This window comes from Rhizobium sp. CIAT894 (assembly GCF_000172795.2).
GTDB lineage: Bacteria > Pseudomonadota > Alphaproteobacteria > Rhizobiales > Rhizobiaceae > Rhizobium.
In genome coordinates, this window is record NZ_CP020947.1 from 178,764 (window position 1) to 401,761 (window position 222,998).

Below are 222,998 nucleotides of genomic sequence, written 5' to 3' on the forward strand. Positions count from 1 at the left end.
ACCCCACAGCCGTCGGCGTCAGCCTCGGCATCGCGCTCTATCCAAGAGATGGGCGCACGGCCGAAGAACTCTGCAACAATGCCGATACCGCACTCTACCGCGTCAAGCATGATGGTCGCGGCCGGGCCTGTTTCTTCGACGCGGAAATGGACGAAGCGGCGCGCAACCGCCGCCAGATCGAAAGCGATCTGCGCCACGCGATCATCCGCAACCAGCTCCACGTCAACTATCAGCCGATCCTCAATGCGCAGAGCGGCGAGATCACCGGCTACGAGGCCTTGATGCGCTGGCACCGGCCGGGCCACGGCATGACCGAGCCCGACATTTTCATCCCCGTCGCCGAGGAAAGCGGTTCGATCGTTCAGCTTGGTGAATGGATATTGCGGCAGGCCTGCATGGAGGCCGCGCGCTGGCCGCAGCCGCTGACCATTGCAGTCAATGTTTCACCGGTGCAGTTCATGCTGCCCAACCTGTGCGAGCGGATCGAGGCGGTGCTTGCCGAGACCGGGCTCGCCCCCGATCGGCTGGAACTTGAGATCACCGAGGCAGCGCTGATCCGCGACCGCGACCGGGTGATGGCAACGCTGCAGCGCCTGCGGAGGTTGGGGGTACACATTGTCATGGACGATTTCGGCACCGGCTACTCTTCGCTCTCGAACCTGCGCTCGTTTCCCTTCGACAAGATCAAGGTCGACCGCAGCTTCACCGGCGTGCTGGAGCAGGACGCGGCGGCGCGATCGATCGTGCGCGCTATCATCGGTCTCGGCCACAGCCTCGGCATGCCCGTCGTCACCGAGGGCGTGGAAACGGAGATGCAGCGGCAGATCGTCGTCGAGGAAGGCTGTGCGCAGGTGCAGGGACTGTTGCTCGGCAAACCGGACATCGAGCCGAGCATGAAGCAGGCCGCCCGCAAAAGCTTCCTGTCGGGGCAGGCCGGAACCGGCATGCAGCCGCCGCGGCGCACACGCCTTGTCAGCGAATAATCCCGGTCAGAGCGCCTTGGCGTTTTCCAGAAGCCGGCGGATATATTCGAGCGTCAGCTCGCGCTCGAAAACCCGAAAACCTTTGAACAGCGCAAGATCGGCCTCACGCGCCGTCTCGATCGCCTCGGCCTCCATGGCGCGGGCCTTCGGCGTCAGGAAGAGCAGCTGCGCCCGCTTGTCTGATGGATGCGGCCGGCGTTCGATCAGCCCGTCGCGGACCATGCGCGAAAGCGTATTGGCCATGGTCGCCTGCTCGATATCGACCCGCTCGAGAAGCTGTTTCTGGGTCAGCCCATCCTCGGCCCAGAGTTCCAGCAGAATGGGGAACTGACCCGGAGAAAAGCCGAGCCCGACCGCGCGCTGGTGCAGCGAGCGGGCAAAACCCTTCGCCAGCTGGCTGGCAAGGTAAGCTCCCGATTCCATGCGGTTAAATCCCATGATTGCAAGTTAGGCTCAAAACCATGCCGGAGACAATGCAGCAAATCGCATGCGATGCTCCAAAATATGCAAGCCGCGAGAATAATTTCGAGTGCCTGGAAAAACAAAAGTCGCCATGGCCTGGAGGTTGGCCATGGCGACCTTAAAGTGGGGACAAAGGCCCGGAGAGGGGGATAAGGCCTTTGTCCAAGCCTGACGCGGCGGGGGACAAGCCGGTGATCAGACCCGCGGCGCGATCAAGCGCCGGTGACATCGATTTGTGTCTGCAAATGTGGTTTTTCAAGGGAGGCCGATCGTTACAAATCGGTAACAGTTTGGTGAGCTGGGCTCCTGAACGCCGAGCGCGGGGAATCGGTTTCGCGCGCCGAACTTTATATGGACCTCGTCCCGTGCCCGCGCTATCCATGCACGCATGAAAAAAGGCGATCACCTCTTCCTAGTCGATGGTTCCGGATTCATCTTTCGGGCGTTTCATGCACTGCCACCGCTGACCCGCAAGACCGACGGCCTGCCCATCGGCGCCGTTTCCGGTTTCTGCAACATGCTGTGGAAGTTGTTGAGAGATGCGCGCAATACCGATGTCGGCGTGACGCCGACCCACCTTGCCGTCATTTTCGATTATTCCGCCAAGACCTTTCGCAAGGATCTCTACGACGCCTATAAGGCGAACCGCTCGGCGCCCCCGGAAGAACTCATCCCGCAATTCGGCCTCATCAGAGAGGCGACCCGCGCCTTCAACCTGCCCTGCATCGAGACCGAAGGCTTCGAGGCCGACGACATCATCGCCACCTATGCCCGCCAGGCCGAGGCAGCGGGCGCCGACGTCACCATCGTCTCCTCCGACAAGGACCTGATGCAGCTCGTCACATCCAACGTCCACATGTATGACAGCATGAAGGACAAGCAGATCGGCATTCCCGATGTTGTCGAGAAATGGGGCGTGCCGCCGGAAAAGATGATCGACCTGCAGGCGATGACCGGCGATTCCGTCGACAATGTTCCCGGCATTCCCGGCATCGGCCCGAAAACCGCCGCCCAGCTGCTCGAGGAATATGGCGATCTCGACACGCTGCTCGACCGCGCCGCCGAGATCAAGCAGGTCAAGCGCCGCGAGACGATTCTGGCCAATATCGAGATGGCGAGGCTCTCGCGCGAACTCGTGCGGCTGCGCACCGATGTGCCGCTCGATCTCGACCTCGACGCGCTGGTGCTGGAGCCGCAGAACGGCCCGAAGCTGATCGGCTTCCTGAAGACGATGGAATTCACCACGCTGACGCGTCGCGTTGCCGAAGTCTGCGATTGCGATGCCAATGCCATCGAGCCGGCCATCGTCCGCGTCGAATGGGGCAAGGCGGCCCACGGGCCCGATCTCGATGCGGCGGAGCCTGCGCCCGTTGCCGGCGGCATCCCCGAGGTCTCGGGCGAATCGGTCCCGGTACCGCCGCGCGCCAAGGCGAAGGCTGCCGTCGAAGGCGCTTTTTCGCCCGCCGATCTTGCCAAGGCGCGGGCCGAAGCCTTTGCGGCGCTGCCTTTCGATCATTCGGCCTATGTGACGATCCGCGATCTGGCGACACTCGACCGCTGGATCGCCGATGCACGCGATACCGGCCTCGTCGCTTTCGACACCGAGACCACGTCGCTGGATGCGATGCAGGCCGAGCTTGTCGGTTTTTCGCTGGCGATCGCCGATAATGCGGCCGATCCCACGGGCACGAAAATCCGCGCCGCCTATGTGCCGCTCGCCCACAAGAACGGCGTCGGCGATCTGCTCGGCGGCGGCCTTGCCGACAACCAGATCCCCATGCGCGATGCCTTGCCGCGGCTGAAGGCATTGCTGGAGGATCCTGCGGTTCTGAAGGTCGCGCAGAATCTGAAATACGACTACCTGCTGATGCAGCGCTACGGCGTCGAGACCAGAAGTTTCGACGACACGATGCTGATCTCCTACGTGCTCGACGCCGGCACCGGCGCCCATGGCATGGACCCGCTCTCGGAAAAATTCCTCGGCCATACGCCGATCCCCTACAAGGATGTGGCGGGCAGCGGCAAGGCGAACGTCACCTTCGATCTCGTCGATATCGACCGCGCCACCCATTATGCCGCCGAAGACGCCGACGTGACACTGCGCCTGTGGCTGGTGCTGAAGCCGAGGCTGGCCGCGGCCGGGCTGACGAGTGTCTATGAACGGCTGGAGCGGCCGCTGCTGCCGGTGCTGGCGCGCATGGAAGCGCGGGGGATCACCGTCGACCGGCAGATCCTCTCGCGCCTGTCGGGTGAGCTGGCCCAGGGTGCCGCGCGTTTGGAAGACGAGATCTACCAGCTCGCCGGCGAGCGGTTCAATATCGGCTCGCCGAAGCAGCTGGGCGATATCCTGTTCGGCAAGATGGGCCTTGCCGGCGGCAGCAAGACGAAGACCGGGCAATGGTCCACCTCCGCGCAGGTGCTCGAGGATCTGGCCGCCGCCGGTTTCGAGCTGCCGCGCAAGATCGTCGACTGGCGCCAGCTCACCAAGCTGAAATCCACCTATACCGACGCGCTGCCCGGCTACGTCCACGCGGAGACCAAGCGGGTCCATACCTCCTATTCGCTGGCATCGACGACGACGGGGCGCCTGTCCTCTTCCGAACCGAACCTGCAGAACATTCCGGTGCGCACCGCCGAAGGCCGCAAGATCCGCACCGCCTTCATTTCGACGCCAGGCCACAAGCTGATTTCGGCCGATTACAGCCAGATCGAATTGCGCGTGCTTGCCCATGTGGCCGAAATCCCGCAGCTGACCAAGGCTTTCGAGGATGGCGTCGACATTCACGCCATGACGGCCTCGGAAATGTTCGGCGTGCCGGTCGAAGGCATGCCGAGTGAGGTACGCCGCCGCGCCAAGGCGATCAATTTCGGCATCATCTACGGCATCTCGGCCTTCGGTCTCGCCAACCAGCTGTCGATCGAGCGTTCGGAAGCCGGCGATTACATCAAGAAGTATTTCGAGCGTTTCCCCGGCATTCGCGACTATATGGAAAGCCGCAAGGCCATGGCCCGCGACAAGGGCTATGTCGAGACGATCTTCGGCCGGCGAATCAACTATCCCGAAATCCGCTCGTCCAATCCGTCCGTGCGCGCCTTCAACGAGCGTGCGGCGATCAATGCGCCGATCCAGGGCTCGGCTGCCGACGTCATCCGCCGGGCGATGATCCGGATGGAGCCGGCCCTTGCCGAAGCCGGCCTTGCCGAGCGTGTCCGCATGCTGCTGCAGGTGCATGACGAACTGATCTTCGAGGTCGAGGACGAGGATGTCGAAAGGGCGATGCCGGTCATCGTCTCGGTGATGGAAAACGCCACCATGCCGGCGCTCGAAATGCGCGTGCCGCTGCGTGTCGATGCGCGCGCCGCCAGCAATTGGGACGAGGCGCATTGATGCCTGCCGCCCGGGCGTGCAGCGGTTCCGGGGTGACGGCATGCATGAGAACAGCAAGCTGAAGCGCGTCTGCAGGACCACGTTCGCCGCACCGCGCTTCGGCCGCCGCCCCAAAATGGCAAAGATTTTTCCGCCTAACGCAAATCATTGAAAGCACAGCGCTTTATGTCAGGCAGCCGTCTCGGAACGATACGGCAGGAAGGAACTTATTAACCTTCCTTTTCTATCCCGGTAGGGTCGTAATTTGTTAGGCATGAGTGAGTAGCGGACGCATGCGTTTTCCCAGAACCAATTTGACGGACGCCGGTGACTTTTCCAGCGGGATTGAAACGGAGCTTCCGGATGAAAATCCGAGAGAAAAGCCGGCGGCGCCCATCTGGCAGAGCAATTTTTCCCTCGCGCCGAACGTCCGTTTCACCCGCACGCCGGAAACGCTGATCAGCAGACGGCGCGAGCCGAACGAGCCCGTTCGCGATGATTCGCAGCTTGGACAGCAGGCGATACGGATCGAGCCGGTCGCCGTCGACGTGCCCTTCGATATCTATCTGCCGGAGCCGGATGAAATTCCCGCGGCACCTGACATGGTCGAACTGCAGCCGCCCCCCTTGGCTGAAGAGGCCGCCGCGCCGGTCTTCCGCGCCACCGCCGAGCTTTCCTCCATTTCGGATTTCGCCTTCTGGGAAGTCATGGCCTTCGAAGAGGCCGAGCCGGTTCGCGCGCCGCCCTTGATCTCGTTCCCGAAGGCTGAGAGCGCGCCCGAATCGATCACGTCGCTGTTCCGCATCATGGAATGGCGCCCCGGCCGGCCGGCTCCCGCTCCGGCCGTCTCCCGCCCGGTTCCGCCGCCGGCGGTCTCGGCAAAGGTCGCCATACGTCCTCCGGTCGGCCCTTCGCTGGAAAAACCCAGGCGCATTCCTGTCGAGGCCCCGGTCGCGCCGGCACCTCAGGCAATACAGCTGCCTCCGATCGCGCCAGCGCCCCAGATTGCGTCCGCTCCTGAGCTCTCGCCGCAACCGCCGCGCACGCCGCCTGTCGCCGCGGTTCTGCCGTCGCCGCGCCTCGTCGCGCGGCCCGAAAGGATCGACGCTTCAGGCTATGAATTCCCGCCGCGCGCCCTCCTGCAGGAGCCGCCGGAACGCCTCGGCGAGATCATGTCGCAGGAGACGCTGGAACAGAATGCCGGCCTTCTGGAAAGCGTGCTGGAGGATTTCGGCGTGAAGGGCGAGATCATCCATGTCCGTCCCGGCCCTGTTGTCACGCTTTATGAATTCGAGCCTGCGCCGGGGGTAAAGTCGTCCCGTGTCATCGGCCTCGCAGATGACATCGCCCGTTCGATGTCGGCGCTTTCGGCCCGCGTTGCCGTCGTGCCCGGACGCAACGTCATCGGCATCGAATTGCCGAATGTCACCCGTGAAACCGTCTATTTCCGCGAGATGATCGAAAGCGACGATTTCGAAAAGAGTGGCTACAAGCTGGCGCTCGGCCTCGGCAAGACGATCGGTGGCGAGCCCGTCATCGCCGAGCTTGCCAAGATGCCGCATCTGCTCGTCGCCGGCACCACCGGCTCGGGTAAATCGGTCGCCATCAACACGATGATCCTGTCGCTGCTCTACCGGATGACGCCGGAACAGTGCCGTCTCATCATGGTCGATCCCAAGATGCTCGAACTGTCTGTCTATGACGGCATTCCGCACCTGCTGACACCCGTTGTCACCGATCCCAAGAAAGCCGTCATGGCGCTGAAATGGGCGGTGCGCGAAATGGAGGAGCGCTATCGCAAGATGTCGCGCCTCGGCGTGCGCAATATCGACGGTTACAACGGCCGCGTCTCCCAGGCCCGTGAAAAGGGCGAGACCATCCATATCATGGTCCAGGTCGGCTTCGACCGGCAGACCGGCGCGCCGATCGAGGAGAGCCAGGAGCTGGATCTGGCGCCGATGCCCTATATCGTCGTCATCGTCGACGAGATGGCCGACCTGATGATGGTCGCCGGCAAGGAAATCGAAGGCGCAATCCAGCGTTTGGCGCAAATGGCGCGCGCGGCCGGCATCCATCTGATCATGGCGACACAGCGCCCCTCCGTCGACGTCATCACCGGCACGATCAAGGCGAACTTCCCGACCCGCATCTCCTTCCAGGTGACCTCGAAGATCGACAGCCGCACCATTCTCGGCGAACAGGGCGCCGAACAGCTGCTCGGCCAGGGCGACATGCTGCATATGCAGGGCGGCGGGCGCATTGCCCGCGTCCATGGTCCCTTCGTCTCGGATGCCGAGGTCGAAAAGGTTGTTGCCCATCTGAAGACGCAGGGGCGTCCCGAATATCTCGACACCGTCACCGCCGATGAGGAAGAAGAGACAGAAGAGGAAGAGGGCGGCGCCGTTTTCGACAAGAGCGCTATGGGCGCGGAGGATGGCGACGAGCTTTACCAACAGGCTGTGAAGGTCGTCATGCGCGACAAGAAATGCTCCACTTCCTACATCCAGCGCCGCCTCGGCATCGGCTACAACAGAGCCGCCTCCCTGGTGGAACGCATGGAAAAGGAAGGCCTTGTCGGTCCGGCCAATCACGTCGGCAAGCGCGAAATCGTCTCCGGGCGGAGCGAGGGCGATTGATCGGCATGAGCAGCGCCGTCACGGCTCGACGTGAGGCGCTGCACTCCATAGCCCCGGACATCATCCCGCGATTGTGGAACGGGCGGCGCGTTTGTGCATGATGGCAAGCAGGCCTCCGAGAAAGACCGTTCCGAGGATGAAGAGAAATGCCGCAGCGACGATGGCCGGGCTGATGTTTTCGCGGATCGACGAGAACATCTGGCGCGCGAGCGTCAACTGGTTTGGGCCGGCGACAAACAGTGTCAGCACGACTTCATCAAGCGAGGTGGCAAAAGCAAGCACCGCGCCTGACAGCACGCCCGGCATGGCGAGCGGCAGCGTTACTCTCCAGAAGACCTTTGCTGGGGAAGCCCCCAGGCTCGTCGCCGCCCGTTCGACACGATAGTCGATACCCTCAAGCGATGCGGTAATGCTGATCAGCACGAAGGGTACGGCGACAACCGTATGCGCTATGATGACGGCCGCAAAGCTATTCGGAAATCCGAGCTTGGCAAACAGGATTTGAAGCCCGACGCCGAGCACGACCGCTGGAACGACCATCGGCAGAAGGAACATTGTCCGCAGTATCGAGCCGAAGGCAATGCGCCTGCGCAGCGCAAGCGAGGCCAGCATGCCGAGCACGGTTGAAAGCAGAGTGGTCCCCATACCGATCAGCAGGCTGTTGACGATGGACCGGCGCCAGGCGTCCTCGTTTGCGAGTTCCGCAAACCAGCGGGTCGAAAAAGAGGGGATGGGATAAGCCAGGAAACTGCTGGAGGTAAATGCGATCGGAAGGATCGCCAAAAGCGGGGCCAGCAGAAAAATCACCGTTGCCGCGCCGTACAGAGATTTAAGCAAACGAACCATCATGTCATGCACCTGCCGTCTTCGTCGTGAGCCGGCCATAGACGCCATAGAGCACGATGGTCGCGGCGAGCAGCACGATGCCGAGCGCGCCGGCCATGCCCCAATTGGCGGAGCCGGTGGCATAGAAGGCAATCACCGAACTGATCATCTGGTCTTTCGGCCCCCCGATGAGCGCCGGCGTGATGTAGTAACCGAGCGCTGCCATGAAAACGAGCAGCCCGCCGGAAGCGATACCGCGCAATGTCAAGGGCAACAGGATATGCAGAAAGGCCCGGATCGGTCTCGCCCCGAGGGAGGCTGCCGCCGGCATGAGATTTCGGGGGATTGCGATGAGGACACTGTAGATCGGGAGGACCATGAAGGGCAGCAGAACATGCGTCATGGCGATAACGACACCCGTTCGGTTGAAGAGAAGTGGCAACGGGTCGCTGACGAGGCCGAGCGACAGGAGGGAGGAGTTGATAAGCCCCTTGTCCTGCAGGAGAATGTACCACGCCGCGGTGCGCACCAGCAGCGATGTCCATAGCGGCAGGAGCACCGCGGCAAGGAGAAGCTGTCGCCGCCAGCCGCTGGTGGCTGCGACCAGCATCGCATATGGCAGGCCGATCAGGCATGTTGCCAAGGTCACGACGGCAGCCACACCGAATGTTCTTAGAAGAATCGCCTGATTGGCCGACTCTCCGACCGGCATCGCCACGATCGCTCCCGATGTGTCGTGCTGGAGATCAACCGCGGCAAGGAGGTTGCGATCGGTATAAGGATTGGTCGCTTCGGCGATCGCCCTCCAGAACGCAGCATCGTTCCATCGCGGGTCCACCTCGCCGAGGGTTGCCGCCCCAGCGCCGTCTTTCACCGCGGCGACGGTCTTTCTCATCAGAGTGCGGAAGCCCGGCTGGGCGCTGTTCAGTCGACGGACCACCTCGCCCAGATTCTGATCGTCGTCAATCGATTTCAGGTCGTCGACAAGCGCTGTCCGCATGTCGTCGGAGGGTGGGGAAATACGGTTCCAGGTTGAGACCGCGGCGGTCGTCCGGGGCAGGTTTTGGCTGACGACAGGATCGGACACCGCCTGCTCGAGCACCGTCAGAAGTGGCCACATGAAGAAGACACCCAGGAACAGGGTAAGAGGAAGGACGAGGGCGAGGCTGCCGATGCTTTGACGGAAAGCGTTCATGCCGCAATCACCCAGCAATCGTCCGGTGCGAAATGAGCCACCACGTCGGCGCCGGCTGGCCACTCCACCGATCGCCTGTCGGTCCGAACCACGAAGCGGAAGGCATCGTGGTCAAGCTGTACCCGCAAGTGATCGCCCTGATATACGCTGTCGAGTATTTTCGTCGGCAAGGCATTCATCGCAGAGCCGGTGCCGCGGGCCATAAGAGAAATCCGCTCGGGGCGGACTGAAATATGGACGCGGCTTCCGACCGAGAGGGAGGCATTCCCGGATACCATCACATGCCGCCCATCGGCGATCTCGATGGAGGCCCCGGCTGTTCCCGTCGCCTTCACCGTTCCTTCTATCAGATTGGTTTCGCCGATGAATTCGGCGACGACGCGTGTTTGCGGGCGGTCATAGATATCACGCGGCGAACCGATCTGCTCAATGTTCCCATGGTCGAAGACCGCAATGCGATCGGACATGGTAAGCGCCTCGGCCTGATCGTGGGTTACGAACACCACGGTCAGTTCCAGACGCTTGTGGAGCGCGCGGATATCGAGTTGCATCTGTTCCCGCAACTGCTTGTCAAGCGCACCAAGCGGCTCGTCCATCAGCACGACGGCCGGCTCGAACACCAGGGCGCGGGCAAGTGCCACGCGCTGCTGCTGGCCACCGGAGAGCTGGGCCGGCTTGCGGCTGCTCATTGCAGACAGTTGCACCATGTCGAGCGCCCGCTTTACGCGATCGTCGATCTCGCTGCGGCCGATACCGCGCATCTTCAGCGGAAAGGCGATGTTGTCGGCGACCGACATATGCGGAAAGAGTGCATAATTCTGGAAAACGACACCCATTTCGCGCCGATGCGGCGGCAGATGGTCGATGCGGCGGCCGTCGAGACAGATGCTGCCGCCGGTCGGGTTTTCGAAACCCGCTGCCATCATCAGCAAGGTTGTCTTGCCGGAACCCGAAGGTCCGAGAAGGCTGACGAACTCGCCTCTCTCGATGTCGAGCGACAGGTCTTTGACGACCTGAAGCGTGCCAAAGGATTTGGAGACTCTTTCAAAGCGTATGCGCGGCGTAGCCAAGGCGGCCCTCCGTTCGGATTATCGGTGCTCAAGGAGACGAAGTGACGAGGATGTGCGGAAGCCCCCATGGATCCTCGGCACGAGCGATCCGTGGGGGCGATATTGTGCCGCTACTGTGCCAACCAGGCGTCGAACCTTTTGGTCAGCGCTTCCGAATTGTCGATCCAGAAGTCCGTATCGAGGCTGACGGCGCCCTGCATGTTGGCCGGGGTCGTCGGCAGGTCCGCCAACTGGTCGGGCGGCAGGGTCTTGCCGGCTTCTGTGTTCGTAAGACCGTAGGCTATATATTGCGGCAGTTTTGCCTGATTTTCAGACTTGCTGGCGAAGGCGACGAAGTCAAAGGCCGCATCCTTGTTTTCGGCACCCTTGAGGACGACCCAGCTGTCCACGGCGTAGATGCTGCCCGGCCAGACAACCTTGAACTTCCTGCCTTCCGAGCGGTTGATGCCGGTGATGCGGCCGTTATAGGCGCTGGTCATGGCAACCTCGCCGGAAGCAAGCAGTTGCAGCGGCTGGGCGCCCGAGGTCCACCAGACCAGGCTCGGCTTCAAGGCGTCAAGCTTGGCAAAGGCGCGGTCGACGCCTGCCGGTGTCGCCAGGACCTCGTAAACCTGGTCGGCCGGCACGCCATCGGCCATCAGCGCGGATTCGAGCGTGTATTTCGGCCCCTTGCGCAGCGCACGCTTGCCCGGAAATTTCTTCACGTCCCAGAAATCGGCCCAGGATTCGGGGCCTTTGGCAATCTTTGCGCCGTCATAGGCGATCGCTGTCGACCAAACGATGGAGCCGACACCGCAATCGCTGACGGCGGATGGAAGGAATGCATCCTTGCCGCCGAGCTTGCTCCAGTCCACCTTTTCAAAAAGACCGTCGGCACAGCCGAGCGCAAGCTCGTCCGCCTCGACTTCCACGGCATCCCAGGAAGGATTGCCGGCTTTGACCTTCGCCTGAAGTACACCGATGCCGCCATCCCAGGCCTCATCGAGCAAGGGCTTGCCGGTGCCTTCGGAAAAGGGTTGGAAAAAAATCTTTCGTTGAGCATCCTGAAAGTTCCCACCCCAGGAAGCTATGGTGAGGTCCCTGGCCACGCTCGGCCCCGCAGCAACTGCCAATGACAGCAGTCCCAGCGCTGCAATTGTAGACCTGTTCTTGAGTTTCATTCGCTTCCCCTGTTTGTTGAGCGTCTGCCAGACGCCTGGTTGACAGCCACGATCTTCTGGATCGTTGGCGATCTCGTCGGCCGCGCCAGTGGGATAAGCAAAGCCCGGCTGCAGCAGGCTTGCCGTGTGTCATCTCCAAGAGGCGGACGGTTTTGCTACGGACAATGCTGGCGGATGTCCCAAGGGGCGGAAAGGCGTTTTTTGTTGCCCTCGGTGGAGACGTGGATGCACCGCTCCCGATCGACCTCTCCGGCCAGGCATTGCTCACGCCCCCCCGGATTCGACGGGACTCGCCGGTGAAAAGGGGTCGATACCGCAATTGTCAATTGACCGGTAAGTGGTGCATCATATGCACCACCGTGCACCACTCTTCGTTACACCGAAGGTCCGAAGCCTATGTAATATGGGAGGCGTAGACGGCATTCCGACTTCGGTTCGGTCGAACCACTTTCCTTGTGAGGGACAGGATTGCGCAGAGGGAAATCGCTGGCAGATGAACCGGAAGGGGTTCAGAAACGCGGACGTTTGCCACCATTATCCATGGTGCGCGCTTTCGAGGCGGTCAGCCGGCTGGGCTCGATGCGCAGAGCCGCGGATGATCTCAATCTCAGCCACACCGTCATATCCCGTCACGTCCGCAACCTCGAAGCCTGGCTTGGCACGCGGCTTGTCGATGCCGGACCGCGCGGCATCAGGCTGACGGCGGAAGGCCGGGTTTTTGCCGAGACCGTCGGAACCGCTTTCGACCTCATTGCCAAGTCGACGGCGGAATTGCGCCCAGCGGTCAACCGCACCGTCTTGCGCATCTGGTGCGTGCCGGGCCTCGCAACGCGTTGGCTGACGCCGCGCTTCAATCAGCTCCAGCTTGCCTTGCCCGGAATCGATTTCGTGATGCGCGCAACCGATCTCGAACCGGATTTCACGCGTTATGAGGCCGATGTGGACATCCGCTACTCCGACGAGCCAAGAGGAAATGTCCGCTGGATCTTGCTGGAGAGGCCCCGCATGTTTCCGGTTACAAGCCCCGAATGGATCAGCAGGAATGCGCCGATACGCACCCTCGACGATCTGGTGCGCCAGCCGTTGATCCACGAGGAAAGCCGCGACCAGTGGCGGCAATGGTTTCACAAGGCCGGCTTCGAGCATGAAGTCGTTTTGAATGGTCCACGCCTCTGGTCGGCCAATCTGACGGTCGACGCGGCGGTCGCGGGCCAAGGAATAGCGCTTGCTACGCGTTTGATCGCTGCGGATGACCTGCGCGCTGGGCGGCTGGTCGAATTGCTTGAAACGGATGTTCGGCTCGGCGGCTATTATTTCGTCGGATCGCGAGAACGCTGGAATGAAGTGACCTTGGCGCGGTTCCGCGCATGGATGCAACAGTCAATCGCTGAAACTATTGGTGGTCATTCCTCAGATGAAACCAGCAAGCCGGGGCGATAGCAGAGGGTTGGACACGCTTTCCCGGTTTGAAAAGGGCGCGCAGCCGCTCACGCCCCGGATATGGCCAATCGCACGGTCTCGCTGACGAACCCGGTCTTTCCGTTGGTGTAGAAATCAAAATCGCCGCCTGCCTCCACAGCCAGGCAGCGTTTCAGCTCGGCATAGTCCCGGGCTCTTTCCGGGTGATCCCGGAGATAGTCGCGGAACAGGATGCGCTCGCGGTGCGCGCGATTGTCGGGTCCGCAGAGATAGAGCTTGAATCCGTAACCCTGGTGATCCCGGGTGAAGGCCCAGCGTTTCTCTCCCCGATCGCCGTGGAAGACGAAACCGGCAGCGCGCATCGCATCGATCGCCGTCGGCAGAACGTCGTCGGAGATCGTGACGATATCGAGGTCGATCTTCGGCTTGGCGGCCAGGCCGGGCACCGATGTACTGCCGATATGGTCGATGGAAAGCACGAGATTGCCGAGCAGGATGGAGATCTCGGCGCTGATTTCGGCAAAGAGCCGCGGCCAGGACGGGTTGTAGTCGACCACTTTGACGGCGCGCATGCCCTTCCTCGCGATTGTCGTCAGTGCACCTGGGCGAGCAGCCCGTCGAGGATCGCGATCATCTTCTGCTCGGCCTCTTCGAGCGACCCGCTATTGTCGAGTTCCGTCACGTCGTAGTCGCCGCGCACCGTCAGCGGGCCGCGGGCAAGCCGTGCCATGATGTCCTCATGCGTTTCACGTCCGCGCGCTTCCAGCCGGCCGGCCAGCACTTCGGGGCGAGCGGTGACGTTGATGACTTTCAGCCGCGGGAAGGCGGCCTGGAAGCGGTGAAGGGCGGAGCGCGAGCCATTGGCGACGACGACATGACCCTTGGAAAGGGCGACGGAGACTTCGGCCGGAATGCCGTATTTCAAGCCGTGCGCTTCCCACCAGACAGCGAAGGAGCCGGACTGCTCCATGGCCGCAAAACCTTGGAGCGAGACCGAAAGATGATTTTCGCCACCGGCATCGCGGTGGCGGGTAATGACGCGGCGGATGAAATGCACATTGTCACGTCCGGAAAAACGCTTGGCCGCGAGGTTCATCAGCGTGTCCTTGCCGGCGCCGCTCGGTCCGACGACGACGACCATGATTCCGCGCTCGGCGCCGGCTCCCGGGTGAGGTTCATGCGTCATGCGACACGGCGTCCCTGGCGCCAGACGGAGCGTGTCACCGGCACGCCATGCGAACGGTGGACGCGGACGAGATCGGCGCGCAGCCCGGTGGCGATCCGGCCGCGATCGTCGAGGCTGACGGTGCGGGCGGGCGTCGACGTCACCATGGCGATCGCCTTCGGCAGGGTAATGCTCTCGACCTCGTCGGCAAGGATGAAGGGCGCATGCAGCAGGCTGAGCGGCACGTAATCGGAGGACAGCACGTCGAGCACGCCCATCTCGGCGAGGTCGCGGGCGGCGATATTGCCGGAATGGGACTTGCCGCGCACGATGTTCGGCGCGCCCATCAGCACGCTCATGCCATGTTCGTGCGAGGCGCGGGCGGCATCGAAGCTGGTCGGGAATTCGGCAAGCCGCACGCCGTTGTCGATCGCCTCGTCGACATGGGAGAGCGTCGCGTCGTCATGGCTTGCCACGGTAATGCCGCGCTCGGCGCAGACCTTGGCGATAGCGTTGCGATGCGGCGTCGAATTGCGCGCCGATTCCGCCTGGCGCTTGGCGACGAAACGGGCGAAGACCTCGTCGCTCAGGCCCCGCTTCTTCTGGTAGTAGAAGATATATTGATCCATCGTCTGGAACTGCCGCTGGCCGGGCGCATGATCCATCAGCGAGACGAGCCGGACATGCCGGTCGTGTTCGAAATCGGCGAAATGTTCGAGCACATTGTCGGCCGAGACCTCGCAGCGCAGATGCAGCAGGTGCTCGGCGCGCAGCCGGCCTTCCTTCTCGGCCGATTGGATTGCGTCGGCCATGTCGCGCATCTCGCCATGCTCGAAGCCGCCGTCCTCGTCCGCGCCCATGCGCAGGCAGTCGAATACCGTGGTGATGCCCGAGGTGACGATCTGGGCGTCATGGGCCTGAACTGCGGCGATCTTGTCCCAGCGAATGCCGGGACGCGGCTGGTAATGGCCTTCGAGATGATCGGTGTGCAGTTCGACGAGGCCGGGAATGATATAGTCGCCTTCGAAATCTTCGCCGGCCACCGAATTGCCCTCGGAGATATCGGCAATCTTTCCGTCGCGAATGAGGATCGAGCCTGCGAGGATATCATCCTCGAGAACGATGCGGGCGTTGGAAAACACGGTCTCTTTGCTCATCTCGTCAGGTCTTTCAGCTTTTGGCGCCGGAAAGCGGCAGCCAGGAATGAACTTTGAACGGGGCGCCGCGCGTCTCCTCGGTGAAGACGGCAAGGCCGGAAATCGCAAGCGGCCGGCCGATGAAATCGGCAAAACGCTCGGTCAGGATAGCTTTCATCACCTCGGCGCGTGTCTCGGGCACCTGGCCGGTGAGCGTCATGTGGAAGCCGAAATCCTCCATCACATAAGGATAACCCCAGCGCTGCAGATTAGAGCGCTGGCTGTCGCTGAGCTTCTCCGGGTTGCGCCGCGCCACGTCGGCCGGAGAAAGCGCTGCGCGGAACGGTTCGAATGACTTTACCACCTTCGCGGCGAAATCCTGAAGAGGTTGATGAAGAGAACCGGGAACGAGAGCAAAAAAACGGCCGAGCTGGCCGAGCACCAGCTCAGGGATCTCGAAGGCGTGCGTGCGCGCGGCAAACTCCTCGACGACGGTCATGAGATCCTTTTCGGTGACGGAGGCGGCGAGCGAAAACGGCGCCTTGATCGTCGCGTGAAAGCCGTAGCGGCGCGGGTCGGCGGTCAGCTCGAACTGCTCTGCCGCACCGAGGGTCTCATGCTCCGGCGCCGGATAGGTTTCGCCGGCAAAGGCATCGCGGCCGAGCCAGAGCGAGGCCGCGCCGGTCAGGGGATCATCCTTCGGCGGCGAGAAATAGAGAGCGTAGCGCAAGGCTTTTATCCTGGGGATCGTCGAAACGGGGGAGCGCAATGTGCAGTGATTTGGCGGCGAACCGCAAGCAGGTTCCCGGCTAAAAGATTTCCGTGACAGAATGATGATGACGGCAGCGCTGCCACCGTTTTGGACCGGTTGGGTCAGTGCGCCTTCGTGCCCATCAGCCGGTGGCGCAGCGCGTTCGAGGCGGCGTCGAAGAGGAAGACGACGATCAGGATCAGGATGACCATATAGGCGACGTTTTCCCAGTTGGCGTTGGTGCGCATCGCCTCCCAGAGTTTGAGGCCGATGCCGCCCGCGCCGACGGCGCCGATGATGGTCGCGCCGCGCACGTTCGATTCCCATTGGTAGAGGGTCTGACTGACGATGACGGGAACGATCTGCGGCATAATGCCGTAACGATGGACGAGCACGGTCTGAGCGCCGGTCGATTGGATGCCTTCCCGCGGCTTGTTGTCGATATTCTCGAGGCCCTCGGAATAGAGCTTGCCGAGCGTGCCGGTCTCGGTGAGGAAGATTGCGCCGGAACCGGCGAGCGGGCCGGGGCCGAAGGCGCGCGTCAGGAACAGCGCCCAGATCAGCATGTCGACCGAGCGCAGGAAATCGAAGAAGCGTTTCAGGATCTGATTGAGCAGGCGGTTCGGCGTGATGTTGCGCGCCGCCATGAAGGCGAGCGGAAAGGCGGCGAGCGAGCCGAGCAAAGTTCCGAGAAACGCCATGACGATCGTCTGGAAAAGCTTGGTCCAGACATCGCCGTGCTGCCATTCGCTGTTGTTCCAGATATCGTCGAAGGCGAGCGACAGGTTGGACTGGTCGGGCTTAATGCGCGGGCCGGAGATGATGAGGCCAATGACTTCGCCGGCGGGCTTGTCGAAGAAGGAGGATTGTGTGTCGAAGATGAAATTCGCCCAGCCGATGAAACGCTTGCGGATTTTCACCCGGTCGACGGAAATGCTGACATTCCCGGCAAAACCGAGATCGGCAAGCACATTGTCGTCATAAACCGTCATCCAGCCAGGCACCGGCCCGATCACCTTCGGCGCACCGCTCGAAACCTCGACCGGCACGCTGACACCATGGGCGGTGACGATTGTCTTGTTCTTCGAGACGGTGACCGTGCGGCTGGTACCGCTGATCGAAACGGTGATGCTGCCATCGGGGTTGTTGACCAGCCAGTCGGGATGGGGATTGTCGCCGAGCGGCGAGAAGCGCGGGTAACGCACTTCGATCGAGCCGTCGTCCTCGATGCGGAATTCCGGCTGAACGTCGTAGCTTACCCATTGGCTGAGATAGATGCCGACGCGCTCCCAATGCGCTTCGGCAAAGAGCTTCGGCAGATCGAAGAACCAGACGGCATAGAGGCTGTAGAGCAGCGTCGCGATGAGGATCATCAGCCCGCCGAAACGCTGGCGGAACGACCGGTGGAAATAGTCCGGATAGCGCGCTTCTATCTCGTTCATCCGGTTTGCGTCGATCACCGTCATGGCAGCCTCAATGTTGCAGAAGGAAGGCCTGCTCGCCGACGAGGCGGCGGCGCAGCCATGCGGAGAACTGGTCTACGGCAACGATCGTCACGAACAGCAGCAGAACGAGCGCCATCGTCTTGGCGCCGAAGCCGCGCGAGATCGAAAGCTTCAGCTCCTCGCCGATACCGCCGCCGCCCACAGCGCCGATGATCGTCGAGGCGCGCACGTTGATCTCGAGCCGCAGCAGCGCATAGGAGGTGAAATTCGGCAGCACCTGCGGCAGGGCGGCGAAACGCACCCGCTCCCACCAGTTGGCGCCGACGGCTTTCATGCCCTCATGCGGCTTCATGTCGATATTCTCGGCGACCTCGTAGAAGAGTTTGCCGAGCGCGCCGATCGTATGCAGGGTGATGGCGATGATCGCGGCGACCGGCCCGATCGACAGGATCGCCGAAAACAGGCCGGCGATGACGATCTCGGGAAAGGCGCGCAGGAATTCCATCAGGCGCTTGGTGAAGACGCGCAGCGGCCATGAACGCGTCAGGTTGCGGGCGGCAAAGAAGCTCAACGGAACGGCAAAGACGAAGGCGACGATCGTCGAGATCAGCGCCACGTTGATCGTGACGATCATCAGCTCGAAATATTCGGGAATGTAGAAGGCGCCCCAGACGTAGACGCGGCCCTTATCGAAATTGAATTCCTCGCCGCCTTTGTCGTTGACGCTCGCGATGTCGAACAGCGCGCGCCAGACGTCGTTCCAATCCTTGGGGATGAGCCAGCTGAGGAAATCGAAGAGATGCGGCAGACGGTCGAAGAAATGGCCGGCATTGCTTTCGTCGGCGAAGCGGACGGAACTCACGAAAGCCGCAATGAGGATAACCAGGCCAAGCACAGTGTAGAAGCGGCGCTTGGCGACCATCCGGCCCCAGGCGGTGCCGATCTCCTCGGTGCTCTGCATGTGCGGCTGTGTATCGGCAATAGTCATGGATGCCCGCCCGGTTACAAAGAAAGGGCGGCCGTTTCCGGCCGCCCCGCATTCGAAAGGCCGATCAGCCGCCGATGGCAGCTTTGCGGACTTCGACAACAGTGTTGTAGAACTCGTGCTTGACGGGGGCATAGCCCTTGTAATCACCGCCTTCGACGGCTGCGAAGCACTTGTGATCCTTTTCCGGCAACGCCGTGAAGAAGGCTGCGAGCTTCGTCTGCCATTCTTCGCCAAGCGCGTTGCGAACGACGAGCGGGCCGTTCGGGATCAGCGGCGAACGCCAGACTTCAACCAGCTTGTTCGGATCGACGGCGCCCTTGTCGACTTCCTTGCGGAAGGTGCCGGAGGTGTAGCCGTCCTTGAAATCACCGATGCCAGAGGAGTCGTCGACGGCAACGTCGACCTTGCCGTCGTAAGCGGCGAGAAGGTTGTTCTCATGGCCGCCATTGAACTGCGTGGAAGCGAAGAACTTGTCGTTCGGCATGCCCGTATCCTTCGGGATCTGCGTCAGCGGAACGAGATAGCCCGAGGTGGAATCCGGATCGGCATAGCCGAGCTTCTTGCCCTTGGCGTCCTTGATGGTCTTGATGCCGGAGGACTTCAGGGCAAGGCCGATCGAGTGGTAGCCGGTCGAACCGTCCTTCTGCTGCGTCGTCAGGATCGGCGTGACAGCCTTCGGATCCTTGATGTAGACGGCTGCGTAGCCGGAAGCGCCGAGTTCGGCGAAGTCGAGCGTGCCGCCGAGCAGGCCCTGGATAACGCCGTCATAGTCGGCGGCCGGGAACAGCGAGACCTTCTCGAAGCCGAATTCCTGCTTCAGATGGTCGGCAAGGCAGGCATAGTTGCGCAGGCGGTCGGTTTCGTTCTCGCCGCCGAGGATGCCGATGCGGAATTCCTTGAGGTCTGCAGCATGGGCGCCGCCGGCGAGCGCGAAGAGCGCCGTTGCCGCAAAGAGTGCTTTTTTCAACATATGTCTCTCCTATTGACCGGTGTCCCCGGTCTCCCGTTACGAAGAAGTGTGCCCTTGACGCGGGCGCTCGATCGCGGCCGCCTCTCAGAGGCCGGCCAGCGCCAGCGGTTGGATGCCGGCGGATTGATTGTCAGCCCGCTCGGGAGCGACAGTGATGGAGGTCGAGGTCATCGTTTCGTCGATGCCGGCGCCATCCTTGTCCGTCCCGTAAATCGCCTTCACCGCTTCGGCGGTCAGCTCCGACGGCTTGCCGTCGAAGACGACGCGGCCACGGGCCATGCCGACGATGCGCTCACAATAGTTGCGGGCAGTATCGAGCGTGTGGAGGTTGGTGATGACGGTGATGCCCTCGCGTTCGTTGATATCGCGCAGCGCATCCATGACGATCTTGGCGTTCAACGGATCGAGCGAGGCGATCGGCTCGTCGGCTAGCACCATCTTCGGCTTCTGCATCAGGGCGCGGGCGATCGCCACGCGCTGCTGCTGGCCACCGGAAAGCGTGCCGGCCGGCTGCAGCGCCGTCTGCTCGATGCCGAGGCGCTCCAGGGCTGCGATGGCATGCACGCGCTCCTCGCGGGTGAAGATGTTGAGCAGGCTCATCAGCGTCGAGCGGTGATTGAGGCGGCCGAGCATGACATTGGTCAACACGTCGAGGCGCGGCACCAGGTTGAACTGCTGGAAGATCATCGCGCAGTCGCGCTGCCAGTTGCGCAACGCCCGGCCGCGAAGCCTGGAGACTTCGACGCCGGCGAAATGAATGGAACCGGAACTCGGTTCCTGCAGGCGGTTGATCATGCGCAGCAGCGTCGACTTGCCGGCGCCGGAGCGGCCGATGATGCCGACCATCTGGCCCTGGGGGATATCGAGCGTGACGGTATCGACGGCGAGCTTGTTTCCGAAACGACGTGTGACATCTTTCAGCTCGAACATCATGCTGGTCCCTTGCACTTCAGGCCTTGGTCAGCACCGCATTAGTCCCGCTTGATGAACCTCGAATGTCACATTTATGTAAGTCGTGTCACATTTCCCCGCGCCTATATCTGGGGTTTAACCGTCGTAGCGCGCCAGAAAATCTTCCGCGCTCAGGTTGCGGAAATCCTGAAGCGCCAGGCGCAGACGATCATGCTCCCAGTCCCACCAGGCAAGCCTGTCCATCCGCTCGCCGACCGCTTTCGGAAAGCGCTCGCGGATCAGCTTGGCCGGCACGCCGCCGACGATCGTATAGGGTGCGACGTCCTTTGATACGACCGCGCCGGCGCCGATGACGGCGCCGTTGCCGACGCTGACGCCGGGCAGGATGGTCGCCCCATGGCCGATCCAGACGTCGTGGCCGATCGTCACGCGGTTGGCCCGCCGCCAGGCGAAGAAATCCGTGTCCATGTCCGCGTCCGGCCAGTAATTGGCGGCGCGATAGGTGAAATGATGCAGTGTCGCCCGCCAGGTCGGATGGTTGGTGGCGTTGATGCGTACAGCGGCGGCGATATTGACGAACTTGCCGATGGTCGCGCACCAGACGGCGCCGTCCTGCATAATGTAGGAATAGTCGCCGAACTCGGCCTCGCTGATGCGGCAGCGCTCGGAGACCTCTGTATAACGCCCGAAGGTAGAGTCGCTGACGTCAGCCGTTTCGTGGATAGAGGGCTCGGTGCCCAGCTTGCGGCTCATGCGGCGATCTTTCCAGGCGAGAACTGCTGGACATCGAGGATGCGATCGGCAACGGCTTCCCGCACTTCCTCATCATGGAAAATGCCGAGGAGAGCCACACCCGCCTTCTTCTTTTCCGCGATCATGCCGACGACCACGGCGCGGTTTTTTGCATCGAGCGAAGCTGTGGGTTCGTCGAGAAGCAGGATCCTATGTTCGGTGATAAAGCCGCGCGCGATATTGACGCGTTGCTGCTCGCCACCGGAAAAGGTGGCAGGCGGAAGCTGCCAGAGCGTCTCCGGCAGGTTGAGCTTGGCGAGCAGGGCACCCGCCTTTTCCCGTGCCTTGACGGCTTCCTCGCCGCGCGCCGTGAGCGGTTCGGCAACCACGTCGATCGCCGCCACGCGCGGCACGGTGCGCAGGAACTGACTGACATAGCCGAGCGTATGGCGCCGCACATTGAGCACGGTGCGCGGATCGGCGGAGGCCAGATCGACGATGCGCCCGTCGTGGCGGATCAGGATCTGGCCGCTGTCGACGGCATAATTGCCGTAGATCATTTTGAGCAGCGAACTCTTGCCGATGCCCGAGGGGCCGCCGAGCACGACGCATTCGCCTGCTGCGACCGAAAAAGCGACGTCGGAGACGACGGGCAATCTGATGCCGTCGCGCAGGTGCATGGTGAAGCTCTTCGAGACTTCGGAAACGACGAGGGGCGTTGGCATGATGTCTTCTTTCCTGGTTTCTAGAGCAATTCCAGGAAAAGTGCCAAGCGGTTTTCCGTCCGGAATTGCGTAAATACAAAAGGTTAGAGCGGTTCTGCGCTTCCGTGAAAAGCGGAACCGCTCTAGCTCAGACCTGGAGGATCGAGGAGACGAGCAACTGCGTGTAGGGTTCTCTGGGATCGTCGAGCACCCGGTCGGTCAGCCCGTGTTCGATGACATAGCCGTCCTTCATCACCATCATCCGGTGGGAGAGCAGGCGGGCGACGGCAAGATCGTGGGTGACGATGATGGCCGAGAGGCCGAGATCGTTGACGAGGCCGCGCACGAGATCGAGCAGGCGGGCCTGCACCGAAACGTCGAGGCCGCCTGTCGGTTCGTCCATGAAGACCAGGCGCGGGCCGGTGACGAGATTGCGGGCGATCTGCAATCGCTGGCGCATGCCGCCGGAAAAGGCGCGCGGCTGGTCGTCGATGCGGTCGGCATCGATCTCGACGCGTTCCAGCCAGTCGATGGCGGTGGAGCGGATATTGCCGTAATGCCGGTCACCGATCGCCATCAGCCGCTCGCCGACATTGGCGCCGGCCGAGACCGCCATGCGCAGGCCGTCGGCCGGATTCTGGTGCACGAAGCCCCAGTCGGTCCGCATCAGGAAGCGGCGTTCGGCCTCGTTCATATGGTAGAGGTCGCGGTAGCTGCCGTCGCGCATGTGGTATTCGACACTGCCGGTCGTCGGCATCAGCCGGGTGGAAATGCAGTTGAGCAGCGTCGTCTTGCCCGACCCGGATTCGCCGACGATGGCGAGAACTTCACCGGGCCAAAGCTCGAAGGAGACGTTCCGGCAGCCGATGCGATTGCCGTAGAACTTCGAGAGGTCATGGACTTTGAGAAGCGGTATGTCGGTCATTCTGCAGCCTCCCGGGCCAGCATCTCGCCGGCATGTCCGTGTGCGCGGCGATCTTCGCAATGATCGGTGTCGGAGCAGACGAACATGCGCCCGCCCTTGTCGTCGAGGATGACCTCATCGAGGTAGACATCACCAGCGCCGCAGAGCGCGCAAGGCCTGTCGAAGCGCTGGATCTCGAAGGGATGGTCCTCAAAATCCAGGCTGACGACGTCGGTATAGGGCGGCACGGCATAGATGCGCTTTTCGCGACCGGCGCCGAAAAGCTGCAGCGCTTCCGACCTGTGCATCTTCGGATTATCGAATTTCGGCGTTGGCGAAGGATCCATGACATAGCGCCCGTGCACTTTGACCGGATAGGCATAGGTCGTGGCGATGCGGCCGTTGCGGGCGATATCCTCGTAGAGTTTCACATGCATGAGACCGTATTCCTCGAGCGCATGCATCTTGCGCGTTTCGGTCTCGCGCGGTTCGAGGAAGCGTAGCGGCTCGGGGATCGGCACCTGGTAGACGAGCACCTGGCCGGGCCCGAGCTTCTCTTCCGGGATGCGATGGCGCGTCTGGATGATCGTCGCATCGCCGGTGCGCGTCGTCACCGCGACATTGGCGACCTTCTGGAAGAAGGCGCGGATCGAAACGGCATTGGTCGTGTCGTCGGCGCCCTGATCGATGACCTTCAGCACGTCGCCAGGCCCGATGATCGAGGCCGTCACCTGCACGCCGCCGGTGCCCCAGCCGTAAGGCATCGGCATTTCTCTGCTGGCGAAGGGCACCTGGTAGCCCGGAACGGCGATCGCCTTCAGGATGGCGCGGCGGATCATCCGCTTGGTCTGTTCGTCGAGATAGGCGAAGTTGTAGCTGGCGAGATCGCTCATTCGGCGGCTTCCTTCATGTCTTCGCCGGCATTGCGGGCGGCTTCGAATTCGCGGCGCATGCGGCGGACGAGATCGAGTTCGGCCTGGAAGTCCACATAATGCGGAAGTTTCAGGTGTTCGACGAAGCCGGTCGCCTGGACATTGTCGGAGTGCGAGATGACGAATTCCTCGTCCTGCGCCGGCGCGGTGATATCCTCGCCGAGCTCTTCGGCGCGAAGCGCGCGATCGACCAGCGACATCGCCATCGCCTTGCGCTCGCTCTGGCCGAATACCAGGCCGTAGCCGCGGGTGAATTGCGGCGGCGCCTTGGCCGACCCCTTGAACTGATTGACCATCTGGCATTCGGTGACCCGGATGACGCCGAGCGAGACGGCAAAGCCGAGCTCCGGCACGTCGAATTCCACCTCGACCTCGCCGATGCGGATTTCGCCGGTGAAGGGATGATTGCGGCCGTAACCGCGCTGGGTGGAATAACCGAGCGCCAGCAGGAAACCTTCGTCGCCGCGGGCAAGCGCCTGCAGGCGCAGATCGCGGGTCATCGGGAATTCCATCGGCTCGCGGGTAAGGTCGCCGATCTCGTGATCCTCAGGCATGTCGCCATCGGCCTCGATCAGCCCCTCCTCGCCGAGGATCTCGGAGACGCGCATGACACGGCCGGTCTCGGCCGGACGCTGGGCGGGCGCTTCGACCGCTTCATCCTCGAGCAGCGAGGGATCGAGCAGCCGGTGCGTATAGTCGAAGGTGGGCCCAAGCAGCTGGCCGCCCGGCAGGTCCTTGTAAGTCGCCGAGATGCGACGCTCGATCGTCATATCAGCCGTATCAAGCGGCTTGGAATAACCGAAGCGTGGCAGCGTCGTGCGATACGCGCGTAGCAGGAAGATCGCCTCGATCATGTCGCCGCGCGATTGGCGGACGGCAAGGGCTGCGAGCGTGCGGTCGAAAAGCGAGGCCTCGGCCATGACGCGGTCGACGGCGAGGGCAAGTTGTTCGACGATCTGCCCGATGCCGATCGCCGGCAGCGAACGGTCGCCGCGGCGTCGGTCGGCGAGCAGCCGGTGGGCATTGGCGATGGCGGCCTCGCCACCCTTGACGGCAACATACATGAGCTCAGATCTCCGTTGCTGTGATCTTGGTGGTGCGCGGCAGGCAGACGAAGCGCTTGCCCGAGGTCAGCACGATGTCGATGCCGCGCGGAAAGAGCGCGCGGTTCTCGGTCCACAGCCTGAGGAAGGTCTCCGGCAGGCCGACAGGCGCGATCTCCGCCACGGTCTGGATGCCGGGACCCGTCAGCGCCAGCCTGTGCCCATCCTCCAGTTCGGCAAGCTCAATGATCAAGGTCGTCGAACGGTCGGGATATTCCTGCGTGCCCGCCGCAAAAAGCCCGAAGGAGCAAAGCGCGGTGCCGGCCTCGGTGAAGGCAAAGCGTGCTTCGGCTTTTTCGGTGGTCAACGGCGCGCCGGTGTGGAAACCGAGCCACTCCGGTGCGGCGGATTTCGCCAGTCGCTGGGAAAGCCAGACTGATGTGTCGTGGTCGCAAAGCGTCAGCGCGATCGCGCCGGCGGCGATGCCGAGCGGTGTCGGCGGCGCAGCATCGGGCTGAACCGTCTGGATCGTCCCGGGTCGGGCCATACCATCCATCAGCATCTTGAAGACGCTTTGTGCATGGAAGACCGGCTCGGCAAAGCCGCCGGTCAGGGCTTCTGTCTTGAGACCCATCAGTTGTCTCCCCGCACCATGGTGAAGAAATCGACGCGAGTCGCCGCCGTCTCGTCGGCCTTGCGGCGCTCAGTAGCGGCGATCCGTCCGGCGATCGGCAAAAGCAGCGCCTGCTCGACGAAATCCTGTGTCGCCTCCTCCTGCCAAAGCGCGTCGAAGATCGCCGCAAGCCGGGCCTTCTCGCGGTCGGTGCCGAGCGCCTGCGCATGGCCGACCGAGCCGGAACCGAGCCGGACGGTTGCCCGCGTCACCGTCACTTCGCCGAGATTGAAGGGCGCTCCGCCGCCGCCGATGCGGCCGCGCACCATCACCAGCCCGGTCTCCGGTCCGCGCACCGGATGCGCCGCAGGCTTTTGCGGCAGGGCATCCCAGACCGCCCGGAGTTCGCTGCGTTCTGCTCGCGCCAGCAGATCGGCGGCGCGTTTGCGCCCGGATGCCGTCTGTGACGCAGCGTCTTTGCTGTCCGCTGATATCATCGCCGCTTCCCTCAAAATGTCTATTGATATAGACAATCATACAAGATACACCTACGCTTAAATCGATGTCGTGACAAGCGTATGACGTCGTGGGCGTGAAAAGACGGGTAGGGATGGCATGGCGGGATTGAAGCAGGTGCAAAGACAGACCGGCGTGGCGCTCTGGCGCCAGATCGCCGATCGGATTCGCGAGGCGATCGGCAACGGCGCCTATGACGAGACCGGAATGGTGCCGCCGGAAACCGTTCTGGCGCTGCAGTTGGGTGTCAACCGGCATACGGTGCGCAGCGCCCTGGCAGCCTTGGCGCAGGAGGGAATTGTCCGTGCGGTACAAGGTCGCGGCACGCTGATCGAGCGCAAGGAGCGGCTGAATTTCCCGATCACCCGGCGCACGCGCTTCACTTCAGGCATCGGCGACCAGGCGCGCGAGATGCGCAGCCTTCTGCTCGATGAGGCGAAGGAGGAAGCAAGCGCCAAGGTTGCCCGCTGGCTGGGCTTGAAGCAGGGAGAACAGGTGATCCGGCTGGAAACATTGCGCCAGGCAGACAGGCGGCCGGTTTCAAAGGCGACGAGCTGGTTTCCCGCAGCACGCTTCGCCGGCATCGGCGAGGCCTATCGCAAGCACGAATCGATCACCAAGGCCTTTGCCGACCTTGGCCTGCCGGACTATGTCAGGGCGACGACAGAAGTGACGGCGGCCCATGCGAACACATCAGACCTGGCCGACCTGGAGCTCACCCCCGGTGCGATCCTGCTGATCGCCAAGGCGATGAACACCGATCTTGACGGGGTGCCGGTGCAGTATTCGATCAGCCGCTTCGCAGCCGACCGGGTGCAGTTCACCATCGAGAATTAAAGCATGTCGCGCAAAAGTGTGCAGCGGTTTTGCCAGGCAAAGCGCGAAGCGCTTTTGCCGCAAACATGCGTAAAACAAAGAGCTAAAGCGCGTCGCATAAATCAAGTTTGACGCGACGCGCTTTGAGAACAGCCTTCCCCGTCGGGACAGGGAAGGCCAATGGATTCAATGTGCGCCGGACATGTCGCCAAGCACTTCCTTGGAAGCCACGGTGGAATCGGCCTTCAGTTTGTAAACCATCGGGACGCCGGTCGCGAGGTTGAGGGCGAGCACGCCTTCCTTGGTCAGCTTGTCGAGCACCATGACCAGCGAACGCAGCGAATTGCCATGTGCTGCGACCAGCACCTTCTCGCCGCGCAGCACGCGCGGCAGGATTTCGGTGAGGTAGTAGGGCCAGACGCGGGCGCCGGTGTCGCGCAGGCTTTCGCCACCCGGAGGCGGCACGTCGTAGGAGCGGCGCCAGATATGCACCTGCTCCTCGCCCCATTTGGCGCGCGCATCGTCCTTGTTGAGGCCGGAGAGATCGCCATAGTCGCGCTCGTTCAGCGCCTGGTCGCGGATCGTCGGCAGATCGGGCTGGCCGACCTTGTCGAGGATGAGCTTCAGCGTGTGCTGCGCGCGCACCAGCGCCGAGGTATAGGCGACGTCGAATTTGATTCCGTATTCGGCAAGTGCGGTGCCGCCGGCATTGGCTTCCTGGATACCGAGCTCGGTCAGATCCGGGTCCTTCCAGCCGGTGAAGAGATTCTTCAGGTTCCAGTCGCTCTGGCCGTGGCGAACGAGGACGAGGGTACCGCTCATGAATATGCCTCCGATATGTCGTTATTGGGAAGAAAGCCCGAGCACGTCGAGCATGGAATAGAGACCCGGCTTCTTGTCGCGCGCCCAAAGCGCCGCCTTGATGGCGCCGCGCGCGAAGATCGAGCGGTCTGCTGCGCTGTGCGACAGGGTGACGATTTCGCCTTCGCCGGCAAAAAGCACCGAATGTTCGCCGATGACGGAGCCGCCGCGCAGCGTCGCAAAACCGATCGTGCCGGCCTCGCGGCCGCCGGTATGGCCGTCGCGCACCCGGACTGATTTCGAGGCAAGAGAGATATTGCGGCCCTTGGCCGCCGCTTCGCCGAGCAGAAGCGCGGTGCCGGAAGGGGCGTCGACTTTGTGCTTGTGGTGCATTTCCAGGACCTCGATATCCCAATCAACAGGATCGAGCGCCTGCGCCGCCTGCTCGGTCAACACGGCGAGCAGGTTGACCCCGAGGCTCATATTGCCCGATTTGACGATGCGGGCATGGCGGGCCGCGGCGGCGATTTTCGTATCGTCGTCGACCGAGCAGCCGGTCGTGCCGACGACATGGACGATGCGGGCTTGCGCGGCGAGGCCGGAAAATTCCACGGTTGCACCTGGCGAGGTGAAGTCGAGCACGCCTTCGGCATGCAGGAAGGCCTGGAGCGGATCGTCGCCGATAATGACACCGGTCGGCCCGAGGCCGGCAATCTCGCCGGCATCCTTGCCGATGAAGGGCGAGCCGGCGCGCTCGACCGCGGCATGCAGCGTCACGCCTTCCATGGAATGAATGAGCCGGATCAGCGTCTGACCCATGCGCCCGGCTGCGCCAACCACCACCAGTTTCATCGCAGCATCGCTCATGTCAGTCTCTCGTGTCAGGTCAGTTTGAATCGGAGGCCGAAGGCCTCTGCAGGTTGTTGAGACGAGCGTAAAGACCGTCGCTGACCTTCGCAAGCGTCTCGTGATTGCCTTGCTCGACGACGCGGCCCTGCTGCATGACGACGATCTTGTCGGCGCGCACCACGGTCGAAAGCCGGTGGGCGATGACGACGACGGTGCGTCCGGTCATCGCCTCGTCGAGCGCCTTCTGAACCGCCGCCTCGGATTCGGTGTCGAGGGCAGACGTCGCCTCGTCGAGAAGCAGGATCGGCGCATTGCGCACCAGGGCGCGCGCAATCGACAGCCGCTGGCGCTGGCCGCCCGACAGCGTCACGCCGTTTTCTCCGACTGCAGTCTCGTAACCCTGCGGCTGTGCCGAGATGAAGTCATGCGCATAGGCAAGCCGGGCCGCCTCTTCCACCTCGGCGTCCGTCGCTTCCGGCCGGCCGTAGCGGATATTGTCGCGGATCGTGCCCTCGAACAGGTAGGGCTGCTGTGAGACGTAGGCGAGCTGCTGGCGCAGCGACTTCTTGGTGATGTGGGCGATGTCCTGTCCATCGATCAGGATTTCGCCTTCGCGCGGATCGTAGAAGCGCGGAATGAGGCTGATGACGGTGGATTTGCCGGCGCCCGAGGGACCGACCAGCGCCGTGGTGGCGCCGCCCTCGGCGATGAAGCTGACGCCGCTGAGCACGCTGTCATTGCCGTAGGCAAAGGAAACATTGCGGAATTCGATCCTCGCCTGCGTCACTGCCAGCGGCTTTGCGTCCGGCAGGTCACGCTGGCGCGGTTCCATGTCGAGCAGTTCGTAGATCATCCGCGCATTGACGACGGCACGCTCCATCTGCACCTGCAGGCGGGCAAGCCGGCGGGCAGGGTCATAGGCAAGCAGCAGCGCCGTGACGAAGGAGAAAAAAGCGCCTGGCGGCACATTGTAATAGATCGAGCGGTAGGCGGCATAGGCGAGCACGCTGGCGACGGCAAAGCCTGCGAAACTCTCGGTCAGCGGAGAGGTGCGTTCGGAAAGCCGGGCAATCCGGTTCGCGCGGCTTTCGGCGCCGGTGATGAGTTTGTTGACCTTGCGCTCCAGTTCGTCTTCCATCGTGAAGGCTTTGACGATGGCAATACCCTGGATCGTCTCCTGCATGGCGCCGAGGACGTGGCTGTTCAAATGCACCGCCTCGCGGGTCGCCGAGCGCAGCCGCTTGGAAACATAGCGCAGCGCATAAAGCAGCGGCGGCGCCATGATGAACACGGCGAGGCTGAGCAGCGGGTCCTGGAGGACCATCACGCCGATCAGCGAGATAAAGGTCAGGAGATCGCGCACTGTCGAGGTGATCGTCAGGTTGAGCACGTCGCGGATGCCGCTGACGTTCTGGCTCACCTGTGCGGCGATATGGGCCGAGCGCGCCTCGCTGAAGAAGCCGACCGACAGCGTCATCAGATGCGAATAGAGCCGGCGCTGGTAACGCGCGACGATATTGTTGCCGACTTTCGAAAGCGCCACCGCCTGGCCGTAGCTCGCAAAACCGCGCAGCACGAAGGCAATGAAGATCGAAAGACAGATGATCCAGACGACGTCGGCACGGCGGTTGGCGAAGGCCTCGTCGATGATCGCCCGCATGATCCAGGCGGTAAAGGCCGTCGAAAGCGCCACCACGATGAGACAGACGATCGCAAAGACATAGCCCCAGAGATGATCGCGGCCGTTTTCAGCGATGATGCGTTTCAGGATGCCGGTTACGGTATCGCTGTTGACGCCCTGCGTTCTGCTTTCCGCCGCTTCCAAAAATGAGGTTTCCTGTCTCGGACCAAGCACCGCGCGAAGGCGAGGCGCACTTTTGCCGGGGTCTATAAAGAGTTGGGACCGGTTTGGCTAGAGCGCCGCGCGTCCGGACAGGACGCGCTCAGGGACGCCCCATTTGCCGTGTGCGCCGGCGCCTAACGCCGCCAGCGGCGGCCCTCCGTCGAGACGCCGAAATTGGCGGGCATGCGTGCATAGGAGGAAAGCCCGGCGAGCGCGGCCAGGGGATGCGTCACCACATAGGTCGGGATGGTGCGAAGCAGTGCGCTGTGCGGCGCCTTGTCCTCGAAGGCTGCGCGGAATTCCGGCTTTTTCAGCGCCGGGAGAATCTTCTGCGAGATGCCGCCGGAGAGATAGACGCCGCCGCGCGCCATGAACACCATCGCCATGTCGCCCGCCACGCGGCCGAGATAGGTGGCAAACAGCGAGACGGTCTCGACGGCCGCCTTGTCGCTGCCGGCAAGCGCATGCGAGGTGATGTCGGCCGGATCCTTCATCGTCGGCTGGATGCCGTCGACGATGCAGATGGCGTTGTAGAGATTGACGAGGCCGCGCCCGCAAAGGATCTGCTCGGCCGAAACACGGCCTTCGATCGTCTCGATATGCGGGAAGAGCTGATAGTCGCGTTTGCTGCGCGGCCCGAGATCGACATGGCCGCCTTCGCCGGGAACCGGGATCCAGCTGTGCTGGGCATGCACCAGCCCGCCGACGCCGAGGCCGGTGCCCGGTCCGAGCACGACGCGGGAAGCGATCATGTCGCCGGTGGCATCGCCGATGCGTTCGCGGTTCTCATCCGAAAGGGCGGCGACTGCCAGCGCCTGCGCCTCGAAATCGTTGACGACGAGCACGTCCTCGATGCCGAGGCCCTCGATCATCGTCTTTGGCCGTACCACCCAGTCGCAATTGGTCAGTGGGATCTCGTCGTCGTTGATCGGGCCGGCGACAGCAAGGATTGCCGAGCGCGGCTGCACCGCTGTTTTGTCGAGCACGCCCTTTTGGATCGCTTCGTCGATCGTGGCAAAATCCGCCGTGCGCACGTTTGGAAACTGCTTCGGCTCGGCATAGGCATCGGTCAGGATGGAGAAGCGGGCATTGGTGCCGCCAATATCGCCGATCAGGATCGGGAAAGGCATGGGAGCGGTGCTGTTGTTCGGTTTTGGCATGGCCGGTTCCGTGCTGATCAGGCTTCGAGTGTCGGAAGAAGTTTTATAGCGGTCGCGTGGTTGAGCGCCATCGGAATATCGTAAACGATGGCGAGCCGCATCAGCGCCTTGACGTCGACATCGTGCGGCATCGGCGTCAGCGGGTCGACGAAGAAGATCAGGGCGCCGACCTCGCCGGTCGAAATCAGCGCGCCGATCTGCTGGTCGCCGCCGAGCGGCCCGCTTTTCAGCCTCGTGACGTCGAGATCCGGGGCGGCGTCGAGCACGCGCCCGCCGGTCGTGCCGGTGGCGACGATCTTCCAGCGGGAGAGAAGGTCCCGGTTGGCGCGGGCGAAGTCCGCCATGTCGTCCTTCTTCTGGTCATGCGCAATCAATGCAAGGCATTTGCCGCCGGCCATCAACCCCTCCGCCCGAGCAATTCAATCGATTTGACCGCTTCTATACCAACAGTTTGCGATTTGAAAGACAAGGCGCCGGTGCTCATTACTGGATCGCCGGCTTGTCGTTCGGAACGGGGCCGACATCGGGCAGTTCTCCATCGGTATCGGCAGCAGGTTCCGCGGCCGGAGCGGCGGTAAGCGCGCTTGCGGCGGAAGGCCCGCCCGCGGCGGAAGATCCGCCATAGGTGGCGGCCTGCATCGAGGCGACGGGCGCGGCGTCGAGCACGGCGGCGCAGGCCTTCGGCAGATCGGAGACCATCATCTCGCGCGGCGGCTTCGGCGGTTCGGCGCCGGGCTTCGGCGGCTTCGGTGCGGCCCAGGGTGCCGGCGTGAACCACCAGGCGAGCGACTTGTCGCAGCCGTCGCCTGCCGCGACCGGGGCCTGCGGCGTGCATCCGGCGGCACCGGGCGGGCACTTGATGCGAATATGGAAATGCGAGTCATGGCCGTATTCCGGCCGGAGCTTGCCGAGATTGGTGCGGTCGCCTCTCCAGGTGTCGCACATCTTCTTCTTGATCGCCGGATTGACGAAGATGCGCTCGACTTCGGGATAGCTCGCCGCCAGCATCAGGAGCCGCGCCCGCGAGTCCGTCCAGACCTTGGGGTCGACTGTCAGGAACTTGTCCTTCTGCAGCATGGTGGTGAAGGGCAGGTCCTCGCGCTCCTGGGCGCTCATGCGCCGCGCCGGCATCGGCGTGAACCAGACATCGGCATCGAGGCCGATCTGGTGCGAGGCGTGGCCATTGAACATCGGCCCGCCGCGCGGCTGGGCGATATCGCCGACGAGGAGGCCCGGCCAGCCGGCATATTTGGCTCCATCCTGCGAAAGCCGCTCGAGCAGCGCGATCATGGCCGGATTGCCCCAGCGGCGATTGCGCGAAAGCCGCATCGCCTCCCAGGTCGGCCCGTCGGTCGGCAGCGCCACTGCCCCGGTCATGCAGCCCTTTGCGTAAAAGCCGATCGGCTGCGCCGGTCCTTGCGTCGGCAGGCTGACGGCGCCGAACTGCCCCTTGGCACTGCCGGGGCTCGGCGTCTTCTGCTCGGCGCCGACATCGCCGACGGCAAGGCTTGCGCCGATTACGCCGGCAAGCGTCAGTTTGCCGAATGTCCTGAAAGCCTGAGCGAAGCCGAAAGCCATACTGTTTCCTTGAAGCGCTGCCGAAGTGATTTGCGTGCGAATCTACCGTGAAAAGCGATTTTGGTGAATCGATGTTTTGGCTGGCGGGGACAGGCCGCCGCGGTGACGGATCGCCGCAGCGTGTTGCGGCCGCCTGTGTCCGATGACGCCTGCAACCTTGGTTCGGCCAAGCAGGGTCAAAATTTCGCGAGCCCGGCAAAAACCAAACTCTCTCCTGTTTTTCGCCCGTATTTTTCGTATTGTCGAACCCACCAATCAATGAGGGGAAAGCGTGAATGGCGGCTTTGTGGTCGAAGATCGGTTTGTTTCTGACGCTTGCGGCGGCTCTGGCGCCGTTAACGGCAACGGCTGAGGACCAGCCGTTTCAGATCGGAAGTTCGGTCGTCAGCGAGATGAAGTACAAGCCGGGCTTTGCACATTTCGACTACGTCAATCCAGATGCTCCGAAAATTGGAGATCTCCGTCTTTCTGCAAGCGGTGCTTTCGACACCTTCAATCCTCTGCTTGCAAAGGGCCAGACAGCCGTAGGTCTGTCGCTTGTTTACGACACGTTGCTGAAGCCGGCCGATGACGAGCTTCTCGTATCCTACGGCCTGCTTGCCGAAGGGCTCTCCGTTCCCGATGACGTATCGAGCGCGACCTTTCGGCTGCGGAAGGAAGCGAAATGGGCCGATGGTCAGCCGGTGACGCCCGAAGACGTCATCTTCAGTCTGGACAAGACCAAGGACCTAAATCCGCTTGCCGGCAATTATTATCAGCATGTCGTCAAAGCGGAAAAAACCGGCGAGCGTGACGTCACCTTCACCTTCGACGAAAAGAACAATCGTGAACTGCCGAATATTCTCGGCCAGTTGATGATCGTCCCGAAACATTGGTGGGAAGCTCCGGGACCGGACGGCAAGCCGCGCGACATTACCAAGACGACGCTGGAGCCCGTGATGGGATCCGGGCCTTACAAGATCGCATCCTTCTCGCCCGGCGCCACAATCCGTTATGAACTGCGGGACGACTATTGGGGCAAGGACCTCAATGTGAATGTCGGCCAGAACAATTTCCGCAACGTCATCTACACTTATTTCGGTGATCGGGATGTCGAGTTCGAAGCCTTTCGCGCCGGCAACAGCGACTATTGGCAGGAAACCACTGCTGCCCGCTGGGCGACGGGATATGATTTTCCCGCGGTGAAGGAAGGACGCATCAAGAAGCAGGAGGTTGCAAACCCGCTGCGCTCCACCGGCATCCTGCAAGCGCTCGTGCCCAACATGCGGCGTGATCTCTTCAAGGACATCAAGGTCCGCGAGGCCTTGAACTACGGGTTCGACTTCGAGGAGTTGAACCGCACCGTTGCTTTCAACAGTTACAAACGCATCGACAGCTATTTCTGGAACACCGAACTTGCCTCTTCCGGCCTGCCGCAGGGGAGGGAACTGGAAATTCTGCAGGGCATGAAGGACAAGGTGCCGGCAGAAATCTTCACCTCGCCTTATACCAATCCCGTCGGCGGCGATCCGCAGAAGAGCCGCGACAATCTCCGCAAGGCGATCGCGCTTCTGAAAGAGGCCGGCTGGGAGCTGAAGGGCAATCGCATGGTCAACAGCAAGACCGGCCAGCCGATGAGTTTTGAGATCCTGTTGTCGAGCCCGATGCTGGAGCGCTGGGCGGTGCCTTATGCCAGCAATCTCAAGAAAATCGGCATCGATGCGCGGGTCCGCACGGTCGATGCCTCGCAAGCCGTCAATCGCGAACGCAGCTTCGACTATGATATGATTTGGAATGTCTGGGCGGAAACCATGAATCCGGGCAACGAGCAGGCCGATTATTGGGGCTCCGGTTCGGTCAACCAGCAGGGCTCTCACAACTATGCCGGCATTGCCAACCCGGCCGTCGATGAGCTCATCCGCATGATCATCTTTGCGCCGAACCGCGATGAGCAGGTCGCGGCGATCAAGGCAATGGACCGGGTATTGCTGGCAAACCACTACGTCATCCCGCTGTTCTATCGCGATACCTATAACGTCGCCTATTGGAACACCGTCACCCATCCGGCCGAGTTTCCGGCATACAGCCTTGGTTTCCCCGATGCCTGGTGGTCGACCTCGGCGAAATGAGCGGGCTTGCATTGCAGGGGGCCTCGGCTCCAAATGGCACAAGCGAATCACGACAAGCCGGCGGGGCCGGCAAGGGAAGGCTGACGGATTGAGCGGCATTGAACTGGACGGCAGGCAGGCAAGAAGAACATGTCCGGAGGCTGAAGGCTGATGGGCGCTTATGTCATTCGCCGACTGCTTCTGATGATCCCGACCATTATCGGCATCATGGCGATTTCCTTCACTGTCATTCAGTTCGCCCCCGGCGGCCCCGTCGAGCAGGTAATCGCCCAATTGACCGGTCAGGCCGACAGTGCCGATCAGCGCCTGTCCGGTGGCGGCGATCTGCTCGGTGATGGAGGAGGGGACGAAGGCTCCAAATATCGCGGTGCCCAGGGGCTCGATCCGGAGCTGATCGCCAAGCTCGAAAAGCAATTCGGCTTCGACAAGCCGCCGCTGACGCGGTTCGGCGAAATGATGTGGAATTACATCCGCTTCGATTTCGGCGAGAGCTTCTTCCGCAACACCACGGTGCTCGACCTCGTCAAGGAAAAGCTGCCGGTGTCGATCTCGCTCGGCATCTGGATCCTGATCTTCTCCTATGCCATCTCCATACCGCTCGGCATCCGCAAGGCGGTCAAGGACGGATCGACCTTCGATGTCTGGACGTCGGGCGTCATCGTCGTCGGTTACGCCGTGCCGAGCTTCCTTTTCGGCATTCTCCTGATCGTGCTCTTTGCCGGCGGCTCCTTCTACGATTGGTTTCCGCTGCGCGGCCTCATCTCCGACAATTTCGACCAGCTTGCCTGGTGGCAGAAGCCGCTCGACTATTTCTGGCACCTCACGCTGCCGCTGATTTCTCTTTCGCTTGCCGCCTTCGCCACCACGACACTGTTGACCAAGAATTCCTTCATCGAGGAGATCAAGAAGCAATATGTCGTCACCGCCCGCGCCAAGGGCCTGAACGAGCGGCAGGTGCTCTACGGCCATGTCTTCCGCAACGCCATGCTGATCATCATCGCCGGTTTTCCCGGCGCCTTCATTTCCGCTTTCTTCACCGGCTCGCTGCTCATCGAGAACATTTTCTCGCTGGATGGCCTCGGCCGCCTCGGCTACCTCTCGGTGGTCAACCGGGATTACCCGATCGTTTTCGCGACCCTCTATATATTCTCGCTGCTCGGCCTCGCCGTCAGCCTGATCTCCGACCTGATTTACACCTGGATCGATCCGCGCATCGATTTCGAGCGGAGGGATGTCTGATGGACGCCGCCGCAAATCCTGCCGTTGCAACTCCCGTCAAGCCGCCGCGCAAGGGGCTGCTGTCGCCGACCAACATCCGCCGCTGGAAGAATTTCCGGGCAAACGGTCGTGGCTACTGGTCCTTGTGGCTGTTCCTGCTGCTGTTCGTGCTCAGCCTGTTTGCCGAATTCCTCGCCAACGACCGGCCGATCATCGCCTCCTACAAGGGCGAAATTCTCTTTCCCGTGCTGATCGATTATCCCGAGGAGAAGTTCGGCGGCTTCCTTGCGGAAACCGACTATCGCTCCTCGGTGATATCGGACGAGATCAATGCCAATGGCTGGATGATCTGGCCGCCGGTGCGCTATTCCTACCGTTCGGTCAATTCAAATATTCCGCATTCGGCACCGACCGCTCCCTTCTGGCTGATGAGCAAGGAGGAGCGTTGCTCCGGTTATGCGCAAGGGGTGAACGATCCCGGCTGCACGCTCGGCAATCTCAACTGGCTCGGCACCGACGACCAGGCCCGCGACGTGCTGGCGCGCGTCATCTACGGCTTCCGCATATCGGTGCTCTTCGGCCTGGCGCTGACCATCTGCTCGGCGATCATCGGGGTGACGGCAGGGGCCGTGCAGGGTTATTTCGGCGGCTGGACCGATCTCTTGCTGCAGCGCTTCATCGAGATCTGGTCGTCGATGCCGGTGCTTTACATCCTGCTGATCATCGCCGCCATTCTGCCGCCCGGCTTCTTCGTGCTGCTCGGCATCATGCTGCTCTTTTCCTGGGTCGGCTTCGTCGGCGTGGTGCGCGCCGAATTCCTGCGCGCCCGCAATTTCGAATATGTCCGCGCCGCCCGCGCCCTCGGCGTCAACAATCGTACCATCATGTGGCGCCACCTGCTGCCGAACGCCATGGTGGCGACGCTGACCTTCCTGCCCTTCATCCTCTCCGGGTCGATCACGACGCTGACCTCGCTCGATTTCCTCGGTTTCGGCATGCCGCCGGGCTCCCCCTCGCTCGGCGAGATGATCGCTCAGGGCAAGTCCAACCTGCAGGCTCCTTGGCTCGGGCTGACGGCCTTCTTCGCCATGTCGATCATGCTGTCGCTGCTGATCTTCATCGGCGAAGCCGTGCGCGATGCCTTCGATCCGAGGAAGACGTTTCAATGAGTGACATGACAGAACCGCTCCTTTCCGTCCGCGATCTCTCGGTTGCCTTTCACCAGGGCGGCGAGACATCGCTCGCCGTCGATCGCATCTCTTTCGATATCGCCAAGGGCGAGGTCGTGGCGCTCGTCGGCGAATCCGGCTCCGGCAAGTCGGTCTCGGCCAATTCGATCCTGCGGCTCTTGCCTTATCCCTCGGCAAGCCATCCCTCCGGTGAGATCCTGTTCAAGGGTACGGACCTTCTGAAGGCGCCGGAGCGGGTGCTGCGGGAAGTCCGCGGCAACGACATCACCATGATTTTCCAGGAGCCGATGACCTCGCTCAATCCGCTTCATACGATCGAGAAGCAGATTGCCGAGATCCTGGCGCTGCACCAGGGCCTCAGCGGCCAGGCGGCGCGGGAGCGCGTGCTGGAATTGTTGAACCAGGTCGGCATCCGCGAGCCGGAAAAACGATTGAAGGCTTATCCGCACGAACTGTCGGGCGGCCAGCGCCAGCGCGTCATGATCGCCATGGCGCTTGCCAACCGGCCGGAACTGCTGATTGCCGACGAGCCGACCACTGCGCTCGACGTCACCGTGCAGGCGCAGATCCTCGAATTGCTGCGGCAGCTGAAGGCCGTGCACGGCATGTCGATGCTGTTCATCACCCATGATCTCGGCATTGTCCGCAAATTCGCCGATCGCGTCTGCGTCATGACCAAGGGCAGGATCGTCGAGACCGGAACGGTCGAGGAGGTTTTCGCCAATCCGAAACACGAATACACTCGCCACCTCCTCGCCTCCGAACCGCGCGGCGAGCCGCCGCTGGCCGATTCCTCGAAGCCGGTGGTGATGGAAGGCTCGGACATCCGTGTCTGGTTCCCGATCAAGGCGGGGCTGATGCGCCGCGTTGTCGATCACGTGAAGGCGGTCGACGGCATCGACCTTTCGCTGCGCGCCGGCCAGACGCTCGGCGTCGTCGGCGAGTCCGGTTCCGGCAAGACCACGCTCGGCCTGGCGCTCACGCGGCTGATTTCCTCGCAAGGCCGGATCGCCTTTGTCGGTAAGGATATAGCCGGCTATTCGTTCAGCGAGATGCGGCCGTTGCGCAACCAGCTGCAGATCGTCTTCCAGGATCCTTACGGCTCACTCAGCCCGCGTATGTCGGTCGGCGATATCATCGCCGAAGGGCTGAAGGTGCACGAGCGATCCTTGACGGCGGAGGAACGTGATCAGCGCGTCTGCTGGGCACTGGGGGAAGTCGGCCTCGATCCCCTGACCCGCTGGCGCTATCCGCACGAATTCTCCGGCGGCCAGCGCCAGCGCATCGCGATCGCCCGCGCCATGGTGCTGAAGCCGCGTTTCGTCATGCTCGACGAGCCGACTTCGGCGCTCGACATGAGCGTGCAGGCGCAGGTGGTCGATCTCTTGCGCGATCTGCAGCAGAAGCATGATCTCGCCTATCTCTTCATCAGCCACGACCTGAAAGTGGTGAAGGCGCTTGCCAACGACGTCATCGTCATGCGTTTCGGCAAAGTGGTGGAGCAGGGCCCGTCGTCTGAAATCTTCCGCGCGCCGAAGGATGATTACACCAGAGCGCTGATGGCCGCCGCCTTCAACATCGAGGCGGTGCCGACATCAGCCGTCCAGCAGTAAAGAAGATCATGTCCGCACGTCCTCCCATTCTCGTCGATATCAAGTTCAATCCCGAAGGCGTCGCCAGGGTGCTGAAGACGGCCTTTGCCGATCGCGGCAGTATCAATCTCGCCGATCCGGCCGATCGGGCGCGTGATCTCCGCGAGGCCGAATATGCGCTGCTCTGGAAGCCCGACGCCGACCTTTTCGCGCGGGCGCCGAACCTCAAGGTGATTTTCTCTGGCGGCGCCGGCGTCGACCATATCATCGGCATGGCCGGCCTTCCCGAGATCCCGATCGTCCGTTTCGTCGACCGCAGCCTGACGACCCGCATGAGCGAATGGGTGGTCATGCAATGCCTGATGCATCTGCGTGGGCAGCACGCCCATGACAGCCACCAGCGGCAGCGCCAATGGGCCAAGCTGATCGCGCCTGAGGCGGCGGAGGTGACGGTCGGCGTCATGGGCCTCGGAATTCTCGGGCTGGATGCGGTCGCAAAGCTGAAGGTCATGGGTTTTAACGTCATTGGCTGGTCGCGCACCCGCAAAGAGATCGCCGGCGTCGAAACCTTCGACGCCGGTGAGTTGGATGGGTTCCTCGGAAAGACCGACATCCTCGTCGGCCTGTTGCCGCTGACGCCTGAGACGACAGGCTTCTATGATAGCGGGCTATTCAAAAAGCTCCGCAGCAACGGCGCGCTGGGGCGCCCGGTTTTCCTCAATGCCGGCCGCGGCAAGAGCCAGGTCGAAGCCGATATCGTATCCGCCGTCCGGGATGGCACGCTCGGCGGCGCTTCCCTCGATGTCTTCGAGGTGGAGCCGCTTGGCCCCGACCACCCGTTATGGGACTTGGAGAATGTCTTCATCACGCCGCATGATGCGGCGGTCTCCGAAGAAAACGCCCTGTTCCGGCATGTCGAGACGCAGATCGCCCGTTTCGAACGCGGCGAACCGCTGCAATTCGTCGTCGACCGCGCCGTCGGCTATTAGCAACCGGAACCTTCCAGACTCCCACCCGTTTCTTCTGCGGAAATTCTTCGCGGGCCGGATCGCCCCGTCAAGGACAGCGGAAGGAAACGATGATGGCGCATCAGACGGAAACACGCTGGGAAAAGTCCGACGGCAAGCTTCATCGGGAAGAGCAGATCCCGCCGGTGAAGGCAAGACAGGGGCGCACGGGTTATCGCATCCTGCTGGTACTGCTTGCCGCGCTCGTGCTCGCTTTCGTGGTCTGGATCCCGGTCGAGATCTGGGGTAAGCGCGAAGCGAACGAGGTGGCGCCGCAGCAGCCCGGCCAGCAACTGCAGTCGCAGCAGCCTGGCACGGCACCTGCGCCAACACTGCAGAACGGCACTGCGGTTCCGACCGAGACTGAGAACACAGCCCCAGCCGCCCCCGGCGCCGCTCCGGCCCAACCTGCCACGCCGGCGCAATGAGCGCCCGGCAGATGATCTCGCGCCTCCCGCTGCCACGCGGCGGCGGGACGTTTATTGATTTGTCTGGACTTTCTTTGCCGATTTTTCGATAAGAAGGCGCACGAGCCGGTTTCGTGCGCCAACCCCGCACTTGGCAGCACTCGGGAACTTGGCAGCACCTGACCGGAGTGGACAGGGGCAGGAATTTCATGGCCAGGACCGATATCGCAAGACGCGTCTACAATCACGCTTGGAAGCTCGATCCGATCGTCCGCAGCCTGATCGATACCGACTTCTACAAGCTGCTGATGCTGCAGATGATCTGGAAGCTCTACCCCGACGTGAACGCGTCCTTTACGCTCATCAACCGCACCAAGCGCGTGCGCCTAGCCGATGAGATCGACGAAGGCGAATTGCGCGAACAGCTCGACCATGCCCGCACGCTGAAACTCTCCAAGAAGGAGATGATCTGGCTGGCGGGTAATAGCTTCTACGGCCGTGCCCAGATCTTCGAACCGGAATTCCTCGCCTGGCTTTCCAACTTCCAGCTCCCCGAATACGAGCTGTCGAAGAAAGACGGGCAATATGTCCTGGATTTCCATGGGTCCTGGAAGGAAACCACCATGTGGGAGATTCCAGCGCTTGCCATCGTCAACGAGCTGCGGTCGCGCTCGGCGATGAAGGCGCTCGGTCCCTTCACCCTCGACGTGCTCTATGCCCGCGCCAAGGCGAAGATGTGGGCGAAAGTCGAACGGCTGAAGGAGTTGCCCGGCCTGCGCATCTCGGATTTCGGCACCCGCCGCCGTCACAGCTTCCTTTGGCAGCGCTGGTGCGTCGAGGCGCTGAAGGAAGGCATCGGCCCGGCCTTTACCGGCACCAGCAACGTCTTGCTGGCGATGGATTCCGATCTCGAGGCCGTCGGCACCAATGCTCACGAACTGCCGATGGTGGCTGCCGCCCTGGCGCAAACCGACGAGCAGCTGCGCAATGCGCCCTACAAGATCCTGCGCGACTGGAACAAGCTTTATGGCGGCAATCTTCTGATCGTCCTGCCGGATGCCTTCGGCACCGCGGCCTTCCTGCGCGACGCGCCGGAATGGGTGGCCGACTGGACAGGCTTCCGCCCGGACAGCGCGCCGCCGATCGAAGGTGGCGAAAAGATCATCGACTGGTGGAAGAAGATGGGCCGCGACCCGCGCCAGAAACTCTTGATCTTCTCCGACGGTCTCGATGTCGACGCCATCATCGATACCTACCGGCATTTCGAAGGCCGCGTGCGCATGAGCTTCGGCTGGGGCACCAATCTGACCAACGATTTTTCCGGTTGCGCGCCAACCGAAATCTCCGGCCTCAACCCGATCTCGATCGTCTGCAAGGTCAGCGACGCCAACGGTCGTCCGGCGGTAAAACTCTCCGACAATCCCCAGAAGGCGACCGGCGAACCGGCGGAGGTCGAACGCTACCTGAAATTCTTCGGTGCCGAAGACAGGATCGATCAGACCGTTCTGGTGTAACTCCGCGACAAGGTGCCGCCATTCCGTGGCGCATCGCCATGGCCCGCCATCGCATCCTCGATCGACCAGCCGAACCGCCAGGCGTCGAACATCGAGTACCATTCCTGGAAATCGGTGATCGGCAGGATATCGGGTTTCGACATCGGATTGTCGTCCAGGCTGCGGCCGCGCGCACGGTCCCGTACACCACGCTCCTGCATCTCCAGCAGATTCTCGAACATCATCACCCCCCGGGTCCTATCCGATAGGATTTATGCAACCATGCTAATAAAGCATTGTCGAGTCCGGATTCGATAATTCGGGTTTTTCACAGGATTAGCACCATTGCGCTAATTCAGGGGTGACCGGGACCGGAACCGGCCAATACCAAACAAGAAGCATCATGGCGCTGGTGAACCGCTCAGGCGATGCATCATGCGCCACAAACGTCTTGTGACGGGGAGGCTCGGCTTCCTGGCTGGGGTCCGCCGCCAAGCCTCCCGGGCTGGCCGACCTTGAACAGGCCGGCAGCACCGACACGTTGCCGCGTTCCGGCCGTTGCGATCCAACCAAGATCTTATCGATGGCTAACCACCGGTTAATATCCACCGGACCTGTTCCGATTCCGCGCAGTCCTGCCCAGGGGCGGCGTCCTTCGGCCGCTCAGGCCGCCAGTCTGCGAAACCGGGTTCTGATCCGGTCGAGGTAATAGTGGCCGGGGGACGCCGCCACTGTCATCGCATGGGCTTCCGAGGAGGGAACACCGTCGAACAGGCGCTCCTCGCCATTCTTGAAACAAATCCTGAGCCGTCCATCGTCCTGGCTGAAATAGACGGATTTGATGATCTTCGACTTCACCGAAAGTTCTTCCACCTGTTTAATCTCCGTTTTTAAGTTTGGCGGAGGATAAACTCAAACGTGCAAAGACGCGGTGAAGCAGCTTGGTAAAAATTCTGGAATCTTTCGACGCCGAGAGGATGCTTGCGAGAACTGCACCATCAGGGCCTGCGGAAGCTTCGTCCCGTCAATGTAACGGCGACTAACGCCGTACACCTATCAGTCTGACATGAATGTCAGAGCGATTTCGCCACCGTCGCCAGCGGGAGGAAAAGCTGCAACGGTTTGGCTTCGAAAGCGATGAATCCGAAATGGCGGTAGAATGCGGCGACTTGCTCGTCTTTCGCATCAACGGCCAAGGCAAAAACACCCAGTTCCGAACGCAGAGCACGGCTGGCAGCGTCCCATATCAGGGCTGCACCGAGCCGTTGGCCTTGAAAGTCCCTGTCGATCGCCAGCCGTCTGACACGTGCAACGGGAATGACCGGATAAGGCGGAAGGCGGCGGGCCTTGTCGTCTGGAATATCTTTCAACGCCACGTCACCGGCAGAAAGCGTATAATACCCGGCGATACGGGTGGAACTTTCCGGACAGGCGACGTAACAAAGCGCCGCGCGGCGTTTGATATCTTGCCCTGCCTGTTCCTTTAAATATCGGTCCAGCACGAAAATACCGCAGGCGAAATTCTTGCGGTCATGGCCGGAGTTCAGGGCTTCGATTGTAAATTGCACCGTCACCGTGCCTTCAAGATCAAGGCGTCATGGGCCGTCCTGGCGCGTTTGAGGGCATCCGTCGGCTCCGGCGGGTCGAGCAGCATATCGACAAAACGCATCTGATCCTCGATCGAAAGACGGATAAGCTGGTTTTCCTCGATCGTTCGCCGCGCCGCATCCTGTGCCGCTGAGACGACGAAGTCGCTGAGGCTGCGGCCCTCCATCTCGGCGGCGCGCTTGACGATTGCCAACGCTTCAGGACTGATGCGAGCTTCCAATCGGGTCGTGCGGGCGGTTTGCTGCGGCATAATTTCTTCTCCTTATCTAATTGTACGGCAAAACGCCGGACAAGCAAGGATAACCGCAGTGCCGCTTCGTTCCCGGCATGAGACGGCATGAATGCACACGTCGGAGACGACCGCCTGGATGCTGAAATTGCCCATCCCATTTCGATGCGAACTGGTCTTTGCCAAACGACGTCAGATAGTGGGAGACATAGGATGCGGGAATGCATCATGGCGGACAGGGTGGGATTCGAACCCACGGTACGCTTTCACGTACACACGCGTTCCAGGCGTGCGCCTTAAACCACTCGGCCACCTGTCCTTCTTGGGCGTTCGCGCCTGGATAGGAGCAAATCGTCGGAACGGCGCGATATATACCGATGAATTTTTGTCGATCAACCGAAATCTAACAGTTTTTTGACTTCTTCAGATAAAACTCGCCTCCGCCCGTCCATTGTGCTTCATCTCATCGGCGACTATGTAATTCTCAAGGTGGAGAATGGCGCGGGTTCGCCGGAATTGTCCGGCATATCGAAGCGTCGGAGGAATTGATGCGTTTCCTGTTGCGTCTGGCCAGCCTTGTCGCGCTTGCGGCGGCCGTTATTGCCGGGACCATCGATTCGATCCAGTCGGTTGCGGCGTCCGCCGTCGTGATGACGCCGATTTCCGATGCCTGGCAGGATGTCAGCCCGACAACCCTGACGTCGCTGCAATCCTTACTTTCCTATTATATCCACCCGCGCTTCTACACCTTCATCTTCCAGTGGCTGATGCTCCAGCCTGCCTTTGCTGTCTTCCTGGTGATCGCGCTGCTTCTCTGGATGATCGGCTACAAGAAGCCGCCGGTGGCCGGTCGTTTCACGGCATAGTCAAGCCGGTTTTGCCGCCATGGTTCGATCGGCCGCCGATCTTTCCATGACCCTGAGATGGCTGTCGGATTGGCGGGAAATTTTGCATTCAGGCGGCGGAAATGTCTAAAAATCAGCCCCGGGGAATGGATTTTCAGCAATCGCTGCAAATCTTTACCGCCTGAAAAATTTCTGGTGAATTTTTCCGTGAGCCATGCAAGGATGCGCGCAGCCAGGCCTCCGGGGGGAGGTCGGTGGTTCCGCAGACATGTCCGAAAAGGGCTTGCGGGAGGACCCCAACGAATAGCAACAACAGGGCTGCACAATGAAAAAATCCCTTCTCACTCTCCTTGCCGTGGCTGCCATGTCGACGACGGCGCTTGCCGCCGATGTCAAGCCGGCGCTGGTTTACGGCACCGGCGGGAAGTTCGATAAGTCTTTCAACGAAGCGGCCTATAACGGCGCCGAGAAATTCAAGGCCGAGACCGGCATCGCCTATCGCGACTTCGAACCAACAGGCGACACCCAGGGCGAACAGGCCATCCGCAACTTCGCAAGCCGCGGTTTCAATCCGGTGGTTGCCGTTTCCTTCGCCTGGACTTCGGCGATCGAGAAGGTCGCTGCTGAATTCCCGGATACCAAGTTCATCATCGTCGACTCCGTCGTCGACAAGCCGAACGTCCGCTCGGTCGTCTACAAGGAAGAAGAAGGCTCCTATCTCGTCGGCATTCTCGCCGGCATGGCATCGAAGACCGGCAAGGTCGGCTTCGTCGGCGGCATGGACATTCCGCTGATCCGCAAGTTCGAATGCGGTTACGAGCAGGGTGCGCGCGCTGCCAAGGCCAATGTCGAAGTTTTCCAGAACATGACCGGCACCACCGGTGCAGCCTGGAATGACCCGGTTCGCGGCGGCGAGCTCACCAAGAACCAGATCGACCAGGGCGCCGACGTTATTTACGCGGCAGCCGGCGCCACCGGCCTCGGCGTTCTGCAGACCGCCGCCGACAACAAGAAGCTGTCGATCGGCGTCGACTCCAACCAGAACCATCTGCATCCGGGCTCGGTCCTGACCTCGATGGTCAAGCGCGTCGACCTCGCCGTCTACAATGCCTATACCGACACCAAGAACGACAAGTTCACCGGTGGCGTCCAGGCGCTCGGCGTCAAGGAAGATGGTGTCGGCGCCGCGATCGACGACAACAACAAGTCGCTGATCACGCCGGAAATGCAGGCGGCCGTCGACAAGGCCAAGGCCGATATCATCGCGGGGACCATCAAGGTTCACGACTATACCTCGGACAACGCTTGCCCGAAGTGATCCGCGCCCTGATGTAATCGACGATTGAGATCGGGCGTATGGCGGAGGGGATTTTCGCCATACGCCCTTTTCTTATTTGGAGCCTGCAGTGACAGATAAGCCCGCTATCGAGCTTGTCGGCATCGACAAGAAATTCGGTGCCGTCCACGCCAACAAGGACATCAACCTCACCGTTGCCAAGGGGACGATCCACGGCATCATCGGTGAAAACGGCGCCGGCAAATCGACGCTGATGTCGATCATCTATGGTTTCTACCACGCCGACAGCGGCGAGATCCGCGTCAACGGCAGTCCCGTCACCATCCGCGACAGCCAGGCGGCAATCGCCGCCGGTATCGGCATGGTGCACCAGCATTTCATGCTGGTCGACAATTTCACAGTGCTCGAGAACGTCATGCTCGGCGCCGAAGGCGGCTCGCTGCTGGCGAGAGGCGTCGCATCGGCCCGCGCCGAGCTCAAGCGGCTGGAAACGGAATACGGTCTCGAAGTCGATCCGGACGCGCTGATCGAAGAGCTGCCGGTCGGCCTGCAGCAGCGCGTCGAAATCCTCAAAGCCATGTATCGCGGCGCCGAGATCCTGATCCTCGACGAGCCCACAGGCGTGTTGACGCCGGCTGAAGCCGATCACCTCTTCCGCATCCTCAAGGTGCTGCGCGACCAGGGCAAGACGATCATCCTCATCACCCACAAGCTGCGCGAGATCATGGCGATCACCGATACGGTCTCGGTCATGCGCCGCGGCGAGATGGTCGCGACCCGCAAGACGGCGGAAACGACGGTGGAGGAGCTTGCCGAACTGATGGTCGGCCGCCGCGTGCTGCTGCGCGTGCAGAAGGGTGAAGCCAATCCGGGCGCCGCCGTGCTCACGGTGCGCAATCTCACGGTCAAGGACAATCGCGGCGTCACCATGGTCGACAACGTCTCCTTCGAGGTGCGTGCCGGCGAGATCGTCGGCATCGCCGGTGTCGCCGGCAACGGCCAGTCCGAGTTGCTCGAAGCGATTGCCGGCATCCGCAAGCCTGTCTCCGGCGAAATCCTTCTCGACGGACAGACGATCGACAAGGCCGATCCCGCCCGGCTGCGCGAACTCGGTCTCGCTCATATTCCCGAGGACCGCCATCACATGGGCCTGGTGCTGAAATTCGAGGAATATGAAAATTCCGTCCTCGGCTATCACAGGCGCCCGGGCTACAGCCGCGGCCCGCTGCTCGATCTCGAAGCGATCCGCAAGGATGCGATGGAGAAGATCGAAAAATACGACATCCGCCCGCCGAACCCGCGGCTGAAGACGGCGAATTTCTCCGGCGGCAACCAGCAGAAGATCGTCGTTGCCCGCGAAATCGAACGTGACCCGAAGATGCTGATCATCGGCCAGCCCACGCGCGGCGTCGATATCGGCGCCATCGAATTCATCCACCGCCGGATCATCGAAATGCGCGATGCGGGCAAGGCGATCCTGCTCGTCTCCGTCGAACTCGATGAAATCCGCGCCCTTTCAGACCGTATCCTTGTCATGTTTGCCGGCCACGTGGTCGGCGAAAAGACGCCCGATGCCGGTGAACAGACCCTCGGCCTGATGATGGCCGGCATTGCCGCGTGAGGCCTTTATGAGCACTGCATCAGTTCCGCTGCCAAACTGGATCAATTACGGCCTGATCCCACTTCTGAACCTCGTCGTCGCCTTCCTGATCTCCGGTTTCGTCGTCTGGCTGATCGGCGAGAGCCCGCTCGGTGCGCTGTCGCTGCTGCTCGAGGGTTCGCTCGGCAGCGGCGAGGGCATCGGCTTCACCCTGTATTATGCGACGAGCTTCATCTTTACCGGTCTCTCCGTGGCTGTTGCCATCCATGCCGGTCTCTTCAACATCGGCTCGGAAGGCCAGGCCTATGTCGGGGGCCTCGGCTGCGCGCTCGCGGCGTTGGCGCTCGACAAATACGTTCCCTGGTACGTGACGATGCCGATCGCGATCGTCGGCGCCGGCATCTTTGGTGCGGCCTGGGCCTTCATTCCCGCTTTTCTGCAGGCCAAGCGCGGCAGCCATATCGTCATCACGACGATCATGTTCAACTACATTGCTGCCGCCCTCATGGTGTATCTGCTGGTGCACGTGCTGATCGTGCCGGGCAAGATGGCGCCGGAAACCCGCACCTTCCTCGAGGGTGGACAATTGCCGAAGCTTGGCTGGGTCATGAGCATCTTCGGCAGTAAGCTGGGTGCCGCACCCTTCAACGTCTCCTTCCTCATCGCCCTTTTCGCCGCCTGGTTTGTCTGGATCCTCATCTGGCGCACCAAGCTTGGCTTCGAGATGCGAACGTTGGGCGTGAGCTCGACGGCTGCCGCCTATGCCGGCATTCCCTATGCGCGCATCGTCATCATCGCCATGCTGCTTTCCGGTGCGCTCGCCGGTATGATGGCGCTCAATCCGGTCATGGGCTCTTCCGCCCGTCTGCAGGTCGAATTCGTCGGCGGCGCCGGCTTCGTCGGCATCGCCGTCTCGCTGATGGGCCGCAATCATCCGCTCGGTATTATCTTCTCCGCCATCCTTTTCGGCATTCTTTATCAGGGCGGCGACTGGATCTCCTTCGAGATGCCGAACATCACCCGTGAGATGATCCTGGTCATCCAGGGCTTGGTGATCCTGTTCGCCGGCGCGCTGGAATATATGTTCCGGCCGGCGATGGTGCACCTCTATCAACAGTTCAAGCGAGCCTGAGGAACGGACGATGGATTATTATGACATCTTCATCAGCGTTCTGAGCTCGACGATCCGTCTGTCGATCCCGCTGATCTTCACCGCTCTTGCCGGTCTGTTTTCGGAACGTGCCGGCATCTTCGATATCGGGCTCGAGGGCAAGATGCTGGGCTCCGCCTTTGCCGCCGCCTGCATTGCCTATCTCACCGATTCGGCCTGGCTGGGGCTCGGCGCCGGCATCGTCTGCTCGGTGGCGCTCAGCCTGGTGCACGGCTTCGCCTCGATCACCAATCGCGGCAACCAGATCGTCTCGGGCGTGGCGATCAACTTCTTCATCGCCGGCATCACCATCGTGCTCGGCCAGGCCTGGTTCGGCCAGGGCGGGCGCACGCCGCAGTTGTCTGCGGAAGCGCGCTTCGCGCCGATCATCCTGCCGGGCGCAGATGCCCTCCATGATATACCGATCGTCGGGCCGCTCTACGCCAACGTTATTTCAGGCAACAATATTCTCACCTATCTCGCCTTCCTCGCCGTGCCCTTCTCCTGGTGGGTGCTGTATCGCACCCGCTTTGGCCTCAGGCTGCGCGCCGTCGGCGAAAATCCGGGCGCGGTCGATACCGCCGGCATCTCGGTTGCCTGGCTGCGCTATCGCGCTGTCATGTGCGCCGGCATTCTCTGCGGCTTTTCCGGAACCTATCTCGCGATCGCCCAGTCGGCCGCCTTCATCAAGGACATGTCGGCCGGCAAGGGTTATATCGCGCTCGCCGCCCTCGTCTTCGCCAAATGGAAGCCGGTGCCGGTGATGTTTGCCTGCCTGCTTTTCGGTTTCCTCGATGCGCTGGCGAATTTCATGCAGGGCAAGCAGGTGCCATTGATCGGCGAGGTGCCGGTTCAGGTCTTCCAGGCGCTGCCCTATATCCTCACCTGCATCCTGCTTGCCGGCTTCATCGGCGTCGCGATCCCGCCGAAGGCCGGCGGCGTGCCCTATACGAAGGAGCGTTGATATGTCTCACGATCTGTTCGAAGCGGCCCGCGGCGCCATGGCCTTTGCCCATGCGCCTTATTCGAAATTCCCGGTCGGCGCGGCGATCCGCGCCGAGGACGGCAAGGTCTATACCGGCGCCAACATCGAAAACCTCTCCTTTCCGCAGGGATGGTGCGCCGAGCCGACGGCAATCGGCGCCATGATCATGGGCGGCGCCAGGAAGATCGTCGAAATGGCTGTCATTGCCGAGAAGCTGCCGCTCTGTCCGCCCTGCGGCGGCTGCCGTCAGAAGATCTCCGAATTCGCCTCCAAGGACACGAAGATCTATCTCTGCGATGAGGCCGGCGTGCAGAAGACCATGACGATGGAAGAGCTTCTTCCTTTCAGCTTCGAGACGGAACTCGGATGAAGGCGACGGTCAGCCTGCTCGCCGCATTGCTCGGTGGCATCAAGCCGCGTCACGGCATCGTGCTCGGCTCCGGTCTCGGTTCGCTCGTCGCAGAGGTAGAGGACGCCGTCCGCGTTCCCTATCGCGACCTGCCTGGCTTTCCCGTCAGCGCCGTTTCCGGCCATGCGGGCGAAGTCGTCGCCGGCCGTCTCGGGGGCGAGCCCGTGGTCATGCTCTCCGGCCGCGTGCATTATTACGAAAAGGGCGATGCCAATGCCATGCGCCTGCCGATCGAGGTGTTGAAGGCGCTCGGCGTCGAAGCGTTGATCCTGACCAATTCGGCCGGATCGCTGCGCGACGACATGCCGCCGGGCTCGGTGATGCAGATCACCGACCACATCAACTATTCCGGCATGAACCCGCTGATCGGTGAGGAAAGCGATCATCGTTTCGTCGGCATGACCAATGCCTATGATGCCGGCCTGGCCGTGGCGATGCAGAGGGCGGCGGTGAAGCTCAAGATCGAGCTGGCGCAAGGCGTCTATATGTGGTTTTCCGGCCCGAGCTTCGAAACGCCGGCCGAAATCCGCATGGCGCGCATCCTCGGCGCCGATGCAGTCGGCATGTCGACAGTGCCCGAGGTTATCATCGCAAGAATGCTCGGCCTCAGGGTTGCCGCCGCTTCGGTTATCACCAACTATGGGGCAGGCATGACCGGCAATGAGCTCAGCCATGAAGAAACCAAGGACATGGCGCCCCTCGGCGGCGCCCGTCTCGCCGCCATATTGAAAGAGATGATTGCGGCCGGAACAGGATGATTTTAGGCCGGGTCGGCCTAAAATCTGAATCCTGTTCTACATTAAATAGCGAGAGCATGACGTCATGAGAAAACCGCTCACACTTTTCGGCATCATGCTCTAGAGGAAGTAAAGATGAATAGCCATTCCATCCGGGAAACGGCGGCGGTCGCCCTTTCCCTTCTCGATCTGACCAATCTCAAGGACGATTGCACCGAGGCACAGATCGACGCGCTCTGCGCCCGCGCGCAGACGCCGTATGGCAGCAGCGCCGCTATCTGCATCTGGCCGCGCTTTGTCGCCCAGGCCCGCAATATCCTCGGCACTGGCCACGCCGTGCGGATCGCCACCGTCGTCAATTTCCCCTCCGGCGAGATGGAAGTGGCCGACGTCGCCGCCGAAACCCGCGAGGCGATTGCCGATGGCGCCGACGAGATCGATCTGGTCATCCCCTATCGCAAGCTGCTTGCCGGCAACGAGAAGGCGGTGACCGATATGGTCAAGGCGGTGCGCACCGAATGCACCGGCCCCGTCTTGCTGAAGGTCATCATCGAAACCGGCGAGCTGAAGGATGCGGCGTTGATCCGCCGCGCCTCCGAGCTCGCCATCGAAGCCGGCGCCGATTTCATCAAGACCTCCACCGGCAAGGTCGCCGTCAACGCGACGCTCGAAGCCGCCGACATCATGATCCGCGCCATTCGCGAGGGCGGCCGCAAGGTCGGCTTCAAGCCGGCCGGCGGCATCGGTTCGGTGGCCGATGCTGCACTTTATCTCAGCCTTGCCGAAACCATCATGGCGCCGGACTGGGCGATGCCGTCGACCTTCCGCTTCGGCGCCTCAGGCCTGCTCGACGATATCCTGGCGGTTCTGAGCGGAGCACAGTCTGCACCTGCCGCGGCATCGAGCTATTGAAATGATCCCGCAGGAGATCATCCGGCGCAAACGCGACGGCGACGAGCTCGACCCCGCCGATATCCGGTCCTTCATTGCAGCCCTCGCGGCCGGTCAATTGTCGGAAGGTCAGATCGGCGCCTTCGCCATGGCCGTCTGGTTTAAGGGCATGTCGCGCGAGGAAATCGTCGCCTTGACGCTGGCGATGGCCGATTCCGGCGATCGGCTGCAATGGGCGGATATCGACCGCCCGATCGCCGACAAACATTCGACCGGCGGCGTCGGCGACAATGTTTCGTTGATGCTGGCGCCGATTGCCGCCGCCTGCGGCCTCGCCGTCCCGATGATATCGGGGCGCGGCCTCGGTCATACCGGCGGCACGCTGGATAAGCTCGAATCCATTCCAGGCTATATGATCACTCCGGATGCCGAGTTGTTCCACAAGGTGGTGAAGGACGCGGGATGCGCCATCATCGGCCAGACCGGGGCATTGGCGCCTGCCGACGGCAGGCTCTATGCCGTGCGCGATGTGACCGCCACCGTCGATTCCATTCCGCTCATCACTGCGTCCATTCTCTCGAAGAAACTGGCGGCCGGGCTTGAGACGCTGGTGCTCGATGTCAAGGTCGGCAACGGCGCCTTCATGGCCGATCGCGCCCAGGCGGAGATTCTGGCGCGGTCGCTGGTGGAGGTTGCCAATGGCGCGGGTGTGAAGACCTCGGCGCTGATCACCGACATGAACCAGCCGCTCGCCGATAGTGCCGGTAATGCGGTTGAAATGCGCAATTGCCTGGATTTCCTGGTGGGTGGGAAGGCGGAGACACGGCTCCAGGCCGTCGTTCTTGCCTTCGCCGCCGAAATGCTGGTGAAATCAGGCATTGCCGCCTCGTCCGGGGAAGCTGACGCGATGGCGCGCCGGGCCTTGTCGTCGGGGAGGGCGGCCGAGGTCTTCGCGCGCATGGTCTCCATGCTCGGCGGTCCGGCCGATCTCGTCGAAAACCCCGAAAGATATCTGGCCAGGGCGCCGGTGGAAAAACCTGTCCCGGCCGGCCGGTCCGGCTGGCTTTCCGCCTGCGATGCCCGCGGTATCGGTATCACCGTCATCGATCTCGGGGGCGGAAGACGCCATCCCAAGGACCGGATCGACCACCGCGTCGGCTTCTCCGAACTCCTGCCGCTTGGCACCCGCGTCAGTGCGGGCGACCCGATCGCGCTGGTCCATGCCGCCGACGAAGCGGCGGCGGAGAAGGCGGCGGCGGCCCTTGCCGCGCATTACCGCATCACCGAGGAAAAACCGGAGCAGACGCCGGTGATAACAGGCCTTGTCTGATCCCTACTGCTTGAGGCTGAGCGAACCGTCGGCGACGGAATAGGAGGCGAGTTTCCGCAGGAAGCTCATGCCGACCAGCGTCGTCGTCAGCGCATCGTCCTTGAGGACGAAGGCTTCGACCTCGCGCACGCGGATACCGCCGATTTCGACCCGGTCGAGCATCACATGCGCCGCCTTCGTCTGGCCGTTTGCGGTGTTCACGCCATAGCGGAAATCGAGTTGGTTGGCCGTGTAGCCGAGCCGGCGGGCAAGCGTCTCGTTGAGCGCGACATAGGTGGCGCCGGTATCGATCAGGCCCTGCACCGGCTTGCCGTTGATCTTGAAGCTGCCGGTATAATGGCCCTGCGCATCCGCCTGCAGGCGGATCGCATTGCTGGCGGAGACCGGCGCGGGTGCGGCGGGCTTGTCGCCTTCAGGCGATACGTAATTGGCGGAGAGGGCGTCGGCAGGCTGCTGGCTGGTGCTTCCGAAGAAGGAGGGCGCCTGTGTGGCCAGCACCGCGGCGATGCTGGCAAATATGACGGTACGCACGAGCATGAAACAGAAATCCTTCCTGTATAAACCCGGCTTCATGCAGGGCCTCATGCTTCAAGCTTGCTAAGCCTCAAATCCTGATAAGTCGCTAATATCGATACAAAAAGGCCCGGAACGAACCATCCGGGCCTTAAAACTCTTTCGATTTGGTAAAGGAAGGCTGAAACTATTTGGTACCGTACATGCGGTCGCCGGCATCGCCGAGGCCGGGCACGATATAGCCCTTCTCATTGAGATGACTGTCGATCGATGCGGTGAAGACTGGAACATCGGGATGGGCGGCGCGGAAGTTGCGGATGCCTTCCGGGGCGGCAAGCAGGCAGAGGAAGCGGATATTGTGAGCGCCGCGTTCCTTGAGCTTGTCGATCGCCGCGATCGACGAATTGCCGGTTGCCAGCATCGGATCGACGACGATGATCAGGCGCTCGGCCACATCCTCCGGCGCCTTGAAGTAATATTCGACCGGCTGCAGCGTCTCATGGTCGCGGTAGACGCCGATATGCGAGACGCGGGCGGACGGCACGAGATCGAGCATGCCTTCGAGCAGCCCGTTGCCGGCGCGCAGGATCGAGGCGAAGACCAGCTTCTTGCCTTCGAGGATCGGCGAGTCCATCGTCTGCAGCGGCGTCTCGATCGTTGCCATCGTCAGTTCGAGATCGCGGGTCACTTCGTAGCAGAGAAGGGTGGAGATTTCGCGCAGCAGCCGCCGGAAACTTCCCGTCGATGTCTCCTTGCGCCGCATGATGGTGAGTTTGTGCTGCACCAGCGGGTGATCGATGACCGTAACGCCGTCCATGGGGAAGCCTTTCATTCTTTCTATCGAATGTTTCTTTCACGGAAATCGGCCCGACTGCAAGAGTGGAGGCCGATTTGCGCCGATCATCCCCAGCCTGTTAAGGCTGACATTCAGCCCTCAAAGCCGGGCGAGCAGGGCCTTGCGCGTCTCTTCGTCGACGAAGGCAGCCTCGATCGCCGTGCGCGTCATGGCATCGATCTCGGCGTCGCTGAAGCCGAAAGCCCCGGCGGCAAGTTCATACTCCCGCGCCAGCGAGGTATGAAAGAAAGGCGGATCGTCCGAGCTGATCGTTACCCGCACACCGGCTTCCTTCAGCCGGCGCAGCGGATGCGACGCGAAATCGGGAAAGACCTTAAGCGCGATATTGGAGCCTGGGCAGATCTCGAGCACGGTACCGAGATCGGCAAGCCGCTTCACCAGATCGAGATCCTCGATGGCGCGCACGCCATGGCCGATGCGCGAGGGGCGCACGGCATCGAGCGCGTCGGCGACGCTGAAGGCGCCGCAGACCTCGCCGGCATGGATGGTGAGCCCCAGGCCGGCATCGCGGGCGATATCGAAAGCTCTGATATAATCGGCGACGCGTCCCATCCGCTCCTCGCCGGCAAGATTGAAGCCTGTTATCAAAGGATTGCCGGCCTTGGCTGCGTATTCGGCGGCACCGATAACGCTCTCCGGGCCGAAATGCCGCTCACCGGTGACGATCAGCCGGGCCTCGATGCCGCTCTTTTCCCGAGCGCGCCGGATGCCTTCGCAGACACCCGATATATAGGCATCGGCGCCGAGCCCGATGCGCTTGCCGTGGTCGGGCGACACGATGAGTTCGCTATAGATCGTATTGATACCGGCGAGTTCGTCGAGATAGGTTTCGGTCAGAAGAGCATAGTCCTCCTCGGTCCGGTAGACCTCGGAAACCTTGTCGTAACATTCGAGGAAGCTTGCGAAATCATGCCAGACATAGGCGCCGCCACGAAGCTCGCCGCTGATGTCGACGCCGTATTTGCGCGCCTGCGCCTCGGTCAGAGCTGGAGGCGCCGCACCCTCCAGATGGCAGTGCAGCTCGACCTTCTTCAAAGGCGATGTCACAGAAAACTCCTCCCATGCGGTCCGGCCGGAATGCCGAGATGGCGCGCGATGCTCTCGCCGATATCGGCATAGCTGCGGCGAACGCCGATCGAGCGCGACCGGATGCCGGGCCCGTAGGCGATAACGGGCACGCGCTCGCGCGTATGGTCCGTACCGCGCCAGGTCGGGTCGCAGCCATGGTCGGCGGTGAGCACGACGAGATCGCCCGGCTTCAGCTTCTTATGGACCTCGCCCAGGCGCGCATCGAAGGCTTCGAGTGTTGCGGCATAACCCGGCACGTCGCGGCGATGGCCGTAAATCATGTCGAAATCGACGAAATTGGTGAAGACGAGATCGCCGTCCTCGGCCTCGTCGATGGTGGAAAGCGTCGCATCCATCAGTTGCTCGTTGCCGGTCGCCTTGATGACCCGCGAAATGCCCTGATGCGCGAAGATGTCGCCGATCTTTCCGACAGCATGCACATGCCTGTTGTGTTCGATCAGCCGGTCGAGCAGCGTCGGCTCCGGCGGCAGCACGGAGAAGTCGCGCCGGTTTCCGGTGCGCTGGAAGGTAGAGCTGGAATGACCGACGAACGGCCGGGCGATGACGCGGCCGATATTGTAGCGATCAAGCAGTCCGCGGGCTGTACCGCAGAAGGCGAGCAGGCGATCGAGGCCGAAATGCAGCTCATGCGCCGCCACCTGGAAGACCGAATCCGAGGAGGTGTAGCAGATCGGCTTGCCGGTGCGGATATGCTCTTCGCCGAGCTGGGCAATGATCTCTGTTCCGGAGGCATGGCAGTTGCCGAGAATGCCCGGCACGCCTGTCTCATTACAGAGCGCCTCGATGAGTTCGGCCGGAAAGGCGTCGCCCTCCGTCGGGAAATAACCCCAATCGAAACTGACGGGTGTTCCTGCGATTTCCCAATGGCCTGACGGCGTATCCTTGCCGCGGGAGATTTCGCTGGCTGCGCCGTAAATGCCGTAGACCTTCTCCGGGATTGGCATGCCTGCCGGAAACCGCCCGGAGGCGGAGCGGGCGATCTGCATCAGCCCGAGTTCGGACATATTGGGCAGGCAAAGCGGTCCCTCGCGCAATCCGGCGCGGTCTCCGGCACCCGCCGCGCAGAACTCGGCGATATGGCCGAGCGTATCGGCGCCCTCGTCGCCGTAGGCCGCCGCATCCGGCGCTCCGCCGACGCCGAAAGAATCCAGAACGAAAAGAAAGGCACGCGCCATTTTACACCCGAGAGAGCCGATCGCCGGCCTCCGGACTGTCGGAGGCGGCTGAGACCCAGCCATATAATGCCGAGCCTGGCTTGGCAAATTCCAGAGGAGGCAAAAGAGGCGTCAGCAATCGCCGCAGGGGATCGAGTCGCCTTGCCGCTGGCGGTAGAAATAACTGCGGCTGATGGTGATCGTGCGCATGCCATCCGGCATGAAGTTCGGCGCAAACAGGAACATCGTGTAGGGGATGCTGAGCTCGGTGCGAACCAGGAAGCTGTTCGCCGTCTTCATATCGGACGGCACGTCGGACACTGCTGTGTTCTTGGCATAGGGCACTGTCCCGTCCTGCGCCCAGGACCACAGCACCTTCGCATTGGCGCCGGCGTCGACGGTGATCCCGGTGATCTTCAATTTGAGCGACGTCGTGTTGTAGGGCACGAAGATCGAGTTTGCGACAGACGGCATCTGCGCAAGCGCGCTCTTGGTAACGGATTGCTGCTGGGTGACGAGGTCGGCCACCGTGCCTGCGGCGCGTGTCGCCCGCTTGCTGACGCTGAGGCCGATGGTGATCTCGAAAGCGCCGATATAGAGCATGATGAGCACGGGAAAGAGGATCGCGAATTCGATCGCTCCGGCGCCCTTGCGGTCTCGAGCCAGCCGCCGCGCCGTCAATACCAGCCTGGTGAACGGGTTGCGACGCGCCATTATGGATACTGCTCGTTCTGGAAGGCCGCGGTGGCGACGATCAGATAATAATTCGGCATCGAACCGTCGGAGGGCCGTACCGTCGTGATATAAGGCCGGACCAGATCCGTAATGATTTCCCAGCGGTAGTAGGCGCGGACCATGTTGATGGTGCCGGCGCCGCCCGGCGTATATTTGAAGGCCGCCGTGTTGATGTCGGCATATTTGTTGGTGGAAAGTTTGGGAATCGTCGTCGGAATGGCCGAGAAGGTGCTGAACGTCTGTACATCCACGTAGAGCTTGCTCGGCGTGGCGACTTCGCTCGCCGAGCAGCGGATCAGGATCGAGATCTCATTGCAGAAAGCCTGGCGGAACTGCGCCTGGGTCATATCGGTCGTGCGGCCGAGATTGTAGGTAATCTGCCCGGTTCGCATCTTGCGGCTCATCGTATCGACGCCGTTGGAAACGAGTTCTTCGGCGGCAAAGGCGACGAAAGTTTCGAGGATTGCGAAAATCACCAGGAAATAGGGAATGGCGAGCAGGGCGAATTCGATCGCCGCAGCACCGTCGCGCGAGCGGACGAGAGCGCGAAACCGTGAGAAACGGAACGGCGCTGGGGAGTGCGCTTTATCCATCTTCTGATCAATTACCGTCATGGCCTGGACCCGAGCGACATTCTGTGTCCGTCACACTAGGGTCCGTTCGTTGATTTTCCGTTTCAATCTGATGCGACGATTTTAACGAATGGCCGGAGAACGTGCGGTAAGCCGATCAGGGCGAGGTGGTGCCGGTGGTCGCCTGCTGTGCATGCTGCTCGCAGTTCGGCGTGCAGGACAGCACGGAGCGTTCGGTCTGCCGGTAGACGCGCACCGTATTGCCCTCATCGATCGACACCAGAATACGCTCGTCGAGGATTGCATTGCCATCGGCGTCGAGCAGCACCAGATTGGTGGTGCCGAAGCTGCGTCCGGTCAGCACGATGGTCTTGGCGTCGGCGACGGTCGCGTCCGCGACCTTGGCATTGCCGACGATGACCTTGCTGACCGCGCGGTCGAGCTTCAATACGCGCGCGTGATCCATATAGACGCGCAGCATGTCATCGTCTGCGGCCGCGGAAACTCCCGAAATACCGAAAACGGCGATCATGCCGGCAAAGAAAATGGTTTTGCCGCTCGATGACATTTGGTCCTCTTTCACGATCACAGCGCAATATCCGCATAGAATGGAAAAAAATGGTGAACGAAGCCTTAAGCCATCCCTTTTGTTCCGCTATGAGGCGCGATGATCCGATTTGGTGCGGCGCGCGGCGGGCTCGGGCTCGGTTGAAGCGGCACCTGTCCCGTTTCTGGATGAATCCAGCGGTAATCTCGGAAGTATTGTTAAATATTGAGGTGAGTCGGTAATGGAATACTTACTGTGTATAGGGCCCTTTGTCTCGTTCGCATCTCGTTAACTCTTTTCCTTAAGTCGATGGAAACGGCCATTCGCTAGGTTGCAGTCATCCGATCAACGGCAACAGTTGGCGGACGTGCTGAACATCAACTGGAGTTAGGAGTTACCATGACCAAGCTTTTTAGCCGCTTTCTGAAGGACGAATCCGGCGCGACCGCAATCGAATACGGCCTGATCGCCGCCCTCATTTCCGTAGCGCTCATCACCGGTGCAACGAGCCTTGGCGGCAAGATCGGCAACACGTTTAACGGCCTGAGCACTAAGATGGACACCTCGGTCACCGCGAGCGGCGGCTAATAGCTGCTGCCTGACGGCATTGGCATATGCCGGCCGGATGTCCTCCGGCCGAGCTATTCGAGCGGGCTCACAGGCTGAACGGCCGTGAGCCTTTTCGCATCTCGTTATGATCGGGAATATCGATGATCGCAGCTGCAGTCTTCCTGATACTGCCACTCTGCCTCGCCATGGCGGCTTTCTCTGATCTGTTCACCATGACGATCCCGAATCGCATTTCCCTGATCCTCGTCGCCACCTTCTTTCTCCTCGCACCGCTCTCCGGCCTGGGCTGGGAGATGATCGGCATGCATTTCGCCGCCGCCGCCATCGTCTTCTGTGCCTGCTTCGCGCTTTTTGCCTTCAATGTGATGGGCGGCGGCGACGCCAAGCTGTTGAGCGCCACCGCGCTCTGGTTCGGTCTGAATGAATCGCTACTTTTCCTGATGACCGATGTCGCCGCGATCGGCGGTCTCATCACACTGCTCATCCTGCTGGTGAGAACACAGTCCAATACCATCCTGGCCATCGGCCTGCCGGTGCCGAACTCGGTCCTGCTCGCCAAGAAGATCCCCTACGGCATCGCGATCGCGATCGGCGGCTTCATGGCCTTCCCCTCCTCGCCGCTGTTCATCGCCGCGTTGGAAAGCCTGAAATAACGGCATTTTAAATGCCCGTTAACTTAAAATCTAAGCGTTCCATTAACCATAATTATACCATTTGCTGAGCATTCTGCGGGGCGAACATATCGTGCCCTGAGGAATGATCGATGAAACCGGCCCGCCTTATAATTCTCGCTGTCGCCGTGGCGGCCGCCGGCCTTGCCGGCCTGCTGGCGATGCAAATGGCAGGCAGCGGCGGTGTCGTCACCCAGGTTCAGTCGGTCATCGAGAAGGAACCGACGGTCAACGTCCTCGTCTCCACCGGCAATCTGGCGGTCGGCGCAAGGCTGGACGAGCAGTCGGTGCATTGGATGGCCTGGCCGCAGGGCGGCGTCGTCCCGGGCCTCATCACCGAAACTGACAAGCCGGATGCGATCAAGGATCTGCAGGGCGCCGTCGTGCGTCTGCCGATTTTCGAAGGCGAACCGATCCGGCCGGAAAAGATCGCCGATTCCAACAGCCGCATCCTGTCCTCGCTGTTGCCGGCCGGCAAGCGCGCCGTGGCGACCGAGATATCGGTTGCAACTGGTGCCGGTGGTTTCATCCTGCCGAACGACCGCGTCGATGTCATCATGGTCCGCAAGGGCACCGAAGCCGACAAGCTTATCACCGAAACCGTGCTCAGCAATGTCCGCGTCCTCGCCATCGACCAGCAGATCCAGGAAAAGGACGACGGCTCGAAGGCCGTAGTCGGCACCACCGCCACTCTCGAGCTCACGCCTGACCAGACGAAGGTTCTCGCCGTTGCCCAGCAGATGGCGGACCGGCTGTCCCTGGCGCTGCGCTCGGTCGCCGATGCGCAGGAACAGGATACCAGCGCCGCCGATTATCTGCTGAGCGGCGACAACGGCAGTGCCATCATCCAGGTCATAAAATCGGGCGCCATCGTTACGGATGCCAGCGCAGCGCCGAAGGCGGAGTAAGAGGACGTGCAAATGGGCAATTCAACGCGGCGCACCCGGCTTCTCCTGACAGGCTGCCTTTCGCTGGCAGTCGGCGTCTCCGGAACGGCGCCGGCCTCATTCGCGCCGTTTCTCGCGGCAGGCGAGGCGCGTGCCGATTCCGAGAACCTGATCCGCATCTCTCAGACCGGCCGCGATGCCCACCGCCGGCTGAAGCTCGGGCTGAACAAGGCCGTCGTCGTCGATTTGCCGGAGGATGCGCATGATATCCTCGTATCCGATCCGACCATGGCCGATGCCGTGACCCGCACCTCGCGGCGCATCTATCTGTTCGGCAAGAAGGTCGGCCAGACGAATATCTTTGTCTTCGGCGCCGGCGGACAGGAGATCGTCAATCTCGACATCGAGATCGAGCGCGACGTCTCCGGCCTCGAAGTCAATCTCCGCCGTTTCATTCCAGACTCCAACATCAACGTCGAAATCGTCTCCGACAACATCGTGTTGACCGGCACGGTGCGCACGCCGCAGGACGCCACGCAGGCGGCCGATCTGGCGCAGGTCTTCCTGAAGGGTGGCGAGGCGACGACCAGAACCGAGACGGCATCCGGCACCGGCGGTGACAGCTCGGTGGCGCTCTTTGCCGAAGGCCGCCAGGCCTCACAGGTCGTCAATCTCCTGCAGATCGAGGGTGAGGACCAGGTCACCCTCAAGGTGACGATCGCCGAGGTGCGCCGCGAGGTGCTGAAGCAGCTCGGCTTCGACAATCTCGTTTCCAATTCTTCCGGTATGACGGTCGCCCAGCTCGGCAGCCCCAGTGCCGACAGCGCCACATCGACGGTTGGCGGCGGCCTGGCGGCGCTCTTCAAGAGCACGATCGGCAAATACGACATCTCCACCTATCTCAACGCACTAGAGCAGGCCAAGGTTGTCAAGACGCTCGCCGAGCCGACGCTGACGGCGATATCGGGGCAGGCAGCGACCTTCAATTCCGGCGGCCAACAGCTTTATTCGACGACCGACAGCGACGGCAACGTCACCGTCACGCCGTTCAACTACGGCATCAACCTCGCCTTCAAGCCTGTCGTGCTGTCATCGGGACGCATCAGCCTGCAGATCAAGACCAATGTCTCCGAACCGGTGGCCGGTAGCGGCAACGCCACCTATCAGCGCCGTTCGGCGGAGACTTCGGTGGAACTGCCCTCCGGCGGTTCGATCGCGCTCGCCGGCCTGATCCGCGATAATGTGTCCCAGACGATGGGCGGCACGCCCGGCGTCTCGAAGATCCCGCTGCTCGGGACGCTGTTCCGCCAGAAGGGTTTCGAGCGTCAGGAAACCGAGCTCGTCATCATCGCCACTCCGTATCTGGTACGCCCGGTGGCGCGCAATCAGCTCAACCGGCCGGACGATAATTTCAGCCCCGAGAACGACGGCGCAACCTTCTTCCTCAACCGTGTCAACAAGGTCTACGGCCGCCGCGAGGCGCCGGTCGCCGATGCGCAGTTCCACGGCTCGATCGGGTTCATCTACAAATGAGCGGGGCAGGATCGGCAGCAATGGACGAGAACAGAGATCAGGCGATGGCCCATATGAAATCGACGACACCCCGCCTCGGAATCTCGAAGGTGCTTCTATCCGCAGCCGCCATTTCGGCGGCGATCCTTTCCGGATGCGCCGGCCCGCACGACCAGCTGACAACAGGCGGTATTCCCGATGATTACCGCGCCCGCCACCCGATCATCGTGACGGAGGCCGAGCAGACGGTGGATATACCAGTCGCTTCCACCGATCGCCGCCTGACCAGCGCTCAGCGTGACCTCATCCGCGGTTTTGCCGCAAACTACACCGCGCGCGCCTCGGGCCCGGTTTACGTGCTGTCGCCGCAAGGCTCGCCGAATTCGGCGGCAGCCTATCAACTGCGCAATCAGGTCCGTGCCGAGTTGGCTTCGAGGGGGATAGCAAGCTCGAAAATCATCTACACCTCCTATGCCGCGGCCGGGCCCGGCGACGCGGCGCCGATCCGGTTGAGCTTTACCGGCACCACCGCAATCACCACGCAATGCGGTCAGTGGCCGAAAGACATTTCGAGCGATCTCACCAACCAGAATTACTATAATTTCGGCTGCGCCTCGCAGAACAACCTTGCCGCTCAGGTCGCCAATCCCGAGGATCTGGTGGCACCCCGCGGCATGACCCCGATCGACGCGCAGCGGCGCAATAACGCGATCCAGGAATACCGGACGACGACGTCGACGATCGAAGATGTCGCCGGCAGCGACAGCAGCTTCTGAGGCGGAACGGGACGATGAGCGCGATCGAATACGAAATCAAGAATCCCAGCGAGCTTCGCCACGCCGAAGAGGCGGTGCGCATGGCGGATCTGGAAAATATGCGGCCGCTGCCGCGCATCTCGGTGCATGCCTTCTGCGAGAGCGAGGCGCTGCAGCATATCATGGAACGCTGCGCCAACGACCGGCGCGTGGCCAAGGTCAGCATGCGCATCACCAGCGGCGGCATCGCCGCTGCCGCCAATATGTTTTCCGGCGCCCCGACGCCGAACCTCATCATCCTCGAGACCAAGGCGAATGCGGCAAACCTCCTTGGCGAACTTGCGCCGCTCGCCGCGGTCTGCGATCCCAGCACCAAGGTCGTCATTATCGGTTACTACAACGATATCGGGCTTTATCGCGAGCTCATCCGCAACGGCATCTCCGAATATATGGTCCAGCCTGTCGCCATGCCCGATATCCTGGCGTCGATGGCATCGATCTTCGTCGATCCGGAAGCCGAGCCGCTCGGGCGCAGTGTCGCCTTCATCGGCTCGAAGGGCGGCACCGGCGCTTCGACCATCGCCCATAATTGCGCCTTCGGCATTTCCAATCTCTTCTCCACCGAGACGATCCTGGCCGATCTCGACCTGCCTTATGGCACGGCGAATATCGACTTCGACCAGGATCCGGCCATGGGCATCGCCGAAGCGGTCTTCGCGCCCGATCGTCTCGATGAGGTCTTTCTCGACCGTCTGCTGACGAAATGCTCCGAGCATCTTTCCCTGCTTGCGGCCCCCTCGCTGCTCGATCGTGCCTACGATTTCGACGGCCAGGCTTTCCAGCCGGTGCTCGATGTCCTGCAGCGCAGCGCGCCCGTTACCGTGCTCGATGTTCCGCATGCATGGTCGGAATGGACGCGCTCGGTACTATCAAGCGTCGACGAAGTGGTCATCACAGCGGTTCCCGATCTCGCCAACCTGCGCAATGCCAAGAACATGCTGGACGCGCTGCGCAAGATGCGGCCGAACGACAAGCCGCCGCATCTCATCCTCAATCAGGTCGGCATGCCGAAACGCCCGGAGATTTCACCGTCGGATTTCTGCGAGCCGCTGGAGATCGATCCGATCGCCATCATTCCCTTCGACATCAATCTTTTCGGCAATGCCGCCAATAGTGGCCGGATGATTTCGGAAGTCGACCCGAAGTCGCCGACGGCGGAAACTTTTTCGCAGATATCGCACATCGTCACCGGCCGTGTCGCGATCAGGAAGGCGAAGAAGGGCGGCCTGCTGGGCCTCCTGAAGCGCAAGTAGACGATGAGCAATTCCAGCAAAACTGTGCAGCGGTTCTGCCAGGTAAAGCGCAAAGCGCTTTTGCCGAGAATTGCCTGAAAATAAAAAGATAGAGCAGATTGGATTAAGCGGCATGTTTGGAAAACGCGGAAACGAAGGTTCCGGAAAGGTCGGAGGCGCGATTGCTCCCCCGCCGCCGGCTCCGGCCGCAGCCCCTGCGGCCTCTTCCCCCTCTATTCTGGTCGAACCCTCGCGCGAGCCTGCACGACAGCAGGTGACGCCGCCGCCGATGCAGACGCCGCAGCGCAAGCGCCCTGTTCGCACCGATGAATATTACGACACCAAGGCGCAGGTCTTTTCCGCGCTGATCGATACGATCGATCTCTCGCAGCTTTCCAAGCTCGACGGCGAAAGCGCCCGCGAGGAAATCCGCGACATCGTCAACGACATCATCACCATCAAGAACTTTGCGATGTCGATCTCCGAGCAGGAAGAGCTGCTCGAGGATATCTGCAACGACGTTCTCGGCTACGGTCCGCTGGAGCCATTGCTGGCGCGCGACGATATTGCCGACATCATGGTCAACGGCGCCGGCCAGACTTTCATCGAAGTCGGCGGCAAAACGATCGAATCGGAGATCCGCTTCCGCGACAATGCGCAGCTTCTCTCGATCTGCCAGCGCATCGTCAGCCAGGTCGGCCGCCGCGTCGACGAATCGAGCCCGATCTGCGACGCCCGCCTGCCTGATGGCTCGCGTGTCAACGTCATCGCACCGCCGCTGTCGATCGACGGGCCGGCGCTCACCATCCGCAAGTTCAAGAAGGACAAGCTGACGCTCGATCAGCTCGTCCGCTTCGGCGCGATCACGCCGGAAGGCGCGACCGTGCTGCAGATCATCGGGCGGGTGCGCTGCAACGTCGTCATTTCAGGCGGCACCGGCTCGGGCAAGACGACGCTTTTGAACTGCCTCACCAACTATATCGACAGGGATGAACGCGTCATCACCTGCGAGGATACCGCCGAACTGCAGCTGCAGCAGCCGCATGTCGTGCGTCTGGAAACACGCCCGCCGAATATCGAAGGCGAGGGCGAGATCACCATGCGCGATCTCGTCAAGAACTGCCTGCGTATGCGTCCCGAGCGCATCATCGTCGGCGAAGTGCGCGGACCTGAAGTTTTCGACTTGCTGCAGGCGATGAACACCGGTCACGACGGCTCGATGGGCACCATTCACGCCAACACGCCGCGTGAATGCCTGAGCCGTATCGAATCGATGATCGCTATGGGCGGTTTCACCCTGCCGGCAAAGACGGTCCGTGAGATTATTTCGAGTTCGGTTGATGTGATCGTTCAGGCCGCACGTCTTCGCGACGGTTCGCGCCGTATCACCCAGATCACCGAGGTGATCGGCATGGAAGGCGACGTCATCATCACCCAGGACCTGATGCGCTACGAGATCGAGGGCGAGGACGCGGGCGGCCGCCTGATCGGACGGCACATGTCGACCGGCATCGGCAAGCCGCATTTCTGGGATCGCGCCCGCTACTTCAACGAGGAAAAGCGTCTTGCCGCCGCCCTCGACGCGATGGAAGCGAAAACGAAGGAATAGGCGAAATGTTCGGGTTCGATCCGATAGTGCTGGCCATCACCGTCCTCGCCGCCGTCTCCGCGGCGGCGGTCGCCTACGCCCTGTTGTTTTCCCGGATCGAGGCCGACAAGAAATCGGCAAGCCGCATCAACCGCGTCAAATCGGCCGAAGTCGACCGGGTCAAGGTCAAGGCTGCGCGCGATCGGGTGCAGGAGCTGTCGAAGCGCCGTAAATCGGTGCAGGACAATCTCAAGGATCTGGAAAAGCGCCAGCACGAAAAGACCAAGAAGACCCTGTCGCTGAAGTCCAGGCTGGTGCAGGCTGGTCTGGCGATCACGGTGGCGAAATTCTATCTCATCAGTGCCATCTTCGCCTGCGTGCTGCTGCTCGTGGCCTTTGTCGTCGGGGCATCCCCGATGGTGATGATCGGCATCGCCGTCGTCGCCGGTCTCGGCCTGCCGCGCTGGATCGTCGGCTTCCTGATCAAGCGCCGCCAGAACAAGTTCCTCAACGAACTCCCCAATGCGCTCGACGTCATCACCCGCTCGATCAAATCCGGTCTGCCGCTCAACGATGCGATCCGTCTGATCGCCACCGAGGGCACCGAGCCGGTCAAGAGCGAGTTCCGCCGCGTGATCGAGGCGCAGCAGGTGGGGCTCAGCATTCCCGACGCCTGCGGGCGCATGACGCTCCATATGCCGCTTCAGGAAGTCAACTTCTTCGCCATCGTCATCGCCATCCAGTCGCAGGCCGGCGGCAATCTCTCCGAAGCGATCGGCAACCTCTCCAAGGTGCTGCGCGAGCGCAGGAAGATGAAGGCCAAGGTCCAGGCACTTTCCATGGAAGCCAAGGCGTCGGCCGTCATCATCGGTGCTCTGCCCTTCATCGTCGCGACCCTCGTCTATCTCACCTCGCCGAACTACATGATGATCCTTTTTACCGATCCGCGCGGCCACCTCATCATGGGCATTTCGGGGATCTGGATGTCGATCGGCATCTTCGTCATGCGCAACATGGTCAATTTTGACATCTAGCCGGAAGGACGCACCATGTCGCAGGACCTTGCCGCAACTCTCACCAATCCGAGCATGCTGATCGCGCTCCTCGTCGCGATCGCCGTCTTCGCCACCTTTTACACGATTGCCGTCCCCTTCTTCGAGCGTGGCGATCTCAGCAAGCGGATGAAGGCCGTTTCGACCGAGCGCGAGCAGATCCGCGCGCGCGAACGCGCCCGCATGAATACCGAACCCGGCGCCGGCAAGGCCTCGCTCCGGAGCCAGAACAACCGTTCGGTCCGCCAGATCGTCGAGCGCTTCAACCTGCGCAAGGCGCTGGTCGACGACAATACGGTCAACAAGCTGCGCGCCGCCGGTTTGCGCTCGGAAAATGCGCTGAATACCTTCCTCGTCGCGCGTTTCCTGCTGCCTTTCCTGTTCCTGGCGCTTGCCGCCTTCTGGGTCTTCGGCCTCGGCAATCTCGCCGAAAGGGGCATGCCGATCCGCCTCTTCGCCATCATCGGCGTCGGTTATCTCGGTTTCTACGCGCCGAACATCTATATCTCGAACCGCATGGGCAAACGCCAGTACTCGATCAAGCGCGCCTGGCCGGATGCGCTGGACCTGATGCTGATCTGCGTCGAATCCGGCATCTCGATCGAGGCTGCGATGCGCCGTGTGTCGGAAGAACTCGGCGAGCAGTCGCCGGCGCTCGCCGAAGAAATGGTGCTGACCACGGCCGAACTCTCCTTCCTGCCGGATCGCCGCGTGGCGCTCGAAAATCTTGCGACGCGCACCCAGATCGAGCTGGTCCGCTCGGTGACCCAGGCGCTGATCCAGGCCGATCGCTACGGCACACCGGTCGCCCAGGCGCTGCGCGTTCTCGCCCAGGAAGGACGCGACGAACGCATGAACGAAGCGGAAAAGAAGGCGGCCGCCCTGCCGCCGAAACTGACAGTGCCGATGATCCTGTTCTTCCTGCCGGTGCTGATCGCCGTCATTCTCGGTCCGGCCGGCATCCAGGTGTCGGACAAGTTCTGATGCCTGACGCCGTTAAATCGATTCCGGTCTAAGCAATTATGCCGTAACCTTCGATCTCAAACGGGGGTTCCGCGATGTCTTCTACAGGCGTTTTCATCAGCATCATGGCGGCCCTGGCCGTCGGGGCCATGAGCCCCGGCCCGAGCTTCGTCGTCGTCTCGAGGATTGCCATTTCGCGGTCGCGGCTGGACGGTCTTGCGGCCGCGCTTGGCATGGGCGCCGGCGGTGTGGTTTTTGCCGTGCTGGCGCTCGCCGGTCTGACGGCGCTGCTGTCACAGTTCGAATGGCTCTATGTGCTGCTGAAAGTCGCAGGCGGCGCCTATCTCATCTATATCGCCGTCAACATCTGGAAAGGTGCTGCGCAGCCGCTCGAGGTTTCCGACGCCGTCCATAGCCGCCGTGCGCCGAGGCTGAGCTTCACGACCGCGCTGCTGACCCAACTGAGCAACCCGAAGACCATCATCGTCTATGCCAGCCTCTTTGCCGCGCTTCTGCCCAGGACGGTACCGCTTGATCTGATGATTGCGCTGCCGCTCGGCGTCTTTGCGGTGGAAGCTGGGTGGTATTCGATCGTGGCATTCGCCTTTTCGGCCCGCCATCCGCGGCGGCTCTATCTCGCGGCGAAAAGTTGGATAGACCGGGCCGCCGGTGCCGTCATGGGCGGTCTCGGACTTCGTCTTATACTGTCCGGCCTGAGCGCCCGCTAAGGCGATTGTCAGTTGGTATTGCTGCCGTCCGCGGCACCCGGCGTCTTGTCCTTGGCGGCGAGCTTCTGCCACGAATTCTGCTGCGAGAGCATGCCGCGGAGATAGGCGACATTGGCATCGGCCTGTTGCGGCGAAAGTTCGCGCCGGGCGATCTGCTCGGCCTCCGGGAAACGTCCCTGCAGGCCGACGACGAGCGCAAGGTTCTGCCTGACGCGGCTGTCGGCGGTGGGTTGGCTGGCGGCTGAGCGCAGATAGGTTTCGGCGGTGCGCAGATCGCCGGTCAGAACGTAGGACATGCCGAGGTTCGAAAGGATCGACGGCTCGTTCGGCTGGATGTCGAGCGCATCGCGATAACGTTGCCGGGCATCGCTCGCCCGGCCCATCTGGTCGAGGATCGCGCCCTCGGCCGAGATCAGCCTCCAGTCCGGACGGTCCGGCGTCTGGGCGCGGCCGATCGTGTCGAGCGCCTGCTGGAATTGGCCGGCTGCCGCCTGCGCCTTGCCGTAGGCGGCCAGCACATTGCGGTCGGCGGGATTGCTGATCGCCACCTGCTGCATGACGGCGAGCGCCTGCGCATCACGGCCGTTCATGCGCAGCAGATTGGCATAGTTGACGCCGGTGACCGGATCGCGCGGGTTCTTTTCGTAAGCCTGACCGAGGCGGTCGGTCGCCGAGCGCAGCTCGGTCGCGTCCATCTCTTCGACCGGCTTGGTGAGCTTCGGCACCGAGCCTGTCGTCATCCGGTCCTTGGTCGTCGTCGAGCAGCCGGCAAGCGCAAGGACGATCAGCGATGCCGCAGCGCCCTGCAGGATACGATTGGTGAGTGTGGTTGTGAGCGAGGCAGGCATGATGCGTTCCTGGATTCCGAAATCGGCGCCTGACCTCGAACGCGGAACAGGAAAGGTTTGACGCAATCTTCGCTCCAGCAATAGTCTGTTAACCCTAACAGACCGTTAAGGAACGATTCCTGACGACCGCCGAAGGACGATCATGGCCCCCTATCAATTTATCGAGAGACCGACCCCTTTCAACACGAAGGGCGGTTCGACGCTGCCGATCTTTGCCGTCACCCCTGCCCATATCGAGACCGGCACGATCGATCCGATCGCGCTCGACTGGGCGCGCAAGGCGGACTACAGGGCCGAAAGCGGATCGCTGCTGCTGATCCCGACGGCCGACGGCCATCTCGGCGGCGCGCTTTTTGGCCTCGGCACCAATCCGTCCGAGCAGCCTTACATCACCGGCAGGCTCGCCCGTGCGCTGCCCGCCGGCGACTGGCACATCGAGACGGCACCGCTGACGGCAAATCGCCTGGCCCTTGGCTTCGGGCTCGGCAGCTATCGTTTCGACCGCTACAAATCCGAAAAATCGCCGGCGGCGACGCTGATGATTCCCCGTGATGCCGACAGCGCCGACATCAAGCGCCAGCTCGCCGGCGTCTTTCTCGCCCGCGACCTGATCAACACGCCGACGAACGACATGGGGCCGGACCAGCTCGAGGCCGTTTTCCGTGGCCTGGCCGCCCATTACAAGGCGGAGATGTCGGTTATATCTGGCGACGACCTGCTCAAGCAGAACTTCCCGCTGGTTCATACCGTCGGCCGCGCCAGCGCCGATGCGCCGCGCCTTCTCGAGCTGCGCTGGGGCAAGAAGGGTCATCGCAAGGTGACGCTCGTCGGCAAGGGGGTCTGCTTCGATACTGGCGGCCTCGACATCAAGCCCGCCGCCTCGATGCTGCTGATGAAGAAGGACATGGGTGGTGCTGCCAATGTTATGGGGCTTGCCCTGATGATCATGGACGCCAAGCTGAAGGTCGACCTGCGCGTCATCGTGCCGGTCGTCGAAAACGCCATCTCGTCCAACGCCTTCCGCCCCGGCGACATCTACCGCAGCCGCAAAGGCCTGACCGTCCAGATCGACAATACCGACGCCGAAGGCCGTCTGATCCTTGCCGATGCGCTTGCCTATGCCGACGAGGAAGAGCCTGAACTCCTCATCGACATGGCGACGCTGACCGGTGCTGCCCGCGTTGCTCTGGGTCCGGATCTGCCGCCCTTCTTCACCGATGACGCCAATCTGGCGCATGACCTGACCGAAGCGAGCCTGGAGACCGACGACCCGATCTGGCGCCTGCCGCTCTATTCCGGCTACGAAAAGGATATCCGCACCAAGTTCGCCGACCTCACCAACGCGCCGGCCGGCGGCATGGCGGGAGCGATCACCGCCGCCCTCTTCCTCAAGCGTTTCGTCAGCAAGGCGAAGAGCTGGGCGCATTTCGACATTTACGGCTGGGCTCAATCCGAACGGCCGCATTCGCCGGGCGGCGGCGAAGCACAGGCGATCCGCGCGCTCTTTCACCACATCCGCGAGAGCGTGCGCTGAGCCAGACGCAAAACCAGCGCCGAGGCGCATGGCATGATGGGATTCGTGCCATGCTCGCCGGTGCCGATCGTTAAAATTTTATTCACCTTGCCGGGCGGCAATTTCCAGCGCCCCTTGCATGTGCATGGCAACTGCCGGAAAATGAAACGCTAGCGTAACGATTTTCCGGAGGGGCCGTGCCGATCGAACTGACCGCCTCGCAGGCGCTGGGGCTCTGGCATGGCGTGGCGCTCGATCAGGTCCGCCACGATGACCGCGATTTGACGTTGCGCCAGATGGCGATCCTGCTGCATATCTACCTGGTGCCGCCGCCGCATACGGTGCGCGGGCTTGCTGCGACCCTTGACGTCACCAAGCCGGTTATTACACGGGCGTTGGATACGATGGGCGAGATGGGCCTGGTCGACCGCGTGCGCGACGATGCCGACCGGCGCAACGTCATTATCAAGCGCACGGTCGGCGGTGCGCTCTATCTGGAAAAGCTCGGCGATCTCGTTCGTGATCAGGGACGCCGCCTACCGATCTAACGGGCGATGTGAAAGGAAATGCGAAATGACGATGCTCGACCGCCGTCTGCACGCCTATAGGCCGGATCTCGCGGAAGCGGGGCTCGAAGGCAAGGTGGAGGCGTCGCGCTTCGTGCAAGGCGCCCCGGCCCGCATTGCCGTTCCGGTCGCGGCCTTGCGCCCTGAACCGGATCTTGCGCGCGGCATCGATACCGAACTGCTTCTCGGCGAAGACGTGACGGTTTTCGATCGCGCCAACGGCTGGTGCTGGGTGAAGGCCGCCTCGGACGACTATGTCGGCTATCTCCCCACAGAAGCGCTTTCGCAAGGCCTGCCGGCGCCGACCCATATCGTCACCGTGCCACGCAGCTTCCTCTATCCGGAGCCGGAACTGCGTAAACCGCACCAGGACGTGCTGTCGATGGGAAGCCGCATTCACGTCGCCGGCGAGGCGGAAGTGCGCGGCAATCACTACGTCGTGCTGACGAACGGCACGGCGATCTTCGCCAGCCACGTGCAGCCGATCGGCGCTCTCGAGGGTGCCGATTATGTTGCGATCGCCGCCCGTTTTCTGGAGACGCCCTATCTCTGGGGCGGCCGCTCCGGCCTTGGCATCGATTGCTCCGGCCTCGTCCAGCTGGCGATGCTGATGACCGGCAGGCCGGCGCCGCGTGACACCGACATGCAGGCGGCCGGACTGGGCGAGCCGATCGACCGCGCCGAAATCCGCCGCGGCGATCTGGTGTTCTGGAAAGGCCATGTCGCCATTTTCGAAGATCCCCAAACCATTCTCCACGCCAACGGCTACAGCATGACGGTGGCGCGCGAGAATTTCGAGGCCGCCGTCAAGCGCATCGGCCGGCTCTATGAGCAGCCGACCGGCTATCGCCGTCCATTCAAGTGATTGGCGGCCGCGGCCGGGATCTTACCCCGCCGGTCCAGCCCTCGAAGGCTTTCGACAGTCTCAGAACCAGCATGTCGTCAAAACGCGGCCCGACGATCTGCAGCCCGATCGGCATGCCCGACCGGGAGAAGCCGCAATTGATCGAGGCCGCTGGCTGCTCCGACATGTTCCACGGCACGGTGAAACCGATATGCTCGAAGGGCAGGGTCGGATCGTTGGTCGGCGACGCCCATTCGGCGGGATAGGAGACGATCGGATTGGTCGGCGACAGCAGGGCGTCGACCTGGGTGAACAATTGCCCGCAGCTCCTGCGCATCTCTATCGTCTGGTTGAAGCCTTTGACCGCATCGGCGCCGCTGATACCGGCACCGCCCTTCGCCCAATCCCTGATATAGGGCAGGATACTGTCGCACCTGTTGTCGTCCAGGTCGGCAATCTCGCCCCAGAGACGGGCGCGCCAGAAATTGTCGAGCCCATCCAGCATCGCGCGGGTCAGCACCGGCTGCACGGATAGGATGGTCGCGCCGGCCTTCTCGAAATGTTTTGCCGCCGCTTCGACCGCCACCCTGATCTCGTCTTCCACGGCAAGCCCGCAGCCGGTATCGAGCATCAGCCCGATCCTCATGCCCGCTACGTCGATGTCGAGATCCATCCAGTTGAAATCGTTTGGTGGCAGGCTGGTGCCGTCGCGCCAGTCCGGCCGTGACAGCGTCGCCATCGAGAAGGCCGCATCCTCGACCGTGCGCGTCATCGGCCCGACGCAGCGCCCGACATAATAGGGATCGGCCGGAATGCGCCCATGGCTCGGTTTGAAGCCGAAGATGCCGGTCCAGCCGGCCGGAAGCCGCACCGACCCGCCGATATCGGTGCCGATATGCAGCGGTCCGTAGCCGGCCGCCGCCGCAGCAGAAGCCCCGGCGCTCGATCCGCCGGGATTCTGCGAAATGTCCCAGGGGTTGCGGCTGAGCGGATGAAAGCTCGAAAGGCCGGAGGAGAGCATGCCGTAATCGGGGCAGGTGGTCTTGGCGAAGATCACCGCACCATCCTCCCGCAGCCGGGCGGCGGCCGGCGCATCGGCCTCCGCGGGCTTCAGCTCCGTCGCCTGGGTGCCGAGCGGTACCGGCTGGCCCTTCGTGGCGATCAGTTCCTTCAGCGTCGCCGGAATGCCGTCAAGCGCGCCGAGCGGTCGTCCTTTCGCCCAGCGCGCCGTCGAAGCCTTCGCCTGCGCGCGCGCCGCTTCCGGATCATAGAGATAGAGTGCGGAAATCGAAGGCTCCCAGGCGGCGATATGGTCTTCGAGGGCAAGCCAATATTCGAGCGGGGAGAGGCTTTTGTCGTTAAAGTGCTGCCGGAGTTCGCGGATGGTAAGGTCGGTTTCGGTCATCGCATCGTCTTTCGGGCATCTTGGGAGGATATCAGCGGCTCGCCTCGCGCGGGTCGAGAAGATCCCGCAAGCCATCGCCGAGCATGTTGAAACCGAAGACGGTGAGCGCAATGGCAAGGCCGGGCAGGATCGCCAGCCAGGGAGCGAGCGCCAGATAGGTCTGCGCATCGGCAAGCATCCGGCCCCATGTCGGCGCTGGCGGCGCCATGCCGAGCCCGAGGAAGCTGAGACCCGCTTCGGTGAGGATGGCAAGCCCCAGCTGGATCGCACCATGTACGATGATCTGGCTGATGATATTCGGCAGCACATGGCGCAGCGAAATGGTCAGGCGTGTATTGCCGATCGCCCGCGCGGCGAGCACATAGTCGCGGCTCCAGGCCTGCAGCGAGGTCGCAAGCGTCACCCGGGCAAAGACCGGGATCATGAAGACGGCGATTGCGGTGATCGCGGTGAACCGCCCCGGCCCGAGAAAGGCGCCGAGCACCATTGCCGACAGGATCGGCGGCAGCGCGAAGACGACATCGCAGAGGCGCATCAGCAGCGCTTCGAAAGGACCTCGGATCGCCGCCGCCGAAATGCCGGCGATTGAGCCGAGCGTCCCGCCGACCGCAACCGCGGTAATGGCGATCGAGAGAGAGTTCCAGCATCCCGCCATCAGCATCGACAGCACGTCGCGGCCGAACTGATCGGTGCCGAGCAGCCCGAAGGCAAGCGGCGGCTGCAGCTTGTGAACGATCTGCATCTTTGCAGGAGCCACCGGCGTCCAGACGAGCGACAGCAGGGCCACCGCGACCAGCAAGCCGATAATCATCGCTCCGGACACCAGGTTTATTCGCCGGCTAAGTTTGAAGCTTCGGCGGCTGGCAGTGGCGGGGGAAACGACGGAGGTCATGCGTCAGGCCGCCTTTCTCATCCTGGGGTCGATCGCCAGATAGGAGAGATCGACGAGGAAATTCACCACGATCACCAGGCCCGCGAAGAACAGCACGACATCCTGCATGACGATGACATCGCGCTGGGAGAGTGCCTGAAGCGCCAGCCGCCCGAGGCCCGGCAGGTTGAAGACATTTTCCACCAGCACCGCGCCGGCGACGAGAAAGGTGAATTGCAGCCCGATCATCGTCAGGATCGGGATCAGCGCATTCGGCACGACATGCCGCCACAACACTGCACGACGTGAAAGCCCCTTGGCGACAGCGGTACGGGCAAAATCCTCATGCATCGTTTCGAGCACAGCCGAACGCGCCACCCGTGTCAGCACGCCCGCCTGCGGCATCGCAAGCGCGACGGCCGGCATGACAAGCGCCTGTAACGCCGGCATCAGACCGGCGCCCCAGCCCGGGAAGCCGCCGGCCGGCATCAGCCCGAGCATGGTCGAAAACAGGATGATCAACAACAGCGCCACCCAGAAGGCGGGCACGGCGATGCTGATCTGCGAAAACACCGTTGCGGCGATGTCGAAGATACCGCCGCGGCGCGAGGCGGCCAGCACGCCGAGCGGCAAGGCAATCCCCACCGAGAGCACGATCGCCATCAGCGCCAGCGGCAGCGTCACCGCCAGCCGCTCGACGATCAATCCGGCGACCGGCACGCCATAGGTATAGGAATTGCCGAGATCACCGGAGATCACACCGGCCAGCCATTGTCCGTAACGCAGGATGAGCGGCTGGTCGAGGCCGAGATCGTGGCGCAGCGCCGCCAAGGTCTCCGGGCTTGCCGAGGTGCCGAGCATGATCGAAGCGGGGTCGCCGGGCAGGAGGTCCATAACGGCGAAGATCAGCAGCGAGACGATAAGGAGCGTGACGAGGAGGCCGGCGAAGCGGCGGGCGAAGAGTGCGATCATGCGGGCCACGCTGCCGGGGTGGCTTTTAAGGGATGGCCTCGTCGCCAGGCTTTCGAGCTGATGCGACAGTCACCCCACCCACCCTCATTCCTGTCCAGTTTCCCTCCGTTCATCTCCGAGCCTCACGCATTCAACGATGCCTCACTCCTCCCAGGAAACCCCCGACAGCACATTCGACGGGATCGGCTCGTTCTCCCACAGCCCCTTCAGTTTCCTGTCCCAGACACCGAGTTTCGGCATGACGAAGAGGTAGAGCGCTGGCACGTCCTCGGCGAGGATCTTCTGCGCTTCGCCGTAGATCGCGTTCTGCGCGGCGGGATCGGTCGTCTCCTGAACCTTCTTCATCAGCGCGTTGAAGACTGGGTTCTTGTAGTTGAAATAATAGGGATCGCGCCCGTAGATGTCGATGTCGAGCGGCTCGGCATGGGCGACGATGGTCATGTCGAAGTTGCGGTCCTTCATGATGTCCTGGACCCATTTCGCCGGAAATTCGGTGGGCTCGATATTCATCGTCACGCCGATCTCGGCAAACATCGCCTGCATCACCTCGGCGCTGCGCGGTGCATAGGCCATCTGCGGCGATTTGATCGTGAAGGTGAAGCCGTTGGGATAGCCGGCTTCGGCAAGCAGCGCTTTCGCCTTCTCGGCGTCATAGGGAAGCACGCCGGTCATATCCTGATAGCCGGGATCGTTCGGCGTGTAATGGCTGCCGATCGGCGTGCCGAGGCCGGACCATGCACCGTCGATCACCGTCTTGCGGTCGATCGCCATCATCAGCGCCTGGCGCACGCGTTTGTCGTCGAACGGCTTCCGGGCATTGTTCATGCCGGCGACGACCTTCAGTTCGGTGTTGCCGATCCGGGTGACGAGCCTGGTATCGCCGTCGAAAGAACTCATCAGCTCGGGTGCTGCAAATTCCGGAAAGGCATCGAGGTCGCCGGATTTCAGCGCTGCGGCCTGCGCCTGCGGATCGGCGATGAAGCGGAAAGTCACCTTGTCGAGCCTGGCGGCCGCATCCTTGTTCCAGTAATCGGCGTTTCTGGTGAGGTCCACCTTGTCGCCTTTCGCCCAGCCGGCGAATTTGAAGGGGCCGGTGCCGACCGGCGTCACCTTGTCGTCGGCTGCCGTCTTGGGCGCCACCATGACCGAGGCAGGCCAGCCGAGCCAGTAGATCAGGCTGCCGGTCGGTGCCGAGAGATGCAGCACCAGCGTTCCGGCATCGGGCGTATCGATCGAGGTGATCGAGGCAAAGAAGCGCTTTTGCGGATTGACCGAATCTGCGCCGCGGGCGCGGTCGAGCGAAAATTTGGCGGCGGCGGCATCGAAGGCTTCGCCGTCATGGAATTTGACGCCGGTCTGCAGCTTGAACGTATAGGTCAGGCCATCAGGTGAAATCTCCCAGCTCTTCGCCAGCTGCGGCTGGACCTTGCCGGACTGGTCGATCGTCACCAGCCCCTCGAACACGTTCTGCCAGGTGACCTGGCCGATCGCCACCGGCGCGGCGATCGTCGGATCGAGGCCCGTGGGCTCGACGCTCATGCCGAGATTGAGGGTGGCCTTGGCCGCTTCCGCCGGCGTCATCGCCGTCATCACGACGCCGGCCGAAAGCACGGCACCGAGAGAAAGCTGTCTGATGAAGCGTGCTGAAGGCGCAAACGAAAGCTTGGTCATCATGTCCCTGTCCGGCCGCATCGAAGGCCCTTGCGATGAGAATGTCATTGCGACAGTGCACACACAATAGCGATTTTGCGTGCTCAGTGTAGCCGAAAAAGCTACACCGCAAATCCGTGGCCAATGCAAGCCGGAAGCGTCAGGCTTTTGTCCCGGTCCGGCGGTTCGTGCGCTCGCGCATGAACCTCTCGATGAAGTCGAGCAGCTTGGCCGCCGCGAAGGACAGCTGCCGGTCGGGTGCGACGCAGAGATCGACATGGGTGCGGATACCGGTCTTGCCGGCGAGCGGAATGGCAAGCAGCTGGCCCGCCTCGATTTCGCGGCTGACGGTCAGCGCCGGCAGCAGCGTCGCGGCCGCCCCGCTGAGCACGAGTTCCTTCAGCATTTCAAGCGAACTGGTGATGAAGACCGGATCAAGGCTCAGCCCCTCCTTCTCGAACAGCGCGTCGAAGGCCTGGCGGAAGCCGAAGGATTGATCCGGCAGCGCCAATGGGTAGTCGGCGAGTTTCCGGATAGGGATTTCGGCATGGGCGGCGGCCGGATGCTGCGGCGTGGCGATGAGATCATAGGCGATCTCGGAGCGCAGCCGCACCTTGGTGCCTGACATGACGGGCGCAAACAGCGTCACCGCGATATCCGCCTCGGCGCTGTTGACGGCATCGACCGCCTGCCGCGCGCTGGTGATCGTCACGCTGAAACGCAGCTGCGGGTATTTCAGGCTGAATTCGGCCAGTGCCGGAGCCAAGAGATTGGCGACGGTCGCACCATTGGCATAGATGCTGACGCGGCCGCGCTGCAGGCCCTTCAGGTCTTCGATCAGCTGCTGCACGTGATCGAGTTCGCGCAATGTGCGGCCGGCGCGGGCGGCGAGCAGCTCGCCGGCCGCCGTCAGTTTGACGCCGCGGGCGCTGCGTTCGACGAGCGGCGCGCCGAAATGATATTCGAGGTTCTCGATCTGCCGGCTGATTGCCGTCGGCGCGACATTGAGGTTCTCGGCCGCCTGGCGCATGGAATTGGTCCTGACCAGCTCGTCGAAATACATCAGCGCCCGGATCTGCATTCACGTCTCTCCGCCATTCGGCATATTCGGGTTGCGACCCTATTCAATCATGACTGCATGTCGCCCGGAAGTGTGCAGCGGGTCCCGGATAACGACACGCATAAAACAAAGACCTGAAGCGCCTCGTATGAATGACGTTTCATGCGAGACGCTTTAGCCGTTCGGATAGCGGTCGCGCCATGCTTTTTGCGCACCCTCGGCCGGAAGGGCCGTCGCCTCGTAAACGCCGCGGGCGATCGCCCGGGCCATGACGATGGTGGCGAGGTGGCAAAGCTCCATCAGGCTCGCCATGTCGTCCCTTCGGTGCTTGGCCGTCGAAGCGGCAAAGACGGTGTCGCCGTCAAGCGGCAGATGCGCCGGCAGCAGCGCCCGGGCAAAGCCGTCATGGCCGGCCAGCGAAAGCCGGTGCGCCTCGGCCTTCGTCAGCTGCGCGTCGGTCACGACAGCGCCGATCGTCGTCGCCGGCGTGTTCATCCCCTTGAGTCGCATCCGGTGGTCGGCCGCCGCAGGCATGCCGAGCCCGCCGAATTCACCATCCTGCTCGAAGGGCGCCGCCCAGAAATGCGGCCCGTCGCCGATCGTTGCGGAGCCGAGCGCATTGACGGCAACGATCGCCGCGACGTGATACCCGGCGCTGCTGACGGCGCTGGCCGAGCCGATCCCGCCCTTGACGGTGGCTGTCGTCGCCCCGGTGCCGGCGCCTGCGGTGCCGAGCGCGAATGCGCCCTTGGCGGCGGCCTGCAAGGCCGCATAGCCCATGTCGCGATAGGGTGAGTGCAGCCCCCAATCCTTGTCGCCGCCATTCAAGAGGTCCATCAGGATCGCCTGCGGCACGATTGGTATGCGCACCGGCCCGACCGCAAAGCCACGGCCGCGTTCGCGCAATCCCGCCTGCACGCCGCCCGCGGCGTCGAGCCCGAAGGCCGAGCCGCCGGAAAGCACGAAGGCATCGACGGCGTTGACGGTCATCGACGGGTCGAGCAGGCTCGTGTCGCGCCCGCCCGGCGCCCCGCCGAGCACGGTGCCGGATGCGACGGCCGGCTCGTCGAAGACGATGACCGTGACACCGGAGCCGAGCACGAGATCAGTCGCGTGGCCGACGGCAACACCTTCGATATCGGTGATGAGGTTGAGAAGATCGGGCAAGGGCGGATCCTTATGCGAAAGGCCGCCGATAGGACTGCAATTGCCCTCAAAAAACAAGACCGGCCCCTATGGCAGGACCGGTCGCATCAGGAAAAGCTGCGAAAGTCGGCAGCGGCCGCATGCCCGTCAGGCATGAAGCGGCTTCGGATGACGGCGGGTCATCAGATCGTGGATGGCCAGCCGCACCTCATCGGGCGAGCGAAAACGCTGCTCGTCGAGGTCGTGGACATGGAATTTCACGGCGATGAACTTCAGCCGGTCTTCGTCGGGAATGACGATCCCGACGGGAACGCCTGCATATTCGATAACTTGCTTCTTCATAGATAGAACTCCTGCCGCGCGACATGCACAGCCATGGCGAATTGACTTGTCTGGTACCGTTGAAAGGAGGACGAACGTCACATTCGACAGTTCGGGCGGGAGAGGGCGCCCGGACGGTCATTGCCAAGCACGGATCGCCCAAGCAGATCGGCGAGAATATCGATGTCTATCATGTCTCGTTCCTTGCGTTGGCGTTGCGCTTGAGTGGTCCCGGAAGAGCCCGGAGCCGGTGATGGCTGCCTTTTGTAATCTACTAACTTGGTAGAGATTACCCGATAGCCTGCCAGAAACATATTCCGAAACGTGTCAAAATATCGACGATCCGAAAAAATTCATTCCGCCGAACTTTGAACTTACAGAAAGAAACATATCAGCTCTTCGTAAAATTCGCATGACAGAATCAGAGTTTCATCGATCACCGCGGCAGACATAGGAAGCCTGACTGTTTCAGGCAATGGGCGTTTCGCGAAAATTCGAAAAGCCTCGAAATGACCGATTTGGTTAACGCCGGTAGCCCTGTGTCACCAGCCTTCGTCGAGCACTTTTTCCAGCATGTCGGCGAAGAAATCGGCGCTTTCGATGCTGAGGCAGAGCGGCGGCTTGATCTTCAGCACATTTTGGTGATCGCCGGTCGGCTGCATGATGACGCCGAGTGCAAGCAGACGGTCGCAGATGGCAGCCGTCTCCTCCGTCGCCGGCTCCAGCGTCGTTCTGTCGCGGACGAATTCGAGGCCGAGATAAAGGCCCATGCCATGCACGGCGCCCGCGACCGGATAGCGGTCGATCAACGCCGCAAGCCGCGCCTTCAGATGATCGCCGACCGTCCGGGCATTTTCCTGCAGCTTTTCCTCGGCGATGATGTCGAGCACCGTCATGCCGGCGACGCAGCTGACCGGGCTGCCGCCGGTAGAGGAAAAGAATGCGCCTTCCTTCTCCAGCGACTGGGCAATCTCCCGCGTGGTAATGACGGCGCCGAGCGGATGGCCGTTGCCCGTACCCTTGGCGACGGTGATGATATCGGGCACGACCCCTTGCTGCTCGAAGCCCCAGAAATAATGTCCGAGCCTGCCATAACCGACCTGCACCTCGTCGGCGATGCAGAGCCCGCCGCGGGCGCGCACTTCGGCATAGACCTGTGCGAGGTAACCGTCCGGCAGCGGAATGCCGCCTGCGTTGCCATAGACCGATTCGCAGATGAAACCTGCAAGACCTTCGCCGCCGGCGTCGATCGCCTCCAGCACCGGCGTTACGGCGCTGAGGTAGGCGCTCGCAGTGTCGGGACCGCGGAATGCGCCGCGATAGGTATTCGGCGAAACGACGGCATGCACCCAGTCGGGCCGGGTGGTCAGTGCCTGCGGATTGTCGGCGATCGAGGTGGAGACGGCGTCGCTCGCCGCCGACCAGCCATGATAGGCTTCGAGCAGGCAGAGCATGTTGCGGGCGCCGCTATGGGCTTGCGCCAGCCGAAGCGCCAGATCGGTCGCCTCCGAGCCGCTGTTGACAAGGAAGACCGTGTCGAGCCCATCCGGGGCCAGTGCGGCGAGGCGTTCGGAAAATTCCGTGATCGCGGCATAGTGAAAGCGTGAATTGGTGTTGAGCCGCAGCCATTGGGCGCTGATCGCCGCCGCGAGCTTGGGATGGCCATGGCCGAGAATGGAGACGTTGTTGACCATATCGAGATAGGCGCGGCCCTCGACGTCGAACAAATGCTCCCGCCAGCCGCGCTCGATCTGCGGCGGCGCCGCATAATAGTTCTTCTGCGCGCCTGCGAGATGCGCCTGCCGCCTGGCGAACAGCTCGGTGCTGGCAGGTCGTGGCGCATCTGCTCCTGGGCCGAGAAGCGGCGAGGGAGAAGGGCAGAGCATCGACCATGCCGCTGCCTCGTGCGGTGTGGCAAAGAGCGGCGGCTCGAGCCCGGCGACGCTGCAAAGCTGCACGCGCAGCCCGCCGAGCGACGTAGCCTCTCCGACAACCGTGCCGAGCGGGTCGCCGGCGGCCATCTCGGCCCCATCCTCGACCGCGAGGTCGAGCCCGTCGAGGCGAAGGGTCATGCTGTCGCCGGTCAGCGTCAGATGCTGGTCCTTCCAGCCGATGCGGCCGGCAAAGGGCGCAGCGACCGCGCTGCCTGCGGCAAGACAGATGTCGACATGCAGAGCGCAGGTCGCCTGTCTCCTGGCGGTTCCCGCCCGGGAAAGCCGATATTCGCCGAAGCGCGTCGCTGCCGTTCCGTTTTCGGTCGCAGCGCGGGCAAGCAACCGCCAGTCCATGTCGGAATTCAGCCAGTTGCCGGCAGAAAAATGCGGGCTCAGCACCCCAAGGTCGACATAGGCGATCCCGGCGGGATCGATGTCGGGCAGCAGCGGCAGCCATCCCGATGTTTCCGGGGCGGCAACACCAGCACCGGCCGCCTTGAGGATCGCCGCTTCCATGAGCTCGAAGGGAACGGACATCGCCGTATCGAAGATCGCCCACTCGCGGTCGAGATTGCCGCGGACATAATCATTCTCCGGATCGACCGAAATCTGCTGTTCGCCGCTGGCGACGAGAATGACCGCGCGCGCGACCACCAACGGCCAGAGCGCCTTCAACTCCTCCGCCGTCAGCGGATAGATCGCCTGATAGGCGGTCACGGCGGGCAGGATATGAAAAGGGTCGCCCTCTGCCTGATGCAGCAGCGAAGCGCAGGTGACGGCGAGATCGCCGACCAGCCAGCCGCGGATGATGTCGCCGAAATCGATCACCCCGTCGGGGATGGTGTGGCCATGGGCATTGCGGTGACCGACGACATTGTCGCCGGTGACGTCGTGATGCACCGCCTGCAGCCGAAGCGACGGCGCCAGCGGCTGGATACGGCGAACGGCCATCACCATCGTCTTGGCGATCCGGTCGCGCGCGGCGCTGTCGGTGATGGCGGAAAGCAGCTGCACCGCGACCGGCCCGGCCCGCCTCAGATCCCATTGCAGGCTGCGGTCGAGGCCGGGATGGTTGAAGTCGGCAAGCGCCTGCGCCAGCCTTGCGCAGAGGGCGCCGAGTGCGGCGACGGAGGCCGGCGCCACATAATTCAGCTCCGTCAACCCCTGGCCTTCCAGATATTCCAGCAGCCGGACCTGGTAGCCCTGCCCGCGCACGGTCAGGACGACGATCTCGCGCCCGTCATTCGTGGCGATCACATTGGGAACGCGTGGCGCATCCTGCTTGCTTTTGAGGTGATGGATCGCTGCATTCTGCGCTTCGAGTTCGCGGGTCTCGTAGGCAGCATGGCAAATCTTCAGGACGTAGCGACCGCGATCGCTATCGACGCGGTAGTTCCGGTCCTGCTGGCTGCCAAGTTCGGCAAGGGCGCCGGACAGGTTGTAATGGGCAAGAAGGATCTCTTCCGCGTCCGCGACGGTGACGTCCGGACGCGGCAGCGCCATGCGATCAACAAGCGCCTCGTCGGTCATCACCCCTCCCGCAGCATGATTCGATTACCTATTGGACGAGATAATCAAATACTTGCTGCTGGCAGGCAACGGGAGATTGTCGTCTGCCAGCAAAAGAGATGTGGGTCTCGGCGGCGCTCAACCCATGCGTTCGGAAGCGTAGCTGCCGGGGCTTGCCGGGAAGACGACGGTGCGGTTGCCGTTGATGAAGGTGCGGTGGTGGATATGGGCGTGGATGGCGCGGGCCAGCACCTGGCTTTCGACGTCGCGGCCGATCGAGACATAGTCGTCCGGCGACTGCGCATGGGTGATGCGCGCCGTGTCCTGCTCGATGATCGGGCCTTCGTCGAGATCGGCGGTGACGTAATGCGCCGTTGCCCCGATCAGCTTGACGCCGCGGCCATAGGCCTGCTTGTAAGGGTTGGCGCCCTTGAAGGACGGCAGGAAGGAATGGTGGATGTTGATGATCTTGCCCGACATCTTCTGGCACATCTCGTCCGACAGGATCTGCATATAGCGGGCGAGCACGATCAGCTCGGTGCCGGTCTGCTCGGCCACCTCCATGATATGGGCTTCGGCCTGCACCTTGTTGGCCTTGGTGACCGGAATATGGTGGAAGGGGATGTCGTGATTGACCACGACCTTCTGGTAGTCGAAATGGTTGGAGACGACGCCGACGATGTCGATCGAAAGCGCCCCGATCTTCCAGCGATAGAGAAGGTCGTTGAGACAATGGCCGAAGCGCGACACCATCAAGAGCACTTTCATGCGGCTCTCGCTGTCGTGAAATTCGTAATCCATCGCAAAGGGCGCGGCGACAGCGGCAAAATCGGCGTCGATCTCGGTGCCCGACAGGCCCTCTTCGGAAATGAAGGAGACGCGCATGAAGAACTTGCCGGTATCGAGATCGTCGAACTGCGAACTGTCGATGATGTTGCAGCCCTTCTCGGCCAGATAGCTGGAGATCGCCGCCACGATGCCGCGCGTCGATTTGCAGGATACCGTCAATACATAGCTTCTCATGTCTTTCCCTCTTCCCTCTGCAAGATCGCCGCCGTGCTTAGATCAAACCCTGGGCCGCGAATAGGCCGGTGCGCTTTCATTCATGCGACAAATTGCAAGATAAACCATCACGTTCCTGCAAGTTCTCTCATCGCTGCTCAGCTTAGGAGAAGTTGCTGGAAAAGCTGTGCCGCCAGCGCCGCCTGGATGTGTATTCTCGCCTTCATTGGCTGAAATAAAGCATGTCGCGCAAAGCCGCTGAGCAATTTGCGACATCGAGATGCGGGAAAGCAAGGATATGAAGCACGACAGCCGTATCCGGGGGAGCGCGACATGTTTTAGCCCGGCGGGTGGCTGGCGATCGCCACCTTCCGGCGCGGCGTCGTGATTTCATGGATGATGGCACCGCCGATCGACGAGAGCACCAGCGCCAGGACGACGAAGAGTACAGGCTGCTGCAGGATGGCGAACGGCAGGCGGTCGGCGGCGACCCTCAGGAAAGCCAGCGTGAAGGCGTGGGTGATATAGATGCTGTAGGAACAGTCGCCGAGATAGTTCAGCCAGCCGATAACCGGCAGCCTGGAAAAGTCGATCGAAACAGCGCTATAGACGATGAAGATCGCCGGTATACCCCAGGCGTAGAACCGGCTTTCCGGCGGCATCAGCGCCTCGTTGATGAAGAGAAATGCAAAACCCAGCGCAAGCACCGCCCACGCCCAGCGGTTCGGCAAAAGCAGTTTCTGCCCGTAGAGCCAGCCGAGCACGACGCCGGCGAGAAACTCCAATATGATCGGCTCGCCGTAGAACCGGGTGGCCGTCGTTTCCGGCAGCAGCCGGCAGGCGATCAGGACGACGGCAAAGACGGCAAACATCGCCGGTATGCGGCGGACTTCCCGGAGCGGCAGCAGCAGCGCGAAAACGAAGTAGAAGAACATTTCGTAATTCAGCGTCCAGCCCGGCACGACCACCGGCGTGATCGTGGCGGGATCGGCGGGATTGGCCCACGGCAGGAAGAACAGCGAGGCAATGAGATGCGGCAGGTCGAACACCGTCGATTTCAGCAGTGACGGGGCCACGAGCGCCACGGCAGCCGAAAACAGCGTTGCCAGCCAATAGAGCGGAACGATCCTTTTGATGCGCCGGCGGGCGAAATCGACAGGGCCCATCGCCCGCCCGCTCGTCGTCAGCCACATGACGAAACCGCTGAGCACGAAGAAGATGTCGACGCCGGTTTCACCATAGACGAAGGCGGTGGCGTCGATCGCCGGATTGACCTTGGCAAGCTGCAATATCGCGTGGAAATAAACGACCATCAGCGCCGCGACGGCGCGCAGATATTGAAGCTGGACAAGCATCTGGCGTCTTGCTCCCTCGGGCGTCGGTCAGAACCGTGCCGCTGCGGTCAACTCTCTACATCTGCCGGACCACCCTGCCGGATGCGCGGGCTGTCGTGGAAGCGCATATATCCGACGACGAACCAGAGGAGACCGGCGATCTTCATCGAGAAAACGGCGGTTCCCCCGATCATCATATTCAGAAAAATGAAAAGAGAAAGTGAATGGGCGCAGCGCCGCTGCGCCGCCGTGCGCCCGGCGGGAAAAAGGCAGACGAACAGCCAGAGAGCGATGACGCCGAAGATCGTTGCTGCGTAGATCAGGTAGACATAGCCGCTGTCGGCAAATTCCGCGACCCGGTCGACCGAAAGCCCGAGGACGGCGAGCGGATCGAGTTCCATGATCTTTTTCATCGTCAGGTTGATGCGGCCGGTGAAGTTGTCGCCGGTCGCATTGGGTTTTACGGTGTAGACCAGAAAACCCGCAGCGACGATCAGCGGCATCAGCGCCAGATTGAAATTTTTCGGGATCTTCGGAAAGACAAAATAACCGACGATGCAGGCAAAACAGAAGATCAGCATCGTGCGGGTGTCGTTCGTCACCAGGATCAGCACGGCCGTGGCGATGAACAGCAGCCGGTCCCAGCGGCCTGTTCTTTCCCACATGGAAATCAGGTAGATCGCGATCACGCCGCAGAAATTGGCGAGCGACACCTGCTCGAGGAAGATCGACGAAGAACGGTGGTCGATAATGCCGAAGGAGAAACGCTCGGGAAAGCCGAGCGCGTTCTGAAACAGGCCCGTCGTGTTGTAGCTCAGCGGCAGCAGCCCGCGCGTATTGGCGAAATAATCGGACGGATGCACGATGCTGACAAAGAACGGCACGCTGATGATCTCGAAGATCAGGAAGATCAGCACCGTAAGGCTTGCCCAGCGAAAGGCGAGCTTCATCGTCTTCTCGTTGCTCCAGCCCCCGAGCCCGGTAAAGCAGAAGATGATCAGAATATTGCGGAAATGATCGATGAACAGCATGCGGTTCAGCACGCTGACATAGATGGTCACGACGAGCGTGAACAGCAGGAACAGGAAGGCCGGCAGATCGGTCTCGTAGATGCCCCTGTGCAGGATGTAGATGATGGCGCTCGCCATGATCAGGCCTTCGCTGGCGGCGACATGCGTCATCGACAGCGGCATGATGTTGTGGTTGATGAAGGCGAGAATGCCGTTGTAGAGCACCGATAGCAGGCCGAGCCACAGCACCGGGTAATCGACGCGCGCCGCTGCGCCGCCGCCATCGAGCCGGTTGCCGGCCACAGCGAAGGTCGCAGCTTTGTGGTCGCTGACCGCCATTCTCATTTCCTCGCCGGCTTGACCGCGGAGCAAGTGCCGGTATCGGCCTTTGCCGCCTCGGCCAGAAGCCGCATCTGTGGTCGCTCAGGGCCTTTGCGCGGCTGGACGTTGAACGGCTCGTCCGCCGGCCACCAGTCGCCCGCCGCCCAATAGGACCAGCCGAGCCAGGCGTCGCCATTGCCTGACATGGTGGCGTAGATCTCGGTCAGCCCGCTCATGCAATCCTTGTCGGCGGCGGCGCCGAATTCGCCGAGAAAGCCGCGCTTGTGGTTGCGCTTCAGCCAGGCGGTGACGCCGGCGATCGCCTCGACCGCGCCGTCCGCACCTTCGCAGGTCGGGTGGGTTCCGGAGGAATCGACGTCGAGATACTGGTGGACCTCATAGGCGTAGAAATCGAGTGGATCGCGCACGCCGAGCATGACAGTGCCGTTGGCGCCGCCGATCACGTCCTTCTCCCAGCTGTGAGCGCCGCTCCACGCCGTCCCCGGCACCAGAATGAGATTGCGGGCGCCGACGGCGCGAATGCTGCGGATCGCCGCATTGGCGGCGGTGAGCCAGTCCGTCGCCTTGATGTCGTGCGGCTCGTTCATCAGGCCGAAGAGAATGCCGTCCTGATTGGCGAATTCGACCGCGAGCCTTGCCCAGAAATCGGCGAAGGCGGCATCCGTCACCGGCGCCGTGCCGACCTGGGTCTTGTCGTAATAACCGAAATTATGCGGATCGAGCAGCACGGCCATGCCGTGCTTGCGGATCAGGCCGACGGTATCCTTGATCCGTTTGAGTTCGTCCTCGTCGAGCCGTCCGCCGAGCGCCGGCTGCAGCCGCTCCCAGCGAAAGGGCAGCCGGACGATCGTCATGCCCTTTTCGGCGAAATAGCCGATCGTCTCTTCGCTGGGATAGGTGTAGTTGGTGCCGTAGGTGCCGTCGCGTTCGCCATATTCGCCGCCGGAAAGATTGACGCCGCGGTAACAGGGCGCGTCCGCCGCAAGGGCCGGCGAGGGGACGAGCGCCGCGGCAAGCAGCAGCGCTGTCAGATGTCGTCTCGCCCTCATCGTTACCCCTCGCAACCGCGTCAAATCGCAACATCGCGTCGCTGAAATTATTTTAACGGTCCGTTAGCTAAGAATTTCTAAAGTCTCGGCACCTCGGCTTCAGTCTTTCACGCTGGGCGGGACACGAGTGCGCGTATGAACCAGTATGACAGGAACAGGGTAAGCCGGCTTCCCGGCTGGCGCAGTTTTGAGCCACCTCAGACTGCGCCGGAAGGCGTGCGTATGCGCAGCCCTGTCGTTCGTCCGGACGATTTCGTCCCTCCGCCGCCGGAACCCGCCCCTCCTGCCCCCCCTCCTGCCTTTGTGCCGCCGGCGGCAAGGGTTGCGCAAACCCGGCAATCCGAGCGTCCGGCGCCTCCGCCTCCGCCTCAGAAACAGCCTGTCGCCGCCGCGCCGTCGAACGCTGCACCTGCGCCTGATGCGCCCCTTCTCGATCTGCGCTCCAGTATCGCCGCGATCTGGAGCCGACGGCTGGTCGTGCTCGGTCTGGCGCTTCTCGGCGGCGTTGCCGGCGGAGCGCTGGCGCCGTTCATCGGGCAGAAATTCACCGCCGTCAGCAGTCTCTATTTCGATCCGCGCCAGATCGGCCTTGCCGATCCAGGTGCGCAATCTTCGGGACCCTCGCCGGAAATGATCTCGACGCTGATCGACAGCCAGGTGCAGATCCTGACCTCGGGCAATGTGCTGCGCCGCGTCATCAAGGCCATGAAGCTTGATCAGGATCCGGAATTCACCGGCGGCCGCACCGATGGCGCCGCCGTGATCGGTACGCTGCAGAAGGCGCTGGTTATCACTCGCGAGGCCAGCACCTATGTCGTCTCGCTTGCCGCGACGACGAACGATCCGGAAAAATCCGCAAGGCTTGCCAACCAGGTCGTCACCTCCTTCACCGAAGAAGAAAACAGCGCCTCGAACGGCATCTACGAAAATACCTCCTCGACGCTCGACGGACGCCTCGACGATCTGCGCCGGAAGGTGCTGGAGGCCGAGCAGGCCGTCGAAACCTTCCGCGCCGACAACGACATGGCCGCGACCGAGGGCAATTTGATCTCCGATCAGCGGCTGGTCTCGCTGAACACGCTGCTGGTAACGGCGCAGGAAAAGACCATCCAGGCCAAAGCGCGTGCCGATGCGGTCGCCAATCTCCGCGTCGAGGACGTTGTCGCCGGCAACCAGGCGGAAGGCGGCGTCACCTCGCCGCTCGTCAGCCTGCGTCAGCAATATGCCACCCAGGCCGCCGCCGTCGGCAGCCTCGAAAGCCAGATGGGCGCGCGTCATCCGCGCCTGCAGGCGGCCCGCTCCTCGCTGCAGAGCATATCAGGCGAAATCAAGGGCGAGTTGCAGCGCCTCGCCACCTCGGCAAGGGGCGAATACGAGCAGGCCAAGGCCGCCGAAGACAGCGTCGCCAAGGAACTCGCCGTGCAGAAGGCTTTGCAGGCGAGTACTTCCGACAAGCAGGTGGAATTGAACGAATTGCAGCGCAAGGCGACGGCGGCGCGCGATATTTACGAGACGGTTCTGAAGCGCTCCAGCCAGACGAGCGAGGAGCAGAACCTCAACCAGAGTAACATTCGCGTCATCTCGCCGGCCGAACCGCCGGTCAAGGCCGATGGTCCGAGCAGGAAAATCCTGCTGGTCGCCGGCATCATCGGCGGTCTTCTCGCCGGTTTCGTCGTCGGCGCGGGTTTTGCGATCCTCGCCGGCCTCTTCGGCCACCCCGTTATCAGAAGTTATTTCAGGAAGCCGCCCGCTGCGGCCGCTTGATGCCGGCCTTTGCTTTCCCTACATCCTGAGAACGGCCTGTTGCCGGCAGGAGAGTTGCCATGCGGCTTCCGATGCGGTTTGTGATGATGTTTCCGATGCTGCTCGTTGCCCTGTCCGGGCTTGCTCCGTCGTCCGCCCTTGCCGTCGACTGGACGAAATCGATCGAAGCCGGCGTGCAACCCCTCTATCCCTACAAGGGTCTTCCCGGCGTCAAGGCGCAGCCGGACAAGAAAGAAGAAGAATCCTATAATTGCCGCACCGAAACCGTTCAGATCCGCCGCCGTTACGACGAGATCTTCCGCTCCGGCGGCATGCCGACGCTGATGTATGTCTGCGAACGCGACGGTTTCATCTCGATGGACGACAAGGTGCCGCTGCGCGGCCATTATCAGCCGGTGCGGTAGGCGCTTCAAGCGGTCAGAAAGCCTCTGGAGGCGACTGCCGGAAACGTTCGACCGGAAGCTCCATCCTCAGATAGTCGAAGCTGGCATTTGCTTCGGACGGGTCGACGATCGAATATTTGGCCATGCCCTCTTCTTCGGTGCGCCGCAGCGGCAGGCTTTCGAGCCATCGTCGCGCGGCCGAAGCTCGCGCGTTGTGAAGGCCATTTCGCGAACGTCTCTGCGGGTACTCAGGTGGATGGATCGAGACCTCCAGAAAGCGCCTCGACCGGTTGACGGCACGCTTCTTGCATTGTTACTAATATTCTAATCTTTGGGGAGAAAGTGCCATGCAATGGAACACATCGGCGGATTTTTCGCCTCTTGTTCTCTTTCTCGGTGGCCGGCAAAAGCGCAGGATCGTCAGGACGCTGCGCGACGCCGCCGAGGTGCTGATGGTGGACTGGCCGTTTGAAGACGGAGAGGAATATGTCGTCGCCGTGAAGGCTTGCGCCGATGCCATCATCGGCCAGATCGGGATGGACGAACTCCGGGAAATGCTCATCAGCGCCGCCAGAGAAGCCGGTATGGGGGTTCTAACCGTTATTCCCGACAGCCGGAAGACGACGCCCCATATGGCCGCGTGAGCAAACGTCGACCCATCGGCCTTCGCTCAGGGCATTGATGCCAACAAAGTGTCTGGATGAATGGGACTCATTGAAATATCAGGCAATAAAAAAACCCGGTAAACCGGGCTTCTTTAGGGATGTTTCTGGACCGCTTTTGGCGGCCTGAAACAGGAATGGTGCCCAGAAGAGGACAGGGCTCCAAGCTTCTATCCGCGTTGAATTTGCTATGTTTTTTCGCTCGTGTATAGCGACGTGTGTAGCACTCATGTGGGCCCGTAGCAAGGACTTGTGTTGCAAACCCAACCGCCTGCCATCGGTTCGACATCAACCTAGCGAGTAGTATGCATGGAGGTGTTATTAACGAACTGATTTGAAGGATTCCCTACGAGCGGCGTTCGGTGCATCGTGGGGATAGCTCGAATTTTCGGGGCTATACATACCAGTCCACAGGGTTCAGAGATTGACTCTTGGAAATTTTTTTGTTAGACGCCGCGACCTTTTTTAAGTGTATGAAACGAAATGCCTTTCAGGAATCGAATTGAGTTTTTTGCCAATTCGCTTCGGACAATTTGTCCGCAGACTCCTTGTCAACTCCATTTTTTGATCTTAAAAATCAACAACCTGTTGAACGACAGGTACCGGAAAGGCCCCCACCGCAGTGGGGACCCCTGGAAGGTTGATTGATCAGGGGATGTCTGGGATTACGCCGAGACCGCGGTGCAACGCGGCCAACGGCGGCAGTGCGAACTAACGTGTTCCCACTGCCCCAGACGGAACCGCCAGTAGTCTACTACAGACACTGGACGGTAGATCGGGCATGCTATGCGCATCCCCTACCTCCTTTCCGTTACCGACAAGGAGGGCTTGCCGCCCCTTCGCGGGTTACCCGACGAAGTTACGAAACCTCCCAAGGCTTGCCTGGAACGTCGCGCACTCGCCAAGTGGCAGCAACACAGACTCTAAATACTCGGATCAACCTCCCGTGACAAGCACCCGCCAATCCATTTTGGTGCATTATCCCGCTTTATTGCGCCGCTTACGCGCAAAGTGCTGCGGATGCATGTCCGCCTATGAAAATGCAGGAAAGCGCGTCAGCGAGCGAATTTCGCGGTTTAAGCAAGGGTTCTTAAATTGTTCTAACGGACGGGCGTGGCCGATACGAACCCCTTCTAGCAAGCGCAAGCTGAAGTTCACTACAGCCACCACTGAGCGCACGAAACCGAACAGGTTTAACATATCGCCTGGAGGCGTCCTTGAGCCGCAGGTTCGGCGATCCGCCCTACTGCTGGCGTCCTGGTCTTAGCGTTTGGCAACGTTGGTCTCGTGGGGTTAAGCGAGAGGATTCGCGGTTACGCAAAGCACACTGCGATCGCGTCCGGAGTTGCTGGGCAGTGATCTGGTCAATCACAACCTTGTCGCACAGCCGTGCCTTCCTGACGCCGCCTCTCCGCAAGCTTTTCGTTGTAGCCCGGAGGTGTCAGCCGCTCGATCTGGAGCCCCGTCTTACGCTGCCACGCTTTCCGTAGCGCCCATGTGTAACGCGACTTCTCCTTAAAGCTCGCGTGTGCCGATGGGGCCACCGGGAGTTGGCTAAACGGGATACCGGCCTTGATGCATTCGACAAGCCAATTGGGTTGTGTCCTGCGGGTAGTTGCATCCTTGCCGCTCCGAATGTCTGCTCTCATTTCGTGAATGTTCCTTTCGTGGAAATAGAAGAAGGCTCGGATCGCACCGAGTCCTTGTTGAGGTCGTTCGTCCATGTGTGGATATTTTGAAGCGAAACCGCTACAGCCGCTGCGGAACAACGCTTTCCGGAGTTTCGTGTCGCCCTACGGCGGCTAAGTAGCCACTTTCGTCTTAAGTCATTGAAATCTAAGGACTGGCCTTAGAAATCAGGAAGCTCAGCCGCCTTTGGCCACTCCCGCCTTCCAGTAACAGCCTCGGCCACCTCGGTCACCAATGCCGCAGCATCGGTCAGGACCTTACGAGCCTTCCGGTTGTCCTTCATGGCTCGCATGCAGGCCATGTATTCATCCAACGCAGCACGAGCGGCCTTGGCATACTCTTCGTCCATGTCAGGCGACATCAGCCCTCCAGCTTCATCGTTGCCTTGTTCGAAGCCGTTGCCTTTCATTGCGGCATAGATCGCGGGGAAATCGGACTGCATCCATTTCGGCAACTGGTGCCGCGATACGATGCCGTTGAGGTCCTTCTCCATCTCTCGGGCTGACTTCACAGCGGTGCCCCGGCCTTTGCGGTGCTTGCCTGCCCTAACGTAGGCCTGAAAGACATTGCGCTTGTCCGCACGGGACAACGGCAACCCGTGCCGCCTGTTCGCTTCCGCGGCCAACCATGGAATCTCGTAAGGTCCCTTTGGTGTAACCAGAACGGCTTCGATCTGACGAAGGCCGATGCGCTGAGCGGCGCTGACGCGATGCCACCCATCCACCAGGGCAAACCCTCGGTCTTCATTGGCGGCATCAATCCGAGCGACTTTCACAGGGCTGAATCTCTCACCGCCGCGCATCAGCTCCGCGTATTCACGGACGGTGCGCCACGACATCTGCTGACGGATCTGATTGTCAGGGAGCAGAACCAGAGCATCCAAGGAAACGGTAATTACTTCCTGGGTCGCGTCCATGATCACTTGCCGTTCCAATCGGCCTGGGTCGGCGTCCGAGCCTTCCGGTCTTCCTTATCGGCTGCATCCATCGCCGCTGCTATGATGCTGCGCTGGAGCCGTTGCCTTGCCGCTGCGGCCTTGGCGGATCTCTTTCGTGATTTGTAATTCATTCAATTGTCCTCATTGGGGTTTCATTGGTTGGCTGTGGTCTCGCGGGTTGCTTTGGCATCTGCTCATGTCCCGCTGGCACCGATCCCGAGACACGCGGTCTCAAAGATTCGGCCAGTTCTGTGCATGGAATTGCACACGACAGCGCTCCAGCCCGTCTCGCCCAATGAGGAGGCAGGTCTGACAAGCGAGCGCTCGCGTGTGAAATTCGGCTTGGTGCTATGGAAGGCTGTGTTTGGCGGAGTACCGCGATGGTCACCGTCGGTCACCTTGGTCGTGCCAGTGGTCACCGTATTTCAAAGGTGGTTCGTTCTGCTTTGGACACGAGGGTCGTGCTAGGCGGTGGGTTATTGCGCTCAGCCGACTTGGTCGTGCTAGTGAGGTACCTGTTGTGCTAGGGGGGGACCTATTCCGCTAGTGGCAACCTATCGAGCTAGGGGACAACCTGTCGTGTTGGAGTGGTGGAAATCCCCTTGAGGCGCTTTGATCGTGCTACTGGTGGCCCTATCAACGAGAGCCCCACGATTGCTGTCAGTCACCGTCTTCTTTGCTAGGGGTATACCTATTCCACGCTGGCCGCGCCTGAGAGGTCGAGCGCCCGATAGACAGACGCCTTCGACATGCCGGTCTTCGCCATAATATCCTTCACGGCCATACCGGCGGCTTTCAGTTTCCTCATGGTCGCTATGGTCTCTTCGGTCATTTTCGGATGCCGTCCGAACTGCTTGCCGTCCGCCTGTGCTTTCTTGATCCCATCGGCCTGACGCTCCCTCCTGATGCTGTTCTCGAACTCGGCTACGCTCGCCAAGATTTGAAGGGTTAGCTTCCCGGTGGAAGAGGTCGTGTCCACGCTTTGGTCCATGACCTTGAACTCGACGCCCTTGGCCGTAAGCTCCTCAATGATGTTCAGGAGGTCCCGCGTCGATCTGGCAAGACGGTCGATCTTGGTCACCACGAACACGTCTCCCTCACGGGAATAGTCGATTGCCTTCTTCAATTCCTCACGATGCCGGTCAACCCCCGACCTCTTCTCCTGAAAGACCTTGGCAGGCTTCAAAGCCGCCAGCTTCTCAAGCTGTACGTCGAGGGACTGTCCGGTAGAGGAAACGCGAGCGTAGGCTACGATGGCCATGATAGTGTCTCTCATGTCTAAGAGTTTAAGAGAGCGTGCTTGTGAGACACGTGAGAGACGCTGTCAACCCATGCTGTTCGTAATTCGTCTCTCAGGTATACATTTTGAGACAGCCTCAAGATACCTTCCCCGCTAGACGCCCCGGATCTGACACAATAGGTTGAGCCAACACCCTTCTGCACTCATCAAAAGGGTTCGAACAGAGAAGAAATTGCGATGGCTATTCCTGACTACGAAACCTTGATGCTCCCGGTCCTTCGCTTGTTTGCTGAAGGAAAGCCTAATGTTGCCGCATGTGTCCCCGTCCTCCAAAGACAATTCGGCATCTCCGATGAAGAAGCCGCACAACTCATACCCAGTGGCCGCGTAACAATTCTGCAAAGCCGCGCACACTGGGCTCGCACCTATCTTTCCAAAGCCGGCCTTCTAATGTCGCCAAAGCGAAATCAGCATGTCATCACCGAAGGCGGGCGTATGGTGCTGGCGACCAATCCCGAGAAAATAGACAACGAAACGCTTTCCCAGTTTCCTGGCTTCACTGCGTGGATCGAACAGTCTCGCCAAACTGACAGTAGTGAGTTGCACGGCGATAATAGCGTCGTACCGGCCCTGAGCCAAACACCAATCGACGTAGCACCAATAGACGAACGGCAGACACCCGAGGACGCGATGGAAGCCGCTTCGGGTTTGCTTGACGCTGCGTTGCGAGATGATCTTCTGTCGTTGCTTTACCAGCTCCCTCCACGGCGCTTCGAACGGGTAATACTCGATTTATTGGTTGCAATGGGCTACGGAGGTGGCGACGACGCAAACAGCCTCATGACTAAGGTGACCGGAGACGGAGGAATTGACGGCATCATCCATGAGGACGCGCTTGGGTTGGATGCTGTCTATGTTCAGGCGAAGCGATACGCACCCGACAACAGAATTGGTCGCCCCGATCTCCAGCGCTTCATCGGATCATTGAATGGGGAAAGCGCATCCAAAGGCGTTTTTGTCACGACTTCCGACTTCTCAAGGGACGCACACGAATACCTTCAGAAGGTCCAACAACGCGTAGTGTTGATCAATGGGCAACGTTTGGCTCGCCTCATGATCCAGCATGGCGTGGGGGTACGCATTCGGCAGACATACAAAGTGCAAGGTGTCGACGAGGACTACTTTGGGGACGCCAGCAATTAGCAAAGGCGACAAAAGCCCGCCGCCAAATTCCTCGAATATCCATCGGTGGTCGAATACGGCGACAGTAGGCTACATCAGTTGCCTAGAACGGCCTCGTACAGCACCATTGAGCAACAGCGGGGGTACGGGGGGAAACGCGGCATCGCTTTGCCCAATGATGGCATCTGAAGTTTTTGCGTCGTTTTTTTGGGGAACGTGAACAGGCGCCTGCGATCAATTTCTTCGCGACCAAATTGTCTTCACCGATGCAACGATCTTACTGGCTTTTCAGAAGAAGGCGGCGGGTCCTGTCTTGTTTCAGGGGCATGTAGCCGCAGCTTCGTTGCCTAAAACGCCACCACTATCGCAACTATTGTCATGATGCATCTATCATCTTGATATTGCAGCATTATTTCTGTTGACTCGATCGCCGTTGGATCACTACGTTGTTCGAGAAATGTTCGGTGCATAGGAGCGCGAAAATGACAGATCCACTTTCCCTAGAAGACTGCTCGGAGAACTCAATGCCATCTGCCCCTTCAGACGGAGAAAGCAATGAGTTTCTGGCATTTCAGGGTGCCACCGGGGTCCGCGGATATGGAACCGCGCATGCGTATTTTTCCCGACACCTTCCAGATGCTTTTCGACTGATGCCCGACCCAGTGCTTGATACTGAGGCTGATTTCGGAGCGCTGACTATTAGGACCTTAGAGCAAGGAAAGCAGGTCGTGGTCGTTGAGGCATCAGCGGCACTGAAAGAAAGAGGTATTCACAGGACACTCGCATTCCCGCTCGGTGTACTAAATCGATTTTACCGATAGTCTGGCCAGCGGAGATTTCTGAACCTCCCGACGTTTTGAGGATGGCCAAGCACAAAAGCGTGCAAATCGGCGATCTTGAGGCGAAGCCTCTGGCGGCTGATCTCAGTATAGTGGTCGCTGCTGGGGGGCACCGGGGGTGTTCTCGCGCGATCCCCCATGATGGTGCCGCTTCAAAAATTTCTGCCAGAAATATTCTCATTCGTCGTAGGGGAGCGCCGGGTAAGCCCCTGCGGCCTATTACGGGTTTTCCAGAGGCTTCAACTCATATCGCGGGTATTTCGCAAGAGCCGCCGCTTTTGCCTTGTTGGTAACCGTGCCGTATTTGTCGCCCTCGTCCTTGCTGTCGTGGCCGGTAATGCTGAAACTAATATCCCTTGAGACACCTGCTTCTCGGGCAACGGTACGGAACTTGTGCCGCCAGCCGTGATTGGGCTGGACTTCGGGGTCTGTGACCACTTCGCGGGCAAAGTCCGTGACTCTGTTCTTTGTGGTGCGCCAAGCGGCTCTCTGCGCCTCCTCAGTGTCGCCGAACACCTTCATGAAGAGATAGCCGTCAGTCGCTTTGGATATGAACTCAGGGAAGCCCTGTTCAATAAGATGTTGGTGGAGGGGGACCTCTCGAAATTCCGCGTCCTTTACAGTACCGGCTTCAGGGGTGATTTTGATAATCCATATGCCTGCCTCTGCTCGGAGGTCCTGTTTTCGAAGTTGGACCATTTCGCCCACCCGAGCGCCTGTGTAGGCACAAAGCCATGGCACCCATCTTTTGGCATTTGATAAATGCTCAGAGGCTTTGCCTGTACGTTTGTGGTGGAGGGCGTGTGCAAGGAGCGCCCCGGCTTCCTCGTCGGAGAACTCTGGGTTCCTCACGCGCTTCTTCTTCACCTTTGCGACCTTCACGCCGTCGGCAGGGTTATGGCTCACTTTCCGGTTGGCCATTCCCCAAGCATATAACTGCCGTATCCCTGGCAGGTCGCCACCTGTGATCGTCTTGAGACCGACGCCTTGGGAAAGCCTGTGATCTTTAAACGCTATGATGTCGTCTTGGGTCACGGCTCGGGCATCGTCATGACCCACAAACTCAGAAAGCAACCTCGCGGCCCTAGAATAGGCGTCGTACGTGCTTACCGTCCTGCCTGCCGCCTTGGCCTCACGCCACCATCCTTCAGCCAATCCGATTATGGTCTGAGACCCGTTCGGTAGCGGCTTGGTGGTCTTGGTCTCCTTTGGTAGCTCAAGGGGTGGGTAACGCGGCGCAATTGTGTCCGGGCCGTAATCGCCTTCTGCATTCTGTGCGAGACGTACAGACGCCAGCGACAGCGACACACCCACCGCATCTATGAGAACGGTACGGCTGTCATTGTCTATGATGAGTCGATGTTTCGCCAAGGTCTGGTCAACGGTGGGACCGAACCACTTCTCACGCGCATCATGGTCCTCTGATAGGGCCTTAGCGTGTAGCTGGATGATTTGCTTCCATGTCTCAGACGAACCTGGGTCATCCTCAAACGTTGCGACAAGCGCGTTGTACGCTTCCCCTGCAAGCGCTGCGATCTGCTTATGGGTTAACCGCTTCGGGCCTTCTCGGAGTGATTGCCATACGCTGTCCAGATAAGCCAGGGCGACGGTCTGCCGCTCCTTGGCTTCCCTTGCGTCTCGCGTCCGTAGTGATCCAGTTATCTCGGTTGCCTTGTCACCTACCACGATATGAAGGACTTCATCACCAACCGGAATGGCCATCGTTACGCCGCCAGCCTTATCGATGACATCCTTCGGAATACGTTTTCTGAACTGGATAAAGGTAGAGCCTTTGCGGCGCATTGGACTGGCCATTCTGATATGCACTGTGTGTCACCCGTGTGTAGCAATGGGTGAGCGAAAGACTTAGCAATATCAGGAAGTTGAACGCAATCAATACGTTCTGAATGGAATGGTGCCCAGAAGAGGACTCGAACCTCCACACCCTTTCGGGTACCAGCACCTGAAGCTGGCGCGTCTACCAATTCCGCCATCTGGGCGACGGAGAGCGATGTAAGGGGGCGGCTTCTGACTGTCAACTGGGTTTTTGAAGTTTTTCTGACAGTTGACGAAAAACCAGCCGGTCGCCGGCGGCGAGCGGCCGGTAGCTAGGCATAGCGCTCCGGTCGGCACGCCCTATATAAAGGAAATATCGAAAGGAATGCCGCATGTCCGTTTCCCGCACCCTGCTGCTTGCCGGTCTTTTAGCCGGTCTCGCGCCAGCCATGGCAGGCGCTGATTCGCTGAAGCTGGGCAAGCCGGGGGTCGGGCCGCTCAACACCGGATCGACGCTTTGCGATTTTCGCGGCTGCTTCGGTTTCGGGCCGCAGCAATGGCATCGCCCCGCCTATATCCAGCCGAATTACCGGCCGCGCGGCGCGACGGGACCGACCTATTATCTGCCGGGTGCCGCCGGGCGGCCGCAGCTGACCTATGATCCGCCGCCGGTGCAAAGGGTGCAGCCGAAAGATCCGAACAAGCATATCGCGTGGTGCACCAATGAATACCGTTCCTATAATCCGAGGACGGATCACTTCCTCACCTATGAAGGCGTCTATCGGGTCTGCCGTTCGCCCTATCGCTGAGCGAATACGTTCAGCTTTCCAGCGAGGCGCGGTCGACGTGGCCGAGATCGCGGCCGGGCTCGACGATGTCGCGAACCCGCTGCTTCAGCTCCTTCGGCCCGGGAAAACCGCCGTCGCGCTTGCGTTCCCAGATGAGGTCTCCGTTGACGCGGATCTCGAAATTGCCGCCGGTGCCGGGGATCAGTGCCACTTCGCCGAGGCTGTCGGAAAAGGTATGCAGCAGTTCCTGCGCCATCCAGGCGGCGCGCAGCAGCCAGTTGCATTGGGTGCAGTAGAGGATTGAGACGCGGGCTTTGTCGGTCATGGCGGTTTCCTTTCGTTCGCGTGGATTTAAGCCCTTGCGGCGTGCTCACGCAATGGCACGCAAGCATCTTGCGCGTCGTTCGCCGGCATGGTCTCTTCCATCGTCGGTCATACCGGGGAGAACCTATGCGAGTCGCAGTCGTCGAAAATATGCGCAATACCGGTCTCGGCGCGCTTGCCAGAGCGCTCGACGAGGCGGGAGCTCATATCGAGTGGTTCCGCGTGTGGCAGGATGGCGTCTTGCCGCCGGATATATCCGGCCATGATGCGCTGGTCGTTCTCGGCGGCGAGCAGAGCGCGCTGGATGACGAGACGCATCCTTACCTGCCGGACCTCGTCCGGCTCGCGCACCGCTTCGGTGATGCCGGCAAGGCCGTGCTCGGCATCTGCCTCGGCAGCCAGATCCTCGCCCGCGCCTATGGCGCTGACAATCTTTTAGGGACGGCTCGCGAATTCGGCTGGCACAGGATCGGCGTTACCGCCGAGGGCCGGACCGATCCGCTGCTGTCGGCGCTTGGCGGTGAATTCACCATCTTCGAATGGCATGCCGACACGTTTTCCCTGCCCGAAGGTGCGGTGCGTCTGGCGACGAGCCCGGTCGCCGAGAACCAGGCCTTCCGCATCGGCCGCGCCGTTTATGGCACCCAGTTCCATTTCGAGGCCGAGCGGGCGGTCGTTGAGCAATGGAAGGCGGAATTCCCTGATACGATCGCCCGCATCGCCCCCGGCTGGCTGGAGAACCATGCCGAACTGGCGGCGCGGCATGGCGTCGCCGCCGATGCCGCCGGCCTTGCCATCGCGCGTGCCTGGGTCAGCCTGATCGAACCGGCAGAGATCGGAATATTGTCGGAGGCCTCGGCTTGAGAGGCGAAGCGATGCCGGCGAGTGAACGCGAGAAGATGGCGGCAGGCGAATGGTACTGCTGCCTCGACGACGACCTCGATCTCTTGCGCCGGCAGGCGCGCCTGGCGGTCCATGCGCACAATACGCTGCCGCCGGACGAGCGCGGCGCCATGGCGCCGGCCCTGAGGGCGCTTTTTGCGCAAGCCGCGCCGGATGTCTTCATCGAAGCGCCGTTTCACTGCTCCTACGGCATCAACATCACGCTCGGCGAGCGCGTCTATTTCAATGCCGGCTGCACCATCCTCGATTCCGGCCGGGTCATCGTCGGCGACCGCACGATGTTCGGCCCCGGCGTGCAGATCTATTGCGCCGAACATCACAAGGATGCCGCCCTTCGCAGCGCTGGCATCGAGATCGCCCGGCCGGTTGCGATCGGCAGCGATGTCTGGATTGGTGGCGCCGCCATCATCCTCGGCGGGGTGACGATCGGTGACGGTGCGATCGTCGGCGCTGGCGCCGTTGTAACGAAGGACGTGCCGACGGGAGCAACCGTGGTCGGCAACCCGGCGCGTCGGATAAACGCCGTCTGAAATTCGGCCTGCCTCGCCTCCCTCGACAATGGCGCCGGCTCCGCTAAATCAGATAGCGCAAGGGGAGAGATATCATGACAGCGCGGAACTTACCCATGGAAGGCGGCTGCCGCTGTGGCCGGGTGCGGTTGAAGATCAGCGCGCCGCCGCTGCTGACCATGGCCTGCCACTGCACGGGCTGCCAGAGGATGACTGCGAGCGCCTATTCGCTGAGTGCCGCCATCCCCAGCGAAGGCTTCGAGGTCACCAAAGGGGAGCCCGTCATCGGCGGCCTGCACGGCGTTACGAAACATTATTTCTGCCCGCATTGCATGAGCTGGATGTTCACCCGCCCGGAAGGCATGGACTGGTTCGTCAATCTGCGCGTCACCATGCTCGATGATCCCAGCTGGTTCACCCCCTTCATCGAGACGTGGACGAGCGAGAAGCTGGCCTTTGCCGAGACCGGCGCGGTGCATAGCTATGAGGCGCTGCCCGCAATGGAGGCCTATGAGGGGCTGGTGAAGGAATATATGGGCCGGGGATGAGGGCTCAGAAACCCTGGAAGAGAAAGTCGACAGCCGCGACGATGCGATCGCTATCCGAGCTGAGATCGGCGACCGCTTTTCCCAATTCGTTGGTTGGAATCGATGCCATGCGCTGGGTCGCCATGACATAGGCTTCCCCCTCGATTGAGAAGCGCGGGTTCAGTCGCGAGATCGACCAGTTCAGCTCTTGAACCGGATGCAACGGAACCATGACGCGCGACGGCAGATCTTCAAGCAGATTGGCTTGAAGATCAATTGCCAGGATATTCCCGCTTTTCAAGCGATAGACGTGAAAGCGTGCCATTAAAACTGACGGTATTTGGCGAACGGCAGACCGTGCTTTTCGACATACTCGTTTTCCAGCCGGATAGCCTCGGCATTCTCGATACGCCACAGCCGCTCGCGTTCCGCCTTTATGGCTTTGGCGATTCCATCTTCTGCCGCCCTGGATATGTTGATCTTCAGCTCGCGCGCCTGCGACACCAGACCCTCATCGAGAGAAAGGTTCGCTGCTTTCCTTGCATGAAGCGCCATGACGATCTCCTTGGTCTGATGCGCACACTATATGCGCATCAGATGCCATTGAGAAGTGTTACTCGTCGCCCATCTTCAGCGCCGCGATGAAAGCTTCCTGCGGAATCTCCACCTTGCCGAACTGGCGCATGCGCTTCTTGCCGGCCTTCTGCTTGTCGAGCAGCTTGCGCTTGCGGGTGGCGTCGCCGCCGTAGCATTTCGCGGTCACGTCCTTGCGCAGCGCCGAGATCGTCTCGCGGGCGATGACGTTGCCGCCGATCGCCGCCTGGATCGGGATCTTGAACATGTGCTTAGGGATCAGCTCCTTGAGCTTCTCGCACATGTCGCGGCCGCGCTTTTCGGCAGCGGTCCGGTGCACCATCATCGACAGCGCATCGACCGGCTCGCCGTTGACGAGGATCGACATCTTCACGAGGTTGCCCTCGCGGTGGTCGGTGAGCGTGTAATCGAAGGAGGCGTAGCCCTTGGAGATCGATTTCAGCCGGTCGTAGAAATCGAAGACGACTTCGTTGAGCGGCAGGTCGTAGGTCAGCATCGCGCGCGTGCCGACATAGGTGAGCTCGATCTGGATGCCGCGCCGGTCCTGGCAGAGTTTCAAAATGCCGCCGAGATAATCGTCCGGTGTGAGGATCGTCGCGCGGATCCACGGCTCGTGGATTTCGGAGATCTTGACGACATCGGGCATGTCGGCCGGGTTGTGCAGCTCGCGCTCGGAGCCGTCGGTCATGTACATCTTGTAGACGACGGAGGGCGCGGTGGCGATCAGGTCGAGGTCGAACTCGCGCTCCAGCCGTTCCTGAATGATTTCGAGATGCAGCAGGCCGAGGAAGCCGCAGCGGAAGCCGAAGCCGAGCGCCGCCGAGGATTCCATTTCGAAGGAGAAGGAGGCGTCGTTGAGGCGCAGCTTGCCCATGGCGGCGCGCAGATCCTCGAAATCGGCGGCATCGACCGGGAAGAGGCCGCAAAACACCACCGGCTGCGCCGGCTTGAAGCCCGGCAGCGCCTGGGCCGTCGGCCGCTTGTCCTCGGTGATCGTATCGCCGACGCGGGTATCGGCCACTTCCTTGATCGAGGCGGTGATGAAGCCGATCTCGCCGGGGCCGAGGCTGTCGACATTGACCATCTTCGGCGTCAGCACGCCGACGCGCTCCACCTGGTATTTCGCATCCGTGCCCATCATGCGGATCGTCTGACCCTTGGTCAAAACGCCGTCGATGATGCGCACGAGAACCATGACGCCGAGATAGGTGTCGTACCAGCTGTCGACGAGCAGCGCCTTCAGCGGCGCCTTGTCGCCGCCCGGGCTTTTCGGCGCCGGCAGCTTGTTAACGATCGCCTCCAGCACATCGGGAATTCCGAGACCTGTTTTGGCTGAAATCAGCACGGCCTCCGAAGCGTCGATGCCGATCACTTCCTCGATCTGTTCCTTGATGCGGTCCGGTTCGGCGGCCGGCAGGTCGATCTTGTTGAGGACGGTGACGAGTTCGTGATTGTTGTCGATCGCCTGATAGACGTTTGCGAGCGTCTGCGCTTCCACGCCCTGCGAGGCGTCGACGACCAGCAGCGAGCCCTCGCAGGCCGACAGCGAGCGCGAGACTTCATAGGCGAAGTCGACGTGGCCGGGCGTGTCGATCAGGTTGAGAATGTATTTTTCGCCGTTGTTTGCCTGGTAATGCAGGCGCACGGTCTGGGCCTTGATGGTGATGCCGCGCTCGCGCTCGATATCCATATTGTCGAGCACCTGCTCGGACATTTCGCGCTCGGCAAGGCCGCCCGTCGTCTGGATCAGGCGGTCGGCCAGCGTCGATTTGCCGTGGTCGATATGGGCCACGATCGAGAAGTTGCGGATATGGGACAGCGGAGTGGTCGAATTGGTGCTCATGCGCGCCATATAGCAGCGCCGCCCCCTGCCGCAAAGCGGTAATTATCCCGCTGTTTACGCTATTTTGTCAGCCGGTCGGGCGCGTCTCAGACCGGCCACGTCTCCAGCCGCCAGGCCGAGTCCCAGAACATCCATTCATATTGCGAGGCGCGCACGAAGACATCCATCATCTGAGTGCGCTCCGTGGGCGAGGCGGCGCGGGCGGCGATGTCGGTCAGCGCGATCACCTCGCGGGCGCCGGCGGCAAATTGCGGATCGCCATAGGTATTGATCCAGGCCTGGAAGGCATTGCCCTCGACGGCTGGCCGGTTCTTGATCGCCTCGCCGACGTGCCAATAGATCCAGAAGCAAGGGAGGATCGAAGAAAGTGCCACCGCGTAGGAGCTGTGATAGGCAGTGGCCAGCAGGAAATTCGTATAGGCAAAGCAGGCGGGCGAGGGTTCCGCTGACGTCACATCCTCGGAGCTGATGCCGAACTGGGTGAGGAAGCCGGCATGCAGGCCCTGCTCGACGGTGATCGCCTTCTGCGCCGAACCGAGGAAGCGCAGCACCTGCGCATTGTCGGGCGCCTTGGCCGCGACGATGGCGAGGCATCGCGCATAATGCTTCAGATAGAGCGCGTCCTGCAGGATATAGTGCCGGAAAACCTCCGGCGGCAGCGTGCCGTCCGAAAGCCGTGTCAGCAGCGGCAACACCTCGATCTCGGCCATGACAGGCGCAATCCGGTCCCAGGCGGCGACCGTGAAGCTTCCCGTCTCGTCCATGCTCTGCGTGCTGGCGTCCATCATTCTCTCCTCGGATTTCGCTGTCATATATCGACGCCTGCGTGGTGAAAGCAAGGCACGACCTGCCCGTCGATACAGACTTGATTCCATCATCGGATAATGTATTTCTCTTATAGTAGAATCGCGGGAATCGGACGATGGAACAGCAGCTCGAACAGGCGATCGGCCTTCGCATCCGCACGCTGCGGCTGGAAAAGAGCCTGACGCTGGATGATCTGGCTGTCGCCTCCGGCGTCAGCCGGGCGATGATCTCGCGCATCGAGCGGGCGGAGGCGAGCCCGACCGCCTCGCTGCTGGCAAGGATCTGCGCCGCGCTCGGCCTGTCGCTGTCGGCCTTCTTCGCGGAAGAGGGAGAGCAGGCCTCGCCGCTTGCCCGCCGGCAGGAGCAGCAGGTCTGGCGCGATCCGGAAACCGGTTATCTCAGGCGTTCCGTTTCAGCGCCGGGCACGGCCTCCGATGTCGATATCGTCGAAGTCGAATTCCCTCCCGGGGCCCGCGTCAGCTTTCCCCCGCATGCCGCATCCCATGGCATGACACAGCATATCTGGCTCTTCGACGGCGAGCTGGAGATGACGGCGGGTGAAACCGTTTACCGCCTGCGCCCCGGCGATTGTCTCTTCATGCCGGTCGGCGAGGGCCATGTCTTCCATAATCCCGGCAACGCGCCGGCGCGCTATTGCGTCGTGCTCGATCGCGGCGGCCGATGACAGCCTCATTTCAGGAGAACAATATGCCGGACATTCGTACCCTTTCCGCCGACGAGGCGCGCGCCGCCATTCCGGCTCTGTCGGCGGTACTTGCCGATTGCGTCGCCGGCGGCGCCTCCGTCGGCTTCATGCAGCCCTATGGGCCTGAAGAGGCCGAACTCTACTGGCGCGATGTCGCCGATGCGGTCGGGGCGGGCGGCAATCTGCTGCTGGTTGCCGAACTGGAGGGTCAGATTGTCGGCACGGTGCAGGTGGGAGCCGCGCAGATGCCGAACCAGCCGCATCGCGGCGATCTGAAGAAGCTGTTGGTGCACCGCTCCGCCCGCGGGCGCGGCCTCGCCCGGCTGCTGATGGAGGCCGCCGAACGCGAGGCGGTCAGATACGGCAAGACACTGCTCGTGCTCGACACGGCAACCGGCAGCGATGCCGAGGCGATCTACCCGCGGCTGGGCTGGCAGCGCGTCGGCGTCATCCCCGATTATGCGCTGTGGCCGCAAGGCGGCTTCTGCGATACCACCCTGTTCTACAAACGGCTCGCCTGATTGCGCCCGTCCCGCCTATGCCCACTTTGCGAAGATGGGAAGCGTCCCGGTGAGCGTCGCGCCCGCCGTCCATTGCGCCGCATTCCAACCGAACTGCCGCGCCGCTTCGACATTCGCCGCCATATCGTCGATGAAGGCGATTTCCCCGGGCGGCACGCCGGCACGTTCGGTCGCCAGCCGGAAGAAGTCGGGCGAAGGCTTGCTGTGCCCGAGCCCTGCGGAATAGATGATGTCGTCGAAATGTTCGCCAAGGCCGAGTTGCTCCATCAGGTAGCGCGCCCGCCTGTGCTCCTGGTTGGTCGCCAGGAAGAGTGTGACGCCGCTTTGCCTGAGCCCGGCGAGATCCGCCAGCAGATTGCGGTCGAGGCGGGAATCGTTCTCGAACCAGTAGTCGATCAGGACTGCGGCGCTGAGATGCGGCGCGATCTTTGCCAGCACGCCGGCGAGCCTTGGTTCCAGTGGCTCGCGGCCGATGATGATGTCACCCCAGTACGTCTGGAAGAACGCCTGCTGCAGCAGATCAGGCGGCAATCCGAGATCGCGCTCGAGATAGGTGAAGTGGGGCAGCCCGTCGGCCGGACGACCATGAATGAGCACACCGTCGACATCGACCATCAGCACCGTCATGCGGAAATTTCCTTCGGTCTTCAAACATCGGGAAGGTGAAGTCATCCCCGGTGTCGATCAAGGGCGCCGCGCCGGCTTTTTTGTCGCGGCCGAGCCATGTAAGTCTAGAATTTAAATCGAGGACGAATCCGAAATGCGCGTCATCTATTCCGAGGACCATAAGCTGCGCGATGCCAGGACCGAGCTTTACGCCGGCCAGCTGGTGGCGCCTTTCGAGGCGCCGTTCCGGGCCGAATGGATCCTGGCGGCGGTAAAAGAGGCCGGATTCCAGGATGTCGTGGCACCCGATGCGCATGGACTGGAAACGGCATGTAAGGTGCATGACCCCGCCTATCTCGATTTCCTCGCCACCGTCTGGGATCGCTGGGTGGCGGCCGGTTTTACCGGCGAGGCGATCGCCAATTCCTTCCCGGTCCGCCGCACCAGCCACCGCGTACCCGACAATATCGTCGGCGCGATCGGCCATTATGCCAATGCCGCCGATACCTCGATCACCAAGGGCTCCTACGAGGCGGCGATCGCTTCGATGCGTTGCGCGGTGACGGGCGCCGATTGGCTGAATGCCGGCAATCGGTTCGCCTTCGCGCTCTGCCGCCCGCCCGGCCATCACGCCGGCATCGATCTCTTCGGCGGCTACTGCTTCATCAACAATTCCGGCGTGGCAGCCCAGCGTCTGCTCGATCATGGTGCGAAGAAGGCCGCCGTGCTCGATGTCGATTTCCACCACGGCAACGGCACCCAGGATCTCTTTTATCACAGAGGCGATGTCTTCACCGCTTCGCTGCATGGCGACCCCATGCAGGCCTTTCCCTATTTCCTCGGCCATGCCGACGAGGAAGGCGAGGCGGCGGGCACTGGGGCCAACCGCAATTATCCGATGCCGCCGGGCACGCCCTGGGAGGTCTGGTCGTCGGCCCTTGCCGATGCGCTCGCCCGCATCAAGACCTTCGGCGCCGAGGCGATTGTCGTGGCGCTCGGCGTCGATACCTACGAACGTGATCCGATCTCCTTCTTCCAGCTGAAATCGGAGGACTTCATTCGCATGGGAGAGATGATCTCTGCCGCCGGCCTGCCCGTCGTCACCTGCATGGAGGGCGGTTACGGCGTGCCGGAGATCGGCCTCAACGTCGCCAATGTCCTCAAAGGTCTGGAAGCCTGATTGCTTGATATGACCGACGAGACCGTTCCATCCGATATTCCGACACCTCGCATGCTGAGCTGGGCGCGCAACTCCGCCATCTACCGCCTGGAGCGGCGGATGATGACGGAAAAGCAGCTGTTTGACGCCATCACCCGCAAGGCGAAGGAGAAGTTCGAGGATATCAGCGCGGCCCAACTCAAGGCCGTTGCCGATTTCGCGGTCAAATTTGCCTATGACAACAAGGTGCTCGACGATAGCGCCTATGCCGAGATCAGCACACGCTCTGCCGTGCGCGGCGGCAAATCGAAGCGCGCCATCGCCCAGAAGCTTGCTGCCAAGGGTGTCGCGAGCGACAAGGTCGAGGCTGCGCTCGGAGAGGCGGACGATCTCTATGCCGCGGCGATATTTGCCCGCAAGCGCGCCTTCGGCCCGTTCCGCCGGGTCGAGCTTGACGAAAAGCGGAAGGCCAAGGAGCTTTCGGCCTTCGCCCGCAACGGCTTCGGCTTCGGCATCGGCAGGCAGGTTTTCGAGATGAGTTTCGAAGATGCCGAAGAGGTCATTCTTGCCGGCCGTCGCTGATTTCGCATCAAGGCTCTTTCTGCCTGGATCAGAAGTTTGAATTTGTCGCTCGCGAGCCGTCTTTGTAGGAAGAGCGCATAATCGGGGGCGAGCATGGAAGAAAAAGCAAATGGCGGCGCGGGCACGCTGACGGCGGAGGCATCGACGGCATTCGGCGGCGTGGCGGCCGGCGGACTGATGTGCCTCATGTCCATGTCGTCGATCCAGTTCGGCGCGGCATTGTCCTCCTCGGCCATCGCCACCTATGGACCGGCCGGCGCTTCCTGGCTGCGCCTCGCCTTTGCGGCCATCATTCTCGCCGTCATCGTGCGGCCGCGTATCGCCAGTTACAGCAGTGCGCAATGGACGAGCGCTCTGGTTCTCGGCACGACGACGGCTTTGATGACCATGAGCTTCTTCGCCGCGATCGAGCGCATTCCGCTCGGCCTGGCCGTGGCGATCGATTTTCTCGGTCCGCTTTCCGTGGCCACCATCGGCTATGGCCTCGGCCGGCGTCTGATCTGGCCCCTCCTTGCCGGGCTTGGCGTTCTGGCGCTCGCCCATGATGGCCACGGCTGGGTTGGCAATATCGAGGGTATTTTCTTTGCGCTCGGCGCGGGAACCGGCTGGGCGATCTATATCGTCTTGACGAAAAAGATCGGTGCGAGCTTCAAGGGACTGGAAGGACTTTCCATGTCGCTGATGGTTGCCGCACTGGTCGCGACACCCTTCGGCTTTGCTGGCGCCGTGCCGGCGCTCGATGGCTACGGCCTGATTGAAATGGCGGGGCTTGCCATTCTGGTGCCGCTGCTCCCCTACACGCTGGAGCTGATCGCCTTGCGGCGGATGCCGACAGCCTCCTTTGGTATTCTGATGAGCCTCGAACCGGCCATTGCCGCACTCGCAGGCTTCGTCATCCTGGCCCAGCCGATGACGCTTCTGCAGATGGCCGGGACGGCCCTCGTCGTCGCCGCAAGCGCCGGCGCGACCTTTTCGGCCAGGCAATAAAGATCAGCCCGTCTTCTTTGCCGGATCGTCGAGGGCAGGATTGTAAAACAGCGACAGCGTCAGGCTCTTGGCGATCCGCTCCGCCGTCGCCATGAACCAGGCCTTGGCTTCCGACGAGGGGGCGAGATCGTCGAGCGTTGCGGCAAACAGCGCCAGCCATTTGGGAAAGAGATCGGGCGTCAGGTTCGAAACGCCGGCATGCGCCTGCACCGGCTTGCCGCCATAGGCGCCGCTGCGGAAGGCGACGGCCGACCAGAAGCCCTTCATCTTCTCCATATGTTCCGGCCAGCGGCCGGAAAGCCTGGCGTCGAACACCGGCCCGAGATCGGGATGGGCAAGCACGCGCCCGTAAAAAGTCTCGACCAGCCTGTCGATGAAGGCGTCGTCGACCCCCATTGCCTTCATCTCGGCCTCCGCCCTTTCGCGGATCGCCGCGACATGGGCAGGGCGGCCCTGAATCTCATTGTCCATCATAAACCCCGGCGCCGCGTGATGCGGCAGTCCTCATATAGGTGTTTGCGGCGGCGAGCCAAAGTCGCCTGTGCCGCTTGCGGCAATCTGTCAGCCGGCCTGCGGCATGCCCTTGACCGTAACCGCCGCCTTCTCTAGATTTAGAATTATTCTAAATTATTGGAGAAGGTCATGCTGGCGCGGTTTTTCAGATCCTCGAAACGGTCTTTCGACTCGCTGTCCGAGCAGGAAATCCTTGCCCTGGCCATCGCCTCCGAGGAGGACGATGCCCGCATCTATCTCGCCTATGCCGACAGGCTGCGCCGCGACTTCCCGGCCTCGGCCAAGGTCTTCGAGGATATGGCCGAGGTCGAGGACACGCATCGCAAGTCGTTGTTCGAAATCCATCGCCAGCGTTTCGGCGAGCGTATTCCGCTGATCCGGCGCGAGCATGTGCAGGGCTTTTATGAGCGCAAGCCCGATTGGCTCAGGGCAAACCTGTCGCTGGATGCGATGCGGCAGGAGACGGAAGCCATGGAGGAGCAGGCCTACCGTTTTTACGTCGAAGCGGCAAAACGCACCTCGGACGCCTCGACGCGCGAACTTCTCGGTGATCTCGCACTTGCCGAACAGGGGCATGAAGATATCGCCCGCATGCTGGGCGACAAACATACGCCCGAGGATGTCAAGCGCGACGAGAACGAGGCGGTGCATCGGCAATTCGTGCTGACCTATGTGCAGCCGGGTCTTGCCGGGCTGATGGACGGCTCGGTCTCGACACTGGCGCCGATCTTCGCCGCCGCCTTCGCCACACAGGATACCTGGCAGACCTTCCTCGTTGGCCTTTCGGCCTCCGTCGGCGCCGGGATTTCGATGGGCTTCACCGAAGCCGCTCATGACGACGGCAAGATCTCCGGCAGGGGCTCGCCGGTCAAGCGCGGCCTTGCCTGCGGCATCATGACGGCGCTCGGCGGTCTCGGCCATGCACTGCCTTACCTGATCCCGCACTTCTGGACCGCAACGATCACTGCCGCGATCATCGTCTTCTTCGAACTCTGGGCCATCGCCTTCATCCAGAACCGCTACATGGAAACCCCGTTCCTGCGCGCCGCCTTCCAGGTCGTGCTCGGCGGCGGCCTGGTGCTCGGCGCCGGGATCCTGATTGGCAATGGGTGAGTTGCGGTCGGCGAAGCCGAGCAATCGATCCAGTGAATCGATTGCAGCAACGAACGCCCTGAGCCTAAAGCGAAGGGCCGGGAAACGGTGAGGCAAACCGATACCTTCTCTCATACGAGGGTGCGGCACTGCGGTCAGCCCTCATCGAGACTGGAAAGAGCGCATCTGCATCCCCCAAAAGCAAAGGCCGGCTTTCGCCGGCCTTTTCCCACATTCCCCCCGGAAATTCTTACCGCAGCGCGCCGACCAGAACGTCGCGGCCGTTCTCGATGGTGACCCAGCGGCCGGCATTGTAGCTCGACTGGCGCTTGACGAACGAATAGGGCGTGCCGAACCACGGCTTGACGTCGGAAGCGAGGTTGTCGAGCACGAAATCGCCCTCGGCGGTGCGCAGCGTCAGGACGGCATGGCCTTCGCCGTCGGGCTTGCGCACGACGGTCATCAGCAGGTCGGCTGCCGAAAATCCGCGCTGGATCAGCATGCGGCGCTTCAACAGCGCGAAATCCTCGCAGTCACCGGCAGTGGTCGGATAGGCCCAGACCTCATCCTTGCCGTAGATTTCCTTGTCGGTCATCGGCGTGATGGTGCGGTTGACGGTGGCGTTGACCGAACGCACCAGCGACCATTTTGCCGGGGTCATCTCGACCGGGCCGGAATTCCGGTTCGGACCGCATTCACTGCGGTGAATCTGACAGAAATCGTAGTGGCCGATCGGCTGCGAAGTGGCATTGCCTGTGACCATAGAAGCATTTCTGCTTGGGGCCGGTACGGCGGCTGTCGCCATCGCAAACACGGCCATCATGGCCACGAAGATACCCTTGATCCGCACGCCCGCTCTTCCTCGCATCGCCCCTTAATTATTAACAAAGTGTTAATGGAGAGGGCCGAGAAGAGTCAATCGTTACTTCTTGGGAGCACCTTGCGACTCGCCGGTATGGTTAAAATGCCACGGATCGGGGACTTGCTTCAGGGAGGATTTATCCGCCGTTGCTATTCAGGCGGGCATCTTCATATCCGCTGCCGAACGGATGATGCCTTTGACGGCGCCGAGGAGAAGCGCAATATCGCCGGGTCGGGAAAGGCGGTGGTCGCCGTCGCGGATGAAGGTCAGCACCACGTCGTCGGCGGGAAGATGCTCGACCAGTTTCATCGCATGCGCATACGGCACGTCGGCGTCTTTCATGCCCTGGAGGATATGCACCGGGCAGCCCGTTTCGATGATGCCGTCGAGCACCCGGTTTTGGCGGCCGTCCTCGATCAGCGCCCTGGTATAGATGTTCGGTTCCGGGCTGTATTGCGAACGCTCTTCGAAATAGCCGCGCTCGGCAAGCGACTTGCGCTCCCTGGCCTTGAGGTTCGGTTCGATCAGCTCGGAGGTGAAATCCGGTGCCGGTGCGATGAGCACCATGCCGACGAGCTTAGGGCCGCCCTGCCGGGCAAGTTCCTGCGCCAGCCTGAGCGCGATCCAGCCACCCATCGAGGAGCCGACGAGGATCACCCGGTCGGGGGCGACATGGCGGATGACGGCCAGCGACTCCTCCAGCCAGCGCGAGATCGTGCCGTCGCGGAAGCTGCCGCCGGAGAGTCCGTGACCGGAATAGTCGAGGCGGATGCAGGCGAGCCCGAGCTCCGCCGCCAGGCCATCGAGTTCCACGGCCTTGGTGCCGCTCATATCGGAGCGATAGCCGGATAACCACACGAGTGCCGGTGCCTCGCTGCCGGCTTGCGCCGGGCGGACGATGATAGCGATATCACGCGCCGCCTCACCTTCGCCGACCGTCAGCAACTGCGGCTGGGCATTCGGCATCTGATCGGACATCGGCGAAACTCCTGTTGTTTTGGCCTATAAAACAGATTCTTGGCAGGCTGACAGCGGGTGATTTTTCCGCTAAAGGATGATATTGACTCCGTTGCAGCAATGACGCGACACGTTTGTGCACCCTGATCGGGAGCGCGAGGCTGCAACATTCCGAAAACAACGCGAGGAGAATACGACCATTCGCAGACCTTTTAAAACCGACGCGCCCGTGAAGGACGGACCGCGCTCGAACCGTGAAATCCGCATTCCCAGGGTTCAGCTGATCGGGGCTGACGGCGAGAATATGGGTGTCGTGCCTACCGACCAGGCCCTGAGAATGGCTGAGGAAGCCGGCCTCGATCTCGTCGAAATTTCCCCCAATGTCGAACCGCCGGTGTGCAAGATCCTCGATCTGGGCAAGCTGAAATATGCCAACCAGAAGAAGGCTGCCGAGGCGCGCAAGAAGCAGAAGATCGTCGAAGTCAAAGAAATCAAGATGCGCCCTAATATCGACACCCATGATTATGAGGTGAAGATGAAGGCGATGGGTCGCTTCTTCGACGAAGGCGACAAGGTCAAGGTGACGCTGAAGTTCCGCGGCCGTGAAATGGCCCACCAGGAACTCGGCATGAGGCTTCTGCAGCAGGTCAAGGCCGATACGACCGAATTCGCCAAGGTCGAAGCCGAACCCAAGCTCGAAGGCCGCCAGATGATGATGGTGCTGGCGCCGAAGTAAGCGCCAGGCACTTTTTCGCCCCAAGGCCGTCCGCAAGGGCGGCTTTTGTGCTTTCAGGCATTGCGCTTTCGCGGTGGCTGAAGATTCCTCCGCGGCCCCGTTGCACTTTCAGGACGCTGCGGTTATAAGCGCGCGTCCGAACTGACCGGCAGGGCATGCCGTGGCAGTTTCGAATGCTTGCGGAACAGTTCGTCACTGAAGCCGCAGATCAACAACAAACGCTCCCGCACCTTGTTGCGACGGCCGGAGAACCGGACTTCGCGAGAGGGCTTTTTTGATAAAGCACGCAGGGAGAACAGAAGGAGTAGCAAAATGCCCAAGATGAAGACGAAGTCCTCTGCCAAGAAGCGGTTCAAGATCACCGCAACCGGCAAGGTCAAGGCTGCCGCTGCCGGCAAGCGCCATGGCATGATCAAGCGTACCAACAAGTTCATTCGCGATGCACGTGGCACCATGGTTCTCGCAGAACCGGATGGCCGCAAGGTTATCAAGAATTACCTGCCGAACGGTCTCTGAGACTCGTCCGCGAACGCTAGATTTAAGGAGATCATGATATGGCACGTGTAAAAAGGGGCGTCGCTGCCCATGCCAAGCACAAGAAGGTTCTGAAGGCCGCCAAGGGCTTTTACGGCCGTCGCAAGAACACCATCCGTACCGCAAAGGCTGCCGTCGATCGTTCGAAGCAGTACGCCTACCGCGACCGCAAGGTCAACAAGCGCAACTTCCGTGCGCTCTGGATCCAGCGCATCAACGCTGCTGTCCGCGAATTCGGCCTGACCTACGGCCGCTTCATCGACGGCCTGAACAAGGCTGGCATCGAAGTCGACCGCAAGGTTCTCTCCGACATGGCGATCCACGAGCCGGAAGCATTCGGCGCGCTGGTCAACGCTGCCAAGAAGGCTCTTGAGTATCTCAAGGAAGCCGGTACGGCGAACGAGTTTGAAGGCGCGGTCAAGTAACCAGCGCTTCCCAAGCTTTGAATTTATGATTTTGGGAAACCCGCGCTGGTTTGGGCTAGCGCGGGTTTTTCTTTCTTTATATTCCTTGCGCCGGCCGGCGCCTCCTGCCTCCCGATCGCCCGCCTGATACTGGACGGAAAGAAGTGACAATGTCAGATATCGACCAGCTCAACGCATCGCTGCGCGCCGAAATCGCCGCCGCCAACGACGAGGCGGCCCTGGAAGCCGTGCGCGTTTCCGCCCTCGGCAAGAAGGGCTCCGTCTCCGAGCTGTTGAAGACGCTCGGCGCCATGACGCCGGAAGAACGCCAGACCAAGGGCGCCGCGATCAACGTTTTGAAGAATGCCGTGACCGAGGCGCTGGCCGCCCGCAAGACGACGCTCCGCCAAGAGGCGATCAATGCCCGGCTGAAGGCCGAGACTGTCGACGTCAGCTTGCCGGTGCGTTCTTCACCCGCCGAGCGCGGCCGTATCCACCCGATCAGCCAGATCGTCGACGAGATCACTGCGATCTTCGCCGACATGGGCTTCTCGATCGCCGAAGGTCCCGACGTCGAGACGGATTATTACAATTTCACCGCGCTGAATTTCCCCGAAGGCCATCCGGCCCGCGAGATGCACGACACCTTCTTCTTCAATCCTGATGAGAATGGCGAGCGCAAGGTGCTGCGCACCCATACCTCGCCGGTACAGATCCGGACCATGGAGACGCAGAAGCCGCCGATCCGCATCATCATCCCCGGCAAGACCTATCGCCAGGATTCGGACGCCACGCATTCGCCGATGTTCCACCAGGTCGAAGGCCTGGTCATCGACAAGAAGGCCAATGTCGCCAATATCCGCTGGGTGCTCGAGGAGTTCTGCAAGACCTTCTTCGAGGTCGACAGTGTGACGATGCGCTTCCGCCCGTCCTTCTTCCCCTTCACCGAGCCTTCTTTCGAGGTCGATATCCAGTGCGACCGCTCTGGCCCGATCGTCAAGTTCGGCGAAGGCAGCGACTGGATGGAGATCCTCGGCTGCGGCATGGTCCACCCGAACGTGCTGCGTTATGGCGGGCTCGATCCGGACGAATATCAGGGTTTTGCCTGGGGCATGGGCCTCGACCGCATCGCCATGCTGAAATACGGCATGCCCGACCTGCGCGACTTCTTCAACGCCGACGTCCGCTGGATGACGCATTACGGCTTCCGCCCGCTCGACATGCCGACATTGTTCGGCGGCCTCAGCGTTTGAACGGAGAATTGAGACGATGAAATTCACGCTCTCCTGGCTGAAAGAGCATCTGGAAACCGATGCAACGCTCGATGAAATCTGCACGCGCCTCACCCAGATCGGGCTGGAGGTCGAGGATGTCGACGACAAGGCGGCATTCAAGCCCTTCGTCATCGCCAAAATTCTCTCGGCGGAAAAACATCCCCAGGCCGACCGCCTGAAGGTGCTGATGGTCGATACCGGTGCCGGTGCACCGGTGCAGGTCGTCTGCGGTGCGCCGAATGCGCGCGCTGGCCTCGTCGGTGCCTTTGCAGCACCCGGAACCTATGTTCCCGGCATCGACGTGACGCTTGCCGTCGGCAATATCCGCGGCGTCGAAAGCCGCGGCATGATGTGCTCCGAAAAGGAGCTGCAGGTATCCGACAGCCACGACGGCATCATCGATCTGCCGGAAGATGCGCCGGTCGGCACGAGCTATGCGACTTATGCCCACCTTGATGACCCGGTCATCGAGATCAATCTGACGCCGAACCGGCCGGACTGCACCTCGATCCACGGCATCGCCCGCGATCTCTCGGCCTCCGGCCTCGGCACGCTGAAGACCCGGCCGGCGCCGTCCTTCGCTACCGAAGGCGAGACGCCGGTGAAGCTGACGCTCGATCTCGACGATTCCAGGCTCTGCCCGGGCTTTTCGCTGCGTCTCGTGCGCGGCGTCAAAAACGGCCCGAGCCCGCGCTGGATGCAGCAGCGGCTCACCGCCATCGGCCTGCGTCCGATCAACGCGCTCGTCGATATCACCAACTACATGACCTTCGATCAGGGCCGGCCGATGCACGTCTTCGACGCCGCCAAGGTCAAGGGCAATCTCACCGTCCGCCGCGCCGCCGAAGGCGAGACCGTGCTGGCGCTCGACCAGCGCGAATACAAGCTCGGCCCGAACAACGTCGTCATCTCGGATGAAGACGGCATCGAATCGATCGGCGGCATCATGGGCGGCGAACATTCCGGCTGCGATGAAAACACCGTCGACGTGCTGATCGAATCGGCTCTCTGGGATCCGATGAACATCGCCAAGTCGGGCCGCAGCCTCGGTATCATCACCGATGCCCGCTACCGCTTCGAACGCGGCGTCGATCCCGAATATATGGTCCCCGGTCTCGAACGCACCACGGAACTGGTGCTGGAACTCTGCGGTGGTACGGCTGCCAGGGCCGAGGTCGTCGGCTATAAGGGTTATCAGCCGAAGATCGTCGATTTCCCCTATTCCGAGGTCAAGCGCCTGACCGGCCTCGATGTCTCGAATGAGGAAAGCGATACGATCCTGAGGCGTCTCGGCTTCAAGGTTTCCGGTTCCGGCGAACGGGTTTCCGTCGCCGTTCCCTCCTGGCGTCCCGATGTCGACGGCAAGGCCGATCTCGTCGAGGAGGTCATGCGTATCCACGGCGTCGATAACATCAAGCCGGCGCCGCTCGAAAGCCATGCCGCCGTCAACGGCAGGATCCTGACGACGCTGCAGATCCGCACCCGCATCGCCAAACGGGCGCTTGCGTCGCGCGGCATGCTCGAAGCCGTCACCTGGTCCTTCATTCCGGAAGATCAGGCAAAGCTCTTCGGCGGCGGTTCGCCGGCCTTGAAGCTTGCCAATCCGATCGCCGCCGAGATGTCGGATATGCGCCCCTCGCTGCTCCCGGGCCTGCTGAGCGCGGCCCAGCGCAATGCCGACAAGGGTTATGCCGACGTCGCCATCTTCGAGGTTTCCGGCACCTATGAGAACGACAGGCCGGAAGGTCAGCGTCGTGTTGCCGGCGGCATCCGCCGCGGCACGGCCTCGCTGGCTGGCGCCGGTCGCGCCTGGTCGAACGCCGCCAAGGGCGGCGGCAAGCCGGTCGACGTCTTCGACGCCAAGGCCGATGCGCTGGCTGTCATCGAAGCCTGCGGCCTGCCGATGGGCAATATCCAGATCGAGCAGGGTGGCCCGGAATGGTATCATCCCGGCCGCTCCGGCACGATCAAGATGGGGCCGAAGGTGGTGCTCGGCTATTTCGGCGAATTCCATCCGCTGACGCTGGAGGCGCTCGATGTCTCCGGTGCGCTCTGCGGCTTCGAAGTCTATCTCGATGCCATGGCCGAGCCGAAGAAGAAGGCGACCCGGACCAAGCCGGCGCTCGAGCTGTCACCTTTCCAGGTCGTGCGGCGCGATTTCGCCTTCGTCGTCGACAAGACGGTGGAATCCGGCGCCATCGTCAAGGCTGCCACCGGCGCCGACCGCAAGCTGGTGACCGGCGTCAACGTCTTCGACATTTTCGAGGGCGCATCGGTTGGCGAGGGTAAGAAGTCGGTGGCGATCGAGGTTCAGATCCAGCCGGTCGAGCGGACGCTGACAGATGAGGATTTCGAAGCGCTGACCCAGAAGATCGTCGCCAGCGTGACGAAATTCACCGGTGGCGTTCTCAGAAGCTGAGCTCTGCCCGTCTTCCCGCAAAACCATGGACCGGTCGCGAAAGCGGCCGGTCTTTTCACAGATGCAGATGGTAGAGCTTGCTGACGATCGTCCAGCGGCCGTCGATCTTCAGCAGTGAGAGATAGTCGGTAAAGCGCATTCCGGCGAAATCGTCGGTGACCTTGACGCTGGCGGCATCGCCTTCGACATCGACGCTCTGGATGTCCATGAAGGGCTGCGTGCCGGGCGGTGCCGGCTCCTCCGCCAGAATAGCGGCGATGAATTCGTCGCGCGTCAGCCATTCCACCGCATTCTGGTAATGGCCGATGATCGAGCTTTTCGGGTGAAAGGCCTTTTTCAAGGCTGCCTCATTGGCGAAGGCCATGCCTTCGACATAGAGGTGAACCGTCTGTTCGACTGCCTGCCTGTCCGACATGGTTCCATCCCGTTTTCCGAGATGACGTTAGATAGTTTCGCCTGCCGCGAAGGCAAGCCCGGCCCTTGCATCAGGCCGGGCTTTCGCTGTTTGTTTCGTCAGGCTCAGAGATTGGTCATGGAAAGCAAGGAGTCGGAATAGCGCTTGCCTGCCACCTCGGCGATGGGGATTATCCGGCCGAGCTGCTCGAGTTCCGCCGCACTGAGCGTGATATCGGCCGCAGCGGCGTTCTGTTCGAGATGGTGAAGCTTGCGCGCGCCGGGGATCGGCACGATGTCGTCACCCTGGCCCAATACCCAGGCCAGCGCCAGCTGCGCCGCCGTCACGCCCTTTTCGGCGGCAAGCTCTTCGAGCGTGGCGACGAGAGCGGCGTTGGCGTCGAAATTTTCCGCCTGGAAACGCGGCACCTGCCGGCGGAAATCGTCGGCGGCGAGATCCTCCGGTTTGCGGATCGCTCCGGTGAGGAAACCGCGGCCGAGCGGACTTTAGGGCACGAAGCCGATGCCGAGTTCGCGGCAGGTCGCAAGCACATCCTCCTCGGGATCGCGCGTCCAGAGCGAATATTCGCTCTGCAGCGCTGCGATGGGATGGACGGCGTGGGCGCGGCGGATGGTGGTGCTGCCGGCCTCCGAGAGGCCGAGCGCGCGGACTTTGCCTTCCCCGACCAGCTCGGCCATGACGCCGACCGTCTCTTCGATCGGCACATTGGGATCGACCCGATGCTGGTAGAGCAGGTCGATGGTCTCGATGCCGAGCCGCTTCAGCGAGGCCTCGGTGACCTCCCGCACATGCTCGGGACGGCTGTCGACCCCGGCGATGGCGGCAGCACCCGACTGGCTGGTATCGATCTTGAAGCCGAATTTGGTGGCGATCACCACGCGGTCGCGGAACGGTTTCAGTGCCTTTCCGAGAAGAACCTCGTTGGTGAAGGGGCCGTAAACTTCTGCGGTGTCGAAGAAGGTGACGCCGAGATCGATGGCGCGGTGCAGCGTCCTCACCGATTCCGCTTCGTCGCTGGCACCATAGGCAAAGCTCATGCCCATGCAGCCGAGGCCGACGGCAGAGACGGTGAGATCGTTTCCGAGTTTCCGGGTTTTCATCATGGGCTCCTTTTCTGAGCTGATTTTGAACCGCTGGAGCAGGATGCCGAAACGTGTTGGCGGTTATCGGATAACATCATGCTCGAAGAGGGGCGTTGCGGTACGGACAAACCATATCGCTGCGGTATCGATCAGAAAATACATGCAGTTTCTAACGGGCTGTTCTATCATTTCGATCAATGAACAGAACCCAGCTCTCACAACTCGCCGTTCTCGCCGCTGTCTCGGAGCATCGCAGCTTCCGCGCCGCGGCCAAGGAACTTCTCGTCGCGCCCTCGGCCATCAGCCATGCGATCTCCAGCCTGGAGGAAAGCCTGGGCGTCAGGCTTCTGGCGCGCACGACCCGCAGCGTCGCGCCGACGGAGGAGGGCCGCCTGCTGCTCGAACGGCTGCGTCCGGCGCTGGAGGAGATCGATATTGCGCTCGAGGCCGTCCGCGATACCCGCAGCAAACCGGCGGGAAACCTGCGCATCACAGCGCCGCGCTTTGCCTCCGATCTCCTGCTCGCCCCGCGCCTCGGCGACTTTCTCAATCTCTATCCCGATATCACCCTGGAGATCGCCAATGAGGATGGTTTCACCGATATCGTCAAGGAAGGTTTCGACGCCGGTTTAAGGCTGGAGGAGAGCCTGGAGGCCGATATGGTCGCGGTGAGATTCTCTCCCGATCTGACGACCGTGATCGCCGCGTCGCCCGAATATTTCGAGCGCTATCCGAAACCCGAACATCCGCGCGATCTCGTCCATCACCGCTGCATCAAGCGGCGCTTCACCAATGGCTCGATCTATCGCTGGGAATTCGAAAAGGACGGGCAGGAACTGGTCGTTGCGGTCGACGGGCCGCTTGTTGTCAGCGAAGACAGGCTGGCTCTGCTGGCGGCACTGAATGGCGCCGGCCTTGCCTATCTTTTCGATATGCGGGTGCATGCCGAACTGGCGGGCGGCAGGCTGGTGCGGGTGCTGGAAGATTGGTGCGCGCCCTATTCCGGGCCGTTTCTCTATTATCCCAGCCGCCGGCAGATGCGGCCGGCGCTGCGCGCGTTCATCGATTTCTTCAGGCATGTGGAGAAGGATACGGGCGGCCGGTAGGGCCGCCGCCCGTTCGCAAGCCGTCAGGCAGCCTTCGCCTTCTGGTTTGCCGCCGTGGCGGCAAGCTGGGAAAGGGTCTTGTCGGTGGCCGTTTCCTGTTGCAGTGTCTGATCGAGAAGGCCGACGACATCCTTGTGGCCGAGCGTCGCGGCCCAGGTCTTCAGCGTGCCGTAGCGGGCGATTTCATAGTGCTCGACGGCCTGGGCGGCCGAGATCAGCCCGGCATCCAGCGCCGGCGTGCCCTTGAATTCCTCCATGATTTCCTCGCCCTCAGCGATAATGCCCTGGATCGCCTCGCAGGTCTTGCCCTGGGCACGTTTGCCGATCTTGTCGAAAATCTGCTGCAGGCGCTCGACCTGGCCTTCGGTTTCCTCAAGGTGCTTCTGGAAACCCGCCTTCAGTTCGGAGGATTGCGCTGCGCGTGCCATTTTCGGCAGGGCGCGCAGGATCTGCCGTTCGGCGAAATAAATATCCTTCAGCGTGTCGTAGAATAGATCTTCCAGCGTCTTTTCCTTGGCCATGTTCTCGATCCTTGTTTTGGGAAAGGCCGCGAATGCGGCGACACCTTAAGAAGCGAACTTTGCCCAAATTGTTCCCGATCGATTTCGGGTGGACTGGAAATCTGCTCCGGGCGATGTTTCCAGCCGTCGATGTGGGAGGAAGAGAGAAAATGCGAAAGCCGAATTCGATGAAAGGTTTGGAGGATCTCGGCCGCGTGCGGCTGTCGCAAAACTTCTTCTTTCGCGATTTCCTGCATTCCGAAATCGCCGATTTCTATCGCATTCCCAATATCCCCGAGGATCCCGACCTGGCGATCGAGGCGGGCAGGAGGCTTTGCCGGGAATTGCTCGAACCGCTGGAAGCGACCTTCGGCCGTCTGCACATCCGCTCCGGCTACCGCGCGCCTGCCGTCAACCGGTTCGGCAACGAAAACAAGCTGAATTGTTCGACCAATGCCGCCACCGCGGCGCATCACATCTGGGATATGCGGGACTTCGACGGCTGCATGGGCGCGGCAGTCTGCATCGCCGTGCCGTGGATGCTCGACCGCTACAGCGACGAAAGCGACTGGCAGCGGCTCGCCTGGTGGATCCACGACCATCTGCCCTATGCCTCGCTCTGCTTCTTCCCGAAGCTATGGGCCTTCAATATCCAGTGGCACGAGCGGCCGAGGCGGGTGATCCAGAGTTATATCAGCCCGCGCGGCACACTGACCAAGCCGGGCATGGCGAACTGGGAAGGCGATCATTCCGAATGGTATAAGGGATTTCCGACGCTCAGAGCGTGATGCGGTAGCGGATATGGCCGTCGCTCTCGACATAGCTGTCGTAGAGCGCCCGTGCCGTTTTATTCTGCTCGCTCGTATGCCAGTAGAGCCGCGACCACCCCTTCGCCTTGCCGAGCGCGACGAGATCGTCGATCAGAGCCCGCCCGACGCCTTTTCCCCGAGCATCGGGATCGACGAACAGGTCTTCGAGATAGCAGTCCTTGTTGCGGATCCACGTGCCCTCATGGGTGAGATAGAGCGCAAAGCCCATGATCCTGCCGTCGACCTCGGCGACGCGCATGGCGATCGCCGACGCCGGATCGAAAACCCGGCGCCATGTCAGATCGCTGATATCGGCATCGATCGTGACCGCGTAAAAGGCGAGATAATCAGCCCAGAGTTCGCGCCAGCGCGCTTCGTCCCCGGGGTGGGCATCGCGGATCGTCGCGGTCATGGATGTTCCTTTCAGGCGCCGGCTTCGTCGAGCAGCGCCATCGCCTCATCGGAAAGCGCAAGTGTCGCCGATTTCACCAGGCTTTCAAGCTGCGAAAGGCTGGTGGCGCTGGCGATCGGCGCCGTCACGCCCTTCTTGCGCAACAGCCAGGCGAGCGAAATTTCCGCGGGCTTGGCGCCGGTTTCGGCTGAGATCTTGTCGAGCACGGCCAGAATACGCAGCCCCTTGTCGTCGAGATATTGCGAAACGCGGCGTTCGCGGGCGCGGCCCTGCGTATCGTTCTTGCTGCGGTATTTGCCGGTGAGGAAACCGGCGGCGAGGCTGAAATAGGTGATGACGCCGATATCCTGGCTGACGCAGAGCTCGGCGAGCGGCCCCTCGAAGCTCGCGCGCTCGTAGAGATTATATTCCGGCTGCAGCACGTCGTACCGCGGCAGCCCGGCCTTTTCGGCAGCGTCGAACGAGGCCTGCAGCAGCGCCGCATCATAATTCGAGCAGCCGATGGCGCGGATCTTGCCCTGCTGCTTCAGCTTGGCATAGGCGCCGAGCGTTTCTTCGTGCGGCGTATCGGCATCCGGCCAATGCGAGAGATAGAGGTCGATATAGTCGGTCTGCAGCCGGCTGAGCGAATCCTCGACAGCCTTCAGGATATAGCTTTCCTTGAGCGTCTTTCCCTGTCCCATGTCCGAGCCGACCTTGGTGACGATGACGGCCTTGTCGCGAGAGATATTCGATTGCTTCAGCCAGCGCCCGATGATCTCCTCGGAATCGCCGCCCTTGTTGCCGGGAACCCATGCGGAATAGACATCCGCCGTATCGATGGTGTTGAGCCCTGCGTCAAAGAAGGCGTCGAGAATGGCCAAAGATGTTTTCTCGTCGGCCGTCCAGCCGAAGACATTGCCGCCGAAGACGATCGGCGAAATCGAAAGACCTGTTTTTCCAAGCCGGCGCATTTCCATGGCGCTCTCCAAAATGACTGAAATGTTTCGAAATTACTGATACGGCAGGACACCGCCTGAACCAACCTAGCGCGATCCCGGCATCAGGGAAACCAAACTTCCGTGATTTCCGGTCGCGCCATTGCGCCGCAGCTAGGGCCTGAATAAGGTTCGTGGACATCAGCTTTGGGAGATTGATCATGTTGCGCTTCGGTATCCTTTCAACGGCGAAGATCGGCCGCGACAATGTCGTTCCGGCAATCCAGGATGCGGAAAACTGCGTCGTCACGGCGATTGCCAGCCGGGATCTCACGCGGGCAAGGGAGATGGCCGACCGCTTCTCGGTGCCGCATGCCTTTGGTTCCTACGAGGAGATGCTGGCCTCCGACGTCATCGACGCCGTCTATATCCCACTGCCGACTTCCCAGCATATCGAATGGTCGATCAAAGCAGCGGATGCCGGCAAGCACGTGCTCTGCGAAAAGCCGATTGCGTTGAAATCAGGCGATATCGACGATGTGATCGCTGCCCGCGACCGCAACCGCGTGGTGGTCAGCGAAGCCTATATGATCACCTATTCGCCGGTCTGGCAGAAGGTGCGCGCGCTGATCGAGAAGGGTGCGATCGGTTCGCTCCGGCATGTGCAGGGCGCCTTCACCTATTTCAACCGCGACGCCGCCAACATGCGCAACATTCCCGAACTTGGTGGCGGCGGCCTTCCCGATATCGGCGTCTATCCCGTCATGAGCACCCGTTTTTCCACCGGCAAGGAGCCGCTGCGGATCCAGGCGATCACCGAGCGCGATGCGGATTTCGGCACGGATATCTATTCGAGCGTCAAGGCCGATTTCGGCGATTTCGAGCTGAGCTTCTATATCTCGACGCAGATGGCCAACCGTCAGGTCATGGTCTTCCACGGCACCGACGGCTATATCGAGGTCAAGTCGCCGTTTAACGCCAATCGCTGGGGGCCGGAGGAGATCGAGCTCGCCGACCGCAGCCACAATGAATCGCGCATCTTCCGCTTTCAGGACAGCCGGCAATACCGGCGTGAGGCCGAAGCCTTCGCCCGGGCGGTGAAGGACGGCAAGGAAGAGATCGTCACGCTCGAAAATTCGAAGCTGAACCAGAAGGTGATCGACGCGATCTACCGCGCCAGCGAAAAGGACGGCTGGGAAGCGGTCTAGCGCATAACCCCGAAAAGCGGATCGATTTTCGGAAAGGATTATGCGCAGATTCAAAGTGCTACAGTGTCTTCTGCGGGTCCGAAAGGGCGCGCGGCGCTGTCATTATTCGGCGCGGAAGACGAAGCGCGAATAGCCGAAGAAGCTGAAGACCATCGAGGCGATGCTGGCGATTACCATCGCCGCAAGCGGCTGGAGGGCCGGCAGCGATAGCAGAAGGGCGGAATATAGCCCGTAATTGACCAGCGCCGCCGTGACGCCGACCGAGCCGTAACGGAAGCCTTCGGCGGCAAGCGAGCGGCCGGAGCGGTCGAAGGTGAAGCTCCGGTTGAAAGCCCAGGTCGCCGCCATCGCCAAGGCGATTGCAATGAGCCGCGCCAGAAATGGCCCGAGCGGCGTCAGCTCGAGCAGTATCGACAGGATGCCGGCATCGACGAGGAAGCCGATGCCGCCGGCGATGGCAAAGCGGATGAGCTTTCTCATGCCGCATCCGCCTTGCTGCGACCGGGGCGCTCTATCGGCCCTCTTTCGCTGAGCGGCGGTTTCATCGCGCTCGGCGTCTCCAGGCTCATATAATGGATGCGAAGCTGTTCGGCGCGGGCGCGTGCAACGGAATCCAGGATGACGCCGGCGGTGAACAGCATGAAGGAGATCATCATCAGCGCCATCGACAGCACCCAGGTCGGCATGCGGCTGACCAGGCCCGTCTGGAAATATTCCGCCAGCACCGGGGCCATGAAGCCGAGGCTCGTCAGCATGAAGGCGGCGCTGATCGCGCTGAAGAAGGCGAAGGGCCGCGTCTCCTTCATCAGCATCGCGAACATCCAGAGGATCTTGGCGCCGTCACGGAAGGTCGAAAGCTTGGAATGCGATCCTTCCGGCCGGCGGCCGTAATCGAGCTCCAGCTCGCTGACCGGCAGCTTCAGCCGGGAGGCGTGCACGGACATTTCGGTCTCGATTTCGAAGCCGCCCGATACCGCCGGGAAGCTCTTGACGAAACGCCGTGAAAAGGCGCGGTAGCCGGAAAAGATGTCGGTGAAATCAGGGCCGAAGATCATCCGGTAGAGCAGGTTGAACAGCCGGTTGCCGAGCGCATGGCCGTGACGGCCGGCATCGTCATGCACACCGCGCCGGGTGCCCACCACCATGTCGGCGCGCTCCGTCAGCAGCGTGCGCACCAGCTCCTCGGCATCGGCGGGCGTGTAGGTTCCGTCGCCGTCGGCGATGATATAGATGTCGGCGTCGATGTCGGCGAACATGCGGCGCACGACATGGCCTTTGCCTTGGCGCCGCTCGCGCACGACATGCGCGCCGGCAAGCATCGCCTGCAGCGCGGTCCCGTCGGTGGAATTGTTGTCGTAGACATGGATCGCCGCATCCGGCAGCGCCGCCCGGAAGCCTCGCACGACAGGGGCGATCGTCGCGGCCTCATTATAGCAGGGAAGCAGGACGGCAATGTCCAGTTTATCGGTACGCGATCGGGCCATGACTTTACTCGTTACACAAAAGCCGTGCCGAGCCTAAACCACCCGGCGTTAATAAGACCCTATGACGCAGGTGAAATCCGTCGCGGCGGCCAACGGCTTTACACTTTCTTGATCGGCGGCGGCTAAGGTTTGGCATCTGGAAACGGACCGCTAACCACGATGAACGCTGTGCAGCCGATCGCCAATGCATCATTCGCGACCGCCACCCCCAAGGGAAAGGTGTCCGGCCTGCTGACGCGGCTGTGGCCAACCGTCATTGCCTATAGCGTCATTTTCGCCGCGGTCATCCTCGTCGCCAAGTTTTACCGCGCCACCGATTATGTCGGCCCCGACAATGACGACGGAATGCGTCTGGTCGAGGTGCGGGATTTATTGGGCGGGCAAAGCTGGTTCGATCTGATGCAATACCGTCTTGGTATCGACGGCGGCACGCTGATGCACTGGTCGCGGCTGATCGATCTGCCGATCGCCTCGCTGATCCGGCTCTTCGGCCTGTTTGCGCCCCCCGAGACGGCCGAGGCGCTGGCACTCGCCGTCTGGCCCCTGTCGCTCATTCTGCCCGCCATGCTCGCCATGGCCGTTGCCGGCCGGCGCATCGGCGGGGTTGCCGGCATGCACATCAGTCTCGTCCTGACCGGTCTTGCCATCTATACCGGAAGCCGCTTCGCGCCGGGCGCCATCGACCATCACAATGCCCAGCTGGCGCTGGTCGCGACGATGGTGGCGATGCTGCTGGACCCGGAGCGTCGCGGCTGGAATTATGCGGTCGCCGGTATCGCGGCCGCCGTCGCCATTGCCATCGGCGCCGAGACGACGCCCTTCGTCGCTGCCGTCTGCCTGACCGTTGCCCTGCTCTGGGCCTGGGAGGGTGAAAACTTCGCCGTCGCCGCTCGCTCCTTTGGACTGGCGCTGGCGATTGCGATCAGCATCCTCTTTGTCGCAACGGTGCCGCCCCGGCTTTATTCGATGGTCACCTGCGATAATCTCTCGCTCGGTTACTACAGCCTGGCGGCAATCGGCGGCGGACTATTGCTGTTTTCGGCGGTTTTTGCGAGCCGCCTGCGCCGGCCCATGCGCTTTGCGGCGCTGGCCGTCGTCGGCGCCGGCGTTCTCGGTTCGGCTGTTGTGATCGCCCCGCAATGCCTGAGCAATCCGCTGGCCGGTCTTGATCCGATGCTGGTCGAACTCTGGCTGAGGAATGTTACGGAGGCGCAGTCGATTTTCGGTGTCGCACGGACCGATTCCTTTTCGGTCGGCGCCTTTTATGCGGCGGGCCTGTTCGGCATCGCCGTCTGCATCTTCCGCATCGCCCGGCGCGACCGCACCCAGATCCACCTGATCCTGCTCGTCCTGCTCGCGACAAGCTGGGCCATCGCGCTGGTCCAGGTGCGCGGCTCCACCTTCTCGAACCTGCTTTCCATTCTGCCGCTTGCTTTGCTGATCATCGATGTCAGGCGTATCTCCAACGACGACAGCGAGAATGTCGCTGCCGCCTTCGTCTATGTCGTGACCGTGCTCGCAAGCGTTCCGGCCGCCTGGGCCGTCGGCGGCGGGCTTGTCTCGCGGCAGGTGGAAAATGATGTGCAGAAGCAGGCGACGGCGGCAAAGGAGCATTCCTGCAAATCGAAAGCAGCGCTGGCGCCGCTTGCCGGGCTTCCGGCCGGGCTGATCGCCGCCCCGTCGGAAATGGGCGTGCCGATCCTCCGCTTCACGGAAAATCGGGTTCTCTCCGCACCCTATCACCGCAATCAGGGCGGCATGCTGACGGAATTGCATATCGGCCTGGCGGAGCCGCAGGAGGCGGAAGCCTTCCTGAAAGGAGCCGGCGTCACGATGCTGGCCTTCTGCCAGGATGACCCGCAGACGCATCAACTCGCCAAGCTGAAGCCGGATGGTCTCTATGCTGAGCTCGGCAAGGGAAATATCCCGCCCTATCTGGAGCCGCTGCCGAAGGCGCCGGATGCCGGCGTTCAGTTCTTTCGCTATCGGCCGGCGACGAATTGACGCCGCCAGTTGTGCGGGCAGTCTTTAGTGGGAAACGCGCGGCGCGCGGCGAAGACGCGAACTGGCGTAGAGCCCGAGAACGAAGAGCATGAGGCCGGCATTATAGCCGAGAACGGCATAGACGAATGCCAGAATTGACACCGGCCCGGGCGAGGTTATCGCCGCCACGGCGAATGTCATTCCGATCAGCGCGGCGACCAGCGCGATGGCGGCGGCCGAGCGCATTTGCCCGGCGCTGACGCCCAATGCTGCTGCTGTGAGAATAATCATTTCAGCACCTTCCCAGAGATAACGAGGGGAAGCATAGGAAGCGCCAGCTAACGAAGACTTACCGGCCGTCGTAGCAGAAAAGCCTTTGTATTACGGTGGTTAGCAATCCCTTTCGTGTAAAACGCGAATTGTAACTATCCGTTCCGCAACCAAACTAATTTAGGCGATTTCGCTCTCGGTCGCCACGCCGGCCGAGCTCGACGGCGCAACGTCGTCGTCGGCCGGTTGCCGATTTCAATAGGCAGGAAAACGGCCTCCGCATCGATGTCGACCTTCCCGTTTGCCGCCGATGCGCTAGAAAGAATGAATGAGCAATGTCTTCGACAGCGATTCGCCGACCAACCTTGCCGAATATTCGGTTTCGGAGCTTTCCGGCTCGATCAAGCGCACCGTCGAAACGGCCTTTGACCAGGTTCGCGTGCGCGGCGAAATATCGGGCTATCGTGGTCCGCACTCCTCGGGTCACGCCTATTTCGCGCTGAAGGACGACCGCGCCCGCATCGACGCCGTCATCTGGAAGGGCACCTTCTCGCGGCTGAAATTTCGCCCGGAAGAGGGCATGGAGATCATCGCCACCGGCAAAGTCACGACCTTTCCCGGTTCCTCCAAATACCAGATCGTCATCGAGACGCTGGAGCCGGCCGGTGCCGGCGCGCTGATGGCGCTGATCGAGGAGCGCAAGCGCAGGCTCGGCGCCGAAGGCCTGTTCGATGCCGCCCGCAAGAAGCGGCTGCCCTTCATGCCCAGGGTGATCGGCGTCGTCACCTCGCCGACCGGCGCCGTGATCCGCGATATTCTCCATCGCATCTCCGATCGTTTTCCCGTGCATGTCCTCGTCTGGCCGGTGAAGGTGCAGGGGGAGGGGTCAGGCGAGGAGGTGGCGAACGCCATTCGCGGCTTCAACGCCCTAGAGTCGGCCGGCGCCATCCCGCGCCCGGACGTGCTGATCGTCGCACGCGGCGGCGGCAGTCTTGAGGATCTCTGGAGCTTCAACGACGAAATCGTCGTGCGCGCAGCCGCCGAAAGCCGGATACCGCTTATCTCGGCTGTCGGACACGAAACCGACTGGACGCTGATCGATTATGCCGCCGATGTCCGCGCGCCGACGCCGACGGGGGCTGCGGAAATGGCGGTGCCTGTCAAGGCGGAGTTGGAAGCCCAGGCCGCCGCCCTTGCCGCGCGCCTCCAAGGCTGCATGAACCGGCAGATGGATCAGCGCCGCCAGTCCGTCCGCGCCCTGATGCGGGCTCTGCCGTCGCTCGATCAGCTTCTCGCCCTGCCGCGCCGTCGTTTCGACGAGGCGGCGGCCGGCCTCGGCCGCGGGCTGGAACTCAACACCATCAACAAACGCCGCGGCTTCGAACGCGCCGCCTCGCATCTGCGCCCCGATATGCTCTCCAACCGCATCGCCGAGCGCCGCCAGACGCTGAACGAGCGCATGGTGCGGGCCGAGCGCATGGTCGAGCGGCTGATCGACCGGTCGAAATCTCGCGTCGGCCGCGCCGAGGCGGTCTTCGCCACACTGCCCGCCCGCCTGCAGGCGCAGACCGGCCGCGCCCGTGACCACCTCGCCAATCTCATCAGGCATGCCGACACCGCGACGTCCCATCGGCTGATCCGCGCAAAAGCCGCGCTTGCGGCGCAGGATCGCGTGCTACAGTCGCTCTCCTACAAGAATGTGCTGAAGCGCGGCTACGCAGTGATCCGCGACGAAGAGGACAGGCCGGTGTCGCAGGCTTCAGCTCTTTCGACGGGTGCCGCAGTCTCGATCGAATTTTCCGACGGCCGCATCGGCGCGGTGACCACGGAGGGCGGGGCACCGCCTGCCTCGCTGAAGAAGCGGCCTGCGAGGGAAGCCGGCGATCCGTCGAAGCAGGGAAGTCTGTTTTAGAGCGGTTCCGTGACGGCGGAGTGCGAGCGCCGTGCTTGCGGCCGTGGGTCCTCGGGTCAAGCCCGAGGACGACGGAGGGTGGGGGAGGCGATGCGGCAAGGACCGCAAACTCAGCGGTGATCTTGTTGCATTGCCGTGCCCTATTTTGCGCGATCCCTACGCAAAACCGCCCCCGTATTCTGCTGGAATTCCCCAGACGTCTCGCCTCCTGCCGATCACGTCCCACACTCTCCGTCCTGCTCGGGCTTGACCCGAGCATCCATGCGGCAAGCACTCCGCTGCATCGTGAAAACGCTCAAACTACTCGAAATCCGAAAGAAACTTCCTGAGCAACCGGTCGAGTTCCGCCTTATCGGCAGCGCTCAGGTTCCCCGTCAGCCGGTGCTGATTGGCGACATGGGCGTCGACGGCGGTTTCCACCGTCGTCAGCCCTTTTTCCGTCAGCGCGATCAACACGCTGCGCCTGTCATCCGGGTTGACGATGCGCTCGACGAGGCCTGCCTTTTCCAACTGGTCGATACGGTTCGTCATCGTGCCGGAGCTGACCATGGTCATCTCCAGAAGCTCGCCCGGCGAGAGCCGGTGAGGCGCGCCGGAGCGGCGAAGCGTTGCCAGCACGTCGAAGGCGGAGGTGGAAAGCCCGTGGTTCAGCAGCACCGCCTCCACTTCGCGGCCGAGATGCGTGCCGAGGCGTTTCAGGCGTCCGAGGATACCCATCGGTTCGACGTCGAGATCCGGCCGTTCCTGGCGCCATTGCGCCAGGATCTTGTCGACGTGATCCACCTTGCTGTCTTTGCTCATCATTCATCGATAACAGTCATTATCTTGACGTCAAGATAAAAAGGCGTAAGGTGCATTTATCTTGAGCTAGAGATTCTTGATATGAAGACAAATCTCCGCCATACAGCCGACCTTGCCGCGACCGCGCTCGCACCCGCTATCTGGGGCAGTACCTATATCGTCACCACCGCCTTCCTGCCGGCTGGATATCCGCTGACGGTGGCGATGCTCCGGGCCTTGCCGGCCGGGCTGCTGCTTCTGCTCCTGGTGAGGAAGCTGCCTTTCGGGATGTGGTGGGGCCGCGCCTTCATTCTCGGCGCCCTGAACTTCTCGTTCTTCTGGGCGATGCTCTTCGTCTCGGCCTACAGGCTGCCCGGCGGCGTTGCCGCAACGGTCGGCGCGGTGCAGCCGCTGATCGTCATCGCGCTGTCGCGGCTTTTCCTCGGCAAACCGATCCGGCCGCTTGCCGTGCTGGCCGGTCTTGCCGGCATGGCCGGTGTCGGACTGCTGGTGCTGACGCCGAAGGCGGGGCTGGATCCTGTGGGGGTTGCCGCCGGTCTTGCCGGCGCCGTGTCGATGGCCTTCGGCACCGTGCTGACCCGGCGCTGGGCGCCGCCGGTGTCGAACCTCACCTTCACCGCCTGGCAATTGACGGCAGGCGGCATCCTGCTGCTGCCTTTTGCGCTTTTCCTCGAACCGGCGCTGCCGACGCCGACTATCGCAAACATTGCCGGCATCACCTATCTCGGCCTGATCGGCGCGGCCTTCACCTATCTGCTCTGGTTTCGCGGCCTGTCGCGCATCGAGCCCTCGGCGGTCGCCTCTCTCGGTTTTCTCAGTCCTGTCGTCGCGACTTTGCTTGGCTGGCTGGCGCTCGGCCAGAGCCTGGCGCCGGCGCAGATCGCCGGTTTCGCCATGGTGCTTGCCGGCGTCTGGCTCAGCCAGCGCGCGACGATGCCGGTCAGGCCCATTCACCCTGGCGCATCACCGGCACCCGCGAACCATCCGATGTGATGCCGTCGATATCGACCTCACCCGAGCCGATCATCCAGTCGATATGGATCAGGCTGGAATTGCCGCCCTGCGCCTTGATCTGCTCCTGGCTGAGCTTTGCGCCGTCGAGGAAACACTTGGAATAGCACTGGCCGAGCGCGATGTGGCAGGAGGCGTTTTCGTCGAACAGCGTGTTGTAGAACAGGATGCCGCTCGCCGAAATCGGCGATGAATGCGGCACCAGCGCCACTTCGCCGAGCCGGCGTGCGCCCTCGTCGGTATCGAGCACCTTATTCAACACCTCTTCGCCGCGCGAGGCCTTGGCCTCGACCATGCGCCCGCCTTCGAAACGCACCTGGATATTGTCGATCAGCGTGCCCTGGTGCGAAAGCGGCTTGGTGCTCGATACATGGCCTTCGACGCGCAGCGCATGCGGCGTGGTGAAGACTTCCTCGGTCGGGATGTTCGGATTGCAGGTAACGCCGTTCTTGGCGGTGGAAGCGCCGCCATGCCATTCGTGCCCGTCGGCAAGGCCGACCGTCAGGTCGGTGCCCGGTCCCTTGAAATGCAGCGAGGCGAAGCGCTCGCCGTTCAGCCAGGCGGAGCGTTTGGCAAGGTTGGCATTATGCTCGGCCCAGGCGGTGATGGGATCGCTGACATCGACGCGCGAGGCGGCGAAGATCGCCTTGGCGAGCTTGGCGATCGCGATCGGTTCCGGATCGTCGGGGAAAACCACCTTGGCCCAGGACGGGTTGGGATAGGAGACGATGTTCCAGTTGATGTCGAAATTCGAAATTTTTTCCAGCGCCGGCTTGTAGGCGGTTGACATGGCGCGATTGGCGCGGCCGACCTTGCCGGCATCCTGCGCCGACAGCAGCAGCGGATTGTCGCCTGATACCGCAAGGCGGGCCGCTCCGTTGGCATAGGCCTTGGCCATGCCTTCGTAGAGCCAGCCGGAGGCGCGGTCGAAACTCTCGTCGCTGCCGTACTGATAGCGCGCCAGCGTCGTTTCCTCGTCGGAATAGAAGGCCGTCACCAGCCCGGCGCCGGCCTGATAGGCCTGTTTGGTGATCAGGCGAACGAGCGGCAGCGCCACGACGGGGGCGGTGATGACCAGATCCTGGCCCTTCTGCAGCTGCAGCCCGACCTTGACGGCGACTTCCGCAAGCTTTTCCAGCTTGTCGGGATCAATGGTGTTCTGGCTCTGGGGCATGAAAGTCATGGTTCAACCTGCCTTCTGTCATCGACGCTGGAGCAATTCCAGGCAAAGCGCGAAGCGCTTTTGCCGGGAATTGCGTAGATCCAAAAGATTGGAGCGGTTCTGCGCTTCCGTGAAAGCTGAACCGCTCCAAGAGGCTGGAAGACTTAGACCCGTTTGCGGCGAAAATGAAGCGTCCTGCTGGCGAATTGAAGCGGCCGGATAACTGTCCGGCCGCTTGTCAGCGGTTCAAGCGGCGGCAGGCTGCCTGAGCAGGATCGAGCTGTGTTTCTCGAGGAATTCCGTCAGCCGCTGTGGGTAATCCTCGCCAACGGCATTCTTGACGCTCTCCCGCGCCGACAGCGCCTTGCGCCAGCGCCTGACCCGCTCAAGGCCGTCGAAGATGCGGCTATCGCCCAACGTGTCGAAGAGATCGAAGTAACGAAAGACCGGCGCGAAGACGGCATCGACGAGGCTGAAGCTGCCGCCGGCGAAATAGGGTCCGTCGGTCAGCGCGCCGTCGATCGTCGCGAACTTGGAAATCAGCGCCTTGCGCTTGGTCTCCAGCTGCACCGCATCTTGCGCCGTTTCATAACCCCAGAGGTCGGAAAGCACGGAGGAGCCGAATTCCATCCAGCCGCGATGACGGGCGCGGATGAGCGGATCGGCGGGATGCAGGGCAGCACCCGCCTGCGTTTCCTCCAGATATTCGCAGATAACGCTGCTTTCGAACAGCACCGCCTCGCTGCCATCCTCCTCTTCGATCCGCAGCAGCGGCACTTTGCCAAGCGGCGAGATCTTCAGGAACCAGTCCGGCTTGTCGGCAAGGTCGATATTGATGCGCTCGAAGGCTACGCCCTTTTCAAGGAGAGCGATGGCAGCGCGCTGCACATAGGGGCAGAGATGATGGCTGATGAGGGTCAGTCTGGGCATGGAAATCTCCTGGTCACAATCCATGCAAATGCATCTAATATCGCTTGCGGTGGATTTCAAGATAGATGTAATTGCATTTATGTCCGAAAAAACATTAGAGCCGAGCGAAGCCTCCACCCGCGCCTGGACGAGCATCATGCGCGCCGGCGAACGGCTGCTTGGTGCGATCGAAACCGACCTGAAAGCCGCCGGCATGCCGCCGCTTGCCTGGTATGATGTGCTGTGGGAATTGGCGCGCGCGCAAGACGGCAGGCTGCGCCCCTATGAGATCGAAGAGCGGACGTTACTGGCGCAGTATAATCTTTCCCGCCTGATCGACCGGCTGGAAAGAGAGGGTTTCGTCCGGCGCGAAGTCTTCGCCAGGGATGGACGCGGCCGCTGGGTTGTCATCACCGAGGCCGGCCGGCAGCTGCGGGAGCGCATGTGGGCGATTTATGCCGGATCGATCGAGACCCATATCGGCTGCAAGCTTGCCGAAAGCGAAGCGAAGGCACTCGCGGGCCTGCTCGATCGCTTCCTTTGATCAGGCGATCAGCGGCGCAGCGACCGCCTTCAAAGCCTTCAATGCATCCTTCGGATCGAGCCGCACTTGCAGCCCGCGCTGCCCGCCATTGATATAGACAAGCGGCTCGGCAAGGGCGGTTTCCTCGACCGCTGTCGGCACGATCTTCTTCTGGCCGAAGGGGCTGATGCCGCCGACATGATAGCCCGTCAGCCGTTCGGCGTCGGCAGGCTTCATCATATTGGCCGATTTGCCGCCAAAGGCGCTCGCCAGCTTCTTCATGCTGACTTCGCGATCCGACGGCACGACGACGCAGACCGGCTTGCCGTCCACCTCCGCCATCAGCGTCTTCAGCACCCGGTGCGGGGCTTCGCCGAGGGCCTCGGCCGCCTGCAGCCCGACGCGCTCGGCGCCGGGATCGTAGTCATAGGTGTGGACGGTGAAGGCGACGCCTGCCTGGGAAAGAAGCTGTGTCGCGCGCGTGGTCTTGGACATGGCTCAGCCCTTGAACATATCCGCGTAAATCTCCGGCTTGAAGCCGACCAGCAGCTTGCCCTTCGTCTCCAGCACCGGCCGCTTGATCATCGACGGCTGGTCGAGCATCAGCGCGATCGCCTTTTCCCGGGTCAGGTTCTCGCGCTCGGTATCGGGCAGCTTGCGGAAGGTGGTGCCGGCGCGGTTGAGCACGGTATCGAGGCCGGCCTGATCGATCCAGCTCTCGAGATGGGCCCGGTCGATGCCGAGCGCCTTGTAATCATGAAATTCATAGGCGACGCCGTGGTCTTCCAGCCAGCTGCGGGCCTTCTTCATCGTGTCGCAATTCTTGATGCCATAGATGGTGACGGCCATGCCGATCGATCTCCTGTGATGGCGGCGAGATAACATGGGCGGGGGCCGGCGCAAACGCCCCGCGGCGTTTTATCCCCGAGCGCGCCGATAATCCGGAGGCTCAATTCTCCAGCGTGCCGGCCTTGCGCGAGGCCTTGCTTCGATTGTCGCAGGCGATCTTCATCAGGTCGCCGCGCCGCCGCACCAGCCGGTCGGAGGTTCGGGTCAGGATCAGCCCGGCCTGCGGCGCATGCAGGTCTATGCCGCCGCCCGGCTGTCCCGGCCGGGTGACGATCGTCGCCAGAAGGTCGCCTTCCGCAACTCTCTCGCCGATATTGCGATGGAAGAGCACGGCGCCGCCTTCGGGAGCGCGAAGGATCTCGACATTGTCGAGCGGCACGGCCGGCCCGGAAAATGCCGTTGCCGCCGTCTCGCCGCTGACGATCCCTCGCGTCACGAGGAAACGCCAGAGCCCGTCCGCATCCTTCTTCGCCAGTACCGGATCGACATCGCGCTTGCCGCGCAGCTCGACGGTGACGGAAAGCCTGCCCGGCAACCGCGATCGGCGCTCGCCGGGAATTTCATATTTCCAGGCAAAACCGACGGCCTCCTCGAAGGCCGAACTTTCGCCATCGGAAAGCAGCACGGCCTGCATGTCGAGCGCGGCGGCCAGATCGGCTGCCTCCGGCCAGAAGGCCTCGTCGATATAGGCATATTGCAGCGATTCATCGTCGCAATGCAGATCGAGCACGAGATCGGCGCGGAGCGCCATATGCAGGAGCTGCCGTTTCAATCTGTCGGTAGCCGGATAATCATCGAGGTCTTCAATAAGTGTGGCCCGGTCAGCAATGGACATCAGCGGGAAATCCCGGTTGAAATTGGTGCGTGAGCCCAAGTCGAAACGGCCTTGCAACTCGCCGAAATGCGATTGCGCCGCACCGATCGGATTGGCCTGCGGGACGATGGTGATATCGCCCGCGATCCGGCCGTCGTTTTCCGCCTGTCGCAGCCTCTCGCAGAGGAAGTGCAGGAGCACCGTTCCCGGGAGTTCGCCGGCATGCAGTGCCGCCTGGATATAGACTTTCGGTGCCTTCGGATCGCTGCCGGCAAAACGCAGCACCGGCAGCCGCCACGCTGTTCCCGGCGTATCGCCCGGAATGATGATCTCTGAAACGTCCATGTTTTTGTCTCGCTTGCAATCGGACAGCTTTTCCGAGTTTTACGCGTGGAAATCCGGCTCGCGCAAGCCGCGGTCGAGGGACATCGTTGCGATCAGCTGAGCAACGGCCAACGATCGATGATGTGGTGTTCGGTTTTTCCGAGAAGGCTGTGAATGAGCAGGAACTCCTGCGCGCCCCATGAAACCGGTCTGACGAGGCTCGCCGGCGGCACCGCCTTGCGGTCGTAGAGCAGCGTCATATGCGGCGTGAAATGCGGGTCGATATTATGGGGCAATCCGGCATTGTGCATGCCGACCCCGAGCTGGACATGCAGTCGGGTGAGCGCTTTCCGTCCGCCTTCGCCATAGAGCACCAGAGGTCGCGCCTTGCCTTCCCGTCTGAAGCTCATGATCCTGTCGAAGGTGATCGCGATCGGCACGCCCTCGACGGTGGCGCCGGCCTGGCGGGCCGCGAAGACCACGTCCTCCGGCAGCACCTCGTAGTCGCCGATGCCGATGACGCTGACATGCAGCGTCGTCAGCCTTGGCTTTGCCGAAAGGGAGAAAGCTTTGCCATAGTCATCGGCGATCGAAGCCGCTTGCCGTTCGACGATCGCCGGAACGCCGAGAGCGAAGAAAAGCCGGTGCCCGCCGCCGTGGCTTTCACCCGGCCGCCGAGGCGGACTGTGACCATGGTCGAAATCGAAGGAAATCTGGTTCATGAGCTGTCAGGTCGTCATGACCCGCCTCGTCGTTCCAAAAACGGGATGAAAGATACGCCGGCCAAATCGAATGGCAAGAACAAAAAAAGAACACTGTGCGCAAGAAACGGGTTGAAACAGCGGTCGTCCCGTACGATTCTGGTGTAAATCGAAAACGCGGAGGCTGTGTCATGGCCGAGACGATACATCACTATCTCATCTTCGAAACATCAGGCGGTTTCTGCGGCATCGCCTGGAGCGACGCCGGCATCGCCCGCTTCCAGCTGCCGACGAAGTCAGCGGAAGCGACCGAACGGCTGCTGCTGCGCCGCCTGCCGGATGCCCAGCCCGGCGCGCCGACGCCTGGCGTGCTGGAGACGGTCGCGGCCGTGAAGCGCTATTTCCAGGGTGAGGAAACCGATTTTTCCGGCGTCGAACTCGATCTTGCCGGCCAGGATGACTTCTTCCGAAATATCTACGCGGCAGCCAGACGGGTCGGCTGGGGTCGCACGACCACCTACGGCGCGCTGGCGAAGGAGCTTGGCGTCGGGCCGGAAGCCGCCCGCGACGTCGGCCAGGCAATGGCGAAAAACCCGGTCGCCCTGATCATTCCCTGCCACCGGGTGCTGGCCGCCGGCGGCAAGCTCGGCGGCTTCTCCGCTCCCGGCGGCTCGTCATCGAAGGCCCGCATGCTGGAACTCGAAGGCGTCAGCCTCGCCCCGCCGCCGCCCGCCCAGCAATCGCTGGGTTTTTAGGCGAAATGCGGGCTGCTCAATGCGGGCTGGCCGTCGGCCGGATGATGATCTCGCTGACATCGACGTCATCAGGCTGGCTGATCGCGTAGAAGATCGAATTGGCGACGGCTTCCGGGCTGATCGTCACCGCCCTGAAAGCCTTCATGGCGTCCCGAGCTGTGGGATCGGTGATCGTCTCGGCCAGTTCCGAGGTCGTCGTGCCGGGAGAAATAACGGTGACGCGGATGCGATCGGTCTCCTGCCGCAATCCGTCCGAGATTGCCCGCACCGCGTATTTTGTCGCGCAATAGACGGCAGCCGTCGGCGAGACGCTGTGTCCGCCGATCGAAGACAGGTTGATGATCTGCCCCGATCCCTGCGCCTTCATGATCGGAAGAGCCGCCGCGATGCCGTAGAGAACGCCCTTGATGTTGACGTCGACCATCCGATCCCACTCCTCGACCTTGAGGGCATCGAGCGGTGAGAGCGGCATGACGCCGGCATTGTTGACGATGACATCAAGCCGGCCGAACTCGGATCTGGCAAAGCCGGCAAATGCTTCGACTTGGGAACGGTCGGTGACGTCAAGCTTTCGCAGGCGCACCCTCCCGCCCTTGGCTGCGATTTCGCCGGCGAGCGTCTCCAGCCGCTCGGTACGACGCGCGCCGATGACGATATGGGCGCCGGCCGCAGCCAGCACCCTTGCCGCAGCCTCACCGATGCCGCTGCTCGCCCCGGTAATGGCAACGACTTTTCCTTCGATATCAGACATTTCAAGCTCCATTGGTTCGTTGAGCGTTTTCTGGGCGGTCAGCTGGACGCGGTTTTCCTGCTTGAGATTGCCGCGTCAGGCGGCATGTCCCTTGCGGCGAAACACCATGCCGCCATGATGCAGTGTGTTGCCGTCGACGAAATCGCCGTCGGCGGTGAAGCCGGTATCGTCCCAATATTCGATGTGGTTTCCTGTGATTTCGTAACGGCCTCGATAGGCGCTTTCCCGGTTGCCGCGGGCTTCGTCGTAACGGCCATCGGCCAGAAGTTCGTGGCGGATCCGGCCATCATTCGTCACCCACATGCCGACATAGGGATGTTGCTGCATGATATTCTCGCTTGTTGATGCATGGGTTCGGCCATTGCTTCGCTGTGACCGGACATAGAGATAGCGCTTCCGGGAACAGCGATTAAGTTGCCAATCGAAGATGCTTTGGTTAGTATTGCTAACCAATGATTGATGATCTCGAAGGCATTTCGGTCTTTCTCGCCGTGGCGGAAGCGCGCAACTTCCGGCTCGCCGGCGAGCGGCTTGGCGTCACTCGCTCCGCCGTCAGCCAGGCTTTGCAGCGCTTGGAGGATCGGGTCGGCGCCGCCCTGGTTCAGCGAACGACGCGCAGCGTCAGCCTGACCGAAGCCGGCGAAGTGTTCTTCGAGGCGGTTCGCCCGTCAGTGCGGCAGGTCAAGGATGCGGTGCAGACCGTGCGGGACATGCAGGCCCGGCCGAGCGGCCTGCTGAGGATCGCCGTCTCCTCGATCGCCGAGAGCTTTTTGTCCGGCACGCTGTTGGCCGGCTTCATGCAAGCCTGCCCTGAGATCAAGCTCGATATTACCATCAGTGATGAGGAATTCGATATCGTCGAGGCCGGTTTCGACGCGGGTGTGCGGCTCGGCGAAGTGATCGAACAGGATATGATCGCGATCTCCGTCTCCGAAGAGCAGCGGCAATGTGCGGCCGCATCCCCCACCTATCTTGAGCGCCGCGGCCATCCCCGCCACCCTCGCGACCTGCAGAACCATGCCTGTATTGGATGGCGGCCGCGCCCCGATACGGCGCCGTATCGCTGGGAGTTCACCGAGAATGACCGCGACTTCGACGTCGCAGTTGATCCCGCCGTCACCACCAACGACATGGGCATGATGATCCGCATGGCCTGTGCCGGAGCCGGCATCACCTTCGGCATGGTGGAAACCTTTCGGCCCTATGTCGATCGTGGAGAGCTGGTGCCGCTGCTCGAAGATTTCTGTCCGCCCTTTCCGGGCTTCTATCTCTATTATCCCCGGCGCCAGCGGCAGCCGCTGAAGCTGCGATCGCTGGTGGACCATATCCGCGCTTCCGGCAGACGGTAGATAGGGTTCGTTGCCGCGGCGGATCTCTGCGAATTGATATCAGGCTTCCCTAACCGCATCGTAGCCCGCCCTGCCGCCGATCACGCAATCCTGCCACGCAGGCTGTCGGCGAGCGCGGAAAGAGCATTGGCGAGTTGCGCCGCTGTTTCCGGCGGCGGCAGCGGTATCTTCAGGCTTCGCGCGCCGGTGGCCGAATCACGCTCTACCCATGGATGCGCCGTCGCATCGGAATCGTTGGCCGCCGCCAGAGCGGCAACAACCTGCGCGCCGATCTGGGCCAAGGCTTGCCACGGATCGGAAGCGGCCTGGCGCGGCGGAGCGGCGGCTTCGGTTGGCGTCACCACCTTCGCTTCCGCATCGACCTCGACATCCGCTGTGAAACCTTCCCCGGATTCAGCCTCGTCGGCGATGCCGAAGTTCGTCATCTCCTCGGCCGGCGCCACGGTCTGGCCTTCACCCATGCTTCCGGTTACGTTCTCCACCTCCTTCATGAACCGGTTGAGGCGCGAGCCGCCGAGCGAAATCTCGCTGAGGCCGCCGTCGAGAATTCCGGCCGACAGAGAGCGCTTGAACGCCAGAACCGAAAGCATGCCCTCTTCGATGGTGCCCTTTGAGACGAAATTGATCACCTGCACCGGCCGCGCCTGGCCTATGCGATGGATGCGGGCGATGCGCTGCTCGAGGATCGCCGGGTTCCACGGCAGATCCATGTTCACCAGCGTCGAGGCATTCTGCAGATTGAGCCCGGCGCTGCCGGCTTCGGTGGACAGGAACACGCGGCAATCGGGATCGTTGCGAAACCGCTCGACCAGTTCCGGACGCTTTTCCGACGGCACACCGCCATGGAGGCTGACATAGCCGATCCCACGCGCCTTGAGGCGGCGGATGACGATCTCGTGGGTGCGGGTCCATTGGGAGAAGACCACCGCTTTGGCTTCGGGGTCGGCGAACAGTTCGCCCAGAAGTGCTGCCAGTTCGTCTGCCTTCACCCCGTGATCGGTTTCCTGGTCCAGCAGATAGGTGCTGTTGCACGACATGCGCATATTCTGGAGCGCGCAGGTCAGCCGGCGCTGGTCCTTGTCCGAAAGAAACTTCGTCTTGTGCCAGCGCTGGACGATTCTCGCCACGATGTCAGCGTTTTCCTGGTGGTGGAGCATCTGCCCCTCGGTCATCGGCACCAGGACGTTCTGGTCGGTCCTGCTGGGCAATTGCCGCAGCACCTCCGACTTGCGCCGGCGTATCATCACAGGCGCCAGTGTCTGGCCGATTTTTTCGAGCCCGGTATAACCGATGACACGCCCGCCGTCGTCCTTGACCTGATGCTCGTGCAGTAGCTTCCAGGTTGGTCCCAAACGGTGCTGATCGACGAACTGGACGATGGAAACCAGCTCTTCCAGCTTGTTCTCCAGGGGCGTCCCGGTCAGGACCATCGCATAGGTGCTGTCGATGCTTTTGAGGGCGCGCGCCGCAATGGTGTTCCAGTTTTTTACCCGTTGTGCTTCATCGACGATGACGAGGTCCGGTGCCCAGGCGGTGATCAGGTCGAGATCGGGTTTGAGTTTTTCGTAGTTGGTGATTTTGCAGAAGTCATCCAGCGCGTAGTCCTTCTGCCGCTCTGCCCGGCCACCATTGATGACGCGTGCCGCATTCTCTCCGCCTCGTCCCGAAAACCGCGCGATCTCGCTTTGCCACTGGTATTTGAGCGAGGTCGGGCAGATCACCAGCACTCTTGAGACGCCGAAATGCCGCGCCAGGATTTCCGTTGCGGCGATCGCCTGTATGGTCTTGCCCAGTCCCATGTCATCGCCGATCAGCGCTCGGCCGGCCTGCGCCGCAAACAGCGCGCCTTCAGCCTGATAGGGATAGAGCGGCACCTTCAGCAGCGTCTGCAGCCCGATGTCGCCGGCACCTTGCGGAAAAAGCTGTTCGAGCTTTGCGGCCCGTCGTTCCGCGTCCCTTTTTCCGGCGATGAAATCGAGCGCATCGTCATAGGCGCGGAGCTCGTGGTCGCTGCCGGACGCTGTGGCCATGAAAGGCTCCAACTCGCCGAAGCGGTCCTCGGCAAGCATGCCGTCGTGATCGGCGTCGAACAAGGCCGCCGCGGCCTCCTTCACGGCCGGTGGGCATTGCGTTCCGGCACGGAAATGGATGCGGCGTTTACCGTCGTTGCGCAGATAGAGTTCGGAAAATGCCGGTTGATAGCCCCGCGCGAACGCCGTCTTGGCACCGCGCTTCTTTTCCAGCTTGGCAAGCGTGAATTCGAGGTGCTTGCAGGTGCCGAGTTCGCTGGTGGAGTAATCGGGGCATGAACAGAAATTACCCCACGGGCCCAAGCCACGAATGGCAACGCGGTAGCTGGAATTCGAAACCGGATTGGTAACCCTGAATTCGGAGAAGAACGGCTCGTCGGTGAGATTCTCAAGCCCAAAAGCTTGCCCCCTCCCGAACTGGCGGCGCAGGCCGCGCTGCCAGTCCATGGGCGATAAATCGGCCGGCGCCTGGGTGCGTGACAGTTTAGGTTCCTGGTTCGGTGTGGGCTTCAAGTTTCGGGACTTGGATTTCATCGAAGTACATCCATTCGATACAGTTTTTCGCGCGCCATTCTTCCAAGCTTGTCGGCTGCGGCATCGCAGAAGAACTATCCAGATTCGAATCCCGATACCAGAGGCAGCCGCGGAAGCTGTGCGCATTGGTCGCTTGTGCCGGACGGTCCGACAATCCCTGATGTGGTTGGTGCCCCGGCCCCAAGGTTGCCGCTGGCATGCGGTTTTGGTATCCCCACCTGAAGGGAACAGCGGTCGCGCTGCTCCATCCCGTTGCCGGAGACCATATGCTGGACGACGTCTTTTCCATTCCGACCAGGGCCTTGATCCGCCAGGGCGGGCGAGCTTGCTTTTTTCGTCTCGTCAATACGAGCCCCTTGTTGATACAGGTGCAATCGGGAACGAAGATCGTCATGGCGGATGACAGGCCTTTGCGCCTTGAGGCGGGCGCCTATGGCCTGCTGCCCGACTATAGGCCGCTGACGATGGAGAATATTCCAAAGGCGCCGCAAAAGTATCAGACCCTGGCGCTTCCTGTTCCCAGACAGCTTTTCGAGGAGACCTATCTCAGCATGAGATCGATCGCCGTTCCGTCGCGGCCTGTCCCGGCAAGCGCCTCGACCCTGCCGGAGGAAGCGGCGGCATTGTTTGATTATTGCTGTCAGCCCGGCAATCTGACGAGGCTTCCCGGCGTCATTGCCAAGGCTCGTTTGATGGAGCTGATCACCTGGTTTGCGCTCAGTGGAGCGGTGCTGGGCCAACTCCAAAGTCCTCGGCTCGAGGATCGGCTAAGGCAGATGATTGAAAGTGATACGGCCTTCGACTGGACGCTGGGGCATGCGGCGCGCTCGTTCAATATGAGTGAAGCGACGTTGAGGCGCAGGCTTGCCGGCGAGAATAGCAGCTTCAGCGAGATCCTCAGCGACACCCGGATGAACCGAGCTCTGGCGCTCGTCCAGACGACAACATTGCCGATGGCGCAGGTTGCGCTTGAGGTCGGTTATGATTCGCCGTCGCAATTCTCAGCCCGCTTCAAGGAGCGCTTTGGCGTCAGTCCGCGCCACGTGCGGAGCGGGCCTGAGAATTTTGAGCGGATCGGGGCAGAAGTTGAGCAGAGCGGGGCAGATATGCTCGCCCGCTGACGATAGGTCTCCTGCATCGTCAACCGCAGGAAAACAACATGCGTCTCATAACAGCAGCCCTTCTCGCCGCGTCCGTCTTCGGCGCCACCGCCGCTCAGGCCGAAATGAAGCTTGCCTCGAAGGATTTGACCGCCGGCAAGGTCATGGCCGATGCGCAGGTCTTCAACAGCTTCGGCTGCTCGGGCAAGAATATTTCCCCGGAACTGGTGTGGTCCGGCGCTCCGGAGGGTACCAAGAGCTTCGCCATCATGGCTTACGATCCGGACGCCCCGACCGGCTCCGGCTGGTGGCATTGGTCGGTGTTCAACATTCCTGCAGACGCTTCGAAGATCGCCACCGGCGCAAGCGGTGACAAGAAGCTTCCGGCAGGCGCCGTGGAAGGTCACACCGATTTCGGCACGTCGGGATATGGCGGCGCATGCCCGCCGGCCGGCGATGCGCCGCACCACTACCAGTTCACCGTCTACGCACTCAAGGTCGACAAACTGCCGCTTCCCGATACCGCGCCGGGCGCCATGGTCGGCTTCTATGTCAGGGCAAATACGCTCGACAAGGCCTCCCTTGAAGTCACCTATGGGCGCTGAAGCCGGCTAAGGATCCCAATATGCATGAGGAAGGCCGGCCGTGGTGACTGAACCTCGGCCGGCCCACGTGCTGAGGCAAGCGCAGGCACTCAAGAGAGCCTCGTCCTGAACCTTCGCAGACGTGTTCATACCGGCCGATAGATCTGCGCCACCGCACCGCCGGGAAAGGCCTTCGAGCTCATCAGCTTGAGAGGCTGTGGCGCGCTAAGTTCGGAAAACAACGGCAGGCCCTTGCCGAGCGCCACTGGGGTCACGATCAGGGCGAACTGGTCGACCAGTCCCAGGGCGACCAGGCTGCGAGCGAAGCTCACGCCGCCATGGGCGATGATCGGCTTGCCCTCCTCGGCTTTCAGCGCCGCGATTCCTCGGCAGGGTCGCCGCTCGCTACATAGGCTTTAGCCCAGCTCTCCGCGCCGGGCTGCGGCTCCGCCGACTGTCCATTCCCCGCCTTGGCGCCGAGGTCGTCGAGCGCCACCTTCGCCTTCCCAAGAATATCAGCCCCCTGCCGCGAGAAGACCGCCTTGGGAATCTGGTTCATCGGCGGCGCGAACGCCATGGTGGAGGTCGGCCAGAAGGGAGCCATGGCGAGAAAGCTGCGGCTGCCCATGATGTGGAGGCTTGCGTTCCAAATATAGTCTACGGCCCAGGCCTTCGCCTCTTGATCGGCGCCGAACATCCATGTGTTTCGGCCATCCAGATCGCTGACGAAGCCGTCGACCGATATGGACATTTTCAGGATCAGGTCTCTCACGGCGTTCTCCTCTTTGGGTGTTAACCCAAGGACGGGTGGCGCCGACAAGATCCGACATCGGCGATCACGTCTGGCCGTGTGCCTTCCGTCTTCATCGGCAAGTTTACTTGCGACTCCTGAAATTAGGCAGGAACATAGGTCAGTTTGATCACATTCTCGTCGACCCGATCATGGCTCACAAGGCGCAGCGGCGGTCGGGGTCCTGCGAAATAGGGTTTACCGTGACCAAGCACGACGGGATGCAGGTAGATGTGATACTCGTCGATCAGGCCGAGTTCGGTAAGGCTTTGTGCCATGTCTGGGCCGGCAACTTCGATCTCCCCATCGCGCTCGGCCTTCAACGCGCGGATCGTGCCCTCGAGATCATCCCCAACAAGGCTGGCGTTGGGGCCGACCGACGTCAACGAGCGCGAGACCACCCATTTGGGCTGGTTCCGCCACGCCGCTGCGAAGGCCTGTTTCTCTGCATCCCATTCGGGATGATCGTCATCCCAATAGCGCATGACCTCATATATTCGCCGGCCATAGACGCTGCCTGCCTGCCTCTGAGCCGCCTCGATGAAGTGGCGGAAGAGAGTGGGACTTGGCGCAAACCTCGTATGGTCGACGTAGCCGTCCAGCGACTGGTTCATCCCGAAGACGAGCTTAGCCATACCAGCTTCCTTTCTTGAACGGGGCATCTGCGTGAGTTCGGCTGCGCAGCGATAGGAAAAGGCTAGATCAACTGATTTTAAATTGTAATTGGTTTTGAGCTGGGCGCGAATACCTGCCGAACGGATAGCCGCAGGCGTTTCGTTAAGTATCGATCCGCTTGCATCAGCGGATGCACCGGCAACTCAGCCCCACTTCATTTCGCCTTTGGCGACCTTCGAGCCGATATCGAGGGCGATACCCATGCCGAGGCCGGGGAAACGGGCTTCCATGGCCGCTTTCAGCGCGGCGGCGTCCGGGGCCTTGGCCGGCTCTTCCTCGAAGGCGAGGAGATAGACCTTGGTGTGGGCGACGCCGGAGAGGTCGGTCGCCGCCTCGGGCGCGAGGTGCCCGGGCACCACGACGTCTATCGCGACTGGCTTCCGGCGAGCGGCGAGGAAGCACGCGATTTCCCGATCTATTGCCAGCGGCTGAGCTTCTTCCCGGAGGTGCCGGAACATGAGGCGGTGGCCGACTGTTTCTGCCGCTGAAATAGCGCACGTTGACGGTGGCTTGTCCTCTCTGAGCTGGAAGTGGGCAGGCTCTTGTCCACTCCAGACCGGCCAGGAACTTGGCTCCTGAAACCATCTTCTCCCGACGAAGAAGAAAGCGGCGCTAGCTTTCCAGCGCCTCGATCATCTCCACCCGCGTCGCATGCCGGCCGCCCTCGAACTGGGCGGACAGGAACGCATCGACGATATCGAGCGCCAGACCTTGGCCCACCACGCGCACGCCGATCGACAGCATATTGGCGTCGTTGTGCTGGCGGATCATGCGGGCTGAGAATGTGTCGCTGCAGACCCCGCAGCGGATGCCCTTGACCTTGTTCGCTGCCATCATGATGCCCTGGCCGGTGCCGCACAGGATGATACCGAACCGGCAATCGCCGGAGGCGACGAGCCGCGCTGCCGCTTCGCCGTTCTTGGGATAGGGTGTGCTCTCCGCCGTCATCGGTCCGATGTCGACGACGGTCCAGCCACGCGCCGCGATATGGGCGGCAATGGCCTGTCGGAGCTCAACGGCGGCGTGGTCGCTGGAGAGGACGATGCGGTTGCTGGCAGTCATGAAGAAGTCGTCCCGTTTCCCGAAGAAATTTGGCGGAGGAGGGGATCAACTCACCCCTCACTCCCACTCGATCGTACCTGGCGGCTTCGACGTGACGTCGTAAACCACCCGGTTGATGCCGCGCACCTCGTTGATGATGCGGGTTGCGGCGCGGCCGAGGAATTCCATGTCGTAGTGATAGAAATCCGCCGTCATGCCGTCGACCGAGGTGACGGCGCGCAGCGCGCAGACGAATTCATAGGTGCGTCCGTCGCCCATGACGCCGACGGTCTGCACGGGCAGCAGCACGGCGAAGGCCTGCCAGATGGCGTCGTAAAGGCCGGCCTTGCGGATTTCGTCGAGATAGATCGCATCGGCTTCACGCAGGATCTCGAGCTTTTCGCGGGTGATGCCGCCGGGGCAGCGGATCGCAAGGCCCGGACCCGGGAAGGGATGGCGGCCGATGAAGCTGTCGGGCAGGCCGAGTTCGCGGCCGAGCGCGCGCACCTCGTCCTTGAAGAGTTCGCGCAGCGGCTCGACGAGCTGCATCTTCATGCGCTCCGGCAGGCCGCCGACATTGTGGTGCGATTTGATCGTCACCGACGGGCCGCCGGTGAAGGAAACGCTTTCGATCACGTCGGGATAGAGCGTGCCCTGGCCGAGGAAATCGGCGCCGCCGAGTTTCTTCGCCTCGTCCTCGAAGGTTTCGATGAACAGCCGGCCGATGATCTTGCGCTTGGTTTCCGGGTCGGAAACGCCTTCGAGCTCGCCGATGAAACGGTCGGAGGCGTCGACATGCAGCAGATGCAGATTGTAGTGCTCGCGGAACATGGCAACGACGTTGGCCGCCTCGTCCTTGCGCATCAGCCCGTGGTCGACGAGGATGCAGGTCAGCTGATCGCCGACCGCCTCGTGGATCAGCAGTGCTGCGACCGAACTGTCGACGCCGCCCGAAAGCGCGCAGATGACGCGCTTGTCGCCCACCTGCTTGCGGATCTCGTCGACCACCTTCTGGCGGTAGGCCGACATGGACCAGTCGCCCTTGATGCCGGCGACGTTGTGAATGAAGTTGCCGATCAGCTTGGCGCCGTCGGGCGTATGCACGACTTCCGGGTGGAACTGCACGCCGTAATATTTGCGCGTCTCGTCGGCGATGAAGGCGTAGGGCGCGTTGGAAGAGGTGGCGACCACCTCGAAACCTTCGGGCAGCGCCGTGACGCGGTCGCCATGGCTCATCCAGACCTGGTGGCGCGAGCCGGAGGACCAGAGGCCCTCGAACAGCTGGCAGTCCTTGTCGACTTCGAGGAAGGCGCGGCCGAATTCGCGGTGATGGCCGCTTTCGACCTTGCCGCCGAGCTGCATGCACATCGTTTGCTGGCCGTAGCAGATGCCGAAGACCGGCAGGCCGCTGTCGAAGATGATTTGGGGCGCCCGCGGCGATCCCTCGTCCACCGTCGAAGCCGGGCTGCCGGACAGGATCACGGCTTTCGGCTGCAGGCGCTTGAAGCCCTCTTCGGCCGATTGAAAGGGAACGATTTCGCAATAGACGCCGGCCTCACGCACGCGCCGTGCGATGAGCTGGGTCACCTGGCTGCCGAAATCGACGATGAGAACGGAGTCGGGATGTGCTGTCTGGGTCATGGCGAGGCTTTAATGAAAAGCGCTTCGCCTGGCAATCCGGGAAATCGGCGGCGTCGGGTTTTTATTGTTCCGATTGTCCCTCGCGCGCCTGAAAGGACGTGCGGCGGCATCGAGGGTTCAGAACCAGAAAACCCCGTCCTCCAGCGCCGTGAACAGGCTGTCGACGCTGTAGGAGAGCTTGCGGTCGACGATGTGCAGATACTCGGTCCAGCCGGAAATATGCTGCAGCTCGACCGCGCCGTCGGAAATGCCGCGAAGGCCGATCAGCGGCAGCTTATAGCCCTGGCAGGCGCGCAGCACCGCAAAGGTCTCCATATCGACCATGTCGGCGTCGATATTGCTATAGGCCGCACCTGAGATGACGTTGCCGCCGGTGGAAAGGCTGGCTTCGGCAATGCCCGGAATGCGCAGCGGCAGCTCGATCACCGCCGGCAGGTCGAGGAAGGGTGTGCGGCCCTTTTCGAAGCCGAGCGGCGAGGCGTCCATGTCGCGGTAGGAAACCGAGGTCACCTGATAGATTTCCGTCTGCTCCAGCTTTGCCGAGCCGGCCGAGCCGAGGGAAACGACGAGATCGGGCAGATCGTCGGCCGCATCGAGACGCGCCAGCGTCTTAGTCAGCACAACAGCTGCCTCGACCGGGCCGACGCCGGTCATCAAGGGTTCGATGCGCGAACGCAGGAAGGGACCGTATTCGGCCTCGGCCGCCATGACGAAAAGGATGGATTTCCCTGCGACCGATTTCAGTTCGAACTTCATCCCGTAATTCCTTCCCTACCGCGGATCACCATCATAGTTCCGGTCATGGAGGCGATGAGTTTCGCCGGCCCGTCGCTGATCGCGTAGCCTCGCCCGTCGGCGACGATAATGGTGGAGCCGGGTTTGGTGATTTCCCCGCGAAACAGGAAACGATCGCCACGCCCCGGCGACATGAGATTGACCTTGAACTCGATCGTCAGGATCGAGGCTTCGGGGTCGATGACGCTGTAGGCCGCAAAACCGCAGGCCGAATCGAGCGCGGCGGAAATGATGCCCGCATGCAGGATGCCGTGCTGCTGTGTCAGTTTGACGTCGAAGGGGAGCTCGATCTCGACGACGCCGTGTTCGACACGTGTCAGTTCCGCGCCGATCGTCTCCATCGCCGCCTGCCGCGCAAAATTACGGCGGATTCGCGCGCGGAAATCGCCCCTGTCAGTCTCGCTCATGTCTGCCCCTCTTGCAGCGGCGAAAGTGGCATGGCGGGCCGGATTCGACAAGCTGCACATTGCCGAAATCGGTCTGGGCGGCGGCGGAAAGCGCGCGGCGTGTCGCCCAGGCCACCTTTCGACTTTCGATCGCTGTGCAAGCCGGTGCGAAGACGATTGCAGCTTCGCGCTCAGCGGGTATTCTCCGCGTTAAAGCGCATCGCGATCTTTCAGATTCGCTCCTCGCGCTTTAGGTCTTTGTTTTACGCATGTCGTTGCGGCAAAAGCGCTTCGCGCTTTGCCTGGCAAAACCGCTGCACACTTTTGCGCGACATGCTCTGGATCTTGAAACGACGGAGCGCCGGCGGATGACGACGATATCGCAATCGGTGCGGAATTTCGAGAGCTGGCTGGCCGGCGAACTCGATGGCGATCTCGTCGAGGACGATCTCCGCGAGAAGCACGAGAAGATGCGCAGCGACGATTTCGTCTTCCTGCGCGCCACCTATTGGCGCTGGTGCGAAATCATTCTCGATATCCGCCCGGAGCTCGCAGGCGCGCCCGAGGTGCTGGCGATCGGCGATACGCATCTGGAGAATTTCGGCACCTGGCGCGATGCCGAGGGCCGGCTCGTCTGGGGCGTCAATGATTTCGACGATGCGGCTGTCATGCCTTATGCGCTGGATCTCGTTCGCCTTGCGGCAAGCGCCATCCTGGCCCGGGGCGGCGACGGCCCCTCGGTCCGGATGATCGGCGAACTGATCCTCGGCGGCTATCGCCGGGGCCTTGAAAATCCGCTGCCTGTGATCCTCGAACGCGATCACAAATGGCTGCGCAAGGCGCTGATGCTGCCGAATTCCGAACGTCGGGAATTCTGGGAAAAATACGAGATGTTGACGCCGGGCAAGACCGAGGCGCCCGCCGCCTACACAAAGGCGCTCGCCGATGCACTGCCGCCCGGCTCAGGACCCTTCGTGGCCAAGCCACGCAGCGCCGGCACCGGCAGCCTTGGCCGGCCGCGTTTCGTCGCTTACGCCGAATGGCGGGGCGGCCCGGTGCTGCGCGAGGCGAAGGCGCTGCTGCCCTCGGCCTGGTCGCTTCGCCACAGGCCGCAGGACGTGGCGATCCACGCGGGCGAAATTGCCGGCGGGCGGGCGCGCTCAACCGATCCCCATTATGGCGTCTCCGGCCGTATTCTCGTGCGCCGGCTTTCGCCGAACAGCCGCAAGATCGAGATCGACAAGCACCCGGAGGTCCTGCTTTCGCCGACGATGCTCGATCTGATGGGCTTCGAGATCGCCAATTGCCATTCCGACGATGCGTCGGCGGCAGCCGCGATCCTGCAGGACTTGCAGGCCAGGGGACCTGAATGGCTGCATGAGGCGGCAAGGGCCGCCGCATCAAGCGTCAGTGCCGAGCAGAAGGCCTATGCGCGCGGCCGTTAAGTGATCCGCACGATGTGCTGGTCCCAGGCGACATCGCTGCGGGTGGAGAGGAAATCGCCGTCATAGGAGGAAACGGCAAAGCCGCTTCTTGCCGGCGCGATGCCCGCGGCATCCGGGATGGTCGTCTCGGCCAGCACCTTGCCCGACCTCGCATCGATGGTCACCGAGGCGCCGCCTTTCGGCGACGTTACGCCGACGCGGCCTTCGCTGCGGTTGACGGCGATTGCGCCGACGTAATTGGCAAGCCTGCGCGTCGTCTCTTCCGGCAGGTCGATGAAGGACAGATCCTCTCCCTTGGCGAAATGGCCGACAAGCGGCGGCAGGTCCTTGCGGTGGCCTTCGTACTGGCAGGCAAACCAGATGCGGCCCTTATCGTCGAGATCGACATGGCGGGTGGAGAGTTGGGCCCATTGCGCCGGCAGCATGTGTTTTTCGACCAGTGCCCCGGTCGCCGCATCGATCAGCGCCAGCGACGGCTGCATCGCCCCGAGATTGAGCTTGGTGCGGCCGAAATCCGGATGTGTCTCGATGCCGCCATTGGCGACGATCAAAAGGCGTCCGTCGTCGGAAACCGTCATGTCGTGCGGACCGATGCCGTAGGTTTCGAATTCGCCGATGCGGCTGAAGCGGTCGGTGGCGTCGTAGAGGCCGATCATGCCGCGATTGCCGTCGAAGTCGTTCTCGCTGGCGTAGAGCACGCGGCCGTCGGGGGAAAAGGCGCCATGGCCGTAGAAATGCCGGCCCTCCGCAGAACTGATGACGATCGGTTCGCGCTTATTGCGAGCATCGAAAATCATCGCATAGGTGCCGGGTCGGCGGGCGAAGGCGACGGTCATGCCGGTGATCGCACTGAAGGCCATGCCGTGCGCCCGGGCCGGAAGTGCCACCTGATCGACGACCTCGCCGCGCTCCGTCACGGTCGCAACCGCATAGGAGCCGTCGGCGGCACGAATGCCCGAAGCATAGACCGCATCGGCCTGCTCCAGGGCCAGAAGCGACTTTGGCGTCAAGGCCGCAAGGAAGCCGATCCCGGCCGCCTTGACGAAGCTGCGTCGATCGATTGCGGCACTTCGTATCATCGCTTCAGTCTCCATCCGAAAAGGAAAAGCCGGCCGAAAGACCGATCGCCGCGCCATATTCGTCGCTGATCCTGGTGATCAGGTCGCGGCTCTCGGCAAGCAGCGTATCGAGTTTGGCCTTCTCCGCATCGCTCACGGCGGCGTCGATGTCGGGGTTGAGCTTCGGCACGCTGTCGAGCAGCGATTTGAAGTCCTCGTCGATCGAGGCGGCGACGGCCTGTTTGTCCGGCGGCAGAAGCTCGGCCATGCCGGCCTTCTGCCAGAGCGTGCGCAGGCCGTCGATATTGGCGGCCATCGATTTCCAGGTATTCTTGGAACGCCAGTAGATTGCCATGCGCGGACGCGGCGCGGTGTCCTTGCCCTTGTAGAATTGTTCGAGCCGCTGGTCGCGGACATTTTCCGCACCGTGGACGAGAATGCCGAGCAGTGCCGTCACGGCTTCCTTGTTGTCCATGAAATCGTTGCTTTGCGGGCCGGGATGTTTCCAGCTCGCCTGCACGCCGTCGGGTTTTTCCCAGGCGGCGACGATCTCGCCGGCCTCCCGCTGAATATTGCCGGCGACCGCCTGGCCGTAGAGGCAGCGGAAACCGCCCTTCTGCTTGACGAGATCGTCGGAGCCATTGCCGTAAAGCACGTATTCCAGTGCCGTCAGGCCCTGCAAGGCGACGCTCTTGCCGGCAATCGCATCGACCGTCGCATCCTTCGGATCGGCCTTGGCGATCAGCGCCTGCACCTGTTTCAGGCCGACCCCCTTGCGGTCGGGATAAAACAGGATGTGCTCGAAGAGATTGTCCTGGATAACCGGTCCGGTCTGCACGATCTCGATGATCGACCAGTAGCGGATCGTATCGTCGAAGGCGGATTTCGCCTTGTCGAGCGACTGCTGCGTGCCGTCGGCGCAAAGGTCCTTCATTGCCGTCGTCAGCCGGGCGGACGATTGCTGCATGTTGCGATAGCCGGGGCGGATCACCTCGTCGACGGCGCGCTGCATGACGGCGGGAACGGCATCCTCGTTCAGCCCTGCCGGAGGAGCGGCGGTCTGGGCGGCGGCCGGTGTGGCGAGGCCGATCAGAGTGAGGCAGAGCAGGGGGTGCCAAAGGCGCATCAAAGTGACTCCAGGAATGTAATCAGGGCCGCCCTGTCATCTCTCGACAGGGAGGAGAAAGCGTTGCGGGCCTTTTCAGCTTCGCCGCCATGCCACAGGATCGCCTCGGTGAGATCCCGCGCACGGCCGTCATGCAGGAAAAAGCTGTGTCCGCTGACCGTCCGGGTCAGTCCTATACCCCATAGCGGTGGCGTGCGCCATTCACGTCCGCTTGCAAGGCCGACCTGTTGTCCGTCGGCAAGCCCGTCGCCCATATCGTGCAGGAGAAAATCGGAATAGGGCCAGATCAGCTGGAAGGACTGCGCCTTGTCTGATGTATCCCGGCGGGTGACGAATTTCGGCACATGGCAGGAAATGCAGCCGGTTTCGTAGAAGATCCGCTTGCCCCGCAGCGTCTCGGGGAAACTCGCTTTGCGGCGCGCGGGAACGGCAAGATTTTCGGAATAGAAGGTCACGAGGTCGAGAATAGACCCTGGTGCTTCCTCGTCGCCCAGGCGTTTCTGCACGCCGGTCGGCATATCGAGGCATTTCTTTTCCGCCTCGGTGCAATCGCCATGCGCATTCGGATGGTCGGGCGTGGAGATGCCGATATCATTGGCGAAGGCGTCGGCATTCTGGTCGCGCACCGTGGCGTTCTGCGCCTTCCAGCCGAAGCGGCCGAGCGCGATCTTTCCGCTGCGGTGGTCGCGCACGATCGCTGCCTTGCCTGATATGCCATCGCCATCGGCATCGTCGGGATCGGCATGGGCAAGGAGATCGGCCGCGGGGATCGCCTCGATCAGCCCGAGGCCGATCATCGCAGGGGCAACCCGCGCCGAAATCGTCGTCGCCGGATCGAGCGGCCCGTAGGCAAGGTTAGCCACCGCATAATGCGGGCGGCGCAGCGGCACGGTTTCGCCGTCGCCAAGTGTCACCGTCTCTTGGTCATAGCGGATCGTCATCCGGCCCTCGGCGGCAAGGCCAGGAACGGCAAGATCCTGCAGCTGGTGACCATAGACCGGATCGGGGAAATTGAGAATGTCAGCGCCCGCGATCGCCTTTTCTTCCTCGGGTGTTCTGGCTGCGCGGGAAAGCCGCAGGAACATCGAGACGGCGCTCGGGCCGCCTTCCGGCGGTTTGCCGCGGCCGTCATTGACATGACAGCTCATGCAGGAGCGGGCGTTGAACAGCGGCCCGAGGCCATCGGAGGCCTGCGTCGAGGAGGGAGCGGAAACCCAGAGCTTGCGGAACAGCGCATTGCCGAGCTTGAAATTCTGCTCTTCCTCGAAGGGGATGTTGGCCGAAATATGCGAGAAACTGTCGTCGGTGACCGGGTCGATCGAGGTCGTCGCACCCGCCTGCATCGCTTCATATTGTTCGGCCTTGGTAAAATCCTCGGTCGGCCGCGTCACATCGGCGACGCGTTTCAGATCGGCCTCGGAAAGGTCCGCGCGTGTCGTCGGGAGATCGAAACCGGCGGCAAGAGCCACAGGCGCTGCCGCAAGGGCCGCGAAAGTGGCAACGCGGAAGGATAGGTGGCGATGATGCCGTGCGGCAAGCTCTAGGGTGCCAGCACGCGCTTCCACTGCTTCTCCCTCATTCCCTTCCTCGGGCTTTGCCCGAGGGATGTCACAGGAATCCAGCGCGCCCAAGTCCTTGGGCGCAGAAGACTTCCCTTTGGCCGACTCATTCACGGCGCGGACGCGCCGTGGCTGGATTCCTGTGACGAGCACAGGAATGAGGGAAGTAACAAATCGCATTTCAGAGTCCGGGCCGCTCCGGCTGTCGAAGCGGCCCGCCTTTTGCTTATTTGAAGACGGCGTTAGGATTATCCAAGCTGTCGGAACCTTCAAGCTGAACCGTGCCGAGATCGAGTGCGGCAATAACGCGCTGTACCGATTTCGTCTGGTCGACCAGCCCGTCGATGGCGGCCTGGACGACGGCATTGCCTTCCTTGTTGCCCTCGCCGATCATCTGGTCGTACTTCTCGACCGTCTCGCCGCGCTTGGCCATGGCGTTCATGGCATCGAGCGTCTTGTTGAGCTTGCCTTCCATTTCGGCATCGAGCGCCTTGTCCTTGGCGGCGACGAGATCGTGCAGCGACGGACCGCTGAGCTTGGTGCCGTTGACGCGGGTATAGTTGCCGGTATAGGCGGCGGCGATGCCGATCGCGTCGTTGAGATGCGAGTTGTAGGTATTGTCGGAGAAGCAGTCATGCTCTTCTTCCGGATCGTGCAGCAGCAGGCCGAGCTTCATGCGCTCGCCGGCGAGCTCACCGTAGGAGAGCGAACCCATGCCCGTCAGGATCGCAACGAGGCCGGCCTTCGGATCGGCTTCGACGTTCTTCGTCGCAGCGCCGTCCGGCTTCCAGTTGTCGGTCATTTCCTGAAGGTCGGAGACGAGCAGGGTGGAGGCGGACTTCAGATATTCGGCGCGGCGGTCGCAATTGCCGTGCGTGCAATTCTTGAGATCGTAATCCGTTGCCGGGCGGTCGCCGGCGCCGGGTCCGGTGCCGTTCAGATCCTGGCCCCAGAGCAGGAATTCGATGGCGTGATAGCCGGTCGCCACATTGGCTTCGATGCCGCCGGCCTCAGCCAGCGTCCCGGAGAGGAATTCCGGCGTCAGCTTCGAAGCGTCGACATCCTTGCCGTCGATCTTGATCGTCTTGTTGGCGATGACATTGGCCACATAGAGCGCATTTTCGTCGCTCTCGGTGCCGTAGGAGGCATCGACATAATCGATCAGGCCTTCATCGAGCGGCCATGCGTTGACCTTGCCTTCCCAGTCGTCGACGATCGGATTGCCGAAGCGATAGACTTCCGTCTGCTGGTAGGGAACGCGGGCCTTGATCCAGGCGTCGCGGGCGGCTTTCAGCGTTGCATCGGTCGGGGCCTTCAGAAAGGCGTCGATGGCGGCGTCGAGCGCCTTGGCCGTCGTCAGCGAGTCCTCGTATTTCGCATGCGCCACGTCGGCATAGTGTTTGACCACGGCGGCGGCATCGGTCTCGGCATGGGCGGGCAGGGCGAGCAGGGCGGCGGGGGCAATCGCCAGCACGGCTGCGCGGAATTTGCGGTTGAGCTTCATAATCCTCTCCTGTGACGGGATTTTCCGTCGAGCGCATCGGCCCGAAATCGGAATCGATTTCGGAAAGCACGATGCGCCAATTCAAAAATGTTACAGCGTCCTTTGCGCGTCTGATAAGACGCGCGGCGCTGTAATCGGGCTCCGTCTCTTCGCGCAAAAGTAAACTGGTGTCAAACGCTCTAGTTTGGAATGGTTTTAAGGATGGATTGCCGCCGGCAAACCGGTTTCCTTTGATCGGCATCTGCATGAAAAACCGGCAGCAACCGACGCCGCGCAGCGTCATTGCGCCGCAGGTGTCTTCATTCATTGTTGGCTTTTGCCAGGCCGCGTCAGTCCTTGCGCTGCATGCGGCAGAAGAAGAAGCCGTCCGTATCGGTGGAAGCCGGCGTCAGCGTCACCGTCAGGCCGTCGGAAGAATGCGGGCGCGGGGCGTCTTTGCCGTACAGGCCGTCCCAGGCGGGCAGGGCGCTGACGATCTGGAAATCGGGATTGCCGGCGGTGAAGCGGCGCACCTGTTCCTCGTTTTCCTGAGGCAGTACCGAGCAGGTGACATAGATCAGCTCGCCGCCCGGTTTGACGAAACCGCTCGCCTGCGCCAGCGCGTCCTGCTGCTGGGCGGTGCGTTCGTCGAGGTTCTTTGCCGTCAGCCGCCATTTGGTGTCGGGGCGGCGGCGCCATGTGCCGGTGCCGGTGCAGGGCGCGTCGACCAGCACCTTGTCGCAGCGCCCGGCAAGGCCGGAGAGCGCTTTGGCGTCGTCATGCACCTGGACATTGCGCGTGCCCGCCCGCTTCAGCCGCTCGATGATCGGCGCCAGCCGCTTGCGGTCGGCGTCATAGGCGTGAACCTGTCCCTTGTTCTGCATGGCCGCGGCCATGGCGAGCGTCTTGCCGCCGCCACCGGCGCAATAATCGAGAACCTGTTCGCCGTCCCTCGCGAGCACCAGATCGGCGACGATCTGCGAACCCTCGTCCTGAACCTCAAACCAGCCTTTCTGGAACGAAAGCTCGGCTGTCACGTTGGGAAGACGCGAGGCGCCTTCGCCGGCGGCAATCCGGATGCCGTAGCGGGCGATCTTCGCCGCCTGCGCGCCTGACCTTTCGAGCGCCTTGACGGCCTTGTCGCGGGAGGATTTCAGGATATTGGCGCGCAGATCGAGTGTTGGGCGGGCGGCAAGCGCCTGTGCCTCGGCAAGCCAGCCGGCGCCGAAAGCCTGTTCGAAGGAGGATTGAACCCATTCGGGAATATCGCCGCGGATATGCGGCGGCGCATCGCCGAGCGAGCGGCTTTCGAAGGCCGAGAGGGCCTCGGCCGAAAGCGGCGCCGGCGCAAACTTGTCATCCGCCAGTTCGGCGGCAAGACTGTCTGGCGTAAAACCCCATTGGCGGAACATGACGGCATGGGCAATCGCTGTGGCGCTGTCGTCATCCATCAGCCAGGCATGGGAAAGCCGCATGCGCAGGGCGTCGTAGACGATGTTGCCGATGGCAGCACGATCGCCGGAGCCGGCGAAACGATGCGCAAGGCCCCAGTCCTTCAGCGCGTCGGCGACAGGCCGCTTGCGGGCATCGATGTCCGCGAGCACAGAAATCGCCCCTTCGAGGCGGCCGCCCAGACGCATTCACAAGTCTCCTGTTGCCATGCCTGCGAAGGATCCCGTCAGCCGCGACAGTCGCGGGATGGATTGTTCACAAGTCTCAACCGCGTGGTAACCGCGATTGGCGGCAAGAGCAAGCGCCGCTGACGGCGCAGCCGGTTGTTGGCTGTCAGCTTTAGCTGATCACTTGGTAGCAGACCTTCGCCGTGCCGGAGCTCACCATGCCGATATTCTGCGCGGCGGCGCGCGACAGATCCAGCACCCGGCCGCGGATGAACGGACCGCGATCGTTGATGCGAACGACGACGGTGCGGCCATTGTTGCGGTTGGTGACCTTCACCTTGGTGCCGAAAGCGAGCGAACGATGTGCGGCAGTCAAGACGGCAGGGTTCATACGTTCCCCGGAAGCAGTTTTGGAGTGAAGTGCGTACCACGAAGCACCGCCACAGCCATTTCCAGCAAAACTCTCCGCCGGAAGCAAGGAAGAGCAGGCTGCAATAGTTGCGGCAGCGATAATAGAACGGCTTATTTTCTTCAAAACAGAGTATCCCTCAACTATTGAACTCAACGCCCTTGCAGGCGGCGGGGCTTAAATCCGTCGAAAAATGGCGAAAAAGTGCCGCGTTCGATCACGGAATATTACAGTCTGTAATATTTGTGAGGCCATTGATAAAATATGAGAATTTGCCGCGTGCGGCAGAATGTGGAAAAAACGCAATGAAATCAGCTAAAATTCAAATGATTTTTCCGAAGAAGTTTTAAATTTCCCGGCCTTCACAAAAATCACGAAATATTTTTTCGGGCTTCGCCATATTTGCTGCCACATTTGCGCAAATTCAAAGGCCGTTAACCATGATATGCGGCGAGAATTGTTCTGCCAAACGCAGAAAGTAGGAATTTCCTACTCATTCCGGGTGATAACCCGGCCGCCTCAAGCGGGCCTTGTCTAACTGCGCCAGCGTCCGCCCTGCCACAATTGCGCAAGTGACATCGGGTAGTCGGGAAAGGAGAATTCGAAGCCGGCCGCCTTGAGTTTCGCATTCGAAACCCGTTTGTTCTCGCCGTAGAAGGAGCGCGCCATCGGCGTCAGCTCGGCTGTTTCGAAGGCCTGTTCCGGCGGCGGTTCGACACCCATCAGCCGTGCTGCCTCGACAATCACATCCTGCGGCGGCCCAGGCCGGTTGTCGGTGATGTTATAGAGGCCGCCGAGGCTGTGGTCGGACAGAAAGCGGGTCGCCGCGCCGATATCCTCGACCCGGATGCGGTTGAACACCTGGTCTTTCTTGATCAGCCGCCGCGCCGTGCCCTTTTCCAGATTGCAGAAGGCATTGCGGCCCGGCCCGTAAATCCCGGAAAGGCGGAGCACCGCTGCCGGCACGCCACGCTGCCTGCCCGTGGCCAGCCAGCCCGCTTCCGCCTCGAGCCGCTCCTTCGAGCGCGCGGACACGGGCACGCAGGGCGTTTCCTCGTCGATCCAGGCACCCTTGTGATCGCCATAGACGCCGACGGTGGAGAGGTAACCGATCCATTCGAGGCTGGGCAGCAGGCTTGCGCTGTCTTCGCCGAGCAGCCGCAGCAGCGGATCGGCCTTTCCGGGCGCGATCGACTGCACGAGATGAGTGACATCGGCCAAAGCCTGGATGAGCCCTTCGTCCAAGGTCTCGCCGTCGAAGAGATAGGCCTCGATGCCGGCTTGACCGAGCGCGTCCATCTTCTCCGCCGAGCGCGTGGTGCCGGAAATGCGTACGCCGTCGCCGGCGAAGGCCCTGGCGATCGCCGTGCCGGAATAACCGCAGCCAAAGATCATCACATGCATCAGCCCGCTCCTGCCATCAGCCATTCGTTCAACACGTCGCCATCGCTCTCATCAGCCCTTTGTGCGGCAAAGAGAGAGAATTCGCCAGCCTCCATCAGCCGCGAAAGCGCCCAGACCGCCATGGCACGCACCACCGGCGAGGCATCGCCGGCGAGCAGGCGGCATTGAGCAATCAGCGCCGTCTCGCCGGAATTGCCGGCAGCGATGAGCAGATTGCGGACGAAACGGTCGCGGCCGATCCGCTTTACCGGCGAGCCGCTGAAGAAGGCGCGAAAGGCAGCATCGTCAAGCGTCAGCAGAAAGGCGATCGACGGCTCCTTCAGGTCTTTCCGCGCCTGCAGCTTCATCTCGGAGGCCGCACTCGCGAACTTGTTCCAGGGACAGGCGGCAAGACAGTCGTCGCAGCCATAGATGCGGTTGCCGATCAGCACCCGCAGGTCGGGGTCGATCGGCCCCTTGTGTTCGATGGTGAGATAGGAAATGCAGCGCCGTGCGTCGATCTGGTAAGGCGCCGGAAAGGCGGCGGTCGGGCAGGCGTCGAGACAGGCGCGGCAGGAGCCGCAATGATCGGTCTCCTCGGCGTCGACGGCAAGATCGGCGGTCGTGAACATCGTACCGAGAAACAGCCAGGAACCATGCGTGCGGCTGACGAGGTTGGTGTGTTTGCCCTGCCAGCCCAAGCCGGCTGCCGCCGCCAGCGGCTTTTCCATGACGGGCGCGGTATCGACGAACACCTTCACGTCGGCGCCGGCCCGCGCCGCAAAACGCGTGGCGATCTCCTTCAGCCGGCCCTTGATGACGTCGTGATAATCGCGGTTGCGGGCATAGACGGAGATGGCCGCTTTGTCGGGCTTCTCAAGGATGCCGCGCGGATCTTCCTCGGGTGTATAATTGAGGCCGAAGACGACGACCGATTTCACCTCGCTCCAGAGTGTCCGGGGATCGCCGCGCCGGTCGCGCGTCTCCGCCATCCACTCCATCGTCCCGTGGCGCCCGGCATCGATGAACTCCCCGAGACGCTGCTTTGCTTGCGGGATCGCGTCCGGTCGCGTGATACGGCAGAGATCGAAGCCCTTGGCGGCAGATTCCGCCCGTACGAACTCGGTCAAATTGTCGCGGCGGCGACGCTCTTTGTCATCTCGTCTATCGGCTTCGGGCATGGAGAGCCCTCGTCAGAAATCCAGATCGGCATAATGCGAAACCGGTGTCAGGCCGCGCACCCGCTCGGTCAGCATCGGCCGGAAGGAGGGGCGCGATTTCAGCCGCTGATACCAGTCCTTGACGACGGGGGAGTCCGCCCACTCGATTTCGCCGAGATAATCGAGGATCGAAATCGAAGCGGCGGCGGCAAGATCGGCATAGCTCATCCGCTCGCCCGCCAGCCACTGGCGCGAGCCGGCAAGCCAGGTGAGATAGCGCATATGCTGGCGGATATTCGCGCGGGCCGTGCGCAAAATCTTCGAATCCGGCGCTCCGCCGCCCTGATCTGATGTCATCTGCAACTTGTAGACACGCTCGCGAGCGAGCGGCTTGGTCACGTCGTTTTCCATCTTCTGCATGAACCATTCGCTCAGCCGGCGGATTTCCGCGCGCTGGAAAGGGTCCTCGGCGAGCAGCCGCCGGTCGCGTTTCAGCACACCGTGCGTCTCGTCCAGATATTCGGAAATGACGGTTGCGCCGCAGAGCGCCCGCATGCTGTCGTCGACATAGACAGGCAGGGTGCCGGCCGGGTTGAGCGCCAGGAAATCCCGGCGCTTTTCCCATGTCTGCTCCTCGATCAGATCCGCCTGATAGCCGTATTCCGCCAGGATCAGCCGGACGAAGCGAGATGCGGATGACATGGGATGATGATAAAGCGTGGGCATCGATACTCGGGCTTTGTGATTGCTGTTACAGGACTGTGTGGCAGCTCGTTTATAGCGCCCTAGTCATGACTCATTGGTTGAAGCTATAGGAGCTTGGCCCCGCCAATACAAGCGAATCGGATTTTACGCCATCTGGCGATGGCGAACCACGGTCTGACGAACGAATGAAAGCGGCAGCCTGATCGGCCCAAGCGCTCAGGCCCGCCCGCACTTTAAACCGGAGACAATGTATGGATTATATCAATGCTGCAATTCTCGGCGTCATCGAGGGGATCACCGAATTTCTCCCGATCTCGAGCACCGGCCACCTGATCATTGCCGAGCAATGGCTCGGACACCGGTCGGACATGTTCAATATCGTCATCCAGGCCGGCGCCATCCTCGCCGTCACCATCATCTACTGGCGCCGCCTGTTGGATCTGGTGCTCGGCTGGCGCCAGCCGGAGAACCGCGATTATGCCGCCAAGCTGATCGTCGCCTTTCTCATCACCGCAATTCTGGGGCTCGTCGTCAAGAAGCTCGGTTTCGAACTTCCGGAGACGGCGACGCCGATCGCCTGGGCGCTGATCATCGGCGGTATCTGGATGATCTTTGCCGAATGGGCTGCGGCGCGCAAAGCTCCCCATAAAGAGATCACCTGGCTCGTCGCCATTCTGGTCGGTATCGCCCAGATCGTTGCCGGCATCTTCCCGGGAACGTCGCGCTCCGGCGCCACGATCTTCGTCGCCATGCTCGCCGGCACCGGCAACCGCGCAGCGGCGACGGAATTCGCCTTTCTCGTCGGCATTCCCACGATGTACGCCGCCAGCGGCTATGAACTGCTGAAGACGTTCAAGGACGGCGGAGCGGCAAATGAAGACTGGACGGCACTCGGCATCGCCTTCGTCGTGTCCACGATCGTCGCCTTCATCGCCGTCAAATGGTTGCTCGCCTATATCAGAAGCAACCGGTTCACGCTGTTTGCCGTCTACCGCATCATTCTCGGCGCCCTGCTGCTCGGCATGGCCGCAACCGGCTTGATCGCCTGAGGCATTCCCAACACATTGCATTCGCGCAGTGCCCAGGCGCGAATGCATTTTGTTTTACGCGATTCCGGACGACGGATCTCGCGAACAGACATGGGATCATCGGCAGGCGCCGATTTTTTAAGATCGCAATATCGAGAGGATAAACGCCAGCCAATTTTGAGGCCGGCACGACTGAGCGTTCATTTGGGAACGTCCTGCTTCCGACGTTCCGACCGCTGCTTGTCTTGATAACAATGCCGGCGCCAAGGCCGGCCTTTTCGTCAGTGGCTGATCGAAGCCGTCGAGCAAGGATCGACGCCGTAGGCCGGCGAGCAGTCGCCCTTGACCGCTGCGACAGAACCTGGAGCAACGAAAGAGCCTGCCAGGATAATTAGCGCCGCACACGCAAAAAGGAGCGCGATTGACTTGCCCATCGAGAAATGCCTTTCACAGTGATTGCCGCACGCGATCCCAAGCGTTGAGTCCGTTGGAAGGCGCGCGGGTTTGGTAGTCAGTGGAATGGCAAATAGCAATAAATGTTCCTGCTAAATTTGGTGTTAATTTCACAAATTTTTCGATGCGTCTTTTATGCAACTGCACTTCATATGGCCGGCACAACAACATTTCAAACTTGCGCCGACTTTGCTTGAGACGGCAAAGGAAAACGCCGCCCGCATCAGATGCGAACGGCGTTGTTTCGAAGGCGCAAAATTGGTCAGGCGGCCTTGCCGGTGCCCGTATACTGGCCGTGCGGGCGATAGTGCACGAGATAGGAGCCGAGTACCGATGCGGCCATGGTGGGCGTAATGCCGAGGCCCTTCAGCGTGCGGCCTTCCGCTTCGGCTGCCGCGGAGACAATGTTGTCGTGCTTCAGCAGCCGCACCTGGTCAGGCGTGATCGGCGGCGTGATGAAGGGGATCAACGAGGCGATGCTGCCGATCATCGAAGCGACGCCGAAGGGCAGGGAAACCAGCGGGTTCTTGCGGCTGGTCACCTTCAGCATCGCCTCGAGACATTCGCGGAAGCTCAGCACCTCGGGGCCGCCAAGCTCGTAGACCTTGCCGCCGGCGACCTTGCCGTCGACGGCGCGGGCGACGGCCTCGGCGACATCCTCGACATAGACGGGCTGGAATTTCGTCTTGCCGCCGCCGACCAGCGGCAGGATCGGCGACATGCGGGCCATGTCGGCAAACTTGTTGAAGAAACTGTCCTCCGGCCCGAAGACGATCGAGGGACGGAAGATCACCGCATCGGACTTGATGGAGTGGATGGCGGCTTCGGCGCGGCCCTTGGTGCGGCCGTAATCCGAAGCGGATTTGGCGTCGGCGCCGATCGCTGAAATATGGGTGAGGGTCGCGCCGGCGTTGCGCGCCGCTTCTGCGACCGCGCGGGCGCCGAATTCCTGCACGGCGTCGAAGGTGTTGCGGCCGGTCTCGTGCAGAATGCCGACGCAGTTGACGACATGGCTTGCACCGTCGACGGCGCGGTCGATCGAGCTGCGATAGCGCAGGTTTGCCTGCACGAAGGAGATCTGGCCGACATTCCCGAGCGGCTGCAGGAAGCCGGCGAGATCGGGACGGCGCACCGCGACGCGGATGTTATAGCCGCGTTTGGCCAGCGCCCGAACCACGTGCCTGCCGACGAAGCCGGACCCTCCGAACACGGTGACGAGCGGCGGCAGGTTGGCAAGGGTCATGGCAGGTTCCTCGAAAGGCTTTGGGAGATGCTTGATCGGCTCCGTCTTAACCGAATCCGGTCGCGACGGGAAGGCCTATCGCGCCGTCAGTTTTTGCCGATGCGAGCAGCTTAGATACCGTCGACGACGACCATTTCCGCATCAGCCGCTTCCTGGCGGATTTTCGCGGCGATCTGGTATTCCGGCGAATTGTAGCAGTCGACCGCATGCTGCATCGAGGGGAATTCGATCACGACGTTACGGGCGCGCGCCTTGCCTTCCAGTTCGGTGAAAGCGCCGCCGCGTGCGAGGAAATTCGCGCCGTATTTTTCGAAGGCGGGCTTGGCCGCCGCCACGTAATCCTTGTAGCGCTCGGCATCGCGAACGTCGACGCGGGCGATCCAGTATCCCTTGGCCATGATCTTCTCCCTTCTGCTTTAAGAATTCAGCGGTTGGCCGGCCAGAGCGCGCCCACCATTTCGTCGAGCACCGCGCGGGCGGCCTCTCTCGGATCGGGTGCTCTGACGATCGGCCGGGCAATGACGAGATGCGTCGCCCCCGCCTTCAGCGCTTGGAAAGGCGTCATCACCCGCTTCTGGTCGCCATGGTCGCTGCCGGTCGGGCGAATGCCGGGGGTGACGATCGCCATGTCGGGCCCGACGATTTCGCGCACCTCGGCCGCTTCCGCCGCCGAACAGACGATACCGCCCATGCCGGCGTCGCGCGCCTGGCCGGCGCGCCTGAGCACCAGGCTGTGCGGATCCTGGCTGTAGCCGGCATCGGCAAGGTCGTCGGCATCCATCGAGGTCAGCACCGTGACGCCGAGCAGGCAGAGGCCGGAGCCGGCCGCGGCCTCGACCGCCGCCCTCATCGCCTTGGGATAGGCGTGCAGCGTCAGCATCGACATGCCCATCTTGGCGATGTTTTCCACGCCTGACGCCACCGTGTTGTCGATGTCGAGCAGCTTCATGTCGAGAAAGATCTTCTTGCCGCTTGCGGCAAGGTCGCGGGCGAATTCCAGCCCGCCGGCGAAAACCAGCTGATAGCCGATCTTGTAGAAGAGAACGTCGTCGCCGAGCGTCGAAACCAGTTTTTCCGCCTCGCCGACCGTTGGAACATCCAGGCCGACGATCAACCGCTCGCGTGCGTCCATTTCAACTCACCCCCGCCAGTCTTCGATGGGCGTCCAGTCGCATGATAAGCGGCGATCCGCAAGGCCGAAAGCATAGAGATTGCCGCCGCCGCCCGGCTGGTCGCGGTCGCGGGAAATCGGCCTGCCGGCCAGATGACATTTGAGCAGCGTGCCGACGCCGCCATGGCCGACAAAGGCGATCGGTGCCGTCGCATCATGGGCGGAGAGGATGGTCTCGACGGCAGAAACGATGCGGGCCTGCGCATCGGCGGCCCGCTCCCAGCCCCTGAAGCTCTCCTGCGGGTGAGCGAAGAACCAGTTGGCTGCCTCCTCGAACTTGTCCGGCGGCAGGAAGCCGGTGGCGGAGCGATCGTTCTCATGCGTGCCGTGCGCAATCTCGATTTTCACGCCGGCAGCTTCGGCCAGGATTTCCGCCGTTTCGATCGCTTTCGTCTCGTCGCTGGAGATGATGCGGGCCAGCCGTTTCGCCCAATGGTTCGACGCAGCCTTGCGGGCACGCTCGGCGCCGATTTCGGAAAGACCCCACTTGGGAACGGGAACCTGCGGGTCGATCTTGACCTGCGGGTGGGTGATATAAAGTCCGAACATTTATCCTCGCCGATAGACCCAGAGTTGGGCGGGAGGAATATTGCGCACGACGAAGTCAAAATGATGAATGCTGTAGCGATCGGCGTTGGCGGCGATCGGCGAGATCGCGCCGTAGGAAATCTGCACCACCGGCCGTCCGGCCGGCAGGCGGTCGAGCAGGCTTTCGAGCAGCGAGACGCGCATCGCCATCGGGAAGTTCAAGAGCGGAATGCAGGAGATGACGCAATCGAACGTCCGGTCGCCGTAGGCGCCGAGCGTGGTCTTGAGATCGAAGGCGTCGCCGTTGATGAAGTGCACGCCGGGATAGGCCCGCAGCAGATGCTGGTGGAAATCCGTCGAATATTCGATCGCGACGAGATTGTCCGGCCGCACGCCGCGGCCGAGAATGGCCTTGGTGATGGCGCCCGTGCCCGGCCCGAGTTCGAGCACCGGCAGCCCGGAATTGATGTCGATGACGCTTGCCATGCGCTTGGCTGTGATCGAGGAGGTCGGCACGATCGAGCCCACCGTCTTCGGCCCCTGCATCATGCCTCGGAAGAAACGGATTTCCTCATCGAATTTTTTCCCGAGGTGTTCCTTCACCTTGACCCTTAAGCGCATTCTCCACCCATTCCGCATGTTGATCGACTGTCTTAATATGCTGCTTGTCGCTCTGGGGACAAGGATTTTCGCAACAAGGACATCGACATCAACAATTCATGCGGCTTTCCGGTGGCAGCGAGGCATGAGATCGGCAAGCCTTTCGCTCAAGTGACCGGCATCGACAGGGGCGCGCAGTTTCTTGTCGGTATTGTCGAAATAGAGATAGACGTCGCGGCCCTCGCTGGATGTCTTGAGCGGCGCCAGCACCCGTGGCGCATTCTCCGGCTCTGCGCCGGTTGCCCAGGAACGGATCCGGCCCGCCCAGAGATCGAGGGCCTCATCCTCATAGCCGCTGACATAGAGCTGTTCGGAGCCATGCAGGCGGCAATAGATGAAATCGGCGGTGATATCCATCAGCAGCGGCCATTCCACCGTATCGGCGCAGACGAGGGCGACCTTGTGGCGCCGAAGCATCTCGATGAAGGCGGGAGACCGGAAGCTGTCGTGGCGGATTTCGAATGCATGCCGGATCGGCTGGTCGCCATCGCTTCGAAGCCAGGCGCGTCCCTTGACATGGCCGTCATGCCTCTTGGCGAGTGCTGTCGCCGCATCGCGGTCCTGCGGCAGCAGCGCCAGGAAATTTTCGAAAAGATCGGCATCGAAAGCCATGTTTGGCGGGAATTGCCAGAGGATCGGCCCGAGCTTGGGGCCGAGCCGCAACAGGCCGGAGGCGAGGAAATTGGCAAGCGCCGTCTCGATATCGCGCAGCCGCAGCATATGGGTGATGAAGCGCGGCCCCTTGACCGCAAAGACGAAATCGTCGGGCGTTTCGTCGCGCCAGCGGCCGAAGCTTTCGGGTCGCTGCAGGCTGTAGAAGGTGCCGTTGATCTCGATCGACGGGAAATACCGGGCGGCGTAGGAAAGCTCCTGCTTCTGCGGCAGGTCCTCCGGATAGAATTGGCCACGCCAGGGCGCATAGGTCCAGCCGGATATGCCGATGCGTACCGTTCCAGCCTTGTTCATCCGGGGATCCTCCGCTTTCACAGGATGAAAACGGAGGCAGGCAGGCTTCGTTCCCGTCAGACGCGCATCGGCATCAGCACGTAGAGCGCATCGTCGCCCGCCGTGTCGCGGATCAGCGTCGGCGAGCCGGCATCGGCCAGCAGGAAGATCGCTTCCTCGCCGGAAAGCTGCGCGGTGATGTCGAGCAGATATTTGGCATTGAAGCCGATTTCCATCGCATCCGTATCATAGCCGACGGCGACTTCTTCCGTGGCGCTGCCGGAATCGGGATTGTTGACGGTCAGCATCAACTGTCCCTCGGAGAGCGCCAGCTTCACGGCGCGGCCGCGCTCGGAAGAAATGGTGGAGACGCGGTCGACGGCCTGGGCGAAGCTCGTGCAGTCGACGCGCATTTCCTTGTCGTTGCCGGTGGGGATGACGCGCTGGTAATCCGGGAAGGTGCCGTCGATCAGTTTCGAGGTCATGACGATCGAGCCGATCGTCATGCGGATCTTGGCGTCGGAGACCTCGACGGTCACCACCGCTTCCGGGTTGTCGACCAGCTTCTGCAACTCGCCCACGGTCTTGCGCGGAATGATGATGCCGGGCATGCCTTCGGAGCCGGACGGCGCATCGACATCGGCGCGCGCCAGCCGGTGGCCGTCGGTGGCGACGGCCCTGAGCTTCAGGTCGCCCTTGCTCTCGATCGTGTGGAAGAAGATGCCGTTAAGGTAATACCGCGTCTCTTCCGTCGAGATCGCAAACTGCGTGCGGTCGATCAGCATCTTCAGATCGGTCGCCTTCAGCTTGAACGAATGCGTGAAGGTGCCGGCGGTCAGATCCGGGAAGTCGGATTCCGGCAGGCACTGCAGCGAGAATTTCGAGCGGCCGGACTGTACGGTCATCGAGCTGCCGTCGGTGCTGGTGGCGAGCAGCACTTCCGAGCCGTCGGAAAGTTTGCGCACGATGTCGTAGAGAAGATGGGCGGGAACGGTGGTGGCGCCTGCTTGTTCGACGCTTGCCGGCGTCGCCTCGGTGATTTCGAGGTCGAGGTCGGTCGCCTTCATGTCGAGGTTCTGGCCATCGGCCTTCAGCAATACGTTGGACAGGATCGGGATCGTGTTGCGACGTTCGACCACGCGGTGGACGTGGTTCAGCGATTTCAACAGGTTTGACCGCTCAATAGTAATACGCATGGGATGCTACCGCTTTCGACCGTGACTGTCCGGGCGCATCGAGCACCCGAGAATGCTTTCCCGACTTTGAGGCCGGGGGAGTGGACGGGCAAAATGGCAGACTTCAGCACCGGTTTGCAAGAGGCATGCAGGGTCAAGCGCCTGCATTTCAGGTTTTCCGGAGCGATGCTCACAGAAATCCGAACCCTTGCCGAAGCGATGCCGCTCGCCCATAAAGGCGCGATGACGCCGCGACGAAAGCAAATGGCATGAATGAGGAAACGACAGCGGAGGCCGCCACCCGGCGAAGCTTCCGCCTGCACAATATGGCGGTGCCGGCGCGGCCGCTGGAGCCGGCGCTTTATCTCGTCGCAACCCCGATCGGCAATCTCGGCGACATCACGCTGCGCGCATTGGAAACGCTGGCCGGCGCCGATGTGCTGGCCTGCGAGGATACGCGCGTCACCCGCGTGCTGCTCGACCGCTACGGCATCCAGAACCGCCCCTTTTCCTATCACGAACACAATGCCGACGAGGCCGGCCCGCGATTGCTGCAGGCGCTGGAAGCCGGACGCTCGGTGGCTCTGGTGTCCGATGCCGGCACGCCGCTGGTGTCCGACCCCGGCTATCGGCTGGCGCAGCAGGCGATAGCGGCCGGGTACCGCGTCATCCCCATTCCGGGCGCCTCGGCGCCGCTTGCGGCCCTTGTCGGCTCCGGCCTGCCGAACGATGCCTTTCTTTTCGCCGGCTTCCTGCCGGTCAAGGACAAGGCCCGCCGCGACCGTCTCGGTGAATTTGCCGCAGCCCCGGCGACGTTGATCTTCTTTGAATCGCCGCATCGCATCGGCGCGACGCTTATCGCCGCTGCCGATGTGCTCGGAAGCGGCCGGCAAGCCTCCGTCTGCCGCGAGCTGACCAAGACCTATGAAGAGTTCCGCCGCGGCACGCTTGCGGAGCTGGCCGCGCATTACGAGCAAGTGGAAAACGTCAAGGGTGAGATCGTTCTCGTCGTCGGCCCGCCGGAGCCGGCAGAGACCGATGAGGCCGATGTCGAGGCGGTGCTGGCGGATCTCTCGAAGACCATGCCGACGGCCAAGGCCGCGACGGAAGCCGCCCGCCTCACCGGCCTGCCGCGCAAAGTACTCTACCAGCGCCTGCTGGAGTTGAAGGGCGCCGATGGGCGATAAGGGTCTCACCGCCATCCGGCGGAAGGCGCTGCGCCGGGGCCTGATGTCGGAATATGTCGCGGCCGTCTTTCTGATGCTGAAAGGTTACCGTGTCCTGGCGCTGCGCCACCGCACCCGGCTCGGCGAGATCGACATTATTGCCCGCAAGGGCGATCTCGCCGTCTTCGTCGAGGTCAAGGCCCGCCATGGCGAGGCCGCAGCTGTCGACGCCGTCTCTGCCGCCTCGCAGAAACGGATAAGGGCGGCAAGCGATCTCTGGCTTGCCCGGCAAGTGGATCAGGCCCGTCTTTCCCAGCGCTACGATATCGTCGCGGTTACGCCCGGCCGGCTGCCGCGGCATTTTCCGGATGCGTTCTAGAGCAATTCCAGGAAGAGTGCGAAGCGCTTTTGCCGGGAATTGCGTAAAAACAAAAGGTTAGAGCGGTTCAGCGCTTCCGTGAAAATCTGAACCGACCCATCGCTTTGCGGATCGTTAAACTTTTAGTTCCCGCGTGAACCAGCTCCTTACGCCTCTCTGCTACCCCCTCGGCAGGGATAACAATTGGGGATTGTTTCATGGCCTGGAAGATGATGCTTGCGAGTGCGGTCGCCATGGCCGCGCGCACGGTGCCTTATGCCGTGGCGAAGCCGGCCGGGAAATCCTTCGTCGCCCATGCGAGCGACCTGTTGCCGATGAAGCCGTCGCCGATCAATCCGGACTGGATCGTCAGCGGCAACCCGCAGGCCCGCACCGGCGAACATTCGCGGGGCCATGACGAGGCCTCGCTGACGGCGATCTGGGACTGCACGGCGGGCGAATTCCGCTGGCGCTTCGGCTGGGACGAGACCGTGATGATCCTCGAAGGCGAGGTCCATATCACCGCCGAGGATGGCACCGAACGAACGCTCAGCGTCGGCGACGTCGCCTTTTTCGCCGGCGGGACCTGGGCAAGCTGGCGGGTCGACAATTACGTCCGCAAGGTCGCCTTTCTGCGCAAGCCCTTCCCGAAACCGCTGGCGATCGCTTATCGCCTCCGCAACATGCTGCGCAACAGCGGCGGCAACCAGGGCATTGCCGCCTAATCGGGCTGGGGCGGGGCGGTCGTTTCGCCTGATAAAACCTCGCAGGCAAACAGGATCGGATTGTCGAGTTCGGGCGCGGTTTGCTTGTTCAGGAGAACGGCGACCGCCGCTGCGGCCATGTCTCGAATCGGCTGCTTCACCGTCGTCAGGCGCGGTGTCGTCATGCTGGCGAGCGGGATACCGTCGAAGCCGACGATGGAAAGGGCGGCGGGGACCGGGATGCCGAGATCATGGGCTGCCCGCATGCAGCCGATCGCCTGCTGGTCCGAACTGGCAAAGATCGCCGTCGGTCGCTCGTTGCGGGCGCGGGCCAGAAGATAATTTCCCGCTGAACGGCCGCTCTCGTAGTCGAAGGCCGCCTCGGCAATCAGCGGCGGCCCGGCGATTTTCGTGCCGCCGTCGGCCTGTTCCCCCGCCTGCTCGATTGCGTCGAGATAACCTCTGAGGCGATCGTTGGCGGGCACGGAGTGCCCGGGCCCCGAGATAAAGCCGATGCGGCGATGGCCGAGCTTCAGAAGATGCTCGACGCCAAGACGAACGCCGTTGCGGTGATCGGCGGCAATGCCGGAATACCCCGGCATCAGCCGGTCGACGACGACGATCGGCACGCCCTTCGGCAGCTTGATCTTGTGGAAATCATTGCTGGGAACGAGCATGATGCCGTCGACCTTCCGGCTCGTCAGCTGGCTGATGCGGTCAGCCTCCTTGGCCGCATGATCGAAGGACGTCATGACGATGATGTTGTAGCCGTGACTGGCCGCCGCTTGTTCCGCCGATTGGACGAGTTCGGCAAAGAACGGATTGGTCAGATCCGGAATGACGATGCCGATCAGCCGGCTGACCTTGCTGCGCATGCTTCGCGCCGACGGGTCGGGCAGGTAGCCGAGGTCTTTGATGATCCCGGTGACGCGCGCCCGCAATTCCCTCGTCACCGACGGATGGTCGTTCAAAACCCGCGAAACGGTGCCGGTGGAAACTCCCGCAAGCTTGGCAACGTCCCTAATCCCGACCTTTGACATGACAGAAACAGTGGCCCTTCTTCTTCGCCTTTCGAAAAACGCCCGAGAGCGCCTGATCGAGGCTTCCAGCTAATGGTCTTCAGGTTCCTAGTCAAAGGCTGTGTGGCGATTTCGACGGCTGAACCTGCATGCAACGTTCGATAAGGCGCTGCATGGAAACGGTTCATCGTGCATATGTCAATATCGGACTGAAAGGGCGATGCAGCATATTGTCCGCCCCTCTTTTTGGCCGCTTGACAATTTTCGAGGGCGTGCTACCCAGATGGCGTTGGAAACGGTTCATTGCCGCGGGCAACTCAGATGGAGCTGAGCCCAGAGCCGTTAGGGAGGAAAAAATGTCCAATTCTAAGCGTGAATCCGTCATGATCAGTGCACCGCGCCGTGCGGCCTTGAAGCTCGGCCTTGCCGGCACCCTGGTGCTGGCGCTGGCGAGCAGCGTCTCGCCCGCCTTTGCGGCCGAAAAGCCGAAGGTCGGCCTGATCATGAAGTCTCTGTCCAATGAGTTCTTCAAGCAGATGAAGGCCGGCGCCGACAAATATGCGGCCGAGAACAAGGACAAGTTCGACTTCAAGGCCGTCGGCATGAAAGACGAGCGTGATTTCGCCGCGCAGGTCGATGCCGTCGAAAACTTCGTCACCCAGAAATACGATATCATCGTCGTAGCACCGGCCGATTCCAAGGCGATGGCGACCCCGCTGGCAAAGGCGGTGAAGGCTGGCGTCAAGGTCATCAACATCGACGTGCCGCTCGACGCCGATGCCAAGAAGAAGGCCGGGATCGATCTCGCCTTCTTCGGGCCTGACAACAAGGAAGGGGCAAAGCTCGCGGGCGATGCGCTTGCCAAGGATCTCGGCCCCGGCGCCAAGGTGGTCATTCTCGAGGGCAACCCCGAGGCCGACAATGCCAAGGAGCGCAAGGAAGGCTTCGTGGACTCCGTCAAATCGGGCAAGCTCGAGCTTCTCGACAGCAAGACTGCCCATTGGGAGACCGAGGAAGCCAACACCGTCATGACGAATTTCCTGACGAAGTATAAGGATATTCAAGGTGTCATGGCCGCCAACGACTCCATGGCCCTCGGCGTCGTCAAGGCCCTCGATGCTGCCGGTCAGGCCGGCAAGATCAAGGTCGTCGGCTTCGACAATATCCCGCCCGTCCAGCCGCTGATCAAGGACGGCAAGATGCTCGCCACCGTCGAGCAGTACGGCGCGCAGATGGCGGTCATGGGCATCGACTATGGCATGCGCGAACTGGCCGGCGAAAAATTCACCGGCTGGGTCAAGACCGACGTCAAGCTGGTCACCGCTGCCGATCTGAAATAGTCGGGATATCAGACTCCCAAAAGCAAACGTGGCGCCGGCTGCCGGCCGACGCCATCGCCACCAACCGATTGACGCGTTGATCGCTTCGGGTGAGGCTCGTTTCGGGCCTCCCCGATGCGCGTTGCGCGGAGGTTTGAAGAGACCATGCATGAGGTCGCCGTGTCAGATAGAGCAGATGACGACATCCTGAGCCTTGAAGGGATCGGCAAGCGCTTCCCCGGCGTCGTAGCGCTCAGGGATGTCTCCATTCGGATCGGCCGCGGCAAGGGGCACGTTCTCCTCGGCGAGAACGGCGCCGGAAAGTCGACCCTGATCAATCTGCTCGGCGGCGTCTTCCGGCCGGATGACGGCCATATCCTGTTTGACGGCAAGCCTTATCATCCGTCTTCGCCGCTCGAGGCGTTCAGGGCGGGCATCCGCGTCATTCACCAGGAACTGCACCCGCTTTCCAACCTGACAGTTGCCGAAAACCTGCTGTTTGAGCATCTGCCGCGCCGATACGGCCTGGTGAATTACAAAGCGATGAACGCCAGAGCGGCGGAACTGCTGGAAGAGGTCGGTCTCGACGTGGCGCCGACGACACTGGCAAGCCGCCTCAGCGTCGCGCAGCTGCAGCTGGTCGAGATCGCCAAGGCGCTTTGCTACGAAAGCAAGCTTCTCGTTCTCGACGAACCGACGGCGACGCTGACCTCCAAGGAGGTCGATCGCCTGTTCGAAATTCTGAAACGCCTGAAGAGCCGTGGCGTCACCACCCTCTACATCTCGCACCGGCTGGAAGAGATCTTCGAGGTCGGCGACGACGTGACGGTGCTGCGCGACGGCCAGCACGTGATCACCCGGCCGCTGGCCGGACTTGGCATCCCCGAAATCGTCGAGCTGATGGTCGGGCGCAAGCTTTCAGATCACGGCATTTTCAAGGGCGACAGCACGGTATCCGGCGAGGCGCTCGGCGTTTCCGGCCTCAAGGTGACGCGGCATAGCCCGGAACTGTCCTTCTCCGTGGCAAAGGGCGAGATCGTCGGCATTGCCGGCCTGGTCGGCAGCGGCCGCACCGAGGCTGTTCGCGCCCTGTTCGGCGCCGACGTCAAGGCATCAGGCGAGATCCGCGTGAACGGCGAGCCGGTCGAGATCAATGCGCCCAAGGATGCCGTGGCGGCCGGGCTGTGCCTGGCGACCGAAGACCGCAAGATGCAGGGCCTGATGCTCGATATGAGCTGCGCCGAAAACGCCACCATCACCGCTCTCGACAAGATCTCCCGCAACGGCCTGATCCTGGGCAAGGCCGAGGATGAGCACGCGCAGCGCCTGGTGCGCGAGCTCCGGATCAAGACCCCGTCCATCCATCAGGCCGTCCGCACCTTTTCCGGTGGCAATCAGCAGAAGGTCGTCATTGCCAAATGGCTGTTCCGCGGCCCCAAGGTGCTGATTTTCGATGAGCCGACCCGCGGGATCGATGTCGGCGCCAAGGCCGAAATCTATGAGCTTCTGTGGAAGTTCGCCGCCGATGGCAAAGGTGTCCTGGTCGTCTCTTCGGATCTGCCGGAGCTGATGGGCATCTGCCATCGCATCATCGTCTTCTCCGACGGCAAGATATCAGGTGAAATCGCCCGGGAGCAATTTGACGAAAGCAGGATCCTTTCGCTCGCCTACAAGGAGTACAGCCGTGTCCGCCAACATTGAAAAACAGACTGAGGCGCAAACCGGGGCGAAACAGGTAAGCGTCTGGGACAAGCTTCTGCGGATCTCGATGAAGGAAGCCGGCGTCGCCATCGCCCTCGTCCTGATCCTGGCGTTTTTCTCGGCGACGGCGCCCTATTTCGCCACGCCGGAGAACTTCCTGAAGATCTTCGTGCAGATCGCCATCAACACCGTGCTGGCCGCCGGCATGACCTTCGTCATCCTCATCGGCGGCATCGATCTTTCCGTCGGCTCGCTGCTTGCCCTTTGCACGGTGATCGGTGCGACGATCATGATCAATCCGGCGTTTTCGCCATGGCAGGCGATCATTCTCGCCTGCCTGGCCTCGATGGGCACCGGTGCCGTGCTCGGCGCCGTCAACGGCTGGATCTGCGAGAAGTGGAAGCTTCCCTCCTTCATCGTCACCCTCGGCATGCTGAATGTCGCCAGCGGCCTGGCCCGCGTCGTCAGCGACAATTCGACGATCACAGGCCTGCCGCAGCCTTTCGTCGATTTCGGCAACCTGATCTTCTGGGGCATTTTTCCGTCGATCTTCCTGATTGCGATCGTCGTCGTGCTGATCGGCTGGTTCGTGCTGCGCTACACCGTCTTCGGCCGCTTCGTCTTTGCCATCGGCACCAATGAAGAGGCGGTGCGCCTGTCCGGGCATCAGCCGAAACGATACAAGATCGCGGTCTTCACCATCTCCGGGCTGACCGCCGGCATTGCTGCCATGGTCTATCTGCTCCGTCTCAATGTCGGCAGCCCGGTTGCCGGCATCGGCTATGAGCTGAATGCCATCGCCGCCGTCATCATCGGCGGCACCAGCCTCTCGGGCGGCAAGGGCTCGATCATCGGCACGCTTGTCGGTGCCTGCATTCTGCAGGTGCTGTCGACCGGGTTGCAGCTGCTCGGCGCCGACGACAACATCAAGCCGATCGTCATCGGCGCCGTCATCGTGCTCGCCGTCATTCTCGACAGCTATCGCGGCCGGCTGATGCGGATCCTCGAAACCCGGTGATCGCGAGCGCCGAAAGCCCTCGACCGAAGCCCTTGATCGGCATTGCGTTTGATGCCGGGCCGACCTACATCTGTCCGGCATTCAGCGAGGGACGGAAATGGCCAAGATCACCAATGTAGCGGTCCAGATGGATCATGTCGCCGGCATCAATATCGCAGGCGATTCCACCTTCGCCATGAGCCTGGAAGCCCAAGCGCGCGGCTACCGGCTGTTCCACTATACGCCCGAGCGCCTGAGTTTCCGCGACGGCCAGCTCTTTGCCAGCGTCGAGCCGATGCTGCTGAAGGACGTCAAGGGCGATCACTTCGAGCTCGGCGCGCCGGAGCGCGTCGATCTCTCCACCATGGATGTCGTGCTGCTGCGCCAGGATCCGCCCTTCGACATGGCCTATATCACCTCGACGCATCTGCTCGAGCGCATCCATCCGAAGACCCTCGTCGTCAACGATCCGGCCTGGGTGCGCAATTCGCCGGAGAAGATCTTCGTCACCGAATTTGCCGATCTGATGCCGAAGACGCTGATCACCAGGGATGCAGCCGAAATCCGCCGCTTCCGCGACGAGATGGGCGATATCATCCTGAAGCCGCTCTACGGCAATGGCGGCGCCGGCGTCTTCCATTCGACCCGCGACGACCGCAACCTCTCCTCGCTGCTGGAAATGTTCGGCCAGCTCTTCCGCGAGCCCTTCATCGCCCAGCAATATCTGCCCGACGTGCGCAAGGGCGACAAACGCATAATCCTGGTCGATGGCGAATTTGCCGGCGCCATCAACCGCGTCCCGGCCGAGCACGACAGCCGCTCCAACATGCATGTCGGCGGCCGTGCCGAGGCGACCGAGCTGACGGCGCGCGAACGGGAAATCTGCGAACGCATCGGCCCGGCGCTGAGGGAACGCGGCTTCCTGCTCGTCGGCATCGACGTGATCGGCGATTACATGACCGAGATCAACGTGACGTCGCCCACCGGCATCCGCGAGGTCAAAAAATTCGGCGGCGCCGATATCGCAGGCCTGCTCTGGGATGCGATCGAGCGCAAGCGCGGCTGATCTTGCCGCGTGACCCACGCGCCTGCTGCGGCCGGGTACAACCCCGGTCACAGCCTATATCTGACTGCGTTCCTTGATTGTTCTTGTTTTATTCCAGATTCCATGCCAGATTGCAACCGCTGGCCCTGATGGGTTGCAGGGGCTATAAGAGTTTGCGGGCAGGGGGATGGGTTTATGGTCGCGCGTGTCAGTACGGTGGCATTCCAGGGCATCGAGGGTGTGCCGGTCGAGGTCCAGGTCATGGTCGCTCCCGGCAAGATCGGCATGCAGATCGTCGGCCTGCCCGATAAGGCGGTGGCCGAAAGCCGCGAGCGTGTGCAGGCCGCCCTTCACGCTTCCGGCCTGACGCTGCCGGCCAAGCGCGTGACCGTCAATCTGGCGCCGGCCGATCTGCCGAAAGAGGGCTCGCATTTCGATCTTCCGATCGCGCTGGCGCTGATGGCCGCTCTCGGCGCCATTCCCGCCGATGCGCTGTCGGATTTTGTCGTCGTGGGCGAGCTCAATCTCGACGGCACCATCGCCGCCATTTCAGGCGCGCTGCCGGCCGCGATCGGCGCCAATGCGCTCGGCAAGGGGCTGATCTGCCCGGCCGAAAGCGGCGCCGAAGCCGCCTGGGCCGGTGCCGACGTCGATATTCTCGCTCCCCGCAGCCTGATTGCCCTTGCCAATCATTTCCGCGGCACGCAGGTCTTATCCAGGCCGGAGGCGTCGATCCGCGCCAATGCCGCCAATCTGCCGGATCTGGCCGAAATCAAGGGCCAGGAAAGCGCCAAGCGGGCGCTCGAAGTGGCGGCCGCCGGCGGCCACAATCTCCTGATGGTCGGCCCTCCCGGCTCCGGCAAGTCGATGCTGGCGGCACGGCTGCCGTCGATCCTGCCGCCGCTCTCGGCCGCCGAGCTGCTGGAGGTTTCGATGGTCCATTCGATCGCCGGCCAGCTCACCGGCGGCAAACTCTCCGACCGCCGGCCCTTCCGCACCCCGCATCATTCCGCCACCATGGCGGCGCTCGTCGGCGGCGGCATCCGCGCCCGTCCGGGCGAAGCCTCGCTTGCCCATCACGGCGTGCTCTTCCTCGACGAGTTTCCGGAATTCACGCCGCAGGCGCTGGATGCGCTGCGCCAGCCGCTCGAAGGCGGCGAATGCGTCATTGCGCGCGCCAATCACCGCGTCTCCTATCCGGCGAAATTCCAGCTGATCGCGGCAATGAACCCCTGCCGCTGCGGCATGGCCGGCGAGCCCGGCCACACCTGCGCCCGCGGCCCCCGCTGCATGAGCGATTACCAGGCCCGCATCTCCGGCCCGCTGATGGACCGCATCGATATCCGCATCGACGTGCCGGCCGTCTCCGCCGCCGATCTGATCCGGCCGATGGCCGCGGAAACCAGCGCCGACGTCGCTCGCCGCGTCGCCCGCGCCCGCGAAATCCAGCAGCAGCGCTTCGAGGCCGCCGGCGCCAAAGGCATCGGCACCAACGCCCGCTGCTCCACATCAATGATCGAAAAACTCGCCGAACCCGACGCCGGCGGCTTGCAGCTCCTGCGCGACGCCGCCGAAAAAATGAAATTCTCCGCCCGCGGCTACCACCGCGTCCTCAAGGTCGCCCGCACGCTCGCCGATCTCGATGGTAAGCCGACGGTCGGCCGAATGGCATCTGGCGGAGGCGATCTCTTACCGTATCGCGGGCGAGAGGCTGACAGCTGCGGCGTAGGAAGAGGGACAGCCGAGCGCCCTGACAAGCGGTTTCCGAAAGCCGCGAGCGTGCGCAGGCCGCCCTTCACGCCTCCGGCGCCGAAGTGAATATTCTCGCACCGAGTAGCCTGATCGCCGTTCTAGCATGAGCGAGAGTTCGTGCAACTGGTGGGCAATCGACTCCGTTCGCTGAACTGTCCGGTGAAATGGGGAGCACATCCATGGATGTAGGTTCATCCTGAGGCTGGCGCCTCAAACAATGGCCCTGCTAGTCCGGACCTAATTTGTGCGATAGCTCGAGAAAACTTATCGTCAAAAAGCTCGGGTAATGGAGCAAATTGTACGTTCTGTGTTTTCTTTGAACGCCTAGATCTAAAGACCCGCTCGAAGTGCTCACGGTTTCTATGGCCGTCAGCAAGGACGATATAAAGAAATGCCGCCCGAGAGATGGTCGTGCGCAACGAAGCGGGCATTCGACGCCCTGAAATATAAGATATGTAATGCGCGAATTCGTCCAATACGGGAAACTTTATATTCTCCGCAGATGCAGGGATAACCTCGTCAATATTACCCTGTTGCCAGCGATCATACATGAGGTCGGATAGCGCTGTTAACGCAAAACGTGCGTCAGCCTGGGAAAGCTCTAAATCATGAAAGCGCGGTCCGCCAATTTTAGACTGGAGTCGAACTGCTTCGTGTATGATCAAGTACCCCAGATGTGACACCTCAAAGGGGACCAGCTCAGAAGATGCCGAGAATAGTAGTGATACTCCATGTATAGAAAATAATTCTCTGAATTTGTCTCCATAAACGTAATAATAAGTGCGAGCCTCGGCAACGTTATCTACTGCTCGGTTAAACTGTTCAGCTTGCCAATCTTGCCTAATTTGTCGAAATGTTTGCCAGACTAGGTCAGTATAAAAGACGTTACGCCTGTAAATTCTATGTCCTGAAAAGCGCATTCCCAATATATAAAAAAGATATGTGCGCTCGGCGCTCCCTGGTCCTGCCAGCAATGGCCCCGCGATATCTCGCATTACCTCTTGACTAATCATCCCGCGTTTTTGGGTAGCGGAAAGCACTTCGCTAACTATAGAGCCGACTGTGAGGCTAAAGTTCCCCCCGAGTTGAATACAGCGCCGGAATATGTGGTCAATCGCTTGACTAAGTCGTGTTTCTGGCACCAAGAGATAATCGAGCGCCCGTCCAAAAAATGTGAGGAAATTTGCCTCCTCAGACGGAGCGAAATGCTCTTCGGTGCCGATTTTGAGCAGAGTTTCGATCGCTTGAGTGGATTTTGGACCACTACGAAATGTAGCAATCTGCAGGGCAAGATGGCTAACCACATCCCATTGAGACTTGATGATCTTGTCTAATAAATTGCCGCGTATCAGCCCGGTTACGCTACCGGCTTCCTCTTCAATTCGCTTAGCAAAAAAATACTCTAAGAAAGTACGGTGAGTGAATTTGAAGACGCCTGGGCCAATTTCGCACATCACCCAGGCCCTGCCGGTTATAAAATTCACCAAAACCTTTGCAGCGGCAAACGACCGTGCTTTATCTTGATACCAAATGTTGAAGTAAGCTTTGAGACGATCTAACAGCCATTCTTCGTCAACACCATCTTCAGTGTCGGCGCTGCCAAATATTTGGCTCGCAAGATAGCCAAATAGGTCGAGCAGATCGAAATCGTTCGGGAATTCGAATTTGATATCTCGTCTCTGGTCCCATTTTTCGAACATGAGAACCGAGCATTCTTTGTATATCTCCGGTCGACTATTCGGAACTTCGCCCCTCGAATTGAATATGTATACCATTAAACCAAGAAGGAGAGGGTTTTCCCGCAAATCTCGTGCCGTAGCCTCTGTTTGCGCTAGGAAATCTACAGCCTTTTCTTTTGCAGCGTCTGCTTTTTCGCTAGATATCGCTTTTAAGAGTTGTTCCGTGAATTTTCTAACTTCATCAATATTGAAGCGGGCCAATGTAAAGAGTTGGTAATCGTCACCTACGGGAGCGTCGCCGTAACCAACTATTCGTGAGGTTACCAGTGCGGGGCAAGCGGCATAAGCTGACGTAAATTGCTCTATTTGCGATGCCATGGAGCGCCTTGCTCCAACATCCAAAACTTCGTCAAGTCCGTCAAAAAGCAAAACAGCTTGACCAAATATAAGTAATTGTTGAAGGAATTTCTTCGCAAGAAATTCATCATTATCACAATAAACTCGTATCTCGTCGATTAAATAATCGAAAATCTGGTACGAGGGATTTTGTTGCTGTCTTTTCTCAAATGTTCGTAGAATTATTCGAAGCGGCAACTTCATGTCGCGACTATCAAAGCCGCTATACTTCGGGTTTGCCGCGGCGAGAGTAATTTGTCGAGCTAGATCGAAGCACACAAGCTGAGTAAGCGTCGATTTCCCACCACCCGGATCACCCAAGATGACCGCGCGATTGAAGGAACGTCGGAAATTTAAGTATGCGAAACTGGGTGTCTCATTCGGGGGAGACTCTCTATGAGGTGTCGGTATTTGTCCCTTATCCGATAGTGGTTGCAGGCGCGCTGCGATAACGAGCTTTTTTACATTGACTTTACGCGTACCTTGAGTGGTTTCCACGTTAATCTGTCGGTTCGCTGCCTCTATTCCCCGAGCGATTTTTTCGCGCAGCTCTTCAAATCGCTCCGACGATATAGGCTCCTGGATTGACGCGGCGTTCCTCAAACATGAAGACAAAGCCGTAATCCTCGTAGCCAGATCCTCGTGTTGCGTCTTTAATGCCTCGAACAGTACCTTCTCTTCGATTGATTGGTCGATACGAATCTTAATTGACGCATCTAACGCTTTGAAGAGCGCTTCACATGCAAAGGGGAGGGGCTCGTGCGTTTTATAGAGAAGTTCAAATGCGGGAAATGCGTCGTCTGGAGTATGTCCGCAAAAGGCGAAATGCTTTAAGGCATCTGGAATTACGCTTCGCTCAACATCTTGTAGGAAGTTGGCAACGTTATCAGTAAACTCGCCATGGTCATTGCCCAAAACGCGTATGACGTCATTAACAGCGCGATTGGCCTCAAACTTGTCTGGTAGGTCTGCGGTTGAGGGATTTGACAGTGCGCGGTTTATTGCGCGCCTTCTCCCGGTTAATTCTGTAATGCCCTTGAATGGCCTTTTTAAGCCATCATATACAATCGAACTTAATACACCGACGATAATATCTGTTCCAACCGGCATCAACGAATTCCTGCAGCATCGATAAGTCAGAGAAGTCGCTAGCCAGGGTTGTCGTCAAGAGGTCATGCCCTTCGTTTTTCACACAACTAACAGAATTTAAGACCTGAACCCTATTTAAACTAAGATAACCGTACAGGTTCTCGTTTTGATCCTCCTGGAACTCAATAGTTCGCGTTGCTCAACCTGCTGCGATCAATTCAAAACCGGAGAAAGGATCAGCCGTTTCGTCGCGAATTGTGAAAGTTGAATGGAATAGCGAATAATTTAATCGCTGAAGCTCACTTAATAGCGGATGAAAGATGCCACCCTCGTCGATTTAATTCCAACAGCATTAAGATGTCGGGCGAGAGCCCAATAAGACATGTCTGCCCAACCCTCTGGAAGATATGGGCGCAGTTTGCTTGCTCGACGTGCAGCCTCCGTCCGATTTGCCGTGCAAGACATGCTCCGTGAACGCCTAATTTTACGCTTCTCCGCTTCGCTTCAGTTATCTTGACCTGCCACTGAACTTTCGTCCCACTTCAATTGGGGTGCAGGTGACGGCACAAAAGAAGGGACGCCGAAGCGCCCCAATATTTGCAGGATAAATTGCCGGAGAAAAGGCCAACCAAAGCCCTGTGTCAGCTCCCCAGCCCCTCAAACAGCGCCGTCGAAAGATACCGTTCCGCAAAGGACGGGATGATCACCACGATGTTCTTGCCGGCATTCTCCGGACGGCTGCCGACCTTGATAGCCGCCGTCAGCGCCGCGCCCGACGAGATCCCCACCGGTACGCCTTCCAGCCTCGCAACGAGGCGGGCCTGCTCGAAGGCCTCGTCATTCGTCACGGTGACCACTTCGTCATAGATGCCGGTATCGAGGATTTTGGGGGCGAAGCCGGCGCCGATGCCTTGGATTTTGTGGGGGCCGGGATTGCCGCCGGAGAGGATCGGCGAATCGGCGGGCTCGACGGCGATGATCTGGATCTCGGGCTTATGGCTCTTCAGCACCTGGCCGACGCCGGTGATCGTGCCGCCGGTGCCGATGCCGGAGACGAGGATATCGACTGTGCCGTCGGTGTCGTTCCAGATTTCCTCGGCCGTCGTCTTGCGGTGGATTTCCGGATTGGCCGGGTTTTCGAACTGCTGCGGAATGATGGCGTCGGGCAGCGACGCCGCCAGTTCCTCGGCCTTGGCGATGGCGCCCTTCATGCCCTTCGGTCCCTCGGTCAGCACCAGTTCGGCGCCGAGCAGCGCCAGCATCTTGCGGCGCTCGACCGACATGGTTTCCGGCATGGTGAGGATAAGCCGGTAGCCCTTGGCGGCGGCGGCAAAGGCGAGCGCGATGCCGGTGTTGCCCGAAGTCGGCTCGATCAGCACCGTCTTGCCTGATGTGATCTTGCCCTCGGCTTCGAGGCTTTCGATCATCGCCACGCCGATACGGTCCTTGACCGAGGCGATCGGGTTGAAGAATTCGAGCTTGCCGATAAGGTTTGCCACCACGCCTTTTTCCCGCGCCAGCTTGTCGAAGCGCACGAGCGGCGTGTTGCCGATGGTTTCTGTGATCGAGGAATAGATGCGGCCGCGGCCGGGCTTGTGCGACATGGGTGCTCTCCCTTTGAAATCCTGCTCCTGAAATCGAGGGGAGAATAGGATCAAAGGCTTGAAGAGGCCAGCCCGCCTCATCCCGGGGGAGCGGGCCGCGGAGAAAAAAACCTTTGGAAACCGGCTCTTGCCGAATATTTATTTCAGGCGGCCCGCGTGGCGATGAAGGCCGCGGTGCCGGCGAGGATGCCGGAAGCAACCCGGTTCAGCACCTGCAGGGCGCGCGGCTTTTTCAGCATCGTGCGGGCCCGCGAGGCAAGCAGCATATAGGGCACGAGCACGACGATCAGCACGACGAAGGTGACGGCAAGCAGCAGCGCGTAGTCGCGCAGCCCGATATTGCCGATATCGAGCAGCGTCGGCGCCAGCGCGACATAGAAGAGCATCGTCTTCGGATTGCCGAGCGTCACCAGCAGGCCGGAGAGGAAGGACAGGCCGATATTGCTGGATTTCTTCGCCGCGATATCCTGCGGCAGCAATCCCGCCGTCCAGAGTTTCCAGGCGATATAGCCGAGGTAGAGCGCGCCGGCGATCTTGATGGCGAAGAACACCTCGGTAAAGGTCTGCGCCACGAAGGCAAGGCCGAGAATGACCGCGGTGAGATAGGTCATATCGCCGAGTACCAGGCCGAGACCCATGAAGAAGGTCTCGCGGAAATTCGAGCCGAGCGCGCGGGCGACGATCGCGGTAATCCCGGGTCCGGGAATGGCGGCTGCGATGAACAGCGCTCCGGCATAGGCGATCAGGGCGGTCAGGCTCATCTGTCATATCCACTGGATTGGCTGATCTCTCTATAGGCACGTGTTGCAGTCTCATCAATGCATCGGCGCTGATCTGTCCATCAGCGTAAGGAATAGGTCGGCTGAACCATCATCCACTTGGAAAGCGATCCGGCCTTGCTAGTTTTCTCTCTGCACGCGCGCCTTCGGCGTCCTTTGCGCCTCCTGGAGACGCGTAGCGCTGTCGAGATCTTCATTGCCAAGGAGAGAATGGATGTCCCCTAGCTCAGCCGAAACCCGCAGGCTTTCGCCCCTCAAGACGCCGTCCAGCCTGTCGACCAACGCCGTCACCGATATTTCGGCGGCGCTGACCGCGCTGCTTGCCGATGTCTTTACCCTTTATGTGAAGACGAAGAACTTCCACTGGCACATGTCCGGCCCGCATTTTCGCGACTATCATCTGCTGCTCGACGAACAGGCGGAGCAGATTTTCGCCATGACCGACGACGTTGCCGAGCGCGCCCGCAAGATCGGCGGCGTGACCTTGCGCTCGATCGGCCAGATCGCCCGCCAGCAGCGCATTGCCGACAATGATGCCGATTTCGTCACGCCCGACGACATGCTGTCGGAACTGCGCGAGGACAACGCCCAGCTGGTTTTGCTGCTGCGCGAGGTGCACGACCTCTGCGACGAACACAATGATGTCGCGACCGCCAGCCTGATCGAGAACTGGATCGACGAAGCCGAGCGCCGCACCTGGTTCCTGTTCGAAACGACGCGCCGGCAGAAATAGGACGGCAAGCCGGGCGTGCCGCGTGCGGCATGCCCCCTCAGCTCTCCAGCGCCCTCGGGCGCAGCCACCGCGGCGTCCAGCCGAGGTTCATGCCGGCGGCGGCGAGCAGGATGATCGCCGCACCTGATATCTGCATCGGCTGCAGCGCGTGGCCGAAGGCCAGCCGGTCGACCAGGATCGCCGCGATCGGATAGAGGAAGGAGAGGGCGCCCGTGAGATGCGTCGGCAGCCTTTGGATCGCCCCGTACAGCAGCACATACATCAGCCCCGTATGAACGACGCCGACGCTGACGAGGATCGCCCATGTCCCCGCATCCTGAGGCGGATGGGAAAAATCGGTCATCGGCGCCAGCATCAGCATGCCGGTCGCGACTTGAATGAGGGCGATCAGGTGCGGCGGTGTGCCCTTCAGCCATTTCGCGGCAAGGGCTGCGAGCGCGTAGAAGAAGGCCGCACCCAGCGCCATCAGGATGCCGAGGCCGTAACCGTCGGATGTAACGCCGCTTCCACCGGGTTTCGCCTGGACGATCGCCATCATGCCGGCGAAGGCGAGCGCCAGCCAGAACAGCTTGGTGGCGGTGATCTTCTCGCCGAGAAACAGCGCGCCGAGCACCAGCAGCATGAAGGGCTGGGTGTTATAAACCGTCGTGGCGATCGAGATCGTCGCGTGCGAATAGGAGGCAAACAGCAGCAGCCAGTTCAACACGATGGCGACGCCGCCGAAGATCGCGATGCCGAAGGCGCGCAGCGTGATGATGCCGGGCCGCAGCAGCCCGAGGGCGCCGCAGATAACAAGCAAAGTCAGCGCGCCGAACAGGCAGCGCCAGAAGACGACGCCGCTGACCGGCAGGCCCGACATGACCACGAACCAGCCGATCGTCCCCGAGATCAGCATCGCTGCCGTCATTTCCGCCGTACCTCTTTTGATATCACCACCCATGACAGCCTCCTTTATGATGACGGTAAGGATATTGCGGCGGAAGACGAATTTATATAATAATAGAATGGATTATGATCAAAATTGCCTAATAATATGAGGGAAATCTGGCGTCGTGGCTAATGAAGTGCAATCGCTCGATGAAATCGACCAGGCCATTCTGGAGGCGCTGGCCGGCAATGCGCGGATTTCGCTGAAGGAACTGGCGCAGCAGGTCGGCCTCTCCTCGCCGAGTGCCGCCGAGCGCCTGCGCCGGCTGGAGGAGCGTGGCGTCGTCAAGGCCTTCACGATCGATCTCGATCCCGCCGCCGTCGGTTATCCCCTGCAGGCGATCGTGCGCGTGCGGCCGCTGCCGGGCCAGCTGCACATGGTCGAGCGCATCATCCAGGACATTCCCGAAATCGTCGAATGCGACAAGGTGACCGGCGAGGATTGCTTCATCGCCCGCCTGGTGGTGCGCTCGATGGCGGAGCTCGACGGCCTCCTGGACAAGGTCGCCGAACGGGCGGAGACCAACACCGCGATGATCAAGGCCTCGCCCGTCAAGCGCCGCCTGCCGCCGCTGTCCCGCCGCAAATAGACGGACGGCGAAACGGCCTTCTGCTTCGCACTTTTCCTGGAATTGCTTTAGAAATCTGCCATCGGCGACAGCATCGCCGGAAAATCCGGGTCAGGCCCGCGCTGTCGGGACGCTGTGCCATCAAACGCCGGTGGAACCGAAGCCGCCTGCGCCGCGCGCCGTTTCGCTGGCCTCGGTGATCTCCGTCACCCGCGCCTGGGTCACTGGCGCGATCACCATCTGGGCGATGCGCATGCCGCGCTCGACGATGAAGGCCTCCTCGCCGAGATTGGCGAGCAGCACCTTCACCTCGCCGCGATAGTCGCTGTCGACGGTGCCTGGCGAATTCAGGCAGGTGATGCCGTGTTTGAAGGCAAGGCCAGAGCGCGGCCGCACCTGTCCTTCGAAGCCTTCGGGGATTTCGAAGATGAAGCCGGTCGGCACCAGCGCCCGTTTGCCGGGCAGCAGCGTCAGCGGCGCTGCCGCGTCGACGGCGGCGCGCAGGTCCATGCCGGCCGCGCCCTTGCTTTCATAGGCGGGTAGGTCGAGGCCTTCGCCGTTGGCCAGGCGGATGAGGTTCAGTGTCGGTCTTACATCGTGATGAATGGTCATGGCCCATTACTTTGCGCGTGCGCCGGCAAGGTCAATTGCATTGCCGGGGTTTAGTCGCTAGTTAAGCGGCAATTCCACAGGATTCATGATCATGGCCGAAAGCCTCGCCGAGGCGGTCTCCCGCCGCCGCACATTCGCTATTATCGCCCACCCGGACGCGGGCAAGACGACGCTTACCGAGAAGCTGCTGCTGTTCGGCGGCGCCATTCAGCTCGCCGGCGAAGTCAAGGCGAAGAAGGATCGCATGCAGACGCGCTCCGACTGGATGAAGATCGAGCGCGAGCGCGGCATCTCGGTCGTCACCTCGGTGATGACCTTCGAATATAACGACAATGTCTTCAATATCCTCGACACGCCGGGTCACGAGGATTTCGCCGACGACACCTATCGCACGCTGACAGCCGTCGACGCCGCCGTCATGGTTATCGATGCCGCCAAGGGTATCGAGCCGCGCACGCTGAAGCTCTTTGAAGTCTGCCGCATGCGCGATATCCCGATCATCACCTTCATCAACAAGATGGATAGGGAAAGCCGCGATCCCTTCGAGATCCTCGACGAGGTGGAAGAGAAGCTGGCGCTGGATACGGCGCCGATCACCTGGCCGATCGGCCGCTCGAAGACCTTCTGCGGTTCCTACAATATTGCCGCCAACACGGTGCGCGGATCGGATACCGAAGTCGAGGGAACGCCGGTCAACGGCCCGCAGAGCGTTGCCGGCAGGCTGCCGGAAAACGAGCGCCAGGCCTTCGTCGACGAGACCGAGCTGGCGATCGAGGCCTGCCGTCCCTTCGACCGCCAGGCCTTCCTGGAAGGCCATATGACGCCGGTCTTTTTCGGCTCGGCGCTGCGCAATTTCGGCGTGCGCGATCTCATCAACGCGCTCGGCGAGTTCGCGCCGCCGCCGCGCGACCAGGTCGCCGACACCAGGACCGTGCATGCGACCGACGACAAGATGACGGCCTTCGTCTTCAAGATCCAGGCCAACATGGACCCCAACCACCGCGACCGCATCGCCTTTGCCCGCATCTGCTCGGGCAAGCTCGAGCGCGGCATGAAGGCAAGGCTTGCCCGCACCGGCAAGCAGCTTGGCCTGACGGCGCCGCAATTCTTCTTCGCCTCGCAGCGCCAGCTCGCCGACACCGCCTATGCCGGTGATGTCGTCGGCATTCCCAATCACGGGACGCTGCGCATCGGCGATACGCTGACCGAAGGGGAAGCCCTGGTTTTCCAGGGTGTGCCGAACTTCTCGCCGGAGATCCTGCGCCGCGTGCGCCTGGAAGACGCGATGAAGGCGAAGAAACTCAAGGAAGCCCTGCAGCAGATGGCCGAAGAAGGCGTCGTCCAGCTGTTTTCGCCGGAAGACGGCTCGCCGGCGATCGTCGGCGTCGTCGGCGCCCTGCAGCTCGATGTCCTGAAGGAACGGCTGATGGCCGAATACGGCCTGCCGGTCTCCTTCGAAATGTCGCGTTTCTCCGTCTGCCGCTGGATCTCGGCCGATCAGCCGGCCGATCTCGACAAATTCCTCACCGTCAAACGCGGCGATATCGCCCGCGATCTCGACGGCGATCCGGTCTTCCTCGCCCAGGACGGTTTCTCGCTGCGCTACGAGTCCGAACGCCACCCGGCGATCAAGATGGTCGCCATCAAGGAATATCACGCCGCCAAGGCGGCGTGATCCCGGGGCAATGGTTGGCGCCCCCTCTCTCCAGCCTCATCCTGAGGTGCCCCTCAGGATGAGGGCTGGTCGTTGTGCGTGCCGCCTGAAGTAAGCCTACCGGCCTGCTAATCCTCTCGATCAAATCGCGGCAACAGCTCGATATTCTCCACGCCGGGCAAGGCGGACTGGCACCATATCTGTTTTCTCGGCGTCAGGTCGCGCCGCTGGTCGATGCCGCCGAGACGGATGCCGATCGCGCCGCCCTTTCCATCGGTGCGGTAGAGCGGCGATCCGCAATTCGGGCAGAAGAATTGCCGGCTGAGACCGCCGCTGTCGCCATATTTGCTGTAGCCGCGCGGTTCGCCTGAAATCAGCGTGAAGCTTTCCGGCCGCGCCGGCGCGGTGACGCGATAGGCCGAACCCGTCAGCCGCTGGCAATCGGTGCAATGGCAGATCGCCACCCGCTCCGGATCAATCTCGGCCTGATAGCGGATCGCGCCGCAGTGGCATCCTCCGGTGATATGCATCGGCGTGTCCCCAAAGCATGTCGCGCAACGAATCTGAAAGATCGCGCCACGCTTTAGTCCGCCCGCGAAACGGCCGGCCGCGTGGCGTAGAAAGCCTTGGCATCGGCCGTGAAGGCGGCTCGCTGATCGGCCTTGGTGTAGAACATATGGCCGCCGCGATAGAGTTTCAGCCCGACACGGCCGCTGCTAAGCGACGGCGGCAGGTGGTCGACCACATAGCGGCTGACGCCGTAGGGCGTCACCAGGTCGCTGTAGCCATGCGCGATCAGCAGATGGAAGGCCGGGTTCGAGGCGAGCAACTGCCTGACGTCGTCGGTGGCGCTCGCCTGGGAGCGCGAACCGCCGCCGCGCCCGCCCCATTCCCAGCGTCGGCTGATATCGCTGTCGAGCAGCGAATAGGTCATTTCGGTTTTGAAGCCGAGTTGGTTGCGGGCGTAGTCGGCGAAGGCGCCGCCATAGGCGCGGGTGAAACCGTCGAGGATGGCATCGTCGCCGCGATCGTAATCCGATTCCGGATAGGGGTCGGGTGTGGCAAAGGCGGCGTCGTAGGGGCTCGTCACCGCGCCGCTGCCGGCGTCGGAATGTTTGATGAAGGAATTGCCGAGGAAGCCGCGATTGCGGGCGACGATATCCTGAGGGATGCCCGTCAGCCCGGCGATCCTGCCGTAGAAGGCCGCGGCATCGGCGCCCGTCGGCGGTGGCCCGGCAAGGGTCGTCAGATAGTCGCCGAGCGCGAAGGCTTCCGTCTGCTTCTGCGTCTGCTCGTCAAAGGCGTTGCGCCGGTCGAGTTCGGCCGCCGCCAGCGACGGCAGCTCAAGGGCGGCGCCGAGCGCGAACCGATCGGCGTCGAACATCAGCTGGCCCTCGAGCAGCGGTGAGAGCATCACGGCGCCGGCAACGATGATGCCCTGGCTTTCCTGCAGCGCTGAGGCGACCTTGGCGGCACGGAAGCCGCCATAACTCTCGCCGAGAAGATATTTCGGCGAATTCGAGCGGTTATTGTGCGCGACATAGAGCGCGATCGCCTTGGTGATGCTCTGGGCATCCGAGTTGACGTTGTAATAATTGGCGGCATCGTCAGCCTTCGCCGTCCGGCTCCAGCCGGTGCCGATCGGATCGATGAGCACGAGATCGGTGAAATCGAGCCAGCTTTGCGGGTTGTCGACGAGTTTCGCATTGGCGCCGTCGCGCCCCTCAGGCCCGAAGTCGAGCACCTCGGGCCCGACCAGCCCGAGATGCAGGAAGGCGGAAGCCGCACCCGGTCCGCCATTGAAGGCGAAAGTCAGCGGTCGATCCGCCCTCGCATCCCTCGCGACATAGGCGGTGTAGAAGATCGCGCCGGTCTGGGCTCCGTCCTGGCCGAAGAGATCGAGCGTGCCGGCGGTGGCGGTATAGGCGATCTTCCGGCCGCCGATCGTCAGTTCGTGCTCGGTGACGGAATCGGCCGGCAGCAGCTTCAGCACGCCCTCGCGCGCATCGCTCTCGACATTGGCCTTCTGGTGACCGCTTTCCTGTGCCGGGGAAAGGGCAGGGGCGAGCGACCCGGCAAGGGCTGCAAGCAGAAACAGCAGATGTAAACGCAAGATGTCTCCTCCGGCGCTGCGGGATGTGAGCTTGAGATAGCGCAGCATCCGGGATCGGCGACGGGCATCAAGAGATGGTGATGGGCGCGCCAGTGAGAGGACGCGAGTGCGGGCGGCTCAGCCGGCCTTCTCGACAGCGTGCACATTGATCTCGACCGCCCGGCCGGCCTTCCAGCCGTTGATTGCCGCTCCGAGCCCGAGCGCGACGAAGAGGACCGCGCACCAGGAAAAGCTTCCCGTCCAGCCGCGGATGAGACCGACGATCAGCGGGCCGATCGCGGCAAGCAGGTAACCGACGCATTGCGCCATGCCGGACAGATGGGCGGCGACATCGGGATCGCGCGAACGCAACACGATCGTCGTCATGGCCGCGGCGATCAGCCCGCCCTGGCCGATGCCCTGCAGCACCGCCCACAGCCAGACCGTCGATAGCGGCGCAAACAGCAGGCCGAGCAGGGCGGTGACGGCGACGCCGCAAAGGCTCGCATTGATCAGCCGCTGGTCCTTCCCGCGCACGGCAATATGCGGCACGATGAGGCAGGAGGCGGCCTGCACCATCACCGAGAGCGAAACGATCGCTCCGGCGGTGACGCCGTCGAGGCCGCGTTCGCGCAGGATCGGAACCAGCCAGCCGAAGACGCAGTAGGCCAGTGCCGACTGCAGCCCCATGAACAGCGTCACCTGCCAGGCGAGCCGGTCGCGCCACAGGCCTTTGACATGAAATCCGTTGCGCCTTGCCTGGCCGCCGCTGCGCAGCACCTGCGGCAGCCAGATCAGGCCGACGGCAAGCGCCGGCAGCGCCCAGACGGCGAGCGCGCCCGCCAGAGAGCCGCCGAGCGCGTGCTCGATCGGCAGCGTCAGCCCGGCCGCACTTGCCGCGCCGGCGCAGAGCGCCATCGTGTAAAAGCCGGTCATCAGCGCGGCACGGCCGGCGAAGTCCCGCTTCACCAGCCCCGGCAGCAGCACGTTGCCGACGGCAATGCAGGCGCCGGCCAGCGCCGTGCCGATGAAGAGCAGCGGCACGGAGGAAAACCCGCGCAAACCGGTGCCGAGCGCGAGCAGCAGGATAACGCCGAGCAGCGTGCGCTCTGTCCCAAGGCGCTGGGCCAGGCGAGGCGCAAGCGGTGAAAAGGCGCCGAGGCAGACGACCGGAAGGGTGGTCAGCAGGCTGGCGCCGAGCGCGGTGAGCCCGAGTTCGGCGCGGATCTCAGGCAGGAGTGCCGAGGCGCTTGAAAAGACCGGGCGCAGGTTGAAGGCGATCAGCACCAGGCTCGCGCCGAGCAGAAAGCGATCCGCGGCACCGCGCACCGGTGTTGCCTGCGGCGGTGGAAGGCTGCCGGCCTCGGCGTCGACAAGCAGGTCGTCGGCGGCGTCGAATGCGTCGATATCGGTGGAGGGCATGGTCATGACAGGATCATCCGCTCGAGGGCGGCAAGAACCGGCGCCATGAAACGGCGCACCGCCGCATCCGCTTGGTCTGGATCGCCGGTTTCGATGGCGTCGACAATATCGGCATGTGCCTGCATATCCGGTTCGGGAATATCCTTGCCGAGCGTCGCCGCGATGGTATCGGCGATCGAGGCCGAGAAGAAATCGTAGATGTCGATCATCGCCCGGTTGCCGGACGCGGCGATGATCGCCTTGTGGAAGGCGAGGTCGCGCTCGATGAAGGCGGACTGATCGCCGCTGTCGTAACTGCCGCGTTCGGCAAGCAGCCGGCGAAGCCCGGCGACGGTCTCCGGCGTCTTGCGGACTGCCGTCAGCCGGGCGGCCTCGACATCGAGCGCCAGGCGCGCTTCGAACTGGTCACGCAGGCTGGCGCGGCGCGCCATGGTCAGCGGCCGGCCGGCATCGCTGGTCGAGCGCACATAGGTTCCAGACCCCTGCCGTGTCTCGAGATAGCCCTGGGAGACCAGAACCCGCACCGCCTCGCGCACCGTGCCGCGGCTGACGGAGAGCATGGCCGACAGAGAGGCTTCATTCGGCAATTTCTCGCCGACCGCCCAGCGTTTGCCGAGGATGTCACTGCGGATCGCCTCGATCGCCTCATCGGCGAGATTTGTCCTGCTGATCGCACGCATGTCGCTACTCATAAAGTCATCGGATGACTTTATGAGTAATGGAATTTGATTGCTTCGTCAACGCGCTCATCTCCAGGCAATAAAAAAGGGCCGCCTCAGCGACCCTTTCCATGAGTTTGGCCTCAAACTGGCCTGGACTGTCTATGCAGCCCCAGGAAGGCGGGGATTAGTGCGAGGGCTGCCTCGCTTTCATCACCTCTCCCATGCCCGTTACGAGGTCCGAAATCTCATTAGACATTGGATCACCTTCCTTTCGTTCTGTTGCTGATAATTCAAAGGTAGGACGATTCTCTTGAGATGCAAGAAGAAATGCGATCAGTGCGCCGCCTTGATGAAGGTGCCGTTCTGCAACTCGCGCATCGCCTGCATGATTTCCTCGCGGGAGTTCATCACGATCGGACCGTGCCAGGCGACCGGCTCCTCGATCGGCTTGCCCGAAACAAGCAGGAAACGAATGCCCTGATCGCCCGCCTGCACCGTCACTTCGTCGCCGCTGTCGAAGACCACGAGCGTGCGGTTGCCGGACATGTCGCGAATGTTCAACTCTTCGCCGTCGACTTCCTTCTCGACGCGCACGCCGAAGGGTTTCGATGCATCGCTGAAGGTGCCGGAGCCGGCGAAGATATAGGCGAAGGCGTTGCGGTAGGTATCAACAGGCAGGCGCTTCTTTCTGCCGGGCGGCACCGAAACGTCGAGATAGATCGGCTCGGCGGCGACGCCGTCCACAGGACCGGCTTTGCCCCAGAAATCGCCGCAGATCACCCGCACGGCTGTGCCGTCGTCATCGACGACGACGGGAATGTCTGCCGATTTGATGTCCTGATAGCGCGGCGCCGTCATCTTCAGCGAGGAGGGCAGGTTCGCCCAGAGCTGGAAGCCGTGCATGCGGCCGGCGAAATCGCCTTTCGGCATTTCCTGGTGCATGATGCCGCTGCCGGCCGTCATCCACTTGATGTCGCCGGCGCCGAGCAGACCACGGTTGCCGAGGCTGTCGCCATGCTCGACGGTGCCGGCAAGCACATAGGTGATCGTCTCGATACCGCGATGCGGATGCCAGGGAAAACCGCGGATATATTCCGACGGATTGTCGTTGCGGAAGTCGTCCATCATCAGGAAGGGATCGGTCATCGCAGGATCGCCGAAGCCGAAGACGCGGTGCAGCTTGACGCCGGCGCCTTCCATAGTCGGGGTGGCGATACTCTCATGCTTTACGGGGCGGATCGACATGGCGTCCTCTCAAAGGTTCAACTTGGCGTCGACTATAGCCGTCAGGTCGCCGGGCGCGAAGTCCGCGGCGCGGGCAACGCAGTGTTCACAAAAGAACGCAGCGTTTCGCCGAATTTGAAGCGCTGCCCAGTCACGAATCCGTCATGATCGGCTTGCAAACCGGCCGCGCGTTAAGCTGTTATTAGCCTTGACGTTCGACAATTTCAGCATTCCCGCCGAAGCGGCGGCGGGTCCCGGAGCAAAAGCCATGTGTCGCTGGGCAGCCTATCGCGGAGACCCCCTTTATCTGGAGGAGCTGGTATCTTCGCCCGCCCATTCGCTGATCGAGCAGTCTCATTGCGCCACCCGCGCCAAGACGGCGACGAATGGCGATGGCTTCGGCATCGCCTGGTATGGCGACAGGCCCGAGCCCGGCCGCTACCGCGATATCCTGCCGGCCTGGTCGGATTGCAATCTGAAGAGCCTGGCGCGGCAGATCCGCTCGCCGCTCTTCCTCGCCCATGTCCGCGCCGCCACCGGCGGCGGCACGCGGCGCGACAACTGCCATCCCTTCACCCACGGCATCTGGTCCTTCATGCATAACGGCCAGATCTCCGGCTTCGAGCGCCTGCGCCGGCCGATGGAGGCGATGCTCGACGACGAGCTGTTCAATGCCCGCGGCGGCACCACCGATTCCGAGTTGATGTTCCTGCTGGCGCTGCAGTTCGGCCTGCGCGAGGCGCCGGTTGCCGCCATGGCCAATATGGTCGGTGTCGTCGAAGACCTCGCCGAAAGCCTCATCGGCTCGATCCTGCTGCGTTTTACCGCAGCCTTTTCCGACGGCAACACGCTCTATGCGATCCGCTATGCCACCGATCGCAAGGCGCCGACGCTCTATGCTTCGCCGGTTGGTGCGGGCTATTGCCTGGTGTCCGAGCCGTTGAACGATGATGTCGATGCCTGGGCGGAGATCCCGGACGGCAGCGCCGTCACCGTCGGCAAAAACGGCATCGACGTTGCCGGCTTCCGCCCGCAAAAGCGCGCCGCCAAGCTGCAGTCGGTGGTTATTCCCGCCTGAAACGCTCGGCGATCAGTGCTGCCAGCCTTTCGGCCACCTCCTCCTTGGCGAGGTCAGGCCATTGCTCGACGCCGTCGCGACGAATGAGTTTGACGCTGTTGCGGCTGCCGCCCATGACGCCGGTCGCAGGTGAAACGTCGTTGGCGACGATCATGTCGGCGCCTTTTCTCTCGAGCTTCGCCTTCGCATTGTTCTCGACGTCCTGCGTCTCGGCGGCAAAGCCGATCACCAGCTTCGGCCGCATCGTATGATGTCCCAGAGTCTTCAGGATGTCCGGATTCTCGGTCAGCGCCAGCGTCGGAATGGATTCGCCCGGATGTTTCTTCAGCTTCTGGTCGGCGGCCGAGGCGACGCGCCAGTCGGCAACCGCCGCGACCATCACCGCGATGTCGGCCGGGAGCGCCGCCAGTACCGCATCGCGCATCTCCTCGGCCCGCTCGACGTGGATGACGTTGACGCCGACCGGATCGGCGATCGTCACAGGCCCCGCTACCAGCGTTACCTCGGCGCCGAGCTTGGCAAGGGCCGCGGCGATCGCATGGCCCTGCCGGCCGGAGGAGCGGTTGGCGATGTAGCGCACCGGATCGATCGGCTCGTGGGTCGGTCCCGACGTGACGATCGCCTTGCGCCCCGTCAGCGGCTTTTCTCCGTCGTCGAGCAGGGTTTCGGCCGCCGCGACGATGTCAAGCGGCTCCGCCATCCGGCCGAGCCCGGCCTCGCGGCTCTCGGCCATCTCGCCGGCCATCGGCCCGACGAAACGCACGCCGTCGGCTCTCAGCGTCGCCGCATTGCGCCGCGTCGCCGGATGCGCCCACATTCTGGGGTTCATCGCCGGTGCCGCCAGCACCGGTCTTTCCGTCGCCAGGAGCACGGTCGAGGCGAGATCGTCGGCGAGCCCGTTCGCCATCTTCGCCATCAGGTCGGCCGTGGCCGGGGCGATGATCACGAGGTCGCAGTCGCGCGCCAGCCTGATATGGCCGACATCCTGTTCGTCCTGGCGTGAAAACAGATCGACGAACACATGGTCCGCCGCCAAAGCGCCGACGGCAAGCGGCGTGACGAATTCCTGCGCACCCTTGGTCATGATGGGGCGGACACTGGCGCCGCGCTCGCGTAGCCGGCGGATCAGATCCAGGCTCTTATAGGCGGCAATGCCGCCCGAAATGATGAGGAGAATGCGTTTTCCGCTGAGAGCCATGGCTTTCTACCCGTCGCCTTTTCTGACTAGCCCGACCCTAAGCCTTTGGCGGAGAACATGCAATCGCGGGGAAAAGGCATCGGATCTGCTCAAGAGCGGTGAATAGTTGCGCAGTGAAGACCCCTCCCCAACCCCTCCCCACAAGGGGGAGGGGCTTAGATGCCGCGCCGCCTATATCCCTTTCATCGTCTCATCCGCAGAAAGCCCGATGTCTGTCGTAGTTGGTGCAACGTGTTAGCCCCACCCCTTGTGGGGAGGGGTTGGGTAGGGGTCTTTTCCCGTCGATGGCGGCAGCCCTCGACGTCTCAGCTGCGGGTGATCGAAATGCCGCCGTCGACCAGTGACGCCGTGCCGGTGACGAAGCTTGCATCGTCGGAGGCGAGGTAGAGAACCGAACGGGCGATTTCATCCGGTGTCGCGACGCGCTTCAGCGCATGCATGGCGGTGACGGCGGCCTGTTTCTCCGTCGTATCGTTCACGTCGCGGTACATGTCGGTATCGACGGCGCCCGGCAGGATGGCATTGACGCGCACGCCTCGCGGGCCGAATTCGGCGGCGAGCGCCTGCGTCAGGCCGATCAGGCCGGATTTGCTGGCGGCATAGGCGGCAACGCCGGGAAAGGCGAAGCTGTAGCCGACGAAGGTCGAGGTGAAGATCACCGAACCGCCGCCATTGTCTGCCATCGCGCCGATCTGATGTTTGGCAGCGAGAAAGGAGGCCGTCAGATTGACATCAAGCGCCTCGCGGAAACCTGCTTCCGAAACACCGGTGCTCGGACCGGCTTCGCCGATGATGCCGGCATTGTTGAAGGCGATGTCGAGCTTGCCGTAATGGGTCACGGCGGCCGCGACCAGCGCCTTGTGATAGTCTTCCGATCGGACGTTGCCGGCAACGGCGACCGCATCGCCGCCTTCGGCCTTGATCTCCGCAACGAGGCTGTCGAGTTCGCGCTCGCGGCGGGCGCCGACGACGACCTTGGCGCCTTCGGCGGCAAAGAGCTTTGCCGTGACGCGGCCGATGCCGGAGCTTGCGCCGGTGACGATTGCGACCTTGTTGTTCAAGCGGTTCATGGTTCCATCTTCCTATGTTGAAGCGAGGCGGCCCCTTGCCGTCCCTTTCGTTGAATGGAAGATGGCATCTTCCATTCGTTCGGATTAGTCTCCAGATGATGAAACTCGAATTCGGAAAAACCGAACGATGATCAAGGTCGAAGGCATTGCCGCTTTCGTTGCCGTCGTGGAGGCAGGCTCGATCAGCGAGGCGGCCCGCCGGTTGCGGCTGTCCAAATCCGTCGTCAGCGAAAGGCTGGCGGAACTGGAGAAGTCGTTGGGCGGCATCCTGCTGCACCGAACGACGCGCAAGCTCACTCTGACGGAGGACGGTGCGGCTTTCCTGGAACGGGCGACGCGCATCGTACACGAGATCGACGAGGCCGCGGCCGATATGGCGGAGCGGCGCGGAACGCTCTCCGGGCCGATCCGCATCGCCGCCCCGGTCACCTTCGGCCGCATGCATCTCGGACCGGCGCTTTATCCCTTTCTTGCCGAGCATCCCGATATCGAACTGACGCTCGATATCGACGACCGGCGGGTCGACGCCGCCTCGGACGGCTACGACGCCGTCATCCGCAACGGCCCGATCGCCGATAGCAGGCTGGTCGCCTGGAAGCTCACCCGCAGCCGCCGTCTTCTCTGCGCCTCGCCGGATTATCTCGCCCGTGAGGGCACGCCGTCGTCGCTGACCGACCTGAACGGCCATCGCGGGATTTTCTACACCAATCGCGGCGTTGCCGACTGGCGCTTCCAGACGCCGGAGGGCGCGATCCTCGTTCGTGCGAAACTGGCGCTCGGCATGAACAATGGCGACATGCTCCGCGACGCGGCGATTGCCGGTCTCGGCATCGCACTGCTGCCCGCCTTCATTGCCGGCCCGGCCATCCGCGAGGGCCTACTTGCCGAAATCGATGTCGGTCACCGGCCGGAAGCCGAATTCATCTACATGGCCCATCCCGAGGGACGAAATCCCTCAGCCAAGCTGCGCGCCATCGCCGATCACCTGAAGAAAAGTTTCGGCGATCCGCCCTATTGGGATCCGGCGGGCTGACCGATGACCACAAAGGGCAGGGATGAAGAGATGCCGGCAGCACAGGCCGTGAAGACCTCCGGCAAGGCCGCGGTGCCGGGACAAAGATATTATCTGACGCGCGGCACCGGCGCCTATCGCCGCGCCAGCCTGGCGCTCTTCCTCTCCGGCTTTTCCACCTTCTCGCTGCTTTATTGCGTGCAGCCGCTGCTGCCGATCTTTTCGCAGGAATTTTCCGTCAGCCCGGCGGAAAGCTCGCTGTCACTCTCGCTCTCCACCGGCTTCCTCGCACTCGCCATCGTCTGCGCCGCCGCCGTCTCGGAAGGGCTCGGCCGCCGCAGCCTGATGTCGCTGTCGCTTGTCGGCGCGGCGTTGCTGACGCTTGCCACGGCTTTCGCCCCGAACTGGCACCTGCTGCTCGTCATCCGCGCCCTGCAGGGCCTCGTTCTCGGCGGCGTGCCGGCGGTTGCCATGGCCTATCTCGCCGAGGAAATCGATCCGCGCGGCCTCGGCGCCACCATGGGCCTTTATGTCGGCGGCACGGCCTTCGGCGGCATGTCCGGCCGCGTGCTCACCGGCATCTTCGCCGAATATCTCGGCTGGCGCCCGGCGCTCTTCCTCATCGGCGCCATCGGCCTTGCCGCCGCAATCGGCTTCATCGCCCTGCTGCCGCCATCGCGGAATTTCATCCGCCGGCCGGGCTTCGATCCGCGTTTCCATGCCAGGGCCTGGCTCGGCCATCTCGCCAATCCGGCGCTGCCATTCATCTTCGCCATCGCCTTCCTGGCGATGGGCTCCTTCGTGACCATTTACAATTACGCCGGCTTCCGTCTCGTAGCGCCGCCCTATGGCCTCAACCAGACGGAACTCGGCCTGATCTTCACCGTCTATCTCTTCGGCATCGGCGCCGCCTCGATCGGCGGCCTGATCGGAGACCGGATCGGGCATTTTCGCGTGCTGCTCTTCGGTCTGGCGCTGACCGCCGCCGGCAGCGCGCTGACGCTCTTTGCCGCGCTGCCGGTCATCATTCTCGGCATCGTCGTGCTGACGACCGGCTTCTTCATGAGCCATTCCATCGCCAGCGGCCTTGTCGGCAAGCTTGCCCTTGGCAATAAGGGGCACGCTTCATCGATCTACATGCTGGCCTATTATGTCGGCTCCAGCCTCATGGGCTCGGCCGGCGGCTGGTTCTTCGCCGTCGAAGGCTGGGCCGCCGTCGTCGCCTTCACCCTTGCCATGCTGGCGCTGGCCTTTATCTCAGCCTGTGTCGCCCAACAGCTGGCCAGGAGAAAGGCATGATCCGCATCGACCGCCTCGACCATCTCGTGCTGACCGTCGCCGATATTGCAATCACCTGCGATTTCTATTCCCGCATCCTCGGCATGTCGGTCGAAACTTTCGCGGAAGGCCGTAAGGCGCTGAAATTCGGCCGGCAGAAGATCAACCTGCACCAGGCCGGCCACGAGTTCGAACCCAAGGCCAGACATCCTATCCCCGGCTCCGGCGACCTCTGCTTCATCGCCGAAACGCCGATTGCCGACGTTCTCGCCCATCTGCAGGCGTCGGGCGTTGCGATCGAGGAGGGCCCGGTCGAACGCACCGGCGCGACCGGACGGTTGCGTTCGGTGTATTTCCGAGATCCAGACGGCAACCTCATCGAGGTTTCGAATCTGATCGGCTGACGCTCGATAGGCCGATACCTGCCTCCGGTTTCAATCCAGCCGGATATAGGGCACGTCCTTCTTCGCCACCTCATCCAGCGCCTCCTCGTAGCCGGCATCGGCGTAGCGCATGACGCCGAGCGCCGTGTCGTTGGTCAGCGCGTGGTCGAGCCGTTCGTCGGCGGCATCGGTGCCGTCGGCGATGACGGTGACGCCGCAGCTGGTCATGTAGCCGGCATATCCGCCGCCGCCGGAATGGACGACGACGAGATCGGCCATCGACGAGCAGAGCATCATCGCATCGATCAGCGGCCAGTCGGCGATCGCGTCGGAGCCGTCCTTCATCCGCTCGGTCATGATATTGGGATGCGCCATGGCGCCTGCATCGAGATGGTCGCGGGAGAAGGCGACGGGCCCTTTGAGTTCGCCGCTCGCAACCAGCGCGTTGACGCGCCGGGCGAGTGCCGTGCGTTCGCCGTGGCCGAGCCAGGCGATGCGGGCCGGCAGCCCTTCGAAGGGGACATGCTCGCGCGCCAGCCGGATCCAGTTGGTGATGATCTTGTTGTCGGGAAACATCTCGAGCAGCAGATCGTCGATGCGGGCAATATCGCTCTCCTCGCCTGACAGAGCCATCCATCGGAACGGGCCGATCGCCCGGGCAAACAGCGGCCTGAGATAGGCTTCGGTAAAGATCGGAATATCGAAGGCGTTGGCGACACCGCCTTCTTTCGCCTGGGTGCGGATGAGGTTGCCGTTGTCGAAGACTTCGGACCCGCGTTTCTGGAATTCCAGCATCGCGCTGACATGTTCGACGATCGAGGCGCGGCTCGCCGCCATCAATTGCCCCTGGCCGTCGTCGCGCAGCCCCTTGACCTGGTCGAGGCTCATGCCTTTCGGCACATAGCCGTAGACGAGGTCGTGCGCCGAGGTCTGGTCGGTGACGATATCGGGCACGATGCCGCGCCGGGCGATTTCGGGATAGACCTCGGCCGCATTGCCGACGAGCCCGACGGACAGCGCCCGTTTCTCCTTCACCGCCGCGTCAATCATCTGAAGGGCGGTATCGAGATCGGGCGCGATCTCCTGGAGATAGCCGATCTGTTGGCGCTTGCGGGCGCGCTCCGGGTCGATGTCGATACAGAGGATCGCAGCCCCCGCCATGCGGCCGGCGAGCGGCTGCGCCCCACCCATGCCGCCGAGGCCCGCCGTCAGCACGAAGCGGCCGGCGAGATCGCCGCCGAAGCGCCGCTCGGCAATGCGCATGAAGATCTCGTAGGTTCCCTGGATGACGCCCTGGCTGCCGATATACTGCCAGGCGCCGGCCGTCAGTCCGCCCCAGCAGATCAATCCCTTGCGCTGCAGTTCGTAGAACACCTCCGCTTTCGCCCATTGCCCGACGATATTGCAGTTCGCCATGATGACGAGCGGCGCCCTGGCGTGCGTCTTCACCAGCCCGATCGGCTTGCCGGACTGGATCAGCAGCGTCTGGTCCTCCTCCATCTCGGCCAGCGCCTTGACGATGCCCCGGTGCGCTGCCCAGTTGCGGGCGGCCTTGCCGAGCGCGGCATAGACGATCAGATTGTCGGGATCCTCACCAACGGAAAGCACGTTTTCGAGCAGGCGCAAGAGCGCTTCCTGCCGCCAGCCCTTGGCGCGCAAGTCCGGCCCGCCGGGAATCGGAAATTTCGGATGACGCGGATTGGCCTTCGGCATGGTGGGTTCCTCGCTTGGTCTCTGTTTTTCCCTTCTCCCCTGTGGGGGTCCGAAGGACGGGTCGAGACCTGTGGCTCGACCCCGGTAGGTGGCCCGAAGGGTCGGATGAGCGACTATCTGGGTTGTCAAGTTGCATGTTCGAATTCTCTTCGCGCATCTCGTGCTTTTGCATTGAGAATGACCAGGAGTTTTCGGGCGAGAGCAATACGGACGACCATCTTCGGCTTGCCTGCGCTCTGCAACCTTTGCCTGAAGGCAGCCAGATGCGGATCGTGTCTGGCCGCGACGGCGGCGACCAGGAACAGGATGCCGCGCGGTCCGGAGCGTCCGCCGCGCACCGGCCGGGGACCGCTGCGTTTGCCGCTGTCGTTGGCAATCGGCGCCAGGCCGGCCAGCTTGACGATCGCCTTGTTGGAGATCCGGCCGATTTCGGGCAATTCGCCCATCAGCCGGGCAACGGTGCGGTCGGCCACACCCTTGACCGAGCGAAAGGCCCGATTGAGGCAGGCCCAGAGCGGATCGTCATCGATCATTGAGGCAATCTCGCCTTCCAGCCTGCTGCCCTGGCGCATCAAAAGCGCAATCACCTCGTCGAGGCTTTCCACGATCGCCCCATCGCCGGCCGCACTGCGGCGCTGCTTTTGAACGATCAGGTCTCGCGTGACTTGGGACAGCCGCGTCATCAGCGCCGACAGGCGCAACTGCGCGGCTTTCGGCGGCGACAGGGCAGACAGCCGCTTGGTCTCGGCGTAATGGGCGATCATCGCCGCGTCGATGCGGTCGGTCTTTTCCAGAAAGCCCATGGCCTCGGCAAAGCGGCGCACATGGCGCGGATTGGCAAGCGCGCAGGCGATCCCAAACTCCCACAACAGCAGGAAGGCCTGCCGCTCGTAACCGCCCGACGCCTCCATGACGACGAGTTCGACATTCTCGGCCCGGCAGAGCCCAGCAAGCGCGCCGATGCCGGCCGCATCGTTGCCGAAACGCTTAAACGTCCCGGATGGGCGGATATGCGCATCCAGCCAGTCTTTCGAAACATCCACTCCACATATAACTCTGTTCACGGTAACCTGCCTTGTGCGTGCGGTTGAAGCCAAGCGACTATTCGGTCGTACGTGACGATGACGAAGATCCCAGGCTCATCCACGGTTGTAACCGGAGGGGGTGCGGGCGACTTCGTCACGCCTCTGGCCGGGTGGCCACCCGGCCAGAGGCTCAATCGCTTCCATCGCACGAAATTACTAACGTGCAGATACAAGGGGGCCACAGAGCACAACATTCATTGCCCTTCGCTTGCGCTCAGGGCATTCGCGGCTTTGCCCCTCACCCCATCTGTCCTTCGGACATCTTCTCCCTGCCGGGGAGAAGGGGGAAAGCGCAGTCATTACTTCCCCGGCAGCGATTCCACATAGGCGAGCGCCGCATCGAGCAGACGCCGTCTCAGCGCATCGTCGCCGTAGGCCTCGGCATTGGCGCGCACCCAGCCGTGCATGACCCGCTCACCCATCGACATCTGGATCACGCCCGGCAGCGCCAGCGCCCAGCCGTCATTGCCTTTGCCGAGACGGACCAGCATGCCGTCACTGCGCGCGCCGCAGAGAAGGTTGCCGTTCAGCAGGAAGGCCCAGCCGCCGAACATGGATTTTTCGGCAAGGCCAGGCCGATCGCCGAGTACCTCGCGCAGCAGCTCTTCCAGTCCCCGATCGCGCGCCATGGCTCAGGCCCTCGCCGCTAGCGCATAGCGGGCAATCTCGATCCCCATCGCCTTCTCGACGACGGGATAGACTGAGGGATCGAGCACGCTTGCCGACAGCGGAATGATATCCTTCGGCACATGCAGGATGAAGACAGGCATGCCCTCGCGCAGCTGACCGACGCTGAGCGGTTCGCCCTCCGGCGACAGCGTGGTGATCACCGCGGGGAAGGTGGCAAGCCGCCCGCCATCGGCATTATCGACCGCCATATATTCGTTCATCACATGCAGCGTCACCGATTTTGCGCCGGAACCGACGATGACCGTGCCGATGTCGAAAGCTTCCCTGGTGTAGACGACGTCCTTTCGAGAAATGACGCCCTCGGCGAGGATATGTCCGCCCGTCGTCTTGCAGATCGCGTCGATAATGGCGGCTCCGCCGCGTTTCTCCGCCGCGATGATCGCCTCTCCGAGCGCAAGCGCCATCGAGATGCCGCCGAGTGCGGCGTGACTGCGGACATAGGAAGCGCGCAGCGGGTTGCGGCAGCTGGCGATGAAGCCGCCGGATTGATCGGCGGCGGCGCGCAGTACCGGCGAGATCTTCGCCGTCGCCCCCTTCACCACCAGCTCGATATAGCGGTTTTCGGCCCGATTGCCGCCGACCGCAGTCTGGATCATCGGCTCGGGCGAGCCGGCCATGCCGATCGAGCCCATGTCGCCGGTCGGATGGGCGCGGATATCGCCGACCGCGTCGACCACCTTGGTGCCGAGGATCGCCGAGGGCAGCCAGCCGTTCAGCGTCGAGGATTTGCCGTTCTGGCCGATGATCAGCCCGGAAAGCTTTTCGCCGAGCGCCTCCTGCAAGAGCTGCACCGCCTTCACGTAATCGATGCCCTGCATTTCCCAGGGCGTGGTGGAGGCGGGCGCGCCGATCGCGGCTGCGGTCGCGATCCAGTCGTCGTCCCTCAGTTCCTCGATCGAGACCAGCTCCGGTTTCCCGACATTGACGGCCGCAAGCCCGAGCATGCGCCCATGATCGGCCCAGCCACCGCCGCCGGCGGCATAGACGGAGCCGCCCTTGACGGCGGCTTCGACGTCTTTCTCAACCAGTATGCGTCCCATCGGCCTTCTCCCGCTTCAAATCCTTGTCCATCTCGCGCACCGCTTCGAACAGCACGGCGGCGCCGAGCGCGATGTCGTCATTCTCCGCCCATTCATCGGGACAATGGCTGCGGCCGCCCTGGCAGGGCACAAAGATCATCGCCGCCGGCGCCACCTTGGCGATCCAGGCCGTGTCATGTCCGGCGCCGGACGCCATGCGCCGATGTTTCGCGCCGACGCGCTCGCAGGCAGCCTCGAGCGCCGAAAGCAGCCCGGCATCGCCGGGCGTCGGCTGATTGTCGGATACCCGGTTCGGCGTCGCGATCGTCACGCCATAGGCGGTTGCCAGCTTTTCGACATGGCCGTCGAGCCAGCGGCAGAAAGCCTCCATGTCGGCGCGGATTTCGGCACGGCCGTCGATCAGCAGCACCACTTTCGACGGCACGACATTGGCGGCGTTCGGCTCGATCCGGAATTCGCCGACCGTCGCCGCGAAATGCCCCGGCATCCTGGCAAGCTCGGCGGCGGCGTTGCGAATGTCGAGCACCAGTTGCGATGCCGCCACCAGCGCATCCGCCCGCCGCTCCATCGGCGTCGTGCCGGCATGGTCGGCGCGGCCTTCGACAGTGATCTCGATACGGGTGATGCCCGAGATCGCGGTGACGATGCCGATATCCTCCCTTTCGGCTTCGAGCACCGGTCCCTGCTCGATATGAAGCTCGATAAAGCCCGCTATATCGGACCTTTTCTGCTGTATCAGCACATCGGTTTCGCCGCCCACCTGGGCAATAACCCCGGCAAGGTCGAGGCCGCCGCTGACGCGCGAAAGCCAGGCTTCCGGCAATTGCCCGGTCATGCCGCGGCTGCCGATGCAGGAGACGCCGAAGATGCTCACTTCCTCGGCGAGGAAATCGACGATCTCGAGATCGTGATCGAGCTCGATAGCCTGGTCGCCAAGCGCACGCGCCACCTCCAGCGCCGAGATGACGCCGGCAATGCCGTCGAAGCGGCCGCCATCCGGCACCGTGTCGGAATGCGAGCCGAGCATGATCGTGCCGAGCCAGGGTTTGCGGCCGGTGCGCCGGCCGATCAGATTGCCGGCGGCATCGATCCGGGTTTCCAGCCCCGCCGCCTTCATCCGCGCTTCGAGATAGGCCCGGCCGTCGAGAAAGAGCGGCGAGAAGGCCCGCCGCGTCCAGGGGCGCTCCGGCTCGGTGATCGCGGCGAGCGCCTCGATATCCCCGGCGATCCGGCCGGCATTGACGGGAAGATTGCGGCTCATGTCCCGGCTCCCGCAATGACCTGGCGCGGCAGCGGCCGAATGAATTGCCCGGTGCCGGGCTCGGCCAGCACCGTCCCGCCTTCCGCGATCTTTTCGCCGCGCAGGTAGGTTGCGGCAACGCTCCAGGGCAGGCGAATGCCGTTGTAAGGGCTCCAGCCGACGACATTATTGCCGCTCGCGGACGCATCATAGACGCTGTCGCGCGGCTCCAGCACGGTGATATCGGCATCCCTACCCGGGGTCAGCGCCCCCTTGATATGGTCGAGCCGGAAATGTCTTGCCGGGTTCTCCGCCATCAGCCGGGCCGCCCAGGTCAGGGGAATGCCGCGTTCCATTGCGCCTTTGACGAAAAGCGGCACCATCACCTCGAGGCCGGGAACGCCGGAGGCGTTGGCGAGCATGTCGGGATTGGTCTTGCGGTTTTCCGACCAGCTGACGTGATCGGTCGAGACCAGCCAGACATCGCCGTCGGCCACCTTGCGCCAGAGCCTCTCCACCTCGGCGCGCGGCCGCACCGGCGGATTGATCTTCGCCTTGCCGCCGAGGCGCTTCACGTCGTTTTCCTCGTCGAGCGTCAGGTAGTGAATGCAGCATTCGACAGTCGCGGCAAAGCCGTCGCGGCGATAGGCGCGGGCGATATCGTAACCGCGCCCGAGCGAGCAGTGCACCACATGCGCCGGGCAGTGGGTTAAGGCACCCGTCTCGAAGATCGTGTGCATCGCCAGGAGTTCGGTAATCGGCGGCCGCGACAGGCCGTGCGCCCGCCAGTCGGTGACGCCGCTCGCCTTCACCTGCTCCATGTAGGTGCGCACCGCCTCGTCGTCCTCGTTGTGGACGCCTGCCGTCAGTCCCGTCCGCGAGATAGCTGCAAAACAGGCATCGAGCAGGGCCGGGGGAATGCGGGGAAAACGCTTCGGGTCGGTGCCGAAGGTCGAAAATTTGAAGGCCGCGACACCCGCTTCCACCATCTCGGCAATTCGCGCCGGGCCTTCTTCCGGATCGACGGTGCCGTAAAGCGCGAAATCGACGCGCGCCTGCGGGCTCGCATGGGAGATCTTGCGTTTGACCGCCGCTGCCGAGCAGACGAGATTACCCTCGTCATAGGGCATGTCGACGATCGTGGTCACGCCACCTGCGGCCGCCGAGCGCGTCGACCAGATGAAATCCTCCTGATCCTTCTGGGACAGCGAATGCACCTGCGCGTCGATCGCGCCGGGCAGGATCAGCGCTCTTCCGAGCAGATGGCGTTCACGCGCCGCGGGCGGCACGCCGAGGCCGACCTCGGCAATCCTGCCGTCGCGCGCGGCGACGTAACCCTGTTCGAGAATGCGATCCGGCAGCACGACCGTGCCCTGCAGAACGAGATCGAAGTCCATGCCGCTTCCCTTCCTAGGCTGAAATCAGGGGCTCGTGGCGAGGCAACCGCTCGCCGATGCGATCCAGCGCACCAAGCGCGAAGAAATCGTCGAAGGATGCGATCGGAACCTGCTCGGTCAGCTTCGAAAGGAAGTCGTCCGAGCCGAGTTCTTCTTCGATCGCCTCCACCTCGGCCGAAAGCGGCCGGTCGACGGTATAGAAATCCGCATGTTTGCGCACGACCTCGTAGAGCATGGCGGCGACCCCCTTCGGTTCGTCGCCGAGAATGTCGATCGCCTGGGCCGACAGCAGCGCCTCGAGTGCTGCCAGGCGCTTCAGCGCCTGCATCTGCCGCTCGAAGCGCTCGATAACCAGCGGCAGGAAGGCCGCCTCGTCCTCCAGCCCGGCTGCGACGACAAGCGACTGCGCCGAGACCGGATTGGACATCGACAGTACGCGCGAAAAGATTTCGCCGGCAAGCTTGATGATCGGCCCGAAACCGGTGGCGATCCGCCCCGGCGGCACCAGATTGACCGGCAGGTCGCGGCGCTGGCCGTTGCCGAGAATGACACAACGGTTGAAGGCGTTGCGCGCCGCATGCGCCATGCAGAGGGCGGCCGATTCGAGCAAGATCGTCACATCGAGCGGCAGTGAACCGCCCGACGTCATCACCCTGCCTTCCACCACCACGGGATTGTCGTCCGAGCGGCCGGTGGCGGCCAGGATCTTGTGGCCGGTCGATAGCAGGTTTTCGATGACGGCGCCGAACACCTGGGCGATCATCCGCAGGCTGAGCGGATCCTGCACATGCGTGGCAACAGGCCAGTTCCAGTCGTCCGACGCGTTGCAGAGCCAGGCGCCGATCAGCGCCTCGCGCGCCGTGCCGACATGACGCACCGCCTTCCAGGGATCGCGGGAGGCGCCGAGCGCGCCGGCCGCCATCATCGCCGTCGCCAGCAGGATGCGGATCGAGGCCGCTGCATTGCGCGTCGTCTCCGCTGCCGCGGCAAAGCTCACCGCATTGATGCTGAGCGAGGCGAGGCTATCGCGCGGTGCCATCCGCACCGGCTGCAGTCCGGCTGCCCGGAAGGCGTCGGCCGCCTGCATCCGCTTGCCGCGATAGACTGCTTCGCCGACGCCGGTCAGCACCGCGCCGATCTGCCCCATCAGGCCGATATCGGCGCAGCCGATCGAGCCGGTGCGCCGCACGACCGGGATCAGATCGGCTTCGAGCATGGTGATATAGGCTTCGATCAGCTCCGGCGTGCAGCCGACCTGGCCGGTCAGCGCCGTATTGACGCGGATCGCCATGGCATTGCGCACGACGTTGCAGGAAAACGGCGTGCCGGTGCCGAAGTGATGGGCGCGCACCAGGCCGAGATTGAAAGTGTCGAGTTCGTCGGCCGACCACTCCACATCCTTCATGGCGCCGACGCCCGTCGTCGAGCCGTAGACCGGCATGCCGGAGGCAATCGCATCCTCGACGATCTCGCGGGCGATCGCGATGCGGGCCATGCCGGTCGCCGAAGCCGAAATCGTCACCTTGCCCGCGCCGATCGCCGCCATCTCGGCAAAACCGAGCGGTTGTCCGGAAAGTTCAATGCCGGGGCGTTCCTGCTGCATGTGCCTATCTCCTGGAACAGGCTGATTCTAGACCGGATCGGCCAAAATCTGAATCCCTGTTCTGAATGCGAGACTAAGCGAGCCCTTCGTCACATGGGATATCCCAAATGCCGAACACAGCATGTGTTTGGCGGGCGGTCAGCTCAGCATCCAGGCGATATAGACAAGCGTCAATGCGATGAGCCACAGCGCAATCCTGGCCGAACGGTTGTGCCGTGCCTCGGCCTTGCCGATCGCATCCGCCGTCTGCGCGTCGAAGCGCAGCCCGTGTTCGCTCATATGCAGGAGCTGATGGTGGAATTTTTCGGTCTTTGCCGCAATTTCCGGCACGGCTTCGGCGAGCTTGACCGCCGCTTTCAGACCGTCCTTGAGATCGGTGGCGATCCGCTTCGGCCCGAGATTGGTGCGGATCCAGTCGCCGACGACGGGCTCGGAGGCTTTCCACATGTTGAAGCGCGGGTTGAGCATGCGCGACACGCCCTCGACCACGACCATGGTCTTCTGCAGCATCACCAGTTCCGGCCGTGTCGCCATGTCGAAGAGTTCGGTCACTTCGAACAGCAGCGTCAGCAGCTTGCCCATCGAGATCGTCTCGGCCGGCTGCCCGTGGATCGGCTCGCCGATCGCCCGGATCGCCTGGGCAAAGCTCTCGACATTGTGGTGGCCGGGCACATAACCGGCCTCGAAATGCACCTCGGCGACGCGGATATAGTCGCGGGTGATGAAGCCGTAGAGGATTTCGGCAAGGAACCGCCGCTCCTTCTTGCCGAGCCGCCCGACAATGCCCATGTCGACGGCGACGATCATGCCATCGGCATCGACGAAGAGGTTGCCCGGATGCATGTCGGCATGGAAGAAGCCGTCGCGCAGCGTGTGGCGCAGGAACGACTGGATCAGCGTATCGGCGAGCAGGTTGAGATCGTGGCCGGCCGCCCGCAGACCCTCGACATCGGACATCCTCGTGCCGTCGATCCACTCCATGGTGATGACGTCGCGCCCGGTGCGCTCCCAGTCGACCTTCGGCACGCGGAAACCGGGATCTCTCTCGGTATTTTCGGCAATCTCGGAAAGTGCGGCCGCCTCCAGGCGAAGATCCATCTCCACCTTCGTCGTCTGCTCCAGCGTCTTGGTCACCTCGACCGGCCGCAGCCGCCGGCTGGAGGGCAGGAAACGCTCCTGCATGTGGGCGACGAGATACATCGCCTCGATATCATGGGCAAAACGCTGGCGCACGCCGGGCCGCACGATCTTGACGGCGACCTTCTTGCGGCCTTGCGATGTCTCGACTTCAGCCGGATGCACCTGGGCAATCGAGGCGGCGGCGATCGGATCGCCGAAGCTCGCATAGAGTTCGCCGATCGGCCGCCCGAGCGATCCCTCGATATTGGCCTTGGCCGCCGCCGAGGGAAAGAAGGCCATCCGGTCCTGCAACTGCGACAGATCGTTGGCGAATTCGACGCCGACAACGTCAGGCCGCGTCGCCAGGAACTGCCCGATCTTCACATAGGAGGGGCCAAGCCGCTCGACGGCCTGCGCCAATCGGTCGCTGCGCTTCTGATGCCTTGCCTTGCTTCGCTCGAAAATCGTGACGAAGGATTTGGCAAGCGCGATCGGCGGCGGCAGTCCTTCGGACGGAAGCGCCGACACGACGCCCTCGCGCACGAGCACCCAGCCGACGCGCCAGAGGCGGAAATAGGCTCCGAAAGTGCTCATGCTGAAATGCCCCACCGAGGGAGGTTCGTCTTTTTTTCCTTCATTCCCTCAGAGCTTCCAGCCGGAATGCAGGGCGGCAATGCCGCCGGTATAATTGGTGTAGGAGACGCGCGAAAAGCCGGCCTGGCGGATCATTGCCGCGAAATTCTCCTGGTTGGGGAATTTGCGGATCGATTCCACCAGATATTGGTAGGGTTCGGCATCGCCGGTGATCGCCTTGCCGAATTGCGGAATGGCATTGAACGACCAGGCGTCATAGATCTTGTCGAGAAGCGGCATGTCGACTTCGGAAAATTCGAGCACCAGCAGCCGTCCGCCGCGCTTCAGCACGCGATAGGCTTCCGACAGCGCCGCATCGATCCGCGGCACGTTGCGGATGCCGAAGGCGATGGTATAGGCGTCGAAGCTGGCGGCCTCGAAAGGCAGTTCCTCGGCATTCGCCTCGACGAAGGTGAGATTGCCGGACAGTTTCTTCTTTTCCGCCCGTTCGGCGCCGACGCCGAGCATCGAGCCGTTGATGTCGAGCACGGTCGCATGCGCTTGCCGACCCGAAGCCTCGACGATACGGAAGGCGATGTCGCCCGTGCCGCCGGCAACGTCGAGCACCTTGTAGCCCGGCTCCTTGCGCGGGTTGAGCGCCGAAATCATCGCATCCTTCCAGGCGCGGTGCATGCCCATCGACATCACGTCGTTCATGATGTCGTAGCGCTTGGCGACCTTGTGGAACACCTCATTGACGAGGCCCTGCTTCTCGCCGCCCGGCACCTCGCGGAAGCCGTAGGAGGTCTCCATGCCGCCATCGGCGGAAGTGCGGCTTTCTGACATCAGGCTGCTCCGTTCCTTGAAGATCGGTGCGGCGGCCATAGCGAAAGACCGCGCGCGACGTTATCACTGGGCCACGCTGTCCACGGGCCACTGGCGCTATAGCGCACATCGTCCTCGGTTGAAACACGTTAGATATAGATGGGTTAAGATGCCGGAATTGCCAGAAGTCGAAACGGTCAAACGCGGCCTGGCGCCGACCATGGAGGGGGCTCGCGTCACAAGGCTGGAACTGCGCCGCGCCGATCTGCGCTTCCCCTTTCCCGATGCTTTGGCCGACAGGGTATCCGGCCGCATCATCGTCAGCCTCGGCCGCCGCGCCAAATATCTGCTGGTCGATCTCGATGACGGCAACACGCTGATCTCCCATCTCGGCATGTCCGGTTCGTTTCGCATCGAGGAAGGCGCCGGAGCCGCCACGCCCGGCGAATTCCACCATGCCCGCTCGAAGGACGAGAAGCACGATCACGTCGTCTTTCATCTGGAAGGCGCAAGTGGCCCGCGTCGCGTCATCTATAATGACCCACGCCGTTTCGGTTTCATGGATATGGTGGAGCGCGCCGATCTCGCCGCCCATCCCTTCTTCCGCGATCTCGGCCCGGAGCCGACGGGAAACGAGCTCGGCGCCGCCTATCTTGCCGAGCGCTTCCGCGACAAGGCACAGCCGCTGAAGAGCGCGCTCCTCGACCAGAAGAATATTGCCGGCCTCGGCAATATCTATGTCTGCGAGGCGCTGTGGCGCTCGCATCTTTCGCCGGTCCGCGCCGCCGGCACGCTGGTGACGGCGGGTGGCCGGCCGAAGGAGCAGCTAAACCTGCTGGTCGCTGCGATCCGCGACGTTATCGCCGATGCGATCGCCGCCGGCGGATCGTCGCTGCGCGATCATATCCAGACCGACGGATCGCTCGGCTATTTCCAGCATTCCTTCTCCGTCTATGATCGCGAAGGTCAGGCTTGCCGCACGCCCGGCTGCGGCGGTACGGTCGCCCGTATCGTCCAGGCGGGCCGCTCCACCTTCTATTGCGCCACCTGCCAGAAATGAGAGCCAAAACCGGGAGAACAGCATGGCCTATGAGACCCTGATCGTCGAAACCCGAGGCAATGTCGGCCTCGTCACGCTGAACCGCCCGCAGGCGCTGAACGCGCTGAACTCCACGGTCCTGAAGGAGCTGAAGCAGGCCTATGCCGCTTTCCACGCCGACGAGGCGGTCGGCGCGATCGTGCTCACCGGCTCCGAGCGTGCCTTCGCCGCCGGCGCCGACATCAAGGAGATGCAGCCGCTGCACTTCGCCGATATCTATAAGAGCGATTTCATCAGCGGCTGGGACGAGGTCGCAAAGGCCCGCAAGCCTGTCATCGCCGCCGTCAGCGGCTTTGCGCTCGGGGGCGGCTGCGAGCTCGCCATGATGTGCGATTTCATCATCGCCTCGGAGACGGCGAAGTTCGGCCAGCCGGAAATCACTCTCGGCGTTATTCCCGGCATGGGCGGTTCGCAGCGGCTGACGCGCGCCGTCGGCAAGGCGAAGGCCATGGATCTGATCCTGACCGGCCGGATGATGGATGCCGCGGAAGCTGAACGATCGGGACTCGTTTCGCGTGTGGTGGCGCCCGAGCGTCTGCTCGAGGAGGCTCTTGCCGCGGCCGAAAAGATCGCCTCGCTGTCTCAGCCCTCGGTCCTGATGGCCAAGGAGGCGGTCAACCGCGCCTTCGAAACGACGCTGGAGGAGGGCTTGCGGTTCGAACGCCGGCTGTTTCACAGCCTCTTTGCCACCGACGACCAGAAAGAAGGCATGGCGGCCTTCGTCGAGAAGCGTAAACCGGCTTTTACGCACCGTTGAACGCTTTTCGCCGCTTCCCGCGGCAAAGCTTGAAAATCCGCGTTGACGTGGGCCGGCTTTAGAGTTATATGCCCGCCCACGGTTCGGAAAGCCGGTCTGGTTTTCCGCGATTGCTCCCGCATTGCTGGATTTTGTGGCCGCAGGGCCCGCGGTAATGGCGGAGTTTGTTCGAATTCTTGAGAGAGGCATCCATGGCCAATACAACTTCGGCGAAAAAAGCGACCCGCAAGATCGCCCGCCGTACCGACGTCAATAAGGCTCGTCGCTCGCGCGTTCGTACTTTCGTTCGCCAGGTCGAAGAGGCCATCGCATCCGGTGACGCCGCCAAGGCGAAGGAAGCTTTCCTGGCCGCTCAGCCCGAGCTTGCCCGCGCCGCCAGCAAGGGCGTCCTTCACTCCAATACGGCATCGCGCAAGGTCTCGCGCCTGGCCGCTCGTGTGAAGGCTCTTTCGGTCACCGCGACCGCGTAATCTTCCGTTAACGACCTCCTCGTTATGATTAGCCCGGTAATTTTACCGGGCTTTTTCGATTCCGCCGATCGGCGCCTGTATGGTTAATCTCACGACTGTTTCGTGTCAGTGCCATGACAGGAAAAAGCCTTTAAAAACAAAGGCTTGCGCAAGGATGCTTCTGCGCTGCGCGACTCTGCCCCGAGCTTCCGGGACCTAGGGGGAGTCAAGAAGATTTTTATTTTTTTTCTTTCCATGCGTGTCAAAATAGCCCGAACGGGGAATCTCCTTGATTCAAAAGCGATTCTTTTTTGACGCTGGTGTGACGCCCGAAAACGGCCCCCGGAGTCAATGCCCGCTTCTTAATTTTGCGTAAAATTCATCGTTGATCTTGCCTTTTGATCCTGCCTAAATGGCTTTCAACAAAGGGCGCGGACATCACCTGCAGAGGCTCGGTCTTAAACTGCCACGTCGGCAGGGCGATAAGTTTGTGCCATTTGTTACGGAGCCTTGCGCTTCCGTTTTTTCAAGCACTCGACGGATTTGGGCCGTAACGTGGCTGTTACGGGCAGGGATGTTTTGTGCCTTCAGCGGCCACACGTTTAAGGCGAGGCCGCCGGAGAAGGTTAAAGTGATATTGCGTTCGGGCTGGTCGGCCGAAAACGAGGATCGACCGCCAGCCTGGCACGGAACGCCGATGAAGGCGCCGCATGATTGCGGTCCCTGCAACGGAATTTTGTGCCGGTCCCTTCGGGGGCAGTGTTTGAGTGAACCGGCAGGTGAGCGGCTCATGAGGATCCGCCAGCCCGCCAAAGCGGGGAATAATCGGGCGGCTGTTTTAGCGGAGGTCGCCCGGTGGAATTGAAAGGCGGCATTATGCAGATGAATACGATGACGACGGGCGGGCTCGACAATGGGGATGTGGCACCGCAGGCGTTTGGCTCCATTCGCCTCGAAGTGGGAGAAGAAAAGGCGGAAATGAAGCACGGCATATTGTTTGAGCGCGTCAGCGCGCGCTTGAAGGCCCAGGTCGGTCCTGACGTCTATGCCAGCTGGTTTGCCAGGCTGAAGCTGCATTCGGTATCGAAGAGCGTGGTTCGCCTTTCGGTTCCCACGACCTTCCTGAAGTCGTGGATCAACAATCGTTATCTCGATCTCATCACCGGTCTGTTCCAGGCCGAGGATCCGGAAATTCTGAAGATCGAAGTCCTGGTGCGCACGGCAACGCGCAGCGGCTCGAAGTCGCTCGACGAGGTGGTTCAGCCCGAGCCGGTCGCTGCCCCCCAGGCGCGCCGTCCCGCAAGTGCCCAGCCGGCCGGTCAGGCCGTCCAGCAGGCGATTTCCTCCGTTGCCACGGCAAGACCCGCAAGCTTCGGTTCGCCGCTCTTCGGTTCGCCGCTCGACAGCCGCTTCACCTTCGACACCTTCGTCGAAGGCAGCTCGAACCGTGTCGCACTCGCGGCTGCGAAGACGATCGCCGAAGCCGGTTCCGGCGCCGTGCGCTTCAATCCTCTGTTCATCCATTCGGCGGTCGGCCTCGGCAAGACCCACCTGCTGCAGGCAATCGCCAATGCAGCGGTGCAGAACCCGCGGGCGCTGCGCGTCGTCTATCTCACGGCCGAATATTTCATGTGGCGCTTCGCCACGGCGATCCGCGACAATGACGCGCTGACGCTGAAGGATTCGCTGCGCAACATCGATCTCCTGATCATCGACGATATGCAGTTCCTGCAGGGCAAGATGATCCAGCACGAATTCTGCCATCTCCTCAACATGCTGCTCGACAGCGCCAAGCAGGTGGTCGTCGCCGCCGACCGCGCGCCCTGGGAGCTGGAATCGCTCGATCCCCGCGTCCGCTCGCGCCTGCAGGGCGGCGTCGCGATCGAATTCGACGCGCCGGATTACGAGATGCGTCTCGAAATCCTCAAGCGCCGCCTGGCGGCCGCCCGGCTCGAAGATCCGTCGCTCGAAATTCCGGCCGACCTGCTGCAGCACGTCGCCCGCAACATCACGGCCAGCGGCCGCGAATTGGAAGGCGCCTTCAACCAGCTGGTCTTCCGCCGCTCCTTCGAGCCGAACCTGTCGATCGAGCGCGTCGACGAGCTGCTTGCTCATCTGGTCGGCTCCGGCGAACCCCGCCGCGTGCGCATCGAGGATATCCAGCGCATCGTCGCCAGGCACTACAATGTCTCGCGCCAGGAACTGGTCTCGAACCGCCGCACCCGCGTCATCGTCAAGCCGCGCCAGATCGCCATGTATCTGTCGAAAACGCTGACGCCGCGCTCCTTCCCCGAGATTGGCCGCCGTTTCGGCGGGCGCGATCACACGACCGTGCTGCACGCCGTGCGCAAGATCGAAGAGCTGATATCAGGAGACACCAAGCTGTCGCACGAAGTCGAGCTTCTGAAGCGGCTGATCAACGAATAACCCCCCGACTTTTGGAAGGTCTTGACGGCTGGAAGCGATTCCGGCCGTTTTGCTTTATGAGCTTTTTATTCTATACCTCCGGCCACCCCGCGCATGTCCGATTTGGAGCGGCGTGCGTCGGACAAGACTGAAGCGCCAAGAGGGCGCATGGGAGGATAATGCATGAGTTTTAGAAAGATCGCCGTTCTCGGCCTCGGCAAGGTCGGGCGGCTGGCGGCCACGCTGTTGCATGAGGGCGGCTTCGAGGTCATCGGCGTCGATGCGCAGCTGCCGCTGAGCGACGTTCCCTTCAAGTGCCGCGCCGGCGATATTGCCGACCCTCAGGTGGTCGGCGAACTGCTGTCGAATGTCGAGGCAGTGCTCTCCTGCCTTCCCTACCATCTGAACATCGAATTGGCGCGCGCCGCCCATCTCGCCGGCATTCATTATTTCGACCTCACCGAAGACGTTCCCACCACCAATTTCATCATCGAACTGTCGAAGACCGCCCGCGGCCTGATGGCGCCGCAATGCGGCCTGGCCCCGGGTTTCGTCGGTATCGTCGGCGCCAGCCTTGCCGACGGCTTCGATCGCTGCCGCTCGATCCGCATGCGCGTCGGCGCCCTGCCGCAGCATCCGACCGGACTGCTCGGCTACGCCTTCAACTGGTCGCCCGAGGGTGTGGTCAACGAATATCTGAACGATTGCGAGGTCATCGAGGGTGGGGTGCGCAAGCTCGTCTCGCCGATGGAATGGCACGAGACCGTCTATGTCGGCGGCGTCAAGCTCGAAGCCTTCACCACCTCGGGCGGCCTCGGCACGATGTGCGACACCATGCTCGGCAAGATCGACAATCTCGATTACAAGACCATGCGTTACCCCGGCCATATGGAGCTGATGAACTTCTTCTTCCACGAGCTGCTGATGCGCGACAAACGCAAGCTCGCCGGCGAGATCTTGACCAATGCCAAGCCGCCCGTCGAAGACGATGTCGTCTATGTCCATGTCGCCGCCGAGGGCACCGAGAACGGCAGCCTGCGCCGCAAGGAATTCGTGCGCGCCTATTACCCGATCGAGATTGCCGGCGCGCGCCGCACGGCGATCGCCTGGACGACGTCGGCCTCCGTCGTCGCCGTCATCGAAATGGTCCGCGACGGGTTGTTGCCGGCCACCGGCTTCCTGCACCAGGAACATATTCCGCTGGAGATGTTCCTGAAGACGCCGACCGGCAGCCTGTTCAAGGCGGACGCAGCAAGCCACAGGTGAGAATGGTTTCCGGCGCGGATGGCGATATCGCTGCCGCGCTGGAAACAATCCGTTGTCCTGATGTCAGCAGGCGAGGTCGGCGACGACGGAATCGAGGATCAACATGCCTGAGGGCGTGCAGCGCAGGCGTGAATTGCCGATCCGCTCGATGAATTTGTGTTCGAGCAGGAATTCCTCGCGTTTCGGGTCGAGGTCGCGGCCGGAAAGCTGCTGCCAGCGGGCAAGGTCGACGCCTTCCCTGAGCCGCAGCCCCATCAGCAGCAATTCGTCGGACTGCTCCTCGTAGCCGAGCCGTTCCTCGTCGAGAATGCCGTGGCCGTCGCGCTCGACCATCTCGAGCCAGGCTTCCGGCTTGCGCTCGGTCGCCGTTGCGATCTTTTCGGGGCCGCGCGTCAGCCGGCCGTGCGCGCCGGGGCCGATGCCGGCATAGTCGCCGTAACGCCAATAGGTCAGGTTATGCCGGCTTTCCGCACCCGGCCGTGCGTGGTTGGAAACCTCATAGGCGGGCATGCCTTCGCGCGCGGTGATCTCCTGCGTCGCCTCATAGAGCACCGCCGATTGCTCGCCATCCGGCACGATCAGTTTGCCTGATTTGTGTAGGCCGTAGAAGGGCGTGCCTTCCTCGATGGTCAGCTGATAGAGGGAGAGGTGGTCGACCGCATAGGAGATCGCCTGCTTGAGCTCCTTTTCCCATTCCTCGACCGTCTGGTCCGGCCGGGCGTAGATCAGGTCGAAGGACATGCGCGGAAAAATCTCGCGCGCCAGCCGGATCGCCTTCAGCGCATCGGCAACGTCATGCAGCCGGCCGAGGAATTTCAGATCCCGGTCGTTCAACGCCTGCACGCCGAGTGAGACGCGGTTGACGCCGGCTGTCCGGTAGCCGCGGAAGCGGTCGGCCTCGACGCTTGAAGGGTTGGCCTCCATGGTGATCTCGATGCCGGCGGGCACATGCCAGTGCCGGGCAATGCCGTCGAGAATGGCCGAGACCGTTTCCGGCTTCATCAGCGAGGGCGTGCCGCCGCCGAGGAAGATGCTCGTCACCGTCTTCGGCCCGCTGATGGCCCGGACAGCAGCCATTTCCTTCAGGAAAGCTGATGTAAAGCGTTCCTGATCCACCGGCTGGTGGCGCACATGGCTGTTGAAATCGCAATAGGGACACTTCGCCGCGCAGAAGGGCCAATGGACATAGACGCCGAAGCCGGGCTCGCCGGTATCGGGCAGCAGCGCCGCGTCGCGCGGGGAGCCTGGCGTGTCGAAATTGTCCACGTAGCGACCTTATGCCTCCAGGCAGGTTTCGACAAAAAGTTTGAAGGCGCGGGCCCGGTGCGACAGCGCCTGCGGCTGGCCAATGTTCCAGCCGTGTTTTTCCTCGCTGCTCATTTCCCCGAAAGTGATGTCGTAACCCTCTGGCTGGAAGACCGGATCGTAGCCGAATCCCTGCGTGCCGCGCGGCGGCCAGGCGACGCTGCCCTCCACCTCGCCGCGAAACAGCTCCGTGTGGCCGTCCGGCCAGGCAAGGCAGAGCACGCTGACGAAACGGGCGGTACGCTGTTCAGGTTTGGTCGCGCCGGCATCCTGCAGCGCCTTTTCCACCTTCGCCATCGCCATGTCGAAATCGCGCGTGCCGTCGGAGGTCTCCGCCCAATTGGCGGTGTAGACGCCGGGATCGCCGTCAAGCGCGTCGACCACCAGCCCGGAATCGTCCGACAGCGCCGGCATGCCGGAGGCATTGGCAGAGGCCACCGCCTTGATCGTCGCATTCTCCTCGAAGCTGGTGCCGGTTTCGTCGGGTTCGACGAAATTCAGCTCGGCCGCCGATTTGGCGGTGAAGCCGAGCGGTCCGATCAATTCCTGGATCTCGCGGATCTTGCCGGCATTATGGCTGGCGACGACGATGGTCTTCGTTTCGAGCTTGCGCATTCAGATATCCTGTTCGATGCCCCAGATTTTAGCCTCCGCGCATTCCAGGCTGTTGCCGGCGGGATCGCGGAAATAGATCGAGCGGCCGCCATTGGGCCAATGCACCTCGGATTCGATCGCCACGCCGGCCGCTTTCAACCGTTCGGCCATCGCATCGATATTGCGGCCGGTGACCCGGAAGCAGGCATGGCCCGCCCCTGATGTGCCGTGCGGCGGCACCTGCAGCGCGTCGTGCGCCGGCGGTTTGACCGTTTCTTCTGGATTGAAGATCAGCAGCACGCCGGGCCCGCAGCGAAAGAAGACATGCCGATTGCCGGCGCGGGCGATCTTTTCAAGCCCGAGAACCTCTTCATAGAAGAGCTCGGCCCGGTCGAGATCGCTCGCATAGAGCGCCGTCTCCAGCATGCCTTCCAGCATGGTGTTCATCCCGCGATCGCCTGCTTCTGCAGGGCGACGAGTTCGCCGATGCCGTTCTTGGCAAGGCCCATCAGCGAGCTGAATTCCTCTTCGGTAAACGGCGTGCCTTCGGCCGTGCCCTGGATTTCGACGATACCGCCGGCGCCGGTCATCACGAAGTTGGCGTCGGTCTCTGCCGAGGAATCCTCGAGATAATCGAGGTCGATCACCGGCTGGCTGGCGAAGACGCCGCAGGAGATGGCGGCGACGTGATCCTTCAGGACCCGGTCGACCTTGATCATGTTGCGGCTTTCCATCCATTTCAGGCAGTCGTAAAGCGCGATCCAGCCGCCGGTGATCGAGGCTGTGCGGGTGCCGCCATCGGCCTGGATGACGTCGCAATCAAGGGTGATCTGCCGTTCGCCGAGCGCCTGCAGATCGACGACGGCGCGCAGCGAGCGGCCGATCAGCCGCTGGATTTCCTGGGTGCGGCCGCCCTGCTTGCCGGCGGCGGCCTCGCGCTTCATGCGCTCGCCGGTCGCCCGCGGCAGCATGCCGTATTCGGCCGTGACCCAGCCCTTGCCGGTATTGCGCAGCCATGGCGGCGTCTTTTCTTCGAGGCTGGCGGTGCAGAGCACATGCGTATCGCCGAATTTCACCAGGCAGGAGCCTTCCGCATGCTTGGAAAAATTGCGCTCGAACGAGACCTTACGCATCTGGTCGATTTTTCTGCCTGAAGGCCGCATTCTAATCTCCTGGGGTTTGTTGACCGCTTCTACGATTGGCGGCGCCCATTTGCAAATTCCCTTTTGCCACGGGTGTCAGTTTGACTTAACTTTGGGAAGGATCATCAGCGCGAGTTCGTAAGTTTCATGGGCATCAGGTCGACGTCGGTTTCGGATGCCGTTGCTGCGCTGGACGAGCGCTCCCGGGAAATTTTTCGCCGCATCGTCGAAGGATATCTGGAGAGCGGCGAGCCGCTCGGTTCGCGTAATCTGTCCCGCCTGCTGCCGATGTCGCTGTCGCCAGCCTCGGTGCGCAACGTCATGAGCGATCTCGAAGATCTCGGCCTGATCTATTCGCCGCATACCAGCGCCGGCCGGCTGCCGACCCAGATCGGCCTGCGCTTCTTCGTCGATGCCTTCATGCAGGTCGGCGACCTCTCCCCCGAGGACCGCGCCAATATCGATCGGCAGGTGCGAGGCGAAAGCGGCGGCAATCCGGTGGAATCGATGATGAACGAGGCAAGCCGCATGCTGTCCGGCATTTCGCGCGGCGCCGGCCTCGTCATCACCTCGAAAAGCGATCCGGTGCTCAAACATGTCGAGTTCATCCGGCTCGAACCGACCAAGGCGCTGGCTGTGCTCGTCGGCGATCACGACCAGGTGGAAAACCGCATCATCGAGCTGCCGGCGGGCGTCACCTCCTCCCAGTTGACGGAGGCGGCGAATTTTCTCAATGCTCATATGTCCGGCCAGACCCTGCCGGAGCTGCGCAAACAATTGAGCCAGCTGAAGGATAATGTCCGTCATGAGCTCGACGCCCTGTCGCGTGATCTCGTCGAGCGCGGCATCGCCGTCTGGGCCGGCAGCCCTGACGAGGGCAAGCCTACGCAGCTCATCATCCGCGGCCGCGCCAACCTGCTCGAAGGCCTCGCCGGCGCCGAGGATCTCGACCGGCTGCGCCTGCTGTTCGACGATCTCGAAAAGAAGGACAGCCTGATCGAAATCCTCAATCTCGCCGAAACCGGTTCGGGTGTGCGCATTTTCATCGGTTCGGAAAACAAGCTCTTTTCGCTGTCCGGCTCGTCGCTGATCGTCGCGCCCTATCGTGACGAGGACGATCGCATCGTCGGCGCCGTCGGCGTCATCGGCCCGACGCGGCTCAATTATTCCCGCATCGTGCCGATGGTTGATTACACCGCTCAGCTCGTCTCCCGGCTTTCGCGCAATCCGCTTTGACGTGGCTTTGACAAAGACCGCGGAATTTTCGCTTCTTTGTCACGCAGACTTGATTTTTTTCGGTCAAACCTCGATATCGGGCGCATCTGAAGACACCAACCGGAGACCGTCATGACCGATGACACGACGAAAAACGGACCTGACGCAACTGCGGCCGATGCCGCAGCCGACGCTGCCGCCTACGTCGAGAACGATATTGCGCAGCCAGAAGCCGCCCAGCCTGATGCACTCGAGCTCCTGAAGGCCGAAAACGGCGATTTGCGCGACCGCTATCTGCGCCTTGCTGCCGAGATGGACAATCTGCGCCGGCGCACCGAGCGCGAGGTGAAGGATGCGAAGTCCTATTCCGTCGCGGGTTTCGCGCGCGATATGCTTGCCGTTTCCGACAATCTGCGTCGCGCACTCGATGCCATCTCTCCGGAGACGAAGGCCGCGGCCGATGCCGGCCTGACCACGCTGATCGAGGGTGTGGAGATGACCGAACGCGCCATGCTGTCGGCGCTCGAACGCCACGGCGTTCGCAAGCTGGAGCCGGTCGGCCAGAAGTTCGACCCGAATTTCCATCAGGCGATGTTCGAAGTGCCCAATCCCGACGTGCCGAACAACACGGTCGTACAGGTCGTGCAGGCCGGCTTCACCATCGGCGAGCGCGTGCTGCGCCCGGCCATGGTCGGTGTCGCCAAGGGTGGCCCGAAGCCGGCCGAGGCCGAAACCAATTCCGTTTTCGACGAGAAAGACGCCTGAGGTCGCTTTCTCGCTTGAAGAAGGAAAGCCTGAAAATCAGATGCGGGCGAAGCGTTCGATCAGAAGATCGAAGAAGCCGTCCGCATCGACATCGCGCATTACCCTGGCATTGCGCTTGCGCTCGGTGACATGCCACCAGTCGACGACGGTCATACCGACGGTGAGTTCGGACCGGACCTCGATCTCGACATTGCAGTCCCGGCCTTGAAAGAGCTCCGGCTTCAGCAGGTAGGCGATCACAGTGGGGTCGTGGAGCGGCCCGCCGTCCGAGCCGTATTTCTCGATATCGAAGCGTTCGAAAAATTCCAGCATCTCGACCATCGCCTTGGCAGGCGCCGTGCCGATTTCGGCCATGCGCTTCACCCGGTCC

Annotated in this window: 218 protein-coding genes, 2 tRNA genes and 4 pseudogenes (2 of these 224 cut by a window edge); 90 read left to right on the plus strand and 134 right to left on the minus strand. The window is 62.0% G+C overall.

Annotation, left to right across the window (positions count from 1 at the left end):
- Nucleotides 1–983, plus strand: the 3' portion of a protein-coding gene (locus tag RHEC894_RS00860) for an EAL domain-containing protein (RefSeq protein WP_085735564.1). It extends 1,402 nt beyond the left edge of the window; only the last 983 of its 2,385 coding nucleotides appear in the window; the start codon falls outside the window, past its left edge; the stop codon is at nt 981–983.
- A 6-nt stretch (nt 984–989) separates the two neighbouring features.
- Here RHEC894_RS00860 and RHEC894_RS00865 read toward each other — a convergent pair whose 3' ends face one another.
- On the minus strand, nt 990–1,406 hold the full coding sequence (locus RHEC894_RS00865; protein WP_085735566.1) for a MarR family transcriptional regulator: 417 nt from the start codon (nt 1,404–1,406) through the stop codon (nt 990–992).
- A 427-nt stretch (nt 1,407–1,833) separates the two neighbouring features.
- Here RHEC894_RS00865 and polA point away from each other — a divergent pair, with 427 nt between their 5' ends.
- Both polA and RHEC894_RS00880 read left to right on the plus strand, forming a co-directional pair.
- Nucleotides 1,834–4,833, plus strand: coding sequence for a DNA polymerase I (gene polA, locus RHEC894_RS00875; RefSeq protein ID WP_085735570.1), 3,000 nt, complete (start codon nt 1,834–1,836; stop codon nt 4,831–4,833).
- 272 nt (nt 4,834–5,105) lie between these two features.
- Nucleotides 5,106–7,448: a DNA translocase FtsK gene (locus tag RHEC894_RS00880; protein ID WP_085735572.1), complete on the plus strand. Its 2,343-nt coding sequence runs from the start codon at nt 5,106–5,108 to the stop codon at nt 7,446–7,448.
- 60 nt (nt 7,449–7,508) lie between these two features.
- On the opposite strand, the gene RHEC894_RS00885 is transcribed toward RHEC894_RS00880, so the two are convergent.
- From RHEC894_RS00885 to RHEC894_RS00900, 4 genes are all read right to left on the minus strand, one after another.
- Nucleotides 7,509–8,297 carry an ABC transporter permease gene (locus RHEC894_RS00885; RefSeq protein ID WP_085735574.1) on the minus strand — a complete coding sequence of 263 codons (789 nt, stop codon included), beginning with the start codon at nt 8,295–8,297 and terminating at the stop codon, nt 7,509–7,511.
- Between the two features lies 1 nt (nt 8,298).
- Complete coding sequence (locus RHEC894_RS00890) at nt 8,299–9,468, minus strand: ABC transporter permease (protein ID WP_010069716.1); 1,170 nt, start codon at nt 9,466–9,468, stop codon at nt 8,299–8,301.
- Nucleotides 9,465–10,538: an ABC transporter ATP-binding protein gene (locus tag RHEC894_RS00895; protein WP_010069717.1), complete on the minus strand. Its 1,074-nt coding sequence runs from the start codon at nt 10,536–10,538 to the stop codon at nt 9,465–9,467. Before RHEC894_RS00895 ends, RHEC894_RS00890 begins: the two co-directional genes overlap by 4 nt.
- A gap of 110 nt (nt 10,539–10,648) precedes the next feature.
- Nucleotides 10,649–11,698 carry an ABC transporter substrate-binding protein gene (locus tag RHEC894_RS00900; protein ID WP_085735575.1) on the minus strand — a complete coding sequence of 350 codons (1,050 nt, stop codon included), beginning with the start codon at nt 11,696–11,698 and terminating at the stop codon, nt 10,649–10,651.
- 525 nt (nt 11,699–12,223) lie between these two features.
- Between RHEC894_RS00900 and RHEC894_RS00905 the strand changes: the two genes are divergently transcribed.
- On the plus strand, nt 12,224–13,138 hold the full coding sequence (locus tag RHEC894_RS00905; RefSeq protein ID WP_245339490.1) for a LysR substrate-binding domain-containing protein: 915 nt from the start codon (nt 12,224–12,226) through the stop codon (nt 13,136–13,138).
- Between the two features lie 47 nt (nt 13,139–13,185).
- Here the strand turns inward: RHEC894_RS00905 and RHEC894_RS00910 are convergent, their stop codons facing one another.
- From RHEC894_RS00910 to phnG, 15 genes are all read right to left on the minus strand, one after another.
- Nucleotides 13,186–13,689, minus strand: coding sequence for a GrpB family protein (locus RHEC894_RS00910; RefSeq protein WP_085735578.1), 504 nt, complete (start codon nt 13,687–13,689; stop codon nt 13,186–13,188).
- A gap of 20 nt (nt 13,690–13,709) precedes the next feature.
- Complete coding sequence (gene phnN / locus RHEC894_RS00915) at nt 13,710–14,303, minus strand: phosphonate metabolism protein/1,5-bisphosphokinase (PRPP-forming) PhnN (protein WP_085735579.1); 594 nt, start codon at nt 14,301–14,303, stop codon at nt 13,710–13,712.
- Nucleotides 14,300–15,439, minus strand: a complete 1,140-nt coding sequence (locus tag RHEC894_RS00920; protein ID WP_085735580.1) for an alpha-D-ribose 1-methylphosphonate 5-triphosphate diphosphatase — start codon at nt 15,437–15,439, stop codon at nt 14,300–14,302. The genes phnN and RHEC894_RS00920 overlap by 4 nt, the downstream gene beginning before the upstream one ends.
- 13 nt (nt 15,440–15,452) lie before the next feature.
- Complete coding sequence (locus RHEC894_RS00925) at nt 15,453–16,148, minus strand: DUF1045 domain-containing protein (protein ID WP_085735581.1); 696 nt, start codon at nt 16,146–16,148, stop codon at nt 15,453–15,455.
- Nucleotides 16,149–16,291: 143 nt separating this feature from the next.
- The gene (gene phnE, locus RHEC894_RS00930; protein WP_085735582.1) at nt 16,292–17,635 is read right to left on the minus strand and encodes a phosphonate ABC transporter, permease protein PhnE; all 1,344 of its coding nucleotides are present in this window, start codon (nt 17,633–17,635) and stop codon (nt 16,292–16,294) included.
- A 7-nt stretch (nt 17,636–17,642) separates the two neighbouring features.
- Nucleotides 17,643–18,602, minus strand: coding sequence for a phosphonate ABC transporter, permease protein PhnE (gene phnE, locus RHEC894_RS00935; protein ID WP_085735583.1), 960 nt, complete (start codon nt 18,600–18,602; stop codon nt 17,643–17,645).
- 64 nt (nt 18,603–18,666) lie between these two features.
- Nucleotides 18,667–19,572 (minus strand): phosphonate ABC transporter substrate-binding protein, encoded by a 906-nt coding sequence (gene phnD, locus RHEC894_RS00940; protein WP_085735584.1) that lies wholly within the window; start codon nt 19,570–19,572, stop codon nt 18,667–18,669.
- Between the two features lie 84 nt (nt 19,573–19,656).
- Nucleotides 19,657–20,502 carry a phosphonate ABC transporter ATP-binding protein gene (phnC, locus tag RHEC894_RS00945; protein ID WP_206427910.1) on the minus strand — a complete coding sequence of 282 codons (846 nt, stop codon included), beginning with the start codon at nt 20,500–20,502 and terminating at the stop codon, nt 19,657–19,659.
- Nucleotides 20,503–20,619: 117 nt separating this feature from the next.
- A complete protein-coding gene (locus RHEC894_RS00950; protein ID WP_010067922.1) occupies nt 20,620–21,237 on the minus strand; it encodes a DapH/DapD/GlmU-related protein in 618 nt (205 codons plus the stop codon).
- A complete protein-coding gene (gene phnL / locus RHEC894_RS00955; RefSeq protein ID WP_085735586.1) occupies nt 21,234–21,941 on the minus strand; it encodes a phosphonate C-P lyase system protein PhnL in 708 nt (235 codons plus the stop codon). Before phnL ends, RHEC894_RS00950 begins: the two co-directional genes overlap by 4 nt.
- Nucleotides 21,942–22,068: 127 nt before the next feature.
- Nucleotides 22,069–22,845, minus strand: a complete 777-nt coding sequence (phnK, locus tag RHEC894_RS00960; RefSeq protein ID WP_085735588.1) for a phosphonate C-P lyase system protein PhnK — start codon at nt 22,843–22,845, stop codon at nt 22,069–22,071.
- Complete coding sequence (locus RHEC894_RS00965) at nt 22,842–23,717, minus strand: alpha-D-ribose 1-methylphosphonate 5-phosphate C-P-lyase PhnJ (protein ID WP_085735590.1); 876 nt, start codon at nt 23,715–23,717, stop codon at nt 22,842–22,844. The genes phnK and RHEC894_RS00965 overlap by 4 nt, the downstream gene beginning before the upstream one ends.
- Nucleotides 23,714–24,820 carry a carbon-phosphorus lyase complex subunit PhnI gene (locus RHEC894_RS00970; protein ID WP_085735591.1) on the minus strand — a complete coding sequence of 369 codons (1,107 nt, stop codon included), beginning with the start codon at nt 24,818–24,820 and terminating at the stop codon, nt 23,714–23,716. The genes RHEC894_RS00965 and RHEC894_RS00970 overlap by 4 nt, the downstream gene beginning before the upstream one ends.
- Before the next feature lie 4 nt (nt 24,821–24,824).
- On the minus strand, nt 24,825–25,433 hold the full coding sequence (gene phnH / locus RHEC894_RS00975) for a phosphonate C-P lyase system protein PhnH (protein WP_085735593.1): 609 nt from the start codon (nt 25,431–25,433) through the stop codon (nt 24,825–24,827).
- Nucleotides 25,433–25,909: a phosphonate C-P lyase system protein PhnG gene (phnG, locus tag RHEC894_RS00980; RefSeq protein ID WP_085735595.1), complete on the minus strand. Its 477-nt coding sequence runs from the start codon at nt 25,907–25,909 to the stop codon at nt 25,433–25,435. Before phnG ends, phnH begins: the two co-directional genes overlap by 1 nt.
- A 118-nt stretch (nt 25,910–26,027) precedes the next feature.
- Here phnG and phnF point away from each other — a divergent pair, with 118 nt between their 5' ends.
- Nucleotides 26,028–26,765 carry a phosphonate metabolism transcriptional regulator PhnF gene (phnF, locus tag RHEC894_RS00985; protein ID WP_085735596.1) on the plus strand — a complete coding sequence of 246 codons (738 nt, stop codon included), beginning with the start codon at nt 26,028–26,030 and terminating at the stop codon, nt 26,763–26,765.
- Between the two features lie 165 nt (nt 26,766–26,930).
- Here the strand turns inward: phnF and RHEC894_RS00990 are convergent, their stop codons facing one another.
- The 6 genes from RHEC894_RS00990 to mepA all read right to left on the minus strand — a co-directional run bounded on the left by RHEC894_RS00990 (nt 26,931) and on the right by mepA (nt 32,975).
- A complete protein-coding gene (locus tag RHEC894_RS00990) occupies nt 26,931–27,566 on the minus strand; it encodes a 2,3-bisphosphoglycerate-dependent phosphoglycerate mutase (protein ID WP_085735598.1) in 636 nt (211 codons plus the stop codon).
- A 21-nt stretch (nt 27,567–27,587) separates the two neighbouring features.
- Nucleotides 27,588–28,412 (minus strand): 4-hydroxy-tetrahydrodipicolinate reductase, encoded by an 825-nt coding sequence (gene dapB, locus RHEC894_RS00995; protein ID WP_085735600.1) that lies wholly within the window; start codon nt 28,410–28,412, stop codon nt 27,588–27,590.
- A gap of 19 nt (nt 28,413–28,431) precedes the next feature.
- Nucleotides 28,432–30,219 carry an ABC transporter ATP-binding protein gene (locus tag RHEC894_RS01000; protein ID WP_085735601.1) on the minus strand — a complete coding sequence of 596 codons (1,788 nt, stop codon included), beginning with the start codon at nt 30,217–30,219 and terminating at the stop codon, nt 28,432–28,434.
- A gap of 152 nt (nt 30,220–30,371) precedes the next feature.
- On the minus strand, nt 30,372–31,397 hold the full coding sequence (locus tag RHEC894_RS01005; protein WP_010069588.1) for a glucokinase: 1,026 nt from the start codon (nt 31,395–31,397) through the stop codon (nt 30,372–30,374).
- Nucleotides 31,398–31,414: 17 nt separating this feature from the next.
- The gene (locus tag RHEC894_RS01010; protein WP_003571120.1) at nt 31,415–31,795 is read right to left on the minus strand and encodes a methylglyoxal synthase; all 381 of its coding nucleotides are present in this window, start codon (nt 31,793–31,795) and stop codon (nt 31,415–31,417) included.
- An 85-nt stretch (nt 31,796–31,880) separates the two neighbouring features.
- Nucleotides 31,881–32,975 (minus strand): penicillin-insensitive murein endopeptidase, encoded by a 1,095-nt coding sequence (gene mepA / locus RHEC894_RS01015; RefSeq protein WP_010069589.1) that lies wholly within the window; start codon nt 32,973–32,975, stop codon nt 31,881–31,883.
- Between the two features lie 275 nt (nt 32,976–33,250).
- Here mepA and RHEC894_RS01020 point away from each other — a divergent pair, with 275 nt between their 5' ends.
- The 7 genes from RHEC894_RS01020 to pncB all read left to right on the plus strand — a co-directional run bounded on the left by RHEC894_RS01020 (nt 33,251) and on the right by pncB (nt 42,011).
- Entirely contained in the window at nt 33,251–35,083 is a 1,833-nt protein-coding gene (locus tag RHEC894_RS01020; RefSeq protein WP_085735603.1) for an extracellular solute-binding protein, read from the plus strand.
- Between the two features lie 150 nt (nt 35,084–35,233).
- The gene (locus tag RHEC894_RS01025; RefSeq protein ID WP_085735605.1) at nt 35,234–36,322 is read left to right on the plus strand and encodes a microcin C ABC transporter permease YejB; all 1,089 of its coding nucleotides are present in this window, start codon (nt 35,234–35,236) and stop codon (nt 36,320–36,322) included.
- Nucleotides 36,322–37,470, plus strand: a complete 1,149-nt coding sequence (locus tag RHEC894_RS01030) for an ABC transporter permease (RefSeq protein ID WP_085735607.1) — start codon at nt 36,322–36,324, stop codon at nt 37,468–37,470. The genes RHEC894_RS01025 and RHEC894_RS01030 overlap by 1 nt, the downstream gene beginning before the upstream one ends.
- Nucleotides 37,467–39,104: an ABC transporter ATP-binding protein gene (locus RHEC894_RS01035; protein WP_085735609.1), complete on the plus strand. Its 1,638-nt coding sequence runs from the start codon at nt 37,467–37,469 to the stop codon at nt 39,102–39,104. The genes RHEC894_RS01030 and RHEC894_RS01035 overlap by 4 nt, the downstream gene beginning before the upstream one ends.
- Before the next feature lie 8 nt (nt 39,105–39,112).
- Nucleotides 39,113–40,072 (plus strand): glyoxylate/hydroxypyruvate reductase A, encoded by a 960-nt coding sequence (locus RHEC894_RS01040; protein WP_085735611.1) that lies wholly within the window; start codon nt 39,113–39,115, stop codon nt 40,070–40,072.
- Nucleotides 40,073–40,161: 89 nt separating this feature from the next.
- Nucleotides 40,162–40,518, plus strand: a complete 357-nt coding sequence (locus tag RHEC894_RS01045) for a hypothetical protein (protein ID WP_206427891.1) — start codon at nt 40,162–40,164, stop codon at nt 40,516–40,518.
- Between the two features lie 188 nt (nt 40,519–40,706).
- Nucleotides 40,707–42,011, plus strand: coding sequence for a nicotinate phosphoribosyltransferase (gene pncB / locus RHEC894_RS01050; protein WP_085735615.1), 1,305 nt, complete (start codon nt 40,707–40,709; stop codon nt 42,009–42,011).
- Here the strand turns inward: pncB and RHEC894_RS01055 are convergent.
- From RHEC894_RS01055 to RHEC894_RS01075, 5 genes are all read right to left on the minus strand, one after another.
- Nucleotides 41,993–42,232, minus strand: a complete 240-nt coding sequence (locus tag RHEC894_RS01055; RefSeq protein ID WP_085738807.1) for a CrpP-related protein — start codon at nt 42,230–42,232, stop codon at nt 41,993–41,995. The two genes, pncB and RHEC894_RS01055, sit on opposite strands and share 19 nt — an antisense overlap.
- Before the next feature lie 421 nt (nt 42,233–42,653).
- Entirely contained in the window at nt 42,654–42,863 is a 210-nt protein-coding gene (locus tag RHEC894_RS01060) for a KTSC domain-containing protein (RefSeq protein ID WP_010068462.1), read from the minus strand.
- Between the two features lie 200 nt (nt 42,864–43,063).
- Nucleotides 43,064–43,564 carry a GNAT family N-acetyltransferase gene (locus RHEC894_RS01065; protein WP_010068463.1) on the minus strand — a complete coding sequence of 167 codons (501 nt, stop codon included), beginning with the start codon at nt 43,562–43,564 and terminating at the stop codon, nt 43,064–43,066.
- Complete coding sequence (locus tag RHEC894_RS01070) at nt 43,561–43,848, minus strand: DUF1778 domain-containing protein (RefSeq protein ID WP_085735617.1); 288 nt, start codon at nt 43,846–43,848, stop codon at nt 43,561–43,563. Before RHEC894_RS01070 ends, RHEC894_RS01065 begins: the two co-directional genes overlap by 4 nt.
- Before the next feature lie 208 nt (nt 43,849–44,056).
- Nucleotides 44,057–44,146: transfer RNA gene (locus tag RHEC894_RS01075), tRNA-Ser, on the minus strand.
- Between the two features lie 229 nt (nt 44,147–44,375).
- Between RHEC894_RS01075 and RHEC894_RS01080 the strand changes: the two genes are divergently transcribed.
- The 9 genes from RHEC894_RS01080 to deoA all read left to right on the plus strand — a co-directional run bounded on the left by RHEC894_RS01080 (nt 44,376) and on the right by deoA (nt 53,071).
- Nucleotides 44,376–44,693 carry a hypothetical protein gene (locus RHEC894_RS01080; RefSeq protein ID WP_010069110.1) on the plus strand — a complete coding sequence of 106 codons (318 nt, stop codon included), beginning with the start codon at nt 44,376–44,378 and terminating at the stop codon, nt 44,691–44,693.
- A 304-nt stretch (nt 44,694–44,997) separates the two neighbouring features.
- Nucleotides 44,998–45,990, plus strand: coding sequence for a BMP family ABC transporter substrate-binding protein (locus RHEC894_RS01085; RefSeq protein ID WP_010069109.1), 993 nt, complete (start codon nt 44,998–45,000; stop codon nt 45,988–45,990).
- 88 nt (nt 45,991–46,078) lie between these two features.
- Complete coding sequence (locus RHEC894_RS01090) at nt 46,079–47,590, plus strand: ABC transporter ATP-binding protein (RefSeq protein ID WP_085735618.1); 1,512 nt, start codon at nt 46,079–46,081, stop codon at nt 47,588–47,590.
- A gap of 7 nt (nt 47,591–47,597) precedes the next feature.
- Nucleotides 47,598–48,701, plus strand: coding sequence for an ABC transporter permease (locus tag RHEC894_RS01095; protein WP_085735620.1), 1,104 nt, complete (start codon nt 47,598–47,600; stop codon nt 48,699–48,701).
- A 10-nt stretch (nt 48,702–48,711) separates the two neighbouring features.
- Complete coding sequence (locus RHEC894_RS01100) at nt 48,712–49,683, plus strand: ABC transporter permease (RefSeq protein ID WP_085735622.1); 972 nt, start codon at nt 48,712–48,714, stop codon at nt 49,681–49,683.
- A 1-nt stretch (nt 49,684) separates the two neighbouring features.
- Complete coding sequence (locus RHEC894_RS01105) at nt 49,685–50,074, plus strand: cytidine deaminase (RefSeq protein ID WP_010066417.1); 390 nt, start codon at nt 49,685–49,687, stop codon at nt 50,072–50,074.
- Entirely contained in the window at nt 50,071–50,871 is an 801-nt protein-coding gene (locus tag RHEC894_RS01110; RefSeq protein ID WP_010066416.1) for a purine-nucleoside phosphorylase, read from the plus strand. Before RHEC894_RS01105 ends, RHEC894_RS01110 begins: the two co-directional genes overlap by 4 nt.
- 114 nt (nt 50,872–50,985) lie before the next feature.
- The gene (gene deoC, locus RHEC894_RS01115; RefSeq protein ID WP_085735624.1) at nt 50,986–51,762 is read left to right on the plus strand and encodes a deoxyribose-phosphate aldolase; all 777 of its coding nucleotides are present in this window, start codon (nt 50,986–50,988) and stop codon (nt 51,760–51,762) included.
- Between the two features lies 1 nt (nt 51,763).
- Nucleotides 51,764–53,071, plus strand: a complete 1,308-nt coding sequence (deoA, locus tag RHEC894_RS01120; protein WP_085735626.1) for a thymidine phosphorylase — start codon at nt 51,764–51,766, stop codon at nt 53,069–53,071.
- A 3-nt stretch (nt 53,072–53,074) separates the two neighbouring features.
- Here deoA and RHEC894_RS01125 read toward each other — a convergent pair whose 3' ends face one another.
- From RHEC894_RS01125 to RHEC894_RS01155, 7 genes are all read right to left on the minus strand, one after another.
- A complete protein-coding gene (locus RHEC894_RS01125; protein ID WP_085735628.1) occupies nt 53,075–53,644 on the minus strand; it encodes a TIGR02281 family clan AA aspartic protease in 570 nt (189 codons plus the stop codon).
- 127 nt (nt 53,645–53,771) lie between these two features.
- Nucleotides 53,772–54,401, minus strand: coding sequence for a uracil phosphoribosyltransferase (gene upp / locus RHEC894_RS01130; RefSeq protein WP_010069494.1), 630 nt, complete (start codon nt 54,399–54,401; stop codon nt 53,772–53,774).
- 117 nt (nt 54,402–54,518) lie between these two features.
- On the minus strand, nt 54,519–55,487 hold the full coding sequence (locus RHEC894_RS01135) for an adenosine deaminase (RefSeq protein WP_010069493.1): 969 nt from the start codon (nt 55,485–55,487) through the stop codon (nt 54,519–54,521).
- On the minus strand, nt 55,484–56,704 hold the full coding sequence (locus RHEC894_RS01140) for a phosphopentomutase (protein ID WP_085735630.1): 1,221 nt from the start codon (nt 56,702–56,704) through the stop codon (nt 55,484–55,486). Before RHEC894_RS01140 ends, RHEC894_RS01135 begins: the two co-directional genes overlap by 4 nt.
- 111 nt (nt 56,705–56,815) lie before the next feature.
- Complete coding sequence (locus RHEC894_RS01145) at nt 56,816–57,397, minus strand: TadE/TadG family type IV pilus assembly protein (protein WP_085735631.1); 582 nt, start codon at nt 57,395–57,397, stop codon at nt 56,816–56,818.
- Nucleotides 57,397–58,032 (minus strand): TadE/TadG family type IV pilus assembly protein, encoded by a 636-nt coding sequence (locus tag RHEC894_RS01150; RefSeq protein WP_085735633.1) that lies wholly within the window; start codon nt 58,030–58,032, stop codon nt 57,397–57,399. Before RHEC894_RS01150 ends, RHEC894_RS01145 begins: the two co-directional genes overlap by 1 nt.
- A 115-nt stretch (nt 58,033–58,147) precedes the next feature.
- The gene (locus RHEC894_RS01155; RefSeq protein WP_085735635.1) at nt 58,148–58,558 is read right to left on the minus strand and encodes a pilus assembly protein N-terminal domain-containing protein; all 411 of its coding nucleotides are present in this window, start codon (nt 58,556–58,558) and stop codon (nt 58,148–58,150) included.
- Nucleotides 58,559–58,936: 378 nt separating this feature from the next.
- Here RHEC894_RS01155 and RHEC894_RS01160 point away from each other — a divergent pair, with 378 nt between their 5' ends.
- The 10 genes from RHEC894_RS01160 (at nt 58,937) to RHEC894_RS01205 (ending at nt 68,555) form a co-directional block, all read left to right on the plus strand.
- The gene (locus RHEC894_RS01160; protein ID WP_010067423.1) at nt 58,937–59,125 is read left to right on the plus strand and encodes a Flp family type IVb pilin; all 189 of its coding nucleotides are present in this window, start codon (nt 58,937–58,939) and stop codon (nt 59,123–59,125) included.
- Between the two features lie 122 nt (nt 59,126–59,247).
- A complete protein-coding gene (locus RHEC894_RS01165) occupies nt 59,248–59,760 on the plus strand; it encodes a prepilin peptidase (protein WP_085735638.1) in 513 nt (170 codons plus the stop codon).
- A gap of 110 nt (nt 59,761–59,870) precedes the next feature.
- Nucleotides 59,871–60,686, plus strand: coding sequence for a Flp pilus assembly protein CpaB (gene cpaB / locus RHEC894_RS01170; RefSeq protein ID WP_085735640.1), 816 nt, complete (start codon nt 59,871–59,873; stop codon nt 60,684–60,686).
- Nucleotides 60,687–60,698: 12 nt separating this feature from the next.
- Nucleotides 60,699–62,198 carry a type II and III secretion system protein family protein gene (locus tag RHEC894_RS01175; protein WP_085735642.1) on the plus strand — a complete coding sequence of 500 codons (1,500 nt, stop codon included), beginning with the start codon at nt 60,699–60,701 and terminating at the stop codon, nt 62,196–62,198.
- The gene (locus RHEC894_RS01180; protein ID WP_085735644.1) at nt 62,195–62,953 is read left to right on the plus strand and encodes a CpaD family pilus assembly protein; all 759 of its coding nucleotides are present in this window, start codon (nt 62,195–62,197) and stop codon (nt 62,951–62,953) included. Before RHEC894_RS01175 ends, RHEC894_RS01180 begins: the two co-directional genes overlap by 4 nt.
- Nucleotides 62,954–62,967: 14 nt before the next feature.
- Nucleotides 62,968–64,245: a CpaE family protein gene (locus tag RHEC894_RS01185; protein ID WP_085735646.1), complete on the plus strand. Its 1,278-nt coding sequence runs from the start codon at nt 62,968–62,970 to the stop codon at nt 64,243–64,245.
- A gap of 112 nt (nt 64,246–64,357) precedes the next feature.
- Nucleotides 64,358–65,833 (plus strand): CpaF family protein, encoded by a 1,476-nt coding sequence (locus RHEC894_RS01190; protein WP_085735648.1) that lies wholly within the window; start codon nt 64,358–64,360, stop codon nt 65,831–65,833.
- A 5-nt stretch (nt 65,834–65,838) separates the two neighbouring features.
- A complete protein-coding gene (locus RHEC894_RS01195) occupies nt 65,839–66,846 on the plus strand; it encodes a type II secretion system F family protein (protein ID WP_085735650.1) in 1,008 nt (335 codons plus the stop codon).
- A 15-nt stretch (nt 66,847–66,861) separates the two neighbouring features.
- Complete coding sequence (locus RHEC894_RS01200; RefSeq protein ID WP_085735652.1) at nt 66,862–67,848, plus strand: type II secretion system F family protein; 987 nt, start codon at nt 66,862–66,864, stop codon at nt 67,846–67,848.
- Between the two features lie 74 nt (nt 67,849–67,922).
- Complete coding sequence (locus tag RHEC894_RS01205) at nt 67,923–68,555, plus strand: LysE family translocator (protein ID WP_085735653.1); 633 nt, start codon at nt 67,923–67,925, stop codon at nt 68,553–68,555.
- Between the two features lie 8 nt (nt 68,556–68,563).
- On the opposite strand, the gene RHEC894_RS01210 is transcribed toward RHEC894_RS01205, so the two are convergent.
- Nucleotides 68,564–69,403: a tetratricopeptide repeat protein gene (locus tag RHEC894_RS01210; protein WP_085738808.1), complete on the minus strand. Its 840-nt coding sequence runs from the start codon at nt 69,401–69,403 to the stop codon at nt 68,564–68,566.
- 142 nt (nt 69,404–69,545) lie between these two features.
- Between RHEC894_RS01210 and RHEC894_RS01215 the strand changes: the two genes are divergently transcribed.
- The 3 genes from RHEC894_RS01215 to RHEC894_RS01225 all read left to right on the plus strand — a co-directional run bounded on the left by RHEC894_RS01215 (nt 69,546) and on the right by RHEC894_RS01225 (nt 72,347).
- Nucleotides 69,546–70,937 carry a M17 family metallopeptidase gene (locus RHEC894_RS01215; RefSeq protein ID WP_085735655.1) on the plus strand — a complete coding sequence of 464 codons (1,392 nt, stop codon included), beginning with the start codon at nt 69,546–69,548 and terminating at the stop codon, nt 70,935–70,937.
- A gap of 176 nt (nt 70,938–71,113) precedes the next feature.
- A complete protein-coding gene (locus RHEC894_RS01220) occupies nt 71,114–71,464 on the plus strand; it encodes a MarR family winged helix-turn-helix transcriptional regulator (protein ID WP_010067789.1) in 351 nt (116 codons plus the stop codon).
- Nucleotides 71,465–71,489: 25 nt separating this feature from the next.
- Nucleotides 71,490–72,347, plus strand: coding sequence for an NlpC/P60 family protein (locus RHEC894_RS01225; RefSeq protein ID WP_085735657.1), 858 nt, complete (start codon nt 71,490–71,492; stop codon nt 72,345–72,347).
- Here RHEC894_RS01225 and RHEC894_RS01230 read toward each other — a convergent pair.
- From RHEC894_RS01230 to RHEC894_RS01285, 12 genes are all read right to left on the minus strand, one after another.
- Nucleotides 72,340–73,731: an amidase gene (locus RHEC894_RS01230; protein ID WP_085735659.1), complete on the minus strand. Its 1,392-nt coding sequence runs from the start codon at nt 73,729–73,731 to the stop codon at nt 72,340–72,342. The two genes, RHEC894_RS01225 and RHEC894_RS01230, sit on opposite strands and share 8 nt — an antisense overlap.
- 31 nt (nt 73,732–73,762) lie before the next feature.
- The gene (locus tag RHEC894_RS01235) at nt 73,763–74,623 is read right to left on the minus strand and encodes an ABC transporter permease (protein WP_085735661.1); all 861 of its coding nucleotides are present in this window, start codon (nt 74,621–74,623) and stop codon (nt 73,763–73,765) included.
- A gap of 3 nt (nt 74,624–74,626) precedes the next feature.
- Nucleotides 74,627–75,574: an ABC transporter permease gene (locus tag RHEC894_RS01240; protein WP_085735663.1), complete on the minus strand. Its 948-nt coding sequence runs from the start codon at nt 75,572–75,574 to the stop codon at nt 74,627–74,629.
- 141 nt (nt 75,575–75,715) lie between these two features.
- Complete coding sequence (locus tag RHEC894_RS01245) at nt 75,716–77,245, minus strand: ABC transporter substrate-binding protein (protein ID WP_206427911.1); 1,530 nt, start codon at nt 77,243–77,245, stop codon at nt 75,716–75,718.
- Between the two features lie 139 nt (nt 77,246–77,384).
- Entirely contained in the window at nt 77,385–78,305 is a 921-nt protein-coding gene (locus tag RHEC894_RS01250; protein ID WP_085735665.1) for a LysR family transcriptional regulator, read from the minus strand.
- A gap of 153 nt (nt 78,306–78,458) precedes the next feature.
- A complete protein-coding gene (locus tag RHEC894_RS01255) occupies nt 78,459–79,451 on the minus strand; it encodes a P1 family peptidase (protein ID WP_085738810.1) in 993 nt (330 codons plus the stop codon).
- Nucleotides 79,452–79,577: 126 nt separating this feature from the next.
- Nucleotides 79,578–79,772: a hypothetical protein gene (locus RHEC894_RS01260; protein WP_008525170.1), complete on the minus strand. Its 195-nt coding sequence runs from the start codon at nt 79,770–79,772 to the stop codon at nt 79,578–79,580.
- Between the two features lie 521 nt (nt 79,773–80,293).
- Nucleotides 80,294–83,215 (minus strand): aminotransferase, encoded by a 2,922-nt coding sequence (locus RHEC894_RS01265; protein WP_085735666.1) that lies wholly within the window; start codon nt 83,213–83,215, stop codon nt 80,294–80,296.
- A gap of 117 nt (nt 83,216–83,332) precedes the next feature.
- Complete coding sequence (purU, locus tag RHEC894_RS01270; RefSeq protein ID WP_085735668.1) at nt 83,333–84,217, minus strand: formyltetrahydrofolate deformylase; 885 nt, start codon at nt 84,215–84,217, stop codon at nt 83,333–83,335.
- A gap of 317 nt (nt 84,218–84,534) precedes the next feature.
- Complete coding sequence (locus RHEC894_RS01275; RefSeq protein ID WP_085735669.1) at nt 84,535–85,551, minus strand: acyltransferase; 1,017 nt, start codon at nt 85,549–85,551, stop codon at nt 84,535–84,537.
- A gap of 47 nt (nt 85,552–85,598) precedes the next feature.
- Nucleotides 85,599–86,879, minus strand: coding sequence for a hypothetical protein (locus tag RHEC894_RS01280; RefSeq protein WP_085735671.1), 1,281 nt, complete (start codon nt 86,877–86,879; stop codon nt 85,599–85,601).
- A gap of 2 nt (nt 86,880–86,881) precedes the next feature.
- Nucleotides 86,882–87,931: a glycoside hydrolase family 5 protein gene (locus RHEC894_RS01285; RefSeq protein WP_010067144.1), complete on the minus strand. Its 1,050-nt coding sequence runs from the start codon at nt 87,929–87,931 to the stop codon at nt 86,882–86,884.
- Nucleotides 87,932–88,066: 135 nt separating this feature from the next.
- Between RHEC894_RS01285 and RHEC894_RS01290 the strand changes: the two genes are divergently transcribed.
- The 3 genes from RHEC894_RS01290 (at nt 88,067) to RHEC894_RS01300 (ending at nt 90,722) form a co-directional block, all read left to right on the plus strand.
- A complete protein-coding gene (locus tag RHEC894_RS01290; protein ID WP_085735673.1) occupies nt 88,067–89,695 on the plus strand; it encodes a GumC family protein in 1,629 nt (542 codons plus the stop codon).
- A gap of 71 nt (nt 89,696–89,766) precedes the next feature.
- Entirely contained in the window at nt 89,767–90,099 is a 333-nt protein-coding gene (locus RHEC894_RS01295; RefSeq protein WP_085738811.1) for a hypothetical protein, read from the plus strand.
- Between the two features lie 326 nt (nt 90,100–90,425).
- Nucleotides 90,426–90,722 (plus strand): DUF982 domain-containing protein, encoded by a 297-nt coding sequence (locus RHEC894_RS01300; protein ID WP_085735674.1) that lies wholly within the window; start codon nt 90,426–90,428, stop codon nt 90,720–90,722.
- Nucleotides 90,723–92,589: 1,867 nt separating this feature from the next.
- Here the strand turns inward: RHEC894_RS01300 and RHEC894_RS01310 are convergent.
- The 3 genes from RHEC894_RS01310 to RHEC894_RS01315 form a co-directional block, all read right to left on the minus strand.
- The gene (locus tag RHEC894_RS01310; protein WP_085735678.1) at nt 92,590–93,345 is read right to left on the minus strand and encodes a hypothetical protein; all 756 of its coding nucleotides are present in this window, start codon (nt 93,343–93,345) and stop codon (nt 92,590–92,592) included.
- A gap of 2 nt (nt 93,346–93,347) precedes the next feature.
- Complete coding sequence (locus RHEC894_RS32825; protein ID WP_010065658.1) at nt 93,348–93,497, minus strand: hypothetical protein; 150 nt, start codon at nt 93,495–93,497, stop codon at nt 93,348–93,350.
- A gap of 560 nt (nt 93,498–94,057) precedes the next feature.
- Nucleotides 94,058–94,627, minus strand: coding sequence for a recombinase family protein (locus RHEC894_RS01315; RefSeq protein WP_085735679.1), 570 nt, complete (start codon nt 94,625–94,627; stop codon nt 94,058–94,060).
- 216 nt (nt 94,628–94,843) lie between these two features.
- Here RHEC894_RS01315 and RHEC894_RS01320 point away from each other — a divergent pair, with 216 nt between their 5' ends.
- Nucleotides 94,844–95,809 carry a restriction endonuclease gene (locus tag RHEC894_RS01320; protein WP_085735681.1) on the plus strand — a complete coding sequence of 322 codons (966 nt, stop codon included), beginning with the start codon at nt 94,844–94,846 and terminating at the stop codon, nt 95,807–95,809.
- Between the two features lie 1,037 nt (nt 95,810–96,846).
- Here the strand turns inward: RHEC894_RS01320 and RHEC894_RS01325 are convergent.
- Both RHEC894_RS01325 and RHEC894_RS01330 read right to left on the minus strand, forming a co-directional pair.
- Nucleotides 96,847–98,430, minus strand: coding sequence for a tyrosine-type recombinase/integrase (locus RHEC894_RS01325; protein ID WP_164517659.1), 1,584 nt, complete (start codon nt 98,428–98,430; stop codon nt 96,847–96,849).
- Between the two features lie 110 nt (nt 98,431–98,540).
- A tRNA-Leu gene (locus RHEC894_RS01330) sits at nt 98,541–98,627 on the minus strand.
- 168 nt (nt 98,628–98,795) lie between these two features.
- Between RHEC894_RS01330 and RHEC894_RS01335 the strand changes: the two genes are divergently transcribed.
- Nucleotides 98,796–99,212, plus strand: a complete 417-nt coding sequence (locus RHEC894_RS01335; protein ID WP_085735684.1) for a BA14K family protein — start codon at nt 98,796–98,798, stop codon at nt 99,210–99,212.
- A 10-nt stretch (nt 99,213–99,222) separates the two neighbouring features.
- Here the strand turns inward: RHEC894_RS01335 and RHEC894_RS01340 are convergent, their stop codons facing one another.
- Nucleotides 99,223–99,516 carry a SelT/SelW/SelH family protein gene (locus tag RHEC894_RS01340; protein WP_085735686.1) on the minus strand — a complete coding sequence of 98 codons (294 nt, stop codon included), beginning with the start codon at nt 99,514–99,516 and terminating at the stop codon, nt 99,223–99,225.
- A gap of 125 nt (nt 99,517–99,641) precedes the next feature.
- On the opposite strand from RHEC894_RS01340, the gene RHEC894_RS01345 reads away from it, so the two are divergent.
- The 3 genes from RHEC894_RS01345 to RHEC894_RS01355 all read left to right on the plus strand — a co-directional run bounded on the left by RHEC894_RS01345 (nt 99,642) and on the right by RHEC894_RS01355 (nt 101,475).
- The gene (locus tag RHEC894_RS01345) at nt 99,642–100,379 is read left to right on the plus strand and encodes a type 1 glutamine amidotransferase (RefSeq protein ID WP_085735688.1); all 738 of its coding nucleotides are present in this window, start codon (nt 99,642–99,644) and stop codon (nt 100,377–100,379) included.
- Between the two features lie 11 nt (nt 100,380–100,390).
- Entirely contained in the window at nt 100,391–100,948 is a 558-nt protein-coding gene (locus tag RHEC894_RS01350) for a sugar O-acetyltransferase (RefSeq protein WP_085735689.1), read from the plus strand.
- Between the two features lie 74 nt (nt 100,949–101,022).
- Nucleotides 101,023–101,475 (plus strand): GFA family protein, encoded by a 453-nt coding sequence (locus tag RHEC894_RS01355; RefSeq protein ID WP_085735691.1) that lies wholly within the window; start codon nt 101,023–101,025, stop codon nt 101,473–101,475.
- Between the two features lie 4 nt (nt 101,476–101,479).
- Here RHEC894_RS01355 and RHEC894_RS01360 read toward each other — a convergent pair whose 3' ends face one another.
- The 4 genes from RHEC894_RS01360 to tenA form a co-directional block, all read right to left on the minus strand.
- Nucleotides 101,480–101,779, minus strand: coding sequence for a CcdB family protein (locus tag RHEC894_RS01360; protein WP_010068727.1), 300 nt, complete (start codon nt 101,777–101,779; stop codon nt 101,480–101,482).
- Nucleotides 101,779–102,009, minus strand: a complete 231-nt coding sequence (locus RHEC894_RS01365; RefSeq protein ID WP_010068726.1) for a type II toxin-antitoxin system CcdA family antitoxin — start codon at nt 102,007–102,009, stop codon at nt 101,779–101,781. The genes RHEC894_RS01360 and RHEC894_RS01365 overlap by 1 nt, the downstream gene beginning before the upstream one ends.
- A gap of 58 nt (nt 102,010–102,067) precedes the next feature.
- Nucleotides 102,068–103,900, minus strand: coding sequence for a translation elongation factor 4 (gene lepA / locus RHEC894_RS01370; RefSeq protein WP_085735693.1), 1,833 nt, complete (start codon nt 103,898–103,900; stop codon nt 102,068–102,070).
- A 77-nt stretch (nt 103,901–103,977) separates the two neighbouring features.
- Nucleotides 103,978–104,676 (minus strand): thiaminase II, encoded by a 699-nt coding sequence (gene tenA, locus RHEC894_RS01375; protein WP_085735695.1) that lies wholly within the window; start codon nt 104,674–104,676, stop codon nt 103,978–103,980.
- A 137-nt stretch (nt 104,677–104,813) separates the two neighbouring features.
- On the opposite strand from tenA, the gene RHEC894_RS01380 reads away from it, so the two are divergent.
- Complete coding sequence (locus tag RHEC894_RS01380; protein WP_085735696.1) at nt 104,814–105,383, plus strand: XRE family transcriptional regulator; 570 nt, start codon at nt 104,814–104,816, stop codon at nt 105,381–105,383.
- A 23-nt stretch (nt 105,384–105,406) separates the two neighbouring features.
- Nucleotides 105,407–105,925 carry a GNAT family N-acetyltransferase gene (locus RHEC894_RS01385; protein ID WP_010068283.1) on the plus strand — a complete coding sequence of 173 codons (519 nt, stop codon included), beginning with the start codon at nt 105,407–105,409 and terminating at the stop codon, nt 105,923–105,925.
- A gap of 15 nt (nt 105,926–105,940) precedes the next feature.
- Here the strand turns inward: RHEC894_RS01385 and RHEC894_RS01390 are convergent, their stop codons facing one another.
- Nucleotides 105,941–106,552 (minus strand): HAD-IA family hydrolase, encoded by a 612-nt coding sequence (locus RHEC894_RS01390; protein ID WP_085735698.1) that lies wholly within the window; start codon nt 106,550–106,552, stop codon nt 105,941–105,943.
- Nucleotides 106,553–106,685: 133 nt separating this feature from the next.
- Between RHEC894_RS01390 and RHEC894_RS01395 the strand changes: the two genes are divergently transcribed.
- The 3 genes from RHEC894_RS01395 to RHEC894_RS01405 all read left to right on the plus strand — a co-directional run bounded on the left by RHEC894_RS01395 (nt 106,686) and on the right by RHEC894_RS01405 (nt 109,259).
- The gene (locus tag RHEC894_RS01395; protein WP_085735700.1) at nt 106,686–107,711 is read left to right on the plus strand and encodes a histone deacetylase family protein; all 1,026 of its coding nucleotides are present in this window, start codon (nt 106,686–106,688) and stop codon (nt 107,709–107,711) included.
- Nucleotides 107,712–107,720: 9 nt separating this feature from the next.
- The gene (gene recX, locus RHEC894_RS01400; RefSeq protein ID WP_085738812.1) at nt 107,721–108,272 is read left to right on the plus strand and encodes a recombination regulator RecX; all 552 of its coding nucleotides are present in this window, start codon (nt 107,721–107,723) and stop codon (nt 108,270–108,272) included.
- Nucleotides 108,273–108,365: 93 nt separating this feature from the next.
- Nucleotides 108,366–109,259: an EamA family transporter gene (locus tag RHEC894_RS01405; RefSeq protein ID WP_085735702.1), complete on the plus strand. Its 894-nt coding sequence runs from the start codon at nt 108,366–108,368 to the stop codon at nt 109,257–109,259.
- Between the two features lie 3 nt (nt 109,260–109,262).
- Here the strand turns inward: RHEC894_RS01405 and RHEC894_RS01410 are convergent, their stop codons facing one another.
- On the minus strand, nt 109,263–109,730 hold the full coding sequence (locus tag RHEC894_RS01410; protein ID WP_085738813.1) for a truncated hemoglobin: 468 nt from the start codon (nt 109,728–109,730) through the stop codon (nt 109,263–109,265).
- Nucleotides 109,731–109,901: 171 nt separating this feature from the next.
- Between RHEC894_RS01410 and mbfA the strand changes: the two genes are divergently transcribed.
- On the plus strand, nt 109,902–110,885 hold the full coding sequence (mbfA, locus tag RHEC894_RS01415) for an iron exporter MbfA (RefSeq protein ID WP_085735703.1): 984 nt from the start codon (nt 109,902–109,904) through the stop codon (nt 110,883–110,885).
- A gap of 229 nt (nt 110,886–111,114) precedes the next feature.
- On the opposite strand, the gene RHEC894_RS01420 is transcribed toward mbfA, so the two are convergent.
- Nucleotides 111,115–111,714 (minus strand): transglutaminase-like cysteine peptidase, encoded by a 600-nt coding sequence (locus tag RHEC894_RS01420; RefSeq protein WP_085735704.1) that lies wholly within the window; start codon nt 111,712–111,714, stop codon nt 111,115–111,117.
- A gap of 165 nt (nt 111,715–111,879) precedes the next feature.
- On the minus strand, nt 111,880–112,704 hold the full coding sequence (locus RHEC894_RS01425; protein ID WP_085735706.1) for an alpha/beta hydrolase: 825 nt from the start codon (nt 112,702–112,704) through the stop codon (nt 111,880–111,882).
- Between the two features lie 178 nt (nt 112,705–112,882).
- Here RHEC894_RS01425 and infC point away from each other — a divergent pair, with 178 nt between their 5' ends.
- The 5 genes from infC (at nt 112,883) to pheT (ending at nt 118,050) form a co-directional block, all read left to right on the plus strand.
- Nucleotides 112,883–113,419 (plus strand): translation initiation factor IF-3, encoded by a 537-nt coding sequence (gene infC / locus RHEC894_RS01430; protein WP_085738814.1) that lies wholly within the window; start codon nt 112,883–112,885, stop codon nt 113,417–113,419.
- Nucleotides 113,420–113,731: 312 nt separating this feature from the next.
- On the plus strand, nt 113,732–113,935 hold the full coding sequence (gene rpmI / locus RHEC894_RS01435) for a 50S ribosomal protein L35 (protein WP_003570998.1): 204 nt from the start codon (nt 113,732–113,734) through the stop codon (nt 113,933–113,935).
- A gap of 38 nt (nt 113,936–113,973) precedes the next feature.
- A complete protein-coding gene (gene rplT, locus RHEC894_RS01440) occupies nt 113,974–114,378 on the plus strand; it encodes a 50S ribosomal protein L20 (protein WP_010067047.1) in 405 nt (134 codons plus the stop codon).
- A gap of 149 nt (nt 114,379–114,527) precedes the next feature.
- Nucleotides 114,528–115,610: a phenylalanine--tRNA ligase subunit alpha gene (gene pheS / locus RHEC894_RS01445; RefSeq protein ID WP_085735707.1), complete on the plus strand. Its 1,083-nt coding sequence runs from the start codon at nt 114,528–114,530 to the stop codon at nt 115,608–115,610.
- A gap of 16 nt (nt 115,611–115,626) precedes the next feature.
- Nucleotides 115,627–118,050 (plus strand): phenylalanine--tRNA ligase subunit beta, encoded by a 2,424-nt coding sequence (gene pheT, locus RHEC894_RS01450; RefSeq protein ID WP_085735709.1) that lies wholly within the window; start codon nt 115,627–115,629, stop codon nt 118,048–118,050.
- Nucleotides 118,051–118,105: 55 nt separating this feature from the next.
- Here the strand turns inward: pheT and RHEC894_RS01455 are convergent, their stop codons facing one another.
- Together RHEC894_RS01455 and RHEC894_RS01460 are read right to left on the minus strand one after the other, a co-directional pair.
- Nucleotides 118,106–118,465, minus strand: coding sequence for a nuclear transport factor 2 family protein (locus RHEC894_RS01455; protein ID WP_085735711.1), 360 nt, complete (start codon nt 118,463–118,465; stop codon nt 118,106–118,108).
- A 104-nt stretch (nt 118,466–118,569) separates the two neighbouring features.
- Nucleotides 118,570–119,565, minus strand: a pseudogene (locus tag RHEC894_RS01460) (aldo/keto reductase).
- A gap of 179 nt (nt 119,566–119,744) precedes the next feature.
- Here RHEC894_RS01460 and RHEC894_RS01465 point away from each other — a divergent pair.
- Nucleotides 119,745–120,653 (plus strand): LysR family transcriptional regulator, encoded by a 909-nt coding sequence (locus RHEC894_RS01465; RefSeq protein ID WP_085735713.1) that lies wholly within the window; start codon nt 119,745–119,747, stop codon nt 120,651–120,653.
- A gap of 23 nt (nt 120,654–120,676) precedes the next feature.
- On the opposite strand, the gene RHEC894_RS01470 is transcribed toward RHEC894_RS01465, so the two are convergent.
- Nucleotides 120,677–121,174 carry a ferritin-like domain-containing protein gene (locus RHEC894_RS01470; RefSeq protein ID WP_085735715.1) on the minus strand — a complete coding sequence of 166 codons (498 nt, stop codon included), beginning with the start codon at nt 121,172–121,174 and terminating at the stop codon, nt 120,677–120,679.
- A gap of 113 nt (nt 121,175–121,287) precedes the next feature.
- Between RHEC894_RS01470 and RHEC894_RS01475 the strand changes: the two genes are divergently transcribed.
- Complete coding sequence (locus RHEC894_RS01475) at nt 121,288–121,941, plus strand: hypothetical protein (RefSeq protein WP_206427912.1); 654 nt, start codon at nt 121,288–121,290, stop codon at nt 121,939–121,941.
- Here RHEC894_RS01475 and RHEC894_RS01480 read toward each other — a convergent pair.
- Nucleotides 121,931–122,374: a GNAT family N-acetyltransferase gene (locus tag RHEC894_RS01480; protein ID WP_085735719.1), complete on the minus strand. Its 444-nt coding sequence runs from the start codon at nt 122,372–122,374 to the stop codon at nt 121,931–121,933. The genes RHEC894_RS01475 and RHEC894_RS01480 overlap by 11 nt on opposite strands.
- 11 nt (nt 122,375–122,385) lie before the next feature.
- Complete coding sequence (locus RHEC894_RS01485) at nt 122,386–123,333, minus strand: aldo/keto reductase (RefSeq protein WP_085735721.1); 948 nt, start codon at nt 123,331–123,333, stop codon at nt 122,386–122,388.
- Between the two features lie 179 nt (nt 123,334–123,512).
- Between RHEC894_RS01485 and RHEC894_RS01490 the strand changes: the two genes are divergently transcribed.
- Entirely contained in the window at nt 123,513–124,499 is a 987-nt protein-coding gene (locus RHEC894_RS01490; protein WP_085735723.1) for a Gfo/Idh/MocA family oxidoreductase, read from the plus strand.
- Nucleotides 124,500–124,601: 102 nt separating this feature from the next.
- Here RHEC894_RS01490 and RHEC894_RS01495 read toward each other — a convergent pair whose 3' ends face one another.
- Together RHEC894_RS01495 and RHEC894_RS01500 are read right to left on the minus strand one after the other, a co-directional pair.
- Nucleotides 124,602–124,979: a GtrA family protein gene (locus RHEC894_RS01495; protein WP_010065077.1), complete on the minus strand. Its 378-nt coding sequence runs from the start codon at nt 124,977–124,979 to the stop codon at nt 124,602–124,604.
- Complete coding sequence (locus tag RHEC894_RS01500; RefSeq protein WP_085735724.1) at nt 124,976–125,983, minus strand: glycosyltransferase; 1,008 nt, start codon at nt 125,981–125,983, stop codon at nt 124,976–124,978. The genes RHEC894_RS01495 and RHEC894_RS01500 overlap by 4 nt, the downstream gene beginning before the upstream one ends.
- Before the next feature lie 159 nt (nt 125,984–126,142).
- On the opposite strand from RHEC894_RS01500, the gene RHEC894_RS01505 reads away from it, so the two are divergent.
- Complete coding sequence (locus RHEC894_RS01505; RefSeq protein WP_085735726.1) at nt 126,143–127,987, plus strand: hypothetical protein; 1,845 nt, start codon at nt 126,143–126,145, stop codon at nt 127,985–127,987.
- Between the two features lie 24 nt (nt 127,988–128,011).
- Here the strand turns inward: RHEC894_RS01505 and RHEC894_RS01510 are convergent, their stop codons facing one another.
- Entirely contained in the window at nt 128,012–128,257 is a 246-nt protein-coding gene (locus RHEC894_RS01510) for a hypothetical protein (protein ID WP_010068538.1), read from the minus strand.
- Nucleotides 128,258–128,564: 307 nt separating this feature from the next.
- Between RHEC894_RS01510 and xseA the strand changes: the two genes are divergently transcribed.
- Entirely contained in the window at nt 128,565–130,148 is a 1,584-nt protein-coding gene (xseA, locus tag RHEC894_RS01515; RefSeq protein ID WP_085735728.1) for an exodeoxyribonuclease VII large subunit, read from the plus strand.
- A gap of 300 nt (nt 130,149–130,448) precedes the next feature.
- Here the strand turns inward: xseA and RHEC894_RS01520 are convergent, their stop codons facing one another.
- Entirely contained in the window at nt 130,449–130,949 is a 501-nt protein-coding gene (locus RHEC894_RS01520; protein ID WP_085735730.1) for a MarR family transcriptional regulator, read from the minus strand.
- An 81-nt stretch (nt 130,950–131,030) separates the two neighbouring features.
- Between RHEC894_RS01520 and RHEC894_RS01525 the strand changes: the two genes are divergently transcribed.
- Nucleotides 131,031–131,942: an EamA family transporter gene (locus RHEC894_RS01525; protein WP_085735732.1), complete on the plus strand. Its 912-nt coding sequence runs from the start codon at nt 131,031–131,033 to the stop codon at nt 131,940–131,942.
- Here RHEC894_RS01525 and RHEC894_RS01530 read toward each other — a convergent pair.
- Together RHEC894_RS01530 and RHEC894_RS01535 are read right to left on the minus strand one after the other, a co-directional pair.
- Nucleotides 131,890–133,143 carry an aminopeptidase gene (locus tag RHEC894_RS01530; RefSeq protein WP_085735734.1) on the minus strand — a complete coding sequence of 418 codons (1,254 nt, stop codon included), beginning with the start codon at nt 133,141–133,143 and terminating at the stop codon, nt 131,890–131,892. The two genes, RHEC894_RS01525 and RHEC894_RS01530, sit on opposite strands and share 53 nt — an antisense overlap.
- 225 nt (nt 133,144–133,368) lie before the next feature.
- A complete protein-coding gene (locus RHEC894_RS01535) occupies nt 133,369–134,052 on the minus strand; it encodes a glutathione S-transferase family protein (RefSeq protein WP_010067028.1) in 684 nt (227 codons plus the stop codon).
- 79 nt (nt 134,053–134,131) lie between these two features.
- On the opposite strand from RHEC894_RS01535, the gene RHEC894_RS01540 reads away from it, so the two are divergent.
- Nucleotides 134,132–134,575 carry a MarR family transcriptional regulator gene (locus RHEC894_RS01540; RefSeq protein WP_085738815.1) on the plus strand — a complete coding sequence of 148 codons (444 nt, stop codon included), beginning with the start codon at nt 134,132–134,134 and terminating at the stop codon, nt 134,573–134,575.
- Here the strand turns inward: RHEC894_RS01540 and ybaK are convergent, their stop codons facing one another.
- From ybaK to RHEC894_RS01560, 4 genes are all read right to left on the minus strand, one after another.
- A complete protein-coding gene (gene ybaK, locus RHEC894_RS01545) occupies nt 134,576–135,049 on the minus strand; it encodes a Cys-tRNA(Pro) deacylase (protein ID WP_085735735.1) in 474 nt (157 codons plus the stop codon).
- A 3-nt stretch (nt 135,050–135,052) separates the two neighbouring features.
- Complete coding sequence (locus RHEC894_RS01550; protein WP_085735737.1) at nt 135,053–135,403, minus strand: ArsC family reductase; 351 nt, start codon at nt 135,401–135,403, stop codon at nt 135,053–135,055.
- Between the two features lie 100 nt (nt 135,404–135,503).
- Entirely contained in the window at nt 135,504–136,562 is a 1,059-nt protein-coding gene (locus RHEC894_RS01555; RefSeq protein WP_085735738.1) for a succinylglutamate desuccinylase/aspartoacylase family protein, read from the minus strand.
- A gap of 92 nt (nt 136,563–136,654) precedes the next feature.
- A complete protein-coding gene (locus RHEC894_RS01560) occupies nt 136,655–137,263 on the minus strand; it encodes a 2'-5' RNA ligase family protein (protein ID WP_010068817.1) in 609 nt (202 codons plus the stop codon).
- Nucleotides 137,264–137,433: 170 nt separating this feature from the next.
- On the opposite strand from RHEC894_RS01560, the gene RHEC894_RS01565 reads away from it, so the two are divergent.
- On the plus strand, nt 137,434–137,997 hold the full coding sequence (locus RHEC894_RS01565) for a methylated-DNA--[protein]-cysteine S-methyltransferase (RefSeq protein ID WP_010068816.1): 564 nt from the start codon (nt 137,434–137,436) through the stop codon (nt 137,995–137,997).
- A 16-nt stretch (nt 137,998–138,013) separates the two neighbouring features.
- Here the strand turns inward: RHEC894_RS01565 and RHEC894_RS01570 are convergent, their stop codons facing one another.
- Both RHEC894_RS01570 and RHEC894_RS01575 read right to left on the minus strand, forming a co-directional pair.
- A complete protein-coding gene (locus RHEC894_RS01570) occupies nt 138,014–138,748 on the minus strand; it encodes an SDR family oxidoreductase (protein ID WP_085735740.1) in 735 nt (244 codons plus the stop codon).
- Nucleotides 138,749–138,823: 75 nt separating this feature from the next.
- The gene (locus RHEC894_RS01575; RefSeq protein WP_245339491.1) at nt 138,824–139,201 is read right to left on the minus strand and encodes an Atu4866 domain-containing protein; all 378 of its coding nucleotides are present in this window, start codon (nt 139,199–139,201) and stop codon (nt 138,824–138,826) included.
- On the opposite strand from RHEC894_RS01575, the gene RHEC894_RS01580 reads away from it, so the two are divergent.
- Nucleotides 139,201–140,097 (plus strand): LysR family transcriptional regulator, encoded by an 897-nt coding sequence (locus tag RHEC894_RS01580; RefSeq protein ID WP_085735741.1) that lies wholly within the window; start codon nt 139,201–139,203, stop codon nt 140,095–140,097. The two genes, RHEC894_RS01575 and RHEC894_RS01580, sit on opposite strands and share 1 nt — an antisense overlap.
- Before the next feature lie 80 nt (nt 140,098–140,177).
- Here the strand turns inward: RHEC894_RS01580 and RHEC894_RS01585 are convergent, their stop codons facing one another.
- Nucleotides 140,178–142,661 (minus strand): DEAD/DEAH box helicase, encoded by a 2,484-nt coding sequence (locus RHEC894_RS01585; RefSeq protein WP_085735743.1) that lies wholly within the window; start codon nt 142,659–142,661, stop codon nt 140,178–140,180.
- A gap of 266 nt (nt 142,662–142,927) precedes the next feature.
- Here RHEC894_RS01585 and RHEC894_RS01590 point away from each other — a divergent pair, with 266 nt between their 5' ends.
- Complete coding sequence (locus RHEC894_RS01590; RefSeq protein ID WP_085735745.1) at nt 142,928–143,782, plus strand: AraC family transcriptional regulator; 855 nt, start codon at nt 142,928–142,930, stop codon at nt 143,780–143,782.
- A 38-nt stretch (nt 143,783–143,820) separates the two neighbouring features.
- The gene (locus RHEC894_RS01595) at nt 143,821–144,366 is read left to right on the plus strand and encodes a YbhB/YbcL family Raf kinase inhibitor-like protein (protein WP_085735747.1); all 546 of its coding nucleotides are present in this window, start codon (nt 143,821–143,823) and stop codon (nt 144,364–144,366) included.
- Between the two features lie 125 nt (nt 144,367–144,491).
- On the opposite strand, the gene RHEC894_RS33730 is transcribed toward RHEC894_RS01595, so the two are convergent.
- The 4 genes and pseudogenes from RHEC894_RS33730 to RHEC894_RS01610 form a co-directional block, all read right to left on the minus strand.
- Nucleotides 144,492–144,677, minus strand: a complete 186-nt coding sequence (locus tag RHEC894_RS33730; RefSeq protein ID WP_281069150.1) for a dihydrofolate reductase family protein — start codon at nt 144,675–144,677, stop codon at nt 144,492–144,494.
- A gap of 38 nt (nt 144,678–144,715) precedes the next feature.
- A complete protein-coding gene (locus RHEC894_RS33735; RefSeq protein ID WP_281069151.1) occupies nt 144,716–145,117 on the minus strand; it encodes a dihydrofolate reductase family protein in 402 nt (133 codons plus the stop codon).
- A gap of 122 nt (nt 145,118–145,239) precedes the next feature.
- The gene (locus tag RHEC894_RS01605; protein WP_010067075.1) at nt 145,240–145,770 is read right to left on the minus strand and encodes a dihydrofolate reductase family protein; all 531 of its coding nucleotides are present in this window, start codon (nt 145,768–145,770) and stop codon (nt 145,240–145,242) included.
- A gap of 183 nt (nt 145,771–145,953) precedes the next feature.
- A pseudogene (locus RHEC894_RS01610) lies at nt 145,954–146,172 on the minus strand (MBL fold metallo-hydrolase); the annotation flags it as partial.
- Between RHEC894_RS01610 and RHEC894_RS32225 the strand changes: the two are divergent.
- Nucleotides 146,173–146,298 (plus strand): annotated as a pseudogene (locus tag RHEC894_RS32225) (AraC family transcriptional regulator); the annotation flags it as partial. It lies immediately after the preceding pseudogene.
- A 124-nt stretch (nt 146,299–146,422) separates the two neighbouring features.
- Here the strand turns inward: RHEC894_RS32225 and rpiB are convergent.
- From rpiB to RHEC894_RS01630, 4 genes are all read right to left on the minus strand, one after another.
- On the minus strand, nt 146,423–146,872 hold the full coding sequence (gene rpiB / locus RHEC894_RS01615; RefSeq protein WP_010066244.1) for a ribose 5-phosphate isomerase B: 450 nt from the start codon (nt 146,870–146,872) through the stop codon (nt 146,423–146,425).
- 57 nt (nt 146,873–146,929) lie between these two features.
- On the minus strand, nt 146,930–148,492 hold the full coding sequence (gene guaA, locus RHEC894_RS01620; RefSeq protein WP_085735748.1) for a glutamine-hydrolyzing GMP synthase: 1,563 nt from the start codon (nt 148,490–148,492) through the stop codon (nt 146,930–146,932).
- A 117-nt stretch (nt 148,493–148,609) separates the two neighbouring features.
- Nucleotides 148,610–149,248, minus strand: a complete 639-nt coding sequence (locus tag RHEC894_RS01625; protein WP_085735750.1) for a 5'-methylthioadenosine/S-adenosylhomocysteine nucleosidase — start codon at nt 149,246–149,248, stop codon at nt 148,610–148,612.
- A complete protein-coding gene (locus RHEC894_RS01630; RefSeq protein WP_003544704.1) occupies nt 149,245–149,694 on the minus strand; it encodes a PaaI family thioesterase in 450 nt (149 codons plus the stop codon). The genes RHEC894_RS01625 and RHEC894_RS01630 overlap by 4 nt, the downstream gene beginning before the upstream one ends.
- Before the next feature lie 347 nt (nt 149,695–150,041).
- On the opposite strand from RHEC894_RS01630, the gene RHEC894_RS01640 reads away from it, so the two are divergent.
- Entirely contained in the window at nt 150,042–151,118 is a 1,077-nt protein-coding gene (locus RHEC894_RS01640; RefSeq protein ID WP_085738816.1) for a DUF2252 family protein, read from the plus strand.
- On the opposite strand, the gene RHEC894_RS01645 is transcribed toward RHEC894_RS01640, so the two are convergent.
- From RHEC894_RS01645 to RHEC894_RS01685, 9 genes are all read right to left on the minus strand, one after another.
- The gene (locus tag RHEC894_RS01645; RefSeq protein WP_085735753.1) at nt 151,115–152,197 is read right to left on the minus strand and encodes a DUF1513 domain-containing protein; all 1,083 of its coding nucleotides are present in this window, start codon (nt 152,195–152,197) and stop codon (nt 151,115–151,117) included. The two genes, RHEC894_RS01640 and RHEC894_RS01645, sit on opposite strands and share 4 nt — an antisense overlap.
- A gap of 4 nt (nt 152,198–152,201) precedes the next feature.
- On the minus strand, nt 152,202–153,302 hold the full coding sequence (locus RHEC894_RS01650) for an imelysin family protein (RefSeq protein WP_010067680.1): 1,101 nt from the start codon (nt 153,300–153,302) through the stop codon (nt 152,202–152,204).
- Nucleotides 153,302–155,041: a di-heme oxidoredictase family protein gene (locus tag RHEC894_RS01655; protein WP_206427892.1), complete on the minus strand. Its 1,740-nt coding sequence runs from the start codon at nt 155,039–155,041 to the stop codon at nt 153,302–153,304. The genes RHEC894_RS01650 and RHEC894_RS01655 overlap by 1 nt, the downstream gene beginning before the upstream one ends.
- Nucleotides 155,042–155,087: 46 nt before the next feature.
- On the minus strand, nt 155,088–156,365 hold the full coding sequence (locus RHEC894_RS01660; protein WP_085735756.1) for an imelysin family protein: 1,278 nt from the start codon (nt 156,363–156,365) through the stop codon (nt 155,088–155,090).
- 329 nt (nt 156,366–156,694) lie between these two features.
- Nucleotides 156,695–157,984, minus strand: coding sequence for an RsmB/NOP family class I SAM-dependent RNA methyltransferase (locus RHEC894_RS01665; protein ID WP_085735757.1), 1,290 nt, complete (start codon nt 157,982–157,984; stop codon nt 156,695–156,697).
- Between the two features lie 151 nt (nt 157,985–158,135).
- Complete coding sequence (locus RHEC894_RS01670) at nt 158,136–158,498, minus strand: septal ring lytic transglycosylase RlpA family protein (protein WP_085735759.1); 363 nt, start codon at nt 158,496–158,498, stop codon at nt 158,136–158,138.
- A gap of 408 nt (nt 158,499–158,906) precedes the next feature.
- The gene (locus RHEC894_RS01675; protein WP_085735761.1) at nt 158,907–159,776 is read right to left on the minus strand and encodes an SDR family oxidoreductase; all 870 of its coding nucleotides are present in this window, start codon (nt 159,774–159,776) and stop codon (nt 158,907–158,909) included.
- Entirely contained in the window at nt 159,776–160,936 is a 1,161-nt protein-coding gene (gene queG / locus RHEC894_RS01680) for a tRNA epoxyqueuosine(34) reductase QueG (protein WP_010067596.1), read from the minus strand. Before queG ends, RHEC894_RS01675 begins: the two co-directional genes overlap by 1 nt.
- A gap of 12 nt (nt 160,937–160,948) precedes the next feature.
- A complete protein-coding gene (locus tag RHEC894_RS01685; RefSeq protein WP_085735762.1) occupies nt 160,949–161,641 on the minus strand; it encodes a glutathione S-transferase family protein in 693 nt (230 codons plus the stop codon).
- Nucleotides 161,642–161,871: 230 nt separating this feature from the next.
- On the opposite strand from RHEC894_RS01685, the gene RHEC894_RS01690 reads away from it, so the two are divergent.
- A complete protein-coding gene (locus RHEC894_RS01690; protein ID WP_085735764.1) occupies nt 161,872–162,669 on the plus strand; it encodes an undecaprenyl-diphosphate phosphatase in 798 nt (265 codons plus the stop codon).
- A 694-nt stretch (nt 162,670–163,363) separates the two neighbouring features.
- Here the strand turns inward: RHEC894_RS01690 and RHEC894_RS01695 are convergent.
- The 7 genes from RHEC894_RS01695 to dnaN all read right to left on the minus strand — a co-directional run bounded on the left by RHEC894_RS01695 (nt 163,364) and on the right by dnaN (nt 168,844).
- On the minus strand, nt 163,364–164,344 hold the full coding sequence (locus RHEC894_RS01695; RefSeq protein ID WP_085735765.1) for a complex I NDUFA9 subunit family protein: 981 nt from the start codon (nt 164,342–164,344) through the stop codon (nt 163,364–163,366).
- Between the two features lie 110 nt (nt 164,345–164,454).
- A complete protein-coding gene (locus tag RHEC894_RS01700) occupies nt 164,455–164,742 on the minus strand; it encodes a DUF1330 domain-containing protein (RefSeq protein ID WP_085735767.1) in 288 nt (95 codons plus the stop codon).
- 26 nt (nt 164,743–164,768) lie between these two features.
- Nucleotides 164,769–165,476, minus strand: coding sequence for an orotidine-5'-phosphate decarboxylase (pyrF, locus tag RHEC894_RS01705; protein ID WP_010066751.1), 708 nt, complete (start codon nt 165,474–165,476; stop codon nt 164,769–164,771).
- A gap of 6 nt (nt 165,477–165,482) precedes the next feature.
- A complete protein-coding gene (locus RHEC894_RS01710) occupies nt 165,483–166,064 on the minus strand; it encodes a histidine phosphatase family protein (protein ID WP_010066750.1) in 582 nt (193 codons plus the stop codon).
- Nucleotides 166,065–166,664, minus strand: a complete 600-nt coding sequence (gene pmtA, locus RHEC894_RS01715; protein ID WP_085735768.1) for a phospholipid N-methyltransferase PmtA — start codon at nt 166,662–166,664, stop codon at nt 166,065–166,067. It lies immediately after the preceding gene.
- Between the two features lie 96 nt (nt 166,665–166,760).
- A complete protein-coding gene (locus RHEC894_RS01720) occupies nt 166,761–167,669 on the minus strand; it encodes a DUF72 domain-containing protein (protein ID WP_085735769.1) in 909 nt (302 codons plus the stop codon).
- A gap of 56 nt (nt 167,670–167,725) precedes the next feature.
- Nucleotides 167,726–168,844: a DNA polymerase III subunit beta gene (gene dnaN / locus RHEC894_RS01725; protein WP_085735771.1), complete on the minus strand. Its 1,119-nt coding sequence runs from the start codon at nt 168,842–168,844 to the stop codon at nt 167,726–167,728.
- 93 nt (nt 168,845–168,937) lie between these two features.
- Here dnaN and RHEC894_RS01730 point away from each other — a divergent pair, with 93 nt between their 5' ends.
- From RHEC894_RS01730 to RHEC894_RS01745, 4 genes are all read left to right on the plus strand, one after another.
- A complete protein-coding gene (locus RHEC894_RS01730) occupies nt 168,938–169,096 on the plus strand; it encodes a hypothetical protein (RefSeq protein ID WP_010066944.1) in 159 nt (52 codons plus the stop codon).
- Nucleotides 169,093–170,010, plus strand: a complete 918-nt coding sequence (gene rsmI / locus RHEC894_RS01735; RefSeq protein ID WP_010066943.1) for a 16S rRNA (cytidine(1402)-2'-O)-methyltransferase — start codon at nt 169,093–169,095, stop codon at nt 170,008–170,010. Before RHEC894_RS01730 ends, rsmI begins: the two co-directional genes overlap by 4 nt.
- Nucleotides 170,000–170,368, plus strand: a complete 369-nt coding sequence (locus RHEC894_RS01740; protein WP_085735772.1) for a YraN family protein — start codon at nt 170,000–170,002, stop codon at nt 170,366–170,368. The genes rsmI and RHEC894_RS01740 overlap by 11 nt, the downstream gene beginning before the upstream one ends.
- 197 nt (nt 170,369–170,565) lie before the next feature.
- The gene (locus RHEC894_RS01745; protein ID WP_085735774.1) at nt 170,566–171,072 is read left to right on the plus strand and encodes a cupin domain-containing protein; all 507 of its coding nucleotides are present in this window, start codon (nt 170,566–170,568) and stop codon (nt 171,070–171,072) included.
- On the opposite strand, the gene RHEC894_RS01750 is transcribed toward RHEC894_RS01745, so the two are convergent.
- Nucleotides 171,069–172,091 carry a LacI family DNA-binding transcriptional regulator gene (locus tag RHEC894_RS01750; RefSeq protein WP_085735775.1) on the minus strand — a complete coding sequence of 341 codons (1,023 nt, stop codon included), beginning with the start codon at nt 172,089–172,091 and terminating at the stop codon, nt 171,069–171,071. The two genes, RHEC894_RS01745 and RHEC894_RS01750, sit on opposite strands and share 4 nt — an antisense overlap.
- Before the next feature lie 335 nt (nt 172,092–172,426).
- Here RHEC894_RS01750 and RHEC894_RS01755 point away from each other — a divergent pair, with 335 nt between their 5' ends.
- The 5 genes and pseudogenes from RHEC894_RS01755 to RHEC894_RS01775 all read left to right on the plus strand — a co-directional run bounded on the left by RHEC894_RS01755 (nt 172,427) and on the right by RHEC894_RS01775 (nt 178,861).
- Nucleotides 172,427–173,410, plus strand: coding sequence for a sugar ABC transporter substrate-binding protein (locus RHEC894_RS01755; RefSeq protein WP_085735777.1), 984 nt, complete (start codon nt 172,427–172,429; stop codon nt 173,408–173,410).
- Nucleotides 173,411–173,554: 144 nt separating this feature from the next.
- On the plus strand, nt 173,555–175,090 hold the full coding sequence (locus RHEC894_RS01760) for a sugar ABC transporter ATP-binding protein (protein WP_085735778.1): 1,536 nt from the start codon (nt 173,555–173,557) through the stop codon (nt 175,088–175,090).
- Nucleotides 175,074–176,108, plus strand: a complete 1,035-nt coding sequence (locus RHEC894_RS01765) for an ABC transporter permease (protein ID WP_085735780.1) — start codon at nt 175,074–175,076, stop codon at nt 176,106–176,108. Before RHEC894_RS01760 ends, RHEC894_RS01765 begins: the two co-directional genes overlap by 17 nt.
- Before the next feature lie 97 nt (nt 176,109–176,205).
- Nucleotides 176,206–177,153, plus strand: a complete 948-nt coding sequence (gene gshB, locus RHEC894_RS01770; RefSeq protein WP_085735782.1) for a glutathione synthase — start codon at nt 176,206–176,208, stop codon at nt 177,151–177,153.
- 174 nt (nt 177,154–177,327) lie between these two features.
- A pseudogene (locus RHEC894_RS01775) lies at nt 177,328–178,861 on the plus strand (YifB family Mg chelatase-like AAA ATPase).
- A 214-nt stretch (nt 178,862–179,075) separates the two neighbouring features.
- Here the strand turns inward: RHEC894_RS01775 and RHEC894_RS01780 are convergent.
- The 3 genes from RHEC894_RS01780 to RHEC894_RS01790 form a co-directional block, all read right to left on the minus strand.
- Nucleotides 179,076–182,069 (minus strand): hypothetical protein, encoded by a 2,994-nt coding sequence (locus RHEC894_RS01780; protein WP_085735783.1) that lies wholly within the window; start codon nt 182,067–182,069, stop codon nt 179,076–179,078.
- Nucleotides 182,070–182,689: 620 nt separating this feature from the next.
- On the minus strand, nt 182,690–183,652 hold the full coding sequence (gene cysK / locus RHEC894_RS01785) for a cysteine synthase A (protein ID WP_085735785.1): 963 nt from the start codon (nt 183,650–183,652) through the stop codon (nt 182,690–182,692).
- Between the two features lie 143 nt (nt 183,653–183,795).
- The gene (locus RHEC894_RS01790; protein WP_085735787.1) at nt 183,796–184,413 is read right to left on the minus strand and encodes a LysE family translocator; all 618 of its coding nucleotides are present in this window, start codon (nt 184,411–184,413) and stop codon (nt 183,796–183,798) included.
- A gap of 232 nt (nt 184,414–184,645) precedes the next feature.
- On the opposite strand from RHEC894_RS01790, the gene RHEC894_RS01795 reads away from it, so the two are divergent.
- A complete protein-coding gene (locus tag RHEC894_RS01795) occupies nt 184,646–185,164 on the plus strand; it encodes a DNA starvation/stationary phase protection protein (protein ID WP_085735788.1) in 519 nt (172 codons plus the stop codon).
- Nucleotides 185,165–185,201: 37 nt separating this feature from the next.
- Here the strand turns inward: RHEC894_RS01795 and RHEC894_RS01800 are convergent, their stop codons facing one another.
- Entirely contained in the window at nt 185,202–186,104 is a 903-nt protein-coding gene (locus RHEC894_RS01800; protein WP_085735790.1) for a DMT family transporter, read from the minus strand.
- A gap of 112 nt (nt 186,105–186,216) precedes the next feature.
- Here RHEC894_RS01800 and RHEC894_RS01805 point away from each other — a divergent pair, with 112 nt between their 5' ends.
- Nucleotides 186,217–186,681 (plus strand): Lrp/AsnC family transcriptional regulator, encoded by a 465-nt coding sequence (locus tag RHEC894_RS01805; protein ID WP_085735792.1) that lies wholly within the window; start codon nt 186,217–186,219, stop codon nt 186,679–186,681.
- A gap of 120 nt (nt 186,682–186,801) precedes the next feature.
- Here the strand turns inward: RHEC894_RS01805 and dut are convergent, their stop codons facing one another.
- Entirely contained in the window at nt 186,802–187,272 is a 471-nt protein-coding gene (gene dut / locus RHEC894_RS01810) for a dUTP diphosphatase (RefSeq protein WP_010067797.1), read from the minus strand.
- Nucleotides 187,273–187,363: 91 nt separating this feature from the next.
- Here dut and RHEC894_RS01815 point away from each other — a divergent pair, with 91 nt between their 5' ends.
- Complete coding sequence (locus tag RHEC894_RS01815) at nt 187,364–188,947, plus strand: peptide chain release factor 3 (protein ID WP_085738817.1); 1,584 nt, start codon at nt 187,364–187,366, stop codon at nt 188,945–188,947.
- Between the two features lie 107 nt (nt 188,948–189,054).
- Here the strand turns inward: RHEC894_RS01815 and RHEC894_RS01820 are convergent, their stop codons facing one another.
- The 5 genes from RHEC894_RS01820 to RHEC894_RS01840 all read right to left on the minus strand — a co-directional run bounded on the left by RHEC894_RS01820 (nt 189,055) and on the right by RHEC894_RS01840 (nt 194,347).
- Nucleotides 189,055–189,456 (minus strand): GFA family protein, encoded by a 402-nt coding sequence (locus RHEC894_RS01820; protein WP_085735794.1) that lies wholly within the window; start codon nt 189,454–189,456, stop codon nt 189,055–189,057.
- A gap of 53 nt (nt 189,457–189,509) precedes the next feature.
- The gene (locus RHEC894_RS01825) at nt 189,510–191,039 is read right to left on the minus strand and encodes a carboxypeptidase (protein ID WP_085738818.1); all 1,530 of its coding nucleotides are present in this window, start codon (nt 191,037–191,039) and stop codon (nt 189,510–189,512) included.
- Nucleotides 191,040–191,156: 117 nt separating this feature from the next.
- Nucleotides 191,157–192,446 carry an MFS transporter gene (locus tag RHEC894_RS01830; protein WP_085735796.1) on the minus strand — a complete coding sequence of 430 codons (1,290 nt, stop codon included), beginning with the start codon at nt 192,444–192,446 and terminating at the stop codon, nt 191,157–191,159.
- Complete coding sequence (locus RHEC894_RS01835) at nt 192,443–193,120, minus strand: FadR/GntR family transcriptional regulator (protein ID WP_085735798.1); 678 nt, start codon at nt 193,118–193,120, stop codon at nt 192,443–192,445. The genes RHEC894_RS01830 and RHEC894_RS01835 overlap by 4 nt, the downstream gene beginning before the upstream one ends.
- Nucleotides 193,121–193,435: 315 nt before the next feature.
- On the minus strand, nt 193,436–194,347 hold the full coding sequence (locus RHEC894_RS01840) for a pirin family protein (protein WP_010068571.1): 912 nt from the start codon (nt 194,345–194,347) through the stop codon (nt 193,436–193,438).
- A 247-nt stretch (nt 194,348–194,594) separates the two neighbouring features.
- On the opposite strand from RHEC894_RS01840, the gene RHEC894_RS01845 reads away from it, so the two are divergent.
- Entirely contained in the window at nt 194,595–195,404 is an 810-nt protein-coding gene (locus RHEC894_RS01845; RefSeq protein WP_085738819.1) for a class II glutamine amidotransferase, read from the plus strand.
- Here the strand turns inward: RHEC894_RS01845 and coaBC are convergent.
- Both coaBC and RHEC894_RS01855 read right to left on the minus strand, forming a co-directional pair.
- Nucleotides 195,391–196,602: a bifunctional phosphopantothenoylcysteine decarboxylase/phosphopantothenate--cysteine ligase CoaBC gene (gene coaBC / locus RHEC894_RS01850; RefSeq protein WP_085735800.1), complete on the minus strand. Its 1,212-nt coding sequence runs from the start codon at nt 196,600–196,602 to the stop codon at nt 195,391–195,393. The two genes, RHEC894_RS01845 and coaBC, sit on opposite strands and share 14 nt — an antisense overlap.
- Nucleotides 196,603–196,907: 305 nt before the next feature.
- On the minus strand, nt 196,908–197,672 hold the full coding sequence (locus RHEC894_RS01855) for an SDR family oxidoreductase (RefSeq protein WP_085735802.1): 765 nt from the start codon (nt 197,670–197,672) through the stop codon (nt 196,908–196,910).
- Nucleotides 197,673–197,799: 127 nt separating this feature from the next.
- Between RHEC894_RS01855 and RHEC894_RS01860 the strand changes: the two genes are divergently transcribed.
- From RHEC894_RS01860 to RHEC894_RS01870, 3 genes are read left to right on the plus strand one after another with little or no spacing between them, the layout of a single operon-like run.
- A complete protein-coding gene (locus tag RHEC894_RS01860) occupies nt 197,800–198,705 on the plus strand; it encodes a LysR family transcriptional regulator (RefSeq protein WP_085735804.1) in 906 nt (301 codons plus the stop codon).
- A 30-nt stretch (nt 198,706–198,735) separates the two neighbouring features.
- The gene (locus RHEC894_RS01865; RefSeq protein WP_085738820.1) at nt 198,736–199,983 is read left to right on the plus strand and encodes an MFS transporter; all 1,248 of its coding nucleotides are present in this window, start codon (nt 198,736–198,738) and stop codon (nt 199,981–199,983) included.
- Nucleotides 199,980–200,366: a VOC family protein gene (locus tag RHEC894_RS01870; protein WP_010069562.1), complete on the plus strand. Its 387-nt coding sequence runs from the start codon at nt 199,980–199,982 to the stop codon at nt 200,364–200,366. Before RHEC894_RS01865 ends, RHEC894_RS01870 begins: the two co-directional genes overlap by 4 nt.
- A 30-nt stretch (nt 200,367–200,396) precedes the next feature.
- Here the strand turns inward: RHEC894_RS01870 and RHEC894_RS01875 are convergent, their stop codons facing one another.
- The 9 genes from RHEC894_RS01875 to ubiE form a co-directional block, all read right to left on the minus strand.
- The gene (locus RHEC894_RS01875; RefSeq protein WP_085735805.1) at nt 200,397–202,058 is read right to left on the minus strand and encodes a urocanate hydratase; all 1,662 of its coding nucleotides are present in this window, start codon (nt 202,056–202,058) and stop codon (nt 200,397–200,399) included.
- A gap of 125 nt (nt 202,059–202,183) precedes the next feature.
- Entirely contained in the window at nt 202,184–203,122 is a 939-nt protein-coding gene (locus tag RHEC894_RS01880) for an IS110 family transposase (protein ID WP_085735807.1), read from the minus strand.
- A 320-nt stretch (nt 203,123–203,442) separates the two neighbouring features.
- Nucleotides 203,443–203,772 (minus strand): TfoX/Sxy family protein, encoded by a 330-nt coding sequence (locus RHEC894_RS01885; RefSeq protein WP_010069559.1) that lies wholly within the window; start codon nt 203,770–203,772, stop codon nt 203,443–203,445.
- A gap of 3 nt (nt 203,773–203,775) precedes the next feature.
- A complete protein-coding gene (locus tag RHEC894_RS01890; RefSeq protein ID WP_085735809.1) occupies nt 203,776–204,873 on the minus strand; it encodes a DUF917 domain-containing protein in 1,098 nt (365 codons plus the stop codon).
- The gene (locus RHEC894_RS01895) at nt 204,854–206,134 is read right to left on the minus strand and encodes a Zn-dependent hydrolase (protein ID WP_085735810.1); all 1,281 of its coding nucleotides are present in this window, start codon (nt 206,132–206,134) and stop codon (nt 204,854–204,856) included. Before RHEC894_RS01895 ends, RHEC894_RS01890 begins: the two co-directional genes overlap by 20 nt.
- Nucleotides 206,131–207,510: an amidohydrolase family protein gene (locus RHEC894_RS01900; RefSeq protein ID WP_085735812.1), complete on the minus strand. Its 1,380-nt coding sequence runs from the start codon at nt 207,508–207,510 to the stop codon at nt 206,131–206,133. Before RHEC894_RS01900 ends, RHEC894_RS01895 begins: the two co-directional genes overlap by 4 nt.
- A gap of 13 nt (nt 207,511–207,523) precedes the next feature.
- Nucleotides 207,524–209,113, minus strand: coding sequence for an aromatic amino acid lyase (locus RHEC894_RS01905; protein ID WP_085735814.1), 1,590 nt, complete (start codon nt 209,111–209,113; stop codon nt 207,524–207,526).
- Nucleotides 209,114–209,251: 138 nt separating this feature from the next.
- Nucleotides 209,252–210,826 carry a 2-polyprenylphenol 6-hydroxylase gene (gene ubiB, locus RHEC894_RS01910; RefSeq protein ID WP_085735816.1) on the minus strand — a complete coding sequence of 525 codons (1,575 nt, stop codon included), beginning with the start codon at nt 210,824–210,826 and terminating at the stop codon, nt 209,252–209,254.
- A gap of 48 nt (nt 210,827–210,874) precedes the next feature.
- Nucleotides 210,875–211,651 carry a bifunctional demethylmenaquinone methyltransferase/2-methoxy-6-polyprenyl-1,4-benzoquinol methylase UbiE gene (gene ubiE, locus RHEC894_RS01915; RefSeq protein ID WP_085738821.1) on the minus strand — a complete coding sequence of 259 codons (777 nt, stop codon included), beginning with the start codon at nt 211,649–211,651 and terminating at the stop codon, nt 210,875–210,877.
- Between the two features lie 148 nt (nt 211,652–211,799).
- Here ubiE and mutM point away from each other — a divergent pair, with 148 nt between their 5' ends.
- The 5 genes from mutM (at nt 211,800) to RHEC894_RS01940 (ending at nt 217,607) form a co-directional block, all read left to right on the plus strand.
- Nucleotides 211,800–212,690, plus strand: coding sequence for a bifunctional DNA-formamidopyrimidine glycosylase/DNA-(apurinic or apyrimidinic site) lyase (gene mutM, locus RHEC894_RS01920; RefSeq protein WP_085735818.1), 891 nt, complete (start codon nt 211,800–211,802; stop codon nt 212,688–212,690).
- A gap of 22 nt (nt 212,691–212,712) precedes the next feature.
- Complete coding sequence (locus tag RHEC894_RS01925; RefSeq protein ID WP_010066668.1) at nt 212,713–213,486, plus strand: enoyl-CoA hydratase; 774 nt, start codon at nt 212,713–212,715, stop codon at nt 213,484–213,486.
- Between the two features lie 191 nt (nt 213,487–213,677).
- Entirely contained in the window at nt 213,678–213,956 is a 279-nt protein-coding gene (rpsT, locus tag RHEC894_RS01930) for a 30S ribosomal protein S20 (RefSeq protein ID WP_085735820.1), read from the plus strand.
- Between the two features lie 855 nt (nt 213,957–214,811).
- A complete protein-coding gene (gene dnaA, locus RHEC894_RS01935) occupies nt 214,812–216,362 on the plus strand; it encodes a chromosomal replication initiator protein DnaA (RefSeq protein ID WP_085738822.1) in 1,551 nt (516 codons plus the stop codon).
- Between the two features lie 162 nt (nt 216,363–216,524).
- Nucleotides 216,525–217,607, plus strand: coding sequence for a saccharopine dehydrogenase C-terminal domain-containing protein (locus RHEC894_RS01940; RefSeq protein ID WP_085735822.1), 1,083 nt, complete (start codon nt 216,525–216,527; stop codon nt 217,605–217,607).
- A gap of 63 nt (nt 217,608–217,670) precedes the next feature.
- Here RHEC894_RS01940 and hemW read toward each other — a convergent pair whose 3' ends face one another.
- From hemW to rph, 4 genes are read right to left on the minus strand one after another with little or no spacing between them, the layout of a single operon-like run.
- A complete protein-coding gene (gene hemW / locus RHEC894_RS01945) occupies nt 217,671–218,873 on the minus strand; it encodes a radical SAM family heme chaperone HemW (RefSeq protein WP_085735824.1) in 1,203 nt (400 codons plus the stop codon).
- Between the two features lie 9 nt (nt 218,874–218,882).
- A complete protein-coding gene (rdgB, locus tag RHEC894_RS01950; RefSeq protein WP_085735826.1) occupies nt 218,883–219,527 on the minus strand; it encodes an RdgB/HAM1 family non-canonical purine NTP pyrophosphatase in 645 nt (214 codons plus the stop codon).
- The gene (locus RHEC894_RS01955) at nt 219,528–219,953 is read right to left on the minus strand and encodes a VOC family protein (protein WP_010066377.1); all 426 of its coding nucleotides are present in this window, start codon (nt 219,951–219,953) and stop codon (nt 219,528–219,530) included.
- The gene (gene rph, locus RHEC894_RS01960; protein ID WP_085735827.1) at nt 219,950–220,669 is read right to left on the minus strand and encodes a ribonuclease PH; all 720 of its coding nucleotides are present in this window, start codon (nt 220,667–220,669) and stop codon (nt 219,950–219,952) included. The genes RHEC894_RS01955 and rph overlap by 4 nt, the downstream gene beginning before the upstream one ends.
- 126 nt (nt 220,670–220,795) lie before the next feature.
- On the opposite strand from rph, the gene hrcA reads away from it, so the two are divergent.
- Both hrcA and grpE read left to right on the plus strand, forming a co-directional pair.
- The gene (gene hrcA / locus RHEC894_RS01965; protein WP_010068480.1) at nt 220,796–221,884 is read left to right on the plus strand and encodes a heat-inducible transcriptional repressor HrcA; all 1,089 of its coding nucleotides are present in this window, start codon (nt 220,796–220,798) and stop codon (nt 221,882–221,884) included.
- A 111-nt stretch (nt 221,885–221,995) separates the two neighbouring features.
- A complete protein-coding gene (gene grpE / locus RHEC894_RS01970; RefSeq protein WP_085735829.1) occupies nt 221,996–222,628 on the plus strand; it encodes a nucleotide exchange factor GrpE in 633 nt (210 codons plus the stop codon).
- Nucleotides 222,629–222,664: 36 nt separating this feature from the next.
- Here the strand turns inward: grpE and RHEC894_RS01975 are convergent, their stop codons facing one another.
- Nucleotides 222,665–222,998, minus strand: the 3' portion of a protein-coding gene (locus RHEC894_RS01975) for a nucleoside hydrolase (protein WP_085735831.1). It continues 611 nt past the right edge of the window; 334 of the gene's 945 nt are visible here — the last part of the coding sequence; its start codon lies beyond the right edge, outside the window; it ends in the stop codon at nt 222,665–222,667.

What these genes read in the sequence shown, in the direction of transcription:
- RHEC894_RS00865 (WP_085735566.1), bottom strand. Translation starts at nt 1,406, where the DNA reads ATGGAATCGGGAGCTTACCTTGCCAGCCAGCTGGCGAAGGGTTTTGCC.
- polA (WP_085735570.1), top strand. Translation starts at nt 1,834, where the DNA reads ATGAAAAAAGGCGATCACCTCTTCCTAGTCGATGGTTCCGGATTCATC.
- RHEC894_RS00880 (WP_085735572.1), top strand. Translation starts at nt 5,106, where the DNA reads ATGCGTTTTCCCAGAACCAATTTGACGGACGCCGGTGACTTTTCCAGC.
- RHEC894_RS00885 (WP_085735574.1), bottom strand. Translation starts at nt 8,297, where the DNA reads ATGATGGTTCGTTTGCTTAAATCTCTGTACGGCGCGGCAACGGTGATT.
- RHEC894_RS00890 (WP_010069716.1), bottom strand. Translation starts at nt 9,468, where the DNA reads ATGAACGCTTTCCGTCAAAGCATCGGCAGCCTCGCCCTCGTCCTTCCT.
- RHEC894_RS00900 (WP_085735575.1), bottom strand. Translation starts at nt 11,698, where the DNA reads ATGAAACTCAAGAACAGGTCTACAATTGCAGCGCTGGGACTGCTGTCA.
- RHEC894_RS00910 (WP_085735578.1), bottom strand. Translation starts at nt 13,689, where the DNA reads ATGCGCGCCGTCAAAGTGGTCGACTACAACCCGTCCTGGCCGCGGCTC.
- phnN (WP_085735579.1), bottom strand. Translation starts at nt 14,303, where the DNA reads ATGACGCATGAACCTCACCCGGGAGCCGGCGCCGAGCGCGGAATCATG.
- RHEC894_RS00920 (WP_085735580.1), bottom strand. Translation starts at nt 15,439, where the DNA reads ATGAGCAAAGAGACCGTGTTTTCCAACGCCCGCATCGTTCTCGAGGAT.
- phnE (WP_085735582.1), bottom strand. Translation starts at nt 17,635, where the DNA reads ATGACGGTGATCGACGCAAACCGGATGAACGAGATAGAAGCGCGCTAT.
- phnE (WP_085735583.1), bottom strand. Translation starts at nt 18,602, where the DNA reads ATGACTATTGCCGATACACAGCCGCACATGCAGAGCACCGAGGAGATC.
- phnD (WP_085735584.1), bottom strand. Translation starts at nt 19,572, where the DNA reads ATGTTGAAAAAAGCACTCTTTGCGGCAACGGCGCTCTTCGCGCTCGCC.
- phnC (WP_206427910.1), bottom strand. Translation starts at nt 20,502, where the DNA reads ATGTTCGAGCTGAAAGATGTCACACGTCGTTTCGGAAACAAGCTCGCC.
- RHEC894_RS00950 (WP_010067922.1), bottom strand. Translation starts at nt 21,237, where the DNA reads ATGAGCCGCAAGCTGGGCACCGAGCCCTCTATCCACGAAACGGCTGAC.
- phnL (WP_085735586.1), bottom strand. Translation starts at nt 21,941, where the DNA reads ATGCCAACGCCCCTCGTCGTTTCCGAAGTCTCGAAGAGCTTCACCATG.
- phnK (WP_085735588.1), bottom strand. Translation starts at nt 22,845, where the DNA reads ATGACCGACATACCGCTTCTCAAAGTCCATGACCTCTCGAAGTTCTAC.
- RHEC894_RS00965 (WP_085735590.1), bottom strand. Translation starts at nt 23,717, where the DNA reads ATGAGCGATCTCGCCAGCTACAACTTCGCCTATCTCGACGAACAGACC.
- RHEC894_RS00970 (WP_085735591.1), bottom strand. Translation starts at nt 24,820, where the DNA reads ATGTATGTTGCCGTCAAGGGTGGCGAGGCCGCCATCGCCAATGCCCAC.
- phnH (WP_085735593.1), bottom strand. Translation starts at nt 25,433, where the DNA reads ATGGGTCTCAAGACAGAAGCCCTGACCGGCGGCTTTGCCGAGCCGGTC.
- phnG (WP_085735595.1), bottom strand. Translation starts at nt 25,909, where the DNA reads ATGATATCAGCGGACAGCAAAGACGCTGCGTCACAGACGGCATCCGGG.
- phnF (WP_085735596.1), top strand. Translation starts at nt 26,028, where the DNA reads ATGGCGGGATTGAAGCAGGTGCAAAGACAGACCGGCGTGGCGCTCTGG.
- RHEC894_RS00990 (WP_085735598.1), bottom strand. Translation starts at nt 27,566, where the DNA reads ATGAGCGGTACCCTCGTCCTCGTTCGCCACGGCCAGAGCGACTGGAAC.
- dapB (WP_085735600.1), bottom strand. Translation starts at nt 28,412, where the DNA reads ATGAGCGATGCTGCGATGAAACTGGTGGTGGTTGGCGCAGCCGGGCGC.
- RHEC894_RS01005 (WP_010069588.1), bottom strand. Translation starts at nt 31,397, where the DNA reads ATGCCAAAACCGAACAACAGCACCGCTCCCATGCCTTTCCCGATCCTG.
- RHEC894_RS01010 (WP_003571120.1), bottom strand. Translation starts at nt 31,795, where the DNA reads ATGGCCGGCGGCAAATGCCTTGCATTGATTGCGCATGACCAGAAGAAG.
- mepA (WP_010069589.1), bottom strand. Translation starts at nt 32,975, where the DNA reads ATGGCTTTCGGCTTCGCTCAGGCTTTCAGGACATTCGGCAAACTGACG.
- RHEC894_RS01020 (WP_085735603.1), top strand. Translation starts at nt 33,251, where the DNA reads ATGGCGGCTTTGTGGTCGAAGATCGGTTTGTTTCTGACGCTTGCGGCG.
- RHEC894_RS01025 (WP_085735605.1), top strand. Translation starts at nt 35,234, where the DNA reads ATGGGCGCTTATGTCATTCGCCGACTGCTTCTGATGATCCCGACCATT.
- RHEC894_RS01030 (WP_085735607.1), top strand. Translation starts at nt 36,322, where the DNA reads ATGGACGCCGCCGCAAATCCTGCCGTTGCAACTCCCGTCAAGCCGCCG.
- RHEC894_RS01035 (WP_085735609.1), top strand. Translation starts at nt 37,467, where the DNA reads ATGAGTGACATGACAGAACCGCTCCTTTCCGTCCGCGATCTCTCGGTT.
- RHEC894_RS01040 (WP_085735611.1), top strand. Translation starts at nt 39,113, where the DNA reads ATGTCCGCACGTCCTCCCATTCTCGTCGATATCAAGTTCAATCCCGAA.
- RHEC894_RS01045 (WP_206427891.1), top strand. Translation starts at nt 40,162, where the DNA reads ATGATGGCGCATCAGACGGAAACACGCTGGGAAAAGTCCGACGGCAAG.
- pncB (WP_085735615.1), top strand. Translation starts at nt 40,707, where the DNA reads ATGGCCAGGACCGATATCGCAAGACGCGTCTACAATCACGCTTGGAAG.
- RHEC894_RS01055 (WP_085738807.1), bottom strand. Translation starts at nt 42,232, where the DNA reads ATGTTCGAGAATCTGCTGGAGATGCAGGAGCGTGGTGTACGGGACCGT.
- RHEC894_RS01070 (WP_085735617.1), bottom strand. Translation starts at nt 43,848, where the DNA reads ATGCCGCAGCAAACCGCCCGCACGACCCGATTGGAAGCTCGCATCAGT.
- RHEC894_RS01080 (WP_010069110.1), top strand. Translation starts at nt 44,376, where the DNA reads ATGCGTTTCCTGTTGCGTCTGGCCAGCCTTGTCGCGCTTGCGGCGGCC.
- RHEC894_RS01085 (WP_010069109.1), top strand. Translation starts at nt 44,998, where the DNA reads ATGAAAAAATCCCTTCTCACTCTCCTTGCCGTGGCTGCCATGTCGACG.
- RHEC894_RS01095 (WP_085735620.1), top strand. Translation starts at nt 47,598, where the DNA reads ATGAGCACTGCATCAGTTCCGCTGCCAAACTGGATCAATTACGGCCTG.
- RHEC894_RS01100 (WP_085735622.1), top strand. Translation starts at nt 48,712, where the DNA reads ATGGATTATTATGACATCTTCATCAGCGTTCTGAGCTCGACGATCCGT.
- RHEC894_RS01105 (WP_010066417.1), top strand. Translation starts at nt 49,685, where the DNA reads ATGTCTCACGATCTGTTCGAAGCGGCCCGCGGCGCCATGGCCTTTGCC.
- RHEC894_RS01110 (WP_010066416.1), top strand. Translation starts at nt 50,071, where the DNA reads ATGAAGGCGACGGTCAGCCTGCTCGCCGCATTGCTCGGTGGCATCAAG.
- deoC (WP_085735624.1), top strand. Translation starts at nt 50,986, where the DNA reads ATGAATAGCCATTCCATCCGGGAAACGGCGGCGGTCGCCCTTTCCCTT.
- deoA (WP_085735626.1), top strand. Translation starts at nt 51,764, where the DNA reads ATGATCCCGCAGGAGATCATCCGGCGCAAACGCGACGGCGACGAGCTC.
- RHEC894_RS01125 (WP_085735628.1), bottom strand. Translation starts at nt 53,644, where the DNA reads ATGAAGCCGGGTTTATACAGGAAGGATTTCTGTTTCATGCTCGTGCGT.
- upp (WP_010069494.1), bottom strand. Translation starts at nt 54,401, where the DNA reads ATGGACGGCGTTACGGTCATCGATCACCCGCTGGTGCAGCACAAACTC.
- RHEC894_RS01140 (WP_085735630.1), bottom strand. Translation starts at nt 56,704, where the DNA reads ATGGCGCGTGCCTTTCTTTTCGTTCTGGATTCTTTCGGCGTCGGCGGA.
- RHEC894_RS01145 (WP_085735631.1), bottom strand. Translation starts at nt 57,397, where the DNA reads ATGGCGCGTCGCAACCCGTTCACCAGGCTGGTATTGACGGCGCGGCGG.
- RHEC894_RS01150 (WP_085735633.1), bottom strand. Translation starts at nt 58,032, where the DNA reads ATGACGGTAATTGATCAGAAGATGGATAAAGCGCACTCCCCAGCGCCG.
- RHEC894_RS01155 (WP_085735635.1), bottom strand. Translation starts at nt 58,558, where the DNA reads ATGTCATCGAGCGGCAAAACCATTTTCTTTGCCGGCATGATCGCCGTT.
- RHEC894_RS01160 (WP_010067423.1), top strand. Translation starts at nt 58,937, where the DNA reads ATGACCAAGCTTTTTAGCCGCTTTCTGAAGGACGAATCCGGCGCGACC.
- RHEC894_RS01165 (WP_085735638.1), top strand. Translation starts at nt 59,248, where the DNA reads ATGATCGCAGCTGCAGTCTTCCTGATACTGCCACTCTGCCTCGCCATG.
- cpaB (WP_085735640.1), top strand. Translation starts at nt 59,871, where the DNA reads ATGAAACCGGCCCGCCTTATAATTCTCGCTGTCGCCGTGGCGGCCGCC.
- RHEC894_RS01175 (WP_085735642.1), top strand. Translation starts at nt 60,699, where the DNA reads ATGGGCAATTCAACGCGGCGCACCCGGCTTCTCCTGACAGGCTGCCTT.
- RHEC894_RS01180 (WP_085735644.1), top strand. Translation starts at nt 62,195, where the DNA reads ATGAGCGGGGCAGGATCGGCAGCAATGGACGAGAACAGAGATCAGGCG.
- RHEC894_RS01185 (WP_085735646.1), top strand. Translation starts at nt 62,968, where the DNA reads ATGAGCGCGATCGAATACGAAATCAAGAATCCCAGCGAGCTTCGCCAC.
- RHEC894_RS01190 (WP_085735648.1), top strand. Translation starts at nt 64,358, where the DNA reads ATGTTTGGAAAACGCGGAAACGAAGGTTCCGGAAAGGTCGGAGGCGCG.
- RHEC894_RS01195 (WP_085735650.1), top strand. Translation starts at nt 65,839, where the DNA reads ATGTTCGGGTTCGATCCGATAGTGCTGGCCATCACCGTCCTCGCCGCC.
- RHEC894_RS01200 (WP_085735652.1), top strand. Translation starts at nt 66,862, where the DNA reads ATGTCGCAGGACCTTGCCGCAACTCTCACCAATCCGAGCATGCTGATC.
- RHEC894_RS01205 (WP_085735653.1), top strand. Translation starts at nt 67,923, where the DNA reads ATGTCTTCTACAGGCGTTTTCATCAGCATCATGGCGGCCCTGGCCGTC.
- RHEC894_RS01210 (WP_085738808.1), bottom strand. Translation starts at nt 69,403, where the DNA reads ATGCCTGCCTCGCTCACAACCACACTCACCAATCGTATCCTGCAGGGC.
- RHEC894_RS01215 (WP_085735655.1), top strand. Translation starts at nt 69,546, where the DNA reads ATGGCCCCCTATCAATTTATCGAGAGACCGACCCCTTTCAACACGAAG.
- RHEC894_RS01225 (WP_085735657.1), top strand. Translation starts at nt 71,490, where the DNA reads ATGACGATGCTCGACCGCCGTCTGCACGCCTATAGGCCGGATCTCGCG.
- RHEC894_RS01230 (WP_085735659.1), bottom strand. Translation starts at nt 73,731, where the DNA reads ATGACCGAAACCGACCTTACCATCCGCGAACTCCGGCAGCACTTTAAC.
- RHEC894_RS01235 (WP_085735661.1), bottom strand. Translation starts at nt 74,623, where the DNA reads ATGACCTCCGTCGTTTCCCCCGCCACTGCCAGCCGCCGAAGCTTCAAA.
- RHEC894_RS01240 (WP_085735663.1), bottom strand. Translation starts at nt 75,574, where the DNA reads ATGATCGCACTCTTCGCCCGCCGCTTCGCCGGCCTCCTCGTCACGCTC.
- RHEC894_RS01245 (WP_206427911.1), bottom strand. Translation starts at nt 77,245, where the DNA reads ATGACCAAGCTTTCGTTTGCGCCTTCAGCACGCTTCATCAGACAGCTT.
- RHEC894_RS01250 (WP_085735665.1), bottom strand. Translation starts at nt 78,305, where the DNA reads ATGCAGATCCGGGCGCTGATGTATTTCGACGAGCTGGTCAGGACCAAT.
- RHEC894_RS01260 (WP_008525170.1), bottom strand. Translation starts at nt 79,772, where the DNA reads ATGAAGAAGCAAGTTATCGAATATGCAGGCGTTCCCGTCGGGATCGTC.
- RHEC894_RS01265 (WP_085735666.1), bottom strand. Translation starts at nt 83,215, where the DNA reads ATGACCGACGAGGCGCTTGTTGATCGCATGGCGCTGCCGCGTCCGGAC.
- purU (WP_085735668.1), bottom strand. Translation starts at nt 84,217, where the DNA reads ATGAGAAGCTATGTATTGACGGTATCCTGCAAATCGACGCGCGGCATC.
- RHEC894_RS01275 (WP_085735669.1), bottom strand. Translation starts at nt 85,551, where the DNA reads ATGCTTGTCCAGCTTCAATATCTGCGCGCCGTCGCGGCGCTGATGGTC.
- RHEC894_RS01280 (WP_085735671.1), bottom strand. Translation starts at nt 86,879, where the DNA reads ATGGCGGTCAGCGACCACAAAGCTGCGACCTTCGCTGTGGCCGGCAAC.
- RHEC894_RS01285 (WP_010067144.1), bottom strand. Translation starts at nt 87,931, where the DNA reads ATGAGGGCGAGACGACATCTGACAGCGCTGCTGCTTGCCGCGGCGCTC.
- RHEC894_RS01290 (WP_085735673.1), top strand. Translation starts at nt 88,067, where the DNA reads ATGAACCAGTATGACAGGAACAGGGTAAGCCGGCTTCCCGGCTGGCGC.
- RHEC894_RS01295 (WP_085738811.1), top strand. Translation starts at nt 89,767, where the DNA reads ATGCGGTTTGTGATGATGTTTCCGATGCTGCTCGTTGCCCTGTCCGGG.
- RHEC894_RS01300 (WP_085735674.1), top strand. Translation starts at nt 90,426, where the DNA reads ATGCAATGGAACACATCGGCGGATTTTTCGCCTCTTGTTCTCTTTCTC.
- RHEC894_RS01310 (WP_085735678.1), bottom strand. Translation starts at nt 93,345, where the DNA reads ATGGACGCGACCCAGGAAGTAATTACCGTTTCCTTGGATGCTCTGGTT.
- RHEC894_RS32825 (WP_010065658.1), bottom strand. Translation starts at nt 93,497, where the DNA reads ATGAATTACAAATCACGAAAGAGATCCGCCAAGGCCGCAGCGGCAAGG.
- RHEC894_RS01315 (WP_085735679.1), bottom strand. Translation starts at nt 94,627, where the DNA reads ATGGCCATCGTAGCCTACGCTCGCGTTTCCTCTACCGGACAGTCCCTC.
- RHEC894_RS01320 (WP_085735681.1), top strand. Translation starts at nt 94,844, where the DNA reads ATGGCTATTCCTGACTACGAAACCTTGATGCTCCCGGTCCTTCGCTTG.
- RHEC894_RS01325 (WP_164517659.1), bottom strand. Translation starts at nt 98,430, where the DNA reads ATGCGCCGCAAAGGCTCTACCTTTATCCAGTTCAGAAAACGTATTCCG.
- RHEC894_RS01335 (WP_085735684.1), top strand. Translation starts at nt 98,796, where the DNA reads ATGTCCGTTTCCCGCACCCTGCTGCTTGCCGGTCTTTTAGCCGGTCTC.
- RHEC894_RS01340 (WP_085735686.1), bottom strand. Translation starts at nt 99,516, where the DNA reads ATGACCGACAAAGCCCGCGTCTCAATCCTCTACTGCACCCAATGCAAC.
- RHEC894_RS01345 (WP_085735688.1), top strand. Translation starts at nt 99,642, where the DNA reads ATGCGAGTCGCAGTCGTCGAAAATATGCGCAATACCGGTCTCGGCGCG.
- RHEC894_RS01350 (WP_085735689.1), top strand. Translation starts at nt 100,391, where the DNA reads ATGCCGGCGAGTGAACGCGAGAAGATGGCGGCAGGCGAATGGTACTGC.
- RHEC894_RS01355 (WP_085735691.1), top strand. Translation starts at nt 101,023, where the DNA reads ATGACAGCGCGGAACTTACCCATGGAAGGCGGCTGCCGCTGTGGCCGG.
- RHEC894_RS01360 (WP_010068727.1), bottom strand. Translation starts at nt 101,779, where the DNA reads ATGGCACGCTTTCACGTCTATCGCTTGAAAAGCGGGAATATCCTGGCA.
- RHEC894_RS01365 (WP_010068726.1), bottom strand. Translation starts at nt 102,009, where the DNA reads ATGGCGCTTCATGCAAGGAAAGCAGCGAACCTTTCTCTCGATGAGGGT.
- lepA (WP_085735693.1), bottom strand. Translation starts at nt 103,900, where the DNA reads ATGGCGCGCATGAGCACCAATTCGACCACTCCGCTGTCCCATATCCGC.
- tenA (WP_085735695.1), bottom strand. Translation starts at nt 104,676, where the DNA reads ATGGACGCCAGCACGCAGAGCATGGACGAGACGGGAAGCTTCACGGTC.
- RHEC894_RS01380 (WP_085735696.1), top strand. Translation starts at nt 104,814, where the DNA reads ATGGAACAGCAGCTCGAACAGGCGATCGGCCTTCGCATCCGCACGCTG.
- RHEC894_RS01385 (WP_010068283.1), top strand. Translation starts at nt 105,407, where the DNA reads ATGCCGGACATTCGTACCCTTTCCGCCGACGAGGCGCGCGCCGCCATT.
- RHEC894_RS01390 (WP_085735698.1), bottom strand. Translation starts at nt 106,552, where the DNA reads ATGACGGTGCTGATGGTCGATGTCGACGGTGTGCTCATTCATGGTCGT.
- RHEC894_RS01395 (WP_085735700.1), top strand. Translation starts at nt 106,686, where the DNA reads ATGCGCGTCATCTATTCCGAGGACCATAAGCTGCGCGATGCCAGGACC.
- recX (WP_085738812.1), top strand. Translation starts at nt 107,721, where the DNA reads ATGACCGACGAGACCGTTCCATCCGATATTCCGACACCTCGCATGCTG.
- RHEC894_RS01405 (WP_085735702.1), top strand. Translation starts at nt 108,366, where the DNA reads ATGGAAGAAAAAGCAAATGGCGGCGCGGGCACGCTGACGGCGGAGGCA.
- RHEC894_RS01410 (WP_085738813.1), bottom strand. Translation starts at nt 109,730, where the DNA reads ATGGACAATGAGATTCAGGGCCGCCCTGCCCATGTCGCGGCGATCCGC.
- mbfA (WP_085735703.1), top strand. Translation starts at nt 109,902, where the DNA reads ATGCTGGCGCGGTTTTTCAGATCCTCGAAACGGTCTTTCGACTCGCTG.
- RHEC894_RS01425 (WP_085735706.1), bottom strand. Translation starts at nt 112,704, where the DNA reads ATGTCCGATCAGATGCCGAATGCCCAGCCGCAGTTGCTGACGGTCGGC.
- rpmI (WP_003570998.1), top strand. Translation starts at nt 113,732, where the DNA reads ATGCCCAAGATGAAGACGAAGTCCTCTGCCAAGAAGCGGTTCAAGATC.
- rplT (WP_010067047.1), top strand. Translation starts at nt 113,974, where the DNA reads ATGGCACGTGTAAAAAGGGGCGTCGCTGCCCATGCCAAGCACAAGAAG.
- pheS (WP_085735707.1), top strand. Translation starts at nt 114,528, where the DNA reads ATGTCAGATATCGACCAGCTCAACGCATCGCTGCGCGCCGAAATCGCC.
- pheT (WP_085735709.1), top strand. Translation starts at nt 115,627, where the DNA reads ATGAAATTCACGCTCTCCTGGCTGAAAGAGCATCTGGAAACCGATGCA.
- RHEC894_RS01455 (WP_085735711.1), bottom strand. Translation starts at nt 118,465, where the DNA reads ATGTCGGACAGGCAGGCAGTCGAACAGACGGTTCACCTCTATGTCGAA.
- RHEC894_RS01465 (WP_085735713.1), top strand. Translation starts at nt 119,745, where the DNA reads ATGAACAGAACCCAGCTCTCACAACTCGCCGTTCTCGCCGCTGTCTCG.
- RHEC894_RS01470 (WP_085735715.1), bottom strand. Translation starts at nt 121,174, where the DNA reads ATGGCCAAGGAAAAGACGCTGGAAGATCTATTCTACGACACGCTGAAG.
- RHEC894_RS01475 (WP_206427912.1), top strand. Translation starts at nt 121,288, where the DNA reads ATGTTTCCAGCCGTCGATGTGGGAGGAAGAGAGAAAATGCGAAAGCCG.
- RHEC894_RS01480 (WP_085735719.1), bottom strand. Translation starts at nt 122,374, where the DNA reads ATGACCGCGACGATCCGCGATGCCCACCCCGGGGACGAAGCGCGCTGG.
- RHEC894_RS01485 (WP_085735721.1), bottom strand. Translation starts at nt 123,333, where the DNA reads ATGGAAATGCGCCGGCTTGGAAAAACAGGTCTTTCGATTTCGCCGATC.
- RHEC894_RS01490 (WP_085735723.1), top strand. Translation starts at nt 123,513, where the DNA reads ATGTTGCGCTTCGGTATCCTTTCAACGGCGAAGATCGGCCGCGACAAT.
- RHEC894_RS01495 (WP_010065077.1), bottom strand. Translation starts at nt 124,979, where the DNA reads ATGAGAAAGCTCATCCGCTTTGCCATCGCCGGCGGCATCGGCTTCCTC.
- RHEC894_RS01500 (WP_085735724.1), bottom strand. Translation starts at nt 125,983, where the DNA reads ATGGCCCGATCGCGTACCGATAAACTGGACATTGCCGTCCTGCTTCCC.
- RHEC894_RS01505 (WP_085735726.1), top strand. Translation starts at nt 126,143, where the DNA reads ATGAACGCTGTGCAGCCGATCGCCAATGCATCATTCGCGACCGCCACC.
- RHEC894_RS01510 (WP_010068538.1), bottom strand. Translation starts at nt 128,257, where the DNA reads ATGATTATTCTCACAGCAGCAGCATTGGGCGTCAGCGCCGGGCAAATG.
- xseA (WP_085735728.1), top strand. Translation starts at nt 128,565, where the DNA reads ATGAGCAATGTCTTCGACAGCGATTCGCCGACCAACCTTGCCGAATAT.
- RHEC894_RS01520 (WP_085735730.1), bottom strand. Translation starts at nt 130,949, where the DNA reads ATGAGCAAAGACAGCAAGGTGGATCACGTCGACAAGATCCTGGCGCAA.
- RHEC894_RS01525 (WP_085735732.1), top strand. Translation starts at nt 131,031, where the DNA reads ATGAAGACAAATCTCCGCCATACAGCCGACCTTGCCGCGACCGCGCTC.
- RHEC894_RS01530 (WP_085735734.1), bottom strand. Translation starts at nt 133,143, where the DNA reads ATGACTTTCATGCCCCAGAGCCAGAACACCATTGATCCCGACAAGCTG.
- RHEC894_RS01535 (WP_010067028.1), bottom strand. Translation starts at nt 134,052, where the DNA reads ATGCCCAGACTGACCCTCATCAGCCATCATCTCTGCCCCTATGTGCAG.
- RHEC894_RS01540 (WP_085738815.1), top strand. Translation starts at nt 134,132, where the DNA reads ATGTCCGAAAAAACATTAGAGCCGAGCGAAGCCTCCACCCGCGCCTGG.
- ybaK (WP_085735735.1), bottom strand. Translation starts at nt 135,049, where the DNA reads ATGTCCAAGACCACGCGCGCGACACAGCTTCTTTCCCAGGCAGGCGTC.
- RHEC894_RS01550 (WP_085735737.1), bottom strand. Translation starts at nt 135,403, where the DNA reads ATGGCCGTCACCATCTATGGCATCAAGAATTGCGACACGATGAAGAAG.
- RHEC894_RS01555 (WP_085735738.1), bottom strand. Translation starts at nt 136,562, where the DNA reads ATGGACGTTTCAGAGATCATCATTCCGGGCGATACGCCGGGAACAGCG.
- RHEC894_RS01560 (WP_010068817.1), bottom strand. Translation starts at nt 137,263, where the DNA reads ATGAACCAGATTTCCTTCGATTTCGACCATGGTCACAGTCCGCCTCGG.
- RHEC894_RS01565 (WP_010068816.1), top strand. Translation starts at nt 137,434, where the DNA reads ATGGCCGAGACGATACATCACTATCTCATCTTCGAAACATCAGGCGGT.
- RHEC894_RS01570 (WP_085735740.1), bottom strand. Translation starts at nt 138,748, where the DNA reads ATGTCTGATATCGAAGGAAAAGTCGTTGCCATTACCGGGGCGAGCAGC.
- RHEC894_RS01580 (WP_085735741.1), top strand. Translation starts at nt 139,201, where the DNA reads ATGATTGATGATCTCGAAGGCATTTCGGTCTTTCTCGCCGTGGCGGAA.
- RHEC894_RS01585 (WP_085735743.1), bottom strand. Translation starts at nt 142,661, where the DNA reads ATGAAATCCAAGTCCCGAAACTTGAAGCCCACACCGAACCAGGAACCT.
- RHEC894_RS01590 (WP_085735745.1), top strand. Translation starts at nt 142,928, where the DNA reads ATGCTGGACGACGTCTTTTCCATTCCGACCAGGGCCTTGATCCGCCAG.
- RHEC894_RS01595 (WP_085735747.1), top strand. Translation starts at nt 143,821, where the DNA reads ATGCGTCTCATAACAGCAGCCCTTCTCGCCGCGTCCGTCTTCGGCGCC.
- RHEC894_RS01605 (WP_010067075.1), bottom strand. Translation starts at nt 145,770, where the DNA reads ATGGCTAAGCTCGTCTTCGGGATGAACCAGTCGCTGGACGGCTACGTC.
- rpiB (WP_010066244.1), bottom strand. Translation starts at nt 146,872, where the DNA reads ATGACTGCCAGCAACCGCATCGTCCTCTCCAGCGACCACGCCGCCGTT.
- guaA (WP_085735748.1), bottom strand. Translation starts at nt 148,492, where the DNA reads ATGACCCAGACAGCACATCCCGACTCCGTTCTCATCGTCGATTTCGGC.
- RHEC894_RS01625 (WP_085735750.1), bottom strand. Translation starts at nt 149,248, where the DNA reads ATGAAGTTCGAACTGAAATCGGTCGCAGGGAAATCCATCCTTTTCGTC.
- RHEC894_RS01630 (WP_003544704.1), bottom strand. Translation starts at nt 149,694, where the DNA reads ATGAGCGAGACTGACAGGGGCGATTTCCGCGCGCGAATCCGCCGTAAT.
- RHEC894_RS01640 (WP_085738816.1), top strand. Translation starts at nt 150,042, where the DNA reads ATGACGACGATATCGCAATCGGTGCGGAATTTCGAGAGCTGGCTGGCC.
- RHEC894_RS01645 (WP_085735753.1), bottom strand. Translation starts at nt 152,197, where the DNA reads ATGATACGAAGTGCCGCAATCGATCGACGCAGCTTCGTCAAGGCGGCC.
- RHEC894_RS01650 (WP_010067680.1), bottom strand. Translation starts at nt 153,302, where the DNA reads ATGCGCCTTTGGCACCCCCTGCTCTGCCTCACTCTGATCGGCCTCGCC.
- RHEC894_RS01655 (WP_206427892.1), bottom strand. Translation starts at nt 155,041, where the DNA reads ATGCGATTTGTTACTTCCCTCATTCCTGTGCTCGTCACAGGAATCCAG.
- RHEC894_RS01660 (WP_085735756.1), bottom strand. Translation starts at nt 156,365, where the DNA reads ATGAAGCTCAACCGCAAATTCCGCGCAGCCGTGCTGGCGATTGCCCCC.
- RHEC894_RS01665 (WP_085735757.1), bottom strand. Translation starts at nt 157,984, where the DNA reads ATGCGTCTGGGCGGCCGCCTCGAAGGGGCGATTTCTGTGCTCGCGGAC.
- RHEC894_RS01675 (WP_085735761.1), bottom strand. Translation starts at nt 159,776, where the DNA reads ATGCATGTGATGATCTTTGGCTGCGGTTATTCCGGCACGGCGATCGCC.
- queG (WP_010067596.1), bottom strand. Translation starts at nt 160,936, where the DNA reads ATGCCCGAAGCCGATAGACGAGATGACAAAGAGCGTCGCCGCCGCGAC.
- RHEC894_RS01685 (WP_085735762.1), bottom strand. Translation starts at nt 161,641, where the DNA reads ATGCCCACGCTTTATCATCATCCCATGTCATCCGCATCTCGCTTCGTC.
- RHEC894_RS01690 (WP_085735764.1), top strand. Translation starts at nt 161,872, where the DNA reads ATGGATTATATCAATGCTGCAATTCTCGGCGTCATCGAGGGGATCACC.
- RHEC894_RS01695 (WP_085735765.1), bottom strand. Translation starts at nt 164,344, where the DNA reads ATGACCCTTGCCAACCTGCCGCCGCTCGTCACCGTGTTCGGAGGGTCC.
- RHEC894_RS01700 (WP_085735767.1), bottom strand. Translation starts at nt 164,742, where the DNA reads ATGGCCAAGGGATACTGGATCGCCCGCGTCGACGTTCGCGATGCCGAG.
- pyrF (WP_010066751.1), bottom strand. Translation starts at nt 165,476, where the DNA reads ATGGACGCACGCGAGCGGTTGATCGTCGGCCTGGATGTTCCAACGGTC.
- RHEC894_RS01710 (WP_010066750.1), bottom strand. Translation starts at nt 166,064, where the DNA reads ATGTTCGGACTTTATATCACCCACCCGCAGGTCAAGATCGACCCGCAG.
- pmtA (WP_085735768.1), bottom strand. Translation starts at nt 166,664, where the DNA reads ATGCGCTTAAGGGTCAAGGTGAAGGAACACCTCGGGAAAAAATTCGAT.
- RHEC894_RS01720 (WP_085735769.1), bottom strand. Translation starts at nt 167,669, where the DNA reads ATGAACAAGGCTGGAACGGTACGCATCGGCATATCCGGCTGGACCTAT.
- dnaN (WP_085735771.1), bottom strand. Translation starts at nt 168,844, where the DNA reads ATGCGTATTACTATTGAGCGGTCAAACCTGTTGAAATCGCTGAACCAC.
- RHEC894_RS01730 (WP_010066944.1), top strand. Translation starts at nt 168,938, where the DNA reads ATGGCAGACTTCAGCACCGGTTTGCAAGAGGCATGCAGGGTCAAGCGC.
- rsmI (WP_010066943.1), top strand. Translation starts at nt 169,093, where the DNA reads ATGAATGAGGAAACGACAGCGGAGGCCGCCACCCGGCGAAGCTTCCGC.
- RHEC894_RS01740 (WP_085735772.1), top strand. Translation starts at nt 170,000, where the DNA reads ATGGGCGATAAGGGTCTCACCGCCATCCGGCGGAAGGCGCTGCGCCGG.
- RHEC894_RS01745 (WP_085735774.1), top strand. Translation starts at nt 170,566, where the DNA reads ATGGCCTGGAAGATGATGCTTGCGAGTGCGGTCGCCATGGCCGCGCGC.
- RHEC894_RS01750 (WP_085735775.1), bottom strand. Translation starts at nt 172,091, where the DNA reads ATGTCAAAGGTCGGGATTAGGGACGTTGCCAAGCTTGCGGGAGTTTCC.
- RHEC894_RS01755 (WP_085735777.1), top strand. Translation starts at nt 172,427, where the DNA reads ATGTCCAATTCTAAGCGTGAATCCGTCATGATCAGTGCACCGCGCCGT.
- RHEC894_RS01760 (WP_085735778.1), top strand. Translation starts at nt 173,555, where the DNA reads ATGCATGAGGTCGCCGTGTCAGATAGAGCAGATGACGACATCCTGAGC.
- gshB (WP_085735782.1), top strand. Translation starts at nt 176,206, where the DNA reads ATGGCCAAGATCACCAATGTAGCGGTCCAGATGGATCATGTCGCCGGC.
- RHEC894_RS01780 (WP_085735783.1), bottom strand. Translation starts at nt 182,069, where the DNA reads ATGCCGGTTGGAACAGATATTATCGTCGGTGTATTAAGTTCGATTGTA.
- cysK (WP_085735785.1), bottom strand. Translation starts at nt 183,652, where the DNA reads ATGTCGCACAAGCCCGGCCGCGGCCGCATCTATTCCTCGATCACAGAA.
- RHEC894_RS01790 (WP_085735787.1), bottom strand. Translation starts at nt 184,413, where the DNA reads ATGAGCCTGACCGCCCTGATCGCCTATGCCGGAGCGCTGTTCATCGCA.
- RHEC894_RS01795 (WP_085735788.1), top strand. Translation starts at nt 184,646, where the DNA reads ATGTCCCCTAGCTCAGCCGAAACCCGCAGGCTTTCGCCCCTCAAGACG.
- RHEC894_RS01800 (WP_085735790.1), bottom strand. Translation starts at nt 186,104, where the DNA reads ATGGGTGGTGATATCAAAAGAGGTACGGCGGAAATGACGGCAGCGATG.
- dut (WP_010067797.1), bottom strand. Translation starts at nt 187,272, where the DNA reads ATGACCATTCATCACGATGTAAGACCGACACTGAACCTCATCCGCCTG.
- RHEC894_RS01815 (WP_085738817.1), top strand. Translation starts at nt 187,364, where the DNA reads ATGGCCGAAAGCCTCGCCGAGGCGGTCTCCCGCCGCCGCACATTCGCT.
- RHEC894_RS01820 (WP_085735794.1), bottom strand. Translation starts at nt 189,456, where the DNA reads ATGCATATCACCGGAGGATGCCACTGCGGCGCGATCCGCTATCAGGCC.
- RHEC894_RS01830 (WP_085735796.1), bottom strand. Translation starts at nt 192,446, where the DNA reads ATGACCATGCCCTCCACCGATATCGACGCATTCGACGCCGCCGACGAC.
- RHEC894_RS01835 (WP_085735798.1), bottom strand. Translation starts at nt 193,120, where the DNA reads ATGCGTGCGATCAGCAGGACAAATCTCGCCGATGAGGCGATCGAGGCG.
- RHEC894_RS01840 (WP_010068571.1), bottom strand. Translation starts at nt 194,347, where the DNA reads ATGTCGATCCGCCCCGTAAAGCATGAGAGTATCGCCACCCCGACTATG.
- RHEC894_RS01845 (WP_085738819.1), top strand. Translation starts at nt 194,595, where the DNA reads ATGTGTCGCTGGGCAGCCTATCGCGGAGACCCCCTTTATCTGGAGGAG.
- coaBC (WP_085735800.1), bottom strand. Translation starts at nt 196,602, where the DNA reads ATGGCTCTCAGCGGAAAACGCATTCTCCTCATCATTTCGGGCGGCATT.
- RHEC894_RS01855 (WP_085735802.1), bottom strand. Translation starts at nt 197,672, where the DNA reads ATGAACCGCTTGAACAACAAGGTCGCAATCGTCACCGGCGCAAGCTCC.
- RHEC894_RS01860 (WP_085735804.1), top strand. Translation starts at nt 197,800, where the DNA reads ATGATCAAGGTCGAAGGCATTGCCGCTTTCGTTGCCGTCGTGGAGGCA.
- RHEC894_RS01865 (WP_085738820.1), top strand. Translation starts at nt 198,736, where the DNA reads ATGCCGGCAGCACAGGCCGTGAAGACCTCCGGCAAGGCCGCGGTGCCG.
- RHEC894_RS01870 (WP_010069562.1), top strand. Translation starts at nt 199,980, where the DNA reads ATGATCCGCATCGACCGCCTCGACCATCTCGTGCTGACCGTCGCCGAT.
- RHEC894_RS01875 (WP_085735805.1), bottom strand. Translation starts at nt 202,058, where the DNA reads ATGCCGAAGGCCAATCCGCGTCATCCGAAATTTCCGATTCCCGGCGGG.
- RHEC894_RS01885 (WP_010069559.1), bottom strand. Translation starts at nt 203,772, where the DNA reads ATGGCGCGCGATCGGGGACTGGAAGAGCTGCTGCGCGAGGTACTCGGC.
- RHEC894_RS01890 (WP_085735809.1), bottom strand. Translation starts at nt 204,873, where the DNA reads ATGGGACGCATACTGGTTGAGAAAGACGTCGAAGCCGCCGTCAAGGGC.
- RHEC894_RS01895 (WP_085735810.1), bottom strand. Translation starts at nt 206,134, where the DNA reads ATGAGCCGCAATCTTCCCGTCAATGCCGGCCGGATCGCCGGGGATATC.
- RHEC894_RS01900 (WP_085735812.1), bottom strand. Translation starts at nt 207,510, where the DNA reads ATGGACTTCGATCTCGTTCTGCAGGGCACGGTCGTGCTGCCGGATCGC.
- RHEC894_RS01905 (WP_085735814.1), bottom strand. Translation starts at nt 209,113, where the DNA reads ATGCAGCAGGAACGCCCCGGCATTGAACTTTCCGGACAACCGCTCGGT.
- ubiB (WP_085735816.1), bottom strand. Translation starts at nt 210,826, where the DNA reads ATGAGCACTTTCGGAGCCTATTTCCGCCTCTGGCGCGTCGGCTGGGTG.
- ubiE (WP_085738821.1), bottom strand. Translation starts at nt 211,651, where the DNA reads ATGTCAGAAAGCCGCACTTCCGCCGATGGCGGCATGGAGACCTCCTAC.
- mutM (WP_085735818.1), top strand. Translation starts at nt 211,800, where the DNA reads ATGCCGGAATTGCCAGAAGTCGAAACGGTCAAACGCGGCCTGGCGCCG.
- RHEC894_RS01925 (WP_010066668.1), top strand. Translation starts at nt 212,713, where the DNA reads ATGGCCTATGAGACCCTGATCGTCGAAACCCGAGGCAATGTCGGCCTC.
- rpsT (WP_085735820.1), top strand. Translation starts at nt 213,678, where the DNA reads ATGGCCAATACAACTTCGGCGAAAAAAGCGACCCGCAAGATCGCCCGC.
- dnaA (WP_085738822.1), top strand. Translation starts at nt 214,812, where the DNA reads ATGCAGATGAATACGATGACGACGGGCGGGCTCGACAATGGGGATGTG.
- RHEC894_RS01940 (WP_085735822.1), top strand. Translation starts at nt 216,525, where the DNA reads ATGAGTTTTAGAAAGATCGCCGTTCTCGGCCTCGGCAAGGTCGGGCGG.
- rdgB (WP_085735826.1), bottom strand. Translation starts at nt 219,527, where the DNA reads ATGCGCAAGCTCGAAACGAAGACCATCGTCGTCGCCAGCCATAATGCC.
- RHEC894_RS01955 (WP_010066377.1), bottom strand. Translation starts at nt 219,953, where the DNA reads ATGAACACCATGCTGGAAGGCATGCTGGAGACGGCGCTCTATGCGAGC.
- rph (WP_085735827.1), bottom strand. Translation starts at nt 220,669, where the DNA reads ATGCGGCCTTCAGGCAGAAAAATCGACCAGATGCGTAAGGTCTCGTTC.
- hrcA (WP_010068480.1), top strand. Translation starts at nt 220,796, where the DNA reads ATGGGCATCAGGTCGACGTCGGTTTCGGATGCCGTTGCTGCGCTGGAC.
- grpE (WP_085735829.1), top strand. Translation starts at nt 221,996, where the DNA reads ATGACCGATGACACGACGAAAAACGGACCTGACGCAACTGCGGCCGAT.